162 protein-coding genes, 6 tRNA genes, 2 pseudogenes and 1 other annotated feature are annotated in these 183,599 nt (G+C 54.7%); of the genes and pseudogenes, 89 read left to right on the forward strand and 81 right to left on the reverse strand.

Annotation, left to right across the window (positions count from 1 at the left end; translation table 11 throughout):
• Positions 1-166: 166 nt before the first annotated feature.
• Both VI01_RS15865 and VI01_RS15870 read right to left on the reverse strand, forming a co-directional pair.
• Entirely contained in the window at positions 167-1,921 is a 1,755-nt protein-coding gene (locus VI01_RS15865; protein ID WP_045815870.1) for a sulfite reductase subunit alpha, read from the reverse strand.
• A 66-nt stretch (positions 1,922-1,987) separates the two neighbouring features.
• The gene (locus VI01_RS15870; protein ID WP_045815871.1) at positions 1,988-7,519 is read right to left on the reverse strand and encodes a glutamate synthase-related protein; all 5,532 of its coding nucleotides are present in this window, start codon (positions 7,517-7,519) and stop codon (positions 1,988-1,990) included.
• An 885-nt stretch (positions 7,520-8,404) separates the two neighbouring features.
• Here VI01_RS15870 and arcB point away from each other — a divergent pair.
• Both arcB and mtgA read left to right on the forward strand, forming a co-directional pair.
• Complete coding sequence (gene arcB / locus VI01_RS15875) at positions 8,405-10,759, forward strand: aerobic respiration two-component sensor histidine kinase ArcB (RefSeq protein WP_045815872.1); 2,355 nt, start codon at positions 8,405-8,407, stop codon at positions 10,757-10,759.
• An 878-nt stretch (positions 10,760-11,637) separates the two neighbouring features.
• Positions 11,638-12,360, forward strand: coding sequence for a monofunctional biosynthetic peptidoglycan transglycosylase (mtgA, locus tag VI01_RS15880; RefSeq protein WP_045815873.1), 723 nt, complete (start codon positions 11,638-11,640; stop codon positions 12,358-12,360).
• A gap of 6 nt (positions 12,361-12,366) precedes the next feature.
• Here mtgA and npr read toward each other — a convergent pair whose 3' ends face one another.
• From npr to VI01_RS15935, 11 genes are all read right to left on the reverse strand, one after another.
• The gene (gene npr / locus VI01_RS15885) at positions 12,367-12,639 is read right to left on the reverse strand and encodes a PTS phosphocarrier protein NPr (protein ID WP_038649501.1); all 273 of its coding nucleotides are present in this window, start codon (positions 12,637-12,639) and stop codon (positions 12,367-12,369) included.
• Entirely contained in the window at positions 12,636-13,490 is an 855-nt protein-coding gene (rapZ, locus tag VI01_RS15890; RefSeq protein ID WP_038649498.1) for an RNase adapter RapZ, read from the reverse strand. Before rapZ ends, npr begins: the two co-directional genes overlap by 4 nt.
• 52 nt (positions 13,491-13,542) lie before the next feature.
• Positions 13,543-14,025 (reverse strand): PTS IIA-like nitrogen regulatory protein PtsN, encoded by a 483-nt coding sequence (gene ptsN, locus VI01_RS15895; RefSeq protein ID WP_176505766.1) that lies wholly within the window; start codon positions 14,023-14,025, stop codon positions 13,543-13,545.
• 162 nt (positions 14,026-14,187) lie between these two features.
• Positions 14,188-14,475, reverse strand: coding sequence for a ribosome hibernation promoting factor (gene hpf / locus VI01_RS15900; protein ID WP_034826627.1), 288 nt, complete (start codon positions 14,473-14,475; stop codon positions 14,188-14,190).
• 21 nt (positions 14,476-14,496) lie between these two features.
• Positions 14,497-15,930: an RNA polymerase factor sigma-54 gene (rpoN, locus tag VI01_RS15905; RefSeq protein ID WP_045815874.1), complete on the reverse strand. Its 1,434-nt coding sequence runs from the start codon at positions 15,928-15,930 to the stop codon at positions 14,497-14,499.
• Between the two features lie 48 nt (positions 15,931-15,978).
• Positions 15,979-16,704, reverse strand: coding sequence for an LPS export ABC transporter ATP-binding protein (gene lptB / locus VI01_RS15910; protein WP_034826621.1), 726 nt, complete (start codon positions 16,702-16,704; stop codon positions 15,979-15,981).
• 5 nt (positions 16,705-16,709) lie between these two features.
• Positions 16,710-17,264 (reverse strand): lipopolysaccharide ABC transporter substrate-binding protein LptA, encoded by a 555-nt coding sequence (gene lptA / locus VI01_RS15915; RefSeq protein ID WP_034826619.1) that lies wholly within the window; start codon positions 17,262-17,264, stop codon positions 16,710-16,712.
• Positions 17,233-17,811, reverse strand: a complete 579-nt coding sequence (lptC, locus tag VI01_RS15920; RefSeq protein WP_034826617.1) for an LPS export ABC transporter periplasmic protein LptC — start codon at positions 17,809-17,811, stop codon at positions 17,233-17,235. Before lptC ends, lptA begins: the two co-directional genes overlap by 32 nt.
• Complete coding sequence (gene kdsC, locus VI01_RS15925) at positions 17,808-18,374, reverse strand: 3-deoxy-manno-octulosonate-8-phosphatase KdsC (RefSeq protein WP_034826614.1); 567 nt, start codon at positions 18,372-18,374, stop codon at positions 17,808-17,810. The genes lptC and kdsC overlap by 4 nt, the downstream gene beginning before the upstream one ends.
• 13 nt (positions 18,375-18,387) lie before the next feature.
• On the reverse strand, positions 18,388-19,368 hold the full coding sequence (gene kdsD, locus VI01_RS15930; RefSeq protein WP_034826612.1) for an arabinose-5-phosphate isomerase KdsD: 981 nt from the start codon (positions 19,366-19,368) through the stop codon (positions 18,388-18,390).
• A gap of 13 nt (positions 19,369-19,381) precedes the next feature.
• Positions 19,382-20,365 carry a calcium/sodium antiporter gene (locus tag VI01_RS15935; protein ID WP_034826610.1) on the reverse strand — a complete coding sequence of 328 codons (984 nt, stop codon included), beginning with the start codon at positions 20,363-20,365 and terminating at the stop codon, positions 19,382-19,384.
• Positions 20,366-20,592: 227 nt separating this feature from the next.
• Here VI01_RS15935 and mlaF point away from each other — a divergent pair, with 227 nt between their 5' ends.
• The 7 genes from mlaF (at position 20,593) to murA (ending at position 25,370) form a co-directional block, all read left to right on the forward strand.
• Complete coding sequence (gene mlaF, locus VI01_RS15940; protein WP_034826608.1) at positions 20,593-21,408, forward strand: phospholipid ABC transporter ATP-binding protein MlaF; 816 nt, start codon at positions 20,593-20,595, stop codon at positions 21,406-21,408.
• Between the two features lie 4 nt (positions 21,409-21,412).
• Positions 21,413-22,195 carry a lipid asymmetry maintenance ABC transporter permease subunit MlaE gene (gene mlaE, locus VI01_RS15945; RefSeq protein WP_034826606.1) on the forward strand — a complete coding sequence of 261 codons (783 nt, stop codon included), beginning with the start codon at positions 21,413-21,415 and terminating at the stop codon, positions 22,193-22,195.
• Between the two features lie 4 nt (positions 22,196-22,199).
• Positions 22,200-22,742: an outer membrane lipid asymmetry maintenance protein MlaD gene (mlaD, locus tag VI01_RS15950; protein ID WP_034826604.1), complete on the forward strand. Its 543-nt coding sequence runs from the start codon at positions 22,200-22,202 to the stop codon at positions 22,740-22,742.
• 14 nt (positions 22,743-22,756) lie between these two features.
• Entirely contained in the window at positions 22,757-23,386 is a 630-nt protein-coding gene (mlaC, locus tag VI01_RS15955) for a phospholipid-binding protein MlaC (RefSeq protein WP_034826602.1), read from the forward strand.
• A gap of 2 nt (positions 23,387-23,388) precedes the next feature.
• Complete coding sequence (gene mlaB, locus VI01_RS15960; RefSeq protein ID WP_038649484.1) at positions 23,389-23,694, forward strand: lipid asymmetry maintenance protein MlaB; 306 nt, start codon at positions 23,389-23,391, stop codon at positions 23,692-23,694.
• Positions 23,695-23,808: 114 nt separating this feature from the next.
• A complete protein-coding gene (gene ibaG, locus VI01_RS15965; RefSeq protein WP_021184251.1) occupies positions 23,809-24,066 on the forward strand; it encodes a BolA family iron metabolism protein IbaG in 258 nt (85 codons plus the stop codon).
• A gap of 44 nt (positions 24,067-24,110) precedes the next feature.
• The gene (gene murA, locus VI01_RS15970) at positions 24,111-25,370 is read left to right on the forward strand and encodes a UDP-N-acetylglucosamine 1-carboxyvinyltransferase (RefSeq protein ID WP_034826598.1); all 1,260 of its coding nucleotides are present in this window, start codon (positions 24,111-24,113) and stop codon (positions 25,368-25,370) included.
• A gap of 67 nt (positions 25,371-25,437) precedes the next feature.
• Here murA and VI01_RS15975 read toward each other — a convergent pair whose 3' ends face one another.
• Together VI01_RS15975 and ispB are read right to left on the reverse strand one after the other, a co-directional pair.
• On the reverse strand, positions 25,438-25,719 hold the full coding sequence (locus tag VI01_RS15975; RefSeq protein ID WP_045815875.1) for a helix-turn-helix transcriptional regulator: 282 nt from the start codon (positions 25,717-25,719) through the stop codon (positions 25,438-25,440).
• A 272-nt stretch (positions 25,720-25,991) separates the two neighbouring features.
• A complete protein-coding gene (gene ispB, locus VI01_RS15980; protein ID WP_045815876.1) occupies positions 25,992-26,963 on the reverse strand; it encodes an octaprenyl diphosphate synthase in 972 nt (323 codons plus the stop codon).
• A gap of 254 nt (positions 26,964-27,217) precedes the next feature.
• Between ispB and rplU the strand changes: the two genes are divergently transcribed.
• The 3 genes from rplU (at position 27,218) to cgtA (ending at position 29,227) form a co-directional block, all read left to right on the forward strand.
• Positions 27,218-27,529, forward strand: a complete 312-nt coding sequence (rplU, locus tag VI01_RS15985) for a 50S ribosomal protein L21 (protein WP_034826596.1) — start codon at positions 27,218-27,220, stop codon at positions 27,527-27,529.
• Positions 27,530-27,544: 15 nt separating this feature from the next.
• On the forward strand, positions 27,545-27,802 hold the full coding sequence (rpmA, locus tag VI01_RS15990; protein WP_003851093.1) for a 50S ribosomal protein L27: 258 nt from the start codon (positions 27,545-27,547) through the stop codon (positions 27,800-27,802).
• Between the two features lie 249 nt (positions 27,803-28,051).
• Entirely contained in the window at positions 28,052-29,227 is a 1,176-nt protein-coding gene (cgtA, locus tag VI01_RS15995) for an Obg family GTPase CgtA (protein ID WP_034826592.1), read from the forward strand.
• A gap of 142 nt (positions 29,228-29,369) precedes the next feature.
• On the opposite strand, the gene VI01_RS16000 is transcribed toward cgtA, so the two are convergent.
• From VI01_RS16000 to VI01_RS16020, 5 genes are read right to left on the reverse strand one after another with little or no spacing between them, the layout of a single operon-like run.
• Positions 29,370-29,786: a hotdog fold thioesterase gene (locus tag VI01_RS16000; RefSeq protein ID WP_045815877.1), complete on the reverse strand. Its 417-nt coding sequence runs from the start codon at positions 29,784-29,786 to the stop codon at positions 29,370-29,372.
• A 1-nt stretch (position 29,787) separates the two neighbouring features.
• A complete protein-coding gene (gene dhbA, locus VI01_RS16005) occupies positions 29,788-30,546 on the reverse strand; it encodes a 2,3-dihydro-2,3-dihydroxybenzoate dehydrogenase (protein WP_045815878.1) in 759 nt (252 codons plus the stop codon).
• Positions 30,543-31,397, reverse strand: a complete 855-nt coding sequence (locus tag VI01_RS16010) for an isochorismatase family protein (RefSeq protein ID WP_038649458.1) — start codon at positions 31,395-31,397, stop codon at positions 30,543-30,545. The genes dhbA and VI01_RS16010 overlap by 4 nt, the downstream gene beginning before the upstream one ends.
• Before the next feature lie 18 nt (positions 31,398-31,415).
• The gene (locus tag VI01_RS16015) at positions 31,416-33,032 is read right to left on the reverse strand and encodes a (2,3-dihydroxybenzoyl)adenylate synthase (RefSeq protein ID WP_045815879.1); all 1,617 of its coding nucleotides are present in this window, start codon (positions 33,030-33,032) and stop codon (positions 31,416-31,418) included.
• A 10-nt stretch (positions 33,033-33,042) separates the two neighbouring features.
• Positions 33,043-34,224: an isochorismate synthase gene (locus VI01_RS16020; protein ID WP_045815880.1), complete on the reverse strand. Its 1,182-nt coding sequence runs from the start codon at positions 34,222-34,224 to the stop codon at positions 33,043-33,045.
• 176 nt (positions 34,225-34,400) lie between these two features.
• Between VI01_RS16020 and fepB the strand changes: the two genes are divergently transcribed.
• Positions 34,401-35,366: a Fe2+-enterobactin ABC transporter substrate-binding protein gene (fepB, locus tag VI01_RS16025; protein WP_045815881.1), complete on the forward strand. Its 966-nt coding sequence runs from the start codon at positions 34,401-34,403 to the stop codon at positions 35,364-35,366.
• Here the strand turns inward: fepB and entS are convergent.
• Positions 35,361-36,611: an enterobactin transporter EntS gene (gene entS / locus VI01_RS16030; RefSeq protein ID WP_045815956.1), complete on the reverse strand. Its 1,251-nt coding sequence runs from the start codon at positions 36,609-36,611 to the stop codon at positions 35,361-35,363. The genes fepB and entS overlap by 6 nt on opposite strands.
• A gap of 139 nt (positions 36,612-36,750) precedes the next feature.
• Here entS and fepD point away from each other — a divergent pair, with 139 nt between their 5' ends.
• From fepD to VI01_RS16045, 3 genes are read left to right on the forward strand one after another with little or no spacing between them, the layout of a single operon-like run.
• Positions 36,751-37,740, forward strand: a complete 990-nt coding sequence (gene fepD / locus VI01_RS16035) for a Fe(3+)-siderophore ABC transporter permease (RefSeq protein WP_045815882.1) — start codon at positions 36,751-36,753, stop codon at positions 37,738-37,740.
• Positions 37,737-38,720, forward strand: a complete 984-nt coding sequence (gene fepG / locus VI01_RS16040; protein WP_045815883.1) for an iron-enterobactin ABC transporter permease — start codon at positions 37,737-37,739, stop codon at positions 38,718-38,720. The genes fepD and fepG overlap by 4 nt, the downstream gene beginning before the upstream one ends.
• Positions 38,717-39,514 (forward strand): ATP-binding cassette domain-containing protein, encoded by a 798-nt coding sequence (locus tag VI01_RS16045; RefSeq protein ID WP_045815884.1) that lies wholly within the window; start codon positions 38,717-38,719, stop codon positions 39,512-39,514. Before fepG ends, VI01_RS16045 begins: the two co-directional genes overlap by 4 nt.
• 204 nt (positions 39,515-39,718) lie before the next feature.
• Here the strand turns inward: VI01_RS16045 and VI01_RS16050 are convergent, their stop codons facing one another.
• Positions 39,719-43,633, reverse strand: a complete 3,915-nt coding sequence (locus tag VI01_RS16050; RefSeq protein ID WP_045815885.1) for an enterobactin synthase subunit F — start codon at positions 43,631-43,633, stop codon at positions 39,719-39,721.
• A 32-nt stretch (positions 43,634-43,665) separates the two neighbouring features.
• A complete protein-coding gene (gene fes, locus VI01_RS16055; RefSeq protein WP_045815886.1) occupies positions 43,666-44,877 on the reverse strand; it encodes an enterochelin esterase in 1,212 nt (403 codons plus the stop codon).
• Positions 44,878-45,137: 260 nt separating this feature from the next.
• Here fes and VI01_RS16060 point away from each other — a divergent pair, with 260 nt between their 5' ends.
• Positions 45,138-47,411, forward strand: coding sequence for a TonB-dependent siderophore receptor (locus tag VI01_RS16060; RefSeq protein WP_045815887.1), 2,274 nt, complete (start codon positions 45,138-45,140; stop codon positions 47,409-47,411).
• Here VI01_RS16060 and pmrB read toward each other — a convergent pair.
• The 3 genes from pmrB to dacB are packed head-to-tail and all read right to left on the reverse strand — an operon-like array spanning position 47,408 to position 50,558.
• Positions 47,408-48,466, reverse strand: coding sequence for a two-component system sensor histidine kinase PmrB (gene pmrB / locus VI01_RS16065; protein ID WP_045815888.1), 1,059 nt, complete (start codon positions 48,464-48,466; stop codon positions 47,408-47,410). The genes VI01_RS16060 and pmrB overlap by 4 nt on opposite strands.
• Positions 48,463-49,125 carry a two-component system response regulator PmrA gene (gene pmrA / locus VI01_RS16070; protein ID WP_034826547.1) on the reverse strand — a complete coding sequence of 221 codons (663 nt, stop codon included), beginning with the start codon at positions 49,123-49,125 and terminating at the stop codon, positions 48,463-48,465. Before pmrA ends, pmrB begins: the two co-directional genes overlap by 4 nt.
• Positions 49,125-50,558, reverse strand: coding sequence for a serine-type D-Ala-D-Ala carboxypeptidase (gene dacB / locus VI01_RS16075; RefSeq protein ID WP_045815957.1), 1,434 nt, complete (start codon positions 50,556-50,558; stop codon positions 49,125-49,127). The genes pmrA and dacB overlap by 1 nt, the downstream gene beginning before the upstream one ends.
• Before the next feature lie 246 nt (positions 50,559-50,804).
• Between dacB and greA the strand changes: the two genes are divergently transcribed.
• Positions 50,805-51,281: a transcription elongation factor GreA gene (gene greA / locus VI01_RS16080; RefSeq protein WP_034826545.1), complete on the forward strand. Its 477-nt coding sequence runs from the start codon at positions 50,805-50,807 to the stop codon at positions 51,279-51,281.
• A 128-nt stretch (positions 51,282-51,409) separates the two neighbouring features.
• Here the strand turns inward: greA and yhbY are convergent, their stop codons facing one another.
• Positions 51,410-51,703 (reverse strand): ribosome assembly RNA-binding protein YhbY, encoded by a 294-nt coding sequence (yhbY, locus tag VI01_RS16085; RefSeq protein WP_034826542.1) that lies wholly within the window; start codon positions 51,701-51,703, stop codon positions 51,410-51,412.
• A 126-nt stretch (positions 51,704-51,829) separates the two neighbouring features.
• Between yhbY and rlmE the strand changes: the two genes are divergently transcribed.
• The 17 genes from rlmE to VI01_RS16165 all read left to right on the forward strand — a co-directional run bounded on the left by rlmE (position 51,830) and on the right by VI01_RS16165 (position 69,891).
• On the forward strand, positions 51,830-52,459 hold the full coding sequence (rlmE, locus tag VI01_RS16090) for a 23S rRNA (uridine(2552)-2'-O)-methyltransferase RlmE (RefSeq protein WP_034826540.1): 630 nt from the start codon (positions 51,830-51,832) through the stop codon (positions 52,457-52,459).
• A gap of 173 nt (positions 52,460-52,632) precedes the next feature.
• Positions 52,633-54,564, forward strand: coding sequence for an ATP-dependent zinc metalloprotease FtsH (gene ftsH / locus VI01_RS16095; protein ID WP_034826538.1), 1,932 nt, complete (start codon positions 52,633-52,635; stop codon positions 54,562-54,564).
• Positions 54,565-54,649: 85 nt separating this feature from the next.
• Positions 54,650-55,483, forward strand: a complete 834-nt coding sequence (gene folP / locus VI01_RS16100) for a dihydropteroate synthase (RefSeq protein WP_034826536.1) — start codon at positions 54,650-54,652, stop codon at positions 55,481-55,483.
• 3 nt (positions 55,484-55,486) lie between these two features.
• Positions 55,487-56,821: a phosphoglucosamine mutase gene (gene glmM / locus VI01_RS16105; RefSeq protein WP_038649421.1), complete on the forward strand. Its 1,335-nt coding sequence runs from the start codon at positions 55,487-55,489 to the stop codon at positions 56,819-56,821.
• Positions 56,822-57,038: 217 nt separating this feature from the next.
• On the forward strand, positions 57,039-57,374 hold the full coding sequence (gene secG, locus VI01_RS16110; RefSeq protein ID WP_034826531.1) for a preprotein translocase subunit SecG: 336 nt from the start codon (positions 57,039-57,041) through the stop codon (positions 57,372-57,374).
• Positions 57,375-57,420: 46 nt separating this feature from the next.
• Positions 57,421-57,507, forward strand: a tRNA-Leu gene (locus VI01_RS16115).
• Positions 57,508-57,566: 59 nt separating this feature from the next.
• Positions 57,567-57,643, forward strand: a tRNA-Met gene (locus VI01_RS16120).
• A gap of 211 nt (positions 57,644-57,854) precedes the next feature.
• Entirely contained in the window at positions 57,855-58,307 is a 453-nt protein-coding gene (rimP, locus tag VI01_RS16125) for a ribosome maturation factor RimP (protein ID WP_034826528.1), read from the forward strand.
• Between the two features lie 24 nt (positions 58,308-58,331).
• Positions 58,332-59,819 (forward strand): transcription termination factor NusA, encoded by a 1,488-nt coding sequence (nusA, locus tag VI01_RS16130; RefSeq protein ID WP_034826526.1) that lies wholly within the window; start codon positions 58,332-58,334, stop codon positions 59,817-59,819.
• 17 nt (positions 59,820-59,836) lie between these two features.
• On the forward strand, positions 59,837-62,527 hold the full coding sequence (gene infB, locus VI01_RS16135; RefSeq protein ID WP_045815889.1) for a translation initiation factor IF-2: 2,691 nt from the start codon (positions 59,837-59,839) through the stop codon (positions 62,525-62,527).
• 66 nt (positions 62,528-62,593) lie between these two features.
• The gene (gene rbfA, locus VI01_RS16140; RefSeq protein WP_034826517.1) at positions 62,594-63,001 is read left to right on the forward strand and encodes a 30S ribosome-binding factor RbfA; all 408 of its coding nucleotides are present in this window, start codon (positions 62,594-62,596) and stop codon (positions 62,999-63,001) included.
• Positions 63,001-63,945: a tRNA pseudouridine(55) synthase TruB gene (gene truB / locus VI01_RS16145; RefSeq protein ID WP_045815890.1), complete on the forward strand. Its 945-nt coding sequence runs from the start codon at positions 63,001-63,003 to the stop codon at positions 63,943-63,945. Before rbfA ends, truB begins: the two co-directional genes overlap by 1 nt.
• 134 nt (positions 63,946-64,079) lie before the next feature.
• Complete coding sequence (rpsO, locus tag VI01_RS16150) at positions 64,080-64,349, forward strand: 30S ribosomal protein S15 (RefSeq protein ID WP_034826514.1); 270 nt, start codon at positions 64,080-64,082, stop codon at positions 64,347-64,349.
• A gap of 311 nt (positions 64,350-64,660) precedes the next feature.
• The gene (pnp, locus tag VI01_RS16155) at positions 64,661-66,796 is read left to right on the forward strand and encodes a polyribonucleotide nucleotidyltransferase (RefSeq protein WP_045815891.1); all 2,136 of its coding nucleotides are present in this window, start codon (positions 64,661-64,663) and stop codon (positions 66,794-66,796) included.
• 129 nt (positions 66,797-66,925) lie between these two features.
• The gene (gene nlpI / locus VI01_RS16160; RefSeq protein WP_008104288.1) at positions 66,926-67,810 is read left to right on the forward strand and encodes a lipoprotein NlpI; all 885 of its coding nucleotides are present in this window, start codon (positions 66,926-66,928) and stop codon (positions 67,808-67,810) included.
• A 103-nt stretch (positions 67,811-67,913) separates the two neighbouring features.
• Positions 67,914-67,970 (forward strand): protein YrbN, encoded by a 57-nt coding sequence (yrbN, locus tag VI01_RS25955; protein WP_100229640.1) that lies wholly within the window; start codon positions 67,914-67,916, stop codon positions 67,968-67,970.
• Positions 67,971-67,986: 16 nt separating this feature from the next.
• Positions 67,987-69,891 carry a DEAD/DEAH family ATP-dependent RNA helicase gene (locus VI01_RS16165; protein WP_045815892.1) on the forward strand — a complete coding sequence of 635 codons (1,905 nt, stop codon included), beginning with the start codon at positions 67,987-67,989 and terminating at the stop codon, positions 69,889-69,891.
• Positions 69,892-69,958: 67 nt separating this feature from the next.
• Here the strand turns inward: VI01_RS16165 and VI01_RS16170 are convergent, their stop codons facing one another.
• Positions 69,959-70,705 carry an SDR family NAD(P)-dependent oxidoreductase gene (locus tag VI01_RS16170; RefSeq protein WP_045815893.1) on the reverse strand — a complete coding sequence of 249 codons (747 nt, stop codon included), beginning with the start codon at positions 70,703-70,705 and terminating at the stop codon, positions 69,959-69,961.
• Between the two features lie 183 nt (positions 70,706-70,888).
• Between VI01_RS16170 and VI01_RS16175 the strand changes: the two genes are divergently transcribed.
• Entirely contained in the window at positions 70,889-71,806 is a 918-nt protein-coding gene (locus VI01_RS16175; RefSeq protein WP_038649400.1) for an AraC family transcriptional regulator, read from the forward strand.
• Between the two features lie 3 nt (positions 71,807-71,809).
• Here VI01_RS16175 and VI01_RS16180 read toward each other — a convergent pair whose 3' ends face one another.
• The 3 genes from VI01_RS16180 to VI01_RS16190 form a co-directional block, all read right to left on the reverse strand.
• The gene (locus tag VI01_RS16180; protein ID WP_038649397.1) at positions 71,810-72,820 is read right to left on the reverse strand and encodes a luciferase-like monooxygenase; all 1,011 of its coding nucleotides are present in this window, start codon (positions 72,818-72,820) and stop codon (positions 71,810-71,812) included.
• 115 nt (positions 72,821-72,935) lie between these two features.
• The gene (locus VI01_RS16185) at positions 72,936-73,820 is read right to left on the reverse strand and encodes a U32 family peptidase (RefSeq protein WP_045815894.1); all 885 of its coding nucleotides are present in this window, start codon (positions 73,818-73,820) and stop codon (positions 72,936-72,938) included.
• Between the two features lie 9 nt (positions 73,821-73,829).
• On the reverse strand, positions 73,830-74,825 hold the full coding sequence (locus tag VI01_RS16190; RefSeq protein ID WP_038649392.1) for a peptidase U32 family protein: 996 nt from the start codon (positions 74,823-74,825) through the stop codon (positions 73,830-73,832).
• Positions 74,826-75,029: 204 nt separating this feature from the next.
• Here VI01_RS16190 and VI01_RS16195 point away from each other — a divergent pair, with 204 nt between their 5' ends.
• On the forward strand, positions 75,030-75,554 hold the full coding sequence (locus VI01_RS16195) for an SCP2 domain-containing protein (protein ID WP_038650280.1): 525 nt from the start codon (positions 75,030-75,032) through the stop codon (positions 75,552-75,554).
• Complete coding sequence (locus VI01_RS16200; protein WP_045815895.1) at positions 75,548-76,054, forward strand: GNAT family N-acetyltransferase; 507 nt, start codon at positions 75,548-75,550, stop codon at positions 76,052-76,054. The genes VI01_RS16195 and VI01_RS16200 overlap by 7 nt, the downstream gene beginning before the upstream one ends.
• Here VI01_RS16200 and VI01_RS16205 read toward each other — a convergent pair.
• Positions 76,038-76,325 carry a GIY-YIG nuclease family protein gene (locus VI01_RS16205; protein WP_038649386.1) on the reverse strand — a complete coding sequence of 96 codons (288 nt, stop codon included), beginning with the start codon at positions 76,323-76,325 and terminating at the stop codon, positions 76,038-76,040. The genes VI01_RS16200 and VI01_RS16205 overlap by 17 nt on opposite strands.
• An 82-nt stretch (positions 76,326-76,407) precedes the next feature.
• Between VI01_RS16205 and VI01_RS16210 the strand changes: the two genes are divergently transcribed.
• Together VI01_RS16210 and VI01_RS16215 are read left to right on the forward strand one after the other, a co-directional pair.
• The gene (locus tag VI01_RS16210) at positions 76,408-76,848 is read left to right on the forward strand and encodes a YhbP family protein (protein ID WP_045815896.1); all 441 of its coding nucleotides are present in this window, start codon (positions 76,408-76,410) and stop codon (positions 76,846-76,848) included.
• 127 nt (positions 76,849-76,975) lie between these two features.
• Entirely contained in the window at positions 76,976-78,013 is a 1,038-nt protein-coding gene (locus VI01_RS16215) for a permease (protein ID WP_038649381.1), read from the forward strand.
• On the opposite strand, the pseudogene nrdG reads toward VI01_RS16215, so the two are convergent.
• A pseudogene (gene nrdG, locus VI01_RS16220) lies at positions 78,008-78,472 on the reverse strand (anaerobic ribonucleoside-triphosphate reductase-activating protein); the annotation flags it as partial. The gene VI01_RS16215 and the pseudogene nrdG sit on opposite strands and share 6 nt — an antisense overlap.
• Positions 78,469-80,607: an anaerobic ribonucleoside-triphosphate reductase gene (nrdD, locus tag VI01_RS16225; RefSeq protein ID WP_045815898.1), complete on the reverse strand. Its 2,139-nt coding sequence runs from the start codon at positions 80,605-80,607 to the stop codon at positions 78,469-78,471. The pseudogene nrdG and the gene nrdD, both read right to left, overlap by 4 nt.
• 272 nt (positions 80,608-80,879) lie before the next feature.
• On the opposite strand from nrdD, the gene VI01_RS16230 reads away from it, so the two are divergent.
• Positions 80,880-83,264, forward strand: a complete 2,385-nt coding sequence (locus tag VI01_RS16230) for a beta-N-acetylhexosaminidase (RefSeq protein ID WP_045815899.1) — start codon at positions 80,880-80,882, stop codon at positions 83,262-83,264.
• A 285-nt stretch (positions 83,265-83,549) separates the two neighbouring features.
• Here the strand turns inward: VI01_RS16230 and ridA are convergent, their stop codons facing one another.
• From ridA to argF, 4 genes are all read right to left on the reverse strand, one after another.
• Positions 83,550-83,936 carry a 2-iminobutanoate/2-iminopropanoate deaminase gene (gene ridA / locus VI01_RS16235; protein WP_034826478.1) on the reverse strand — a complete coding sequence of 129 codons (387 nt, stop codon included), beginning with the start codon at positions 83,934-83,936 and terminating at the stop codon, positions 83,550-83,552.
• A gap of 78 nt (positions 83,937-84,014) precedes the next feature.
• Complete coding sequence (pyrI, locus tag VI01_RS16240; RefSeq protein WP_038649369.1) at positions 84,015-84,479, reverse strand: aspartate carbamoyltransferase regulatory subunit; 465 nt, start codon at positions 84,477-84,479, stop codon at positions 84,015-84,017.
• A gap of 10 nt (positions 84,480-84,489) precedes the next feature.
• Positions 84,490-85,425, reverse strand: coding sequence for an aspartate carbamoyltransferase (pyrB, locus tag VI01_RS16245; RefSeq protein WP_045815900.1), 936 nt, complete (start codon positions 85,423-85,425; stop codon positions 84,490-84,492).
• A 232-nt stretch (positions 85,426-85,657) separates the two neighbouring features.
• Positions 85,658-86,665, reverse strand: a complete 1,008-nt coding sequence (gene argF / locus VI01_RS16250) for an ornithine carbamoyltransferase (protein WP_045815901.1) — start codon at positions 86,663-86,665, stop codon at positions 85,658-85,660.
• A gap of 163 nt (positions 86,666-86,828) precedes the next feature.
• Between argF and rraB the strand changes: the two genes are divergently transcribed.
• Together rraB and VI01_RS16260 are read left to right on the forward strand one after the other, a co-directional pair.
• Complete coding sequence (gene rraB / locus VI01_RS16255; RefSeq protein WP_034826466.1) at positions 86,829-87,251, forward strand: ribonuclease E inhibitor RraB; 423 nt, start codon at positions 86,829-86,831, stop codon at positions 87,249-87,251.
• A 59-nt stretch (positions 87,252-87,310) separates the two neighbouring features.
• Positions 87,311-88,072, forward strand: coding sequence for a tRNA-(ms[2]io[6]A)-hydroxylase (locus tag VI01_RS16260; RefSeq protein ID WP_045815902.1), 762 nt, complete (start codon positions 87,311-87,313; stop codon positions 88,070-88,072).
• A gap of 26 nt (positions 88,073-88,098) precedes the next feature.
• Here VI01_RS16260 and VI01_RS16265 read toward each other — a convergent pair whose 3' ends face one another.
• From VI01_RS16265 to pepA, 4 genes are all read right to left on the reverse strand, one after another.
• Positions 88,099-88,605 carry a GNAT family N-acetyltransferase gene (locus tag VI01_RS16265; RefSeq protein ID WP_369801881.1) on the reverse strand — a complete coding sequence of 169 codons (507 nt, stop codon included), beginning with the start codon at positions 88,603-88,605 and terminating at the stop codon, positions 88,099-88,101.
• A 63-nt stretch (positions 88,606-88,668) separates the two neighbouring features.
• Complete coding sequence (locus VI01_RS16270) at positions 88,669-91,524, reverse strand: valine--tRNA ligase (RefSeq protein WP_045815903.1); 2,856 nt, start codon at positions 91,522-91,524, stop codon at positions 88,669-88,671.
• A gap of 2 nt (positions 91,525-91,526) precedes the next feature.
• Complete coding sequence (locus VI01_RS16275; RefSeq protein ID WP_034826457.1) at positions 91,527-91,988, reverse strand: DNA polymerase III subunit chi; 462 nt, start codon at positions 91,986-91,988, stop codon at positions 91,527-91,529.
• A 77-nt stretch (positions 91,989-92,065) separates the two neighbouring features.
• Positions 92,066-93,577 (reverse strand): leucyl aminopeptidase, encoded by a 1,512-nt coding sequence (gene pepA, locus VI01_RS16280; protein WP_034826455.1) that lies wholly within the window; start codon positions 93,575-93,577, stop codon positions 92,066-92,068.
• A 267-nt stretch (positions 93,578-93,844) separates the two neighbouring features.
• On the opposite strand from pepA, the gene lptF reads away from it, so the two are divergent.
• Both lptF and lptG read left to right on the forward strand, forming a co-directional pair.
• Positions 93,845-94,945: an LPS export ABC transporter permease LptF gene (lptF, locus tag VI01_RS16285; protein WP_045815904.1), complete on the forward strand. Its 1,101-nt coding sequence runs from the start codon at positions 93,845-93,847 to the stop codon at positions 94,943-94,945.
• Complete coding sequence (gene lptG / locus VI01_RS16290; RefSeq protein WP_045815905.1) at positions 94,945-96,021, forward strand: LPS export ABC transporter permease LptG; 1,077 nt, start codon at positions 94,945-94,947, stop codon at positions 96,019-96,021. Before lptF ends, lptG begins: the two co-directional genes overlap by 1 nt.
• A 71-nt stretch (positions 96,022-96,092) precedes the next feature.
• Here lptG and VI01_RS16295 read toward each other — a convergent pair whose 3' ends face one another.
• The 3 genes from VI01_RS16295 to VI01_RS16305 all read right to left on the reverse strand — a co-directional run bounded on the left by VI01_RS16295 (position 96,093) and on the right by VI01_RS16305 (position 100,720).
• Positions 96,093-97,370: a DUF445 domain-containing protein gene (locus VI01_RS16295; RefSeq protein WP_045815906.1), complete on the reverse strand. Its 1,278-nt coding sequence runs from the start codon at positions 97,368-97,370 to the stop codon at positions 96,093-96,095.
• 158 nt (positions 97,371-97,528) lie between these two features.
• The gene (locus VI01_RS16300) at positions 97,529-99,031 is read right to left on the reverse strand and encodes a helicase HerA-like C-terminal domain-containing protein (RefSeq protein ID WP_045815907.1); all 1,503 of its coding nucleotides are present in this window, start codon (positions 99,029-99,031) and stop codon (positions 97,529-97,531) included.
• Positions 99,032-99,148: 117 nt separating this feature from the next.
• Complete coding sequence (locus VI01_RS16305) at positions 99,149-100,720, reverse strand: ABC transporter substrate-binding protein (protein ID WP_045815908.1); 1,572 nt, start codon at positions 100,718-100,720, stop codon at positions 99,149-99,151.
• Positions 100,721-101,253: 533 nt separating this feature from the next.
• Here VI01_RS16305 and VI01_RS16310 point away from each other — a divergent pair.
• Genes VI01_RS16310 through VI01_RS16320 form a run of 3 tightly spaced genes read left to right on the forward strand, consistent with a single transcriptional unit; the run spans position 101,254 to position 105,054 of the window.
• A complete protein-coding gene (locus VI01_RS16310; RefSeq protein ID WP_038649342.1) occupies positions 101,254-101,985 on the forward strand; it encodes a gluconate 2-dehydrogenase subunit 3 family protein in 732 nt (243 codons plus the stop codon).
• 38 nt (positions 101,986-102,023) lie between these two features.
• Positions 102,024-103,793: a GMC family oxidoreductase gene (locus VI01_RS16315; protein ID WP_045815909.1), complete on the forward strand. Its 1,770-nt coding sequence runs from the start codon at positions 102,024-102,026 to the stop codon at positions 103,791-103,793.
• Between the two features lie 4 nt (positions 103,794-103,797).
• Entirely contained in the window at positions 103,798-105,054 is a 1,257-nt protein-coding gene (locus VI01_RS16320; protein ID WP_038649336.1) for a cytochrome c, read from the forward strand.
• 30 nt (positions 105,055-105,084) lie between these two features.
• Here the strand turns inward: VI01_RS16320 and VI01_RS16325 are convergent, their stop codons facing one another.
• The 5 genes from VI01_RS16325 to VI01_RS16345 all read right to left on the reverse strand — a co-directional run bounded on the left by VI01_RS16325 (position 105,085) and on the right by VI01_RS16345 (position 108,112).
• Positions 105,085-105,762, reverse strand: a complete 678-nt coding sequence (locus VI01_RS16325; protein ID WP_045815910.1) for a MarC family NAAT transporter — start codon at positions 105,760-105,762, stop codon at positions 105,085-105,087.
• A gap of 82 nt (positions 105,763-105,844) precedes the next feature.
• Positions 105,845-106,480, reverse strand: a complete 636-nt coding sequence (locus VI01_RS16330; RefSeq protein WP_034826425.1) for a hypothetical protein — start codon at positions 106,478-106,480, stop codon at positions 105,845-105,847.
• Between the two features lie 95 nt (positions 106,481-106,575).
• A complete protein-coding gene (locus VI01_RS16335) occupies positions 106,576-107,055 on the reverse strand; it encodes a carboxymuconolactone decarboxylase family protein (RefSeq protein ID WP_038649331.1) in 480 nt (159 codons plus the stop codon).
• Positions 107,056-107,069: 14 nt separating this feature from the next.
• Positions 107,070-107,675 carry an FMN-dependent NADH-azoreductase gene (locus tag VI01_RS16340; protein ID WP_045815911.1) on the reverse strand — a complete coding sequence of 202 codons (606 nt, stop codon included), beginning with the start codon at positions 107,673-107,675 and terminating at the stop codon, positions 107,070-107,072.
• Complete coding sequence (locus tag VI01_RS16345; protein WP_045815912.1) at positions 107,672-108,112, reverse strand: GNAT family N-acetyltransferase; 441 nt, start codon at positions 108,110-108,112, stop codon at positions 107,672-107,674. The genes VI01_RS16340 and VI01_RS16345 overlap by 4 nt, the downstream gene beginning before the upstream one ends.
• 168 nt (positions 108,113-108,280) lie before the next feature.
• Between VI01_RS16345 and VI01_RS16350 the strand changes: the two genes are divergently transcribed.
• The gene (locus VI01_RS16350; protein ID WP_045815913.1) at positions 108,281-109,657 is read left to right on the forward strand and encodes a PLP-dependent aminotransferase family protein; all 1,377 of its coding nucleotides are present in this window, start codon (positions 108,281-108,283) and stop codon (positions 109,655-109,657) included.
• Between the two features lie 214 nt (positions 109,658-109,871).
• Here the strand turns inward: VI01_RS16350 and VI01_RS16355 are convergent, their stop codons facing one another.
• Positions 109,872-110,387 carry a DUF2501 domain-containing protein gene (locus tag VI01_RS16355; RefSeq protein WP_038649319.1) on the reverse strand — a complete coding sequence of 172 codons (516 nt, stop codon included), beginning with the start codon at positions 110,385-110,387 and terminating at the stop codon, positions 109,872-109,874.
• A 266-nt stretch (positions 110,388-110,653) separates the two neighbouring features.
• Here VI01_RS16355 and VI01_RS16360 point away from each other — a divergent pair.
• Positions 110,654-110,738, forward strand: a tRNA-Leu gene (locus tag VI01_RS16360).
• Positions 110,739-111,110: 372 nt separating this feature from the next.
• On the opposite strand, the gene VI01_RS16365 is transcribed toward VI01_RS16360, so the two are convergent.
• Positions 111,111-111,635, reverse strand: coding sequence for a hypothetical protein (locus VI01_RS16365; protein WP_045815914.1), 525 nt, complete (start codon positions 111,633-111,635; stop codon positions 111,111-111,113).
• On the reverse strand, positions 111,601-112,287 hold the full coding sequence (locus VI01_RS16370; protein ID WP_052697012.1) for a helix-turn-helix domain-containing protein: 687 nt from the start codon (positions 112,285-112,287) through the stop codon (positions 111,601-111,603). The genes VI01_RS16365 and VI01_RS16370 overlap by 35 nt, the downstream gene beginning before the upstream one ends.
• 957 nt (positions 112,288-113,244) lie before the next feature.
• Here VI01_RS16370 and fliA point away from each other — a divergent pair.
• The 4 genes and pseudogenes from fliA to VI01_RS16390 all read left to right on the forward strand — a co-directional run bounded on the left by fliA (position 113,245) and on the right by VI01_RS16390 (position 115,825).
• A complete protein-coding gene (fliA, locus tag VI01_RS16375; RefSeq protein WP_045815915.1) occupies positions 113,245-113,973 on the forward strand; it encodes an RNA polymerase sigma factor FliA in 729 nt (242 codons plus the stop codon).
• Between the two features lie 311 nt (positions 113,974-114,284).
• Positions 114,285-114,626, forward strand: coding sequence for a flagellar transcriptional regulator FlhD (gene flhD, locus VI01_RS16380; RefSeq protein ID WP_045815916.1), 342 nt, complete (start codon positions 114,285-114,287; stop codon positions 114,624-114,626).
• A 10-nt stretch (positions 114,627-114,636) separates the two neighbouring features.
• Positions 114,637-115,215: pseudogene (flhC, locus tag VI01_RS16385) on the forward strand (flagellar transcriptional regulator FlhC).
• 280 nt (positions 115,216-115,495) lie between these two features.
• On the forward strand, positions 115,496-115,825 hold the full coding sequence (locus VI01_RS16390) for a DUF1493 family protein (RefSeq protein WP_081946746.1): 330 nt from the start codon (positions 115,496-115,498) through the stop codon (positions 115,823-115,825).
• 16 nt (positions 115,826-115,841) lie between these two features.
• On the opposite strand, the gene VI01_RS16395 is transcribed toward VI01_RS16390, so the two are convergent.
• Positions 115,842-116,618 (reverse strand): NAD(P)H-dependent oxidoreductase, encoded by a 777-nt coding sequence (locus VI01_RS16395; protein ID WP_045815917.1) that lies wholly within the window; start codon positions 116,616-116,618, stop codon positions 115,842-115,844.
• 90 nt (positions 116,619-116,708) lie between these two features.
• Between VI01_RS16395 and VI01_RS16400 the strand changes: the two genes are divergently transcribed.
• Complete coding sequence (locus tag VI01_RS16400; RefSeq protein ID WP_045815918.1) at positions 116,709-117,599, forward strand: LysR family transcriptional regulator; 891 nt, start codon at positions 116,709-116,711, stop codon at positions 117,597-117,599.
• Between the two features lie 84 nt (positions 117,600-117,683).
• A complete protein-coding gene (locus VI01_RS16405; protein WP_045815919.1) occupies positions 117,684-118,733 on the forward strand; it encodes a DUF1176 domain-containing protein in 1,050 nt (349 codons plus the stop codon).
• A 141-nt stretch (positions 118,734-118,874) separates the two neighbouring features.
• On the opposite strand, the gene VI01_RS16410 is transcribed toward VI01_RS16405, so the two are convergent.
• Positions 118,875-119,552: a YecA family protein gene (locus VI01_RS16410; RefSeq protein ID WP_045815920.1), complete on the reverse strand. Its 678-nt coding sequence runs from the start codon at positions 119,550-119,552 to the stop codon at positions 118,875-118,877.
• A gap of 208 nt (positions 119,553-119,760) precedes the next feature.
• Between VI01_RS16410 and VI01_RS16415 the strand changes: the two genes are divergently transcribed.
• From VI01_RS16415 to VI01_RS16435, 5 genes are all read left to right on the forward strand, one after another.
• Positions 119,761-120,780, forward strand: coding sequence for an isopenicillin N synthase family oxygenase (locus VI01_RS16415; RefSeq protein ID WP_045815921.1), 1,020 nt, complete (start codon positions 119,761-119,763; stop codon positions 120,778-120,780).
• A gap of 15 nt (positions 120,781-120,795) precedes the next feature.
• On the forward strand, positions 120,796-121,578 hold the full coding sequence (locus tag VI01_RS16420) for a MetQ/NlpA family ABC transporter substrate-binding protein (protein WP_045815922.1): 783 nt from the start codon (positions 120,796-120,798) through the stop codon (positions 121,576-121,578).
• Positions 121,579-121,722: 144 nt separating this feature from the next.
• The gene (locus VI01_RS16425) at positions 121,723-122,904 is read left to right on the forward strand and encodes a serine hydrolase (RefSeq protein WP_045815923.1); all 1,182 of its coding nucleotides are present in this window, start codon (positions 121,723-121,725) and stop codon (positions 122,902-122,904) included.
• Positions 122,905-123,064: 160 nt separating this feature from the next.
• The gene (locus VI01_RS16430; RefSeq protein ID WP_034826295.1) at positions 123,065-123,559 is read left to right on the forward strand and encodes an RcnB family protein; all 495 of its coding nucleotides are present in this window, start codon (positions 123,065-123,067) and stop codon (positions 123,557-123,559) included.
• A gap of 144 nt (positions 123,560-123,703) precedes the next feature.
• Entirely contained in the window at positions 123,704-124,408 is a 705-nt protein-coding gene (locus tag VI01_RS16435; protein ID WP_045815924.1) for a GNAT family N-acetyltransferase, read from the forward strand.
• A gap of 30 nt (positions 124,409-124,438) precedes the next feature.
• Here the strand turns inward: VI01_RS16435 and VI01_RS16440 are convergent, their stop codons facing one another.
• The 3 genes from VI01_RS16440 to VI01_RS16450 form a co-directional block, all read right to left on the reverse strand.
• A complete protein-coding gene (locus VI01_RS16440; RefSeq protein WP_045815925.1) occupies positions 124,439-124,996 on the reverse strand; it encodes a hypothetical protein in 558 nt (185 codons plus the stop codon).
• A gap of 189 nt (positions 124,997-125,185) precedes the next feature.
• On the reverse strand, positions 125,186-127,477 hold the full coding sequence (gene opgB, locus VI01_RS16445; RefSeq protein ID WP_045815926.1) for a phosphatidylglycerol--membrane-oligosaccharide glycerophosphotransferase: 2,292 nt from the start codon (positions 127,475-127,477) through the stop codon (positions 125,186-125,188).
• Positions 127,478-127,689: 212 nt separating this feature from the next.
• On the reverse strand, positions 127,690-128,079 hold the full coding sequence (locus VI01_RS16450; protein ID WP_034826287.1) for a tautomerase family protein: 390 nt from the start codon (positions 128,077-128,079) through the stop codon (positions 127,690-127,692).
• Positions 128,080-128,199: 120 nt separating this feature from the next.
• On the opposite strand from VI01_RS16450, the gene VI01_RS16455 reads away from it, so the two are divergent.
• Positions 128,200-129,123, forward strand: a complete 924-nt coding sequence (locus tag VI01_RS16455; protein ID WP_045815927.1) for a LysR family transcriptional regulator — start codon at positions 128,200-128,202, stop codon at positions 129,121-129,123.
• On the opposite strand, the gene VI01_RS16460 is transcribed toward VI01_RS16455, so the two are convergent.
• Positions 129,097-130,110, reverse strand: a complete 1,014-nt coding sequence (locus VI01_RS16460; RefSeq protein WP_045815928.1) for a glycosyltransferase family 32 protein — start codon at positions 130,108-130,110, stop codon at positions 129,097-129,099. The genes VI01_RS16455 and VI01_RS16460 overlap by 27 nt on opposite strands.
• A gap of 416 nt (positions 130,111-130,526) precedes the next feature.
• Between VI01_RS16460 and VI01_RS16465 the strand changes: the two genes are divergently transcribed.
• On the forward strand, positions 130,527-131,477 hold the full coding sequence (locus tag VI01_RS16465; protein WP_038649273.1) for a YncE family protein: 951 nt from the start codon (positions 130,527-130,529) through the stop codon (positions 131,475-131,477).
• A gap of 70 nt (positions 131,478-131,547) precedes the next feature.
• On the opposite strand, the gene VI01_RS16470 is transcribed toward VI01_RS16465, so the two are convergent.
• On the reverse strand, positions 131,548-132,102 hold the full coding sequence (locus VI01_RS16470; RefSeq protein ID WP_045815929.1) for a histidine phosphatase family protein: 555 nt from the start codon (positions 132,100-132,102) through the stop codon (positions 131,548-131,550).
• Positions 132,103-132,682: 580 nt separating this feature from the next.
• Here VI01_RS16470 and VI01_RS16475 point away from each other — a divergent pair.
• The 4 genes from VI01_RS16475 (at position 132,683) to VI01_RS16490 (ending at position 137,680) form a co-directional block, all read left to right on the forward strand.
• Positions 132,683-134,077, forward strand: coding sequence for an MFS transporter (locus tag VI01_RS16475; RefSeq protein WP_045815930.1), 1,395 nt, complete (start codon positions 132,683-132,685; stop codon positions 134,075-134,077).
• Between the two features lie 77 nt (positions 134,078-134,154).
• Entirely contained in the window at positions 134,155-135,177 is a 1,023-nt protein-coding gene (locus VI01_RS16480) for a LacI family DNA-binding transcriptional regulator (RefSeq protein WP_045815931.1), read from the forward strand.
• A 12-nt stretch (positions 135,178-135,189) separates the two neighbouring features.
• Positions 135,190-136,173 carry a nucleoside hydrolase gene (locus tag VI01_RS16485; RefSeq protein ID WP_038649259.1) on the forward strand — a complete coding sequence of 328 codons (984 nt, stop codon included), beginning with the start codon at positions 135,190-135,192 and terminating at the stop codon, positions 136,171-136,173.
• Between the two features lie 253 nt (positions 136,174-136,426).
• Positions 136,427-137,680, forward strand: a complete 1,254-nt coding sequence (locus VI01_RS16490) for an MFS transporter (protein WP_197079599.1) — start codon at positions 136,427-136,429, stop codon at positions 137,678-137,680.
• Here VI01_RS16490 and VI01_RS16495 read toward each other — a convergent pair.
• From VI01_RS16495 to VI01_RS16505, 3 genes are all read right to left on the reverse strand, one after another.
• Positions 137,677-138,141: a YbaK/EbsC family protein gene (locus VI01_RS16495; protein WP_038649256.1), complete on the reverse strand. Its 465-nt coding sequence runs from the start codon at positions 138,139-138,141 to the stop codon at positions 137,677-137,679. The genes VI01_RS16490 and VI01_RS16495 overlap by 4 nt on opposite strands.
• Positions 138,142-138,236: 95 nt before the next feature.
• A complete protein-coding gene (gene fhuF / locus VI01_RS16500) occupies positions 138,237-139,031 on the reverse strand; it encodes a siderophore-iron reductase FhuF (RefSeq protein ID WP_045815933.1) in 795 nt (264 codons plus the stop codon).
• 149 nt (positions 139,032-139,180) lie between these two features.
• On the reverse strand, positions 139,181-140,275 hold the full coding sequence (locus VI01_RS16505) for a diguanylate cyclase (RefSeq protein WP_045815934.1): 1,095 nt from the start codon (positions 140,273-140,275) through the stop codon (positions 139,181-139,183).
• A 229-nt stretch (positions 140,276-140,504) separates the two neighbouring features.
• Here VI01_RS16505 and VI01_RS16510 point away from each other — a divergent pair, with 229 nt between their 5' ends.
• Positions 140,505-140,789, forward strand: coding sequence for a DUF1435 domain-containing protein (locus tag VI01_RS16510; RefSeq protein ID WP_034826266.1), 285 nt, complete (start codon positions 140,505-140,507; stop codon positions 140,787-140,789).
• A gap of 99 nt (positions 140,790-140,888) precedes the next feature.
• Here VI01_RS16510 and VI01_RS16515 read toward each other — a convergent pair.
• The 4 genes from VI01_RS16515 to rsmC all read right to left on the reverse strand — a co-directional run bounded on the left by VI01_RS16515 (position 140,889) and on the right by rsmC (position 142,389).
• Positions 140,889-140,975, reverse strand: a tRNA-Leu gene (locus VI01_RS16515).
• 34 nt (positions 140,976-141,009) lie between these two features.
• Positions 141,010-141,096 (reverse strand) — tRNA-Leu (locus VI01_RS16520).
• Positions 141,097-141,126: 30 nt separating this feature from the next.
• A tRNA-Leu gene (locus tag VI01_RS16525) sits at positions 141,127-141,213 on the reverse strand.
• A 141-nt stretch (positions 141,214-141,354) separates the two neighbouring features.
• Positions 141,355-142,389: a 16S rRNA (guanine(1207)-N(2))-methyltransferase RsmC gene (gene rsmC / locus VI01_RS16530; protein ID WP_038649247.1), complete on the reverse strand. Its 1,035-nt coding sequence runs from the start codon at positions 142,387-142,389 to the stop codon at positions 141,355-141,357.
• Between the two features lie 106 nt (positions 142,390-142,495).
• Between rsmC and VI01_RS16535 the strand changes: the two genes are divergently transcribed.
• From VI01_RS16535 to yjjJ, 4 genes are all read left to right on the forward strand, one after another.
• Positions 142,496-142,906, forward strand: a complete 411-nt coding sequence (locus VI01_RS16535) for a DNA polymerase III subunit psi (protein ID WP_045815935.1) — start codon at positions 142,496-142,498, stop codon at positions 142,904-142,906.
• Positions 142,878-143,318 carry a ribosomal protein S18-alanine N-acetyltransferase gene (rimI, locus tag VI01_RS16540; protein ID WP_038649241.1) on the forward strand — a complete coding sequence of 147 codons (441 nt, stop codon included), beginning with the start codon at positions 142,878-142,880 and terminating at the stop codon, positions 143,316-143,318. The genes VI01_RS16535 and rimI overlap by 29 nt, the downstream gene beginning before the upstream one ends.
• An 11-nt stretch (positions 143,319-143,329) precedes the next feature.
• Positions 143,330-144,013, forward strand: a complete 684-nt coding sequence (gene yjjG / locus VI01_RS16545; protein ID WP_045815936.1) for a pyrimidine 5'-nucleotidase — start codon at positions 143,330-143,332, stop codon at positions 144,011-144,013.
• 128 nt (positions 144,014-144,141) lie between these two features.
• A complete protein-coding gene (gene yjjJ / locus VI01_RS16550; RefSeq protein ID WP_045815937.1) occupies positions 144,142-145,464 on the forward strand; it encodes a type II toxin-antitoxin system HipA family toxin YjjJ in 1,323 nt (440 codons plus the stop codon).
• Here yjjJ and VI01_RS16555 read toward each other — a convergent pair.
• The gene (locus VI01_RS16555; protein WP_038649232.1) at positions 145,461-146,138 is read right to left on the reverse strand and encodes a YtjB family periplasmic protein; all 678 of its coding nucleotides are present in this window, start codon (positions 146,136-146,138) and stop codon (positions 145,461-145,463) included. The genes yjjJ and VI01_RS16555 overlap by 4 nt on opposite strands.
• A 107-nt stretch (positions 146,139-146,245) precedes the next feature.
• Between VI01_RS16555 and serB the strand changes: the two genes are divergently transcribed.
• The 3 genes from serB to nadR all read left to right on the forward strand — a co-directional run bounded on the left by serB (position 146,246) and on the right by nadR (position 150,022).
• On the forward strand, positions 146,246-147,223 hold the full coding sequence (gene serB / locus VI01_RS16560; RefSeq protein ID WP_045815938.1) for a phosphoserine phosphatase: 978 nt from the start codon (positions 146,246-146,248) through the stop codon (positions 147,221-147,223).
• A 13-nt stretch (positions 147,224-147,236) separates the two neighbouring features.
• Complete coding sequence (gene radA, locus VI01_RS16565) at positions 147,237-148,619, forward strand: DNA repair protein RadA (protein WP_038649226.1); 1,383 nt, start codon at positions 147,237-147,239, stop codon at positions 148,617-148,619.
• Between the two features lie 176 nt (positions 148,620-148,795).
• Positions 148,796-150,022 (forward strand): multifunctional transcriptional regulator/nicotinamide-nucleotide adenylyltransferase/ribosylnicotinamide kinase NadR, encoded by a 1,227-nt coding sequence (nadR, locus tag VI01_RS16570; protein WP_038649223.1) that lies wholly within the window; start codon positions 148,796-148,798, stop codon positions 150,020-150,022.
• Positions 150,023-150,075: 53 nt separating this feature from the next.
• On the opposite strand, the gene ettA is transcribed toward nadR, so the two are convergent.
• Positions 150,076-151,743, reverse strand: coding sequence for an energy-dependent translational throttle protein EttA (gene ettA / locus VI01_RS16575; RefSeq protein ID WP_075564112.1), 1,668 nt, complete (start codon positions 151,741-151,743; stop codon positions 150,076-150,078).
• A gap of 174 nt (positions 151,744-151,917) precedes the next feature.
• Between ettA and VI01_RS16580 the strand changes: the two genes are divergently transcribed.
• Entirely contained in the window at positions 151,918-152,865 is a 948-nt protein-coding gene (locus VI01_RS16580; protein WP_045815940.1) for a 2-hydroxyacid dehydrogenase, read from the forward strand.
• A 2-nt stretch (positions 152,866-152,867) separates the two neighbouring features.
• On the opposite strand, the gene deoR is transcribed toward VI01_RS16580, so the two are convergent.
• Positions 152,868-153,632: a DNA-binding transcriptional repressor DeoR gene (gene deoR / locus VI01_RS16585; protein WP_038649214.1), complete on the reverse strand. Its 765-nt coding sequence runs from the start codon at positions 153,630-153,632 to the stop codon at positions 152,868-152,870.
• Positions 153,633-153,995: 363 nt separating this feature from the next.
• Here deoR and rbsK point away from each other — a divergent pair, with 363 nt between their 5' ends.
• The 4 genes from rbsK to VI01_RS16605 all read left to right on the forward strand — a co-directional run bounded on the left by rbsK (position 153,996) and on the right by VI01_RS16605 (position 159,008).
• Entirely contained in the window at positions 153,996-154,913 is a 918-nt protein-coding gene (gene rbsK / locus VI01_RS16590) for a ribokinase (RefSeq protein WP_045815941.1), read from the forward strand.
• Between the two features lie 9 nt (positions 154,914-154,922).
• On the forward strand, positions 154,923-156,248 hold the full coding sequence (gene fucP / locus VI01_RS16595) for an L-fucose:H+ symporter permease (protein ID WP_045815942.1): 1,326 nt from the start codon (positions 154,923-154,925) through the stop codon (positions 156,246-156,248).
• On the forward strand, positions 156,245-157,258 hold the full coding sequence (locus VI01_RS16600) for an aldose 1-epimerase family protein (protein ID WP_045815943.1): 1,014 nt from the start codon (positions 156,245-156,247) through the stop codon (positions 157,256-157,258). The genes fucP and VI01_RS16600 overlap by 4 nt, the downstream gene beginning before the upstream one ends.
• Positions 157,259-157,421: 163 nt before the next feature.
• Entirely contained in the window at positions 157,422-159,008 is a 1,587-nt protein-coding gene (locus VI01_RS16605) for a methyl-accepting chemotaxis protein (protein WP_045815944.1), read from the forward strand.
• Between the two features lie 108 nt (positions 159,009-159,116).
• Here VI01_RS16605 and urtE read toward each other — a convergent pair whose 3' ends face one another.
• The 8 genes from urtE to atzF all read right to left on the reverse strand — a co-directional run bounded on the left by urtE (position 159,117) and on the right by atzF (position 170,922).
• Positions 159,117-159,815, reverse strand: a complete 699-nt coding sequence (urtE, locus tag VI01_RS16610; RefSeq protein ID WP_045815945.1) for an urea ABC transporter ATP-binding subunit UrtE — start codon at positions 159,813-159,815, stop codon at positions 159,117-159,119.
• Position 159,816: 1 nt separating this feature from the next.
• Positions 159,817-160,608: an urea ABC transporter ATP-binding protein UrtD gene (urtD, locus tag VI01_RS16615; protein WP_045815946.1), complete on the reverse strand. Its 792-nt coding sequence runs from the start codon at positions 160,606-160,608 to the stop codon at positions 159,817-159,819.
• Positions 160,601-161,677 (reverse strand): urea ABC transporter permease subunit UrtC, encoded by a 1,077-nt coding sequence (urtC, locus tag VI01_RS16620; RefSeq protein ID WP_045815947.1) that lies wholly within the window; start codon positions 161,675-161,677, stop codon positions 160,601-160,603. Before urtC ends, urtD begins: the two co-directional genes overlap by 8 nt.
• Positions 161,677-163,242: an urea ABC transporter permease subunit UrtB gene (urtB, locus tag VI01_RS16625; RefSeq protein ID WP_045815948.1), complete on the reverse strand. Its 1,566-nt coding sequence runs from the start codon at positions 163,240-163,242 to the stop codon at positions 161,677-161,679. Before urtB ends, urtC begins: the two co-directional genes overlap by 1 nt.
• Positions 163,243-163,500: 258 nt before the next feature.
• Positions 163,501-164,769 (reverse strand): urea ABC transporter substrate-binding protein, encoded by a 1,269-nt coding sequence (urtA, locus tag VI01_RS16630; protein ID WP_034826208.1) that lies wholly within the window; start codon positions 164,767-164,769, stop codon positions 163,501-163,503.
• Between the two features lie 28 nt (positions 164,770-164,797).
• Positions 164,798-165,496 carry a GntR family transcriptional regulator gene (locus VI01_RS16635; RefSeq protein ID WP_038649195.1) on the reverse strand — a complete coding sequence of 233 codons (699 nt, stop codon included), beginning with the start codon at positions 165,494-165,496 and terminating at the stop codon, positions 164,798-164,800.
• A 9-nt stretch (positions 165,497-165,505) separates the two neighbouring features.
• Positions 165,506-169,123 carry an urea carboxylase gene (gene uca / locus VI01_RS16640; RefSeq protein WP_045815949.1) on the reverse strand — a complete coding sequence of 1,206 codons (3,618 nt, stop codon included), beginning with the start codon at positions 169,121-169,123 and terminating at the stop codon, positions 165,506-165,508.
• A gap of 2 nt (positions 169,124-169,125) precedes the next feature.
• Entirely contained in the window at positions 169,126-170,922 is a 1,797-nt protein-coding gene (atzF, locus tag VI01_RS16645; RefSeq protein ID WP_045815959.1) for an allophanate hydrolase, read from the reverse strand.
• Between the two features lie 256 nt (positions 170,923-171,178).
• On the opposite strand from atzF, the gene sltY reads away from it, so the two are divergent.
• Positions 171,179-173,098, forward strand: coding sequence for a murein transglycosylase (sltY, locus tag VI01_RS16650; RefSeq protein ID WP_045815950.1), 1,920 nt, complete (start codon positions 171,179-171,181; stop codon positions 173,096-173,098).
• 44 nt (positions 173,099-173,142) lie between these two features.
• Positions 173,143-173,466 carry a trp operon repressor gene (trpR, locus tag VI01_RS16655; protein WP_038649187.1) on the forward strand — a complete coding sequence of 108 codons (324 nt, stop codon included), beginning with the start codon at positions 173,143-173,145 and terminating at the stop codon, positions 173,464-173,466.
• Here trpR and yjjX read toward each other — a convergent pair whose 3' ends face one another.
• Positions 173,467-173,985 carry an inosine/xanthosine triphosphatase gene (gene yjjX, locus VI01_RS16660; protein WP_045815951.1) on the reverse strand — a complete coding sequence of 173 codons (519 nt, stop codon included), beginning with the start codon at positions 173,983-173,985 and terminating at the stop codon, positions 173,467-173,469.
• A 51-nt stretch (positions 173,986-174,036) separates the two neighbouring features.
• Here yjjX and gpmB point away from each other — a divergent pair, with 51 nt between their 5' ends.
• The gene (gpmB, locus tag VI01_RS16665) at positions 174,037-174,684 is read left to right on the forward strand and encodes a 2,3-diphosphoglycerate-dependent phosphoglycerate mutase GpmB (RefSeq protein ID WP_045815952.1); all 648 of its coding nucleotides are present in this window, start codon (positions 174,037-174,039) and stop codon (positions 174,682-174,684) included.
• A 187-nt stretch (positions 174,685-174,871) separates the two neighbouring features.
• On the opposite strand, the gene robA is transcribed toward gpmB, so the two are convergent.
• On the reverse strand, positions 174,872-175,753 hold the full coding sequence (robA, locus tag VI01_RS16670; protein ID WP_045815953.1) for an MDR efflux pump AcrAB transcriptional activator RobA: 882 nt from the start codon (positions 175,751-175,753) through the stop codon (positions 174,872-174,874).
• A 194-nt stretch (positions 175,754-175,947) separates the two neighbouring features.
• Here robA and creA point away from each other — a divergent pair, with 194 nt between their 5' ends.
• Positions 175,948-176,421: a protein CreA gene (gene creA / locus VI01_RS16675; protein WP_034826184.1), complete on the forward strand. Its 474-nt coding sequence runs from the start codon at positions 175,948-175,950 to the stop codon at positions 176,419-176,421.
• A gap of 48 nt (positions 176,422-176,469) precedes the next feature.
• Here creA and arcA read toward each other — a convergent pair whose 3' ends face one another.
• Positions 176,470-177,186, reverse strand: a complete 717-nt coding sequence (gene arcA / locus VI01_RS16680; RefSeq protein ID WP_034826183.1) for a two-component system response regulator ArcA — start codon at positions 177,184-177,186, stop codon at positions 176,470-176,472.
• 609 nt (positions 177,187-177,795) lie between these two features.
• On the opposite strand from arcA, the gene VI01_RS16685 reads away from it, so the two are divergent.
• The 5 genes from VI01_RS16685 to thrC all read left to right on the forward strand — a co-directional run bounded on the left by VI01_RS16685 (position 177,796) and on the right by thrC (position 183,525).
• Positions 177,796-178,485 (forward strand): tRNA/rRNA methyltransferase, encoded by a 690-nt coding sequence (locus VI01_RS16685; RefSeq protein WP_045815954.1) that lies wholly within the window; start codon positions 177,796-177,798, stop codon positions 178,483-178,485.
• A gap of 202 nt (positions 178,486-178,687) precedes the next feature.
• Positions 178,688-178,759, forward strand: a complete 72-nt coding sequence (gene thrL / locus VI01_RS25610) for a thr operon leader peptide (protein ID WP_128601299.1) — start codon at positions 178,688-178,690, stop codon at positions 178,757-178,759.
• Positions 178,695-178,817 (forward strand) — a sequence feature (Thr leader region). It overlaps the preceding gene by 65 nt.
• Positions 178,818-178,843: 26 nt before the next feature.
• Positions 178,844-181,306 carry a bifunctional aspartate kinase/homoserine dehydrogenase I gene (gene thrA / locus VI01_RS16690; protein WP_038649169.1) on the forward strand — a complete coding sequence of 821 codons (2,463 nt, stop codon included), beginning with the start codon at positions 178,844-178,846 and terminating at the stop codon, positions 181,304-181,306.
• A 2-nt stretch (positions 181,307-181,308) separates the two neighbouring features.
• A complete protein-coding gene (gene thrB, locus VI01_RS16695) occupies positions 181,309-182,238 on the forward strand; it encodes a homoserine kinase (protein ID WP_045815960.1) in 930 nt (309 codons plus the stop codon).
• 3 nt (positions 182,239-182,241) lie between these two features.
• A complete protein-coding gene (thrC, locus tag VI01_RS16700) occupies positions 182,242-183,525 on the forward strand; it encodes a threonine synthase (RefSeq protein ID WP_045815955.1) in 1,284 nt (427 codons plus the stop codon).
• Positions 183,526-183,599: the final 74 nt, after the last annotated feature.

Below are 183,599 nucleotides of genomic sequence, written 5' to 3' on the forward strand. Positions count from 1 at the left end.
TCCTTAACTGATCGGCATTAGGCCAATTGGCCCGTTTTTTTATGGATGCACTTCTCAATAACGGCGCGATTGATCGCACATCTGAACCGCTGTTACATGGCGCGATTCAGCGTGCTGCGATAGCAGAGGTTAAAAAGGAAGCTCATCAGCTTCCTTTTTATGAGTCTTAGTAGACGTCACGCAGATAGCGTTTATCTTTCTTCAACTGGTCAATATAAGCCGCTGCACGTTCGCTGGAGAGGCCACCAAACTGGCGCACCACTTCATACAGCGCTGCATCCACGTCTTTCGCCATGCGTGAAGCATCGCCACAAACATAGAAGTACGCGCCATCCTGCAGCCAGGCATACAGCTCAGCGCCTTTTTCCAGCATACGGTTCTGCACGTAGATCTTCTCTTCCTGATCGCGTGAAAACGCCAGGTCGAGATGTGTTAACAGACCGCTTTGCTGCCAGCCGTTGAGCTCATCTTCATAGATGTAGTCGTGTTCCTGATGCTGATCGCCAAAGAACAGCCAGTTCTTACCTTCAGCACCCGTTGACTGACGTTCCTGCAAGAACGCACGGAACGGAGCAATACCGGTGCCAGGGCCAACCATGATCAGCGGAGCATTGCCGTTAGCCGGCACGCGGAACGCTTTGTTTGGCGAAATAAAGATCGCTGGCTTCTCGCCACGGCGCACGCGCTCGGCCAGATAGGTAGAGCAGACGCCTTTACGCTCACGGCCACCGCTGTGATAGCGCACGGAAGCAATCGTCAGGTGCACCTGATTCGGATGCGTTTTGGAGCTGGAAGAGATGGAGTACGCGCGGTGCTGCAACGGACGCAGCATCGCCACGAACTCTGGCACAGACAGAGTGCGCTTCAGCTCAAGCTGCAGCAAGTCCAGCGTGTCTTTGCCCCAGAGCCAGTTAGCCAGTGTGTCTTTATCGTCGTGCTGTAATACGTGCAACAGTTCCTGGTTGGCAGTGTGCTGACCCACCCACTCAATCAGCTTGCGCGATGGTTCGGAGATCTCGAACTGGTAGGTCAGCAGGTCGCCGAGGTTACGATCAAAGCCTGGCACCGGGGTTTCATAGTCCGCTTTCAGCTCGCTCAGCAACAGGCTAACCAGCTCAGCATCGTTCACTGGGATGACGCCCAACGCGTCACCGGCTTCATATTTCAGGCCGCTGTCAGTAAGATCGAATTCAAAGTGGCGAATATCTTTCGCTGATGATTCGCCAGACAGACGCTTGTTCGTCGCCAGCGCCGCAGCATAAGGGTTTTGCTTGTTGCTACCTGGAATCACCGGTGCTTCTGGCGCGCTCTCTAACACCGTGCCGCTGCTACCGGCACTGGCGGCAAACTGTGGCATCGCGTCGCCAATCCATGCGCTGGAAGGCTCTTCAAAATCAATATCGCAGTCGATGCGGTCAAAGACGCGTTTTGCACCCAGCTGTTCCAGACGCATATCGAAGAATTTACCGGCCTGGCAGAAGCCATCGTAGCCGGTATCGCCGATCGCCAGGATAGCAAAGTGCATCTGCTCCAGACGCGGCGCTGTGCTGGCTGAAAGTGCTTGCCAGAACAGCTGAGCATTGTCCGGCATCTCGCCTTCACCGTAGGTGGAGGTGACAATCAGCACATGACGCATGGTGGCGAACACGTCCAGGTCTACTTCGCCCAATGCCTGAACCACCGGCACCAGACCTTTGGCACGCGCGGCTTTAGCGGCAGTTTGCGCCAGCGCTTCTGCGTTGCCGGTCTGTGAACCGAACAGAATGTGCAACTGCGTGTTGGTGGCGCCACCGGCCGCAGGTGCCGTCTGCTTATCTTCTAATACCAACAGACGCGAGTGGAGACCGGCGAGAAAACCCGCCAGCCAGTATTTCTGTTCGCCGTTAAACGGCGCATCTTCAGGAATGTAAGGAATCTTCATGGATATCTGTACTCAAACCCGTCTCGTGATGTTCAGTCAATATACACACATTCATTGGTGCTGCTATCAGGAAAGTTTCCCGACAGCAGCGGCGATTTCTGGCAGCGCGGCGCGTGCAAACAGCTCTTCGAAATCAGGCAGATGGCCAAGCACCTCACGGTTGCGGGCATCCTGATAAATGATCCAGCCATAGGTCGCCAGGCTGTCCATGGAGCGAATGTTGCGTTGCGTTAAGGCTGCTTTGTAATCGGACATACGTTTTGCCGCAATCAGGCTAGCCAGTTCGTCATCGCTGTAGCTTTCAATCGCTGAGCGTGCATGGCGTTGCAGTTTGCTCACCAGCGCGAAGTCTTCCGTCATCAGCAAATTGCGTACCGCTTTCTCAACCGCAGGGTCTTCAACGGCAGTACCTTTTGGCAGTTTGCCGAGCGCCAGTTGCTGCGCAAAGCTCAATACGGTGTAGTTGTTGAGCAGCACGAACATTTCCGCTGTATCCGTCGCACCGTAAGCCGGTACGGCGCCATCCGCAATGGTTTTGCCGGTGCGCCATGCTGCCTTGAATTTGGCAACCTGATGCGCAGCCAGTGAGGTTGACAGCTCTTCCAGCAAATCCTTACGTGATTTCGCTTTCAGGATCTCGCCACCATCTTGATAGAGCAGCAGCGAACGCGGCATCACGTAGACAAAGTGGTGGCACTCGGTTTCCCAATTCTCCAGCAGCCAGGCTGCGCGCGGCGAGTTGGTGGCTTCCAGGTGCCAGTTCAGCATGGTCAGCACTGCTTGCTTGTGAACCTGCGCCAATTCATCTTCGTCAGCGATTGAACCGAACAGCACGGAATCACCCGCTGCGTGTCCTGCCAGTGCACCGTACGGGTCATACTGGTAAGCGAAACCACCGCTCATGCCGTTGCCGAAACCTTTACCAAAGGTGCCGAGGTTGAGAATCGCACCGTTAGTCATGTATTCGCAGCAGAAATCGCCGACGCCTTCGACTACCGCAGTAGCGCCAGAGTTACGAACCGCGAAACGGTCGCCCGCCTGGCCTTGTACGAACAAACGGCCACCGGTCGCACCAAACAGCGCGAAGTTACCGATCAGCACGTTGCCGTCGCTGTCTTGTGCGCCACCACCTGGTGACATCACCACCAGTTCGCCACCGCACTGACCTTTGCCCACGCCATCGTTACAGGTGCCGTAGTGCTTCATCTGCATGCCATCGTTGCAGAAGGCACCGAATGACTGACCGGCAGAACCGCTGGTGTGGATATTCACAGTACGCGGTGCCAGGTAATGACGGCCGCGATCGTCTTTGAACACCGCTGGCAGTGCAGCACGTTGTTCAGCAGACAGTTCGTGGTTGAGCATGCGCTCGATGTCGATGGCCAGCTGGCCGCCCACGCTCTTGTTACGGTTGTTCAGGGTAATGCCTGCGCCGAGGGCGATATCGCGGCTCGCCTGGTCGATCAGCTGCGTTTTCAGCTCTTCAACCCAGCCATCATCCAGCTCAAAATCTTTTTCCAGATAGACCGGCTTCGCGATTTTCTGCTCTGGCACCACGGTCAACATCGCACGCAGATCCAGCTTGCCGACTTCCAGTGGGTGATCCATCAGGTGCAGCAGGTCAGAACGGCCACGTGCTTCGCGCAGTGAACGCAGGCCGAGGCGTGCGAGGAATTCACGCACTTCTTGCGCTACGTTAACGAAGTACTGCGCCAGCTGACGCGGATCGCCATCAAAGGCTTCGGCGTTGGTGGTTAAACCGGCTGGGCATTTAACGTTACAGTTTTTCGCCATCACGCATTTCAGCATCATCAGCGCGGTGGTGCCGAACTCGAAGCTGTCGCCGCCGAGCAGGGCAGATTTGATCACATCACTACCAGTTTGTTGTGCACCGGAGCAACGCAGCTGCACCTTGTCACGCAGGCCGTTAGCACACAGCGCCTGATGTACTTCGGCGATGCCAATCTCGGCAACGCGACCAGTGTATTTCAGGCTGGTGACCGAGGCCGCACCGGTACCACCGGTGTTACCTGCCACGTTAATGACGTCTGCGCCCGCTTTCGCCACGCCGACCGCGATGGTGCCGATGCCTTCTGAAGACACCAGTTTCACGATGACGCGAACACGTGCGGCTTTACAATCGTGGATCAGCTGTGCCAAATCCTCGATAGAGTAGGTATCGTGGTGCGGTGGGGGGGAAACCAGTTCAACACCTGGTGTACCGCCACGCGCTGCGGCGATCTCCACGGTCACTTTCGGTGCAGGCAGCTGTCCGCCTTCACCTGGCTTCGCGCCCTGACCAATTTTGATCTCCAGTTCTTCCAGCATCGGGTCGGCCAGATATGCCGCCCATACGCCGAAACGACCGGATGCCAACTGCTTGATGCGTGAAGCGCGGATGGTGCCGTGACGCGAATAGTGTTCACCACCTTCACCGCAGTTACTCATGCCGCCGACCATGTTAGTGCCGTGCGCCACAGCTTCGTGCGCAGGCGCAACCAGCGCTCCGTGGCTCATCGCACCGGAGGCGAAAGTGCGGGTAATTTCGTGTGCCGGCTGGATCTCTTCCAGTGGCAGCGAAGGCAACGCGGTAAAGATCAGTGACAGGTAATCTGCCGCTTTACCGTAAGCGGTGATGTGTAATACACCATCGGCCACGCTGCTGCTTTCGATGTCGTCGCTAAAGCGGGTTTTCAGTGCACGTGCCAGCGCTTCCAGACGTTCATCTTCTGGCTTCAGGCCCGCGATGGAATCAATCAGGCGCAGCTCGAACTGGTTCAGGCTGCCTTCCACGGCTTCGCACTTCAATCCACGGGTGGCAAAACCATTGTTGACCAGTGAGTAACGGCCAAGTTTGCGACCAAACTCCGCTTCGCTGTCAACGTGGGTCAAATCACACGGCAGCGCGAGGATGTCACGCAGCGCAGCAGGGCGACGTTTACGCTCGGCGTGCATCAGGCTGGAGAATTGACGGTAATCCGGCGTGATCGCCAGTGAGTCAATGACCTCGTTCGGGATGCGTTCGAAGCTACTGTCTTTGAATGCGTCAGCTTTAATGCTGAAGGCATTGTCCAGTTTGGCCAGCGTCATCAGACGGATGAAGTTGTCCTCTTCGCGTGCTTTATCAGCGAAGCGAATCGGCTGCTCTGTCATGTCGATAAAGGTACGTACGGCAATGGTACCGTAAGAGTGACCTGCACCTTCCGCACGCTCTTTGAACAGACCCAGCAGTGGCACTTCGGCCTCGCCCTGAATTTTCAGTGCGCTCTGGTGCCAGTCAACCGCCATCTGGGCGATAGCCGGGAAGCCCGCGCCACCGACCGGTGTTTTGATATTCGGGAAGTACTTCTTCAGAACCGGATCGTCGGTATTCAGGAAGTTAGGTTCAAAGAATTCGCCACAGCTGTAGCTCTCAACAGTACAGAGACCCACTTTACCCATGGTCTTCATCAAGGCTTTTTCGGCTGCTTTGGCATAGCGTTTGAAGGCTTTGTTACCTTCTTCGCCTTCGCCATATTTCTCTTCCGCGCGCATCTGTACGCCCAGCGGGTAAACCGCAGACGCACCAAAGCCCAAGGTTGCAGCGATGTGGTGTGAAGAGATGCTCTGGCCGCTTTCTACCACCAGAGAAACATCCAGGCGCAGACCTTCCTGCACCAAACGCTGGTTGATGGCAGAGACCATCAGCAGCATAGGAATCGCCGCGTGAGTTGAAGAGATGTGGCGGTCGGTGATCACCGCAATGCCGCCCTGCTGGCGTGCGAAATCCACGACCTGCTGTGCCAGATTATCAATGGCGTTTTCCAGCGCTTTGGCGTTGGCGGCGCGGCTGACGATATCTTTGCCGATGACCGGCTCATACAGCATCTCGAAACGCGCATAAGGTGCGACGGTTTGCTCGCGCAGGCGCAGCATATCGAGGTGTGTCAGGATCGGCGTGGGCACGATAACCTGCTGACCTTTACTGCGGCCCAAGTGCGGCTTCGCACCCAGTGCCACGCGCAACGTCATGCCGTCCGCTTCGCGGATCGAATCCAGCGGCGGGTTGGTGACCTGAGCAAAGCGTTGTGAGAAGTAGTGCGCCATGCCGCCTTCGTGGTCGGACAGGCCATTGATGGCGTTGCCGTAACCCATCGCCGAGATCTTCTCAGCGCCGGTTTGCAGCATCGGGTCCATCATGAATTTAAAGCTTTCCTGGTTGTAGTAGTACGCCACAAAACGCTGATAGGTTTTGAGGTCACCACGATAGCGCAGCGGTGAACCCAGCTGCTCTGCCTGAATCTCCGGCAGATCGTGCAGGTCCACGCGAGCCGCGCTCAGCAGTGAAAGGTAATCTTTCTCTGCTGCCAGTTTTTCCAGCGCTTCCACCGTGGTGTAAGAGCGTTTTTCTTTATGATCGTAATAGAGCATGCCGCCCGCTTCGATACGGCCACGACGCAGTACGCTTTCCGGTGGGAAGGCAATCTGACCCGCTTCGGACATCGCACCGATGTATTCGGCGGTTTCGACAGAACGCAATGGGCGCAGGCCCAGGCGGTCAAGGCGCGCCCCGATCACTTCGCCATTACCGAAGATCAACGCTGCCGGGCCATCGTTCTTCTCTTCATACAGAGAGAAGTACTCCAGCATCGCGCGCACTTCATTTGACAGTGAGGTGTCGTTTTCCCACGCTGGCGGCATCATTGAGACGACGGCGTTGATCAGGTCGAGGTTATCTTCCATCAAACGGCTATGAATGCTTTGGTCCAGACGCGAGCTGTCGGACTGGCCTTTCGGACGCACGATTTTCTTACCGCGCGCCAGCATCAATGCCGCTTCTGCGATGCGGTTTTTACGGTCGGTGTTCAGCTCACCGTTGTGCGCCATCAGGCGGAACGGCTGTGCCATGGTGGTGTGCGGATCGGTGTTGGTGGAGAAGCGGGTATGGAAGAACAGCCCACGCACCTGATGGTCCACATCGGTCAAATCTTTGAAGTACGGGATCACTTCATTTGAGTTCAGGCGTGCTTTGAATACCTGAGTACGGGAAGAGAGCGACAGCGGATAAAGACCGCCGAATTCGCTTTCTGTAAAGGCACGCGCTTCGATATCCAGCAGCGCACGATAGATGTGACGCTCGAATTCGATCTGTTCAGTGACTTCCTGTGGCGCCGCAAAAATCCACTGCACAATCGGCAGCTGGAATTGCAGGGCGGCTGGACGTGTCACGCTGCCGTCCAACGGCATATCGCGTTTCATCAGCACAGGGAAGTTATGGGCGGCCAGGGTTTCTTCGACCAGACGCTCTGCGTTAGCACGCAGCTCGGCATCTTTTGGCACAAAGAAGTTACCCACGCCAAAGCGGCCAGCTTCCAGTGGCTGGCCAGTCACTTTGCGGAAGAAGTTCAGAGAAAGGTCGACGTTGACACCTGCGCCATCGCCCACGCCCTCAGCAGACATACCGCCACGGTGCGGTACTGTGCACAGTGCGCTGTGCGCCATCTGCAGGATCTCATGGGTCTGCTCGCCGTCCTTACGGGTAATAAACCCAACACCACAGCTATCACTACCGGCTGAGGGATCATACAAACCATAGGGATGAGGTTTTTGAGTGGACATTGAGGGTCTCCTTAAACTGCTTTTGACATTACCTGCATTATTTCAAGCACAGAGCACTGCTGCGTGCTGTATCAAATTCGTTTTCGCCGCTTAAACGCGGACGTCGCAATACCGAGCAAAGGCTCTCAAGAGAGTATGTTCTCGTCCTTGATGAGCTGCTCTTACTTCCGGTCTCTTACGGGAGATAACTTGCATCCAGAGGGAGTTTCTTGCTGCATAGATATGCCGAGACACAGTCCCGACTGGAAAGCATCCAGCGGAATTCCAACTTATCGGGAAAGCGAACTCAGGTCAAATAGCCAGCTTTGTTGCGGGTAATCGGCTGTTTTTCCAATTAACTTTATGATTATGAACAATTTATTACGTAAATAACTGTCAATCTGACGATTCTGATTCCCCTATGAAGTGTGAGCCGTCTCACTGTGAGGTACGCCTCAGATATCTAAACAATGCTGAATAACTGCATTCCATCAGCATAAAATTCTGTTGGGGCGGTTTCACGCACAGCATGTATCTGTTTTTCTTATGGCGTCATATTTGAATCAAAATAGGGCTGTCATTAGTAAAATTAATCAGGCTGATTGTGAGTAAAATAGCGCTAAAGTTGAATGAATATGCAATAACAAGGCCCAGCCATCAGAGGAAATGGCTGCCGGGAGGCGGAATAGCACGGGATGTTACAAAAGGGTCGCAAAAGCGCGGCCCTCCAGATTATTCAGTTGGCAGATTTAGTCAAGCGCTTTACGCATAACGACGCGAACATCGGCGAAAAGGCGCTGCGATGCACCATAATGAGGCAAAGTCAGCAGGCAATGACACGCTGAGTCGGCGCAGTGCCGCGATAATTACGCTATCATGAGCCAGATTTCGTTCAGGGAGCTCGTGATGAAACAGATTCGTCTTTTAGCGCAGTACTACGTTGATCTGATGGTCAAGCTGGGGCTGGTGCGTTTCTCGCTGCTATTAGCCTCAGCACTGGTGGTGCTGGCGATGGTGGTGCAAATGGCTGTCACCATGGTACTGCGTGGCCATGTTGAGAGTATCGATGTGGTGCGATCGGTGTTCTTCGGCCTGTTGATCACGCCCTGGGCCGTCTATTTTCTCTCGGTGGTGGTTGATCAGTTGGAAGAGTCTCGCCAGCGCCTGACGAAGCTGGTCGATAAGCTGGAAGAGATGCGCACGCGCGATCTTGAACTTAACCAGCAAATGAAAGAGACCATCGCTCAGCTGAATCAGGAAATTAACGATCGTATCAAAGCGGAGCAGGCACGCGAGCAGGTGATGGATAAACTGCGCGAAGAGATGGCGCGCCGTGAACAGGCGCAAATCGAGCTGGAACAGCAATCCTCTTTCTTACGCTCCTTCCTCGATGCCTCACCGGATTTGGTGTTCTATCGCAACATCGACAAGCAGTTCTCGGGCTGTAACCGCGCGATGGAGCTGCTAACGGGCATGAGCGAGAAGCAGCTGATTGGCCTGACGCCGCGCGACATTTACGATGAAGATGCCGCCTCCAAGGTGCTGGAGACGGATGAAAAGGTCTTCCGCCATAACGTCTCCCTGACGTACGAACAGTGGCTGCAATATCCTGATGGGCGCAAAGCCTGCTTCGAAATCCGCAAAGTGCCGTATTACGATCGCGTCGGTAAACGCAGCGGCCTGATGGGCTTTGGTCGCGATATTACTGAGCGTAAGCGTTATCAGGACGCGCTGGAGAATGCCAGCCGTGAGAAGACCACCTTTATTTCAACCATCAGCCATGAACTGCGTACGCCACTGAATGGCATTGTCGGCTTGAGCCGTATTCTGCTGGACACCGATCTCAATCAGGAACAACTGAAGTACCTGAAAACCATCCATGTCTCGGCCATCACGCTTGGCAACATCTTTAATGACGTGATTGAAGTGGACAAAATTGAGCGCCGCAAAGTGCAGCTGGATAATCAGCCGCTCGACTTCACCGGCTTCCTTGCCGATCTGGAAAACCTCTCCGGGTTACTGGCGCAGCCGAAAGGACTGAAGTTCGTGATGGCACCGGAGCTACCGCTGCCGCACATCATCTCTGCTGACGGCACGCGCCTGCGTCAAATTTTGTGGAACCTGATCGGTAACGCGGTGAAATTCACCCAGCAGGGTGAAATTGTGGTGCGCGTCGCCTATCACCAGGACGAAACGCTGCGCTTTGAAGTGCAGGATTCTGGCATGGGCATTCCGCAGGAAGAGCAGGACAAGATCTTCGCCATGTATTACCAGGTAAAAGATCAGCACGGCGGAAAACCCGCCACCGGTACCGGCATTGGTTTGGCGGTTTCTCGTCGTCTGGCACAGGCGATGGGCGGCGATATTAGCGTGAGTAGTGCACCGGGGCAGGGCTCATGCTTTGTGGTCGAGATAAATGCACCTCGTGTGGCCGATGAGGTGGAAGACGAAGATCTCGACGACAGCATGCCACTGCCGGCGCTGCACGTATTACTGGTTGAAGATATTGAACTGAACGTCATTGTGGCGCGCTCAGTACTGGAGAAACTGGGATGCAGTGTGGAAGTGGCGATGACCGGCACTGAAGCGCTAGCGATGTTTGATCCGCAGGAATTTGATCTGGTGTTGCTGGATATTCAGCTGCCGGATATGACCGGATTGGATGTGTCGCGCGCCATTCACCAACGCCATGCTGGCGTGGCGCTGCCGCCGCTGGTGGCACTGACCGCCAACGTGCTGAAGGATAAAAAAGAGTATCTCGACGCCGGTATGGATGATGTGCTGAGTAAACCGCTGGCGGTGCCGGCCTTAACGGCGATGATTAAAAAGTTCTGGGATTACCAGGGCGAACCTGAAGAAGTGATTCAGGCCTCCTCAGACGTACACTCGCGCAAGTTGCTCGATGTGGAGATGCTGGAGCAGTATATCGAATTGGTCGGCCCAGGATTGATTACACAAAGCCTGACGATGTTTGAACAGATGATGCCGGGGTATCTCGACGTGCTGGATTCCAACATGATGGCGCGCGATCAAAAAGGGATTGCGGAAGAAGGGCATAAAATTAAGGGTGCTGCGGGCTCAGTAGGACTGTTGCATCTGCAGAAACTGGCGAAACAGATACAGTCACCGGAACTGCCAGCATGGTGGGACAACGTGCAGGAGTGGATCGACGAATTAAAACATGAGTGGCTGCATGACGTTAACGTGTTACGCGAGTGGGTAGCTGAAAGGGAAAAATCTTCGGACGCCAGAAAAAAATGACCCCAGTCGAAACTGGGGTGCGCGAATACTGCGCCAACACCAGGGAAATGGGTACTGCTGCTATCGTTAGAAGTCGAATGGATCAGCAACAGTATGGTATTGGTTAACGCTTCGAAATCACCTTAACAAATTCACCAACGCTTGTGACAAGATTCATTAAATTGTGTGAAGTTGAGCAGCGATTAAATACAGAAAACATTAATTTGCTGACACAGTCAAGCAAGGAATTAATTTCTTTGCCGTATTGCACTATTTTTGACCAATTGTTCTGCTTTTTGCCTGAATTTCCTTCAGCCGGAAGCAGGAAAAGCCTGACAGCTGCGCCGAAATTCCTAATCAGCCGAAAAATCAGAGTTAAGTGAGCTTAACATGCTGATATTAGGTAACAAATAAGGTGGTTCTGGTGGGTTATCCAAAACGTTTTGGAAACCCTCTGCAGAAAGTTCCAGTTTAAGGTTTTGCGGTGCAATGTAAACCAAACGGAAGGCTAAATCCTTTACCATTGTCAGGGCTAATCATGATGATGTTGACGCGATTTCAGCCACGTTTATTGAAACGGCTGCGCGCATCAGTGCGCTTATTCAAATGCTTTGAAAGTTTATTGTTAAGTATTGTGAAAGTTTAAACGTGATCTTTATCACTTTGTATGAAGTATCCGATTGTAAGGGTTTTGCTGGGTTTTTCACCATGGAACCGATTCCCTTATGATGGAAGTGCTTGATGTAATTGGCTCTAATAGAGGAACGATGATGACGCAGGTAATAACTTCATCTCTAACTTTCACGCGATAAGCGGTAAAGTTTTGCCCAGGATTACAGGTAATCAAAATTGTGACCGGGGTGATTGATTAATGCAGGGAACAGGTAAGAGAAAATTGCATGAGTAAGAGTAAAGGGAAAATGGGGCAACGCCTTAAAGTGCTGATTGCTAAAGTGCTGCTGGCGTGGTTGGGAATTTGGCTGGCCGGCATCGTGATCTTTGCCTTTTTACCAGTGCCGTTTTCTGCGGTGATGGTGGAGCGTCAACTGGGCGCCTGGTTCAGTGGTCGGTTCGACTATGTGGCGCATTCCGATTGGGTCAGCATGGATGAGATTTCTCCGTGGATGGCGCTGGCCGTTATCGCTTCTGAAGATCAAAAATTTCCGGAGCACTGGGGCTTTGATGTTGATGCGATACAAAAAGTGCTGGATAACGATGGCTCAGAACAGATGCGTGGTGCCTCAACGCTGTCGCAGCAGACCGCAAAAAACCTGTTCTTATGGGATGGCCGCAGCTGGGTGCGAAAAGGGCTCGAAGCCGGTTTAACCGTTGGACTCGAAACGGTGTGGACCAAACGCCGCATTCTGACGGTATATTTGAATATTGCGGAGTTTGGCAACGGCGTGTTTGGTGTGGAAGAGGCTTCACAGCGCTACTTCCACAAACCAGCCAGTCGTCTGACGATTTCTGAAGCGGCGCTGCTGGCGGCGGTACTACCAAACCCGATTCGCTTCCGCGCTGATGCACCTTCCGGGTATATACGAATGCGCCAGCAGTGGATAATGCGCCAAATGCGTCAGTTAGGTGGGGAAGGTTTCCTCGCTCGCTACAAATTGCATTAACAGCAATTAGTCTTCGTCAAACCCGGCTTCAAACAGCTCAATCACCGCAGCCAGCGCCTCTATTTCCTGAGGGCCGCTGGCTTCAATCTCGATATGGCCGCCTTTCGCGGAGTCGAGCATCAACAGCGCAATCACGCTGCTGGCTTCGGCTTCCGTACCGGCTTCGTTGCGCAGTAGTACCTCTGCGTCAAAACTCTGCACCAACTCGAACAGTTTCATTGCCGGGCGCGCATGCATGCCCAGCTTATTACGAATCTCAACGACTTGCTTCACGGTCATGATTTACGTTTTTCCAGAGTGCGATGACGAGACTGCACATTTTTGCCGCGTGAACGGAAGTAATCTGCCAGCTGTTCGGCGATGTAAACCGAACGGTGTTTACCACCGGTACAGCCAATCGCGACCGTCAGATAGCTGCGGTTGTTGGTTTCCAGCATCGGCAACCACAGCTCCAGATAGCTGCGCGTCTGGTAAATGAAGTTATGCACTTCAGTGTGGCGGTCGAGGAAAGCGGCAACCGGACGATCAAGTCCAGTCATCGGACGCAGCTTGGGATCCCAGTGCGGGTTTGGCAGGAAACGCACATCGAAGACGTAATCGGCATCAATTGGGATGCCGTGTTTGAAGCCGAAGGACTCAAACACCATGGTCAGCTCACGCTCACGTTTGCCTGACAGGCGCGTACGCAGCATTTCAGCCAACTCATGGACCGACATTTCGGAAGTATCAATGATCAGGTCTGCCCGCGAACGCAAAGGCTCAAGCAGGTCACTCTCTTCATCAATCGCGCTTTCCAGTGACAGGTTTTTACTGGAGAGCGGATGGATGCGGCGAGTATCACTGTAACGCCGTATCAGTGTGTTGCGATCGGCGTCCAGAAACAGTAGCTGTGGTGAAAACGAATCCGGCAGATTGTTGAGCGCCGTTTCAAACACCTCCGGCGATTCAGGCATGTTGCGCACATCAATGCTGACGGCCGCCGAAATATTGCGCTCTGTTAAGGTGTTCGCTAATTCCGGTAGCAGCACCACGGGCAGATTATCGACACAGTAAAATCCCATGTCTTCCAGGGCACGCAGTGCGACCGATTTTCCTGAGCCTGACCGACCGCTAACGATCATCAGCACCATCACATTTCTCCCGTTTTAAACCGACGAATAGGCCGGTAAATGTGTCTGTCGCTTAAGAGTGTTCTTCCTGAGCTTCTGTGATAATGGCATAGAGTTCTTCATCACTCTGTGCCGCACGCAAACGGCGGCAGACGGTTTTGTCCGCCAGACGTTTAGCGACCAGCGACAGCGTATGCAAATGGGTTTTGCACTGGTCTGCAGGCACCAGCAGAGCAAACAGCAGGTCAACCGGCTGATTGTCCACGGCGTCAAAGGCGATCGGTTGGTCGAGGCTGATAAACACGCCAACGGCGCGCAGCGTATCCTCTTCCAGCTTGCCATGCGGAATGGCGATACCGTTGCCAATGCCCGTACTGCCCATACGTTCGCGGGTCAGAATGGCTTCAAATAGTGTCTGGTGCGGCAGATTGAGCTGCTTTGCTGCCAACTCGCTGATAATTTCCAGCGCGCGTTTTTTACTCTGGCAGTGTACGCCGCTACGGGTACAGTCCAGTGAGAGGACCGAGCTCAATTCCAGTGTCAGATCGTTGTTCATCATCGTTTCACTTGCGAGTTCACATAGCCGCAAGGTTAACGCCATTCATAGCACAATGGCGAGTCTCCCGTTGGCGCTTGCGCAGATGACAAAACGGGGCGGTTAACCCGCCCCATTTGCGCTCTGAGTGCCGAATCGGTCAGCACTCTGCAAGCATGAAGGTTAGTGTTTTTTCAGTTTGTCTTTGTGTTTGGTCAGCTGACGGGAAAGCTTGTCGATTAACCCGTCGATGGCCGCGTACATGTCTTCCGCTTCCCCTGTGGCGTGCAGCTCTCCGCCGTTGACGTGCAGTGTTGCTTCCGCAATCTGCGTCACCTTCTCCACTTTCAGAACAATATAAACCTGATTGATACGATCAAAGTAGTGTTCCAGTTTGGCAAATTTGCTATTTACAAATTCGCGCAGCGGTTCAGTGATTTCAACATTCAGTCCGGTCAGGTTTAGCTGCATAGGTCTTCCTTCTTCGTTCGGTCAAACCAACTGCTTGCGCTGGTTTGATGGCGGTATAGATAAAGACTCGCGATATTTAGCAACCGTACGTCGCGCCACCATGATGCCCTGATCGGATAACATGGAGGTGAGTTTGCTGTCGCTCAAGGGTTTTGCGGGATTTTCCGCGGAGATCAATTTCTTCACCAGTGCACGGATCGCCGTGGAAGAGGCTTCGCCACCGCCTTCGGTATTCACATGGCTGGAGAAAAAATATTTTAATTCAAAGATGCCACGCGGGCTGTGCAGGTACTTTTGCGTGGTCACACGGGAAATGGTGGATTCATGCATATCCACGGCCTGGGCGATATCAGCCAGCACCATCGGCCGCATGTATTCCTCGCCCTGTTCAAAGAACGCCTGCTGCTGCTCGACAATACAACGCGTCACTTTGAGCAGAGTGTCGTTGCGGCTTTCGAGGCTTTTAATCAGCCATTTGGCTTCCTGCAAATTACTGCGAATGAATTGGCTGTCGCTGTCGTTACGCGCGGAACCGCCCATCGCGGCGTAATGTTGATTGATCTTCAGGCGCGGCAAACTGTCTGAATTCAGTTCAACGGTCCAGCGCTTACTGGTTTTACGCACCAGTACATCAGGAATCACATACTCGGGTTCGCTGGTGTTGATCGATTGGCCGGGACGGGGATCGAGTGACTGAATCAGCAGCATCGCGTCTTTCAGCACGTCTTCCTTGAGGCGTGTGACACGCATCAGGCTGCGAAAATCATGGTTGGCCAGCAGATCCAGATGTTCACTGACGATCAACCGCGCTTCTGCCAGCATTGGCGCATCGGCAGCGTATTGTGAAAGTTGCACCAGCAAGCAGTCACGTAGATCACGAGCACCTACACCGACAGGATCAAAGCGCTGAACACGCTTCAGCACCGCTTCAACCTCTTCCAGCGTTAGCTCTTCATCACCAATGCTGTCGCAGATGTCCTGGACGGAAACGGTGAGATAGCCCGTGTCATCAATGGCGTCGACAATTGAAGTGGCAATCGCTCGGTCGGTATCCGTAAACGGCGTGAGCTCCACTTGCCACATCAGGTAGTCCTGCAGTGACTGGGTGGTTTCGCCTTGATAAACCGGCAGCTCATCATCCTGGTAATCGGTACCCGTGCCAGAAGGCGTGCCCGCGGTGTAGATTTCATCCCAGGTGGCGTCGAGTGGAAGCTCCTCGGGCATCTCTTTCTGTTCGAGGGCTTCACGTGTGTCTAACGAGTCGCTCTCCTGATGCTCACGTGAATCGACTTCTTCATGCAGATCGGTTTGCTCAAGCAGCGGATTGCTTTCCAGCGCCAGTTGCAGTTCCTGCTGGAGTTCAAGCGTAGAGAGTTGCAGCAGACGAATGGCCTGCTGCAACTGTGGGGTCATCGCCAGCTGTTGGCTGAGCCTGAGTTGCAAACCTTGCTTCATAATTCTGCTTGAATTTCCTAAGCAAATGTCGTGAATAACGACACCTTATCAGAGTCTGAACTCTTCGCCCAAATAAACCCGTTTAACCTGCTCATCTGCAAGAATTTCATCCGGCGTGCCATGCGCGATCAGATGTCCCTGGCTCACAATGTAAGCACGTTCGCACACCGCAAGCGTTTCACGCACGTTGTGATCGGTGATCAACACGCCAAGACCGCTGTCGCGTAGGTGTTCGATGATTTTTTTGATATCGATGACTGAGATCGGGTCAACACCGGCAAAAGGTTCATCCAGCAGGATAAATTTGGGGTTGGCTGCCAGAGCGCGAGCGATTTCAACACGGCGGCGTTCACCACCGGAGAGCGCCTGGCCCATGCTGTCACGCAGATGCTCAATGTGGAACTCTTCCATCAATTCATTGGCACGATCCTGACGCTGCTCTTCCGTTAAATCATCGCGGATTTGCAACACTGCCATCAAATTGTCGAACACGCTTAGACGGCGGAAGATTGACGCTTCCTGCGGCAGATAGCCAATACCACGGCGCGCTCGCGCATGCAGCGGCAGAATACTGATATCTTCGTCATCGATCACGATGCGGCCTGCATCACGCGGCACAATCCCGACAACCATATAGAATGTGGTGGTCTTGCCGGCACCGTTTGGACCCAGCAGGCCGACAATCTCGCCAGATTTTACCTGCAGGCTGACATCTTCCACCACGCGGCGGCCTTTATAGGCTTTCGCCAGGTTTTCAGCGACTAATGTGGCCATAGCGATCAGTTACTCTTTTTAGGGCTCGTGGACGAGCCGTTTTTGTCCTGCAACTGCGACGGCACCAGTACGGTGGTGACGCGTTTGCTTTCGCCCTGGCTAAACGCCTGCATTTTCTGCTCTTTCACCAGGTAAGTGATGCGATCGCCTTTGATGTTGCTGTCCAGCTGCTGAATGAAGGCATTGCCCGTCAGTTCAACGAAATCGTTCGCCAGCTCATAATGCAGTTTTGAGGCGTGGCCCTGCACGGGTTTGCCGTTATCCTGCATCTGGTAGAAGGTGGCGGGAGCGCCGTAGGCATCCACGATAGTTTTTTTACTGTCGCCACCTGGACGTGTGACCACCACCTTGTCAGCGGTGATTTTGATTGAACCCTGGGTCACGATGACATTGCCGGTAAAGGTCGCCACGTTGCCTTGCAGATCCAGCGCCTGATTCACCGAATCAATATTAACGGGCTTGTCAGAATCGCCCGTCAGGGCCAGCGCGGGCAGGCTGGTCGCCAGTAAGGCGCTCACCAACAACAACTTAAGGCTGTTTTTGTTCATTTTGGATTTCATAGGAAGTTTTGACCTTTTCAAGCAGCTGGGCATTCTTGGTTCGTAAATTGCCGCGCATCTTCATGCCAGTGGAATTAAAACTGCGGCCAAATAGGGTGACTTGATCATCAGATGTCACATCCTGGGTGACCAGATTAACCTGAGCCGTATCGGTAATAATGCGCTCAAGTTGAGAATCCTGGGTCAGGGTATTCACTTCGACGTGGCCATATAGATACAGCATACGATCTTTGGTCAGCTTTGCCTTATCGGCACGTATTGTCCAGGTGGGTACTTTATTTTCATCATACGTGGTTGCAACCGGATTATCGAACCAGCTCACCTCATCTGCCGCAAAGTAAGTCACTTTATCCGAGATCAGTTTGTACGCCAGCGCGCCCGTGGGGTTGTACACCACAGAATGGGACTTCTCGCTGGTATAGGTTGGCTCCTGGCTATTGGTCGCCACCGGCGCTTCGCTATCGTCCTGGTTGGTGAGATTCCAGCCGATCAGCACCAGGGCGATCAAGGCCAAAATCAGCGTTATCCAACGCCTGCTCTTACTCATACTGATTGCCCTTTGGCATCCTCAAATTTGTTCTGCGCCATCAAAATCAGATCGCAGAGTTCACGTACCGCACCCCGGCCACCGGCAATGCGGGTGACGTAGTGTGCACGAGGTAATAACACGGGGTGGGCATCGGCGACGGCCACACTCAAACCGGCCTCCGCCATCACTGGCCAGTCGATCAAATCATCGCCGATGTAAGCCACTTGCTCAGCAGATAATGACAGTTTATCCAGGAGTTCACGCCACGCCAAAAGCTTATCTGATTGTCCCTGATAAAGATGCGTAATGCCGAGCGTCTGGCAACGATCTTCCAGCAGCTTCGCTTTGCGGCCAGTAATAATAGCCACTTCGATATCAGAGGTCAGCAGGCAGCGAATACCATAGCCATCACGGACATTAAAGGCCTTCAATTCTTCGCCGTTGTTGCCCATATAAATCACGCCGTCAGACATCACACCGTCGACATCGCAAATCAGCAGGCGAATCCGCGCCGCCCGAGCCATTACATCGGCACTCACCGGGCCATAGCAGGTATCGATCATCGTGGTTTCAACACTCATTCTTTGTTCCTGTTCAAACTACGCCCGCGCGCAGCATGTCATGCATATGTACCACACCGAGCAGACGATCGTCATCGGCGACCAACACCGCAGTGATGTTTTTGTTTTGCATCAGATTCAGTGCGTCGACAGCCAGCATATTCGGGCGCACGCGAATCCCGCCGCGCGTCATCACATCCTGAATGCTGGCTGACTGGAAATCGATACCCATATCGAAGATGCGGCGTAAATCGCCATCAGTGAAAATGCCTTCGATTTTCATCAGGTCGTCAACAATCACCGTCAGGCCGAGGTTTTTGCGCGTAATTTCCAGCAGCGCATCCCGCAGCGACGCATCGCGGCTGACGTGTGGGATCTCGTCACCGCTGTGCATAATATCGCTCACGTGCAGCAACAACTTGCGGCCCAGTGCGCCACCGGGATGCGACAGCGCAAAGTCTTCCTGCGTAAAGCCGCGTGCTTCCAGCAGGGCAACCGCCAGCGCATCGCCCATCACCAGCGTGGCGGTAGTACTGGAGGTCGGTGCCAGACCGAGCGGGCACGCTTCCTGTGGAACCTTCACGCATAAATGCACGTCAGCGGCACGCCCCATGGCACTCTCCGGACGACTGGTGAGGCAAATCAACGGCACTTTCTGTCGCTTGAGGACCGGGATGAGGGCCAGAATTTCGTTCGATTCGCCACTATTAGAAATAGCGATCACCACGTCGTTAGCTGTCACCATACCGAGGTCACCATGGCTGGCTTCACCAGGATGAACAAAGAACGAAGACGTGCCGGTGCTGGCGAAAGTCGCTGCCATTTTTGCACCAATATGACCGGATTTGCCCATGCCCATCACCACCACTTTTCCACGGCAGGCAATGATCATTTCGCAGGCGCGGCTAAAGTCGGCATTAATATACTGATCGAGCTGCTCCAGCCCTTCGCGTTCGATGCGCAGTACCGCTTTACCTGCCTGTTGGTAATCAAAAACCGGTTGCTGATGTGACATGGTCAGTCCGTCCTTAATAACTTGTGATGAGCGCAGGGCTGAGCCACAGCCACAGAACCCACGCAATAAATCCCGATAACAAAAGAGAGCCCGCTACGCGGCCAATCCGGCGTTTGCGTAACAGGCAGAGTAGGGCGAACAGCACGCTGACACCTAACATCACCCAGTAATCTCGTGCGAAAGCGTGTGCATCAACGCTGCCGGGGTGCACCAGCGCGGGCAGGCCCAGCACAATGGCCAGATTAAAGATATTAGCGCCAATCAGGTTACCGATAGCGATATCGTCTTCACCTTTCAATGCACCCGCCAGTACGGTTGCCAGTTCAGGCAGGCTGGTGCCCACGGCAATCAACGTCAGACCCATGACCAGCTCGCTGACACCAAAATAGTCGGCAAACACGGTGGCATTATCGATCACCATCCGCGTCGACATCGGCAGAATAATCAGCGCCACCGCCAGCCACAGAAAGGCCACGGTATTGCCAGCTTCATCGCGCGGCAGTTCAGCCAATTGTTCGCGCGTTAACGTGTCGTTGTTATCCCGCTCTGCGCGGCGGGCGATGCGAATGGCGATCAGCAGATAACCTAACGCAATCAGCAGCAGCGCGATGCCATCAAGTCGACTAAGGTGATTATCAAACAACATGATGCCACTCAGCAGTGAGACCAGCAGCATCAGGGGGAGTTCGCGCCGAATCAGATTGGAGTGCACTGTCAATGGGTGCAAAAGTGCGGCACCGCCGAGGATCAGCAGAATATTGGTAATGTTTGAGCCCAGCGCCGTCCCTACAGCTAAATCCATTTGCCCATGCTGCGCTGCAGAAAAAGAAACGATCAGTTCGGGTAACGATGTGCCAATGCTTACCACTGTCATGCCGATGATCAGCGGAGGAATGCCGAAGGATCGACACAGGATCGCGGCACTGAAAACCAGACGGTCAGCACCGTAAGCCAGTAAAATCAATCCAATAAACAGCAGGGCAGTGGCTACGAACATGAAAAATCCTTGATGGATAGGTGTGTCGGCAAACCTTGTCCGACAGGTAAATACATTGCGCGCGCGGAAACAGGCGCTGATTTTGACTGTCTGAGAGGCAAAAGTAAATTTTAAGGCCGTTTTCGCCACACCTGACGGGTAAGTTTCTGTAAAACTATCGTGCATTGTGGTCTACCAGGCTACCATCCACGACTTTGATTACGCCCGATCCGCATAAAGAGGTAACGATGATCCAGCAAAAAACGAATCTGGTTGAGGTTCGTGGCGTCAGCTTCACTCGCGGAGACCGCGTCATCTTTGATGACATTTCGCTTACCGTGCCAGCGGGTAAAGTGACCGCTATTATGGGGCCATCCGGGATTGGAAAAACCACGCTGCTGCGCCTGATTGGTGGTCAGTTGCAACCGGATAAAGGGGAAATCTGGTTCCGTGACCAGAATATCCCAGCGCTTTCCCGCACTAAATTGTATGAAGTGCGAAAAAAAATGAGCATGTTGTTCCAGTCGGGTGCACTTTTTACCGATCTTAACGTCTTTGATAACGTTGCCTGGCCGTTGCGTGAGCACACACAATTACCGCCGGAATTGCTGCACAGCACGGTGATGATGAAGCTGGAAGCAGTTGGCCTGCGCGGTGCGGCCAAACTGATGCCAGCCGAGCTCTCTGGTGGCATGGCGCGCCGTGCCGCACTGGCGCGCGCGATTGCGCTGGAGCCGGACCTGATCATGTTCGATGAGCCCTTTGTCGGCCAGGATCCGATTACCATGGGCGTGCTGGTGAAATTGATCGATGAATTGAACCACTCGTTAGGTGTGACCTGCATTGTGGTTTCACACGATGTGCCAGAGGTCTTGAGCATTGCTGACCATGCCTATATTGTTGCCGGTCAAAAGATTATTGCCCAGGGCAGCGCGCCGGAGTTGCGGGAAAATCCCGATCCGCGCGTGCGCCAGTTTATTGAGGGTCATGCGGACGGTCCAGTGCCATTCCGCTTCGCTGCCGGGGATTACCTCAGCGATCTGACTCGTGCAGGGAGAACGTAAACTGATGTTGCTAAAGGCGCTGGCGTCACTTGGACGTCAGGGAATTAATACTTGTGCGGCGTTTGGCCGTGCAGGCTTGATGCTGTTTCATGCGCTGGTGGGTAAACCCGCTTTCCGCCGCCACGCGCCACTGCTGGTAAAACAGCTGTACAGCGTGGGTGTGCTGTCGCTGCTGATCATCGTGGTCTCGGGTTTATTCATTGGTATGGTGCTGGGCCTGCAGGGTTATCTGGTGCTGACGACCTACAGCGCTGAAACCAGTCTCGGCATGCTGGTGGCCTTATCGCTGCTACGTGAACTGGGCCCCGTGGTCACGGCATTGCTGTTTGCAGGACGTGCGGGTTCAGCCCTGACGGCAGAGATTGGTTTGATGAAAGCCACCGAACAGCTTTCCAGTATGGAAATGATGGCCGTTGATCCGCTGCGTCGCGTGGTTTCGCCGCGCTTCTGGGCAGGGTTTATCAGCATGCCGCTGCTAGCATTAATCTTTACGGCAGTCGGTATTGCCGGAGGGGCGTTGGTGGGCGTGGGCTGGAAAGGCATCGATCCTGGCTTCTTCTGGTCAGCGATGCAAAATGCCGTGGATTTCCGCACCGATGTCATCAACTGCATCATTAAAAGCGCAGTCTTTGCCGTGACGGTAACCTGGATTGCGCTGTTCAATGGCTATGATGCCATCCCGACCTCGGAAGGGATTAGTCGGGCGACAACGCGTACCGTAGTGCATGCTTCACTGGCGGTACTCGGTTTGGACTTTGTGCTGACAGCACTGATGTTTGGGAATTGATGCAATGCAAAGCAAGAAAAACGAAATCTGGGTTGGCGTCTTCATGCTGGCAGCACTGTTGGCACTGTTATTCCTCAGCCTGCGCGTGGCCGATCTCAAGTCACTTGGCACCGAACCGACTTGGAAGCTGTATGCCACTTTCGATAATATTGGCGGCCTAAAAGTCAGCTCACCGGTAAAAATTGGTGGTGTGGTGATTGGTCGTGTCACGGATATTTCGCTGGATGATAAAACGCTGTCGCCGCGTGTCACCATGGACATCAGCGATCAATATGCCGACAAAATCCCGGACACCAGCTCGCTGGCTATTCGCACGCAAGGTCTGCTGGGTGAACAGTTCCTCGCACTGAATTTAGGCTTTGATGATCCAGAACTGGGTTCGGCTATGCTGAAAGATGGCGGCACGTTGCGTGACACCAAATCCGCGATGGTGCTGGAAGATTTGATCGGCCAGTTCCTCTACAAGAGCGGCGATAACAAAAACGATAATCAAAAGCAGGGCACCGAGAGTGCGCCTGCTCCGGCAGCACCTGCTACAACGGAATAGAGAGGTAAAACACGATGTTTAAACGTTTCCTGATGATTGCCATGCTGGCGATTGTGCCGCTGGCGGCCAATGCAGCGGATCAGAGCGATCCTTATAAACTGATGAATGAAGCGGCGGCGAAGACCTTCACCCGCTTGAAAAACGAGCAACCTAAAATCAAGCAGGATCCTAACTATCTGCGTGAGGTAGTGCGTCAGGAGTTGCTGCCGTATGTACAGATCAAGTACGCAGGTGCGCTGGTGCTGGGCCGCTATTATCGTGAAGCAACGCCCGCGCAACGCGACGCTTACTTTGCCGCATTTGGCGATTATCTGGCGCAGGCTTATGGCCAGGCGCTGGCGCTGTACCATGGCCAAACCTACCAGATTCAGCAACCGCAGCCGATTGGCGATGCGAATATCGTGGCGATTCGCGTGACTATTTTGGATCCGAACGGCCGTCCGCCTGTGCGTCTTGATTTCCAGTGGCGCAAGAACAGCCAGACCGGCAACTGGCAGGCCTATGATATGGTGGCTGAAGGCATCAGTATGATCACCACCAAACAAAATGAGTGGAGTGATCTGCTGCGTACCAAGGGCATTGATGGTCTGACCGCGCAGTTGAAAACCTACGCAGCACAGCCTATCACTCTGGATAAACAGTAAGCATGAGCGAACCGTTACGCTGGCAGCGCAATGCCAGCACGCTATCTTTAAGCGGCATGTTGGATCGCGATACCCTGCTGTCATTGTGGCATGACCGTGAAACCGCCATGGTGGATGTCGCGACCATTGATGTCGCGGCGCTGGAGCGCGTGGATTCAGCGGGGCTGGCTTTGTTAGTCCATCTTCGCGAGATCGCGCGGGCACAAGGTAGCACGCCAGTTTTCACCGGTATCAACGACAAACTCCAGTCATTAATTGCGCTGTATAACCTACAGCAGATTATTGTTTCTGCGGAAAAAATCGCCTGATTACGTTGTCATCGCCAAAAGCCCCTGATTTATTCAGGGGCTTTTGCGTATTTAAGAGTCAGGCGCTTTCCTCTAAGATATCCGCCTTATTATTATTAAGTGAAGCAAAGAGCGATGGAAAATAGTGAAGTTCAGGCCGTGCTGATGCAGGCGCTGCCATTAGATGAAGTACATGTTCTCAGTAACGACGGCAGTCATTTTCAGGTGATCGCGGTGGGTGAGATGTTCGGTGAACTGAGCCGTGTGAAAAAACAGCAGGCTGTTTATGCGCCGCTGATGGAATACATTGCGGATAACCGTATTCATGCGGTTTCCATTAAAACTTATACCCCAGCCGAGTGGGCGCGCGACCGTAAACTCAACGGTTTCTAAGTATCTCGCCGGTTGATTTGTTGATAGATAATTGAGAGCCGTTAATGGACAAATTTCGTGTGCAAGGCCCCACCCGTTTAAGTGGTGAAGTGACCATTTCCGGGGCGAAGAATGCTGCGCTGCCAATTCTGTTTGCTGCGCTGCTGGCAGAAGAGCCGGTTGAAATTCAGAACGTGCCGAAGCTGCGTGATATCGATACCACCATGAAGCTGCTGAATTTGCTGGGTGCGCGCGTTGAGCGTAATGGTTCGGTTCACGTTGATGCTCGCGAAGTTAATGTCTTCAGCGCGCCGTATGATCTGGTGAAAACCATGCGTGCCTCGATTTGGGCACTGGGTCCGCTGGTGGCGCGTTTTGGTCAGGGTCAGGTTTCATTGCCAGGCGGCTGTGCTATTGGTGCACGTCCGGTTGATCTGCACATCACTGGCCTTGAGCAACTGGGTGCGGAAATTAAACTGGAAGAAGGTTATGTCAAAGCTTCCGTTAATGGCCGCCTGAAAGGCGCGCATATCGTCATGGACAAAGTCAGCGTTGGCGCGACCGTGACCATCATGAGTGCGGCAACGCTTGCCACTGGCACGACCATTATTGAAAACGCCGCTCGTGAGCCGGAAATTGTCGATACGGCAAACTTCCTCAACACGCTGGGCGCAAAAATCAGCGGTGCAGGCACAGATAAAATCACCATCGAGGGCGTAGAACGTCTGGGTGGCGGTGTGTATCGCGTTCTGCCGGATCGTATCGAAACCGGTACCTTCCTGGTCGCTGCTGCGATTTCCCGCGGTAAAGTGGTGTGCCATAAAGCCCAGCCCGATACGCTGGATGCGGTACTCGCAAAACTGCGTGATGCGGGTGCCGAGATTGAAACCGGTGAAGACTGGATCAGCCTCGATATGCACGGTAAGCGCCCTAAGGCGGTTAACGTCCGTACTGCACCACACCCAGGTTTCCCAACCGACATGCAGGCACAGTTCACCTTGCTGAACATGGTGGCGGAAGGCACTGGCGTGATCACCGAAACCATCTTCGAAAACCGTTTCATGCACATCCCTGAGCTGATTCGTATGGGCGGTCACGCGGAAATCGAAAGCAACACTGCGATTTGCCACGGTGTTGAGGCGCTGTCGGGTGCACAAGTGATGGCAACCGACCTGCGCGCTTCTGCGAGCCTGGTACTGGCCGGTTGCATCGCGGAAGGCACTACCATTGTGGACCGTATTTATCATATCGACCGTGGCTATGAGCACATCGAAGATAAACTGAAGGCCATGGGTGCCAATATCGAGCGCGTCAGCGGCGAATAACACAGATCTCGCACGCGAAGAAAACCAGTCACGGCAGCGTGGCTGGTTTTTTTTTATGCCAAAGATCTCAGATCTCCTGACGAACCCTGGGGGATCGAATACGTTTTTTGCGATCCAGCAAGCGCGATGTAATAGGATCATAATAGCGAGTTGGCCAGATCTCGGCGGGATGAACACCGATCGCTTCAGCGATCAACCACTCTCCTTTGGGCCAGGGGCGGGAAAGTGCGTTGGAGAGTGTGGACGAGTTCAGCCCCGAATTGCGTGACAATTCAGCCATTGATGTGCCTTTTTTACGCAGTGCTGCAATCACATCTGCGGGATGCCAATCCTGTTTCCTTGCTTTCATAACGTCCTGCTCCTTGTCCATGTTATTGCGTTGTTTCTGCCGCAGCGAGCGTATCCAATGCAGAGATATTAGGAAAAAACAAAAACCTTATAGCAAATAATTTCCATAAGCTTCCAGTAATTGTTTTGGCCTCGCTTTAAACTGAGCTCTCTTTCGCAAAAGCGCTGCAAGGAATGTAATGGGCAGTCAGGTGAAGGGCTGGAAGTAAAGCAGGGGGGAGAAAACGGGTGAGGCAGGAAAGAAAACGGGGCCAGGCTGCCCCGTAATGACAATCAGAAATCACGCTGCACTGACATGTGGGCCAATGCTTCGAGTGCGCTCCGCCACGGTGTTTCTGGCAGGGCCTGCAGGGCAGCAATGGCTTTATCCGCCTCTTCTTCAGCGCGTTTGCGCGTCCATTCCAGCGAGCCAGTTTGTTGCATGGCATCCAGCACCGGTTCCAGCAGATGGCGACCGTTACCTTCTTCGATTGCTTTGCGGATCATCTGAGCTTGCTCTGGCGTACCGTTGTGCATGGCATGCAGCAGCGGCAGCGTCGGCTTGCCTTCGCTCAGGTCATCACCGGTATTTTTACCCAGGGTTTCGCCATCCGCACTGTAATCCAGCAAATCGTCAATTAACTGGAAAGCGGTACCCAGATAGCGACCATAATCCTGCAGCGCTTCTTCCTGCGCCGGCGTGGCTTCAGCCAGAATCGCGGAGGCTTGAGAAGCCGCTTCAAACAGGCGCGCGGTCTTACTGTAGATGACGCGCATGTAGCTCTCTTCAGTGATATCGGGATCGTTGCAGTTCATCAGCTGCAGCACTTCACCTTCCGCAATCACGTTTACTGCTTCGGACATCAGCGCGAGGATCTTTAAGGATCCCATGCTGGTCATCATCTGAAACGCGCGGGTGTAGATGAAATCCCCCACTAGCACACTGGCAGCATTACCGAACGCGGCATTGGCAGTGGCTTTGCCACGGCGCATATCGGATTCATCCACCACATCATCGTGCAGCAGAGTTGCCGTGTGGATAAATTCGATCAGCGCCGCATTGGTGACATGCAGCGATCCCTGATAGTTCAGCGCACGTGCCGAGAGCACCGCGATCATAGGCCGGATACGTTTGCCTCCGCCGCTGATGATGTAATAACCCAACTGATTAATCAGTGAGACATCTGAATTCAGCTGGTCGAGGATGGTCTGGTTGACGGCCGCCATGTCCTGCGCGGTTAATTCATTAATCTGTTCTAAGTTCATTCGTCTGTTCAGCTTTGACTCGTATTTTGCATGGTAAGCGCTTTTACCCAGCGTGAGTTCAGGTAATCTGTTACTGATTGTACTTGAAAAATCGGGCTGAGAAACGTTTGCATTCGTCCTGCGCTTTTTTTCTGCAAGAGAGTGCAAAGTGCACTTGTCTTCTGCTGGAGATTTGCGTAGAATTCGCGCCCTATTGTGAATATTTATCGCGCCGCCTGATGAATAGAAAGGCATGCGCAGAAGCGGAGTTTTATATGTACGCGGTTTTCCAAAGTGGTGGTAAACAACACCGAGTAAGCGAAGGTCAGACCGTTCGCTTGGAAAAGCTGGACATCGCAACCGGCGAAACCATTGAGTTCGACCAGGTTCTGATGATTGCAAATGGCGAAGACGTGCAAATCGGCGCGCCACTGGTATCAGGCGGTGTGATCAAGGCAGAAGTTGTTGCTCACGGTCGTGGCGAGAAAGTTAAGATTGTTAAGTTTCGTCGTCGTAAACACTACCGTAAGCAAGCTGGTCACCGTCAGTGGTTCACTGATGTGAAAATCACTGTGATCGGCGCGTAAGAGGAGATCTGACAAATGGCACATAAAAAGGCTGGTGGCTCGACTCGTAACGGTCGCGACTCCAATGCAAAACGTCTGGGTGTTAAGCGTTTCGGTGGTGAATCTGTTCTGGCAGGTAGCATCATCGTTCGTCAGCGTGGCACCAAATTCCACGCAGGTACCAATGTAGGTTGTGGTCGTGACCACACCCTGTTTGCTACCGCAGACGGTAAAGTACAATTCGAAGTTAAAGGTCCTAACAACCGTAAGTACATCAGCATCGTTGCTGAGTAAGGTTGTTGTGACGCAGACGGTTAACGTCTGAACACACGAATTGAAGGCCCCGCAGCTTTGCGGGGCTTTTTACATTCTGCCGCAGGTTGCGGGATTCCCTCTGACCAAAACGCGCAGTTTGCTGTACAATTTATGTACTCCTGGCTTTGCCAGTCTTGTATTATCCGCCGCCGGTCAGCGCAGAAGACCCTGGCGGACCCGTTTGCTGTGCTTTAGTCGCCGCGAACGATAGCGTGACGGAGAAATAAAATGAAGTTTGTAGATGAAGCGACGATCCTTGCGGTCGCAGGCGATGGCGGTAATGGTTGCGTAAGCTTCCGCCGCGAGAAATACATTCCACGCGGTGGCCCGGACGGCGGTGACGGCGGTGACGGCGGTGATGTTTACCTGCTGGCGGATGAAAACCTGAATACCCTGATCGATTATCGCTTCGAGAAATCTTTCCGCGCCGAACGTGGTCAAAATGGCCAGAGCCGTGATTGCACCGGTAAACGCGGCAAAGACATCATTATCAAGGTGCCTGTCGGTACCCGCGTAATTGACCAGGGGACTGGCGAAACGCTGGGTGACATGACGCGCCACGAGCAGAAGCTGATGGTCGCAAAAGGCGGCTGGCACGGCTTGGGCAATACGCGTTTTAAATCCTCCGTTAACCGTTCCCCACGTCAGAAGACCATGGGTACGCCGGGCGAGAAACGCGACCTGCAACTGGAGCTGATGCTGCTGGCTGATGTCGGTATGCTTGGCCTGCCAAATGCCGGTAAATCGACCTTTATTCGTTCCGTGTCTGCGGCTAAACCAAAAGTGGCGGATTATCCGTTTACCACTTTGGTGCCAAGCCTTGGCGTGGTGCGCATGGACAACGAAAAGAGCTTCGTCGTCGCGGATATCCCGGGCCTGATTGAAGGCGCAGCGGATGGTGCCGGTCTGGGCATTCGCTTCCTGAAGCACCTTGAGCGTTGCCGTGTACTGTTGCACCTGATTGACCTTGCGCCGATCGATGAATCCGATCCGGTCGAGAACGCCCGCATCATCCTGGGTGAACTGGAAAAATACAGCGAGAAGCTGTTCCAGAAGCCACGCTGGCTGGTGTTTAACAAATGTGACCTGCTGGACCGTGAGGAAGCGGAAAGCCGCGCTAAAGCGGTTGTGGAAGCATTGGGCTGGGAAGACAAGTACTATCTGATTTCTGCGGCCAGCCATGATGGCGTGAAAGACCTTTGCTGGGACGTGATGACCTTCATCATCGAGAACCCGAAAGAAGCGGAAGAAGAAGCGAAAGAGCCGGAGAAAGTGGCCTTCATGTGGGATGACTATCACCGCGAAGCCATGGAAACCGCTCAGGAAGTGGAAGAAGATGACGATTGGGATGACGACTGGGACGAAGAGGACGACGAAGGCGTCGAAATCATTTACCAGCGTTAATCGCCAAAGAGAAAGCGGCCAATTGGCCGCTTTTTTTATGGCTGCTGCGTGCCCATTTTCATCTCCCGATGAAAGGGCATCGTGTTCAGCAATCCGGCGCGATTATTCTTACCCCCTGGAATAAGGGGGCCGTCGCGGAAAATTACCCCAGCACCGCCACCGTCAATCGCGATGTGCAGCACAGTTGATCGCGACCATTGCGAATCTCTATTTCCCAACTCTGGTTGCGTGCGCCAAGGTGCAAAGGACGGCAAATGCCGCGGACTTCACCGCTGCTCACCGCGCGATGGTGGCTGGCACTGACCTCAATCCCCACCACACTTTTGCCCTCTTCCACACTCAGATAACCGGCAATCGATCCCATCGATTCCGCCAGCACCACTGACGCACCGCCGTGCAGCAGGCCAAACGGCTGCTGCGTGCGGGTGTCCACTGGCATAGTGGCCTCAAGGTAATCGTCGCCAATCACCGTGAACACGATGCCGATGTGCGACACCAGCGAGTTATCACCCAAGGTATTTAAGGTTGCCAGATCAACCGATCGTTTCCAGATTGCCATATCAGGATCCCAGCGTTGCGCCACCGTCGACCACAATATCCTGCAGTACCACGTGGCTGGCAAGATCCGAGGCCAGGAACAGGACGTTGTTCACGATCTCTTGCGGTTTCGCGATCTTACGCAGTGGGATCCCCAGCTTATACTGATCCGGGAAGCCGTTGATCATCTCCTGCTCTGCTTCCGGCGTGTGCCACAGGCTACGTTGCATGTCGGTATCGGTTGAACCCGGTGAAACGATGTTGCAGCGCACGCCAAACGGTGCCATTTCCAGACCAACGGTTAGGCACAGGCTACGCAGTGCCGCTTTGGAAGCGCCATAAGCGGACATCCCCAGGCGTGGCGCATGCGCGGCGTTGGAGGCGATGGTGACAATCGCTCCTGCGCGCTGCTGGCGGAACACCGGCAGCGTCTGCTGGAACATATTGAAGGCGCCGCCAGCGTTCACCGCCAGACACGCCTGCCAGTCTTCGAATGCGAGTGCTTCGGTGCTGCCGACGCGCAGGATCCCGGCGCCGTTGACCAGCACATCCAGACGAGGCTGCTCAGCCAGCAGACGCTGACAAACTTCTTTCACCTCCGCCGCATTCGCCACATCCAGAACCTGAGTGGCAAATGGATAGTCGGGCTGATCAAAACGCAGATCGAAGCCGATCACCTGTGCGCCGGCCTGATGGAATGCCAGCGCCGTGTGGTAACCAATGCCTTTACCCGCACCGGTTACCCAGACGAGTTTTCCGTTAAAGTCGAAAGAGGCACTCATTTGGCAGGCGTCCGTGACAGCAGAGCCCACCAGCCATCAATGCTAGGATTTTTCGCCAGGCTAACGAAATCGATATCGTTATGCACCTGGCGCCAGCGCGCTGCCAGCGCCATCACACGCACGGAATCCAGACCGTAGTCGATCAGATTCTCATCATCTTCCGGCACATCGTCGTCTTCCAGCAGCGGCAGAATCAGCGCACGCAGATCATCCTTGCTTAGCGGCAGCGGCATGAGATCGGCGGTCATCACCACTTTGCCACTACGGCCAGCAGTGTAAGTCAGCGCCATCATGTGCTCTTCACGGCTAAAATCGGCCAGCGCATCTGCCACCATAAACGGCTGGATATTACGCATAAAGGCGTCAGTGGCGGTGGTCAGACAGCCGATGTGGGCATAAACGCCGGTGATGATCAGCTGATCGCGGCCCATCTCTTGCAGGATCGATTCCAGCGGCGAACGCACAAAGGCGCTGTAACGCCATTTAGTTAACACCTGATCGTCCTGATCTGGCGCCAGTGCATCCACGATCTTCTGTTGATCCGGATGCTTATTCAGGCCCGGCCCCCACATGTCGTTAAGCAATGCGCGATCGGCATCGCTCTGCTCATTAGGCTGCGCAGTGTAAAACACCGGAATACCCTGCGCTTTGCAGTAGGCACGCAGGCGCGCAATGTTTTCGACCACCTGGTCGATCAGCGGGCTGTTCTCGCCCCAGAAATTCAGGAAATAAGCCTGCATATCATGGATGAGCAGCGCAGCGCGCTGTGGCTCTACGCTCCATTTCACTTTATTGGTCGGCAGTTCAGTGGCGGCAGGCAGCGCGTAAGAATTGAGTTTTGGAATAGCCATTATTATCTCCGGAACAGGTCAGGCTTGCGCTTGTTGGTCAGCAAGCTGTTGGCGTAAACGTTTTTTATCCACCTTGCCAACCGGGGTCAGCGGCAGGGCATCTACGCAGGTAATACGATCGGGTAATTTAAACTCGGCGACACCGAGATCGCGCAGATGGCGACGCAGTGCTACCGCTTTGATCGGCTGGCTGGCAACGATAAAGGCGCAGCTCTTTTCGCCCATCAGTTCATCATTCATCGACACGAGCGCGGCGTGGATCACGTCCGGATGACGCTGCAGCAGATTCTCGATCTCTTCTGCGGCGATCTTCTCGCCACCCCGGTTGATCTGATCTTTCTCTCGGCCCTGCACGGTGATGTAACCCTGAGGATTGATCTCAATCAGATCGCCGGAGCAGTAAAAGCCGTTAGCATCAAAGCTGGCGGCATTGTGTTCCGGGCTTTTATAGTAACCACGGAAGGTGTACGGACCGCGTGTCATCAGGCGGCCTACCGTGCCGTGCGGCAGCGGATTGCCCTGTTCGTCGGCCACCCACACTTCGTCATCTTCAGAAATCGGTCGGCCCTGTGTGGTCAGCACGATTTTCTCGTCATCGCCAAAGCGGGTGTAGTTCACCAGACCTTCGGCCATGCCAAACACCTGCTGTAATTGGCAGCCAATTTCGCTCTGGATGCGTGCCGCCAGGGTTTCGCCGAGCTTCGCGCCGCCGACCTGAATGCGCTGCAGCGAGGCCAGCTGCTTGTTGCTACCCCATTCCTGAATCGCCTGCAGCCACAGGCTCACTGCGGGCGGCACCAGACCGGTATCGGTGACCTGGTGCTTCTCAATCAGCGGGAAGCAGAGCGTGGCGCTTGGGTCAGCGGCAAGAATCACCTGGCCCCCGGCATAAAACACACCGAGTGAACCCGGTGAGCTCATGGCGAAGTTATGCGGTGCGGGCAGGGCGATCAGATAGCGCGTGTCAGCCGTGACTTCGCAGATCTCATCACTGGCGCGAATACTGTAATAGTAATCATTGTGCGTGCGTGGGATCAGCTTCGGCGTACCGGTGCTGCCACCGGAGAGCTGGAAAAACGCCACTTCATCGGCAGCAGTTGGCGTTGGCTGGTAATCGCCTGCCGCTTCCGCCATCAGGGCTTCGAGGGTGTTTTCTTTATCACCGTCATTGCACAGAATCACCTGCTGCAGAGAGGGCTGTGCCGCACAGAGCGCACCAATAAAGGTGTCGTCGGCAAACAGTGCGTGACGGCGATCGGCAATTAACAGCTTAGGCTCAATCTGCGTGGCGTAGGCAGTCAGCTCCGTGCGCTGATGGCTATACAGCGCGAAGACGGATGCCACGCCCAGTTTAAACAGCGCAAAGACCGTGACGTAAAACTCCGCCACGTTGCCTAGCTGCACTAACGCAGTATCACCCTGTTGCAGGCCACGGCGCTGCAGGGCCGCCGCGAGGTTATCGGTGAGTTGATTCAGCTCGCGATAGCTGATTTGACGATCGCCGTCGATGACCGCGATGGCATCATTCTCTTGATGGCGCGCAAGGATATCGGTCATTGGCACATCGAGCCAATAGCCTTTTTCGCGATAGCGCGCAGCCAAATCTTCAGGCCAGCGGGTATAGGGAATGCTCATGCTCTTTCCTTTATTGCAGTCCAAAAGCGCGCAACATGGTATCCAGCTTCACGCCGGTTTCGCGCCATTCTGATTCAGGTTGGGAATCGGCAACGATGCCTGCGCCCGCAAACAGTCGCACGCGTGCACCGTGCACGGTGCCACAACGAATCGTCACCACCCATTCACCGTTTCCTTCACTGTCACACCATCCCACAATGCCGCCAAACAGCTGACGATCAAAAGGCTCCAACTGCTGAATCAGCTGCTGAGCACGCTGGTGTGGGAAGCCGCTTAATGCGGGGGTCGGATGAAGCAGGCAGGCCAGCGACAAGGCGTTCTCACGATCATCCTGCACCTCACCATCGATTTGGGTCGCGAGGTGCCATAAGGTTGCCGTGGTGATTAACGACGGTACTGTCGGCACCGACAGCAGGCGACTGCGCGGTTGCAGCGTATCGCGCATCGCATCCGTGACCAGCTGGTGTTCATGACGATCTTTGCTGGAGTCCATCAGCGTATTGCCCGCTGCCTGATCCTGTTGGCTATCGTGGTGATCACGACGTGCTGAGCCCGCCAGCGGGCACGAGCTAAAATCGCGGCCCTGCTTACGCAGCATCAGTTCCGGGCTGGCCCCAACCAGTGCACCGCCTTGTGGCAGCGGCAGATGGAAGTGATAGCTATTCGGATTCTGTGTAATCACGCGTTGCATCAGCGCCGCGGTATCCACTGGCTGCTCGGTAACAATATCCATCAGGCGCGACAGCACCACTTTATCGAGGTCACCACGTTGCGTTGCTGTCACCGCATCGGCCACCATTTGGATAAAGACATCGTGATCCGGCACCGCCACGCGACGACGTACCTGCGGCAGTTCACTGGCAGCCGCAGGCAGCGCATTCTGTAGGTCGGCACGATGAAAAGTTTGATACGTCTCAGGGATAAACAGGGCCGCAGGCTGACTCACGTCAAACGGAATCGCACCCACCAGGATCGGATTCTCAATGCCTTGTTGTTTTGCCGCCGCAAAATGTTGATGCAGCTGAAGTTGAAAATCACCCTGCAATGATGCAGCGTCTGCCACAGAGGTGGTTATCGTGGTATAGCAGCCTTGAGTCGCGAGGCTTCGCCACGGCGAGGTAAAGAGGAACCCACGGCATAACGCAGAAAAATCCTCTAATAAGGCATTTTCAAACATGGATGATTCCACCATAATTTTCACCTATAAATGATAAGATTATTAAGAATGATTATCATTTTTATTATGGGCCTGTAACCTACGTCGATTGGACAAAAGAGTCAATCTATTCGCGGGATTTCCCGCATGATTAGGCGTAATCGGAAGGTGACGTCGAGCCGTGCAATAAGCTAAAAGGTGGACCAAAACTTATGAATAAATGCGGTTTATTGGGCCTGACCGCCCTGTTGTTTATTTTCCAGACTTTCACAGGGCTCGCACAGGCAGAACAGGGATGGCCGCGCACGGTGCAAGGGGCAAAGGGTTCGATTACCTTAAACAAAGCTCCGCAGCGTATTGTTTCAACCAGCGTCACCTTAACCGGATCGCTGCTGGCGATTGATGCGCCGGTGGTGGCGTCCGGTGCGACCGCACCGAACAGTCGTCTGGCCGACGATCAGGGTTTTTTCCGTCAATGGGGTGAGGTGGCAAAACAGCGCCATGTAAAACGTCTCTATATTGGCGAGCCGAGCGCCGAAGCAGTAGCCGCAGAAGCACCCGATCTGATTCTGGTGAGCGCCACAGGTAATGACTCTGCGATCAAACTTGCCAGCCAGCTTTCCGCCATCGCGCCAACGCTGGTGGTCAATTACGATGACAAAAGCTGGCAGGATGTGGTGACGCTGCTCGGGCAGGCAACCGGTCATGAAGCGCAAGCGGCACAGCGAGTGAAAGCTTTTGACGATCGTGAAGCAGCGTTGAAAAAAACCATCACCTTACCGCCGCAACCCGTGTCTGCCATGGTGTGGAACGGCGATGGGCGTGCCGTTAACGTTTGGACCACGGAGTCAGCGCAGGGCAAACTGCTGGAGCAGCTTGGTTTTACCCTTGCCGTCCCGCCAGCCAGTGTGCAGCAAGGTCACAGCATGGGTCAGCGTAAAGACATTATTCAGCTGTCAGGTGAGAATGTGGGTAGCGGCTTGACGGGTAAAACCTTCCTGCTGTTTGCGGCGGATGATAAAACCACGCAGTCAGTGATCGGCAATCCGTTCCTCGCGCAAAACGCGGCGGTTAAGGATAAGCAGGTGTTCCCGCTTGGCGTCGATTCGTTCCGTCTGGATTACTATAGCGCCAGCAATCTGCTGGCGCGTCTGGAGAAACTGTTCGTTAAGTCATGATGCCTGTTCCGCCAGCTCAGGAGCTGGCGGCGCATAACGACGTAAGCGTCCCATAACACACCACATCACAATGCCAAGCAGCGCTGCCGCAAAGCCAAATGCGGCGGCAGCCTGTGGCGGCAATAGCCATGAACCCATAGCACCTATCATCGCCGCACCCATCGCATCCCCGGTGACATTTTGCGCGGTCCACAAGCCGTTGATGCGGCCCAACAGATGGTCAGGCGTCAGCAGTTGAATCATCGCGTACTGCACCAGACTGTTGATGGCACTGAAATAGCCAAACGCCACCAGGCACAGCAGCGCCAGCGGCAGATTGGGCATCAGGCTGAATAATCCCAGCGCGACAAAGGCGGCCACCGCGCTGCCCAGCACCAGCTGTCCCGGTCGGGCGGCATGCTTCAATTTACCGCTGGTGAAAGCGCCGATAGCGGCACCCAGCGGCACGGCTGCGTAAAGCATGCCAAACTGGTTAGCACTCACTGACCAATGTGGCGCCAGGGCGGGATAGAGCACGCGAATCGCGCTGGCCAGTGTGACCAACGCACCAATCAATGCCACCATACCGACAATCGGACTGGCAAACAGGAACTGCACCCCGGCGGCCAGCGACTTCAGCGGATGTTCTCGCGGCTGAGGTGGCGGCGGGAGTTGAGGTAATTTCAGCAGCGTCAGTACGGTAATCAGTGTGCCAAACGCGGTTAAGCCGTAGTTCCACACCACGCCGCCGTGTGCAATGACCAGTCCGGCAATGGCCGGCGAGAGGATAGAGCCAAAACGCACCGTCAGCATGGTGATGGCGCCGGCCTGCATAATGTTTTCGCGCCCCACCAGCGCCGGTGTGGCCGCCAGCAGCGCCGTGACGCCAATCGCGCCAAAGAAGCCATCCCAGAATCCCAGCAGATACACCGCAATCAGTGAAGGCTGCGGCAGCGCAGCGTTGATAGCCAGCGCGATAAAGCCCAAGCCGCAGGTGGATCGGGCAAGCAAAATCAGTTTCTTACGCTCGTAGCGATCGGCTAACACGCCGCCGGTCAGCAGACCAATAAACATACCAGATGCGGCGAGGGTGACGGCCAATCCCACCAAAAGCGGGGAGTGTGTCATCTGCTGGATCTGCACCGGCACCGCCACGGCGAGCATGCCGAGCGCGACAATCGAGATGAAACGGGCAATAAATACTGCGCGAAATGCCGCATGGGTTTTCAGCAGGGAGAGATCGATAAAGTGGGAAGATTTGTTCATTTGTTCGCCTTTTTGCACCAATTTTCCTCATCGTCCGCGAGGCGAGTCATGGTAACATAGGCAAACGCGAGTAATAACGATAACCATTATCAAATTGCGTTGCGCATGCGACGACGTTGAACAGTGAAGGTTTAGAACGATGCGCCAGATCCGTGCATTAGCAGGCTCAGGGATTCTGCTCTTGCTCCTCATCGCGCTCAGCTTGATGCTTGGGGCGAAATCGATACCCATTTCCGATGTATATCATTCATTTACCTCAGGCTGTAACAGCGCTGAGTGCGTGATTGTGCGTGATGCACGCTTGCCTCGCACACTGGCCGGATTGCTGGCCGGTGTAGCCCTTGGGTTAGCAGGCGCACTGATGCAAAGCCTGACGCGCAATCCGCTGGCCGATCCGGGCATTCTCGGTGTCAATGCGGGTGCCGGATTTGCGGTGGTGATCGGCATTGCGCTATTTGGCGCCGATTCGCCTCTTGATTGGCTCGGCTTCGCGTTTGCTGGTGCGCTGTTGGCGTCATTGCTGGTGGCGATGACGGGCGCGATTGGCGGCGGGCGAGTCAATCCGGTGCGCCTGACGTTAGCGGGCGTGGCACTGGGCGCAGTGCTGGATGGACTGACGTCTGGCCTGTCGTTGCTGAATCCCGATATTTATGACCATTTGCGTTTCTGGCACAGCGGCTCGTTGGATATCCGCAATTTCACCGTACTGCACACCCTGTTCCCGGCCGTTGTCATTGGCAGCGGGGTGGCGATTTATCTATCGCAGGCGTTGAACAGTTTAAGCATGGGCGGCGATATGGCGACCGCGCTGGGCACGCGGGTGGCGCGTACACAATTGCTGGGATTGCTGGCGATTGCGTTGCTGTGCGGTGCGGCGACGGCTGCGGTGGGACCGATCGCTTTCATCGGACTGATGACGCCCCATTTTGCACGCTGGATGGTCGGCAACGATCACCGCTGGATGCTGCCCGCCACCGCGATCATTACCCCGATTCTGCTGCTGGCTGCGGATATTCTAGGACGACTGCTGGTGGCGGGTGAACTGCGCGTCTCCATTGTCACGGCGATGTTGGGGGCTCCGGTACTGATTGTGCTGGTGCGCCGTAAACTCGGGCGAGGTGCGCTATGACGCGTCGGGTTGGATTACATACCACGTGGCTGATGCTCGGATGCGCACTGCTGGCGTATCTGGCGATGACGCGAGGCGCATTGCCGATTGGTGCAGAGCAGTTCTGGCAGGTGTTGGCCGGACAGGGTGCCAGCAACGTCAAACTTATCGTTTTAGAGTGGCGGCTGCCGCGTGTGCTGATGGCACTACTGATTGGCGCGGCACTTGGCGTCAGCGGCGCGATTTTCCAGTCACTGCTGCGCAACCCGCTTGGCAGCCCGGATATTCTCGGTTTCAATACCGGTGCCTACAGCGGCGTACTGGTGGCGCTGGTGCTGTTCAATCAGGGCATCGCCGCCATGACCGGTGCAGCATTGATTGGCGGTATCAGCACGGCGGCATTGGTGTATCTGTTTGCCTGGCGCAACGGGGTAGAAACCTTCCGCCTGATTATTGTCGGTATCAGCGTGCGCGCGTTGCTGATGGCGCTGAATGCCTGGCTGATTATCAGTGCCTCGCTGGAGTCCGCGCTCAGTGCCGGATTGTGGAGTGCCGGTTCACTTAACGGTATCACCTGGGCGAAAACGCCACCGGTAGTGTGCGTATTGTTGCTGTCGCTGTTGCTGATGGCCTTGCTGACCCGGCGCATGCGTTTGCTGGAAATGGGTGATGACACCGCCAGCGCGCTCGGCGTGCCGGTGGAGCGCAGTCGGCTGCTGCTGATGCTGATTGGTGTGGTGTTGACTGCGGCATCCACCGCATTGGTGGGGCCGATCTCCTTTGTCGCGTTGCTGGCACCGCAGATCGCGCGTCGACTCGGCGGCGGCGAGAAAGGTGCGTTGTTGCTGGCGGCACTGTGTGGGGCTCTGCTGTTGATTGCAGCCGATTTTGCCGCACAACATCTTTTCCTGCCTTATCAATTACCGGTTGGCGTGATTACCGTCAGCCTCGGTGGACTTTATCTGATTGCGTTACTGGTGCGGGAGGCGCGACGCCAATGATCGATATCCCTTCACGGCTGTATGGCGAAGGCCTGACGCTTGGCTACGACAAGAAAGTGGTGGCAGAAAATCTGTCGGTGGTGATCCCGGAAGGTGAGCTGACGGTGATTATCGGCCCCAACGCCTGCGGTAAATCCACTTTGCTGCGTACCCTGAGCCGTCTTAATGCACCGCTGAAAGGCGAAGTGTATCTGGATGGTGAAGCGATAGCGCGTTACCCGACTAAAGAGGTCGCACGTCGACTTGGGCTGCTGCCGCAGAGTTCCAATGCACCGGCGGGCATCAGCGTGACTGAGCTGGTGGCGCGCGGGCGTTATCCCCATCAGCCGCTGTTTGGTCGCTGGCGTAGCGAGGATGAAGAGGCGGTGCAAACGGCGATGCGGGCAACCGGCGTGGCCGATCTGGCGCAGCAGCCAGTGGATACCTTGTCCGGTGGGCAGCGTCAGCGTGTATGGATTGCCATGGTACTGGCGCAGCAAACGCCGCTGTTACTGCTGGATGAGCCGACCACCTGGCTGGATATCACCCATCAGATTGAACTGCTGGAATTGATGCAGGAGTTGAATCATCAACATGGCCGCACGTTAGTGGTGGTGCTGCACGATCTCAATCACGCCTGCCGTTATGCCACCCATTTGATCGCCATGCGTCACGGCAAGATTTTGGCCGAAGGCAAGCCCGCAGAGATCGTGACGCCCGCGTTGATAGAACAGGTGTACGGTTTACGCTGCGTGATTGTGGAAGATCCGGTGGCGCACACGCCAATGATCGTGCCGCTGGGGCGGGGAAATTAAGCAGCCTGGCTGCAGCAAAGCAGGTTATAGCGGGAATCTGAACGCTATAACATGCACCCTGGAGCAGCGTGTCGAAAGGTCTGAAGGAAGTGCCCTGTAAATGGCAGGCAAGCTGATCGCAGTGAGGCTTAATGTCAGCGCCCTGTTCAGGACAGATAATTTTATTGCCAGGAGGTCCCTCGACCTCCTGTCAATCGGCCTGGGTTAGCCTAATATCCGCTGCAGCAACGGGCCAATCTGCTTAAACATCTGCGGAGAGATAATCTCCACGTGTGCACAATCCATTGGCCATACTTCTAACTCACCCACATACGGTGCCCAGGCGCGACGTGCATCCTGACCAGGCTGCTGCGTCTGCTCGGCGAGAAACAGCGTGGCGCGACCGTGGAAGCGGGCGCTGCGCGCGGTGGCTAACAGGCGCACCGAACTGGCGTAGTTGGCTTCAATGGTGTCAAACATCGCGCGCATCTCTTCGCCCGCCTGATGACGCTGCGCAGCGATAAACTGCTCGCGCTCGCGATTCACCTCTTCCAGTACCGCCGGATCCAGCACATTCTCGCCACGCTTCTCATCCCAGTTTTGCGTTTCCGGTGGCCAGGTATCGAGCAGGCCGAGGAAGGCTACCTCTTCACCTGCTGCTTCCAGTCGTGCCGCAATACCTTGCGCCAGCGTGCCGCCGAGCGAATAACCGAGGAAAAAGTACGGTCCGTGCGGCTGCACGTCACGTAAGGTTTGCAGATGCGCGTCACACACCTCGTCGAGGTGTGCGCTTTGATTCAGCGGGCTGGCGATATCCGGCGACTGAATGCCCACCAGCGACCAGCGCTGATCGAGATAACGCTGCAGAATGCTGAACTGCCAGGCAAAGCCCGACGCCGGATGGAAACAGAACAGCGTGGGTCCGTTGCTCTGACGCAGCGGCAGCACGGCTTCAAAACCTGCCTGCTGATGCGATTGGGTATCGCTCAGCAACCGGGCGAGTTTTTCCACCGTCGAAGCCACCATAATCTGCCCCACCGAAACCGGCTGTTGCAGCTCGCGGCGCAGCTGGGCAGCTAAGCGCATCGCCAGCAGCGAGTGGCCACCGAGGGCGAAGAAATCATCCTGGGCGCTGATGGTGTCGCGCGCCAGCAGCTGGCAGAAAGCCTGCGCCAATTGTGTTTCCAAACCAGGAGAAGGGTCGCGACCCACGCTGCCAGCCGCGTTTTGCGGCAGCGGCAGGGCTTTACGATCCAGCTTGCCGTTGCTGCTCAGCGGGAAGGTATCCAGTTGTACAATTGCCACCGGCACCATGTGCGAAGGCAGCCGTTGCGCCAGTGCATCACGCAGCGCGTCACCATCGACAGTGTGCTCCGCAATCACATACCCCACCAGCTGACGCGCATCACCGCCTTGTGCAGCGGCACCGCCGAGTACCACCGCGTGCGTGACCGCCTGCTCAATGCCAGGCTGTGCGCTCATCACATGATCGATTTCGTTGAGTTCGATGCGCTGGCCTCGGATCTTCAACTGATCGTCGCTGCGTCCGAGGTATTCCACCGCGCCGTTATCCAGCCAGCGCGCCACGTCACCGGTCAGGTACATGCGTTCGCCAGCGGCAAATGGATCGGCGATAAAGCGGCTGGCGGTCAGATCCGGACGGCCAAGATAGCCATGTGCCAGCTGTACGCCTGTTAAGTAAAGATCGCCTGCCACACCAGGCGGCACCGGCTGCATGCGTGCATCAAGAATGCGAAGTCCGGTATTCCACACCGGGAAACCAATCGGCACGCTGGCGCCTTCTACCGCCGCCAGCGCTTCGCCAAACGCCGGATACCAGCTGACATCCACTGCCGCTTCGGTCGGACCGTACAGATTGTGAAGCGGCACCTGCGTCAGTTTTTCCCATTCACGCGACAGATCGGTCGGGAGCGCTTCGCCGCTACAGAAGACGTTGCGTAGGCTGCCACAACAGGCAACGGCCGGCTCACTGTCCAGCGCCGCGACAAAGGCGGCCAGCATCGAAGGAACGAAGTGCGTGGTGGTGACTTTGTAACGCGCAAACAGCTGCTGAAGTGCCTCCGGATCGCGGTGCGCCTCCGGCGGGGCCATCACCAGTTGCGCGCCTACCAGCAGCGGCCAGAAGAATTCCCATACGGATACATCGAAACTGCTCGGGGTTTTCTGCAATACCACGTCGTCGGCGTGCAGCGGATAGCGATCCTGCATCCACAACAGGCGGTTGACGATCGCTTCATGACCGACCAATACGCCTTTCGGACGCCCGGTAGACCCTGAAGTGTAGATGATGTAGGCGCCATCCTGCGGTGTCGGCGCGCTGGCAGGTTGTGACGCGTCTGGCGCAGGATAAAGCGTATCAAAGTGCAGCTGTTTAACAGAATCGATGGCGCTGAAACGTGCACTGAGTTCTGCTGAGGTGATGAGCGTTTTGGGGGTGGCATCTTCCAGCATCAGCTGTAATCGTTCGTCGGGGTAACCGGTATCCAGCGGCAGGTATGCCGCGCCAAGTGACACAATCGCCTGCAATGCCAGCGAGAGCTGCACCGAACGTGGCAACGCCACCGCAACAATATCGCCGCGCTGTACGCCCGCAGCGCTGAGATCGGCGGCCAGGGCATACAGCTGCTGCTGCATCTCACGATAGCTTAACTGGTGAGTCGCATCGGCCAGCGCCGGGGCATCAGGTGTGCGTGCGACTTGCTGCGCCAGCAGTGAAGCCAGCGTTTCTGCCGGAACGGGATACGCAGTCTGGTTGATAGCGGCAATTTGTACGTGCTCTTCTGCGGTTAGCAGATCCAGTTCACCCAACGCACGATGCGGTTGCTCCGCCAACTGATCCAGCAGCAAAGCAAAACGGCTGGCGTGGCGAATCAGCGTCGATTCGCTATAGCGCTCCGCATTCGCCAGCAGTTCCAGCGTCAGTTCACCCTGTTCGCTGATGTAGATAGCGATTTCCAGGTCGCGTACCGGACCGGATGCCAGCTGATGGGTTAGGCCTTCAACGCCCGCGAAATCGAGTTGATAATCAAACATCTTCAGGTTGATCACCGGGCCGTACAGCGGATCGCCATCGCCCAGACGACCGAGATCGCGCTGCACCTGTTCCGCATCATAACGCTGGTGGCGACGCATTTTCTTCACTTCACCGGCCAACTGTGCAGCAAGCGCGCTTAGTGGCTCGGTGGGATCGTAATGCACGGCCATCGGCAGCACGTTGATCACCGGACCGGTGGCGCACAGCGCGGCGGATCCGATGCGGCGCATAAAGATGAATCCAGCGGCAAAATCATTTTGTCCACTGAGTCGCGCCAGCCACAGCGCCACCAGCGCAAAAGCCAGGTCAGCAGCGCTGGATTGTGGATGTTGATTAACCAGCGTCTGAAAGGTGTTGCGATCAAGCGTTATGCTGTGGCGCAGCAGATCGGTGGTCGCGCTTTGTCCAGCCAGCGGTAAAGGTGATAGTGAAGCCGGTGAAGGCAGGGCAGCCCCTTTTTCGCGCCAGAATTCACGATCGCGGGTGAAAGAAGAGGATGCCTGGTAGCGCTGGTACTCCTCCACCACTTCGCTAAACGGGATAAAGGGCGTCGGCTCGGCATCCTGTTGCTCGACGGCTGCGGTGTAGAGGTTGGCAATACGACGAGTGATGGCGGTAAAGCTGAAGCCATCCACCACTAAATGGTGATAACGCTGATACCAGAACCAGTGCTGATCGCCAATGCGATACAGCGTGTGATGCCATAACGGGGCACCGCTCAGTACGCGTAAATCACCGTTCATGTCTTCACGCATCAACGCGCGAGCTTGGGCGGCCGCATCGGTTTCAGCACGCAAATCAACGATTTTTGGCGCACTGAACGCCTGCGGTTGTTGCCACTGCAGTGCTTCGCCCTCCACTTCGGCAAACGCCATATTCAGGGTGTCGGCTTCCTGCATGCCAGCCACGATAGCCTGCGCCAGTATGTCGCTGTTAATCGCGCCGCGTAATTCGACAAAGTGGGCCACGGCATAGGCATTGTGGTGTTGGGTCAGCTGGTCGGCAATCCAGATGCCGGGCTGGGCTGCCACTAATGGCAAAGTATGTTGGTCAGTCATGGTTTTGTTCATCAGAGATTCAGACATCTGTGCTCCGGTTTGCGTCCTGCGTGATGAAGTTAAGTCGGATTGCGCCACAGGGCTTGCAGACCGTCGAGCAGACCACCGCGCCAGCATAGCGCGTCATGGCCGCCCTCCACCGGCAGGTAATTCACCTGGTAACCGGCAGCGGTAAGTTTTTGTTCTAATTGTTGATTGGCTTGCAGAATCAGGCCTTCACGTTTACCTGCTTCCAGCCAGAAACGCAGCGGCTGTTCGGGTGCCAGACCGCTATCCAGCGCCTGTAGTAGCCATCCGTAAGGATTGCCGCGTTCGGGCCACCAAAAAGATCCCGAAAGACTCAGCGCATTGCCAAACGTCTGCGGAAAATGCAGTGCAGCGAAAACGGAAGCCAGCCCACCAAAGCTCTGTCCGGCCACCAGCGTGCTGTCCGCCTGTTGGCGATGAGGTTCCCATTGCGCCACCTGCGGCAGTAATTCCTGCTGCACGGCTTGCCAGAACTGCGGATTACAGGGCAGTTCGCGGCTGCGGTGTTCACGGTCGATGATATCGATAAACAAATAGACCGCAGGAGGGAGTTTTCCGGCATCAGTAAGTTGCTGCAATGGCCCGGCAATCGGCATTTGATTTGCCCAGAACTGGCCATCCAGCAGAATGGCCAGTGGGCGTTGCTCCGCATCGGACTCGCCAGTGGCATAAATCCACACTTTGCGACTGTTGCCCAATAGCGCGCTATCCCACTGATACTGCTGCAAAGAAATAGCAGGTGCGTTGCCCTCATCGATAGATTTCCAAACCCGCTGATCAGGAGCCTGCGGGAGATGCAGCGGCGAGACGCCCATGCCGCGCCCACCGGCCCAGCCACGCAATGGATTCAGGGGATCGGCCTTCGCCGTGGGGAATTTGTCACGCCACCAGTTACGTAACGCGTACATGTCGGCTTCACCGCTAAAGTCGGTTGCCTGTTCATCGGGCATCAGGCAGTAACTGCCGCGCCAGGTGGAGGGCAGCGCGGTTTGCCAGTACCACACATCGGTACCCGTTACCCGCACCAATGACTGCGGTGGACGCTTCTGATGATGATCGGTCACGCCCGTAATGTTGATCCACACGCGCTGAGTTGCTGAGGTTTTTTCGCTGCCTTGTGGATCGCGCCAGAAGAAAGTCACCAGACAGGTGCCATCCTGCTGAGGGGCAATTCGCGGAATACCTTGAGTGTGTTGCTCCTGCCACCAGGCTTCACTACCGGTTACATCATTTCGCCAGGTCATAGGGCTGCCAGTCACTGTGTAGGTAAAGATTTACATAAGATTAATAATTAATACTATTGATAACTATTTGCATTTGCAATAGGGTGTTTCCGCTCAAAAGAGCACGCTCGTTCCGCCTGACTCTTTCCTTCCTGGAAGGTTACGCAACGGATGGCACTGCCAGGTCTGGAACTGGGCGCGATAAGGACAGGGATATTCTCACCGGCTCGCCAGTTAAGAATCCAACGGCATTTTTACTGGCCATCCAGGAATGAAAAACAATGACGCGTTACTCACGATTATCATTAGCTATTTTGATTGAACTGGGGCTGAGCGCCTCACTGCTCTCCGGCAGCGCCTGGGCAGCAGACACTTCCAGCAAGACGACCAGCAGCCCATCCACCACTGACGCCGAATCGATGAATGGCGGCACGTTAATGGTGACCGCACAGCAGCAAAACCTGCAGGCACCCGGCGTTTCCACCATCACTGCAGATGAAATTAAAAAGCATCCACCGGCGCGTGATGTGTCAGAAATTATTCGTACCATGCCAGGCGTTAACCTGACCGGTAACTCCACCAGTGGCCAGCGCGGTAACAATCGCCAGATCGATATTCGCGGCATGGGCCCGGAAAACACCCTGATTATGGTCGATGGCATGCCAGTCACCAGCCGCAACTCGGTGCGTTTGGGCTGGCGCGGTGAGCGTGATACGCGCGGTGACACCAACTGGGTGCCGCCAGAGATGATCGACCATATCGACGTCATTCGTGGTCCGGCTGCGGTACGTTACGGCAATGGCGCGGCGGGCGGGGTGGTGAATATTATCACCAAAAAGTACACCGACCAGCAGTGGCACGGTTCCTGGAACACCTACTTCAATGCACCGGAGCACAAAGCAGAAGGCGCAACCAAACGCACCAACTTCAGCCTTGAAGGGCCGCTGGGTGACGACTTCAACTTCCGGTTGTACGGGGGTTTAGCCAAAACTCAGGCCGATGCTTATGACATCAATGAAGGCCATGCAGCGGCACGTACCGGCACTTATGCGGGCAGCTATCCTTCAGGCCGTGAAGGCTCGGTCAATAAAGATATCAATGCGTTACTGAGCTGGGCGTTTGCTCCGATGCAGACGCTGGAGTTGCAAGCGGGCTATAGCCGTCAAGGAAACCTGTACGCAGGCGATACGCAGAACACCAATACCAGTGCGCTGGTGAAAAGCCTGTATGGCGATGAAACTAACCGCCTGTATCGCCAGAACATCTCGTTGAAATGGACCGGTGCCTGGGATAACGGTGTCAGCACCAATACCTACGCGCGTTATGAGAAAACCCGTAACACCCGTATTAATGAAGGTCTGGCGGGCGGAACGGAAGGTATCTTCTCTAACGATGGTTTCAACACCATTCAGTTAGACGATATTTTGCTGCACAGCGAAGTTAGCATTCCGTTTGAGTGGCTGATTAATCAGACGGCAACGCTGGGCGCCGAATGGAACCAGCAGAGCATGAAGGATCCCTCTTCAACGACGCAGACTGCCACTAATGGCGCTGTGCCTGGTATCGATAGCACCGGTCGTAGCCCGTATTCGCAGGCTGAAATCTTCTCGCTGTTCGCTGAAGACAACATGGAGCTGACCGACAGCACCATGCTGACGCCGAGCCTGCGTTTCGATCATCACTCGATTGTAGGCAACAACTGGAGCCCGTCTCTGAACCTGTCGCAAGGTTTGGGTGATGACTTCACGCTGAAGATGGGGGCGGGCCTGGCTTATAAAGCGCCAAGCCTTTACCAGACCAACCCGAACTACCTGCTGTACAGCAACGGTCAGGGCTGTGCTGCCAGCACCGGCGCCTGTTATCTGCAGGGTAACCCGGACCTGAAAGCTGAAAACAGTTTCAACAAAGAGATTGGACTGGAGTGGAAACACGAAGGCTATCAGGCGGGTCTGACCTGGTTCCGTAACGATTACCGCAACAAGATTGAAGCGGGTTACGCAGCCGTCGGTAAAGCCTCAAACGGCACCACGGATATCTACAAGTGGGAAAACGTACCGAAAGCAGTGGTGGAAGGGCTGGAAGGTACGGTTAACGTGCCGTTCTCTGATAGCGTGATGTGGAACAACAACTTCACTTATATGCTGCAGAGTAAGAACAAGGAAACCGGCGATCGTCTGTCAATCATCCCGGAATACACCCTGAACTCAACGCTGAGCTGGCAAGCAACGCAGGATCTGTCGCTGCAAACCACCCTGACCTGGTACGGCACGCAAACACCGAAAAAGTATGACTATAAAGGTCAGCCGGTGACGGGAAGCGCGGCCGATAAAGTCAGTCCTTACTCTATCGTTGGCCTGAGCGGGACTTATGATGTGAATAAGTACGCCAGCGTCACTCTGGGTATCGACAACCTGTTTGATAAGCGTCACTTCCGCGAAGGTAATGCGCAAACCACCGGGAACGCGACAACAGGCGCCTACCTCTACGGTGCGGGTGCGAATACTTATAACGAGTCAGGCCGTACTTACTACATGAGCCTCAACACTCACTTCTAAAGCAGCTGATGCGGTAAATAGCAGCGGGCAATCAGCCCGTTGCTATCTTTACGGTTAACCAGCTCCAGCCTGCCACGGTGCATCTGCACAATGCGCAGTACGATGTTCAGACCCAATCCGCTGCCACCGTAACGCTGATCGCGACGACGGAAGGCTTGCGTCAGTTCTTCTGCCGCATCGGCCTCAATGCCTGGTCCCTGATCCCACACTTCAATGATCACCTGCTGTTTATCCTGCTGCATTTTCACACTGACTTCACTGCCTTCCGGGCTGTAACGTGAGGCGTTTTCCAGCAGATTACGCAGCATCAGGCGTAGTAACACGGCTTCACCTTGCTGTGGGATATCTTTGCCGTGCGGCCAGTGCAGTGTTTGCTGTCGCTGTGCATAAAGTTCGGCCATTTCCGGCTGCAGCGGCTGCATGATGTCTTTTTGCCACTGCAACTGCTGATAGTGACCGCCTGCCAGCGCCTGGCCAGCTCGCGACAGCATCAGCAGTTGCTCCACGGTGTGCATCAACTGGTCGATACGTTCAATCAGCATCTCACTCTGCGGCACGTTCTGCTGGTGCAGAAGTTCAAGATGCAGACGTAAACCGGCCAAAGGGGTACGCAATTCATGCGCGGCATCGGCGGTGAAGAGGCGTTCCTGTTGTAGCGTGTGGTCGAGCCGCGAAAATAGCTGATTAATGGAGGTGGTCACGGCAACGATTTCATCCATTTCTGAATAAACCGGCAGCGGGGTGAGATTATCGGCGGAGCGATGGGCGAGGCTATCCTGCAGGGATCGTAATGGACGAATGATCCAGTTAATCGCCCAGAATGACAGCAGCAGCGTCAGAGCGATCATCACCAGTGAAGGCAACAGCAGTGAAGCGATGGCTTCACGGATCTCATTCTCGACGCGGTCGTTGCGCGCCTGAGCAGACAGCGTTTCGTTGACCAGAAAACTAATCTGTTCGCGACTCTCATGCCATAACCAGATGGCGCTCATCACCTGGCAGGTGAGGAGAATCAGCGCCAGCATAATCAGTAACCGCTGACGCATGCTGTTCATTCGCGCACTTCCAGGCGGTAGCCCACGCCACGCACGGTTTTGATACGATCTTTTCCGAGCTTACGGCGCAGATTGTGAATGTGAACTTCCAGCGTATTGGATCCAGGATCGTCATTCCAGCTGTAGAGATCCTGCTGCAGCGTTTCGCGATGGACGTTCTGACCGACGCGCATTAACAAGCGCGTCAGCAGTGCGAACTCTTTTGGGGTGATTTCCAGCGGACGCTCTTCCAGCAATACCTGCTGCGAACTGAGATTGAGGGTGAGATCACCCTGTTGCAGCAAATTGTCGCTGTGACCCTGAAAACGGCGAATCAGTGCACGCACGCGCGCCTGCAGCTCCACCAGCGCGAAGGGTTTGACCAGATAATCGTCGGCACCGGCATCCAGGCCATCCACGCGATCCTCCAGTGCATCACGCGCCGTCAGGATCAACACCGGCACGTTGATGCCATCGCGCCGCCACTGACGCAGCAGCGTGGCACCATCGCGATCCGGTAAACCCAGATCCAGAACGATCAGGCTGTACTGCCCACTGCGTAAGAAAGCATTACTCTCTGCAGCAGTACTCGCACAGTCAACCGCATATCCTTGTGCGCTAAGGGCCTGAGCAAGGCCCGATTGCAACAGCGCGTCATCTTCAACGATCAGCAATTTCATCAGTTGTTTTTGTTGATATCCGAGTAGAGGCGGCTTTCAAAGCGTACCAGAGGAATGCGCCGCGTTTTCTGATCTTCAGGCGGCACCGCATAACCAGAAAGATACTGCACAAAGGCGACACGTGCACCGCTGGAAGTGGTAATAAATCCAGCCAGATTATAGACGCCCTGCAGCGAACCGGTTTTTGCCGACACTTTGCCATCCAGTCCGGCTTCATGCAGGCCACCACGATATTGCAACGTGCCATCGTATCCTGCCAGCGGCAGCATGGAGATGTAGTTCAGCGTTGAGTCATTCTTCGCGATGTATTGCAGTACCTGCATCATGGTATCTGGCGCAATCAAATCGTGACGCGACAAGCCTGAACCATCGACCTGAATGCTGTTGCCGAGATCGACGCCCGCTTTTTCACGCAGTATGCGGCGTACCGCATCGGAACCGGCGCGGAACGTGCCTGGTACGTTGAAATAGTGATGGCCGATGGTACGGAACACCGTATCAGCAATCATGTTGTCCGATTTCTTCAGCATGGTGTGTAGCAGATTGTGCAACGGCGCGGATTGCGTCGACGCTAGCACGGTTCCCGGTGAGGTAACCTGCGTCTGACGGACTAAATGGCCGCTGTAATCGATATCCGCGGCACGCAGTTCGGCCTTGAGGATTTCGCCTGCCCAGGCGGCACCATCTTGCACAGCAAACGCCAGCGGCAAAGGTTCGGCGCGTTGGCGCATGCAGCCGGTCAGCGTATAGCGGTTTAACTCGCCCGGTACCACATCCAACTCGCAATACTGCCCATCTCCACTGTTACGACCAATAGTGCGCACTTGGCTAAACATATGCGCTGGATAATACGAGGCGATACGCACAAAGGCGTTTTCGCCTGGCGTGTTAGCGCTGTAAAGCGAAACGGAGAAACAGTTTTTGTCGACGATAGCCGCGCCAGGCGGGGCGCTGAAGCACTGCGTCATATCGTTCCACGGCCAACCTGGCGCAGCGTCGTGGCTGGCAAACACGGACGTATCGATCACCAGATTGCCTTTGATATGGGTGATGCCCTGCTTTTTCAGGGCCGCCACCATATTGCGCAGATCCTGACGGCTCAGCGTCGGATCGCCACCAAAACGCGCCACTAAATCGCCATTGAGCGTGCCATCGCTGACTGCACCCTTGGTTTCCATCGTGGTCTGAAAACGGAAGTCCGGACCGAGTTCCAGCAGGGCCGCCAGCGCGGTGATCACCTTCATGGTACTGGCCGGCAATGCCATCTGTTTGCCGTGATAGTCGATTATCGGGGTTGATGCGCCCACTTTTTGTACCATCAGCGCCAGGTTTGCGCCGTCTGGCAAATACTGCATGTATTCTTCAACGGGGGCTGCTTGTGCCTGCAGCATAAACGCACAGGTTAATCCGGTAACAAGTCGTGAAAATCGCATAATCTCGCGGTAACTGACGGGTGAAGGCGTCAATACTACGTCCCGAGGCGGTGCAAAGTAAACGATGACCCACAGGGAACTCTGGGGTAAAATACGTATCAAAATGCAAAACCGAACCTGACCCGGAAAGCTTTCCGGGTCAGGCTTCTTTTGCTTGTGAAAAGAGGTAACGCGCCGCAGAAGCTGTTTTCTGCTGTCACCGGTCAGGATGACGCCGTTAACCAGGATAGATGACGAGGAGCCAAAATGAATCAGATTCCGATGACGTTGAAAGGCGCTGAGAGCCTGCGTGAAGAGCTGAACGAACTGAAAACCGTGAAGCGTCCGCGCATCATCGCCTCTATTGCCGAAGCCCGTGAGCACGGCGATCTAAAAGAAAATGCCGAATACCACGCTGCCCGTGAAGAGCAGGGTTTTTGCGAAGGCCGTATTCAGGAGATTGAAGCCAAACTCTCCAACGCTCAGGTGATTGATATCACGACGATGCCGAAAACAGGCCGCGTGATTTTTGGTGCTACCGTGACCATTTTGAATGTGGATACGGACGAAGAATTCACTTACCGCATCGTGGGTGATGATGAAGCTGACTTCAAACAAAACCTGATTTCAGTGAACTCGCCGATGGCGCGTGGTTTGATTGGAAAAGAAGCAGACGACGTTGCGATTGTGAAGACACCGGGCGGCGATGTGGAATATGAAGTGTTAAAGGTGGAATACCTTTAAGATATTGCTACGCTTTGAAATGTGTAGCCGCATATTGTAAAGAAAGGAAAAAGGCCGCATAGCGGCCTTTTATCCCATGCAGGAGCATGGCACTTTCTCTGCCCGTCATGGCAGCCTTTACGGCTTAATTAACGTGGCAGAGTAATTTTGCGCTCTTTTGCAGGGCGATACAGCACCAGCGTGTTGCCGATGACCTGTACGTTACAAGCTTTTGTTTCACGTACGATAGCGTCAACGATCAGCTGCTTGGTCTCACGATCTTCAGAGGCAATTTTCACCTTGATCAATTCGTGATGCTCGAGCGCCAGTTCGATTTCAGCGAGCACGCCTTCGGTCAAGCCATTACCGCCCAGCATAACAACGGGCTTAAGTGGATGGGCAAGGCCTTTGAGGTGCTGTTTTTGTTTGGTACTCAGATTCATCGTATTTTTTACTTACTCAGGGATTGAAAACGGTTCATTCTACCGCCATCTCGGGTATATCGCCAAATCAACGCGACTCATTGCGTACTGATTTATCGCTACGATGAAGATTTAATTGGAAAAATTATGACGGGTAAAAAGCGTTCGGCCAGTTCCAGTCGCTGGCTACAGGAACACTTTAGCGATAAATATGTGTTGCAGGCACAGAAAAAGGGGTTGCGTTCGCGCGCCTGGTTTAAACTGGACGAAATTCAGCAGGGTGACAAGCTTTTCAAACCCGGCATGACAGTGGTAGATCTGGGTGCTGCACCCGGTGGTTGGTCGCAATATGCGGTACAACAGATTGGATCCAACGGTCGTATTATTGCCTGTGACTTGCTCCCCATGGACCCGATTGTCGGTGTCGATTTTCTACAGGGCGACTTTCGTGAAGAGGCAGTGCTGAACGCATTGCTGGAGCGAGTAGGTGACCAAAAGGTGCAAGTTGTCATGTCTGACATGGCGCCGAACATGAGTGGTACACCTGCGGTTGATATTCCACGATCGATGTATTTGGTAGAGTTGGCGCTGGAAATGTGTCGGGATATCCTGGCGCCTGGCGGCAGTTTTGTAGTGAAAGTGTTTCAGGGAGATGGCTTCGAGGAATACCTGCGGGAAATTCGCTCCCTATTTACGAAAGTGAAAATTCGTAAGCCAGACGCTTCTCGTTTACGTTCGCGTGAAGTGTATATTGTGGCGACAGGGCGCAAACTATAGCCCTCGGTACCGGAATCAAAGCAAGGCGAACTGCGTTTACTCTGATGTGTAATTCTGAGTTTCAGTGGAAAGCAGTAAAATCATCAGCGCCGCGATTCCAGGTCTGAAGGATATATAGTACCCTACGCTGTCTGTTAACACCGTTGTAATATGAGGTTAATCCCTTGAGTGACATGGCGAAAAACCTGATTCTCTGGTTAGTCATCGCGGTCGTGCTGATGTCTGTCTTCCAGAGCTTTGGGCCCAGCGAGTCGAATGGCCGTAGGGTTGATTATTCAACCTTCCTGTCGGAAGTGAACCAGGATCAGGTCCGCGAGGCACGTATTAACGGGCGTGAGATTAACGTTGTCAAAAAAGACAGTAATAAATATACGACTTACATTCCTGTCAACGATCCTAAGTTGCTTGATAACCTCTTGACCAAAAACGTCAAAGTGATTGGCGAACCACCAGAAGAGCCAAGCCTGCTGGCTTCCATCTTCATCTCCTGGTTCCCAATGCTGCTGTTGATTGGCGTTTGGATCTTCTTTATGCGGCAGATGCAGGGCGGCGGTGGCAAAGGCGCAATGTCCTTTGGCAAGAGTAAAGCCCGCATGCTGACCGAAGACCAGATCAAGACCACGTTTGCAGATGTCGCAGGTTGCGATGAAGCGAAAGAAGAAGTGGGTGAACTGGTTGAATATCTGCGCGAGCCAAGCCGCTTCCAGAAACTGGGTGGTAAGATCCCGAAAGGCGTCCTGATGGTCGGCCCTCCGGGTACTGGTAAAACCTTGCTGGCTAAAGCGATTGCTGGCGAAGCAAAAGTACCGTTCTTCACTATCTCCGGTTCTGACTTTGTTGAAATGTTCGTGGGTGTCGGTGCATCTCGTGTGCGTGACATGTTCGAGCAGGCGAAGAAAGCCGCACCGTGCATCATCTTTATCGATGAAATCGATGCCGTAGGCCGTCAACGTGGCGCTGGTTTAGGCGGTGGTCATGATGAACGTGAGCAGACGCTGAACCAGATGCTGGTGGAGATGGATGGCTTCGAAGGTAATGAAGGCATCATTGTTATCGCCGCAACTAACCGTCCAGACGTACTTGACCCCGCGCTGCTGCGCCCAGGTCGTTTTGACCGCCAGGTTGTGGTCGGTCTGCCAGATGTTCGCGGTCGTGAACAGATTTTGAAAGTGCATATGCGTCGTGTGCCGCTGGCCACTGACATCGATGCAGCGATCATCGCACGTGGTACGCCGGGCTTCTCGGGTGCTGACCTCGCTAACCTTGTCAACGAAGCGGCACTGTTTGCTGCACGTGGCAACAAGCGTGTGGTCTCGATGGTTGAGTTCGAGAAAGCGAAAGACAAAATCATGATGGGTGCAGAACGTCGCTCCATGGTGATGACGGAAGCGCAGAAAGAATCCACCGCTTACCACGAAGCGGGCCATGCAATTATTGGTCGTCTGGTACCGGAACACGATCCGGTGCACAAAGTGACGATTATTCCGCGTGGACGTGCGCTGGGTGTGACCTTCTTCCTGCCAGAAGGCGATGCGATTAGCGCCAGCCGCCAGAAACTTGAAAGTCAGATTTCGACGCTGTACGGCGGTCGTCTGGCGGAAGAGATCATTTACGGCGCAGAACACGTTTCTACCGGTGCATCTAACGATATTAAAGTCGCCACTAACCTGGCGCGCAACATGGTGACGCAGTGGGGCTTCAACGAGAAGTTAGGTCCGTTGCTGTATGCTGAAGAAGAAGGCGAAGTGTTCCTCGGCCGCTCTGTGGCCAAGGCTAAACACATGTCAGATGAAACAGCACGCATCATCGACCAGGAAGTTAAACACCTGATCGATAGCAACTACCAACGTGCTCGTGTTCTGCTGGGTGAGAACATGGACATCCTTCACGCGATGAAAGACGCGCTGATGAAGTATGAAACCATTGATGCGCCACAGATTGATGACTTGATGGCTCGCCGTGAAGTTCGCCCACCTGCAGGTTGGGATGATTCAGGCAGCAGCAGTTCATCGGACAACAATGGCACGCCAAAGGCGCCACGTCCGGTTGATGAACCGCGTACGCCAAATCCTGGCAACACCATGTCAGAACAGCTCGACAAATAAGAGGCCACAAACCTCAGCAAAAACCCCGGCCGGTCCGGGGTTTTTTACATTCAGTGATACCGTGATTCCCAAGGAGATTCCCGCCATGAAGTTGTTCGCCCGTGATTCCCATCTCGATCTGTCGTTTCCCCATGTGATGGGTATTTTGAATGTCACGCCGGACTCCTTCTCTGATGGCGGAACACACAACACATTGGTGGATGCGCTGACCCATACCAATGAGATGGTGAATGCGGGCGCAACCATCATTGATGTCGGCGGGGAATCTACACGGCCAGGTGCCGATGAAGTCAGCGTAGATGAAGAGTTAGCGCGCGTGATTCCGGTAGTGGAAGCCATTGCTCAGCGTTTTGAAGTGTGGATTTCCGTGGATACATCAAAGCCAGAAGTGATACGTGAATCAGCTCGAGTGGGTGCTCACATCATTAATGATATTCGCTCACTGTCAGAACCGGGTGCCTTGGCAGCAGCAGCAGAAACCGGTCTGCCGGTGTGTCTGATGCATATGCAGGGCGAACCTCGTACCATGCAGCAAGCACCTGAATATCAGAATATCGTGGGTGAAGTGGACGCTTACTTCCATGCACAGATTGCACGCTGCGAAGCGGCAGGCATTAAAAAAGAGAATCTGTTGCTCGACCCTGGCTTCGGTTTCGGTAAGAATCTCAACCACAATTATCAACTGCTGGCAGAACTCAGCCATTTCCACCATTTTGGCTTACCGCTACTGGTCGGAATGTCACGTAAATCGATGATTGGCCAGCTGTTAAATGTCGGCCCGACGCAGCGTCTGACCGGCAGCCTGAGCTGTGCGGTGATTGCCGCTATGCAGGGCGCACAAATTATTCGCGTGCATGATGTTAAAGAGACTGTCGAAGCGATGCGTATTGTTGAAGCGACACGGAGAGCAAAAGGATAAAGCATGAGTAATCGTAAATATTTCGGTACAGATGGTATTCGTGGCAAGGTCGGTGAAGCGCCGATTACCCCTGATTTTGTCCTGAAGCTGGGTTTTGCTGCGGGTAAGGTCCTGGCGCGTTCGGGTTCTCGTAAAGTATTGATTGGTAAAGACACACGCATTTCTGGCTATATGCTGGAATCGGCACTGGAAGCCGGCCTGGCTGCAGCCGGTTTGTCGGCGGCCTTTACGGGACCTATGCCAACGCCCGCGATTGCCTATCTGACGCGTACCTTCCGCGCAGAAGCCGGTATCGTGATCTCTGCATCGCATAATCCTTTCGACGATAACGGCATCAAATTCTTCTCTGCGGAAGGCACTAAATTACCGGATGAAGTGGAAGAGGCCATCGAGCTTGAGTTAGAGAAGCCGCTGACCTGTGTCGAGTCCGCTGAGCTGGGGCGCGCCAGCCGTATTGTTGACGCTGCCGGCCGCTATATTGAGTTCTGTAAAGGCACATTCCCGAGCGAGTTAAGCCTCAACGGCCTGAAAATTGTGGTGGATTGCGCTAATGGTGCGACCTATCACATCGCGCCTAACGTGCTGCGTGAATTGGGCGCTAAGGTGATTGCGATTGGCGTTCAGCCCGATGGCATGAACATCAACAAAGAGTGCGGCGCAACCGATCTCCGCATGCTGCAGCAGCGCGTGCTGGAAGAGAAGGCCGATTTGGGCCTTGCTTACGATGGCGATGGCGACCGCATCATGATGGTTGATCATCTGGGCATGAAGGTCGATGGTGACCAGATTCTCTACATCATTGCTCGTGAAGCGTTGCGTCAGGGGCAACTGCGCGGCGGCGTGGTGGGCACGTTGATGAGTAATATGGGGCTGGAACTGGCGTTGAAACAGTTGGGCATTCCCTTCACGCGTGCCAAAGTGGGTGACCGCTACGTGCTGGAAAAAATGCAGGAGAAGGGCTGGCGCATGGGGGCTGAAAACTCTGGCCATGTCATCCTGCTGGACAAAATCAGTACCGGTGACGGCATCGTGGCAAGTTTGCAAGTGCTCACTGCTATTGTGCGTAATCACATGAGTCTGCATGATTTGTGCAGTGGCATGAAAATGCTGCCGCAGGTTCTGGTCAACGTACGCTTCAGCGGCAGTCATGATCCTCTGGAATCCGAGAGCGTTAAAGCCGTTAGTGCTGAAGTCGAAAAAACGTTAGCAGGGCGTGGTCGTGTACTGTTACGTAAATCCGGTACTGAACCGCTGATTCGCGTGATGGTTGAGGGGGAAGACGAAACTTTAGTCACCGAGTTGGCGCATAAAATTGCTGATGCAGTGAAAGCGGTTTAAAGGTGTTATCAGGCGGCGAGATCTCGACTTTCCGCCTGTTAAATCACCACCCTGGCGTTTTTTTCCGCAATCAATAAAGTTCGTGAAAATTGCGCTTGCAGAGGTATGCCCCATTGGTTAGTATTCACACCCGCTTCTGATGGGTGATGACGATACTCCCCGTCAATATTGGTGAAGCTTTAACTGTGCGGATAACGCGCAAGGAAACAGGTTGATTATGTACGAAGCTCTGTTAGTTGTTTTCCTTATTGTTGCGATTGGCCTTGTAGGTCTGATCATGCTTCAGCAAGGCAAAGGCGCTGATATGGGAGCCTCATTCGGTGCAGGCGCCTCTGGTACACTGTTCGGTTCAAACGGGTCTGGTAACTTCATGACACGTATGACTGCAGTACTGGCGACCCTGTTCTTCATTATCAGCTTGATCCTGGGCAATCTGAACACGAACAAGTCTTCTAAAGGAAGCGAGTGGGAAAACCTCACTGCGCCAGCTCAGTCTGAACAGCAGACTCAGCCAGCTAAACCGGCAACCCCGGGCAATGATATCCCGCAGTAACATCGTCAATGCTTTAGCGGCAACATAACGTCGCAGTCAGTGCAGTACCGAGGTGGTGAAATTGGTAGACACGCTACCTTGAGGTGGTAGTGCTCGAAAGGGCTTACGGGTTCAAGTCCCGTCCTCGGTACCAAATCTCAGTAAAACTTGCTTTTTTAGCAAGGTCGGCGTATTATTCGCCACGTTTTCGGACGCGGGGTGGAGCAGCCTGGTAGCTCGTCGGGCTCATAACCCGAAGGTCGTCGGTTCAAATCCGGCCCCCGCAACCACTTTCCCTTAGAGTTCTTTTTCAAATATACTGTATGCATCGACGGACGCATCCTCAGTGTTTTTTGAAAAAAATTCTTTTGGATTGTGTGCCGAAGCCGCTATGCGGCGTACAGGGTCCAGTCACAAAAAGCCCCGAATTTTCGGGGTTTTTTGTTATCAGGAATCGCAATACTGGGCTATAGGCCCTTTTTTTATGTCTTGGGGGTGGGCTTGTCCACATTAGAGCAAAAATTGACTGATTTGATCACCGCTCCAGTAGAAGCGCTTGGCTACGAATTGGTCGGTATCGAATTCGTTCGCGGTCGCACATCGACTTTGCGCATCTATATTGATAGTGAGAATGGTATCAATGTTGATGATTGTGCCGATGTTAGCCACCAGGTCAGCGCGGTAATGGATGTGGAAGATCCCATTACGGTGGCTTACAACCTTGAAGTCTCCTCGCCAGGTCTCGAGCGTCCTCTTTTCACTGCTGAACACTATGCACGTTTCGCCGGTGATGAGGTGAGCCTGACACTGCGCATGGCCGTACAGAACCGCCGTAAATGGCAGGGGATCATCAAATCCGTGGAAGGTGAGATGATCACGGTAACCGTTGAGGGTAACGATGAGGTGTTCGCGCTGAGTAATATTCAGAAAGCGAACCTGGTCCCCCACTTTTAAAAGTCCGGATTGAGGCTAACCAGGATGAACAAAGAGATCTTAGCTGTAGTAGAAGCCGTTTCTAACGAAAAAGCCCTGCCACGTGAGAAAATCTTCGAAGCGCTTGAGAGCGCTTTGGCCACTGCGACTAAAAAGAAGTATGAGCAAGAGATCGAAGTGCGCGTCAGCATTGACCGTCGCAGCGGTGATTTCGATACTTTCCGTCGCTGGCAGATTGTGGAAGAAGTGACACAGCCGACTCGTGAAATTACGCTGGATGCGGCCCGCTTTGAAGACGAAGCGTTCAATCTGGGCGAATACGTTGAAGACCAGATCGAATCTGTCACCTTCGACCGTATCACCACCCAAACCGCTAAGCAGGTTATCGTACAGAAAGTACGTGAAGCTGAGCGCGCGATGGTGGTTGATCAGTTCCGTCAACACGAAGGTGAAATCATCACCGGCGTGGTGAAGAAAGTAAACCGCGACAGTATCTCACTCGATCTGGGCAGCAATGCTGAAGCTGTGATCGGACGTGAAGATATGCTGCCACGTGAAAACTTCCGTCCAGGCGACCGTATTCGCGGCGTGTTATATGCCGTTCGCCCGGAAGCGCGTGGGGCACAGCTGTTTGTCACTCGTTCTAAACCAGAAATGCTGATCGAACTGTTCCGCATTGAGGTGCCAGAAATCGGTGAAGAAGTTATCGAGATCAAAGCGGCTGCGCGCGATCCAGGTTCACGCGCTAAAATCGCGGTGAAAACCAACGATAAACGTATTGATCCGGTAGGCGCTTGTGTGGGTATGCGCGGTGCGCGCGTCCAGGCTGTATCAAGCGAGCTGGGTGGCGAGCGTATCGATATCGTGCTGTGGGACGATAACCCGGCGCAGTTCGTGATTAACGCCATGGCGCCAGCCGATGTGGCGTCAATCGTGGTGGATGAAGACAATCACACCATGGATATCGCTGTTGAAGCCGGTAATCTGGCTCAGGCGATCGGCCGTAACGGCCAAAACGTGCGTCTGGCTTCCCAACTGAGCGGTTGGGAACTGAACGTGATGACCGTCGATGATCTGCAGGCTAAGCATCAGGCTGAAGCTCACGCAGCGATCGATATGTTCACCAAACATCTCGACATCGACGAAGAGTTCGCCACCGTACTGGTGGAAGAGGGCTTCTCTTCGCTGGAAGAATTGGCTTACGTGCCAATCAACGAGTTGCTGGAAATCGACGGCCTCGACGAAGAGACCATTGAAGCCCTGCGTGAACGAGCAAAAAATGCGTTGACCACCCTGGCATTAGCGAAAGAAGAGAGCCTTGGTAATCAGGAGCCCGCTGAGGATCTTCTGAATCTTGAGGGCCTGGATCGTGCGCTGGCGTATCGCCTGGCGTCTAAAGGCGTTTGCACGCTGGAAGATCTCGCTGAGCAAGGTGTTGACGATCTGACAGATATTGAAGGGCTGGATGATGAGAAGGCCGGTGCGCTGATTATGGCTGCACGTAATATCTGCTGGTTCGGCGATGACGCGTAATAACAGGAAGGAACAGCATGACAGATGTAACCGTAAAATCGCTGGCCGCCGAAATTCAGACTCCGGTCGATCGCCTGGTACAGCAATTTGCTGACGCAGGGATCCGCAAGTCTGAAAACGATGCGGTGTCCCAGCAAGAGAAAGAAACCTTACTGTCCCATTTGAATCGTGAGCACGGTCAGACCGGTTCAAGTAAACTGACATTACAGCGCAAAACGCGCAGCACCTTGAATATTCCCGTCACCGGGGGTAAAAGTAAGTCGGTGCAAATCGAAGTCCGCAAAAAACGCACATACGTGAAAGGTGATGCTGAGTCTGAGCAAGCTCAGGCAGAAGCTGAAGCCGAGGCGCAGCGTGAAGCGGAAGAGCAGGCGCGTCGCGAGGCGGAAGAACAAGCCCGTCGCGAAGCTGAACAAAAAGCGCAACGTGAAGCCGAAGATAAAGCCAAGCGCGAAGCCGCTGAAAAGGCCAAGCGTGAAGCAGCGGAAAATGAGAAAGTGACTAATCAACCTACCGATGAAGTAACCAAGGCTGCGCAGTCTGATAAGGCGCGTCGTGAAGCCGAAGCGGCTGAACTGAAACGCAAAGCGGAAGAAGAAGCACGCCGTAAGCTGGAAGAAGATGCTCGCCGTGTGGCAGAAGAAGCCCGCCGCCTGGCTGAAGAGAAATCAGCTGAATGGGAAAAACCAGAGGAAGAAGACAAAGGCGACTACCATGTCACCACTTCCACTCATGCCCGTCAGGCTGAAGACGAAAACGACCGCGAAGTTGAAGGCGGACGTGGACGTGCGCGTACCACCAAAGCAGCGCGCCCAGCCAAAAAAGGCAACAAGCATTCTGAAGCGAAAACTGATCGCGAAGAAGCGCGTGCGCAGTTCCGTGGTGGTAAAGGTGGTAAAAACCGTAAGCCAAGCGCACTGCAGCAGGGCTTCAACAAACCCGTTCAGGCTGTTAACCGTGATGTGATCATCGGCGAAACCATTACTGTTGCCGAACTGGCAAACAAAATGGCGGTGAAAGGCTCACTGGTTATCAAAGCGATGATGAAAATGGGCGCAATGGCAACCATTAACCAAGTCATCGACCAGGAAACAGCCCAGTTGGTTGCGGAAGAAATGGGTCACAAAGTGATCCTGCGCCGCGAGAACGAACTGGAAGAAGCGGTGATGGACGATCGTGATACCGATGCAGCGCAGGAGTCACGCGCTCCGGTGGTCACTATCATGGGTCACGTTGACCATGGTAAAACCTCGCTGCTGGACTATATCCGCTCAACCAAAGTCGCCTCAGGCGAGGCTGGCGGTATTACACAGCATATCGGTGCTTACCACGTTGAAACTGACAACGGTATGGTAACCTTCCTGGATACCCCGGGCCACGCCGCGTTTACCGCGATGCGTGCACGTGGTGCGCAGGCAACGGATATCGTTATTCTGGTGGTTGCTGCCGATGACGGCGTGATGCCACAGACTATCGAAGCCATCCAGCACGCCAAAGCGGCCAAAGTGCCGGTTGTGGTTGCGGTGAACAAGATTGATAAGCCAGAAGCAGACCCGGATCGCGTGAAGAATGAACTGACCCAGTACGGAATCATTCCGGAAGAGTGGGGCGGTGAAAACATGTTCGTTAACGTCTCTGCGAAAGCGGGTACCGGTATTGATGACCTGCTGAATGCGATTCTGCTGCAGGCTGAAGTACTGGAACTGACCGCCATTCGTGAAGGTATGGCGAGCGGCGTGGTTATCGAATCCTTCCTCGACAAAGGTCGTGGCCCGGTTGCGACCGTGCTGGTGCGTGAAGGTACGCTGAACAAAGGCGATATCGTACTGTGCGGCTTCGAATACGGCCGTGTCCGTGCGATGCGTGACGAACTGGGTCGTGAAGTGCTGGAAGCGGGTCCATCCATTCCAGTGGAAATCCTTGGTCTGTCTGGTGTGCCAGCAGCGGGTGATGAAGCGACTGTTGTGCGTGATGAGAAGAAAGCACGTGAAGTTGCACTGTATCGTCAGGGCAAATTCCGCGAAGTGAAACTGGCGCGTCAGCAGAAGTCGAAGTTGGAGAACATGTTCGCCAACATGACCGAAGGCGAAGTGTCCGAGCTGAATATCGTGCTGAAGTCCGACGTACAGGGCTCAGTGGAAGCGATCTCCGACTCGCTGCTGAAACTCTCCACCGACGAAGTGAAGGTGAAGATTATCGGTTCGGGCGTGGGTGGTATCACCGAAACCGACGCGACCCTGGCAGCGGCTTCCAACGCCATCATCCTCGGCTTTAACGTCCGTGCTGACGCTTCTGCGCGTCGCGTGATTGACGCTGAAAATGTGGACCTGCGCTACTACTCCGTTATCTATAATCTGATTGACGAAGTAAAAGCAGCCATGAGCGGCATGCTGGCACCGGAATTCAAACAGCAGATCATCGGTCTGGCCGAAGTGCGTGACGTATTTAAGTCACCGAAATTTGGCGCCATTGCTGGCTGTATGGTCACCGAAGGCAACATCAAACGTCACAACCCGATTCGCGTACTGCGCGACAACGTGGTGATTTACGAAGGCGAGCTGGAATCTCTGCGTCGCTTTAAAGACGATGTCAACGAAGTGCGTAACGGCATGGAGTGTGGTATCGGCGTGAAGAACTACAACGACGTTCGCGTTGGTGACATGATCGAAGTCTTTGAAGTGATTGAAATTAAACGCACCATCGATTGATCATCACTTGATGTGTTGCAATTTGGGAGGCCTCTGGCCTCCCGAATTATTTGGGAGAAAGAAAAAATGGCAAAAGAATTTGGCCGCCCACAGCGCGTATCTCAGGAACTGCAGAAAGAAATCGCAATTATCCTGCAACGTGAAATTAAAGACCCGCGCCTTGGCATGATGGTAACGGTATCCGGTGTAGAAGTGTCGCGCGACCTGGCGTATGCCAAAGTCTTCGTGACCTTTTTGAATGATCAGGATGAAGATGCGGTAAAAAATGGCCTGAAAGCGCTGAAAGAAGCCTCGGGTTATATCCGTATTCTGGTAGGGAAAGCGATGCGTCTGCGTATCGTGCCTGAACTGACCTTCTTCTATGACAACTCGCTGATCGAAGGGATGCGGATGTCAAACCTGGTTAGCAACGTGATCAAGAGTGACGTTGAGCGTCGTGGTGAAAGCCCGGCGGAAGATGACAAGGAGGACTAATGAGTCGTCCTCGTCGTCGCGGTCGCGACGTCCACGGTGTGTTTTTGCTGGATAAGCATCAGGGCGCATCCTCAAACGATGTGCTGCAGAAAGTGAAGCGTCTGTTTCACGCGAACAAAGCGGGCCACACCGGAGCGCTTGATCCGCTGGCGACAGGCATGCTGCCGATCTGCCTCGGTGAAGCGACGAAGTTCTCGCAGTTCCTGCTCGATTCCGATAAACGCTATCGTGTTATTGCCCGCCTTGGCGAGCGTACGGATACCTCAGACGCTGATGGCAATATCGTCGAAACGCGCCCGGTGACCTTCAATCAAGCCCAGCTTGATGCGGCGCTGGAGAGCTTCCGTGGTGACACCTTACAGGTACCCACCATGTTCTCTGCGCTAAAGTATCAGGGCCGCAAGCTGTATGAGTACGCGCGTGAAGGCATTACCGTACCGCGTGAAGCGCGTCCGATTACCGTGTTTGAACTGCAGTTTATACGCTGGGAAGGCGATGAGCTGGAGCTGGAAATTCACGTTTCCAAAGGTACCTATATTCGTACCATCATCGATGACCTCGGTGAGAAGCTCGGCTGTGGCGCACATGTGATTATGTTGCGTCGTTTGCAGGTGGCGAAGTATCCGATTGAGCGCATGATCACCTTTGAGCAGTTGCAGGCGATGGCGGCGGAAGCCAACGCAGCAGAAACGCCAGACTACAGTGCACTTGATGCGCTGCTGCTGCCGATGGATAGCCCAGCGGAAGAGTTCCCCATCGTGAATTTGTTGCCCTCTGTCGCCGCTTATTTCAAGCAGGGGATGCCAGTGCAGGCGGCGAATGCGCCTGAACAGGGGTTAGTGCGTGTCACTGAAGGTGAAGAGCACAAATTTATCGGCATGGCTGAAATCGCCGAGGATGGGCGCGTGGCGCCGCGTCGTCTGGTGGTTGAGTTTCCCGCCTAATCATTAAGCTCACTTAGACCTAACGGCGCATTTGCGTTGCTATGTGGCGAAGAGTAGAATAGCGCGGCTTTTAAAGCGGGCTGCTGAATTAGAGATCGGCACCCAACCATTCATTTATTATTTCGGAGTTCATTATGTCTCTAAGCGTAGAAGCTAAAGCAGAGATCGTTGCTAAATTCGGTCGTGGTGCTAACGACAGCGGTTCAACTGAAGTTCAGGTTGCTCTGCTGACTGCTCAGATTAACCACCTGCAGGGTCACTTCTCTGAGCACAAAAAAGACCACCACAGCCGTCGCGGTCTGCTGCGCATGGTATCTCAGCGTCGTAAGCTGCTGGACTACCTGAAGCGTAAAGACGTAGCACGTTACACCAGCCTGATCGAAACCCTGGGTCTGCGTCGCTAAGTCTGAAGAATCTGATCAACGATGTAGCACATGCACTATGCAGAAAAGCGCATCTGACGATCAGATTTGTGCGAGTTTCGCGAAAAGGGGGCCTTTATGGCCCCTTTTTTCGAGCAATCCGCAGCATTCCGTACCAAACTCATGTATTGTTGCTGAGAGTGATCTTTGCTTGCAGCGTTTCGCGCGGCTAATGAGAGGCTTTACCGCATGAGCGGTTGAAGATTGTCATTAGTCGCGAGGATGCAACTAAAGATCGGTAAACCCCGGCGAGCCCAAAAGTGCTCAGCCCCTCGAATTTAAGGACTTAAATTTTGCTGAACCCGATCGTACGCAAATTCCAATATGGTCAGCATACCGTCACGCTGGAAACCGGCATGATGGCGCGCCAGGCCACTGCAGCAGTTATGGCGAGCATGGATGACACCGCGGTATTCGTGACTGTTGTTGGCCAGAAAAAAACCAAACCAGGTCAGGATTTCTTCCCGCTGACGGTTAACTATCAGGAGCGTACTTACGCTGCTGGTCGTATCCCGGGTAGCTTCTTCCGTCGTGAAGGCCGTCCAAGCGAAGGCGAAACCCTGATTTCTCGTCTGATTGACCGTCCAGTGCGTCCACTGTTCCCGGAAGGTTTCATCAACGAAGTGCAGGTTATTGCGACCGTTGTTTCTGTCAACCCACAGGTTAACCCGGACATCGTTGCGATGATCGGTGCCTCTGCAGCATTAGCGCTGTCTGGTCTGCCATTCAACGGCCCAATCGGTGCAGCGCGCGTAGGTTACATCAACGATCAATACGTACTGAACCCAACTGCTGATGAGATCAAACAATCTCGTCTGGATCTGGTTGTGGCAGGTACGCAGAACGCGGTTCTGATGGTTGAATCAGAAGCTGACATCCTGACTGAAGATCAGATGCTGGGCGCGGTGGTATTCGGCCACGATCAGCAGCAGGTTGTGATTGAAAACATCAACGCACTGGTTGCTGAAGCAGGCAAACCGCGTTGGGATTGGCAACCAGAGCCAGCAAACGATGCACTGATTGCACGTGTTGCTGCACTGGCAGAAGCCGGCATCGCTGATGCTTACCGCATCACTGATAAGCAAGAGCGTTACACGCAAGTTGGCGCAGTTAAAGACGCGACTATCGCGGCGCTGCAGGCTGAAGACGAAACGCTGGATGCTGGCGAAATCGCTGACATCGTTCACGATCTCGAGAAGAGCGTCGTGCGTAGCCGTATCATCCGTGGTGAGCCACGTATCGATGGCCGCGAAAAAGATATGATTCGTGGTCTGGACGTGCGCACTGGCGTACTGCCGCGTACTCACGGTTCTTCTCTGTTCACCCGTGGTGAAACTCAGGCTCTGGTCACTGCAACTCTGGGTACTGCCCGTGATGCACAGAATCTGGACGAGCTGATGGGCGAGCGTACTGACAGCTTCCTGTTCCACTACAACTTCCCTCCGTACTCTGTGGGCGAAACCGGTATGGTTGGCTCACCGAAGCGTCGTGAAATTGGTCACGGCCGTCTGGCGAAGCGTGGCGTGCTGGCAGTAATGCCTAAGCAAGAATCCTTCCCGTACACCGTACGTGTAGTGTCAGAAATCACTGAATCTAACGGTTCTTCTTCTATGGCTTCCGTGTGTGGTGCTTCTCTGGCACTTATGGACGCAGGCGTACCGATCAAAGCTGCCGTTGCTGGTATTGCTATGGGTCTGGTTAAAGAAGACGAAAACTTCGTGGTTCTGTCTGATATCCTGGGTGACGAAGACCACCTCGGTGATATGGACTTCAAAGTTGCGGGCAGCCGCGACGGTATCACTGCGCTGCAGATGGATATCAAAATTGAAGGTATCACCCGCGAAATCATGCAGGTTGCTCTGAACCAGGCTAAAGGTGCTCGTCTGCACATCCTGAGCGTTATGGAGCAGGCAATCAGCACGCCACGTCAGGAGATCTCTGAGTTCGCACCACGCATCTACACCATCAAAATTAACGCTGATAAGATCAAAGATGTCATCGGTAAAGGTGGTTCTGTCATCCGTGCGCTGACTGAAGAGACCGGCACCACCATCGAAATTGAAGATGATGGCACCGTGAAGATCGCAGCAACTGATGGCAACAAAGCAAAAGAGGCGATCCGTCGCATCGAACAGATTACGGCTGAAATCGAAGTGGGCCGTATCTATGAAGGTAAAGTCACCCGTATCGTTGATTTCGGTGCCTTCGTTGCTATCGGCGGCGGTAAAGAAGGTTTGGTACACATCTCTCAGATCGCTGACAAGCGTGTTGAGAAAGTGACCGATTACCTGCAGATGGGTCAGGAAGTTCCAGTCAAAGTGATGGAAGTGGACCGTCAGGGCCGCGTACGCCTGAGCATCAAAGAAGCGACAGAGCAGAAACCAGCGGAAGAAGCTACCGCTGCGACGAATGCACCTGACGCCGAGTAAGCGTTTACTGATTGGCTTCTCCCTGCTCTGCGGGGAGAAGTGTTTGGATCATCGCGAGGGCGGGAATCCTTGTGCACAGCAGGCGGATGACAGGATGGTTATCCCAATGTTTGTATTCGGGAGTGGGAAATGAAGCCTTTTTTGCGCTGGTGTTTTGTTGCGACAGCTATCACGCTGGCAGGATGCAGCAACTCCAATTGGCGTAAGAACGAAGTTCTGGCAGTACCTTTGCAGCCCACACTGCAGCAAGAGGTGATCCTGGCGCGAATGGAACAAATTCTTGCCAGTCGTGCCCTGACCGATGATGAACGCGCACAGCTATTATATGAGCGCGGAGTGTTGTATGATAGTTTGGGTCTGAGGGCATTAGCGCGGAACGATTTTTCGCAAGCGCTGTCTATAAGACCGGATATGCCTGAGGTATTTAACTACCTCGGTATATATTTAACGCAGGCAGGCAATTTTGATGCTGCCTATGAAGCGTTTGATTCTGTACTTGAGCTTGATCCAACTTACAACTATGCGCATTTAAACCGTGGTATCGCCCTCTATTACGGCGGTCGATACAAGTTAGCGCAAGATGATCTGCTGGCGTTTTATCAAGACGATCCTAACGATCCTTTCCGCAGCCTTTGGCTCTATCTCGTTGAAAGCGATATGGACGCCGACAAGGCCAAAGTCACGCTGAGACAGCGACATGACAAAGCGGTCCGGGACCAATGGGGATGGAATATTGTCGAGTTCTACCTTGGCGACATCAGTGAAAAAACGCTGATGGAACGTCTCAAGGCGGACGCAACGGATAACACCTCGCTCGCTGAACATCTCAGTGAAACCAACTTCTATTTAGGTAAGTACTACCTAAGTCTGGGGGAGAAGGACGACGCGAAAGCGTTGTTCAAACTGGCGGTCGCTAACAATGTTAACAACTTTGTTGAGCACCGATACGCATTGTTGGAACTGGCGCAACTCGGCCAGACACAAGACGATTTATCAGAATCTGACCAGCAATAGCTGACGAACTTTTATTGCCTGAATACTTGTAAAGTCATCATCTTCAAGGTGAGGGCTTTTCTGTTCGTCAAAACTTCTAATTTGAGCCGGTTCACACTTTTTGATGAAAATGACTGAAAATTTTCACGACGAGTTATGTAGACTGGCCGCCGCAATCTAAGAGGCACGTGTACTACATGACTGATATTCAAACCACTTTTTCTGACCTTGGCCTGAACGCTGACATCCTCGAATCACTGAACGGCATGGGCTACGAAAAGCCATCCCCAATCCAGGCTGAGTGTATTCCTCACCTGCTGGCGGGCCGTGATGTGCTGGGTATGGCGCAGACCGGGAGTGGTAAAACAGCGGCATTCTCCCTGCCGTTACTGAACAACATTGATCCAACTGTCCGCGCACCACAGATTCTGGTGCTGGCTCCAACCCGCGAACTGGCTGTTCAGGTTGCTGAAGCCATGACGGAATTCTCTAAACACATGCGTGGCGTGAATGTGGTTGCCCTGTACGGCGGCCAGCGTTATGACGTTCAGCTGCGCGCACTGCGCCAAGGACCACAGGTTGTCGTAGGTACGCCTGGTCGTCTGCTGGACCACCTGAAACGCGGCACGTTAGATCTGTCTAACCTGCGCGGTCTGGTGCTGGACGAAGCTGATGAAATGCTGCGTATGGGCTTCATCGAAGACGTTGAAACCATCATGGCGCAGATCCCAGACGGTCACCAGACCGCGCTGTTCTCAGCAACCATGCCAGAAGCGATTCGTCGTATCACCAAACGCTTCATGAAAGATCCACAGGAAGTACGCATTCAGTCAAGCCTGACCACGCGTCCTGACATTTCTCAGTCTTACTGGACCGCTTACGGCCGTAAAACTGACGCGCTGGTGCGTTTCCTGGAAGCGGAAGACTTCGATGCTGCCATCATCTTCGTGCGTACCAAAAACGCCACGCTGGAAGTGGCTGAAGCGCTGGAGCGCAGCGGCTATAACAGCGCAGCACTGAACGGTGACATGAACCAGGCTCTGCGTGAGCAGACACTGGAGCGCCTGAAAGATGGTCGTCTGGATATCCTGATCGCAACCGACGTTGCAGCACGTGGTCTGGACGTTGAGCGTATCAGCCTGGTTGTTAACTATGACATCCCAATGGATGCTGAGTCTTACGTTCACCGTATCGGCCGTACTGGTCGTGCAGGTCGTGCGGGCCGTGCGCTGCTGTTCGTTGAGAACCGCGAGCGTCGTCTGCTGCGTAACATCGAACGCACCATGAAGCTGACTATTCCAGAAGTTGAACTGCCAAATGCAGAACTGCTGAGCGAGCGCCGTCTGGCTAAATTCGCCGCCAAAGTACAGCTGCAACTGGAAAGCAGCGATCTGGATATGTACCGTGCACTGCTAAGCAAAATGCAGCCGGGCGAAGATCTGGATCTCGAAACACTGGCCGCAGCACTGCTGAAAATGGCACAGGGCGAACGTCCACTGATTCTGCCACCAGAAGCACCACGCCCACCACGTCGTGAGTTCCGCGACCGTGATGATCGTCGCGATTCACGTGACTCACGTGGTCCACGCGAAAACCGTGGCGATCGCGGTGACCGTGATGGCGCTCCTCGTCGCGAACGTCGTGACGTTGGCGAAATGCAGCTGTACCGCATTGAAGTGGGCCGTGATGATGGTGTTGAAGTTCGTCATATCGTGGGCGCGATCGCTAACGAAGGTGACATCAGCAGCCGTTACATCGGTAACATCAAGCTGTTTGGTACCCACTCAACTATCGAGCTGCCAAAAGGTATGCCGGGCGAAGTTCTGCAACACTTCACTCGCACGCGCATTCTGAACAAGCCGATGAACATGCAGTTGATGGGTGATGCTCCTGCGTTCGAACGTAGTGAACGTCGTCCAGGCGGTCGTGATGGTGAGCGTCGTGGTAATGGCGCACCGCGTGGCGAAGGCGCGCCGCGTCGCTTCTCTGAGCGTCGTGAAGGTGGTCGTGACTCAGGCCGTGAAGGCGGACGCTTCAGCCGTGAAGGCGGTCGTGGCCCACGTCCAGAAGGTGCTTCTGCACCACGTCGTCGTGACGCTTAAGCGATTAACGCTTAAAAATAAAAAGGGACGCCTCGGCGTCCCTTTTTTTATGTTCGTAAATTAAACGTTACACGCCGCCGGCAATCAACACCCGCTCTCCACTGACGTAGGCTGACTCTTCTGAAGCCAGAAACAGGGCAACCTGCGCCACATCTTCCGGCAGACCAAATCGTCCCAACGGCGTAGCAGCGATCAGTTTCGCTTTGACATCCGGATTCATCTTCTTGGCAGCCAGTAAACCTTCGGTCAGGATGATTCCCGGTGCTAGCGCATTGACGCGGATATTACGCGGCCCGAGCTCACGCGCCAGGCCTTGGGTTAAGGTATCAATCGCCCCTTTGGTCGCTGCCCATAACACCGAGCCGGGCGTGCTGCGTTGGCTGTTAAGGGCGCTCAGGTTAATGATGGTGCCCCCGCGAGCCGGGAAATGTTTCGCCGCATGCTGGCAGACCAGTAACGTGCCCAATACATTTACATTGAGCTGCTGCTGCATTTCACTGAGGCTGAGTTCGGCGAAATCGCCGTGATGGAAAATACCGGCATTGTTGACCACGATATCCGGTGCGCCAAACTGCTCGATGCTGCGCGCGAATAAACGCTGCACATCGGCCTCGCGGGAGATATCTGCTTGTACCGCAATGGCATCGCTGCCTAGCTCGCAGATGTCCGTGACCACATCTGCCGCACCCGCTTCATCCTGGCGGTAATTAACAATGACGCGAGCGCCGGCCGCCGCGAAAGTCATAGCAATGGCGGCGCCAATGCCTTTCGAGGCGCCCGTCACCAGCGCGATTTTGCCTTCAAGTGCTTTCATTGTGTTTCTCCACCTGAGAATTCGGGGAAGGGTAAGCATGCGCTGTCCCTACAATTTTGCGGTAGCGCAATCCTGCAAGCTTTTTGCACAATCCTGCAAATGTGCTGTGCAGGGACTAGGCGTAACGCGAGCGAAAGGCGAGAATGCGGGGACAGTGATCACTCATCACGGAGTGCGCAACGCATGATTCATCAGGAACAGTGGCAGCAGTTGGTGGCGATGATCGCTCGCCATACCCCCGAAGATGGCCGCCACTTCAGCCCCATCGATTTTCTCTCTTTTGGCCGAAGCTCCAAACCCACGAGCCTGTCGCACATTGCCACCTGGGCCAGTTTTGCACTGGTGGCGCAAGGGCAAAAAGCATTGCGCATGGGTGAAGACGTGATGCATTACGGACCGGGCGATCTGCTGTTAGTGACGCTGGATATGCCGGTGCAATCCTGCGTGGTGCAGGCTACGGCGGAAAAACCGAATCTGGGCGTCGGGATCACCATCAACGAAACGCGCCTGATGCACTACCTCGAACATTTTCCGCTGCAGCAGATTGGCGCAACGGTAACCAATGAACGTGGGATTACGGTACACAAAGTGGCGCCGCCACTGGTCGATGCCGTGATCCGCCTGATTGAGCTGCTGGATCAGCCCCAGGATATTCCGGCGCTGGCACCGTTAATTGAACAGGAAATTTTCTATCGACTCCTCACCGGTCCAGAAGGGCCGCGCATCCTCAACATGGCGTTGACGGAACGGCCGGGCAACAAAGTGGCGCGCGCGGCACGCTGGCTACGCGAAAACTTTCATCAGCCGCTTAAGATGGATCAGCTGGCCAGCAGCGTGGGCATGAGTATTTCATCGCTGCATCATCACTTCAAATCGGTCACAGCCATGACACCAATGCAGTATCAAAAGCAGCTGCGTCTTAACGAAGCGCGGCGTCTGATGCTGATTGATAAGTTGGATGCGGGAACCGCAGGGTATCGCGTGGGGTATCAGAGTGCTTCACAGTTTAGCCGCGAATACAGCCGCTTTTACGGGCAATCGCCAGCGCGGGATGTGCGCATGGTCGCAGTGGGGCCAGAAGGCCTGTCCCCACCGCAGTAAGCTTTACAGTGAACGAGCGGCTTCCATGGCCAGCGCGAACGAGCGCAGGCGGGCTTGCGGATCGAAAATCTGGCCATTAACCATGATTTCATCGGCCTGCGTTTCACGCATCAGCGCAGCCAGTCCCTGACGCACTTTATCGCTGTCACCGACAATCGACATGCTCAACGCCTGCTGTACACCGTACTGCTCTGATGGCGACCACAGGTTGTCCATGTTCTCGACCGGTGCAGGCAGCGGGCCGGGTTTGCCACGGCGCAGATTAATAAATTGCTGCTGCATCGAGGTAAACAGGAAGCGCGCATCGCGCTCGCTATCCGCCGCGACCACGTTGACGCACACCATGGCATACGGTTTTGCCAGACGCGCTGAAGGCTTGAATTTCTCACGATAGAGATGCAGTGCCTGGAACAACAGGTCCGGTGCAAAGTGGGAAGCAAAGGCGAACGGCAGGCCGAGCTGCGCGGCCAGCTGTGCGCTGTAGAGGCTGGAGCCCAACAGCCAGACAGGAATTTTCAAGCCTAAACCCGGCACTGGCTGCACTGGCGGATGTTCACCTTCTTCGGCATCAAACCAACGAATCAGTTCTGCCACATCTTCCGGGAAGCTATCCGCCTGGGCGCTGGAGAGATGGCGGCGCAGCGCGAGCATGGTGCGCTGGTCAGAACCCGGTGCACGGCCCAGCCCTAAATCAATACGGCCCGGGTATAACGATTCGAGCGTACCAAACTGTTCAGCGATCACCAGCGGTGCGTGGTTGGGCAGCATAATACCGCCAGAACCGAGGCGCAGAGTTTCGGTATTCGCGGCCAGATAGCCAATCAACACGGAGGTTGCCGCACTGGCGATACCGGTCATGTTGTGGTGCTCAGCAAGCCAGTAACGATGGAAACCAAGGGCTTCAGATTGACGCGCCAGCGCCAGCGAATTGTGGAAAGCTTCGCGCGCAGCAGAACCTTGCGGGATAGGTGCAAGATCCAGTACGGAAAGGCGAACTGTTTTTTTCTCAGACATGGGCACTCCAGATAAGGATGGCGCAGGTGTTATCAGACCTGCGCCAGTCAGTATTACGCATCATTACCCATATTAAAACTGCTATTAACAGCGGGAATATAGCCGGAATGTGCCTTTAGCGTCCGCCTTCAAGCGCCATACCGGCCAAACGACGCCAGTAACCATTGCAGTCACTGCCGCGCGCCATCATCAGCGGCGCTTCGCCGGCTTCGTTCGCGCGGAAGCGATCGACCTCTGCCAGCGTAGTTTCATCCTGCGGCGAGAGGCGCACGATGTCGATCCAGTTATGCATACCGGCCAAATCGTTACCGAGGTTATAACAGTAGCCGCTCATGGTCTGGATGCCATTCAACACAAACACCTGCTGGCCCTCCTGCGACAGCACACGGCGGCCGGTAGGATAGTTAATACAGCAAGTCTGGCAGTCATCTTTGGCGCGATTTTCGGAACGGGCGGTAAAGCAACGTGCTGACAGCGCCAGTGGCAGATGGCCATAGCCGATCACTTCCACTTCAAACTTGTCACGCAGGCCTGCGGCATTGCACTGCTGCAATAGCTGAATCAGCCAGTCGCGCGACATCTCGACCGGCAAACACCAGCGCGTCATACCTTCTTTTAGCAGCAGCTGCAGTGTTTGCGCGTTGTAGACGTTAAGCGTCGGCCCGGCGACAAACGGCAGCTTACGCTCGGCCGCCATGTTAACGGTGCCGATGTCGTTGGCTTCCAGCAAAAATTCCCCGTTCTCCACATAGCGCCGCAGCTCTTTGACTTCCGAAGGTGACTGCAACAGCGCCAGCGTGCTGAGCACCACCTGTTTGCCGTGTTGTGCCAGATAACGGCCTAATTCCATCCATTGCTGGAATGGGGTCGCACGACGTTTACTGCATACCGCTTCGCCGAGGTAGATGATGTCAGCAGAGCTGTCGGCTGCCTGCTGATAAAAGTGTTCCAGCGTCTCCGTTGGCCAGTACCATAGCACCGGCCCGATGGCATATTTCATAGCGTCTCCTCACTGCCAGCTGCGGTGATAGGCACCGAGCGTGGTCTGGCTACCTTCAGAAAGTTCGCCCAGCGCGCGCATCCAGGGTTCCTGCACCGCGAATTGCTCGGGCGAGGCCATGCAGCGATCAATCGCCTGGCGCCACACTTTTGCTACTTGCGCCACATAAGCCGGACTGCGCTGGCGGCCTTCAATTTTTACCGAAGCGATATTGGCGCGTAGCAACTCCGGCAACAGCGATAAGGTGTTCAGGCTGGTGGGTTCTTCCAGCACGTGATAGCGCTGGTCATCCACTTCATAGCGCCCTTTACACAGAGTGGGATAACCGGCGCTCTCATCGGCGCTGTAACGATCAATCAGCACTTCATTCAGGCGTGATTCCATTCCCTGCGGCGTTTGCTGCCAGCGCACGAATTTTGCCGGCGAGCAGGCACCCGCACTGTTGGGTGATTCCCCCGTCAGCCAGGAGGAGAGATAGCAACGGCCTTCCGCCATAATGCACAGGCTGCCAAAGGCAAACACTTCCAGCGGCACCGGTGTTTCACGCGCCAGCTGTTTCACCTGATGCATCGACAGTACGCGTGGCAACACCACGCGGCTGAGATCGAAATGGCGATGGTAAAAGTGGATGGCCTGCAAATTTGTGGCCGAAGCTTGCACGGAAAGATGGCGTTCCACCTGCGGATAACGCTGCGCGGCATACTCCAGCGTGGCGATATCGGCGAGAATCAAGGCATCTGCGCCGTTCTGCGCCGCCACATCAATGGCCGTTTGCCAGCGATTCATCCCATCAGGATGGGCAAAGGTGTTGATGGCCACGTGCAGCTTGCGGCGGTGCTGATGCAGGAAGCGCGCCGCTTCTGCCAGCTTCTTGTCAGTAAAATTAAGGCCAGCAAAGTGGCGGGCATTGGTGTCATCTTTCAAACCGACATACACTGCATCGGCGCCATGCTCCACCGCCGATTTCAGCGCAGGTAAATTCCCCGCTGGACACAGCAGTTCCATACATTTCCTCCCCCCGAATTCCGAAGCGTTAAAGTGTAGGGAAGGCGACAGGCGTGAATGTTGATTTAAGGCAGTGAAAGCGTCACTCAGCATGCAGAGTGAAGGTTATTTAATCAATTGTTCAGCGATTTCCTTGATCTCAGTGGAGGCGAGGGCGCCTGGATGTGGCAATATAGGTAAAATTTTCTGAAGGGATTGTTGATGATGTTTTCGCGCTTACGCGGCCTGATGGTGAAAAAAGGCCCAGAATTCCTTACCTTACCTGTTTCACTCACCCCATTCCCTGTAAAAAAAGTGGTTTTGCAACAACTCTTAAACTGGCAATTTCGTCATGCTTTGTCTGAAGGTGAGTTAGACTTTCTGGAAGGGCGCTTTCTGGGGATTGAGATTGCAGATGTGAATCTGCGCTGGATCACCACCTTGCAGAATGGACGCCTGACCGTTTCACGCGACGCCGAGGCAGATGTCTGGTTCCGCGGTGAAGCCAACGACTTGTTGCTGGTGGCAGCACGCAAAGCAGACCCCGATATGTTGTTCTTCCAACGCCGTCTGGTGATTGAGGGCGACACGGAGCTGGGTTTGGAGGTGAAGAATTTGATGGATGCCATTGAACTGGAGGCCATGCCCACGCCTTTGCGCACGGGGTTGCAGCAGCTGGCTGCCTTTGTTGAGGCAGGAATGAAACAGGACGCGGAGGCCGCTGAGGCGCGCGCGGGGATCTCATGTTAATTCGTACTGAAATTGGTGTAGATGCGGCGGGCATCGACACGTTATTGAAGCGCAGTTTTGCGACCTCCGCCGAGGCTGAACTGGTGCAGCAGCTACGTGAAGATGGTCTGTTAACGCTGGGTGTGGTGGCCACGGACGATGAAGGGCAGGTGTTGGGTTATGCCGCCTTTAGCCCGGTGACCTTGCAAGGTGAAGACCGCAACTGGGTGGCGCTGGCGCCGCTGGCGGTAGATGAATCCGTTCGTAAGCAGGGCATTGCCAAACAGCTGGTGTATGAAGGGCTCGATTCCCTGAACGAGTTCAGCTACAGCGCGGTGGTGGTCTTGGGCGATCCCGAATTCTACAACCCATTGGGCTTCGAACCGGCGGCACGTCATGGCTTGCACTGTCGCTGGCTGGGCAGTGAAGCGGCGTTTCAGGTGTACAAGTTAGCGGATGATGCGTTTACGGGCGCTGAAGGGCTGATCGCATTCGCTGAACCTTTTAATCGTTTCGATTAAACCATGCGTTCAGGCATGCAGGCTGCTGTGCAACCAGCAGCAGCTTTTGCGTGCGGCTGAGCTGCTTCACCTGATATTCCAAACGCGAAGCGGCCGCGCGATCGCCGGCATCACAGTTAAACACCAGCGTCAGCGGACCCTTGCCACGCAATGCGCGTGCACCTTTTCCGCTCTGATGTTGCTGCAGGCGACGATGCACATCGGTGGTAATGCCGGTGTAAATCATCCCGGCGGCGGTTTGCAGCATGTAAAGCTGCCAGCCCTGTTGCATATATGACTTTTCCTGTTCGATGGCTGTTGGGCAGTGTAGCGCGCTTAGGTTAACCTCGCTATGTGCCGCATGGAGTTGCATTGTGTCTGACCATTCTCATCTTATTCGCTATCTCAAAAAACAGCGTGCCCTGTCATTGTGCGCCAGTCATGGCGACGATCTGTGGTGTGCAAACTGCTTTTACGTCTTCGATGAAACGCGTATGGCATTTTGGTTGATGACCGAACCCGATACGCGACACGGCACCCTTATGCAAGCCCATCCGCGCGTGGCGGGCACGGTTAACGGCCAGCCGAAAACCGTGTTGCTAATCAAAGGCGTGCAGTACAGTGGCCGAATTCAGCGGCTAAATGGCGAGCGTGAAGCCCAGGCGCGTCACGCTTACCAGAACCGTTTTCCGATTGCCCGCAAGGTTCAGGCACCATTATGGGAAATCACGCTGGATGCAGTGAAGATGACCGACAACGCGCTGGGTTTCGGCAAAAAAATTGTCTGGCAGCGAGACAATACCGGCGAAAGTTAAATTTCCGCGCCCGATCAAACTTACGCTAACTTTGCGTAGCAGATTCCAATAACCTGAATAACACTATGGATTAACCGCCTCACTCTCCGGTGCGGCATTCGTTATTCTGTAGAATACGGAACCTGCTATGACCCAACTTGCAACATCTGCCCCGGCGACGCGCTTCGCATGGTGGAAACCTTTGCTGTTCCTCGCCGTTGTCGTCATTGGCCTGTGGTACGTCAAATGGCAGCCCTACTACGGCAAAGCCTTCACGGCGGCTGAAACCCACTCGATCGGCAAATCCATTCTGGCGAATGCCGCGGACTCACCGTGGCGCGCGGCGCTGGATTACGCGATGGTTTACTTCCTCGCCGTCTGGAAAGCTGCAGTGTTAGGTGTGATGCTGGGATCGCTGGTACAAGTGCTTATTCCGCGCAACTGGCTGCTTCGCTTAATGGGCAACTCGCGGTTTGGATCGACGCTGATCGGCACCGGTCTGGGTTTGCCGGGCATGATGTGCACCTGTTGTGCCGCGCCAGTGGCGGCGGGGTTGCGTCAGTCGCAGGTATCCAGCGGGGCGGCGATGGCCTTCTGGCTGGCGAACCCGCTGCTGAATCCGGCCACGCTGATCTTTATGGGCTTTGTGCTGGGCTGGCACTTCGCAGCGATTCGGCTGGTGGCGGGCTTAATCATGGTGCTGGGGATTGCGTCGCTGGTACAGCGCAGCGTGCCGGAACAAACCATTGCCGCGCCCATGGTGATGGCTGCCGACAGCGAGCAGCCGTTTCTGACTCGCTGGCTGCGCGTCATGTGGCGACTGTTCTGGAACACCATTCCGTTGTATATCTTTGCCGTGCTGTTGCTGGGTGCGGCACGCGTCTGGCTGTTTCCGCATGCCGATGGCGCAGTGGGCAACACGCTGTTTTGGGTGATGCTGATGGCGATAGCGGGCTGTTTGTTTGTCATCCCGACAGCCGCAGAAATTCCCATTGTACAGACCATGATGATGGCGGGCATGGGGCTCGCGCCTGCGTTAGCGCTGCTGGTGACCTTACCCGCCGTGAGTGTGCCGTCCTTACTGATGCTGCACCGTGCCTTCCCGGCGCGCGCCTTGTGGATCGCCCTGGCTGGCGTGGCGCTGAGCGGTATGCTCCTCGGCACACTCGCCCTGTGGCTGACGTAAATACCAGATCTTCTGATTGCGGCTGCCGCGCCACAGCAGCCGCGCATCTTTCTCCGCTTCCACAAACCGCCCGTCGATCAGCACATCAATTTCATCCACCACTTCACGCTGTGCCGCGCTCAGTTCCGCCATCTCATAGCCGGTCCACAGCCAGATATCTTTATCCGGGCATTCACGCCGCACGCGTTTCACCAGACGGCGGATGTGCGGTACGTTGTGCGGATGCAGGGGATCGCCGCCGCTCAGCGACAGCCCCTGACGTGGAATGCGCTGATCTTTGAGATCGGCAATCAGCTGCTCTTCCCTCTCTAACGTAAAAGGCACACCGGAATCCAGCCGCCAGGTACTCTGGTTATAACAGCCGCGACACTGATGCTCGCAGCCCGCGACAAACAGCGTACAGCGTGTGCCCGGCCCGTTGACGATATCGACGGGGTAATAGCGGTGAATACGCATCATCCCAGCGGTCCGGTATCCAGATGCTTAATGCGACGCTGCACCTCTTCCTGCTTACCGGCATTGAACGGCCGCGCATCAGGGCTGCCCAGATAGCCACAAACACGGCGCGTGACGGAAACCCGCGCCGGATCGTGGTTACCACAGCACGGACAAGTGAAGCCTTTGCTGGTGCAACTGAATTCACCCGTAAAGCCGCATTCGTAGCACTCATCGATTGGCGTATTGGTGCCGTAATAGGGTACGCGGTGATAGCTGTAATCCCACACATCTTCCAGCGCCTTGAGGTTGTGCTGAATATTGGGGTATTCGCCATAACAGATGAAGCCGCCATTGGCGATGGCAGGATAGGGCGCTTCAAAATCGATCTTGTCGTAGGGATTCACTTTCTTTTCGACGTCGAGGTGGAAGCTGTTGGTGTAATAGCCTTTGTCGGTGACGCCTGGCACCACGCCAAATTCGGCGGCATCGAGTCGGCAGAAGCGATCACACAGGTTTTCGCTCGGCGTGCTGTACAGACTAAAACCGTAGCCTGTCTCGTCTTTCCACGCATCCACGGCGTCGCGCAGACGCTGTACAATCGCCACGCCTTTTTCCCGCAGGTGCTGTGCATCATACGGATGGACTTCATTGCCGCTCAGCGCGTTCAGCGTTTCATGCAGGCCAATGTAGCCGAGCGAGATCGAAGCACGGCCGTTGCGGAAAATCGCGCCGACTTCGTCATCAGCATTCAAACGTACGCCACACGCGCCCTCCATGTAGAGAATCGGCGCGACGCGTGCTTTGGTTTTCTCCAGCCGGGCGATGCGTGTCATTAAAGCGCGCTTAGCCAGTTCTAGCCGCTCATCCAGCAGCAGCCAGAAATGGGCTTCATTACCTTTGGCTTCCAGCGCGATGCGCGGCAGGTTCAGGCTAATGACACCAATATTATTTCGCCCTTCGTGGATCTGCTTACCGTTTTCCTCATACGCGCCGAGGAAGCTGCGGCAGCCCATCGGGGTTTTGAACGAGCCGGTGAATTCCACCACTTTGTCGTAATTGAGAATGTCGGGATACATACGTTTGCTGGCACACTCCAGCGCCAGCTGTTTGATGTCGTAGTTAAAATCGCCGGGGCGGCGATTCACACCTTCGCGGATGGCGAACACCAGTTTAGGGAACACCGCGGTTTTGTGGTTTTTACCCAGCCCCGCGATGCGGTTGCGCAGAATCGACTGCTGGATCAGGCGCGCGGCCCAATCGGTGCCGAGTCCAAAGCCAAAGGTGACAAACGGCGTCTGTCCGTTGGCGGTATGCAGTGTGTTGACCTCATATTCCAGGGACTGGAATGCGTCAAAGCACTCTTTCTCGGTGCGCACGCGTGCATAGGCTTCCGCATCCGGAATCTGCCACTGTTGTGCCACGGCGCGATGTTTCTCCAGACTAAGCGTCACAAACGGCGCCAGCACTTCATCAATGCGGTTGATGGTGGTACCACCGTAAATATGGCTGGCGACCTGCGCAATGATTTGTGCTGTCACCGCCGTCGCGGTGGCAATGGATTTTGGCGGCTCGATTTCGGCATTGCCCATCTTGAAGCCGTTGTTCAACATGCCCTGAAGATCGATCAACATGCAGTTAAACATCGGGAAAAATGGCGAATAGTCGAGGTCGTGGTAATGAATCTCGCCGCGCTCATGCGCCAGCACCACATCACGCGGCAGCAGTTGCTGCTGGGCATAATGTTTGGCAACAATGCCCGCCAGTAAATCGCGCTGCGTGGGGATCACTTTACTGTCTTTATTCGCATTCTCATTGAGCAGCGCAGCGTTGGTTTGTTCCACAAGGCCGCGAATGGCGTGGTGCAGTTTGCCACGTTGTTCACGGGCTAAATCACGGTCATGGCGATACTCGATATAGGCGCGCGCCAGCTGCGGCCAGCGTCCGGCCATCAGCGTCTCTTCCACTGCGCACTGAATGTCACGGATATCGACCTCAATGCGATCGGACAATCGCTGGCTCACTTGCTCTGCGACCTGTGTACACCAACTCGCATCATCAATCTGAGCAGCCTGCGCCGCCGCCTGAACCGCTAGCGCAATACGCTGCGCTTCAAACGGCACTTTACAGCCGTCTCGCTTAATCACCACCGCCGCCATTTTCTCTCCGTGAAACTATATGTAGATATTTGTGCAGAGTGTAATCGCAATATGTGGTGTTTTGGCTGAAATTAATTGCGTTGTTTTTGACCTGCCGCAAAGAAGACATAACGAAGATTGAAAGCCGCACAATGGTAAAGCGGACTAAACTTCAAAAGTTTTAAGCAGACCAAACTTCGACCTTTTACAACTTGATTTGCGATGCGAAGCAGGTTTAATGATTTTTTTTTTGCCTATTTTTGGCCCGTCATTTAATTACAAGGATGCCTTACATGCCTCTGCAACGAACGCTGCTCGCCTGTTGTTTATCCCTGACTTTTTCCGCTGTTGCCGCCCCCGCCTCTGATCTGCCTTTAATGCCCTGGCCGCAAAAAGTGGTACAGCCCGCCAGCGGTGGCGAGTTCACGCTGACGCCGCAATTCACGCTGAATATTACGGGCGATCATCTGGAGGGGGCTGAAGCGCGCTGGCGAGCACGTATTTCACGTCAAACCGGTTGGCCGCTGCTGCCCACCAGCGCACCGGGCGATCAGGCGACGATCCAGGTGCAAATCGCTCAGGCGGTGGATCCCTTGCCACAGCCGGACAGCGATGAGAGCTATCATCTTGAGGTCAACAGCGGCGGCGTGACGCTAAAAGCCAACACGCGTTTCGGTGCGATGCGCGGCATGGAGACCCTGCTGCAGTTGATTGAGAATAATGAGACGGGAACGCATATCCCCTATGTCACCATTGACGATAAACCACGATTCCCGTGGCGCGGGGTGCTAATCGACTCGGCACGCCACTTCCTGCCGATTGAAACCGTGAAACGGCAAATCGACGGTATCGCCGCTGCGCGTATGAACGTATTCCATTGGCATCTGACCGATGACCAGGGCTGGCGATTTGCCTCCAGCCACTATCCGCAGTTGCAGGAGAAGGCCAGCGACGGCCTTTACTACACGCAGCAGCAAATGCGCGATGTGGTGCGTTATGCCACACAGCGCGGTGTGCGCGTGGTGCCGGAAATTGATGTGCCGGGGCACGCCTCGGCGATCGCGGTGGCGATGCCAGAACTGCTCAGCGCGCCGGGCCCGTACAAGATGGAACGCGGCTGGGGTGTGTTTAAACCGTTGCTTGATCCCAGCAACGAAGCCGTCTTCACCTTTATCGATACGCTGATGGGTGAAGTCACCGCGATCTTCCCGGATCCCTATATCCATATCGGCGGAGATGAAGTGAATCCAACACAGTGGAATGACTCGCCGAAAATACAGCAGTTTATGCGCGACCATGGTCTGAAGGACACGCACGCATTACAGGCGTGGTTCAATCAGCGGGTGGAGAAGATCCTGGAAGCGCATCAACGTCGCATGATTGGCTGGGATGAGGTTTACCATCCGGATTTGCCGAACAGCATTTTGATCCAGTCCTGGCAGGGGCAGGATGCGTTAGGTGAGGTGGCGAAGCACGATTTCCGTGGCATTCTCTCAACCGGTTTTTACCTCGATCAGCCACAGACTGCGGCTTATCACTACCGCAACGAGCCCTGGCCGCAGGGACTTCAGGGGCAGGATCAGATTCAAGCCGGAGAGCAAGCGCAGAGCTGGCAGTTCACCATGCCGCGTTTGAAGGGCAGCCCGGTCAAAGGCAGTTTCACTCTGGTGGAAGCGAAAAACGGCTGGCGTGGCTTTATTGATTTCAGCGGCAAAGCGCGGCGCATGGTGAGTGATATTCGCTGGCTGTCACCCACGCAGCTGACCTTTAGCGTTGATACCTGGATGGGGCCGTTCCAGCCAATGGTCACTCTGACGCAGGACAAACTGACCGGCTACATGCTGGTGGGCAATGTGCGCTATCCCACCGAGGGCAATAAGCTGGCGCAGGTGCCAACCGGCATTCAACCCTCCGTCCCTACGCCACAACAGATGCAAAACAATCTCATTGGCGGCGAGGCTGCGCTGTGGGCGGAAAACGTCAACAGTCGGGTCATTGATACGCGTCTATGGCCGCGTGCCTTTGTGGTGGCTGAGCGCCTGTGGTCGGCGAAGGATGTCACCGACAGCGACAACATGTATCAGCGTTTAAACGCGGTGGACCGCTGGGGCACGGTATCGGTGGGATTACAACAGCATCAGCAGGCGGACGTGCAGATGATGCGGTTGGCCAACACCTGCGATATCACGCCGCTGCGCGTGCTGGCGGAGGTGCTGGAACCGGCACAGTATTACACGCGTCAGCACCTGAAGTTCCAGGCCGGGCATTACGATTACTTTGAGCCGCTCAACCGTCTGGCGGATGTGCTGCCTGCCGAGAGCGAAGCGGTGCGCTTACTGGACAAACAGGTGGATGCTCTGATGGCTAATCGCGAGGATCGCGGCGCGGCCAACGCCATTCGCCAGCAATTTCAGCGTTGGCAAAACAACAGTGATGCTGTGATGCCGTTGATATTGAGCAATTACCAATTGAAACCGTTGCAGCAGCAGGTTCAGCAGGTGGCGGAACTGAGCCGCATGGGCATTGATTTGGTCAATGCGATGCAGCGTAATCAGGCGTACGGTGCCAGCGAAGTCGCCGGGATGCATGCCAAACTGGATGCTGCGGCACAGGTGCAGGATGAAACTGTGCTGGCGTTGGTCAGGCCGCTGGAGAAGTTATTGAGGTCGTCTAAATAAACGGATGCGCGATGAATTTCTACGGGAACGGGGTCACTCCACTACTCGTTGGAATGGTGTCCAACTTTCAGGGTTCACTTCTTGAATCGTGCCGCTACGGGGGGGATGGCACACCATCGAATTATGCCGCTACGAGGCGATGGCACACTATGGAGCCAGGCCGCTACGGGAGTGAAGCGCAAGCCATGAAATGATGCCGCTAACGTGATGTTCTAACACACTCATTGCGCCGCCACAGTTGAGCAAAAATTTGTAGCGGCGCAATGTATTGCGCATTGCCTTTACTTAACGACGAACGGCAATCGCCTCAATCTCGATCTTCACATCTTTCGGCAGACGCGCGACTTCCACACAAGAACGTGCCGGGAAGCTGGCGTTGTGCTCGGTGAAGAAGGCTTCGTAAGTGGCATTGACGGTAGCGAAGTCGTTGAGATCTTTCACAAACACGGTGGTTTTCACAATGTCGCCCACTTTCAGGCCAGCGGCTTCCACAATCGCCTTCACATTTTCCAGTGACTGACGCGCCTGCGCAGACACATCATCCGCGACGGCACCGGTCGCCGGATCAACAGGGATCTGGCCTGAAGTGATAATCATGCTGCCGAGATCCACGCCCTGCACATAAGGGCCAATTGCTGCGGGTGCTTTTTCTGTGCTGATTTCGCGAGACATTGCTTCTCCTTAGAAGTGCGCAGCCGACCCTTGTCAGCCGCGTATTGGTTCGCCCCATTATAGGGACGATAGGCACGATTACCAGTGACCGAGCACCACGTGGCGCGCGAACTCTTTCTCGCAATATTTGCACTTCAGGTGCACATCATCGTCGCGCTGTTTCACCGCAAAGCTGCTGCATACCGGCTCACTGCGGCTAATGCAGTTGCTGTTCGGACAGGTAAGCACACGCTCGACACGATCCGGCAAGGTTGGGGCGATTTTCGCCACCACTTCGTATTCATCAATGCGGTTAACGGTGGCGTGAGGCGCATACACCGCCAGCTGATTGATCTGATCGTCGGTCAGGAAGGTATTCTCGATCTTAATCAAATCCTTGCGGCCCATCTCACCCGAAGGCAAATTCAGGCCGATGGTGATGCGCTGGTCGGTCTCGGTCAGGCGAAACAGCGACAGTAATTTAAAACCGACCTGCGCAGGAATATGGTCGATTACCGTGCCACGCTTGATGGCTTCAACCTGCAATTTATTATCGTGAGTCATCGGTTTCTCCTTACAGTGCCAGTTCGCTATTCAATACCAGTGCCAGCAGAGCCTGCCGGGCGAAGATGCCATTGCCCGCCTGCTGGAAATACCAGGCGTGCGGCGTGCTATCGACGTCAGTGGTGATCTCATCAATACGCGGCAGCGGATGCAGCACTTTCATGTTATCGCGTGCACCGGCTAAATCGGCCGCGCGCAGGATGAATTGTGCTTTAACGTTGGCATACTCAGACGGATCGAGACGCTCTTTCTGCACACGGGTCATGTAGAGGATGTCGAGTTCTGGCATCACTTCTTCGATGGTGTCATGACGCGTCCAGACAATGTTCTGCTCATCCAGCATGTCGGTGATGTAGGCCGGCATCGCCAGCGCATAAGGCGCGATAAAGTAGAAACGGTTGCCGGTGAATTTCGCCAGCGCCTGCGTTAGCGAGTGCACGGTGCGGCCATATTTCAGGTCACCGACCATCGCCACGTTGAGATTATCCAGGCGGCTTTGGTTTTCACGGATGGTGAAGAGATCGAGCAGGGTTTGCGTCGGGTGCTGGTTGGCACCGTCACCGGCATTGAGAATCGGAATGCCGCTGGAGAATTCGGTCGCCAGACGCGCGGCGCCTTCCTGTGGGTGACGCATCACAATCGCATCGACATAAGTGCTGATCACCGAAATGGTGTCGGCCAGCGTTTCGCCTTTCTTACCCAGCGAGGTGTTGCTGCCGTCGGCGAAGCCCACCACCGAAGCGCCGAGGCGATGCATGGCGGTTTCAAACGACAAACGGGTACGTGTTGAGGCTTCAAAGAAGCAGCTGGCAATCACGTTATGCTTCAGCAGTTCCGGCTGGGGATGAGCCTTTAGCTGGGCAGCGGTGTGTAACACCAACTCCAGCTCTTCGCGGTTGAGATCGTTAATGGAAATAATGTGCTTGCGATATAGCGGGTTGGCCATAGCGTTCTCCTCTGCGCTGCCGGATTGCGGACAAAAAAAAGCCCCTGCTTAAGGGGCTTTTTTTACGATAAATGGTTGACGGAAAGAAACAGCTGCATCGCCTGTGGTCAGGCGGGGTAGAGCGGCAAATTGTGCGCTGCGCTGTTGCATGTTTCCTCCGGCAAATTGTGGCGCATTATACGCATTCACTGATTTGCATCAAGCAGAAATCGCCGCAAGGTAAACGTTTGCTTTACTTATTACCCAGCGTGGCGACCATCACCGCTTTGATGGTATGCATACGGTTTTCGGCCTGATCGAAAACGATGCTGTGCGCCGATTCAAACACCTCATTACTCACTTCCATGCCGTCTTTCAGACCATACTGTTCAGCCATCTGACGGCCCAGCGTGGTTTGATCATCATGGAAGGCGGGCAGGCAGTGCAGGAATTTCACCTGTGGATTGCCGGTCAGTGCCAGCATGGCGCTGTTGACCTGATACGGACGCAGCAGGGCGATACGCTCTTCCCATACTGATTTCGCTTCACCCATCGACACCCACACATCAGTGTAGATGAAATCCGCACCTTGCACGCCTTCGCCAATGTCTTCGGTCAGGGTGATTTTGCCACCGGTTTTCTGTGCTGCAACGCGACACTGTTCAACCAACTGCTCTTCCGGCCAGCAACCCTTCGGTGCCACCAGGCGCAGGTCCAGACCCACCAGTGCCGCCGCTTCCAGCATGCTGTTGCCCATGTTGTTACGAGCGTCACCCACATACACCAACGTCATGTCGCTTAATGGTTTACCCGGCAGATGTTCTTGCATGGTGAGCAAATCTGCCAGCAACTGCGTCGGGTGGAATTCGGTCGTCAGGCCGTTCCACACCGGCACACCGGCAAATTCCGCCAGCGTTTCCACCAGTTCCTGACCGAAGCCACGATACTGAATGCCGTCATACATGCGGCCAAGGACGCGCGCAGTGTCTTTCATCGACTCTTTATGGCCGATTTGGCTGCCGCTTGGGCCGAGATAGGTGACGTTAGCGCCCTGATCGTATGCGGCAACTTCGAAAGAGCATCGGGTACGGGTCGAGTCTTTTTCGAAGATGAGCGCGATATTCTTGCCTTTCAGGTACTGCGTTTCCTGGGCATTTTTCTTAGCGTGTTTTAATTCACCTGCCAGACTTAGCAGGTCGGCGATTTCAGCGGGGGTAAAATCCAGCAATCTCAGGAAGTGTCTCGAATACAGCTGACTCATACAGCGCTCCAGATGGGGTCTAATATTGAATTAAAATTCAATCTAACCGTATGAATATGCATTTTCAACCCCAGCGTTAAGAAACTTTCTGTTTTGTGTAGTGGCGCGCGAGGCAGTGTGGGAAAATAATTGCATTCACGTCGAACATTTTGAGGACACGCACATGGCATATGAAGCATTGCTGGAAGAACAGCGCGAAGAAACCCGCTTGATCATTGAAGAGTTGCTGGAAGACGGCAGCGATCCGGATGCGCTTTACACTATCGAGCATCACCTCTCTTGCAATAACTTCGACTCACTGGAGAAAGTGGCGGTTGAGGCTTTCAAACTGGGTTTTGAAGTGAGCGAGCCGGAAGAGCTGGAGCTGGAAGAGGGCGGCACCGTAATGTGCGTGGACATCCTGAGCGAAGGCGCATTAAAGCCAGAGCTGATTGATGCGCAAGTTGAGCAACTGGTGAATCTGGCCGGCAAATTCAACGTCGATTACGACGGCTGGGGCACTTATTTCGAAGACCCGGACGCGGAAGATGAAGACGACGATGGCGACTTCATCGACGACGAAGAAGACGACGGTGTGCGTCACTAAGTTTTGATGGGCGGCGTTCGTCGCCCAACTCTCATTCCCCGCCAGAATAAAGAACGCCGATGAATTACGCTCCACTGTTAGAACCCATCTATGATTTCCTGCACTGCCGCACGCCACAAGCGTGGATTGATGAGGCACGCAAGCCAGAAAACCTGACGCTGTTGCTGACCGACCACATGGTGTGCGAGCTGAAAGCGGCTCAAACCGCGGTGTTTATTATTCGTCGCTATGTGGCCGATAAGCCGAGTGGCGATGCCATTCTGGCGTGGCTCAAACCCTATGAAGATTTCATCTATCGCGATGAGCCGGACAGCAACTTTATCAATGCGCACAAGAATCTGACCAAGAGCATCATCGTGCGTAATGAACTGCCATGGGCGGATGATTTGGTCGAGATGATGATTCTGCTGATCAAAGAAGAGCTGCATCACTTCTATCAGGTGTGGGAAATTATGCAATCGCGGGGGTTGCCGTACCGTAAAATCACTGCCAGCCGTTATGCCAAAGGATTGATACGTGAAATCAGCACCTTTGAACCGGATGCGCTGGTGGATAAGTTGATTTGCGGAGCCTACATTGAAGCGCGATCCTGCGAACGTTTCGCCAGCCTGGCGCCGTATCTGGATGATCAACTGCAGAAGTTCTATATCTCACTGCTGCGTTCTGAAGCGCGCCACTATCAGGACTACCTGAAGCTGGCGGAACAAATTTCAGCGAAGGATATTGCCCCGCGCGTGCAGGCCTTTGGTACCGCCGAGGCGCGCTTAATCAGCGAGCCAGATGGTGAACTGCGTTTTCATAGCGGTGTGCCCGCATTTTAAAGCGAGTGCGCAGCCATGCGCACTCATCACAACACCTTCAGCATCCGCACTTCACAATCGCCGTGTCCGGTACAACCCATCGCGCTATCAATCAGCTCAAATCCCAGTGATTCATACAGCTTAATCGCGCGGGTGAGGGTGCCGGTTGTTTCCAGGTAGCAGCGACGAAAGCCCTGCTGACGCGCATACTCCATCGCCCGCAATGCGAGTGCGCGTGCCAGTCCTAAACCGCGCACTTGAGGCAGGAAGTACATCTTCTGCAATTCGCAGATATCCGGCGCGCTACACGCCAGCGGTGCCACGCCACCGCCGCCCACGACGAGACCTTCATGCTCAACAATCCAGTAAGCGCTGTTGGCTTCGCTGTACAACTCGAACAAGCGATCCAGATTTGGATCGGACACGGTGTAGCCTTTATCTGCGGTCAGGCCAAACTCTGCGGACACATCACGGATCACCTGGGCAATCAGCGGATTATCGGCCGCAACAATCGGGCGCACCTGTAAATTCAGTGGCGTAGCGGTGGTCATCATTCTCTTCCGATGTAAAAAAGCCGGGCAGTGCCCGGCCTGGATTAAGCAGTTGGACTGATGCGCTTACAATGCCGCAATCACGCCCTGCTGTTCAATCAGTTTTGCTTTTGATTGTTCCAGCTCAACAATGCGCTCGCGCTCTTTGGCCACGACCGCTTCCGGTGCGCGTGCCACAAAGCCTTCGTTCGCCAGTTTGACCTGGATTTTCTCAATCTCAACATCCAGCTTGGTGAGCTCTTTCGCCAGACGCTCCAGCTCGGCTTCTTTGTTGACCAGATCCGCCATCGGGATCAGTAACTCAGCGCCTTCGACGATCTTGGTGACTGAGACCGGACCTTTCTCGCCCGCAGGCAGGATGGTCAGGCTTTCCAGACGCGCCAGGCGCGACAGGAAGCTACGGTTCTCATCCACACGACGCTGCGCGGTTGGCGAGCAGTCACGCAGCAGCACATCCAGCGGTTTACCCGGTGCGATGTTCATCTCAGCACGGATGTTACGCACGGCCACGATCGCCTGCTTGATCCACTCGATATCCGCTTTGGCTTCGGCATCTTCTTTCGCCGCGTCAAACTGCGGGAACGGCTGCAGCATGATGGTATCGTGATCGATGTTGTTCAGACCTTTCACACGCTGCCAGATGGTTTCGGTGATGTAAGGAATGATCGGATGCGCCAGGCGCAGCACCGCTTCCAGCACGGTGACCAGCGTATTTCGCGTGCCGCGCAGTTCCGCTTCGCTGCCGTTGCTCATTACCGGCTTGGTCAGCTCCAGATACCAGTCACAGAACTGGTTCCAGGTGAAGTCGTACAGGATGTTGGCAGCGATATCAAAGCGATAGCTGTCCAGCGCTTCACGATAAGCTTTCACGGTGCTGTTGAATTCGGTCAGAATCCAGCGATCCGCCAGTGACAGCTTCAGTTCGCCGCCGTTCTGGCCGCAATCATGCTCTTCGGTGTTCATCAGCACGAAACGGCTGGCGTTCCACAGCTTGTTACAGAAGTTGCGATAGCCTTCAAGGCGCTTCATATCCCAGTTGATATCACGGCCGGTTGAGGCCAGTGCCGCCAGGGTAAAGCGCAGGGCATCGGTGCCGGAAGCCACAATGCCGTCCGGGAACTGCTTCTCGGTACGTTTGCGGATCTTCTCAGCCAACTGTGGCTGCATCATGTTGCCGGTGCGTTTCTCCAGCAGATCTTCCAGCGAAATGCCGTCGATCATATCCAGTGGATCGATGACGTTGCCTTTCGACTTGGACATCTTCTGGCCTTCTTCATCACGAATCAAACCGGTCATGTACACGGTTTTGAACGGCACCTGTGGCTTGCCGTTTTCATCTTTGATGAAGTGCATGGTCAGCATGATCATGCGCGCAATCCAGAAGAAGATGATGTCGAAGCCGCTCACCAGCACGCTGGTTGGGTGGAAGGTACGCAGCGCTTCGGTATTCTCTGGCCAGCCAAGGGTCGAGAAGGTCCACAGACCTGATGAGAACCAGGTATCCAGCACGTCGTCGTCCTGGCGCAGCACCACAACGTCAGCCAGGTTATTTTCCTGACGCACTTCGGCTTCAGTACGACCAACATAGACGTTGCCGTCGTTGTCATACCAGGCCGGGATGCGATGTCCCCACCACAGCTGACGCGAGATGCACCAATCCTGAATGTCGCGCATCCAGGAGAAGTACATGTTTTCGTACTGCTTAGGCACGAACTGGATGTCGCCGTTTTCGACGGCTTCCACCGCAACTTTCGCCAGCGGGGCGGTGCGCACATACCATTGGTCGGTCAGCATTGGCTCGATAACCACGCCGCCACGGTCGCCGTAAGGCACGGTCAGATCGTGTGGTTTGATTTCGTCCAGCAGGCCGAGTTCGTCAACCGCAGCCACCATGGCTTTGCGCGCAGCGAAACGCTCCATTTTCTGGAACTGCGCTGGGATCTCATCGGCGCATTCGTCGCTGACTTCACCGTTGGTGTCGAACACTTCCGCACGCTCGCGGATATCGCCATCAAAGGTCAGGATGTTGATCATTGGCAGCTTGTGACGACGACCCACTTCGTAGTCGTTGAAGTCATGCGCTGGGGTGATCTTCACGCAGCCGGTGCCTTTTTCCATATCGGCGTGATCATCACCCACGATAGGAATACGACGGTTCACCAGCGGCAGGATCAGCTCTTTGCCGATCAGATCTTTGTAACGTGGATCTTCCGGATTCACCGCCACGCCGGTATCGCCCAGCAGGGTTTCCGGACGAGTGGTCGCGACCACCAGGTAATCTTTGCCTTCTGCGGTTTTCACGCCATCGGCCAGCGGGTAGCGGATATGCCACATGGAGCCTTTGCTCTCACGGTTTTCCACTTCCAGATCGGAGATAGCGGTACGCAGTTTTGGATCCCAGTTCACCAGGCGTTTGCCACGGTAAATCAGATTCTCTTTATACAGGCGCACGAAGACTTCACGTACCGCATTCGACAGGCCTTCATCCATGGTGAAGCGCTCGCGCTCCCAATCCACGGAGTTGCCAAGGCGACGCATCTGACGGGTGATGGTGCCGCCGGACTCTGCTTTCCACTGCCAGATTTTATCGATGAAAGCATCACGGCCGTAATCCTGGCGAGTTTTGCCCTCTTCAGCGGCGATCTTGCGCTCAACCACCATCTGCGTCGCGATACCGGCATGGTCAGTACCTGCCTGCCATAGGGTGTTTTTACCCTGCATGCGCTGGTAGCGAATCATGGTATCCATGATGGTCTGCTGGAAAGCGTGACCCATATGCAAGCTGCCGGTGACGTTCGGCGGCGGGATCATGATGCAAAAGCTTTCCTGGCTGGTGTCGCCATTTGGTTTGAAGTAGCCCTGCTGTTCCCAGTGCTCGTAGAGCGGCTGCTCGATATCTTGCGGGTTATATGTCTTTTCCATTTCTACACTGTCGTTTGCGGCGGAGGTGGCGTCGCCGTATTCAATTGGAAACCAACGCTGCGATACGTTTTGTAGCGATCGCGCGCCAGTTGTTTTAGGGATTCTTCGTAAGGAACAAAGTCTATCACTTCATGGAAACCAGTAGCAAAATCTGCGAACTGTGGCAGCAGGCTGATCAGCAGGTCACGCGGTGAACTGCCACGTCGCTGCGGCCAGGCCAGCTCAACCGGGGCGCCGTAGCGTGGGCCTTCACCCGCCAGATTGTGCGGCACAAAGGCGTTGGCGGGACGCTGCCAGAGCGCCTCATCCAGGCGATTCGCCTGCTCTTCATTCTCGCAGGCAATCAGAATGCGTTTGCCGTCACGCCAGCGTGTTTCGGCCAGATCGCACACCAGTGCTTCGATGGCGCTCAGGCCGTCACTGGCGCTTTCCGACTCCATCACATAGAAAGTGGCGTTTTTCATGGCAAGCTTATTTCCATTAATGACAGTGGGGCGCATTTTGCGCCCCATGAGTTCATACGTCTATCTTTGAACCACGATTAATCGTCGCCGTTCAGACCCGCGCGGTTCAACAGGAACTGCGACAGCAGCGGAACCGGGCGGCCGGTGGCGCCTTTGGCCTTGCCAGAACGCCATGCGGTACCTGCGATGTCCAGGTGCGCCCAGTTAAACTTACGCGCAAAACGCGCCAGGAAACAGGCTGCCGTGATGGCACCGCCGGGACGGCCGCCAATGTTTGCCATATCGGCAAAATTGGATTCCAGCTGCTCCTGATACTCATCCGCCATCGGCAGACGCCACGCGCGGTCACCTGCTTGTTCTGAGGCGCTGATCAGCTCGTGCGCCAGCGGATTATGGTTCGACATCAAACCACTGACGTGATGGCCCAGCGCAATCACGCAGGCACCGGTCAGGGTCGCGACGTCAATCACCACTTCTGGCTCAAAGCGCTCAACGTAAGTCAGCGCATCGCACAGCACCAGACGGCCTTCCGCATCGGTATTCAGCACTTCAACGGTCTGGCCCGACATGGTGGTCAGCACATCGCCTGGACGCATCGAACGACCATCCGGCATGTTCTCACAACCCACCAGTACGCCGACGACGTTCAATGGCAGATTGAGTTCCGCCACCATGCGCATCACGCCGTACACGGACGCCGCGCCGCACATGTCGTACTTCATTTCATCCATCGAATCGGCAGGTTTGATCGAGATACCACCGGAATCGAAGGTCAGGCCTTTACCGACCAGCACAATCGGACGCGCTTCCGGATCGGTACTGCCTTTGTATTCAATCACCGACATCAATGATTCGTTGTGTGAGCCAGCACCGACCGCCAGATACGCGTTCATGCCCAGCTCTTTCATCTGCTGTTCGCCGATGACACGCGTGGTGACATTTTTGCTGTACGCATCAGCCAACTGGCGCGCCTGCGACGCCAGATACGCGGCGTTACAAATATTTGGCGGCATATTGCTGAGGTCTTTGGCGGCTCTGACGCCCGCTGCCACTGCTAAACCATGCTGAATCGCACGTTCACCGCTGGTGAGTTCACGACGGGTTGGCACGTTGAACACCAACTTGCGCAGTGGGCGGCGCGGTTCAACTTTATTGCTTTTCAGCTGGTCGAAGTTGTAGAGCGCTTCTTTTGAGGTTTCAACCGCCTGGCGGACTTTCCAGTAAGTGTTGCGCCCTTTAACATGCAGTTCGGTCAGGAAGCACACCGCTTCCATCGAACCCGTGTCGTTAAGCGTATTGATGGTCTTCTGAATCACCTGCTTGTACTGGCGTTCATCCAGCTCGCGCTCTTTACCGCAGCCGATCAACAGGATACGTTCAGACAGGATGTTAGGCACATGGTGCAGCAGCAAGGTCTGACCGACTTTGCCTTCCAGTTCACCGCGGCGCAGCAGGGCGCTGATGTAGCCGTCGCTGATTTTATCCAGCTGTTCAGCAATGGGTGACAAACGGCGCGGTTCGAAAACGCCTACAACAATGCAGGCGCTACGCTGTTTTTCCGGGCTACCGCTTTTTACACTGAACTCCATGCACTCTCCTGAATCTTAAAGACAACGGCCTTAGCTGTCGTTAGAATGTAGCGCGTTCGTAACCCATTATTTTTAGCGGCGCCATGACAATTTAACGCCGACGGTCATAATGAGATGTGGTGGCAATGTGTTGTTTTTTCACCACCCTAACGCGTTCGTCATACTATTTTAGCTACGATGACGGCCATTGATGAAGAAAAATGGCTGATAAGCGTTGAAACTAGCGATTTTCCTGCAAAAAGACAAGTTATCACAGGCGTACTAAGCGTGATCATCATTAGATATCTGGTTCGGGAAACGCTCAAAAGCCAGCTGGCTATCCTGTTCATCCTGCTACTGATCTTCTTTTGCCAGAAGTTAGTCAGGATTTTGGGTGCAGCGGTGGATGGCGAGATCCCAACAAATCTGGTTCTGACATTGTTAGGACTTGGCGTGCCTGAAATGGCACAACTTATCCTGCCCCTAAGCTTGTTTCTGGCGATTTTAATGACCCTTGGGCGGCTGTACACCGAAAGTGAGATCACGGTGATGCATGCCTGCGGCCTGGGGAAAAGCGTGCTGGTCAAGGCCGCGATGATCCTGATGCTGCTGACTTCAGCGGTCGCAGCGGTCAACGTCCTTTGGTTAGGACCATGGTCATCGCGTTACCAGGATGAAGTCACACAAAATGCCAAAGCCAACCCTGGCGCAGCGGCGCTGGCGGCGGGCCAGTTCCAGACCTCCAGCGACGGTAATACTGTGCTGTTTGTGGAAAATGTGAAGGGTAATCACTTTGGTAGCGTATTCCTGGCCCAGTTGCGTCCGAAAGGCAATGCACGCCCATCGGTGGTGCTGGCTGACAGCGGTCATATGGAACAACGTAAAGACGGTTCTCAAGTGGTGACGCTGGATAAAGGCACGCGCTTCGAGGGCACGGCGATGCTGCGCGATTTCCGCATCACCGACTTCACCAACTACCAGGCGCTGGTGGGCTATAAAGAAGCCACGCTCGATCCGAATGATGCCGATCAGGCGAGCATTAGCACGCTGTACCAAAACAAAACGCCGCAGTTCCAGGCCGAGTTCCACTGGCGTTTAACGCTGGTGTTTGCGGTGCTGGTGATGGCGTTGATGGTGGTGCCGCTCAGCGTGGTCAACCCTCGTCAGGGGCGTGTGCTGTCAATGCTGCCTGCGATGCTGCTGTATCTGATCTTCTTCCTGCTGCAGAGTTCGTTACGTTCTAACGCAGCGAAAGGCAGGTTCGATCCCGCGATTTGGATGTGGGTAGTGAACCTGGCTTATCTGGCGCTAGCCGTGATGTTGAACCTGTGGGATACGGTACCGATGCGACGCATTCGTGGTCGCTTTAGTCGTGGAGGATCGCAGTGATGTTTAAGGTCCTTGACCGCTATATCGGTAAAACCATTTTCAACACCATCATGCTGACGTTGTTCATGCTGGTGTCGCTATCGGGCATCATCAAGTTTGTCGATCAGCTGCGTAAAACCGGGCAGGGCGCTTACACCGCGCTCGACGCCGGTTACTACACGCTGCTCAGCGTACCGAAAGATATTGAAATCTTCTTCCCGATGGCCGCGCTGCTGGGTGCACTGTTGGGCTTGGGAACGCTAGCGCAGCGCAGCGAGCTGGTGGTGATGCAGGCATCGGGCTTTACCCGTATGCAGGTGGCGCTGGCGGTGATGAAAACCGCGATTCCGCTGGTGCTGTTGACCATGGCTATCGGCGAATTTGTGGCACCGCAGGGCGAGCAGATGGCGCGTAACTACCGTGCGCAGCAGCTGTACGGCGGCTCGCTGATGTCGACGCAGAATGGGCTGTGGGCGAAAGACGGCCATGACTTTATCTACATCGAACGCATCAAAGGCGACAGCGAGATTGATGGTGTCAGCATTTACACCTTCACCGATCAGCGCCGTCTTCTCAGCGTGCGTTATGCCGCCAGTGCGACCTGGAACAAAGACAAGAAGTTGTGGCAGCTGTCGCAGGTGGATGAGTCCAACCTGAGTGATGCGAAACAGATTACCGGTTCGCAAAGTCTGGGCGGGGAGTGGAAAACCAACCTGACGCCTGACAAACTCGGCGTGGTCGCTCTGGATCCGGATGCGCTGTCCATTAGCGGTCTGTACAACTACAGCAAATACCTTAAGCAGAGTGGCCAGGTGTCAGGGCGTTATCTGCTGAACATGTGGGGTAAAATCTTCCAGCCGCTGTCCGTGGCGGTGATGATGCTCATGGCGCTGTCGTTTATCTTTGGTCCGCTGCGAAGTGTGTCGATGGGTGTGCGCGTGGTGACAGGTATCAGCTTCGGCTTCCTGTTCTACGTGCTGGATCAGATCTTCGGACCGCTGAGTCTGGTGTATGGCATCCCGCCGCTTCTGGGGGCGCTATTGCCGAGCGCCGCGTTCTTTGCCATCAGCTTGTATCTGTTGATGAAGCGCAGTTAATGATGGTAAAGGGATAACCCGCAGCTATCACGAAAACCCATTGAAGCCGCCATCTCCATGGCGGTTTTTTATTACTTCAATGTATGAATCAACGTTGGCAGCTGCGATAGCAGATACAGAACTAATCCAATGGTGCCACCCACCAAGGTCCCGTTAATCCGAATAAACTGCAGATCGCGGCCAATGTTCAACTCAATCTGTTGTGACATCTCTCGCGCATCCCAGCTCTTTACGGTATCGCTGATATGGCGCGTCAGGAATTCGGCGAACTCGGGTGCAATGCTGCGGGCGGCATCTTCCAGGTGTTGATTCATCGAGGTACGCAGCGCTTCATCTGCTGCCAGCGTTTCGCCGAACCATAGCGCGGCAAGACGCACGCGCTCCTGCACGCGAGAATCTTCACTGTTAAGATCGGCCTTCAGCCAGCTACGCAAGTCCTGCCATAGTTCGCCGATGTAGCGATTCAGCGACTCATCCTCTTTCAGCCAGCTTTTGATCACTTCAGCACGTTCAGCCATTTCGGGATCAGTTTTCAACTTCTCAATCAGTCGCTGCACGGCGCGATTAAAACCGAGGCGGAATTCATGGCCCTGATCCAGCGCCACTTCATCCAGAATCGAGTCCACTGCATTGGCCACCAGGTCAGCACTGTGCTCGCCCAGCCATTCGGTGGGTAGCATTTTGGCTTTGATCGGATGTTCACGCTTCAGCCAGCGTACAATCTGAGCCGCGATAAATTCACGCGTGCCAGGCTTATGCAGCAAGCGCAGCAGCTGTTGTAATGCGGCATCGAGCAGTTCCTGATGACGATTGTTTTTGGTCAGGCTGTCGAGCAGCATTGCGCTGGATTGCGTCAGATCAACCTTATCCAGTGCGCGATGCACGGCACGCCGCAGGAAGCGCTGGATGCGTTCATCATCCGTGAGATCAAGGAAGCCGCGCATCACCTGCAACAGATGGCGGCCAATGCGATCGGCGTTGCCCGGTGTGTTGAGCCAGTGCGCCAGCATCTGCGAGGGATCGTGGCGGCGGATCAGCGCCAGCAACGAATCGGTATCAAGAAATTTCTCCTGCACAAAGCGGCCAAGATTCTCCCCGATGCGATCCTTATTGCGCGGAATAATCGCCGTATGACGCGAGATGAAGGGCACCGGCACGCGGCGAAACAGCGCGACCACCGCAAACCAGTCTGCCAGCGCACCGACCATCGCCGCTTCAGCAATGGCCTTGAGACCAAGCACCCAAAAATTGGGTGGCAGAAACAGCGTCACGACAAAAGTCACTGCGGCAACCAGCAGCAATGCGAGTGCCAGACGCTTGCTCCGTTTGAGTTGTTGATATTTATCCATATAACGATCTTAGCAGACCACACCTTATGGTGGCGGTGTGAATCATTGTACCTATTCAATCAGCGTCATTGATGTCGCGGCGCACAGGTGTCACTGCTGCGTTGCTGATACCCGCGCCATACGTAGCGCCGCGGAGGAAGATAAATATTTTCAGTGTGTTATCGACGACGGCCGCCCATCAAACTCCCCAGTACGCCACGTATAATCTGGTTGGTTACCTGGCGCGCCGCGCTTTTTGCCACGCTCTGCACCACGCCATCGCGCTTGCCGCCGCGCGGTCCGGTGGTGCCAAACAGAATGTCTTTCAACCCGCCGAGAATGCCATCATCAACTTCGACATTATTGCCTTTGGCTTCCGGCGCATCGGCCTGCTTTGGCGCGGCTTGCACCCCTTTTTGCAGCATCTCAAACGCGGATTCGCGATCCACTTCGGTGTCGTATTTGCCGTACAGCGGTGAGTTATTGATCAGGCCGTTGCGCTCATCCTGCGTTATCGGCCCCATGCGCGAGCCAGGCGCAATCACCATGGCGCGCTGCACCATTGATGGGCTGCCTTTTTCATCGAGGAACGAAATCAGCGCCTCGCCAGTGCCCAGTGCCTGAATGGCTTCCACGGTATTGAATGCCGGATTGGCGCGCATGGTTTCGGCGGCGCTTTTCACCGCTTTTTGATCTTTTGGCGTGAAGGCGCGCAGGGCGTGTTGGACGCGATTACCTAGCTGGCCGAGCACATTGTCAGGGATATCCGACGGATTCTGCGTGACGAAATAGACGCCGACGCCTTTGGATCGAATCAGACGGATCACTTGCTCCACTTTCTCCAGCAGCACCGGGGGCGCATCGGTAAACAACAGATGTGCTTCATCAAAGAAGAACACCATTTTCGGTTTATCGAGATCGCCCGCTTCGGGCAACTGCTCGTAGAGTTCCGCCAGCAGCCACAGCAGGCTGGTGGCATAGAGTTTCGGCATTTGATACAGCTTCTCGGCGGAAAGGATATTGATGAAACCTTTGCCTTCGTTGTCACAACGCATCCAGTCACGGATATCCAGCATCGGCTCGCCGAAGAAGTGTTCAGCGCCTTGCTGTTCCAGCGCCAGTAAGCCACGTTGAATCGCCCCCACAGAGGCGCTGTTGATGTTGCCGTACTGCGTCTGGAAGGATTTAGCGTTATCGCCGATGTATTGCGTCATGGCGCGCAGATCTTTGAAATCCAGCAGCAACAGGCCCTGATCGTCGGCGATGCGGAAGATGATTTGCAGCACGCCCGATTGCACATCATTAAGGTTGAGCAAGCGCGCCAGCAATAGCGGTCCAAGGTCGGACACGGTGGCGCGCACTGGATGGCCTTTCTCGGCAAAAATGTCCCACACCATCACCGGATTTTTCTGCGCCTGCCAGTCGGTCACGCCAATCTTTTCCAGCCGTGCCAGCAACTTTTCCGAGCCTTCACCGGCGGTGGCTACGCCAGTCAGATCGCCTTTCACATCGGCCATAAACACCGGCACGCCGATATTGGAGAAGGACTCGGCGATTTTTTGCAGCGTCACGGTTTTACCGGTGCCGGTGGCGCCAGTGATTAAGCCGTGGCGGTTCGCCATATTGGAAAGCAGGGATAACTGGATGTCGGGCGTTTGAGCAATCAGCAACGGGGTGGTCATATTTTTTCACTCGCAGGCAACAGGTTATGCCAGAAAGAATAGCAAGCGATGCGAGGAGAAGGATGAAGATTGTACTGAAAGTGTTGATGGGGGAAGTCATTCCCCCATCAACAGAATTTACTGCTTCTGTACCACATCAAAGAACAGCAAGCTCACCCCAATCCCTTGCTGCACATGATTGACGTTGTTACGCACCGCAACCTGCTGCGCACCCTGCAGCATCACCACAAACGGTGAGTTCTGCTGCACGCTATTTTGCAGGTCGGTGTAAAGCGCACGGCGTTTAGTGGCGTCACTTTCACCCGCTGCGGCCCGTGTCTTCGCGCTGAGTGCAGGAATCTCCCAGCCGACTCGCCACGCCAGCGTTTTTGAGCCGCCCGGCACGTTGTAAGCAAAAGCGCTGGCATTGGTATTGGGGTCAACGTAATCCGCACCCCAGTAGATAAAGATCGACTGGAAATCGCGGCCGCGCATTTTGCTCCACAACTCGGATTCTGCCACCGGCTGCAGCTCAATCTGCACATCCGCTTTGGCAAAGCTGGCCTGTAGCGCCTGGGCAACATCAATGTACGGCGGCTGGTTGATCACCGTCAGCGCAAACTTGCTGCCGGGTTTAATGCCCCCTTTGGCCAAAATCGCTTTGGCTTTCGCCACATCGTAATGGAACGGTTGATCCTCTAGCGCGCCATCAAAGCCCTGCGGCAGGAAACTCTGATGAATGCGGTACTGACCTTTCAGCAAATCTTTTGAGATGGACGGGTAATCCACCAACCAACGCGCCGCTTCCCACAGGGCCGGGTTGCCCAGTGCCGGTTGCGCTTTGTTTTGGGTATTGAAGCCCAGGTAATACACCAGGCTTGAAGGGAACGCTTCGATGCGCAAGTTTTTATCGCTCTTCAGCGCATCGATTTGATCCGGGCCGAGCTGATAAGCGACATCCACATCGCCTTGCTGGATCAACAGGCGACGCGCACCGGCATCGGCCACGCCTTTTAGCAAAATACGCTTCAGATGTGGCTGCGGGTTAGCTTGCGGATTGGCGCTTAGCACCAGCGCCTGCTGCGGCACATACTGTTGAATCGTGAACGCGCCGCTGCCAGCGGTGTGGGTGTGCAGCCAGCCATTACCCAGATCGTTATTTACCGCATGCTGCTGCACGGTTTTACTGTCCACCACCGAGGCGACCGGCGCAGTCAGCAGGCGCAGCGCTAAGTCCTGACCGATCTGTGCAGGCCATTGTATCTCCAACTGATGGTCACTCAGCACCTTAAACTGGCTGGCGATGTTTTCGCGGGTCCAGCCAAATTCGGCGAGAATGAAAGAAGGTGCCTTGTTCAACTGCACGGCGCGTGTCAGTGAGAAAATCACATCCTGTGGTGTCACCGCATTACCGCTGGAGAAGCGAGTGCCGGGTTTGAAGTTAAACACCAGGCTGTGTGGCGAACTGCCACTTTGCCAGGATGTTGCCAGCAGCGGTGCCAGTTTCTGTGGCGTATCGCGGTCGGCTTGTACCAGCGTCTGGTAGATGTTGCGCTGTACGCTGTTGCTGACGGTTTCAAAGCTTTCTGCAGGGTCGAAGCTGATAATGCCATCCAGCGGTACGGCGACCACCAGCGTGTCTTTCGGTGTGGCAGCCTGTAAGGCAAATGCACTACTCCATAAAGTGACCAACAAAATCAATGCACGCATTTATTGTTTTCCTGAGTGATAGATTAATCGACTCTATCGCTGCCGCCGCTCAGGCAAAATGCCGGTTTGTTCTGAGCTGTGCCGGAAATTAACAAATGATAACATTCTGCGATTATTTCACTTAAATTGTGCGCCGTCTGTCATTTTCAGGAAATAGATCGTTCATGTACTGGTCAATTAAGTAAATAAGATGTTATTAATGAGAATAATTCTCTTGTATGGAAGTATGATTTATTTTTATCGATTGAATTGAGCGATTATTTCTTTACGCGATCAATTTTGGTCATTTGCCCATCCAGACTTGCTAAAAACACAGCAATTGTACGGTTAAAAGTCCAATTCACCCTCCGAAAGCCCTTTACCTGCCCTTAACCTAAATTCAACATCATGATGGTTTCTCATCAAAACACATCCGAACATTGATTCTTACATTCAGAAATATCTATATCCCTAAGATTGCCAGGTTATTTACCGATTTATAAAGCCATTAACAAAAATAATTATCTTTCTTAGCAAGTGAGAGTCGTCGCGCCATGCTTCTAAATAAACCGACCACCAGACGTAAGTTTTTGCTTGGGTCGTTATTGGCTTTGCCATTAAGCGACCTGGTATTTAAGGGATTAACTGCGGCGCAAGCTGCGGAAATGGCAGCACCGGAACTCGCCGATTACAAACCGATCTTTTTCAGCGCTCAGGAGTGGCAGTTTATTCTGGCCGCGACCGATCGTCTGATTCCGGCCGGTGGTAAGGGCAAGGCCCCAGGTGCACTGGAAACTAACGTGCCGATCTTTATCGATCAGCAACTCCATAGCCCTGAGTTCGGCGGCGAAATTTACATGCAGGGTCCGTTCGACGTGCACGCGCCAGCCACCATGGGTTATCAGATCCCTTACACCCCGCAGGAACTGTATCGCACAGGCATCAAGCTGGTGGAACAGTGGACGCAGAGCACCTACAAAAAATCCTTCCATGAACTGACGCTGGAAGAGAAAGACGCGGTGCTGACCAAGGTCAATAAAAATGACGGTATCGATTTCCCGGCAATGGGTGAACCGAACCTGAAAGCCTCGCAGTTCTTTGGCCAGCTTCTGGCTGATACCAAACACGGTTACCTCGCCGATCCCATGTACGGCGGCAATAAGGGCATGAAAGCCTGGATTGCGATTGGTTTCCCAGGCGCACGCGCCAGCTTCACCGAGTGGGTGAAACAGCACAACGTGCCGTACCCGCTGGGACCGGTCAGCCTCTTGGGTGAGCGCGCTTAAGCCTCCCCCCCGTATTTGGTATGTGAGACAGGATTAACATGGCACAGATTACAAAGAAAGAAGTCGACGTCGTCGTTTGCGGCCTCGGCTGGGCCGGCTCGTTGATGAGTATCGAACTGGCGATGGCCGGGCTCGAAGTGCGCGCGTTAGAGCGCGGCGGCGAGCGTGACTACCCGGATTTCGCTTACCCGAAACCCGCTGATGAATACGCCTATAACGTGCGTAACAAAGTGTTCGCCACCCCAAAAGAAGTGGCGGTCACCGTGCGTTACAACATGAGCCAGACGGCACTCCCGACGCGTAAATGGGGCGCATTCGCTCCGGGTACCGGTGTGGGCGGCGCAGGTATGCACTGGACGGCGGTACTGATTCGTCCAACCCCAACCGATATCAAACTGAAGACCTACGTCGATCAGGCTTACAAACCCGGCGTATTGCAGGACGATATGCGCGTGATGGATTTCCCGTTCACCTGGGAAGAGATCGAGCCGTATTACTATAAGTTTGAGCTGATCTGCGGTCAGTCGGGCAACACCGGCAACCTGCGTGGTCAGATTCTGGAAGGCGGTGACCCGTTCGAAGGCCCGCGCTCTGAACCGTATCCGCTGCCTGCGCTGGAAGACACGCTGAACAACGTGATGTTTAAAGAAGCGGCGACCAAGCTGGGTTACCACCCGTTCCCGAACCCGTCTGCTTGCGTGTCTCGCGCGTGGAAAAACCCGTACGGCAACCAGATCGCGCCGTGTAACTATTGCGGTTACTGCTCGAAATACCCGTGCCTGAACTACTCCAAAGCCTCACCGCAAACCGCCGTGATGGATGCGCTGAAGCGTATGCCTAACTTCTCTTACGAAGTGCATGCGGAAGTGTACAAAGTGGTGCTACACGACGATGGTAAAACGGCGAAGGGTGTTCTCTACTTCGATGCAGACGGCAACGAAGTGTTCCAGCCCGCCAAAATCGTGGTGCTCTCCAGCTTCCAGTTGTACAACGTGCGTCTGATGTTGCTGTCAGGTATCGGCAAGCCGTACAACCCAATCACCGAAGAAGGTGTGGTGGGCCGTAACTACGCGTTCCTGTCGAACGGTGGCGCAACCCTGTTCTTCAAAGACAAGAACTTCAACTCCTACGCGACCGCAGGCGCCACTGGTCAGATGTTCAACGACATCTCGCCAGGCAACTTCGACGGTCCAGGCCTCGGCTTCCTCGGCGGCGCGAAGATCCACAGCTCGCAAGCCACCGGTACGCCAATGGCGGCAGCGCTGCCAAAGGGCACGCCAGCCTGGGGTATGGGTTACAAAGAAGGTCTGGAAGAGTGGTACAACCATTCCATGAAGATCAGCATCACTACCACTTGTCAGTCGTATCGCGATATCTATCTGGATCTGGATCCGCATTACACCGACCATCGTGGCCAGCCGCTGCTGCGCATGACCTTTAACTGGAAAGAGAACGAACTCAAGCTGCAACAGCATCTGAAAGGTATCGTCGGCGATATCGCCAAAGAGCTGAACCCAGACAGCATGAGCATGAGCTTCCTGCCAATGGGCGCGGACTTTGACCTGACCAAATACGTTTCTACCCATAACGTGGGTGGTGCGGTGATGGGCGATAACCCGAAAACCTCGGCGCTGAACAAGTATCTGCAGAGCTGGGATGTGCATAACGTGTTTGTACCTGGCGGTAACGCCTTCCCGCAAAACTTCCAGGCGAACCCGACCGATACCATCGGCGCGATTACCCTGATGGCTGCGCAGGCGATCAAAGAACACTATCTGAAAAACCCAGGTCCATTGGTACAGGCATAAGCACATGAAATTAAAATCATTGTTAATCGCTAACGCCGTACTGCTGGGAAGCTTTGCGGTCCAGGCTCACGCGGAAGATGAAGCCGCGCTGATCAAGCAAGGTGAATATCTGTCACGTCTCGGCGACTGCATGGCATGCCATACCGTCGCGGGCAAGGCCGATTACGCCGGTGGTCTGGCGATTGAGTCGAATCTCGGCACCATCTACTCCACCAACATTACGCCGGACAAAGAGCACGGCATCGGCAATTACAGCGAGCAGCAGTTCTCTGATGCCGTGCGTAAAGGTGTGCTGCCGGACGGTTCACGTCTGTATCCGGCAATGCCGTACCCGGATTACGCCAAAATCAGCGATGAAGACATGCACGCGCTGTATGTTTACTTCATGAAGGGCGTGAAGCCGAGCAGCGAGCAGCCGGAAGAGACCAAACTGAGCTTCCCGTTCAGCCAGCGCTGGGGTATGCGCTTCTGGAACTGGGCGTTCACCTCTGATAAGCCGTTCCAGCCGATTGGCGGCGCGTCGGAAGAAGTGAATCGCGGTGCTTATATCGTGGAAAGTCTTGGTCACTGCGGCAGTTGCCATACGCCGCGCGGCTTAGGTATGAACGAGAAGGCGCTGGACAGCGGTGACGACAAATTCCTCGCTGGTGGTAGCCTGAACAACTGGGATGTGCCGTCGCTGCGTGGCTTACCGCGCTGGAGTGAGCAGGAGATCGTCGATTACCTGCAAACCGGTCGTAACGACAAAGCCGCAGTGGGCGGAGAGATGAAGTCAGTGATTGAGCACTCCAGCTCGCACATGACGGATGCCGATCTGAAAGCCATTGCGTCTTATCTGAAGTTCATCGGTGGCAACCCACCGCTGCAGGCGTACAACGTGCAGAAGCAGCAGGCCACGGAAGCCAAACTGACCGCAGCGAAAAACCTGACGGAAGGTGAGCGTCTGTACATCGATAACTGCGGTGCCTGTCACTTCGTGACCGGTAAAGGCGCGCCAGGTATCTTCCCGGAGCTGGATCAGGCCACTATTGTGAATGCCAACGATCCTACCGGCTTGATCCACACCATTCTCGCCGGTGCGCAGCAGCCATCGACCGAGAAGGCGCCGTCAACCCTCGCGATGCCGGGCTTTGGCAAGCGTTTGACGGATGATGAAGTGGCGCAGCTGGCGACCTTTATCCGTCAGGGCTGGAGTAACAATGCCCCAGCCGTGACCAAAGATCAGGTTGCGGATGTGCGCAAGACGTTGAAAGCAGAGTAAATCGGGCGCGGCCTTCGGGCCGCGCTCTCTTCAATGAAAAGTCCGTACCACTTCTAACACGCCATTAATCACAAACTGTACGCCCATACACACCAGCAAAAAGCCCATCAATCGCGAAATGGCTTCAATTCCGCCTTTACCCACCAGCTTCATGATGGCACCCGAACTGCGCAGCGAAATCCACAAAATCACGGCGACCGATAAGAACGTCAGCACCGGCGCGACGTTCACCACCCAGTCAGGAAAATCGACGCCCGATTTCACCGTGGAGGCCGAACTGATGATCATCGCGATGGTGCCCGGACCCGCCGTGCTGGGCATCGCCAGCGGCACAAACGCAATGTTCACCGATTCACGATTTGCATCCGTGGCGTCGATTTCATCCTGTTTATGCCGGGCTTCGACGGAGTGACCAACGGGTTTCGCCGGAAACAACATGCGAAAACCGATAAAGGCGACGATCAATCCACCTGCCATACGCAGTCCAGGAATCGAGATGCCAAAGGTGTGCAACACCGCATTCCCGGCGTACCACGCCACCATCATAATCAGGAACACGTAGATCGAGGCCTGCATCGCCTGACGATTGCGTTCCTGGAAATTCATGTCTCCCGCCAGTCCGAGAAACAGCGCCACCGTGGTCAGCGGATTGGCCAGCGGCAACAGCACCACCAATCCCAGCCCGATGGCTTTAAACAGTTCCAGCATGATTTTCCCCGAGTTCCAATGGCAGCGCGACACACCGTCAAGGTGCGTCGCGGCACGATTTAGCGTGCGTGTGCAAAATGCATCAATGTTTTGGCGTTTCTAACGCTTCCAGCAACTCCGGGAAGAAATCTTCCAGCAGCTCGGGCGTCATCAGCTCAGGATAGCTTATCAGGTGCTCGCGAATACGTTCATTGACGTCGGGCAGCAAACGCTCAGCGGCTTGGTTGGCGGTGATTTTCTTCTGCTTCATTAAGCGCAGTACGTCATCCGGCAGGTTGTCCTCATCCTCGACTTCGTCCACGCCTTCCAGATCGTCCAGCTCATCCAGCATATCCATCAAGGCTTCGATCTGCGGAGTGCGAGACTGGTACTCAGATGGGTTTTCGTTTTCCAGATAGCGCAGCAGGGCGCGCACTGGCGAACCATCGGGTTCTGCGGGAGGCTCGCTGGCAAACCAGTTCAGGAGGTCGTGCTGCGTCACCTGATGGACGTGATAGCCGTTATCCACCAGCTCATCGGCGAGGATGTCGGCAGTATCGTGCTCAATCAGGCAAATGTGGGTGCGATTAGGCGTGAACTGCTCCAGCCACTGGTAAATCTCTTCAATCACGCTGTCATCGTAGCTGAAGTGGTGGCTGAGATAGCTGTCATCCTGTTGGTGAACGCTGATGTGAATCAGGTCGGGATCGAAGTAAATCGCAATATTGATGCCTTTCATGCGCGCTGTCCTGTGTGGTGCAAAATCTCACTATAGCCTTAGGCAGCGCAGATGAACATGACAACGCCAGCAGCACAGGCTACTGGCGGTAAAAATTAACGCAAATCAGCACGATCCAGCCCGTAAGCGCTATCGAGTGCACCCGGTGCCATCTGTGACAAAATCATCAGGCGGTTCCAGGTGTTGATGGCAGCGATCTTAAAGGTCAGCTCACTGATTTCGCTTTCAGAGAAATGTTCACGCACTTCACCGTACAGCGCTTCATCCACGCCGTGTTCACCAATGCGGGTCAGGGCTTCGGTCAGGGCAAAAGCCACTTTCTCGCGAGCGCTGAACAGTGGAGATTCACGCCAGATAGAAACGTGATGCAGACGCAGTTCGCGCTCGCCGTCGATTTTCGCCTGCTTCACATGCATGTCGAGGCAGAAGGCACAGTGATTCAACTGCGAAGCACGGATATCGATCAAGTGTTTCAGTGACTTCTCCAGCGCGGTATTCGCCACGGTGTTAGAGAAATCAGACATGGATTTGGCCAGTGCTGGCGCGGTTTTAAAATGATTAACGCGTGAAGTCATGATGTTTTCCTCATTCAAAATAAGCGGTCAATAGCTTGCAGAGCCAGGGGTAATGCGGTGTCGCGGCTAACGGGATCGTGCGTACCGTCCACGCGGATAAATTCCACATCGGTGATGCCGATGTATTCCAGTGCCACGCGGATGTAAGGGGTGAACTGGTCATCCTGCACAAACGGGCCGTGGGCAAACACACTGCCGCTGGCGACCACGCTGTACACCTTTTTGCCGTTCACCAGACCGACTTTGGCCCCTTCCGGTGTAAACGCGAAGGTGCGTCCGGCGCGAGTGATATGATCGAACCAGGCTTTCAGCACCGACGGCAAACCGAGGTTCCACATCGGCGACGAGATAACCAGGGTGTCGCAGGCGAACAGCTGATCCACCATGTTTTCCGAAGTCTGAATGGCGGTACGCTGTGCATCGTTACGATCCTTCGGGCGGGTAAAGAACGCGCCAATGGTGAAGGCATCCAGGTGCGGCAACGGATGTTGCGCCAGATCCAGTACCGTCTCTTCGAGATCGCTATGCTGGGCGCGAAGCTTTTCCACCAAACGCGCCGAGGCGTTACGTGAGGCCGATCCAACCAGATCCGGGCTGACCTGAATATGCAGCAGTTTCATGAATTTTCTCCCTCAGCGAGATCGCGATAAAAATGCAGTCCCAACGCGTGGTAACCGACGCGTTGATAAAATTGTTGTGCCCGTTGATTGCTCAGCGCGGTGTCGAGCACGATGCGGCCACAGCCTTGTTCCCGTGCTTGCTGCGCCAGACCGTGCAGTAGTGCGGCACCCAAACCCTGACTGCGCGTGTTGGTGCAGGTCACCAAATCATCGATGTAGCAAAAGCGGCCATGAATAAAGTTTTCCAGCAGGCGATAGCCCGCCAGCGCCACCGGTTGACCATCCTGTTCGATACCCGCCAGTTGGTAGCCCTGTAATTGCTGACGCTGTGCCTGCGCCACAAACGCCGCTTCATCCTTCAGTTTGAAACGCAGTTCGCGCATCAATGCATAGCAGCAGGCCAGCTCCGTGGGCGTTTGGTAATGAACAATCTTCATAGCAGCCTGCAAGCGGTTGTCGGGTTGATGGGGACATCTTAAACTTCTATGTCGAAGGGAAAAGGGTCAATATAGGAGAAAACAGGTAGGACATGGTTATGCTGCTGAATCCTGCGCTCACTCTCCAGAGCGCATTTATGTGCTCCTCATCGTGATGAAGGAAGACAGATGGGTTACAAAGAAATCTACGCTCGCTATCGTCAGCAGATCCTGGAAGGGCGCTTAAAGCCGGGCGACCGGGTGCCGGCGATCCGCGTGTTAGCCAGTGAGCTGCAAGTCGCGCGCAAAACCGTGGAGGCCGCCTACGAAATTCTCATTGGAGAGGGGTACTTTGTCAGCCAGGGCGCGAAGGGCACGCGCGTGAACCCCGCACTGAATCTCGGTGAAGCCACCGTGGTCACCACGGCGCCACCTTCCACACCGCTCGAACATCCGGTGATTGAAAGCAAAGGCGAGCTGCGGCTGGGTATTCCGGCACTGGATGAGTTCCCGCACAAGAAGTGGCTGCTAATCTCCGGAAAGGCGGCGCGAACGTTGCGGCCCGATGAAATGATCATGCCCGCCATTATGGGCTACCAGCCATTGCGTGAGGCGATTGCCAGCTATCTCAATATTTCGCGCGGGCTTAACTGCCAGCCGGAGCAGATTTTTATCACCACCGGTTATCGTGCCAACCTGCGCCTCATCCTGGCCGTGCTGGCCCATCCTCACGACAAAGTCCTGTTTGAAGACCCGGGCTATTTCTTTGGGCAGAAATTGTTAAAGCGCATCGCACCGAATCTGCACTATGTGCCGGTGGATCGGGAAGGCCTCGACGTGGATTTCCTCCAGCGTTATCACTCAGACGCACGCTTTGCGGTGGTCACGCCAACCCATCAGAGCCCGCTTGCGGTGACGTTATCACTACCCCGTAAGCATCAATTGCTGGAATGGGCGCAGCAGAATAGCAGCTGGATCATTGAGGATGATTACGACGGCGAGTTTCACTACACGCGCAAAGTGATCCCGGCGCTAAAAAGCCTTGATGTGCATGATCGGGTGATCTATACCGGCACTTTCAGCAAAACCATGATGCCCGCGATGCGCGTGGGTTATCTGGTGATGCCGCAGCAGACCATTGAACGCTTCCGCGAGCTGGGTGAAATCCTCGAAACCGGTATGCCGTTGTTACCGCAGAAAATCCTCGCACAGTTCCTCAGTGAAGGTCACTTCTATCGTCATATCAAGAAGATGCGGATTCTCTACCAGCAGCGCCGCCGCATGATGCTGGATGCGCTACAGTACTGTTTCCCGCAGCTGTTTGACTTTGAACTCACTGATGGCGGCATGCATATCGTGGCCTTCCTGCGGCGAGGTATTCAGGATGTGGCACTGGCGGAGATTTGGCAGCGTCATCAGCTGCGCGTGTTGCCGCTTTCAGGTTGGTATACGCAAACCCAGAAACGCTACGGACTGGTGATCGGCTACACCAATATTCGATCGTTTGAGCAGGCGGTGGATGTGCTGGGCAGGGTGGTAGAAGAAACTAAAGGGTTGATGAGCTGATGGATTAATGGCCCGTGGCGGCGCAATTTATTGCCCCCCATCAATACTAAATAAGACGCGAGGGACAGCTCGCGTCTTATTCATAGTCACTTCACCCACTATCATTCCGGATGCAGTACGGCGGCTATTGAGAGACGCCCGATGCACTTACTCAGTAAGCGATGCGGGGGAACGAAAGCCGCCAACGCACCTGCAACCCGAAGTAGGGCGTGAATTACATGCCGATATATTTCTTGCCTTGTTTAAGCACTACATCACAGGCCTTGGTCTTCAGTTTCTCACCCATCGGCGAGTTGCTCAGACTCTGCAGATTCAGCTGCTGACCGTTGCCGGTGTTCAGCAAGCCTTGCAGACCCTGCTGATAATCGGTTTTCTGCTCTTGTGCGGCAGGGCTACTCAAACCAAGCTTGCTCAGTACCTGATCTTTCACCGATGCCACATTGTTATCCACCACGTTGTGCTGCACGCAGTAGGACATGACGCCTGCGGCGTTGGTCATGCTGTTGGAGCTGACCGCTTTGTCACCGCCATTCAGTAAACCGCTCAGCGAAGAGAGCGACAGACCGCCGTTCTGCGTGCTGCTGGTGGTGGTAGAACCGCTGTTTTGCTGAGACAGCTGCGATGCCGCGCTGCTCAGCTGATCCTGCCAACTCGCTGCCGACGCACTGCCTGCCGCCATTGCCGCCGCGATACCCAATCCCAAAATGATGCGTTGTGCTGCTTTGTTCATCTCAACCTCTTTGTTTTATACATCTGACGTTGTCAGTTTTGGTTAAGAGAGGCGTAAGCACGGAAAGTTCCGAAGTAGAGGGAGTTTGGGAATGTTCTGGAATTTGTACAGGAAAGCGCCGAAAGGGCGCCCGAGCTGCCGCGTTTGCGCCTCATAAGTGGCGAAGTGCTGGTTTTTTCAACGCTTAGCGCACAGCGCTGTCGATTAGTGTTGCGCACTCTGCGCGTAACGGTATAATCGCCAACGTTTTCCGCATCCTCTTCAGTGCCGAAGTGGCGAAATCGGTAGACGCAGTTGATTCAAAATCAACCGTAGAGATACATGTCGGTTCGAGTCCGACCTTCGGCACCATCGATTGATGCAAAATTAAGTCGCTTACGAGCGGCTTTTTTTGTGCCTGAAATTCAGCAGCAACGCCTTCATAATCAACAGTAATATTCATTTCGAAAGCATAATCTTTGCCGCACTCAATACCCAATTTCTGCCTGATGACTCAACACCGCCACCGCTCGCACGGCGCGCCGATTTTCATCTAATCAGCCAGGCCATACGCACGTTGCGCTAATTACTGATACTCTGGCCGCAGAATACCGGCACCTGCTTTCCCTCTGACGTTAGGGGATAGGTATGAAGTTCCTGATGGGCGATACCAGTCTTACCCTTTACATCACACTTGTTCGAGCGCCTTGCGCCGTTGTCAGAAGCGCTGCGCTAAATTTCTGGCTACCTGATGCAGACATTACGCGCCACGCTCTCTGTGCCGGAGGCCAGCACGCGGCCATTAAAGAGATAAAGAGCAATCACGCTGACATCGCCTGCTTGCCAATGCGGGAAGACATACTTTTGCACGTCCTCGTCGCGGCTTTTGTCACCCAGGCCACGGCTGTGGTGCGTGACGGTGATTTTCAGCAGGTTGTGGTTGAACTCGCCGTTAAACCACACAGCACGATGAATCGGGGTGGCAGGTGCGATAAGTTGTCCATCCATAAAACGAGAAAGCGTGCCGAGATAGGTTAAATGCCCCTCACTGAAGCCATCGTGATAGCTGCGGTAAATCCCCTGCGTCAGCACCCATTCACGCTCACTTTTGATGTCATAAAACGCCAGTGGAAACCGGCACTGGGACTGCTGCGCGCTGGTGGCCAGCCAGCGCCCGATCACGCCGCTAAACGCCAGCACAAAGCCGCCGACAAACAGCCAGAGCCACGGGGATTTAATTGAGGCGAAAATAGAAGGACTCGCACGCATTTTTCACCTCCTCAAAGGGTTGTTGGCAGGCAATCACGCCCTGATGTTGCGGATTGTTGGCGGAGCTGAGTGTGACGTACAGCACTCTTGCCGCGGGTTTGTCCGGGTTCGCATCCAGCACATAACGGCGATAGGTGCGCAGTGTGGTTTCAATCAATGCGTGCTGCGTATGATGTCCTTTCGGCACCCAGACGCTGCTGCCATCCGGAATCGCCGGGCCATGCCAGCTGACAAAATCGATCGGTTTTGGTGTGAGCAGAAAGAAGTGTTGTACCAACAATGCCACCAGATACCCGGCGGTGATACCGGCGGCGGTGATGCCTGTTACGCGTCGCCAGGTCAGCGTGCCACGAGCAGGCGGCGGCAGGGGCATCGACACTGGAACGGAGTGATCGACGACTGGTGGGACATTAATGATTAAGCGGTAACCGCTGCGCGTGACGGCCAGCAGGTTAATCTGCTGCTCAAGCTCCAGCGACATGAATGCACGGCGTAACTTGTTAATCATCACGCGTACGCTGTTATCGGTTGCGGCATAACCGTCACGGCGCCAGCCAATCTCCATCAACTGTTCATGCGTCAGCACTTCGCCTTGCGCCTCCGCGAGTGCATACAGGCAGCGCGCGGCGCTGGCGGGCAACGTCACGGACATATTATCCAGCGTCCGGCTTAGTATACGAGTACGTCTGTCTAATCTGGCTGCCTGTCCAAGTAGGATTGTGTTGGGCATAAAGAAGTTGTCTATCAATTAGGGTAAAGAGCGGGTCGGCTGTTAATGTTATTTTTACGGTCACCGTTCCCATTTTTCAGCTAAAGAGTGCCAGATTTTCAGCACTTTCCTGCGATTATTTTCCTGAAAAATGTTGAAAAGCCCCTTAATCATTAAGGTTTTTTATGATAGGTAAACCGCTAAAATTATGTGGTTATTTTTTATCGATAATTAACAATGCTAATAACCGCTACTCGTAAGTTGTTAGCGTAATAATGATTAGTATTTTTCATCAGAAAAAAGGCGAACCAGCCAGGTAGCCCCATAGCGGGAGGTCGAAAATGGCACGATAAATGTTAGCAAGGTGAGGTACTGATTGATGCCGCAGGCTCAGCCCACTCTGCTACACCTGATTGACTTGAGACAGCACGGAAATGCTCGCTTACTGCAGGGTGTTGTCGCGGTTCATGGCGGGGTCTTTTCTCGGGAAATCAGCATCCTGAATACGTGAACATGCTTCGCTGCTGCTGACAGGAAGCCATCGCCCTTGTGTCTTTGAGGATCTGCATTTCGGTGCCGGATCGTGTTAGGTGAATCATGACAGGGTGGTGAAGCAGGAAATCGTGAGTACGGTCGTGCGAGTGAGAGAGCTAATGGGAAAATTATCTCAGCATCAGACGAGCAGAGCATTGGCATCAACGGGATTTTGCTGGTGACAACGAAGGGGGTTGGCTTTATCTAATATCGGTACAAAAGACTCAGTTGAGAGAGATATTTTAACGCGCTATTCATTGCCGAATGAATGAGATTAAATAGCATTGGTAATGAAATCTTATCGCACTATTTAAACAATAGCATTCGCCCGATAATCAGTTTAAAGACGGTTACAGGGTGGTTAATATGGATGTGTTATACACAACATCCGGAATTGATTATAAAAGTGAGTTGTGGTCGACATATCATTTTCTGGTGAGAGAGGAAGTGTTGCGCCTGAAAAAAAGGCTACCAAATAGCGTAGAATTCGATGATCTCATTCAAGCAGGTGCAATGGGATTTATTGCCGCCGTTGACAGCTTTGACGAGAAGAAAGGCGTTGCCCTCAGCGCCTGGGTGACACAATGTGTGCGTTGGGCGTTAATTGATGAACTGCGCGGGCGTGATTGGGTACCGCGTCGTGTCAGAACGCATTCGCGTCAAATTTCTGCAATTATCAAGATTGTTGAACAGGAGAAAGGCTCGAGCGCGAGTGAACGGGATATTGCCGAGCGAATGGGGGTGCCACTGCGGGGTTTCCATCAGATGCTGGAAGATAAATATAATAGCCAGCTTCACTCGATTGATGAACTGCGAGAGCATTATGCCGATTTATGGGAACAGGCCAACGATGAACATGCTTTGTTAAACCCTTTGCATCATTCAATCCAGCAGGATTTGATTCAGCTTATTACGCAATACTTACGTTTTATGCCGAAGCGGGAAAGAATCATCTTACAGTTTTATTATCATCATGATCTCAATATGCGCGAAATCGCTCTGTTTCTCAATATTTCAGAAACACGGGTGAGCCAGCTTCACAGTCTGGCATTAAAACGTTTGCGCAGTCGTCTGGATTATGATGAAGCGATCTAGAGGTTTGAAGCAACTCAGGATCCGCTAACGGATGAACTTGATAATTAATAAGAATTAATAATCTTATTATCTTTATTAATCATGATCTTAAAGAGATTTCCTCAGTCAGTCTTTTCTGCGGTATTGTTACGGGAATTTCTGATGGATATCATTTTTTCATTGCTGGATGCGACTCAATCGTTGATCAGTGGTTTTCGCGTCGCTGGCAAAAACGTTTAACTCACGATCACACGATGATTAGCATCACATGGGAATAGATATTCCTCTCTTATTGAACCCGTGCTCCGCACGATAAACACAAGGTGTTATCAATGTCTGACTTTGATGAGTATCTTCCGCATATCCACGATTTGAATTTATCTTACCTTTTACTGGCGCAACAATTAATTAGACAGGATAAGTTTGCAGCAGGCTTCCGTCTTGGGTTATCGGAAGCGACCATCGATAATCTTAAAGTTCTGACGTTACCCCAATTGATGAAGTTGGCCTCGACCAATCAATTCATTTGCCGCTTACGCATTGATGATGAATTCTTGATTGAGAATCTCACGAAAGAATCACGAATTGAGGCACTACAGAAAATTCACACGGGCATTATCTTGTCGACGGATTTACTGAATTCGCTCAATAAAGATCTTGTAACAACAGATTGAGGTGATCAGAATGAATAAGAAGAATTTGTTGCAGGAAGTGCTTGATGATCATATCGCTATGGAGTTGATTTCGCTCGGCGCACGTATGCAGGTTTTAGAATCTGAGACATCTCTAAGCCGCCGACGATTATTACGCTTATATAAAGCGTTACGAGGAGCACCTCCGCCAAAAGGTATGCTGCCTTTCTCAGAAGATTGGTTTATGTCATGGGAACAAAATATTCACGCATCGATGTTTTATAACATCTATCTGTATTTAAAATTAACGGAAAAAGGGCCGCCAATCAACGTATTGATGAAATCTTACCGACTCTATCTGGAATAGTGTGCTGCTCAAAGCCATGAAAAGCCAATATTAGGGCTAACACGCGCCTGGACCTTATTACGCTTTATTGATTGCGGTATAATTTCCCGCACAACGTGCAGAATCTGCCAGGGAGGATATGTGGTGATCACCGAGAACATCAAAAAACCCTTTACCTGCAGTTTGTGCAGTCCCCCCTCCCGCGCCTGTAAAAAATCTCCTGTCGATCACGTGAATAAACAGCACGTCCTGGCAGCCACCACCTTTCTTCCGGTGACCGTGTGAGGCTGGTAAATCATCCATGATGACCAGAAAGTTATTAGCCCGCACCGCGCTCAGGTGCGGGCTATCAACATTGAAGGAGTCATTGAATGAATTTTATTGTTTATCTTTATGTAATTTAATGTTTTTTCTGGCGGAAGCCAATTGGCTGCGCGGTTTTAAGCCATGGAACGACTGTTTATTGGCAGCGCATGAAGCAGAGCGGCACAGTGCTATCATTTGCGCTACCTGGCAGATGAGATTGCATGGCAGAATAGCCGCTGGTTTAACAGGAGGGTAGGTGATGACCGACGAAATCGACCAGCGTATCTACGAATTAGTGCGCCGCTACGACGGTGTCTATCTGTTTAAACAAAAAACACTCACGCCGCAGATTGATATCGATACCGATCTGAACTTCGAGCGTGAAGAAGCGCAGGCGTTGATGGACGAGTTCTTCAGCGAATTCGCGGTAGATCGGGGCGGTTTTTTGATTGATACCTACTATCCGGACGAACCGTCACTGGCGCAGATACTGAATCCCTTCAACAAGCGTGAAGTCCCTGTGGTGCCGGATTTTACTCTGAGCATGCTGATTGAATCTGCCAAGGCAGGGCGTTGGCTGTATGAGTAGCGCCAACGCCGTTTAATCATTTCACATGCACAGCAAAACCACTTTCTCCTTTCGCTAACGTATCTTTCAGCGTTAACGCGGGAATTGCATAGTCGCCGCCATTTTGCTGACGAAAGGCAATCGGTGCCGTGTCCGCCAGCGTATCCAGCCGCGTGGCCAGGGTATCGCACCAGCCAGCAAAGCGTTCCTGCGCGGATTTCTGTACACGATAAAACACCAGCGGCGGCAACACGCTGAAGCCGGGATAGAACAGCATGCCGTGCTGAATCGGGAACAACAGTTGATCAATCGGCCCATTGATACCGCGCGGGCTATAATGTGATTCCCAGCCACCGGTGGTCACCACCAGCATCGCGCGTTTGCCTGTCATCGTACCTTCGCCGTAACGATCCCCCCAGTGCTGTTCATTGTGTTCGCCGACACCGTAAGCAAATCCATTAGCATAAACCCGGTCAAACCAGCCTTTCATGATGGCGGGCATGCTGAACCACCACAGCGGAAACTGGAAAATCACCGTATCGGCCCAGCGCAGTTTCTCCTGCTCTGCGGCAATATCGGCAGCCTGTAGCTGTTGGTCAAAAGCGCAACGGGAATCCAGTGTGGCGTCATAGTGTGCGCCCACCAGTGGCGCCAGTGTATCTGCAGCATCAAGCTGAGCTTTCCACTGCATGGCATAGAGGTCAGATACTTGCACCTGATGGCCTGCTTGCTGGAGGTGATTGACGGCGAAATCTTTCAACGAACCGCTCAGTGAACGCGGTTCTGGATGGGCATACACAATCAGTACATTCATGGCTGAGTCCTGTGAGTTGAAAACAGCTGCAGGTTATGACGCCGCTGGATATAGTAGAAATCAATTGCTCATATCGCAGGTATAGTCACAGTGAATATCAATGCGCTGGATTTGAATCTGCTGCAGACACTGGATGTTCTGCTGCAGGAGTTGAACGTAACGCGCGCGGCGCAGCGGCTGAATTTATCGCAACCCTCGGTGAGTGCGCAGCTGGCCAAGTTGCGCACGGTATTCGATGATCCTCTGCTGTTGCCGGGGCCGCGCGGTATGTTGCCCACTGCGCGCGCTGAAGGTCTGCGTGAACCGCTACGAAAGGCATTGGAGGGATTAACGCGTGCCGTTGCTCCGCCGGAGGCCTTTAATCCGACCCATGCTGAAGACACCTGGCGAATAGCTGCCACCGATTACATGTCCACAGCCCTGGTGCTGCCCGCGCTCAACAACATTCGCGAGGCCGCGCCACAAAGCCGGATGGCGGTCTTCGCGCTTAACCCGCCGCAGATTGCTCAACAACTGGAGAAAGGAGCGCTGGATGTGGTGTTCCATAGCGGTGACAACGCGCCAGCGAACCTGCATCAGCGCAAGTTGTTCAGTGAGCGCTACGTGCTGGCGGGTCGGCGAGACCATCCACAGTTACAGCAGGCACCGACGCTGGATCAGTTCTGTCAGCTGGAATTTGTGCTGATCTCGCCTGATGGTGGCGGGTTCAGTGCCGCAACTGATAACGCGCTGGCAAAATTGGGACGCTCGCGTCGCGTCGTGCTGTCGGTTCCGCATTTCCTGTTTATGCTGGAAGCGCTGGCGAACAGTGATTTGGTCGCTGTGCTACCCGAGCGGCTGGTGCGCAGTGCCGCACATCTTCACGTCTTCACTCCACCACTGGAGATTCCCGGCTTTGATATTTTAATGCTGTGGCATCAACGGCTCCACCGCGATCCTGCCCAACAGTGGTTACGCCAGCAGATTGTAGCGTCACTGTAGACTGGCTATCAGCGCAAAAAATTCACTTCTCCCGCGCCCTAAAAATCATCACACTAGCCACCTTTACCGTTATGGAGTGATGGCATGAAAACCCGATTGCTGCTGGCGTTCGCACTGCTCACCAGTTTGAGCGCGCCATTGCTGGCAGATGAAGACGGCGTCTCCTTTAGCCATAAAGACTGGGAACTCGCCTGTGACAATACGTTGACCTGCCGGGCTGCGGGTTACAGCGCGGAAGAGGGCGCAGGGGGCTCAGTACTGCTTACGCGTGAGGGCGGGCCCAATGCACTGACCCACGGACGTGTGGTGCTGGCTGATACTGGCGATGATGACTCTAAGCAAGTGGATGCACTGGCGCTGTGGATTGATGATCACGCCCAGGGCGAGGTCACCAAAGCGGAGAACGATGAGTGGACGCTAACCGACGCTCAAACGCTGGCGCTGATTAATGCGATCAAAGGCAGTGGCAAAGTGGAGTTTCGCGGGGGCGAGGAGCCGTTCGAACTTTCCAGTAATGGTGCCTTTGCCACACTGCTGAAGATGGACGATGCGCAGGGCCGTCTGAGTACGCCTGGCGCACTGGTGCGCAAAGGCAATAAGCCTGAAAACAGTGTTCCCGCAGCAGTGGCGATGCCGGTGATCCAGCAGGTCAACGTCGAAAAAGCCGCGCCGCGTCCGTTGAGTGCGGATGAGCTGGCGTTGCTCAAGCCGAAGCTGATTGCTTCACTGACCGATGATGACAGCTGCGATAATCTGGACCCTACGGATGATCAACCCGAAGAAGGCGCTGAGCCACTCACATTAACGCCAGTGGATGACGCGCATGTGCTGATTGCCGCGCTATGCTGGCGCGGCGCCTATAACGAAGGCTATGGCTACTGGCTGATGGATCGTGCATTACAGGGTAAACCGCAGCTGATCACCGATTCCGGTTCCGATTACAGCCAGGGTGTGATTTCTGAGGCACAGAAAGGACGCGGTATTGGCGACTGCTGGAGCACAGCGGCCTGGGTATGGGATGGCAAAGATTTCGTCCAGAGTAGTGACGCCACCACCGGCATGTGCCGTGCGATTCGCGCTGGCGGTGCATGGCAATTGCCGACCCTGGTCACTGAGGTGAAGCCTGCCTCTTAATATGTTGGGAGATTTTGCGAAAAGCCCGCACGAGACAGCCTGAGGGCCGTATACGACGTGAGTTGGGTTCAGTGAAATTGCAACATTGAAAGCAGATTGAGATGAGGGCGCGACCTGACGCCCTCTTACGGTGATGTTGCGTTATTTACCGCAACACTGCTTGTACTTCTTACCGCTACCACACGGGCAGGGATCGTTACGGCCGGTTTTCTCGCCCGCGAAGTGTGGCAGCTGAGGTTCTGGATCCGGCTGCGCCATGCGCTGTTCCTGCCAGTATTCATGCAGTTCCAGCGCCGCTGGGCGAATGGCGTCAATGCTGGCTTCAAACTCCTCTGGCGAGAACGCTTCGCGCGTTGCCAACTGCGCTTCGCTACCGTGCAGCTTAATAGCTTCCATCGCCGGTTGCAGGCTCTCTGGCAGCTGATCCCAGTCTTGATCTAACGCCACGCCGCGCAGATAGCCATAACACCAGTCTTCCACTACGGTGAACTCCTGACCTTCCATCTCCTGCATGCCAAACAGCGGATCAAACTGATCCGGGAACTCCGCCAGACGTTCGGCAATGTCGTTGAAGTGCTGGAAAATCAGCGCCATAAAGCGATCCATTTCACGCTCGTTGGACCATTTTGGAATGTGCTTCTTGTCACCCCACATCGCCACCAGCCACTCGCTTGGTTCGATATCGTTCGGGCCGGAGAGCAGAGCCGTCAACATGCCATCCAGCTCGGAGGTATCCACCACCGACTGTTCATTGCCGTATTTCTCCAGCATATCTTCCAGCCAGTTCAGTTCTTTCTCGGTTAACGGGCCTTGGTTCATACGGCATCTCCTGTGTGGTGCGGGTAGGCAAAGTTTTGACGGCGCGATTATAGCGGGAAGCGGCGCGGATTTACCGCTTTTTGCATATCGATTGCTGAAGCTTTCCTAAAAATCATTCGCCATAACATATTGCGCAACAGTATTGGCTGGAATGGGACGCCAATGGCAGCGTAAACGCAGAATTTTACTGCGTTAAGGAGCAAATTTTATGGCGAAAACATTGCCGGTGCTGGATTTGGCGCTGCTGGAACTCCCGGATGCTGAACAGTCGCCTTATCTCGCTGAACTGCGCACCACGGCGCGTGATGTCGGTTTTTTCTACCTGATCAATCATGGCATCAATCCACAGCTGCTGCAGAACGTGCAAAGCATCACTCAGGCATTTTTTGCCCTGCCGGATGAGGAGAAGCAACGCGTCTCAATGATCCACTCGCCACATTTCCGCGGCTACAACCGGGCTGGTGTGGAATACACCCGTGAACAGCGCGATCAGCGTGAGCAGTTCGATATTGGCGCGGAACGCGTGGCATTAATGTTGCAAGACGGCGATCCCGCCTGGAAGCGTCTGCAGGGACCAAATCTATGGCCAGAGGCGCTGCCGCAGCTAAGGCCGGTGATCCACGCCTGGCAGCAGGCAATGACGGATGTCGCACTGCGCCTGTTGCGCGCGTTCGCCAAATCGCTGTCGCTGCCACCGGATGCGTTTGATGCGCTGTACGGTTCGCATCCCAATGAACATGTGAAGCTGATTCGCTACCCCGGGCAGGCGAGCAATGCCAGCCAACAGGGCGTAGGTGCGCATAAAGATTCTGGCTTCCTGACATTTCTGCTGCAGGATGAACAGCCCGGATTACAGGTGGAAGTGACGCCAGAAAACTGGGTGGATGCGTTGCCAAAACCGGGTGCATTTGTGGTGAACATCGGTGAACTGCTAGAGATTGCGACCAATGGCTATCTGCGCGCAACGATACACCGCGTGCTGTCACCACCTGCACACAAGGAGCGTGTTTCCATCGCCTTTTTCCTGGGGGCGCAGTTGGATGCCGAAGTACCGATTTATCAATTACCCGCGCCGCTCGCGGCTGAAGCGCGTGGGCCGACCAGCGATCCCAATAATCCGCTGCTGCGTGAAGTGGGCTGGAACTATCTCAAAGGGCGTTTGCGATCGCATCGCGACGTGGCAGCGCGCTACTACACCGACGCCCAGAACACGGTTCAAACATCATAAAAGTAAGGAAAACATATGACTAAAAAGGTGATAGCCACGCTGGCACTGTTCTCGATGTTCAGCTCCTCTGCTTCGGCAGCGGCTTTGCGTGTGGCGGCCGATCCGGTGCCACACAGTGAAATCCTCAACCACATCAAACAGACCGATAAAAAGCTCGACCTGAAAGTGATTGAACTCAACGGCAATCTCAACGCCAATGAACTGTTAGCGCGCGGCGATGTTGATGCTAATTATTTCCAGCATGTGCCTTATTTGCGCGATCAGGAAAAAGCCCTGGGGGAGAAATTTTCCGTGGTGGCGACGGTGCATATTGAGCCGTTAGGCATTTACTCGCATAAAGTGAAATCCCTGAAAGATCTGACTGATGGCGCGCAGGTCGCGGTACCCAATAATGTCACTAATCTAAGCCGTGCGCTGTATCTGTTGCAGGACAGCGGTTTGATCAAACTCAAGGGCAGTCAATCCCATTCGCTGGTCACGACAGCGGATATCACTGACAACCCACACCATCTGAAAATCATTGAAATCGAAGCGCCACAACTGCCGCGTGCACTGGATGATGCACAGCTGGCAATCATCAACGGTAACTACGCGTTGCAGGCAGGGCTAGTGCCATCGAAAGATGCACTAGCGCTGGAACAAGCGAAAAATAATCCGTATGCCAATGTATTGGTGACCACGCCAAAACTGGCACATGACCCGCGGATTCTTGAATTAGCCAAAGATCTGGAGTCAAAACAAACTGCCGAATTTATCAACCAGCACTATCAAGGATCGGTGATTCCGGTGAATCAATAATTCCCAGCCGCCACCTGTTTCTGGCAGGTGGCGATTACCCCCATCTGTGTTATATTTCGCCACAAACACCCATCGCACGTTTTGCTAAAAATAAAAAATATTATATAAATCAATTGTTATGAAAACTTTTACCAGGATTCCTGAATGATGCGGCGCATCATTCCGCTTTTGCTGCTGTTGTGCTGCAGTCTATTGCTGAGCGCCTGTGGCACGCTGTCACAAACCTCTGCGCCAGTCGGCGATAAAGTCTATCTCTCCCATGCGACCTTCAATGAAAACGTCGATGACATCGTGCGGCATTACATGCAGCAAAAGCAGGTGTCGGGCATCAGCATTGCGATTATCCATCAGCGCCAGCCTGCGCAGTTTTATAGTTTTGGCGTGACTGATGCGGTACACCGTTATCCGATCACACCCGATACGTTGTTTGCGCTTGGATCGCTCAGCAAAGGCATAACGGCGGAGGTGATCATTGAGCTGGTGGATCGCGGCGAGCTGCGCTGGAACGATACGCTTGCTACGTTGCTGCCGCCGGAAGTGCCGCTCAGTGAGGATGCAAAACGCATCACGCTGCTGCAACTGGTCACGCACACCTCTGGCTTGCCGCGTCAGGATATGGATTTGCCGATGTTTATGAAATTTATGGCGTATCTGCGCAGCGGTGAGAATTTTTACGGCAACCTCGATAGCGATGCCGTGCTGAGCTATCTGGCTGATTTTGACGCACCAGCAAAACCCGTGGCGCAGTATTCCAATCTGGGATATGCGCTGCTCGGCTATATTCTGAAGCATCGTCTGCATCAGGGCATCGAAAGCCTGGCGCAACGCAATCTGTTCCAGCCCCTGGGCATGACCAGCAGCAGCTTTAAACCGCAAAGCCTGCGTGGCTATCCGATGCGTGCGCTGGGCCATGCGGGCGATCAGCCAAAGCTGATTCCGCGTGGTGAGTTGACGCCGGATTGGGCATTCAGCAATAACATGGTGGCCGCCGCCAGTTTGTATAGCAACGCACGTGATTTAATCCGCTATCTGGATGCGCATTTACACAATGACGCCAGCGCCCCCATCAATGCCGCTTTTGCTCAGGTTAATCAAGGCTATGAACAGCATGGCAACCAGTCTCAAAATATTGCCTGGGTCACGGACACCTATGGTCAGCAGAAAATCACCTATCAGGTGGGCTATATTGGCGGCTACTCCAGCTTTATCGGTTTTGATAAACAAAATGGCAATGCGATTGTGGTGCTGCAAAATGCCTTTAACTGGAGCAACTATCTGGGCATTGCTCTGTTGATGGATCTGGCACAGAAGAACCAGGCAGAGTGACGAACATGGTTGCTTGCAATTTTACTGCGCCAAAAGTCGCTTTTGCTGAGGTATGCTGTGCAGCGTAATTTGACGCGCAAAGCGCGCCGGGGGAACCTTCTGCGTGCTGCACTTGTCAGTAAATTGGACAGTTAATAATTAACCAGAGTGGAAATCACCAATGCGCAGGACACACGTCACCCTTCTTTCTGCAGGAATTTTTCTGGGCGCTTTGAGCCTGACTCCAGCCGCACTGGCTGAAGGCGAGCAAACGGATAACGTACCACCGCCACCTCAGGTGCAGCAGACCGCACCCGACGCACAAACTCAGGCTCCGGCAGTGGATGCCCCGGCCAGCAACGAACCAGCGGAATCCAGCGGCGATGTGGCACCGATTCGCCCATCGCAGAACGGGATGCAAGATGCCCCTGCCGGGCAAAATAATTACGATCTGAATACCATCATTATCGACTACAAAGAATACAAAGTCGGTGATGTAGTACCCGATGAGTATCGTAAAAAGCAGTACACCATTGTGGAGTGGCAGCCACGCCACCTGCCAGCACCGCAGCCTGGTACACACTGGGCTTATATCAATGCCAACTACATCCTGATCACCGACGACAGCGGCAAGATTGTGATGGGTAAATCTGGCGACATCTTCTTCAAGGGTTAATCTCTCCCTTTGTGTGGCGGCCGTCAGGCTGCCACGCTTCCTGCAAATCCCTCCTCCTTCAGATTCATCCTCTCGGGTGCTTTTTAATGCGCCGGAAAAGTGGCACGCTGCTCATTACGCTTTCACTGACAAAGGAACTGAACCATGACGCAACACACCAATGCCTACGGACAACCAGTCGGTGCACCATTGCCAGATTGGCAACCGCGCAGCTGGCCCTCTTATGAGACTTTCAACGGCCAGTACTGCCGTCTGGAACCTTTAAGTGCGGAACGCCACGGTCGCGATCTCTACGCCGCCTATGCGCTGGCCATTGATGGTGGTGACTGGACTTATATGTTTGCTGAGCCCTTTATCAGTGAGGCGGAGTATCTGGCTTATGCGCGCAAGATTGAGCAGGGCAAGGATCCGATGCATTTTGCGGTGATTGACCTGCGCAGTCAGCGTGCGGTGGGCACATTGGCATTGATGCGCATCGACACCGCGCACGGCGTGGTGGAAGTGGGGCATGTGGCGTTTTCACCGCTGCTCAAGCAAACCTCTATGGCAACAGAAGCGCACTATCTGCTGATGCGTTATGCCATTGAACAGTTGGGCTATCGTCGATACGAATGGAAATGCGACAGCTGTAATCTACCTTCACGCAAAGCGGCATTGCGGCTGGGATTCCAGTTTGAAGGCCTATTTCGCCAGGCGATTGTTTATAAAGGGCGCAGTCGTGATACCTGCTGGTTCTCGATTATTGATGGCGAATGGCCGCCGCTTAAGCAGGCATTCGAACGCTGGCTGGCAGCGGAGAATTTCAATGCAGAAGGGACGCAGCGCATGAAACTGGAAGCGCTGCGTTAAGGCTGTGAAGGGCCGGGCTGCCCGCCTGGCTCAGCTATTTAAGAGATATTTTGTCGTCATGGCAATCAATGCGGTGGCGATAGTGAGCAGAACGCGTCTGATCCAGATGTTGTCTTGTTTTAACTCGGTAAAACCAATCTGCATCCGTTGGTCTAACGCGTTGATTTTAATCTCTTGCTGATTGAACCGTTCGTCGATTTTTTCGAATTTCTCATCGATTTTTGCGAATTTCTCATCAATCTTCTCGAATTTCTCATCAATCCTCGCAAACTTTTTATCAACTTCATCAAACCGCCCATCGATACTTTTTTCGAGCACTTCAAAACGCTGATTCACGCCGTGAAATTGTAATTTAACCTCGTTTTGAAATTGGTCTAAGCGGCCTTCGAGAGCATCGAGTCGGTTATTTGTCGCGCTTTGCGCCCGGATCAGGCTTTCTGTCGCCTGTGACAAGTCAAATTTGGTTAAGGCATTTTCCTGCTGCATATCAGCAAAAATCTCCACCATTACCTCAGCCTGTCTATCGGCGACGCCTGCATCCTGTAACGCTTTATAGGCTTTATGCGTGTTAATCATGGTCAGTATCATCCTTTCATTCCTCTGGTGTCCTTCCGTGAAAATGAAAGCCTATCCAGTAGGTGATAGTTTCACAATGTAATGAAATGGATTTTGCGCGGCATCTCGAAAAAAATCAATGCTTACAATAAGTAACGAAAACAACTAATAAAAAAGGCCTGCACGTTGGCAGGCCTGTATGGGTGGGGAAATGGCTTGATTTTACGGATGTGGAATAATTTTTATCTCCACCATACCAATGCCCAATTTGCGCGGATCCTGCCCGGTAATATTGCCGACGTTAGAGAGTTGCGGCTCAGGTGGCGCAATAATCAGGTTGTGACTGCCGTTGGGGTTGCTGAAGTGCAGTGTGGTGGTCGAGAAATCATCGCCCAGATTCAGCATCTGCTCTTCATCACCGACGCGGACTGGAATCAGTCGATGCGGATTGGGTCCAAAAGCGCGCGCGGTGATCTGCACATCAAAGCGAGACGGTAAAGGTTCGACATATTCGATGTTCACTTCAGGTGCCAGATTCGCATTTGACCAACGTCCCCAGCTTTCGGGGCGAGATATTCCAGTGAAACGCTTCACGCTGTCGGGTGCGCCTGGCACCGTCAGCAGGAAGCTGTCGGCGTTATAGCGAATCGCATTATCTTCCACGCGAATCTGCTGCTCGTTGAGTTGATAAGTCGCGGCACTCACTTCGGCTTTCGGGAATTGCGCTTTGCCCTTCCACTGCGGTTTATCGATGCGCGTTACCGTCGGTTTTGCACCCATCTGGCCCATGGCGACACAGAGGTCGCTAGAGAGTGCCAAATCGGGCTGCCATAAACGGCCCATCTTGAAGCAGCGATCGACCCAGACAAATTTATCCGCGGCAGTAAAGTCTGCGAGCTGGTAGCGCAGCGGTGCCGAATATTCGCCTTCTGGCAGTGGCTCGACGCGATCTTGCCCAATGCGAAATAGAATAGGCAATTTAAAGGTAGAGCCGGAGAAGCTGAAGGTATTTTTTTGCTGGTCGACAGTAAACGCATCGAGCTTGCTGGGGAAATTCCACAGCTGGATGATATCGGCTTTCCATGCGGTCACTTTTTGCGCCATGTCTTCAAACTGCGCCGATAAAGACGTCGAAGAGAGGCCGCTGCGGCCGAGTCCAATCGCCTTATCACCACCCAGAATATCCAGCACTGTCGCACCGTTATCCAGGGTACTGCGTTTGCCATCCAGCACTTCTGCTTGTGGCTGGTCACCACGAATCACCATAAACAGATCGCGGCGCGGCTGCTTAATCAGGTACTGATGCGCGGTGTTATTCATGGCCAGATGATCCGAACTGACGACGATGATGGTGTTTTTAAACCACGGCGACGCTTTGATGCGCGCAATCAAACGCGCGACATGCTCTTGTGAGCAGGCCACCGCACTGAAGGATTGGTTCGGTTTGCCATCGTAGCTGTAGCTTTTGCGCTGACAGCTGCGCGAGATAAATCCGTCAGGGTGATGGGTGTCCACCGTCAGGGTGAACAAGGCAAAACGTTTTTGCTGACGTGAAAGCGCTTCGTATTTCTCAAACACTTCATCCATCACCGTATCATCGTAAAAACCCCAGTTGTTGCGGTAACTGGGATCGGCGACGCGGCTGATGAGCTCTTGCGAGCCGTACATATGTGCGGGCGAAAAGCCGTGTGACAGCAGGAAGGTATCCTTGCCAGCAAAACGTAAGTCTGCGCCCTGGATAAACCAGTTTTCATAACCGGAATTCTTCAGGATATCGCCGAGGCAAATATTCTGCGGGTAAAAGCTGGAAAGCGAGGCCGAAGCGTTGCCATCAAAAGGGGCAAACAGTGGGATACCGCATTGAGAAGCGACCATGCCAGCAATGGTGTAATCGGTGCCTGGTAACTGCTCGGTTTCACTGAAATCGATGCTCTGGTCTTTTTCGCGACTTAGTTCCGGCGCGAGTCCGGGGAAAGCATCTTGATCAAAATAGGTGCGTTCAAGGCTCTCACCGTAGATGTACACCAGGTTGAGTTTGGGATCGGGAATGGTTTTATTGGGCGTCTTATAATAGTTATCGAAATCAGAGTCGGCCAGACGTGAATGTGAGGCAATAAGATCCTTCACCTGACGAAAAGCAGGTGTGGTTTGCACCGAACCTGCAGCGCAGGCGATAGCCAGTAAACTCCAGCCTAAATGATGCGGCCGTTTACGGCGGCGTAGCAGCCAGGAAAGCAGGCAAAACAGCAAAAACAGGCCAATGATTAATCCAATCGCGGGCACCACATATTTACTGACGCCGGCACCTGTCAGGCTGTTGGTCAGGGTATACAGCACCGCATCGGTGATGCCATCGCCGGTAAAATAGTTGCTGGCAAACAGCGTGGCATTGAGCACGATAAACAGCGTGAGCAGCACTAAGATCAGGATAAACCAGAATTTATTTCGCCCGGCTTTACAGGAGTAAACGGCGATTGCCGCTAAAAAGAGTACAACCGAAACCAACTCGGACAAGGTTTGATCCTCACATAAAATAGTGACGCCATCCCTGCGCCCTCGGCCCTCTTTGGGGGTTATGCGTCAATTTATATGGGCTGTCACAGTGCTGCAACATAACCACACAGAATTGTGCGGCGGGTTCCGATCCGTTTAAGGCAGGTTTAGATTGACTATGGTTTGACCTGGCAGCAACGCACGCGCCGCTGCCAGCGAGGGGCGAGGAGGGATCAGAGCTTGCCAGTCAGATACTGCGCTTCGCCGTCGGCAAAGCTCCAGTCGCCTTTGCTGTTAGTGATAAAACTGATCATCAGATCGTTGCCCTGCACGCCACAATTTTCCTGCAACTCGCGCGCTAACTCTGCCATGAATAGCGTTTTCTGTTCTTCACTTCTTGGGCTGGTGTACACGCGCACCATCACCAGGTTATCGGTCCGCTCGAAACCCAGCCCGGTATCCTGAAACACCATTTGATAGCGTTTATTCTCATGAACAATCTGATAGCGATCCCGCGCGGGTACTTTGAACGCGGTTAATACCGCGCGGTGCGCGGCGTCCAGCAAGGTGCGAATTTCTGATTCAGAACGGCCCTGAATCACATCAAAAGTCAGTAACGGCATAAATAAACCCTCGTTTTTGCTCACAAGATAAGAGTAGGATGTGGCTTTATGCTGCCGCTTGCTGCAGGAAAGAAAAAGCGCGCTGGTTGAAATGATTATTTATTATTTTGAACAATCCATATGAAAGAAATCAAAACTGATGCACTCTGGGTGCATTTGCACTGGCTAACGGTGCTGGCTGAACTGGGCAGTTTTACTCGTGCAGCTGAACGATTAGATGTCAGTAAAGCGGCCATGAGCCAAAAGATTAAAGAGCTGGAAGAGATGGCGGGGGTGTCACTGGTGCAGCGCACCACGCGCAGCGTGCGTCTGACCTCGGCGGGCGAGAAGCTGGTGGATGAGTTGCGCGATCCTTTCGCGCGCATCGCCCAAAGCTTTTTCAGCGTGCGCGATGAGGCCGGGCCAGTCCGCGGCCTGGTGCGTGTCAGCGCGCCGGTGGCGTTTGCACGTCAGCAGCTGGTGCCAATTATCGGTGATTTTTTGCGAGAGTATCCGCAGGTGCGGCTGCAGCTGGATGTTACCGATCGCTTAGTGTCGTTAGGCAGTGAAGGATTTGATCTCGCCATCCGCCATAGCCAGACATTGCCCGAAACCCATGTGGCGTTGCCGCTGTGTGAGACGCGCGCGCTGTTAGTGGCCTCGCCGGCTTATCTGGCGCAAAACGGTGTGCCTCAGGGGCCAGAATCGTTGCAGCAACATAACTGCCTCTACTATCCGCGTGGTCTGGAATCGCCACAATGGCGTTTCCGCCCGGTGAGTGGCGGCAGTGAATCCGTACAGGTAAAAATTCAGGGTAATTTTGCTACCAATAACAGCGAATCAATCCGCGATGCCGCGCTGCAAGGACTGGGCATTGCCATGCTGCCCGATTTCAGCGCCGCGGCGGCGCTGGCAGCAGGCACGCTGCAACAGGTTCTGCCGCAGTGGCAAACCGTGGATGCTTTTGCCGATCGGCTGTGGGTGGTGCGCCCGTATGCAGCACAAGTGCCACGGGCGGTGACCACCTTTATCCACTGGCTACGCGCGCGCTTTGTTGATGGGTGAAGCCAACGCTATCGCCGCATGCGGCTGCATCATCTCACCCAGCAGGCTGCTGCGGTTGTAATTGCCTAAACGCAGGTTGAAGTCGAGGTGCATCTGTTCGTTACCGCTGAGTTTAATCACCGGTGGTGGCGTCATAGGACGCTGGTTGAACAGGATAGCATGTGCAAACGCCTCGCTTTTCCAGCCGCTCAAACGCTGATAATAGTAAGCGTTGGCTTCACACTTGCGCAGATAGAGATTCACCCGACGATATTCCCGCATCGCCGCCTGTTGTGCCAGTGAACCCAACTGCTGCTGCGGTTGGTCAATTTTCTGGGTCAGGAGTGCATAGTCATCGCGCTTGTTGAGCTCGTTGAAATAATTCTGCTCACCCAGATGTTTGATGGGCGCGTACTGCTTCTGCCATTCACGAATAAACGGGTTATTCGGTGCCGCCGCCAGGAACCAGTTTTCAATCACTGGCGCCAGATAATTGACGGTGGAATTTTCGCGATAATAACCAATCACATCCATGCAGCGCTCTTGATGGGCACGATGCACCCATGAGAGATCTTCAAATAACAGCGTGCTGCAATCAATGGCAATACCGCCGTAGCGCAACAGCAGTTCCAGACGAATGACTTCGCTTTTTTGCTGTTCGCTTAATAATGTTGAGGTAAAAATAAAATCAGGTAAAACTTCTTTTACCGTTAATCGATTGAGCAAATAGATATCGTGATCAGGATTATCTTTGCGCAACTTTTGAATATTTAACATCATGGATTTCGGTAAATATTCATTATCCCAATACATCCACACTTTTTTCGGTATTTCTGGCAGCGACTTTTCGCCAGAAAACAACACGATATTGTCCTCTCCGCTAGGATCGTACTCCGGCGCGCAGAGCGCAGTGTGCTGTTTTTTCTGCAGTAATGTCTGGCTAGTAAAAGCGATTCTTTTCCAGTTCTGCCAGAGCGCGAGCGCTGGCTGGAGACGTTTTTTATTCATGGTGCACCTGATTATTGTGATTATGGTGGCAAGGATTCCCTGATGCTGGCAGCTTATGCGCTCTTGTGTTTCCTCACGGCTGTGTGTAAAAAGTACTCACATCAGCTTAATAAAGCATTCTGGTCTTAGAGGCTATTACTTTTTTTTGCTTTCAGATAAACCGGAAAATGAAGGATCCGTTAAGCGTAAAATTTCCCGGAAATAATTGAATGGCCAACTGATTTTACAATTAATCATCATTAGGACTATTCCTAATAAAATAACTTAGCCTTGGCGCTGGCTGCGGCTTAGATAAAAAATCCCCGCACTCAAATGGTTTAAAGCGGCTACATTTTTCGCTGGCCTGACAGGGATTTGCCCCTTCCTGATGCAGGTTAACTACGCTTAGACGAGGTGGTTAACACAAAGGAGGCACTATGCAGCCACACAACCGTGGATTACTGGCGGTCGATAAGCAGGGGAATCGGGTGCTGTTTCTCGATCCCGATACCTTTGCCGTGCAACAGGAGCTGAATGCGTTTCCGCCGCGTCCGCATGAGTTACTGATGTTACCTGAGCAAGAGAAAGCCTATGTGCCGATCTATGGTGACGGCATTCATGGCGACAATCCCCATCCTGGTCACAAAGTGGCGGTGATCGATCTACGCAAACGCCAGATCAGCGGTTTTATCGATTTATCTCCGTTGCAGTCGCCCCACAGTGGTCAATTGGGCCGCGATGGCAAAGTCTACCTCTGCTGTGAAAACAGTGCGGCTGTGGCAGTCATCGATCCCGTTACCGATAGGGTGGAGAAAATAATTAAGCTGCCATCGCACAATGCGCATCGTCTGACGCTTTCACCCAGCGGGCGTAAATTGTTTACAGAGAACGAAGAAGACGCCAGCATCACTGTGGTGGATCTGTGCGAGGCAGAAGGGCGCATCATTGACAATATTCTGCTGCCGGGGCCGATCTCCGGTATCGCGGCCTCGCCGAAGCATCCTTATCTGGTCGCTAGCGCGGCCGACGCACCGTTACTGTATGTGGTCGATCGCCAAAGCCATCGTATTCGCCAGCGCATTAAACTCACGGCCCATCAACAGCCCTGCCAGGTCGTGCGCTTTAGCGCCAACGGCGAGCGTTTGGTGGCGATTGGCGATCAGGAGCCGCTCATCACACTGTTTGATGATTTACTCAATCCGTTGGGAGATGTTCCGGTCGGCAACAAACCAATGGATGGCTGTTTCAGTGCGGATAATCGAACGCTGCTGATTGCCAATGAAGGCGATGGATCATTGAGCGTGATTGATTTGCTGCAAATGAAAGTGATAGCGACCCCGAACGCCGGAAAAGGCTGTGAGGTGCTGAGTTACTTCCAGTTGAACTGACGGCGGGGTATCTCCTTGTGGCAGCGATCGTCAGGCACCTGCTCGCAATGTTTGATTGGGCGTATCAGGGTTAAATAAACGGGCGATGGTAAATCGCGCTGCTCCAGTGGCGGCTGCTGGCATGTTTTTCCGCCTGCCAGCCGCGTTTACGCAATTCCCGGGCGATCATTTTGTTCATGATGCCGTGCCCCACCAGCAACACCGTTCCCTGTTTTGATAGCGTGATCAACTTATCTGCCGCCTGACGCGCCCGTGCTCGGGCATGGGTCAACGATTCCACATGCCCGGCGTAACCGCATAACCATAACAGGCGCAAAAGGGCGAGCCAAACGGTCAGCGGCAGGTGCAGGCGTTCGAACGGCAGCAGCGGCATGGCCACTTCACTGAAAACCTCATCCACCTCATGCGGTTGCAGGCCGAGACGCGTGAGTGAGGAACGCGCGCGGGGTAGCGGGCTGGAGGCGATCACGCGGGCCATTCGCGCGATGGCCATACTGCGCGGCGGCGGTGAGTCGCAAATATCGGCCTGGTCATAGCCCTCACACCAGTCGGCTAGCGCTCGCGCAGTAAAGCGCCCGCTGACCGGATGGTCAGGTTTACCGTGTCGCATGAGGATGATGGTCATAGGCGCCCTGTGTGATTTTTACCCAGTGTAATGCAGGTGATAGCTGAACCGCACTGGCGAAAGGGTTTTAAGATTAATTCGCAATTGTCATCAAAGCTTAACTGATTTGTGCGAAAAAAAGCGCGATGAAGGATCAGCCACAACTCAGCTAATGATAAGCAACGCTCGTTAATTACATTGAGGTTAATACGCTGCTGTTGGTTTGAATGAGCTGTAATGTTATGAATTAACGCCATTTTTGCTTTCTAATCCCGAGCTATAGTGAAGATAAATTAATTATTTTCACTTTTATCACTTGATTTATCTACGCGCGTAGATAGACTATGTCCACAGTGATAACTCACGGTGCCAGAGACAAAGTTGGCCTTGAGATGACGTGGTTACATTTGCCTTACTAATGCGATCGATGAAAAAAACATCGACGAGAACAGGCGAATGAGTGAATTCCAACACCAGGGAGTTCTTTGACTTTCATCCAGGTTTGCCTACTGAACGTCGTCACCGGGGAGTTCCGCTTGTTGCAAGGGAACCGTCCCACGGAAGGGCGTTTGCTGTTTTCACCTATTTCAGGGAAAAGGTCATGACGGTACATCAGTCCGTTTCGCAACAAACTTCACTGAGCACCTCTTCAGCTGCTGACATGCGGCTGGAAACCTCTTCTGGCCGCAAAGATTTCTGGCGCGCCACCTTCTCTTGCTGGCTCGGCACGGCAATGGAGTATGCGGATTTCGCGCTCTATGGCCTGGCAGCAGGCATCATCTTTGGCGATGTGTTTTTCCCCAATGCCACACCCACTATGGCGCTGCTCTCCAGTTTTGCCACCTGGTCCGTCGGGTTTATTGCACGCCCAATTGGTGCGCTGCTGTTTGGCTGGATCGGTGACCGGAAAGGCCGCAAAACCGTGATGATCGCTACCATCATCCTGATGGGCGCATCGACAACCTTGATTGGTCTCATCCCTTCTTACGCCACGATCGGCGTCTGGGCACCCGCTTGTCTGGTGCTGTTGCGCTTTACCCAAGGGTTGGGCGCCGGTGCGGAACTGTCTGGTGGCACCGTGATGCTGGGCGAGTATGCCCCGGTTGCGCGTCGCGGTCTGGTCTCTTCCGTGATCGCCCTCGGCTCGAATAGTGGCACGCTGATCGCCTCGCTGGTGTGGCTTGCCGTGATTCAGATGGATAAACAAACCTTGCTGGATTGGGGATGGCGTATTCCGTTCCTCAGTAGCGTGCTGATTGCCGTGGTCGCGTTATGGCTGCGTCGTCATCTGCGTGAAACCCCGGTGTTTGAGCGCCAGCAGGCGCAACTGCAGGCAGAGCGTAGCGCCACATTGCAGCATGCCGCCGCCGAGGTTGATACCCGTAGTTTCTGGCAGCGCAGCCGTGCGTTCTGGACGATGGTCGGCTTACGTATCGGCGAAAACGGTCCTTCCTATCTGGCGCAGGGCTTTATCGTCGGTTATGTCGCGAAAGTGCTGATGCTCGATAAGTCGGTGCCAACGACGGCGGTGTTTATTGCCTCGTTGCTGGGTTTCCTGATTATTCCGTTTGCCGGTTGGATGTCTGACCGCTTTGGCCGCCGTATCACCTATCGTGGTTTCTGTCTGCTGCTGATGATTTATGCCTGGCCGGCATTCAGCCTGATGGACAGTCGTGACCCGGCGATTGTGATTCCGGTGATGGTTGTCGGCATGGCGCTGGCCTCGCTCGGTATTTTTGGGGTGCAGGCCGCGTGGGGTGTGGAAATGTTTGGTGTCAAACACCGTTACACCAAGATGGCGGTGGCGAAAGAACTGGGGTCTATCCTTTCTGGAGGGACAGCACCTTTGGTGGCTGCGGCGCTGTTATCGTTCACCGGACACTGGTGGGCGATTGCCGTGTACTTCTCGGCGATGGCGACCATCGGTTTTCTGACCACGTTTGTGGCACCGGAAACGCGTGGGCGCGATCTGAATCTGCCGGAAGATGCGATCTGACGCGCAACACGCTGTAAGTGAAACAGTGCCATTGGCCGGTTATGCCGGCCAATGGCATTCATGCAGAGGCAAGAGCATTGGCGAAATCCCCAGGCGGAAATGTAACACGTAGCGATGTGGCGAAAGCCGCCGGCACATCAGTGGCGGTAGTGAGCTACGTGATTAACAACGGACCGCGCCCGGTGGCGGAAGCCACGCGGTTGCGCGTGCTGGAAGCGATTAAACAGACGGGTTATCGACCGAATGCAGTGGCGCGTGCATTGGCCTCCGGCAGCACCAAAACCTTTGGCCTGGTGGTGCCGAACATCAGTAACCCCTTCGTGGCCTCCATGGCGCATATGCTGCTGCAGGAATCACTGGATCACGGCCACGTGATGCTGCTGGGGGATGCCGGAGATGATCGCAAGCGTGAGCTGGAACTGATTCAGGGCTTGCTGAATCGTCAGGTGGATGGCCTGTTTTATACCAGTGTCGACCGCCACCCATACATAGATGTGATTCAGGCCAGTGGTACACCGCTGGTGATGCTGGATCGTGTTGACCCCCGCCCCGGCGTGAGCATGTTGCGGGTGAATGAGCGCGAGGCCTCGCGTCAGGTGACTGAACATCTGCTCAGCCACGGTTATCAACAGGTTGGCATGATCAGCGGTCCGCTGGAGATGCTGAATGCCCAGGATCGTATTCAGGGCTGGCGCGATGCCATGGCAGAGAAAGGCCTGCAGGTCGATGAAACCCTGATTTTCCCTGCCAGCTACTCGCGACAAGGCGGTTATGACGCCACAAAACGTATGCTTGCCCGCGGAAAGGTGCCGCGCGCGCTGTTTACCAGCAATGAGGGCCAGGCGATTGGTTGTATCCGCGCGCTCTCTGAACACGGTTTGCGCGTGCCGCAGGATGTCGCCCTGGTGTGCTTTAACGGCACCGATCAATCCGCGTTCCATGTCCCGACATTGACAACCGTACGTCAACCGCTACGGGAAATGGCACGCAGCGCTATCGCCATGCTGAAAAATGGGGATGGCGAAGCCCAACTGGCAGAGTTCCCTCACTATCTTGAAATCGGTGAGTCCTGCGGCTGCCTGCTTACTCAACAAAAATAAACCTATAACATCATGAAAAGACTGATTATTGATTGTGATCCGGGAAATGGAATTGCAGGGGCGAATACCGATGACGGCCTTGCGCTGGCACTGGCGTTGGCATCACCTTCGCTGTCAGTTGAACTGATCACCACCGTCACTGGCAACACGCCGAGTGCGTTAGGCGCGCAGGTTGCCAAAGATTTACTCCAGCGATTAGGACTCAATGTTCCCGTGGTGCAGGGCGCGTTGCAGGCACTCCGCGAAGACCCGGCCCCCTGGCGCGCACGCCTCGATGGCGTCAAGGACGCAAACCTCGCTGAACTGTGGCGGGGCGTGCGTAAGCCGCAGTTGCTCGCGGCAGATGGCAATGATGCCGCAGGCGTGATGGGCCAGCTGATTTGCGATAATCCCGGCGAATTTACTCTGGTGGCGATCGGTCCTCTGACCAACGTGGCGCAGGCGCTGCAGCGCTATCCACAGATGGCTGAATCCGTGGCAGAAATTGTGATTATGGGCGGTGTCTTCGCTTTAGATGATTACATCAAAGACACCAACTTTGGTCTGGACCCCGAAGCGGCGCATCAGGTGTTGCACAGCGGCGCAGCCATCACGCTGGTGCCGATGGACGCCACGACACAAACATTGATGACCCATCAGGATCTTAATCGTCTGACGACCAACGACCATCCGTTACCGCAATTTGTCCGTGAAACGTTGCGCCCGTGGATTGATTACTCGATTCGCACCCGCCATCTGCCAGGCTGCTGGATCCACGATGCGCTGGTGATTGCCTGGCTATTGAATCAGCGCGTGGCGGATGGGGTGGATTACTTTGTCGATATTGAGTTACGCGCCGGCGCAACGCGCGGCAAGAGCTGGCGGTATCGATCGCCACTGCGCCTGGACATTGGCGTGCCGGAGCAGACCGGGGCATTGGTGCATGTGATGCAGAACGTCAACAATCCGTTGCTGCTGGAGATGATTGAGAAGGCGTTTAATCAACTGCAGCGCTGATTGCCCATAAATGCGTGCGGCACACTGAGTCGCACCGGTCTTCCTGCCATACCGCCAGGAATTTGCCCTTACAGATTGCACTGCTGTACGGCGGTGCAATGTTTCACTCGATGACATGCTTCCTTACACCGCGAATCACTCCCTGACAATTCCCCGCCGCAGCCCTCCTTTCTGACATGCTATATACAAATAGTTAACACAATAATAACCAGCGAAATCATTCGCCGGATAACGTTCCAATAAATTCTGGTCAATGAACCGGAAGCTAATCAGACAGGATACCCCTATGTTCAACTGGACTGCGACCCAGCGAAACGTGGCGTTTGCCAGTTTCGCCAGCTGGACGCTGGATGCGTTCGACTTCTTTATACTGGTGTTTGTACTCAGCGATCTTGCCCAGTATTTCAACACCAGCGTCTCCGATGTTTCTGTTGCCATTATGCTCACGCTGGCGATTCGACCGATTGGCGCGCTGATTTTTGGCCGTCTGGCTGAGAAGTATGGCCGCCGCCCGATTCTGATGTTCAATATCGTGATGTTCTCGCTGTTTGAGCTGCTCTCTGCATGGTCACCGAACTTTACCGCCTTCCTCGCCTTCCGCGTGATTTACGGCGTGGCGATGGGCGGCATCTGGGGCGTGGCATCGTCACTGGCAATGGAAACCATTCCGGATCGCTCGCGTGGGCTGATGTCCGGCATCTTCCAGGCGGGCTACCCTTGTGGCTACCTGCTGGCATCGATCATTTTCGGACTGTTTTTCGAGTCGGTAGGCTGGCGCGGCATGTTCCTGATTGGCGCATTGCCGATTCTGTTGCTGCCGTTTATCTATTTTAAAGTGCCGGAATCCCCGGTCTGGCTGGCCGCACGCGAACGCAAAGAGAGCACGGCGCTGCTGCCGATTATTCGTCAGCACTGGAAAATCTGCATCTATATGGTGCTATTAATGGCGTGCTTTAATTTCTTCAGTCATGGCACCCAGGATCTCTATCCTACCTTCCTGAAAGTGCAGCATCAGTTTGATCCGCACACGGTGAGCATCATCGCCATCAGCTATAACATTGCGGCGATGCTGGGTGGGATTACCTTTGGTGCGCTGTCAGAACGTATTGGCCGTAAGAAAGCGATTATCCTTGCTTCCTTCCTTGCGCTGCCGGTGTTGCCGCTGTGGGCGTTCTCCAGCGGATCATGGATGATTGGGATTGGCGCGTTCCTGATGCAGTTTATGGTGCAGGGCGCGTGGGGCGTGGTGCCGACCTATCTCACCGAGCTGGTACCCGCAAATGCGCGTGCGGTGCTGCCGGGCTTCGTTTATCAGTTGGGTAATCTGATTGCCTCGGTCAATGCGACCTTGCAGTCTCGCATTGCCGAGGCCCACGGCGGCAACTACGGCCTGGGAATGGCGATCGTTGCCGGTACGGTAGCGGTGCTGATTTGCGTGTTTGTCGCCTTTGGGCGAGAGACGCGGGGTATTGAAATATCCGGTGCGGTCGCTCGCGAACAGCGTTAAAGCGCCTCGCAGACGTCGATCCATTTCGCCGCAGTCAGTTCAGCCATGCGCTGCGGCGAAATGCGCACAGCACTGTGAATCGAACCTGCTGCGGGCAGCACTTCATCAAAACCGCGCAGGGTCACATCACAGTAAACGGTCAGGGGATTTTCCAGGCCAAAAGGGCAGACGCCACCCACCGGATGACCGGTCCAGTTCACCACCTCATCCACACTCAACATGCGTGCCTTAGCGCCGAGTGCGGCTTTCAGCTTGCGGTTGTCGAGACGGGCATCACCGCGCGTCACAATCAGTACAACGGCATCTTTCACTTTTAACGACAGGGTTTTGGCGATTTGCCCCGGCATCACGCCATGGACGCGTGCGGCCAGTTCTACCGTGGCGGTGCTCTCCGGCATCTCGATGATGTCGATATCCGGTGCATGTTCGGCAAAGAAGTGCCGTACCGACTCCAGGCTCATTTTTTTCTCCGGTAAAAACAGAGCCTAAAAGCTGCCACAAGGAGGGAAAAGTGTAAACGGGATAAAAAGAGAATCTGTAACAGAATGCGCGCAGGTTAAACCACTTTTAACGTGCAGTTACCACAGCGTTCCACGTCCGGAATGCGATAGCGCTGGCAGCAACTGCGACGTTCCATCTCGCCATGACGCGGGATCATGGTGCGATAAAGCGGATTGTCGCTGCCATCCAGCAGCGTCTGGGTGAAGAACAATGCCTGTTCCAGCTGAGTGATGACGGGCGCGGATAACTGGCCTTTCAGTTCACCGAGGAACCAGTAAAACGAATAACCCATGTTGTTCCAGATGAGTTTGGCGTTGATATCACCGTGCTGCGTCATGCCGTTGACAGCCGGGATCAGGCATTGCTGAATCAGGCGGTCAATGCGCTGCTGTGCACTCAGGTAACGCGCCTCTTCATCTTCCTGCACATCAATCCAGAAAGTGCAGGGATGGCCGTTTTCATGAAATTCCACATGAATCAGATGGGGTGCGCACTTTAATGCCCGCGGCTCCTGCAGCAACATCAGCATCAGCGGGGCCAACAGTAAGCCAAAATACCATTGTGCCCAAAGTGACTGCAGCGGTTTGGCTTCATGTTGCACATCAGGGTGATTGCGATAGAGATAATCGCTATAGCGTTGTGTCAGGCGGCGATAGTGAAGCGGTGTGGACCACTCGGCCAGCGTCAACGTCCCTGCGGGAGCGGCCTGGCCGAGTTTGACGTTATCCAGCATGTAGCTGCGTTGATCACGCATCAGATCTTCCAGTGCGCTCGCTAAGCTGCGGTCGCTCTGCATAAAGATCAGAGGATGGTCGCTAAAGCGATGATCCTGACGCGTGATGATGGTCATGCCGGTCCTGAGTGATAACGGGAATCGTGAGACAAATGATAATCGTTACTGTCAATGCGAACAAGATGTCATCAAGCGAAGAAAAGGGACGGAGCCACTTATCAGCAGGCGATGCCGCTTGGTGATAAATGGCTTCGCTCATCTACCGGTTAAATCAGGTCATTACTGACTTGCGTCAGCTTCGGCAAATCTTCCCAGGCGAGTATGGTGTTACGCCCCTGATTTTTCGCGACGTATAACGCGCGGTCAGCATTTGCCACCGCCTGGTCAAACTCATCGCCAAAAATAGGTGCGATCCCGGCACTGATGGTGACGTGGGTGGAGACCTTTTCATTAAAGCGATGCGGGATTTCGAGGTCCACTACGTACTGACGAATGCGCTCCGCCAGCTTCATCGCAATCGATGCGTTAACGTTGGTCATCAGCACCAGAAACTCTTCACCGCCATAACGCGTGACGACATCGCGTGAACGCACGGCATCGCGAATGGCAACCGACACCCGCGCCAGCGCCTGATCGCCCATCGCATGACCGTAGTTGTCGTTGTAGGCTTTGAAGTGGTCAATATCCAGCAGCAGTACATAATGGCTGCCCGCGTGGTTTTCCAGAATGGCGTCGAGGCGATTTTTCAGGCCGCGGCGGTTATACAAACCGGTGAGCGGATCCAGCATACTCAAATCGCTAAAACTCTCTTTTTCCTCATACAGCTGGCTAACCAGTCGTCGGGTAAAAGTATCAAAACGGCGGCGCATTAAATGATGCAGCGAGAAACCAATCAACGGCAGCGTAATCGTAAAAATGATCATCATTAAATGCTGACCATCATCTAATAACAATACGGTTAATACGGGGGGCGTAATGTGTAAACAAAATGCGATCAAATAATCACTGAGCGCAATGGCACTGATAAAAAATACGCTTAACAAGCTGATTATTAAAAAGCTGCCATCAAAATAAAAAACCTGATGGTATCTGTGGTTAATGTGCCATGCCCAGAGCGCACCTAATATCATGGCAACAGGATTTAATAGCGGTAATTTCCGTTTTGGCATCATCAGACAAACGGTCAGTAACGTCAGGCTGAAAGCCGCGACAATGCCTACTGGCAGCGAGCTTACCGGGCTGTCTGTGCCTAAAAAAGGCATCAGGCAAAAAAGCGAAACGGCGACATTTAAAAACAAAAAGAGCATCAGCGAAAGCCGATATTTGCTGTGTTTCAACTCATCATAAGATTGTAATTTCATTATTATTACTCTTCACAGCCCTGAAATATCAAAGCGCTACCCGTGGGAAATACTCCCGCAAATCGGATAGTGAGCACGTTATTGACGTGTTATCGAAATAGTTATCGGCGGCAATTTAGCATTTTCCAGTAAATCTGTCATCCAACGCATCCCGCGATAAAAAATTCGCTGCAAGATGAGAAGTATTGTCATATGATAATACGAATATTTATCATTTGAGGGTTGCGCGATGATCATGGCGATGATGGCTGCCTGCGGCTTATGGGGCGTGAGCTGGATGATGGGTAAGCGGCTGGACAGCGGTTGGGGAGTCTTGTTGCCCTGTGCTGCTTTACCGATTTTCGCGCTGTGGGAGCCGAGTTTCAGCCAGTGGCGCGTGGTGATGATTGTGGCACTGTTGCTGACAGTAGTGATGCTGTTCCATCATCGTCTGCGTCACTATTTGCTGCTGCCTTCTTGCCTGGCATTGGCCGGGGGGGCTGCGGCCGTCACGGTGAACTTCCACATTATCTGATGCCGTTTCCGAACGGCAGAAACGACAAAACACGCTTAGCGCGTGATTGTTTCGTTTAATTCAACGTTGGGAATGTACTGCCAGGAAAGTAAGACAACGTGGTGCGAAGGGAGGGACTTGAACCCTCACGTCCGTAAGAACACTAACACCTGAAGCTAGCGCGTCTACCAATTCCGCCACCATCGCATTGTGTTGTCTTTTTTGGTTTATACCATCGCATTGGTGCGAAGGGAGGGACTTGAACCCTCACGTCCGTAAGAACACTAACACCTGAAGCTAGCGCGTCTACCAATTCCGCCACCATCGCTCAGTGCTATGATATAAACTTTGTGATTATTGGTGCGAGGGGAGGGACTTGAACCCTCACGTCCGTAAGGACACTAACACCTGAAGCTAGCGCGTCTACCAATTCCGCCACCGTCGCGTACCCTGCAACACTCTAAAGTATTGCTAACCACGGAGGCGCATTCTAGAGATTTTACTCTTTGCGTCAATACATATTTCACGACGATGAAACGATTGCTGCAAAAAACAACATTTTCACCGTCGGGAAGCGCAAAATGGGTTATTTACGCGCTTTGGCGCCGCGTCCGTACACGGCACGGTAGACCTTAAAGCGTCCGGTCTGCGCCAGCACTTCGTGGTTACCGAAGGTCTCATCCAGAATCTGCGGATAGGGCAGGAAGGCGTTAGCCACAATACGCAGTTCACCGCCGCTGTTCAGATGCTTTAAGGCACCACGAATCAGCGTGTTGGCCGCATCGAGGCTGGTTTGCAGGCCGTCATGGAACGGTGGATTAGAGATGATCATATCGAAACGGCCAGTGACATCCGAGAAGACGTTACTGGCGAACACTTCCCCTTCCAGTTCGTTGGCGGCCAGCGTCAGTTTACTGGCTTCGATGGCAGCAGCATGCACATCACACAGCCACAAACGGATGCGTGGGGAGATTTGTGCCATCACGGTGGCGAGCACGCCGCTGCCGCAGCCGATATCCAGCACTTTGCCACGGAAGTGCGGCTCCAGCGTGGAGAGCAGCAGATCGCTACCAATATCCAGCCCATCGCGGCTGAATACACCCGGCAGCGTGTGGATGGTGAGGTGCTCGATCATGTAAGTATTGCCGTAGCTGCTGGCATCAAAGGTTGGCTGTGTATCCAGACGACCATGATAGAGACCGCAACGACGCGCACTGTCGACTTTTTCCAGTTTCGTCCAGTCTTCCAGCATGCCTTCTGCACTGCGCACGCCACTGCGGTTTTCACCGACCACAAAGATATCGCAGCCGACCGGCATCAGCGACAGCAGGTTTTGCAGCTGGAACTGCGCTTCTGGCTTGTTCTTCGTCCAGAAATAAACCAGCGTATCGCAGCCTTCAACATCGGCGGCAGTGGCCACCATGCTGTAAACCGCACGTTCACCGAGGCGACGGCTCAGGTTCTGCCAGTGATGGTACTGCTGGGTGTGCACGCGCGTTGATGCGGTTTCCAGCTGGGCGGGCAGGTCATCCTGCAGGTCGCCAGCAAACAAAACATGGCGGGCGGTAAATTCATCACTGTGGCGCAGAATGACTTCGCTGGCCGGGGTAAAAGCAGACATGGAACGCTCCTGTTAAATCAGAGCGGGGATTATAGTGCTTTGTTGGCGCATGTTCGATGGGTTTGCTAGCATAGCGTCGCATTCTGGCAGCATAACGGGTAATAGCATGAGCACAAGGCGCGACTGGCTTCTACAGCAAATGGGGATTACGCAGTATCAATTGCGGCGTCCGCGCGTGCTGCAGGGCGAAATTGCCGTGACGCTGGCCCCGGACACCCGACTGGTGATGGTGGCTGAACATGCCCCCGCGCTGCAGGAACCCTTAATTCGCGATGTCCTGCGAGCCCTGAATATTCAGCCTTCGCAGGTGATGACGCTGACGCCGGAACAGCTGCCGATGCTGCCTGAGCAGGTGGATTGTGCCGGTTGGTTGCTGGGCGTCGAGAGCGAATACACCTTTAACGGCATCACCTTTTCCACCGCCGTTTTCAACGAATTAATCAGCAGCGGTGCGGCAAAACGCGCCCTGTGGCAACAGATGTGTAACCATGACAGCCATCTCTTTAGTCATCCCTGAAGACCAGCCGCAGCTGCTGGCCATTGAACGTCGCAGCCACGCGTTTCCGTGGAGCGAGCAGACGTTTGCCAGCAATCAGGGCGAACGTTTTGTGAATTATCGTCTGGAAGCCGAGGGTAAACTGGCAGGGTTCGCCATTACGCAAGTGGTGCTGGATGAAGCCTCGCTGTTCAACATTGCGGTCGATCCCGATTTTCAGCGCCGCGGCTATGCGCGCCAGCTGCTGCAACATTTGATTGCTGAGCTGGAAAAGCGCGATGTGATGACGCTGTGGCTTGAGGTGCGAGCCTCGAATCACCCGGCGATTGCGCTGTATGAGCAACTGGATTTCCATCAGGTCAGCGTACGACCCAACTACTATCCCACCGCCAACGGCCGTGAAGATGCCATTATCATGGCGCTAACTCTGTAAAAAGGGACACTATGTTAAACGACTGGGACTGCATCCTGTTTGATGCGGATGACACACTTTTTCATTTTGACGCCTACGCCGGTTTACAGCGAATGTTTGCCAGCTATGACGTGCACTTTAGCGATCAAGATTACGCCGATTATCAGGCGATCAACAAACCGCTGTGGGTCGATTATCAAAACGGCACCATCTCAGCCTTGCAGCTGCAAACGCGTCGTTTCACCTTGTGGGGTGAGAAACTCAGCGTCGCGCCTGAAGTGCTGAACAGCGATTTCCTCAGTGCGATGGCAGATATTTGCCTGCCTCTCGATGGCGCAGCTGAGTTGCTCAACGCGCTGAAGGGTAAAGTGAAGATCGCCATCATTACCAACGGCTTCACCGCTTTGCAGCAGGCGCGTCTGGAACGTACCGGTTTCCGCGAGTTCTTTGATGAGCTGGTGATCTCTGAGCAGGTCGGCGTACCGAAGCCGGATGTGGCGATTTTCGACCACACGCTGGCGTTGCTCGGCAACCCGGATCGCAGCCGCGTGTTGATGGTCGGTGATACCCCTGAGTCTGACATTCTGGGCGGCATGAATGCGGGGCTGAAAACCTGCTGGATCGATCACGGTACGCGTCCATTGGCGGAACATATCAAACCGACCTGGCAGGTGAAGACGCTGGCAGAGCTGCAGGCGTTGCTGACACAACGCTAAAAGTATCTATTCACCATTAACGTTGTGATGATTCGAAGAAGCCCGCTGTGCGGGCTTTTTTTATGATAAAATCTATGCATAAATCTATTCACGAATCTATTCATCAGGCGCTGATAGGGTGAACGACAATGGTCGATCTGCAAAATTTGCTGCTGGCGGGACCGCTCGGTGCAGCCGATTTACTGCAACGCTCTGGCATCAGTCAGGCGACGTTGTCGCGGCAATTACGGCAACAGCCCCAAATCGTGAAATGGGGCAGAGCCCGTGCGACGCGTTATGCCTTACTCCGTCCGATTCGCGGCGAAGACGGCTTTCCACTGTATCGCATCTCTGCACATGGCCAGGCGCAGCCCGCAGGCACTTTGTTACCGACCTGGCCGCAGGGCAGTTGCCTGCATAACGATGAGCAGGGGCGAGGGCACTTTTATGAAGGGTTGCCGTGGTTTTTACAGGATATGCGCCCGCAAGGTTTTATTGGTCGTCAGTGGGGCAGAGAGAATGCCCATCCATTGGGATTAAATGACGACATTCGTTTGTGGAGTGACGATCAGTGTTTAATGGCGCTGGCAAGCGGTGGCGTCGACATGCCGGGCGCATTCATCATCGGTGAGCGCACCTATCAGCGTTGGTTAGAGCAGGAAGCACCGCGCGCCATCAGTGAAGAAGAGAAAACGTCATCTTACCCGCAGCGAGCACTGCATGCGCTAAGTGGCGATGAGCCAGGGTCATCGGCGGGCGGCGAGCAACCGAAATTTCTCTGCTATGCCACGACAGCGAATGGCGATCGTCACTGTCTGGTGAAATTCACTGTGTCGCGACACAGCGATAATGCGCAGCGCTGGCGTGATTTGCTCCGTGCGGAACATCTGGCATTGCAGCATCTTCAAGCCGCAGGTGTGACGGCGGCGCAAAGCCAATTGATTGCAGGTAAAGATCAGCTATTTCTTGAAGTACAGCGTTTTGATCGCATCGGTGAGCGTGGTCGACGCGAGATGAGTTCACTTGAGGCCGTCAGCGCAGAGTTTGTTGGTCATCAACAACACTGGCCTGCTGCGCTGCGTGAACTGCACCATCAGCAGCGCATTGATGATGTCACCCTACAGCGTGGCACTTTGCAATGGGCATTTGGTCGCCTGATTGGTAACAGTGATATGCACGCAGGGAATTTATCTTTCTTCACCGACCGGGAAACATTCAATCTGACACCTGCCTACGACATGCTGCCAATGGCACTGGCTCCTAACTCGCAGGGGCATATGCGTGATGAACTGGCATTAAAGTTAGATATCTCATTACCGGGTGAAGTGTGGCGCACAGCTTGTGGAATGGCGAAAACATACTGGCAGGCGATTGCGGATGACGAAATGTTTAGCGCCAATTTCCAGCGTATCGCCACGCAAGCATTGCAGCAGTTGGATACGCTGGATGAGACCATCCATAAAATGGCTTAAGGGCTTTTTTCATTCTCTGAGGTGGTGGCCGCTTCTTCTTCCTCTCGTTCCTTATCCTCTTTCACCGCGCGGCTGGCGGTGAGCAGGAACGGTGATTGCTGCCAGCGGGTGCGGCGGTCGCGCAGCAGCGTACGAGTGAGGATGATGCCAATCGCCAGCGCCAGCAGCATCATCAAACGCAGAATGTTGGTGGTGTTATCCACCTGGCGTGATTCGGTGACCAGCACGTGGGTATCCAGCGTCACGCGTAAGAAACCTTGAGGTCCCTCTTTGCCTTCCAGCGGCTGCACGATTTGGTGGTTAAAGTAGCTGCCGGCGCGTTTACCATCCAGCGCCAGGCGATCGCGCACATTAATGCTTTCACCGCTGTGTGCCACCAGGCTGCCGTCGTCGGCATAGACTGAGGCATCCAGAATGCGGCTGTTATCGGTCATCTGATTAAGGATGGCTTCGATTTGCGTACGATTGTCGTCGCTGTTGTCCATCAGCGGTTTCAGGCTAAATGCCACCTGACGCGTCAGCGTGTGCGCCAGTTCTTCCACCTGCTCAGAGCGGGCCATTTGGTGGCCGAGACTGAACCAGGATGCCCCTTGCATCAGCACCACTAACAGGGCCAGCGAGATAAGAACAATCACCGTGCGATGCAGGCGAAATTTCAGTGCGGTTTTAACCATCAGAAACCCGTGTGACGTAACAGCAGAAAGGCTGGCAATTATGTTGCCAGAACCCGCGCAGACAAGGTAGCCTCTTGCGTGGTTTTGTTGTCCCTACAGGAGCTGTAATGCCAAATCGTCTTACCTGGTGCGATCTGCCCGCCGATGTTTCACTCTGGCCGGGTCTACCCCTCTCTCTCAGCGGTGATGAAGTGATGCCGCTGGATTACCGTGCCGGTCGGACTGGCTGGTTGCTGTATGGGCGCGGACTCGATAAACAAAAACTGACCGATTATCAGCATCTGCTGGGTGCGGCGATGGTGATCGTCAGCGCCTGGAATGTCGATGAGTATCAGGTGGTTCGTCTGGCCGGTTCACTGACGCCACGTGCGACCAAACTGGCGCACGATGCGGGGTTTGATGTGGCGCCGCTTGGCAAGATCCCGCATCTGAAAACCCCAGGATTGCTGGTGATGGACATGGATTCCACCGCCATTCAGATTGAATGCATCGATGAGATTGCCAAACTGGCGGGCTGCGGCGAGCAGGTGTCAGAAGTCACCGAACGTGCGATGCGCGGTGAGCTGGACTTTAAAGCCAGCCTGCGTGAGCGCGTGGCAAAACTGGCGGGTGCTGATGCCAACATCCTCAAGCAGGTGCGCGATACGCTGCCACTGATGCCTGGCCTGACCACGCTGGTACATAAACTGCAGGCGCTGGGCTGGCAGGTGGCGATTGCCTCCGGTGGATTTACTTACTACGCCGATTATCTGCGTCAAACACTGCATCTGGCGGCGGCCGTCGCTAACGAACTGGAAATGCGCGATGGCAAGCTGACGGGTGAAGTGCTGGGGCAGATTGTCGATGCGCAATTTAAAGCCGATACCCTGAAAAATCTCGCCGAACGCCATGACATTGCGCCAGAACAAACTGTCGCGATTGGCGATGGCGCCAACGATCTGCCGATGATCAAGGCGGCGGGATTGGGTATCGCTTATCACGCTAAACCCAAAGTGAATGAACAGGCGTCGATCATTATCCGCCATGCCGATTTAATGGGTGTGTTCTGCATCCTGACCGGCAGCTTGATTCACGAAGAGCGTTAACTGAGGATTTGATTTGGCCAAAGCGGCAAAACGCGCCTTCGTTTGTAACGAGTGCGGCGCAGATTATCCACGCTGGCAGGGGCAGTGCAGCGCCTGCAACGCGTGGAACACCATCACCGAGGTGCGTATTGCCGCCTCGCCTGCGGCAGCGCGTAACGAGCGACTGAGTGGCTATGCCGGGAGCGCTGGACCCAGCCGGGTGCAAAAGCTGTCCGAAATCAGCCTCGAAGCCGTGCCGCGTTTCTCCACCAGCTTCAAAGAGTTTGATCGCGTGTTGGGCGGCGGCGTGGTGCCAGGCAGCGCGATACTGATCGGTGGTAATCCGGGAGCCGGTAAATCGACGCTGCTGCTGCAGGTGATGTGCAAGCTATCCGAAGGGATGAAAACCCTGTACGTCACTGGCGAAGAGTCACTGCAACAGGTCGCAATGCGCGCCCATCGTCTGGGATTACCCACCGAAAACCTGAACATGTTGTCGGAAACCAGCATCGAGCAGATCTGTCTGATCGCCGAGCAGGAGCAGCCGAAACTGATGGTCATCGACTCCATCCAGGTGATGCACATGGCGGATATCCAGTCTTCGCCCGGAAGCGTCGCGCAGGTGCGTGAAACCGCCGCTTACCTGACGCGCTTCGCTAAAACGCGCGGCGTGGCGATTGTGATGGTGGGGCACGTGACCAAAGATGGCTCACTGGCCGGGCCAAAAGTGCTGGAACACTGCATCGACTGTTCAGTGATGCTGGATGGCGATGCCGATTCCCGTTTCCGCACGCTGCGCAGTCACAAAAACCGCTTCGGTGCGGTGAACGAATTGGGTGTGTTCGCCATGACCGAGCAGGGCATGCGTGAAATCAGCAACCCGTCCGCCATTTTCCTGTCACGCGGCGATGAAGTCACCTCTGGCAGTTCGGTTATGGTGGTGTGGGAAGGTTCGCGCCCGCTGCTGGTGGAGATTCAGGCGCTGGTGGATCACTCGATGATGGGCAACCCGCGTCGTGTCGCGGTTGGCCTGGAGCAAAACCGTCTGGCGATTTTGCTGGCAGTGCTGCATCGACACGGCGGCTTGCAGATGGCGGATCAGGATGTGTTCGTCAACGTAGTCGGCGGTGTGAAAGTCACCGAAACCAGTGCTGACCTTGCGCTACTGCTGGCAATGGTATCAAGCTTGCGTGACCGTCCACTACCGCAGGATCTGGTGATCTTCGGCGAAGTGGGGTTGGCCGGTGAAATTCGTCCGGTGCCCAGCGGTCAGGAGCGAATTTCCGAAGCGGCCAAGCACGGTTTCAAGCGCGCGATTGTGCCGGCGGGCAATGCACCGAAAAAGGCCATCGACGGCATGAAAGTGTACAGCGCCAAGAAGCTGGCGGATGCACTGGCGATACTGGACGAGCTGTAATTTCGCCAGGCGGCATACATGCCGCCCGTGCCATTCACCGTCAATGTAGCGTGCGCATTCATGCGCATCTTGATAAACGTACCGCACAGACTTTTCCCTCTCACCTAAACGGGAGAGGGCCGGGGTGAGGGCCAGCGCATACCCCATCCCATTATTTCCCATGCAGGAGGCACCAAATGTCATCGTTCGACTACCTGAAAACCGCCATACGCCAGCAGGGCCATACGCTGCAGCAGGTTGCAGATGCCAGCGGGATGACCAAAGGCTATTTAAGCCAGCTGCTGAATGCCAAAATCAAAAGCCCAAGCGCTCAGAAGCTGGAGGCGCTGCACCGTTTTCTCGGGCTGGAATTCCCCCGTCGTGACAAAACCGTTGGCGTGGTGTTCGGTAAGTTCTACCCGCTGCACACCGGCCACATCTATCTGATCCAGCGCGCCTGCAGCCAGGTGGATGAGCTGCATATCATCATGGGGCACGACGATCCGCGCGATCGTGAGCTGTTTGAAAACAGCGCCATGTCGCAGCAGCCGACCGTCAGCGATCGCCTGCGCTGGCTATTGCAGACCTTCAAATACCAGAAGAACATCCGCATCCACTCGTTTGATGAAGAGGGAATTGAACCCTATCCGCACGGCTGGGATGTGTGGAGCGAAGGGGTGAAGAAATTCCTCTCCGAGCAGGGCATTGAGCCGGATTGCATTTACACCAGTGAAGAAGCTGATGCGGCAATGTACCAACAGCATCTCGGTATTTCGACGGTGGTGATCGATCCCAATCGATCCTTTATGAACATCAGCGGCGGGCAGATTCGTCAGGATCCGTTCCGTTACTGGGAATACATTCCGACTGAAGTGAAGCCGTTCTTTGTGCGCACTGTGGCGATCCTCGGCGGTGAATCCAGTGGCAAATCCACGTTGGTGAACAAGCTGGCGAATATCTTTAACACCACCAGTGCCTGGGAATATGGCCGCGATTATGTCTTCTCGCACCTCGGTGGCGATGAGATGGCCTTGCAGTATTCTGACTACGATAAGATTGCGCTGGGTCAGGCACAGTACATTGATTTCGCAGTGAAATATGCCAGCAAAGTGGCGTTTATTGATACCGACTTTGTCACTACGCAGGCGTTTTGTCTCAAGTATGAAGGGCGCGAGCACCCGTTTGTGCAGGCGCTGATCGATGAGTACCGTTTCGATCTGGTGATTCTGCTGGAAAACAACGTGCCTTGGGTGGCAGACGGTTTGCGCAGCCTGGGCAGTTCGATGGATCGCCGCGAGTTTCAGTCGATGCTGGTGACCATGTTGCGTGAAAACAACATTGAGTTCGTCCATGTGAAAGAGGATGACTACGATACGCGCTTCCTGCGCTGCGTTGAGCTGGTGAAGCAGATGCTGGGGGCTTAAACCCTACAGCAATAAAAAAGGCGCCAATCGGCGCCTTTTACACATCATGACAATTACTTCGCCATACGCTTGTACTTGATACGCTTTGGCTCCAGCGCGTCAGCGCCGAGGGTGCGTTTCTTGTACTCTTCGTACTCGGTAAAGTTACCTTCGAAGAACTCCACCTTACCTTCATCCTGATAATCGATGATGTGGGTGGCGATACGGTCGAGGAACCAACGGTCATGCGAGATCACCATGGCACAGCCAGGGAACTCCAGCAGGGCGTTTTCCAGTGCGCGCAGGGTCTCGATGTCCAGGTCGTTGGTCGGTTCATCGAGCAGCAACAGGTTGCCGCCAACTTGCAGCAGTTTCGCGAGGTGCAGACGACCACGCTCACCACCGGACAGCTCGCCAACGCGTTTGCCCTGATCGGTGCCTTTGAAGTTAAAGCGACCAACATAGGCACGGCTCGGCATCTCAACGTTGCCGACGCGCATAATGTCCTGACCACCAGACACTTCTTCAAACACGGTTTTGGAGTTGTCCATCGCGTCACGGAACTGGTCCACAGACGCCAGCTTGACGGTTTCGCCCAGCTCGATGGTGCCAGAATCGGGCTGCTCCTGACCGGACATCATGCGGAACAGGGTCGATTTACCGGCACCGTTCGGGCCGATGATGCCGACAATCGCGCCTTTCGGCACCGAGAAGGTCAGATCGTCGATCAGTACGCGGTCGCCATACGATTTGCTCAGGTTGCTCACTTCCAGCACTTTGTCGCCGAGGCGCGCACCTGGTGGAATGAACAATTCGTTGGTTTCGTTACGTTTCTGGTATTCGGTATTGTTCAGCTCTTCGAAACGCGCCAGACGGGCTTTGCCCTTAGACTGACGGCCTTTCGCGCCCTGACGAACCCACTCCAGCTCTTTCTCAATCGACTTGCGACGTGCCGCTTCAGAAGAAGCTTCCTGCGCCAGACGCTGATCTTTCTGCTCCAGCCAGGAAGAGTAGTTGCCTTCCCACGGAATACCTTCACCGCGGTCCAGCTCCAGAATCCAGCCTGCCACGTTGTCGAGGAAGTAACGGTCGTGCGTGATCGCCACCACGGTGCCTTCGAAGTCGTGCAGGAAACGCTCCAGCCAGGCCACGGATTCTGCATCCAGGTGGTTGGTCGGTTCGTCGAGCAGCAGCATGTCTGGCTTTTCCAGCAGCAGACGGCACAGCGCGACGCGGCGACGCTCACCACCGGACAGGTTGCCAATTTTGGCATCCCAGTCTGGCAGACGCATCGCATCAGCAGCACGGTTCAGCTGGGTGTCGAGGTTATGGCCATCGTGCGCCTGGATCACTTCTTCCAGACGACCTTGTTCGGCAGCCAGTTTATCGAAATCGGCATCAGGATCGGCATACAGTGCGTACACTTCGTCGAGACGTTTCAGTGCACCAACCACTTCAGAAACCGCCTCTTCCACAGATTCACGCACGGTGTGCTCTGGGTTGAGTTTGGGTTCCTGCGGCAGATAGCCGACTTTAATGCCCGGTTGTGGGCGTGCTTCCCCTTCGATATCGGTATCAATACCGGCCATGATGCGCAGCAGGGTGGATTTACCCGCGCCGTTCAGGCCGAGTACACCGATTTTGGCGCCAGGGAAGAAGCTAAGAGAGATGTTCTTCAGAATGTGACGCTTCGGCGGAACCACTTTGCCGACGCGATGCATGCTATAGACGAATTGAGCCACGTTGTAATGAGCCTCTGGTCTGTGAATGGTGGAACCTCAGATGCTGAAGTTTAGCCGTTTTCACCTGGCAATCACAGCCGCATGGCGTTGAATCTTCAGGAGCGCCCATAACTGATTGATTCTCACTCAACAGTCGCTATGCTGCTTTTTTGCCTGGAAAACGGAGGGGGTTCGATGAGAGTGCTGATTGCTGCGGATGAACATGCCTGGGGCGGATTAATTCCGGCCATTCGTCAGACGTTACCGGATATGGAGTTTATTGCCTCGGCGGGCCATGCTGCGGAGAGTCTGGCCGGTTTTGATGCGCTAATTCCTGGTATGTGCTGGGTGGATGCCCGATTGATCGCCACGGCCGATCGCCTGAAGCTGGTGCAGCAGGCGGGTGTCGGGCTGGAAGGTGTCGATCTTGAAGCGGCCAAAAAGGCCGGCATTATGGTGGCGAACGTTCCCTCCGATCATTCCGGTAATGCCGATTCGGTGGCGGAGTTGGGGATTTGGATGATGATTGGCCTGGCACGTCGTCAGCATGAGATCGCCGATTGCCTGGCACAGCAGAGGTTGGGTCAACCCATTGGCTTAGGTCTGATGGGCAAAACCGTGGGACTGGTGGGGCTGGGCGGCATCGGCAAAGCTTTGGCGAAGCGACTGGCTCCGTTTGGCATGCGTATGATCGGGGTAAAACGTGAAGCGGATGAAGCTTTTGCGCGCCAACATCAACTCGACTGGGTCGGCAATATGGCGCAGCTGCCAGAACTGTTGCAGCAGGCCGATTTTGTCGTGCTCAGCCTGCCTGACAATGCTACGACGCATAACATCATTAATGCCGATGCGCTGGCGCAGATGAAACCAGACAGTTTCCTGATCAACCTGGGGCGCGGTGGCCTGATCGAGAAGCAGGCGTTTCTGGCAGCGCTGGAAACGAAAAAATTGGCTGGCGCCGGGCTGGACGTGTTCTGGCAAGAACCACCCGATCCACAAGATCCGGTGTTCCGCTATAACGTGATCGCGACGCCGCATATTGGCGGCGTCACCGATGTCTCAATGAAGGGAATTATCAAAGGGATCTGCGATAACCTGCGCCGTCTGCGCGACGGCGATGCGGTGATCGATCGTAAAGCCTGATCTTAAGGCAGGCGCAGCGGGATGTTCTGTTGCGCCAGCCAGCTCTTCATCGCCGGTTCTGGCGCGCTATCACTCACCAGTAAATCAAAACGACGTAGCTCGCCAATGCGCGCGGGCAGCACTTTGCCAAATTTGCTGCTGTCCGCCACCAACACGCGCGTGCGCGAACGCAGCATGGCGTGATGTTTCATCGCTAACTCATTGATGTTATAGCAGGTCGCGCCCTGTTCCTGATCGATCCCCGCGGCGGAGATAAAGGCCAGCGTCGGGCAGAGATCGTCGAGGATCGAGTGCGCGCCAATCGGCGTAAACAGCGCGTTATCGGCATGAAACTCGCCGCCACTCAATATCACATTACAGGCGGGTTTCTCTTTCAGCGCGAGGAAGGTGTTCATGGCGCAGCAAATCGCGGTAAACGCTAGCGTGTCCGGAATGGCATCCACGATATAAGGCAGGGTGGTGCCACAGTCGAAAAACACCGTGTCGTTTTCACTGATCAAACTGGCTGCGGCCTGCGCCAACCGCTGTTTGCGTGCGGCATTTTGCCCGTGCTGATCGGAGACGAAATAGTGCCCGGCATGGCTTTTCGGATCGCTGACAATATACCCCCCCAACAGGACCACCGTAGAGGCTGGTTCGGTCAGATCGCGACGAATGGTCATCTCCGAGACGCCCAACAGTTGCGCCGCATCTTTCAGGTGCAGCTTATCGGTGCGCTTCAGTGCTTGCGCCAGCTTGTGAATACGTTCTTCGCGCCGGGTTTCCATGAGCATCTCTGTGTAATGACTATCCTGAGGAAGAAAGGTTTTACCCGTCGGCGTGGCAGAAGCGCCACCGAAATTTCGCGGTAAATCTCTCATATTTTAATGATTTGCGACTTTTCCAGCCGGCAATTTTTCAATATTACCTGTAATGAGATCGCCCCGCAAACTTCCCACACCGCGCTGAAAGCGTCAACGGCGCTGATGTGGTTTTGTTAAAATAATCACATATCTATTGCCGCTGTTGTTGAATAAATCGTTTTCACGGGCTGCTCAGGATGTGAATTTTGTCACACCGATCACTTTTTATACCTGCTAATGTGATTTAAATAACATTTAAAAGCTAAAAAATTCACCGGGGAGTAAACAATGGATATCGCGGTTATTGGGTCGAATATGGTGGACCTTATTACCTACACCAATCAGATGCCGAAAGCGGGCGAAACACTGGAAGCGCCTGATTTCGCCATCGGCTGTGGTGGCAAAGGGGCGAATCAGGCGGTGGCCGCCGCGAAAATGGGTGCCAGCGTGATGATGGTCAGCAAAGTGGGCGACGACCTGTTTGCACCGAACACGGTAGCGAACCTCAAGCAGCAGGGCGTCGATACCCAATTTGTCACCACCGCGCCGGGCACCTCCAGCGGCGTGGCACCGATCTTTGTTGATGACCAATCGCAGAACCGCATTCTGATCATCAAAGGCGCTAACCAGCAGCTCAAACCCGCCGATATTGATGCGGCAGCCGAGGCGCTGAAAGCCTGCCAGCTGATCATCCTGCAACTCGAAATTCCTCTGGAAACCGTCTACTACGCGATTGATTTTGCACGTCAACACGACATCAAAGTGATTCTCAATCCGGCACCGGCGGTGGCGAATCTGGATATCGACTACGCCTGCAAATGTGACTTCTTTATGCCCAATGAAACCGAACTGGAGATTCTCACCGGTATGCCGGTGGGCACGGATGATGAGGTGAAACGGGCGGGGCAGGTGTTACTCAAGCGCGGTCTGAAGAACCTGATTATCACCCTCGGTGGACGCGGTTCACTGTGGATGTCCGGCGACCATCTGCATCATGTGGCACCAACGGCAGTGCAGGCGGTGGATACCAGCGGCGCGGGTGATGCCTTTATCGGCTGTTTTGCCCACGAGCTGGTAAAAACCGGCGATATCGCGGCCGCAATGTCGCAAGCCTCGGCTTATGCCGCGTGCAGCGTGACCGGCCGTGGCACGCAGCGCTCCTATCCTGACGCGGAAACCTTCCAGCGTTTTCTCAACCTAAACTGAGGTCGAGTCATGCAACAGAACATTGTTCAGCAACCTGACGGCTATCTGAATAAGACGCCACTGTTTCAGTTCATTTTGCTCTCGTGCCTGTTCCCATTGTGGGGTTGTGCCGCGAGCTTAAACGATATCCTGATTACGCAATTCAAAAGCGTGTTTGCGCTGAGCGATTTTGCCAGTGCCCTGGTGCAGAGTGCGTTTTACGGTGGCTACTTCCTGATCGCGATTCCCGCCTCGCTGGTGATCCGTAAAGCCACTTACAAGCTGGCGATTTTGATGGGACTGGTGCTGTATATCGTCGGTTGCGTGCTGTTCTATCCGGCGTCACATATGGCGACTTACACCATGTTCCTCGCGGCGATCTTCGCCATCGCCATTGGTCTTAGCTTCCTCGAAACGGCGGCGAATACCTATAGCTCGATGATTGGTCACCGCGATCACGCCACGCTACGCCTTAACATCAGCCAGACGTTCTATCCGATCGGTGCGCTGATGGGCATCGTGCTGGGTAAATATCTGGTGTTTCAGGATGGTGAGAGCCTGCATGCGCAGATGGCGGGCATGAACGCCGAGCAGGCCCACGCTTTCCGTCTTAGCATGCTGGAGCACACGCTGGAACCCTACAAATATCTGGTGATGGTGTTAGTGGTGGTGATGCTGCTGTTTCTATTCACCCGCTACCCACGTTGCAAGCCGGAATCCAGTGAGAAGTCGTTGCCCTCGCTGGGTGAAACCTTCCGCTATCTGGCGGGTAATCGTCACTTTAAACGTGGCATCGTGGCGCAATTCCTCTATGTCGGGATGCAGGTGGCGGTGTGGTCCTTCACCATTCGTCTGGCATTGACGCTGGGGGCAACGAACGAACGTCACGCCTCTAACTTTATGATTTACAGCTTTATCTGCTTCTTTATCGGCAAGTTTGTCGCCAACTTCCTGATGACGCGCTTCCGTGCGGAAAAAGTGCTGATTGCCTACTCGATTCTGGGCGTGATCACCCTCGCTTGGGTGATGTTTGTGCCAAACTTTACCGCCGTGTATGCGGCAGTGTTTGTCAGCGTGCTGTTTGGACCTTGCTGGGCCACTATCTATGCAGGCACGTTAGCCACAGTGGATAATAAGTACACTGAAGTGGCAGGCGCGTTTATTGTGATGTCGATTGTGGGTGCGGCGTTTATCCCGGCTATTCAGGGATTCGCCTCCGATCATCTGGGATCGATGCAGCTGGCATTTGGTGTCTCGCTGCTGTGCTTTGCCTGGGTAGGGTTCTATTTCTGGGGCGAGCTGCGCCATAAAAATCAGGCCATTCAGGCTGGTCGTTTGGTTGAGGAGATGCCATGAAAACCCGATTACCGCTGAGACGTGAACAGTTTCATGAAACGCCCAGCACGCTGTTGCACAATGAGTATTTCCACGTCGAGTTGTTTCGCTATCCGGCGGGTGTGGAAGCGGTGCGTATCAGCAACCAGCGCGGCACGGTGATCATGCTGCCGTTTTACGGTCAAATGGTGTGGGATGCGACCTTTGATGGGCATTCCCTCACCATGGGACACAGCTTTAAACAGCCGCTGCTGGGCAGTTCGATTATCGATACCTACGGCTGTTTTGCCTTCCATTCTGGGTTGCTGGCGAATGGCTGTCCTGCGCCGGATGATGATCATCCGCTGCACGGTGAAATGGCCTGCGCGCGTATGGACAGCGCGTGGATCGTGCTGGAGAAAGATCGCGTTTCTCTGGAAGGGGAAACCGAGTATGTGAAAGGTTTTGGTCATCACTATCTGGCTTCTCCAGCAGTGCGGTTGCACGCTAACGCGCCGCGCTTGCAGATTGAGATGAACGTCACCAATCTGGCGGGCGCGCCGATGCCGTTACAGTACATGTGTCACCTGAACAGCGCCTGGCTGGCAAATGGCCGCTTTAAGCAGTCGATCCCGCAGGATGCGTTCAAGTTACGCACCTCGATCCCGGCACATGTGAAACCAACGCCCCAGTGGACCGCGTACACCGATCGGCTGGCGCGCGATCCCCAGACATTGCAGCAGCTACATCAACCGGAGATGTGCGATCCGGAAATCGTGTTCTTTGCCGATGATCTGCCGCAATACGGCAACGAGGTGCAGTTCGAACTGCATGCCCCGGAAGGCTATGCCTTGATGACGCGCTTCGATAGCCGACAGTTCCCCCACGCCACACGCTGGCTGCTGCACAATCACGATCAGCAGGTCGCGGCTTACGTGCTGCCCTCAACTTGTCGGCCAGAAGGATTTAAGGCGGCACAGCGTGCTGGAACCTTGATTGAGCTGGCATCGGGCGAGCAGCGCCATTTCAGCGTGGAGACCGGCATTCTTTAATCGCAGGCGGCCTTAGTGCCGCCTCAATTTTACCGCTTCGCTATTCACAAAACTGTCACGCAATATCCTTGCCAATCGTATAAAGCCCATCTCCCTGTTGGACGATAACCCTTGCGACATTCGTCACATTGGTTCTCCTCTCTCTTTACCAGGGTTCAGATTTATGAAGCTCAATCAGTTTAAAATTGGCCAGCGGCTGGGTTTTCTCGCCACGCTGCTGTTGCTCGCCACATTGTTGATGGGACTGCACGGACTGCAAGTCAATATGCAGGCGCTGGAAAACAATCAGGACGTGATGGCACGTGAAGTGCTGATTGCCGACAGCATCGACACCGCGCGCAGTGCGCAAGTGCAGTTCAAGATACAGGTACAGGAGTGGAAAAATACCCTGCTGCGCGGCACTCAAGGGCAGGAGACCTTCGATAAGTACAAAAAGGCGTTTTTGAAAGAGAGCCAACAAACGCAGGCGCTGCTGAGTAAGCTGAGCCAGATTCAGACGTCGCTGGGGTTACCTGACGCTCCCGTGGAACAGGCGCGCGCGGTGCATGCCGGGCTGGAGAGCAAATATCTGGCGGCGCTGGAAAACTACAGTATCAGCGATATTAACAGTGCGGCACGCGTTGACCATCTGGTCACCGGTATCGACCGCGCACCGACACAGCAAATCGACGATCTGGTGGCCGCCACGCTGAAACGCGCGCAGCAGATGCACCAGGAGATCGAAGCCAACAACCTCGCCCATTACCTGAAAACCCGCATGCTGCTGCTGATCGCGATGGGCTGTATCTTGCTGGTCGGCGTGTGCATTACGGCCTGGTTGGTGCAGAGCATCACGCGTCCGTTGAAGCAGGCAATTAACGTAGCGAAGACCGTGGCGGCAGGTGATCTGCGTGCCCAGATTGCGGTCTCAGGACGTGATGAAACCGCACAGCTGATGGCGGCGCTGCGTGATATGAACCATAACCTGACGCGTATTGTGACCGGTGTGCGTTCGGGGACGGAGGCAATAGCCGATACCACCGATCAGGTCGCACACGGCAGCCGCGAGTTGTCGGCGCGCAACGAAGCGCAGGCCAGTGCGTTGGAAGAGACCGCAGCCTCAATGGAGCAGCTGACTTCCGTGGTGAAAAACAATGCTGAGAATGCACGCCATGCCAGCGACATCGCGCGTGATACTCGCCAGCGCGCCGGCGAGGGCGGCGAGGTGGTGGAGAAAGTGGTGGTGGCAATGGGCGAGATTCACCAGTTTTCACGTGAGATCAATGAGATCGTGACGGTGATTGATGGCATTGCGTTCCAGACCAATATTCTGGCACTGAATGCAGCGGTCGAAGCGGCGCGTGCGGGTAATGATGGTCGTGGCTTTGCGGTGGTGGCATCGGAAGTGCGTGCGCTGGCACAGCGATCGGCTTCCGCAGCGCGTGATATTCGTGGTTTGACCGATCGTTCAGTGAGTTTGATTGCGCAGGGCAATACGCTGGTGAAAGGCGCGGGATCGTCGATGCAGGAGATCGTCGAGAGCGTGAAGCAGCTGTGCGAGTTGATGGAGAACATCTCATCCGCTAGCGCGGAGCAGAGCGTGGGTATTGAGCAGGTGAACCTGGCGGTGACGCATATGGATGCCGCCACCCAGCAGAACGCCACGCTGTCACAGCAGTCCGCTCAATCGGCGCGTGCGCTGAATCAGCAGGTCGGCTCGCTGGTGGAGAATATCAGCGTGTTCCAGTTGGAGTCGAAACCGGCTCAGTAATTTCACACAATAAATGGCGCCGCTATAGCGATAGGCATTGAGCCGTAGGGGCGCCATTTATAACTGTAACCCATGTGCCCGGTTTGTACCTGAATGCGCACCCTACGGTTAAATCGCCACTAGCCCGCGCACGCCCTCTGCTTCCATATTCGCGCCCGAGCCGCGTTGCACGATCTCACCGCGCGACATCACCAGATACTGATCCGCCAGCTCGGCGGCGAAATCGTAAAACTGCTCCACCAGTAAGATCGCCATATCCCCGCGCTGGGCTAACTGACGGATCACCGCACCGATCTCCTTGATCACCGACGGTTGGATCCCCTCGGTCGGCTCGTCAAGGATCAACAGCTGCGGCTTACATGCCAAAGCACGACCGATTGCCAGCTGCTGCTGCTGCCCACCGGACAGATCGCCGCCGCGTCGGGCCTTCATTTCGCGCAGCACCGGGAACAGCTGGTAAATCTCCTCGGGCACGGATTTGGACTGCGATCCCGAGAAGCGTGCCAGCCCCATCAGCAGATTCTCCTCCACCGTCAGGCGCGGGAAAATTTCGCGGCCCTGCGGCACATAAGCAATACCCGCTTGCACACGCTGGTGCGGCTTACGGCTGTTGATCACCTTATCCTGCCAGCGAATCTCACCGGATTTTGCCGGGATTAGCCCCATCAGGCATTTCAGCAGCGTGGTTTTGCCCACGCCGTTGCGGCCCAGCAGGCAGGTAATTTCGCCCGGTTTCGTCTCAAACGAAAGACCGCGCAAAATATGGCTGCCGCCATAATATTGATTCAGTTCGGATACTTGCAGCATTTTAGCGCCCCAGATAAACGTCGATGACCCGATCGTTCGCCTGCACTTCGCGTAACGATCCCTCTGCCAGCACCTGGCCCTGATGCAGCACCGTGACGTGATCGGCAATAGTCTCGACAAAACCCATGTCGTGTTCCACCACCATCAGCGAATGCTTGCCCGCCAGACTACGGAACAGCTCGGCGGTGTACTCGGTTTCCGCGTCGGTCATACCCGCCGCGGGTTCGTCGAGCAGTAGCAGATGCGGGTCCTGCACTAACAACATGCCGATTTCGAGAAACTGCTTCTGACCGTGCGACAACAAGCCCGCTTTGCGCTGGCGTTCACCGCTCAGCCGCAGCAGTTTTAGCACCTCATCGATGCGATCCTGCTGTTCGCTGTTGAGTCGTGCGCGCAGGCTAGCCCACACCGACTTATCGTTTTTCAGCGCGATTTCCAGATTCTCAAACACCGTTAAGGCTTCAAAAACCGTGGGTTTCTGGAACTTGCGGCCAATGCCGGCCCGAGCGATCTCCACCGACGACATGCGGGTGAGATCGGTGTCCTGGTCATAGATCACTTGCCCGTTATCGGGACGGGTTTTGCCGGTGATCACATCCATCAGCGTGGTTTTGCCCGCGCCGTTGGGGCCGATCACACAGCGCAGTTCACCGACGCCGATCTTCAGTGACAGATCGGTAAGCGCGCGGAAGCCATCGAACGAGACGTTGATCTTCTCCAGTTGCAGCACCGGATCGCTCTGATCGCGATGGCGGTCCGCCGGATGGGGTTGGGTAAACAGTTGCTCAGTCATCACGCCTCCGGCGCAGCAGGCCAATCACACCACGCGGCAGGAACAGCGTGACGAGGATAAACATCAGGCCGAGGAAGAACAGCCAATATTCCGGGAAGGCCACGGTGAACCAGCTTTTGGCTCCGTTTACAATCGCGGCCCCTAAAAGCGGGCCAATTAAGGTGCCGCGCCCGCCGAGTGCCACCCAGATAGCCGCCTCAATCGAGTTGGTCGGCGACATTTCACTGGGATTGATAATGCCGACCTGCGGCACATACAGCGCACCCGCAAGACCGCATAACACCGCCGACAGCGTCCAGACAAACAGCTTGAAGCCTTTGGGGTCGTAACCGACAAACATCAAACGGTTTTCTGCATCGCGCACGGCGGTGAGCACCCGGCCAAATTTGCTGCGCGCCAGTGCGAAGCCAATGCCAAGGCTGATTAACAACAGCAGCACGGTGGCGACAAACAGTCCAATACGCGTGCCGGTGGCGGTCACGTTAAAGCCGAGCAGGGTGGTGAAACCGGTAAAACCGTTGTTACCGCCAAAGCCCGTTTCATTACGGAAGAACAGCAACATGCCTGCATAGGTCAGCGCCTGCGTCATGATCGAGAAGTAAACGCCTTTGATTTTTGAGCGGAAGGCGAAGTAGCCGAACACTAGCGCCAGCAAACCCGGCACCAGCATGATCAGACACAGCGCCCAGGCAAAGTGCTGGGTACCCGCCCAGAACCACGGCAGCTCATTCCACGACAGGAACGACATAAAGGCTGGTAAGCCCTCGCCCGATGCCTGGCGCATCAGGTACATGCCCATCGCATAGCCACCCAATGCGAAGAACAGGCCGTGTCCAAGAGACAGCAATCCGGCATAGCCCCACACCAGATCCAGCGCCACTGCGACAATCGCATAGCAGAGGATTTTGCCGATCAAGGTCAGCGTATAGGTGGAAATTGCCAGCGGATGCGTGGCCGGTAGCAGAGCGCAGAACGGCAGCACCAGCAGCAGCAAGGTGATCACGATGCCGAGGCTGATGCTGAGGCGCGGCGCTTTGCGCGTCAGCGTTAACGTCAGGGGTTGGCTCATCAGTCTATTACCCTCCCTTTGAAGGCAAACAGGCCCTGTGGACGTTTCTGAATGAACAGCACGATCAGCACGAGGATGAGGATTTTACCCAGCACCGCACCAATCTGCGGTTCCAGCACTTTGTTGAGGATGCCCAGACCAAAGGCGGCAACCACAGTCCCCGCCAGTTGGCCTACGCCGCCCAGCACCACCACCAGGAAAGAGTCGATGATGTAACCCTGGCCGAGTTCCGGGCCGACGTTACCGAGTTGCGACAGCGCCACGCCGCCCAGTCCGGCAATGCCGGAACCCAGACCAAACGCCAGCATATCGATGCGCCCGGTTGGTACGCCGCAGCAATCGGCCATGGCACGGTTTTGCGTCACGGCGCGCACGCTCAGGCCCAGACGCGTTTTATTGAGCAGCAGCCAGGTGAGGCCCAGCACGGCAAATACAAACAGGATCACCGCAATGCGGTTGTACGGCAGCACCAGGTTAGGCAGCACTTGCCAGCCGCCAGACAGCCAGCTTGGGTTAGCCACTTCCAGGTTCTGTGCGCCAAACAGCATGCGCACCAGTTGGATCAGCATCAGGCTGATGCCCCAGGTAGCGAGCAGGGTTTCCAGCGGGCGGCCGTATAAATGGCGAATGATGGTACGCTCCAGCAGCATGCCAATGCCTGCGGTGATCAGAAATGCCACAGGCAGCGCCAGCAGCGGATACCACGCCAGCCACTGCGGTGCGAACTGCTGGAACAGGTTTTGTACAAACCAGGTGGCGTACGCGCCGAGCATCAGCATCTCACCGTGCGCCATGTTGATCACGCCAAGCAGGCCGTAAGTGATCGCCAGACCCAGCGCAGCCAGCAGCAGGATCGAGCCGAGTGACAGGCCGGTAAACGCCTGACCGAACAGATCGCCCCACATCAGGCGATGTTTGATTTGTTGCAGGCTCTCCGTGGCCGCGGCGCGCACCTGCGCATCGGGTTCGTTGCTGGCCTGCGTTAAGCGATTGAGGCTGGCCTGCATATTAGGATCGCTGGATTCACCGAGCAGCGTGACGGCTTTGAGGCGTACGGCGGCATCCGGGCTGGCCAGTTGCAGGTTGGCGGCGGCCATGGCGAGCACGGCGTGAACCTGAGTGTCTTTTTCCACGGCGAGGCGCTGTTCGATCAGCGGCAACTGATCGGCCGCTCCATCGTTTTGCAACTGTTGTGCGGCACGCAGGCGGATAGCCGGATCATCGCTCACCAGCTGGTGGGCGGCGAGGGCGCTGGCGATTAACACGCGCAGCCGGTTGTTCATAAACAGCTTTTTGGTTTCACCCGTCGGCTGTTGTGCGCTGTCCAGCGGGATGAGTTTGTCATCCTGCTTGCTGAACGGCTGTTTATTTTGGTCGATGACCATGCTTTCGTTACGCAGCGCCTGCAGCAGCGGCAAGCGGCTGGCTTGCGGAGTGGCCGCCCACTGTTGCAGCAGATTGGCCTGTTCAGTGCGGCTGGCGGCGGCGAAATCAGCGCCATCGCCCGCCTGGGCGAGCCACGGCAGGAGCAGCAGCAGACAGCAAAGATAACGGCGGAGGATCATGGTTATCGTCCTGTTACGGTGGTGCAGTGTTGAAAACGGTCGCCATGAATGACGACCCTACGTTGTCCGGGCAAAGTTTGCAGGGCCACCCTAATTGACGACCCTACGTTGTCCGGTGCATTTTCATAGGGAACGCATTCATGAACGCCGGGTTAAATACGGACTCATTGGCTTAAGTGAGCGTCATTACGTCATGAATGACGCCTCGACATTATCCGAGCGAAGTTTGTAGGGTCGCCCTTGAAGGCGACCACGGCATTACTTCGTCGATTTCACTGGATAATCCGGCTTCTTATCATTACCAGCGATATACGGGCTCCAGGGCTGAGCGCGGATTGGCTTATCGGTCTGCCACACCACGTTGAACTGACCGTTCTCTTCCACTTCACCGATCATCACTGGCTTATGCAGATGGTGGTTGGTTTTATCCATGGTCAGCGTGAAGCCGTCCGGCGCTTTAAAGGTCTGTCCGGCCATCGCCGCACGCACTTTGTCCACATCGGTGGTCCCCGCTTTTTCTACCGCCTGCGCCCACATATGGATGCCGACATAGGTCGCTTCCATCGGGTCATTGGTCACCACGGTACCTGCGTTCGGCAGGTTGTGCGCTTTGGCATAAGCACGGTAATCCGCCACGAATTTCGCGTTAGTTGGGTTATCCACCGATTCGAAGTAGTTCCATGCGGCTAACTGACCCACCAGCGGTTTGGTATCAATCCCGCGCAGTTCTTCCTCGCCAACCGAGAAGGCGATTACCGGAATATCCGTGGCTTTGATGCCCTGGTTAGCCAGCTCTTTGTAGAACGGCACGTTGGAGTCACCGTTGATGGTGGAGATCACGGCGGTTTTGCCACCGGCGGAGAACTTCTTGATGTTAGAAACGATGGTCTGATAATCGCTGTAACCAAACGGCGTGTAGACCTCTTCAATGTCTTTATCCTGAATGCCTTTGGTGTGCAGGAAGGCGCGCAGGATCTTGTTGGTGGTGCGCGGGTAGACGTAATCGGTACCCAGCAGGAAGAAGCGCTTGGCGCTGCCGCCGTCTTCGCTCATCAGATATTCCACCGCCGGAATCGCCTGCTGGTTAGGGGCGGCACCGGTATAGAACACGTTTGGCGACATCTCTTCGCCTTCATACTGCACGGGATAGAACAGCAGGCCGTTCAGCTCTTCAAACACCGGCAGCACCGACTTACGTGAGACCGAGGTCCAGCAACCGAATACTGCCGCGACTTTATCCTGCGTTAACAGCTGGCGCGCTTTTTCCGCGAACAGCGGCCAGTTAGATGCCGGATCGACCACCACCGGTTCCAGCTTTTTGCCCAGCACGCCGCCTTTGGCGTTGATTTCATCAATGGTCATCAGGGCCACGTCTTTCAGCGGCGTCTCGGAGATCGCCATGGTGCCGGAAAGCGACGACATGATGCCGACTTTGATGGTATCAGCGGCCTGGGCACCAAAGGTAAAGCCCAAACTGGCCACAGTGGCGGAGAGCGCAAAAGCTTTTAGCAACGAACGTCTTTTCATCGTTAACCCTCTAAATGTGTTAGTGTTTTTATTCAATGGGTTGAAGCCGGGCCTGCTGTAACATATGCAATGTGATCTTTCTGACCTCTGCCTTACTGACAGCGATGTGGTCGGTTAAAATGCGTTGTGCCTCCTCGGTTTTTTGCTGAAAAATCGCCCGTAAAATCTGAGCGTGTTCGCGGTATGTCGCATCTACCCGGTCGTCACGGGTAAAGTCGAGACGACGGATGATGCGGATTTTTTCGGTCAGTTCGGCGTGGATGCGTGCCATCTCCTGATTGCCAGCGGCGGCCACCAGCGCCATGTGAAAGGCTTCATCGTGCGCCGACACCGCTTTGCCATCCTCAAGGCGTGGCGCATCGATCCAGAAGCCTTTCAGTTCGGTCAGGATCTCCGCACAGGCCAGCGGTGGCAGCGCGCACAGGCGGCGTACTGCTTCGCGCTCCAGCACGGTGCGGAAGTCGTACAGTTCCTCGAAGTATTCGAAGTCGAACGGCTTCACCTGCCAGCCGCTGCGGAACCACACTTCGACATAGCCCTCGCGCTCCAGCCAGAACAGCGCCTGACGCACCGGCGTGCGGCTCACGTCGAGCCGATCGGCGATTTCGTTTTCGCTAAAGCGGTCACCGGGCATCAAACGAAACTCAAAAATGTCTTGTTTCAGTGCCTGATAAACCTTCTCCGCCAGTGCTTCTGGGCGGCCTTTGCTACGTGGGCTTTGATTCATGTGAATTCCTTATTCCAGCCACAGCAAGGTATCGCCCGGACTCACCGGACGTCCTGCCTGGCAGGCGATGCGTTTCACCGTGCCGGCCTGCGGCGCGACAATCGCCAATTCCATTTTCATTGCTTCGACGATGATCAGCGTCTGACCGGCTTCCACCGCGTCACCTGGCTGCACCAGCACTTTCCAGATGTTGCCGTTCATATCGGCACAGACCGCCAGTGCATCTTCGTCGGCTTCCGGGGCCATCAGCGTCTCTTCACTGGTCAGCGGCGCGTTCTGCTCTTCCTGCGCCCATAGCGTCACTTCCTGTTCGAAAGCGGCTGACTGGCGCTGACGGAATTCGGCAATCGAGTCGGCGTGTTCAGCGAGGAATTGCTGGTGGGCAGCGAAATCAAACAGGGTTTCTTCGATGCGTACCGTGGCGCGGCCTTCGCGGAAGTCATCGCGTAGCTGAATGAGTTCATCTTCGGTCACCGGATAGAAGCGCACCTGATCGAAGAAGTGCAGCAGCCATGGCTCATCCGCCGCGAACTGGTCGTTCTTGAGGAATTTGTTCCAGATTGGCAGCGTACGACCCACCAGTTGATAGCCACCAGGGGAATCCATGCCGTAGATGCACATGTACATCCCGCCAATACCGACCGTCCCTTCGGCGGTAAAGGTACGTGCCGGGCTGTATTTGGAACTGAGCAGGCGATGGCGCGGGTCGATCGGCACGGCACAAGGCGCACCGAGATAGACATCGCCCAGGCCGAGGATCAGATAGCTGGCATCGAAAAGGGTATCGCGCACCGCTTCGCGATTCTCCAGCCCATTAATACGCTGGATAAAATCGACGTTGTTTGGCAGCCAGGGCGCAGTGGCCCGAACGGTTTCTTTGTAACGCTCGACGGCACCGAGTGTGGCGCTGTCTTCAAACGCCATTGGCATCCAGACAATACGTGACGGCACCTTCAGCTGGCTGACATCACCGAGTCCGGCTTCCAGTTCCAGCAGCAGATTCATCAGCTGTTTCTGGCTGAGGATCAGGCTGTCATAGCGCACCTGCAATGAGCGCACGCCAGGCGATAGCTCTTCCACGCCAGGCACCGCACGTTCACGCAGCGCATTCATCAGCAGATGCACACGCAGACGCAGCGCCAGATCCAGCACGTTATCGCCGTACTCAATCAGCACGTATTTATCCCCGGCCTGGCGATACACGGCAGCAGGCGTGGTGGACGTCGCAGGTAATGCCGCCAGCAGGGTAGCAGAGCCGATGTTACTGGCCGCCAGTGAAGGCACCTCAAAGGCTGGCGCATGAGTGCTGCGCAGAGTTTCCACGCTGTGCGCCTGCGCTTTCTCCAGCGCCACCGCTTCGTCAGCGCTGATCGGGTGGAAGCGAATGCGGTCGCCCGGTTTTACCTGACCGACTTTCCACAGCTCCGCTTTAGCAATCGTCACCGGACAGACGAAGCCACCGAGGCTCGGGCCGTCATGGGTCAGGATCACCGGGAAGTCACCGGTGAAGTTCACCGCGCCAATCGCGTATTCGCAGTCGTGCACGTTAGAAGGGTGCAGCCCGGCTTCGCCGCCGTTGGCACGCGTCCAGGTCGGTTTTGGCCCGACTAAACGTACGCCGAGGCGGTTGGAGTTGTAGTGCACCTGCCAGTCGCTGGCAAAGAACTCGTCGATGGCAGCCTGGGTGAAGAAATCCGGTGCGCCGTGCGGGCCGTACAGCACGCCGATGCGCCATTCGCTGCCATAGTGCGGCACCAGCGCGTGATCGAGCGCTTGCGGTTCACTGATCGGCGCGGGCGTGGTGCAGGCGGCCAGCAGCGGCTGAGAGATCGGCAGCATATCCGCGACGCGCAGGGTGCGTCCGGCATGGCCGCCAAACTGGCCGAGTGAGAAGGTTGAACGGCTGCCAAGATATTCCGGCACATCGAAACCGTTGCGTACCGCCAAATAAGTGCGGCAACCGCTCTGAGCGCGGCCCAGCGTCAAGGTTTGCCCTGCTTTGACGCTGATTGGCTGCCAGTAATTGAGGCTGGCGCCATCCAGTTCTGCCGGGCAATCCGCGCCGGTTAGCGCAATCACCGCATCGCTGTGGAAACGCAGCGTCGGGCCTTGCAGAGTGAATTCCAGCCCGGCGGCGCTGTCGTGGTTGCCGACAATGCGGTTTGCGAGGCGGAAAGCAAAGTCATCCATCGGGCCTGAAGGTGGCACGCCAATATCCCAATAGCCGAGGCGGCCAGGGAAATCCTGGATGCTGCTGAAGGTACCCGGTTGCAGCACTTCAATCACGCTGGCAGACGGCGTAAAACTGTCGAGGAAACGCGTCCAGACTTTGCCGCTGCTGAACGCTTCGGTGGCAACAATCTGGCGCAGATAATCGAGGTTGGTGGCGATGCCGTGCAGCTGCGTGGCATCCAGCGCCTGCTGCATTTTCGCCAGCGCCGCCTCACGCGTGTCGGCGTGAACGATCAGTTTGGCAATCATCGGATCGTAAAACGCTGAGACTTCGGTGCCGGTATCGATCCAGCCATCGACGCGCACGCCATCCGGGAAACTGACGCCGGTCAGGGTGCCGGGACTTGGCTGGAAGTTTTTCAGTGGATCTTCGGCGTAGATACGCACTTCAATCGATGCGCCTTTGGGTGCCTGTTGCAGTCGCGCCCAGTCAATGGCATCACCGGCGGCGACTTGCAGCATGCACTCCACCAGATCGAGCCCGGTGACACACTCCGTCACCGGATGCTCAACCTGCAAGCGGGTGTTCACTTCGAGGAAGTAGAACGCATCCTGTGCGGCGTCGTAGATGTATTCCACGGTACCGGCGCTGCGATAGCTCACTAGCTCGCCCAGACGCACGGCCGAAGAGAGCAGTGCCTCACGCGTAGCCTGCGGCAGGTTCGGTGCCGGGGTCTCTTCCACCACTTTCTGGTTGCGACGCTGCAATGAGCAGTCACGCTCTCCGAGGGCGATCACTTTGCCGCTGCCGTCACCAAAAATCTGCACTTCAACGTGGCGCGCGCGGTCGATAAAGCGCTCCAGGAACACGCCTGCATCACTGAAAAACTGTTCGCCGAGACGACGTACACTTTCCCACGCGTTACGTAGCGCATCGGCGTCGTCACAGCGGGTTAAGCCAATACCGCCGCCGCCCGCCGTGCTTTTCAGCATCACCGGATAACCGATGTTTTCTGCCGCGCTGAGCGCCTCTTCCAGCGAGTTGAGCAGCGGTGTGCCAGGCGTCATCGGCACACCTGCGCTGTCCGCCAGTTCACGCGCGCGGTGCTTCAGGCCAAACTCGCCAATCTGCTGCGCCGTCGGGCCAACAAACGCAATCCCCGCTTCTTCACAGGCGGCGGCAAACGGCAGGCTTTCGGAGAGGAAGCCGTAGCCTGGCCAGATGGCTTCCGCGCCGGTCTCTTTGGCGGCGGCCAGAATCTTATCGATGCGCAGATAGCTGTCGCTGGCTTTATCGCCACCCAGCGCGATCGCCACATCGGCTTCTTTGACATGGCGCGCGTTACGGTCGGCATCGGAGTAAACGGCGACGCTCTTCACACCAAGACGTTTCAGGGTGCGAATCGCACGGCAGGCGATTTCGCCACGGTTAGCGATCAGTACGGTGCTGAACATGGTTATTTACTCCCCTGAGAGGCCAGCCAGTTGCGCCAGCCGCCGAATTCGGTAATTTCCAGCGCCTGCGACAGCACCGCCGGTTCACAGATAAAGCCTTTCACCACGCGGCCATCAGCCAGCGTCAGTGAGCCAATGCCGAGCGGTGCCGGGATTTCCGCCACGAATTCGCCAAAGCGTGCCAGCGGGATATCCCACAGTTCCACGGTGATGGCTGAGCCGCTTTCAGCGCGCAGCAGGCCGGGTTTTTTAATCGGGCCATCAAGTAGGGCAAACAGACGGTAGTGGCTGGCGGTTTGCGTCTCCTCCACCAACACGGCGTTGCGGGTGGTGAGCTGGAAATTCAGCGGCATGCCGGTGAGGTGCGCACCGACCACCGCCACGCGCACGTGATCTTTAGAAACGGGCAATGCGGCATGTTGCATCGGCTGAGCTTTGCCAGTGGCGCCCAACGTCAGCGCCATCTGCTGCTGCCACTTCAGGCCGAAGCCTGCTAATGCGCGATCTTGCCAGGCCGGTGCAATCAGCGTGATGCCAGCAGGCAGGCCATCCGCGCGGAACGGGCCAGGTAGCGCCAGCGCGCTGAGATCAGCGAGGTTAGTGAAGTTGGTGTAGGTGCCAAACTGCGAGTTGTAGTGCACCGGTTCCTGCTTCATCTCTTCCAGCGTGTGAATGGTCGGCGAGGTCGGTACCACGACCGCATCGAACTGCGCCAGGGTTTGCTGGATTTGACGCGTCAGCTCAGCGCGCAGGTATTCCGCCTGGTAAGCCTCGACGGCGGTGTATTTCAGGCCACTGCTGACAATGCCGTACACCACCGGGTCCATCTCTTCCGGGCGATTGATCATCTCACCGACAGCGACAGTGCGCTCGGCAACCCACGGGCCGTAATAAAGCTGTTCCGCCAGTTGGTGGAATGCGGTGAAGTCGATCGGATGCAGCGTCGCGCCGCCCGCTTGCAGTTGATCCAGTGCACGTAACCAGGCTGCTTCGGCCTGCTTATCACCAAAGAATTCAGGCGTGGCGGGAATGGCGAAATCAGGTTGAGCCTTGAAGCTGGCAGGCGCGGTGTGCGGATTGCTGCGCGAGTAGGCATCTCCGGCATCGTAACCGCCTGCAGCGGTGGCAACGGCGAAGGCATCTTCTACGGTCAGGGCGAAGACGGAGATGGTGTCATTCAAACGGCAAGCAGGCACGACGCCGCTGGCCGAGAACCAGCCTTTGGTCGGTTTAAGACCGACGATGTTGTTAAAACCTGCCGGGACGCGGCCGGAACCGGCGGTATCGGTGCCCAGCGAGAAGCCCACCAGGCCGCGTGCCAGCACCGAAGCAGAACCGGAGCTGGAACCGCCGCTCACATATTCGGGGTTAAAGGTGTTGCTGACTGCACCGAACGGAGAACGCGTGCCGACTAACCCTGTGGCGTATTGGTCGAGGTTGGTTTTACCGATCACCACCGCACCGGCTGCTTTGAGCTGTGCGACCACAAAGGCATCGGTTTCAGCCGTGTAGGTTAAGGCCGGGCAGGCGGCACTGGTCGGCCAGCCTGCCACATCGATATTGTCTTTCACCGCAAACGGCACGCCAAACAGCGGCAGTGCAGCGGGATTGCGCAAGTAGCTGGCCAGCAAGGGTTCAATTTGCGCCTGCAATTGAGCGGGCGAAGCGACATACAGCCAGGCGTTATCCTGCTGGTCGATGGCGTCGAGGTGTGCTGCCAACAAGGTGCTGATGCACTGTGGGTCCTGCTGGTAGCGGTGTTGCCAATCCTGAAGCGTGTATCCGAAGGTTGCTGCCATGAGTGAATTCCAACTGGTATACAAGATGGAATTCAACAGAGCAAAGCGCGTGCCATTTTTGTAAGTAAATGAATAGTCGTAGCTAATTGATATGACATAAGATTTTGTGATGATAATTTGCACAGTCACAGCGCAGACGGTGTGCAATCACGGTGCGCCTGCGTAAATTTTGTGAAGAACATGGCAAGAGACCGTTGGCCTGGTTAGCATGAGTTAAGTCTGGCATGAGCTGGATCGCAGCAGAGAGGAGAGCAGAGTGGAGAAGTGGCGTAACTGGATGATAGGGATCTGTCTGGTCAGCACGGCAAGCAGCGTGTGGGCCGACTCGCTGGATCAACAAAGACAGCGCTATGCGCAAATCAAACAAGCCTGGGATAACAATCAAATGGACCAGGTCTCGCAGCTGATGCCAACGCTGCAGGATTATCCGCTCTATCCGTATCTGCAATACCGTTTGCTGGCGCAGGATCTCGATCAAGAGACGCCGCTGGCGGTGAAGAATTTCATTCAGCAATATCCAACGCTGCCACCGGCGCGTTCGCTCTCGACACGCTTCGTCAACGTGCTGGCACATCGTCAGGACTGGCAGGGCGTATTGAGCTTCAGCCCGGATGAGCCAAAACCGGTGCAGGCGCGCTGTAACTGGTATTACGCCAAGTGGGCTACCGGCCAACAGCAGGTAGCGTTTGATGGCGCGAAATCGATCTGGCTACGCGGTTCCGCGTTACCTAATGATTGCGATCAGCTGTTCTCGGTGTGGCAAGCGTCCGGACAGATGTCGCCGATTACCATTCTCGAACGTATTCGCCTGGCGATGAAAGCCGGCAACGACAGTCTGGTCAATTACCTGGCCAAAATGTTGCCCGCGGATTACCAGACCACCTCCAGCGCGCTGATTGCGCTGCAGCAAAATCCGCAGACCGTCACCACGTTTGCCAGTAGCCTCGGTCCGACCGATTTCACTCGGATGGCCACCAGTTATGCCTTTGCCCGCGTCGCGCGTGAAGACATGGATAATGCGCGCATGATGATCCCGCAACTGGTACAGGCGCAGAAAATGAGCCCGGCGGAAGAGCAGGATCTGAAGGAAACCGTGGTGTGGCGCATGATGGGCGCGAATCTGACTTCCGAGCAGGCGCGCTGGCGTGATGCAGTGGTGATGAACAGTGAATCCACTGCGCTGGTGGAACGCCGTGTGCGGCTGGCACTGAGTCAGAATGATCGTCGTGGACTGAACACCTGGATCGCTCGTTTACCGGTTGAAGCCAAAGAAAAAGATGAGTGGCAATACTGGCAGGCCGATCTGCTGATTTCTCAGGGGCGCAAAGAAGAAGCCGATGAAATTCTGCGCAAGCTGATGCAGGCTCGTGGTTTCTACCCGATGGTGGCGGCGCAACGTCTCGGTGTGGAATATCCATTGCAGATCGACCAGGCCCCGGCGGCAGACAACTCGGTGGTGCAGGGGCCTGAACTGGCGCGCGTGCGTGAGCTGATGTATTGGGGGCTGGATAACCTGGCGCGCAGTGAGTGGGCCAATCTGATCTCCAGCAAGACCCATTCGCAGCAGCAGATGCTGGCGCGTTACGCCAACGAGCAGGACTGGTGGGATCTCAGTGTGCAGGCCACTATTACCGCGAAAATGTGGGATAGCCTGAAAGAGCGCTTCCCGCTGGCATGGCGCAATCTGTATCAGCAATACACCAGCGATAAAGGTATTCCGCAGAGCTATGCTATGGCGATCTCCCGCCAGGAGAGTGCGTGGAATCCGAAAGCGCGTTCGCCGGTTGGTGCCAGTGGCTTGATGCAGGTGATGCCAGCAACGGCCAGCCATACCGTGAAGATGTATAACATCCCCGGCTATGTGAACAGCAGCCAGTTGCTCGACCCACAGACCAATATTCAGATTGGTACGCAGTATCTGGAATACGTCTATCAGCAGTTCGATCAGAACCGCATCTTCTCCTCGGCAGCCTATAATGCCGGGCCGGGCAGGGTTCGCAGCTGGTTGAATAACAGCGGTGGCAAACTGGATGCGGTGGCGTTTATCGAAACCATTCCGTTCTCGGAAACACGCGGCTACGTGAAAAATGTGCTGGCGTATGACGCCTACTACCGTTACTTCATGGGCAAGCCGGATAAGATTCTCGCCGATGGCGAGTGGAATCGCCGTTACTAGCTGTGCTATGCTTCCGTACTCGCTAATGAGTACGGAAGCCCTTCATGAGCCAACCTCTTTCTTCCCAGCCGGATGCGGCTCAGCCTGTTGAAGATAACTGGCTGCGTTTTATCGATTTGATGCAGAACGCTTTCGCGGACGGTGTGTCGTTGCCTTTGTTGCAACTGATGATGACGCCCGATGAACGTGAAGCGTTTGGCACGCGCCTGCGCATTATTGAAGAGCTGATGAACGGCGACATGAGCCAGCGTGAGCTGAAGAATGAGCTGGGTGTCGGTATCGCCACCATTACGCGTGGCTCCAACAGTCTGAAAGAGGCGCCTCCCGAGCTGAAACGCTGGCTGGAAGCGCGCTTAGGCCGCCATTAATTATTGCTGATACAGCGGATGGGTGAACGGGCAGAGTGCCAGTATCAGCGCCTGATGGTAAACGCTGGAGCGGCTGAGCAGGCCGTTGGTAAACGCACCGATGGCACCACCTTTCTGCTTAATATTATCAACGCCAGTTAAGCGCGCCATCTCGTGACCGAGTTCGTGTCCGGCGGCTAATCCCTCCATGACAATCGGCGGCAAGGTGAAGCTGGCGGAGCGTGATTCGCCGCGCTGATGGGCGTTTTCAATCACCATCCATGCAAAAGCACAATCGCCTTCGATACCGGCTTCAATCGCTACCCAGTAGTCAGATTCAGGACGCTGCAAACGCGCATTCGCCACGCGGGTACGTGCGCCAGTTCGCGTTTCGACATCGCTTAACGGCTGTGCGGCAACGCCGCTCTCGACCTCGACCCCTTCAATATGGCAGGATCCTTCACCAAAGACGTCGTTGAACGCCTGAGCAATCGCGCGAATTTTTGCCGGGTTGATGGTGGCTGCGACAACGTGGTACATAATTGTTTGAACCCTCAAGGCAAATTTGTCGCAGTATAACGGAAATTAAGCATGCTACAGGTCTATCTTGTTCGTCACGGCGAAACGGTATGGAATGCGGCCCGACGCATTCAAGGTCAATCCGACAGTCCGCTGACGGAAAAAGGTGAGCAACAGGCCCAACAAGTGGGCGAACGGATGAAATCGCAGGGGATCACCCATGTGATTGCCAGTGATTTAGGCCGCACGCGCCGCACCGCCGAGATCATCGCGGATGCCTGCGGTTGTACGGTCACGGTTGATGCACGTTTGCGTGAGCTGAATATGGGCTGTCTCGAACAGCGTCCCCTTGATGGCTTAACGCCGGAAGAGGAGAGCTGGCGTAAAACGCTGGTGGATGGCACCCAGGACGGCCGTATTCCTGGCGGTGAATCGATGCTGGAGATGGCGACGCGCATGCACGACGCGCTGAACGCGTTGCTCGAACTGCCAGCGGGCAGCCGTCCGTTGATTGTCAGCCACGGTATGGCGTTAGGCGTGTTAGTGAGTACGCTGTTGGGATTGCCGGCGCACGCTGAGCGCCGTTTGCGCCTGCGCAACTGCTCTATTTCACGCGTGGATCATCAGCAGAGCGCGTGGCTGGCAGCAGGTTGGGTGGTCGAGACGGCAGGCGATGTGTCGCATCTGGATGCCCCTGCGCTGGATGAGTTGCAGCGTTAATTGTCATCCGGTTTCGGTGCGCATGAATGCGTACCCTACAAATTCGTGGGGGTGTGATGAATACGCACTCTGCCAAATTGCGGGTTCGTGATCAACGCGCACGCGGTTAAATCGTAGGGTCGTCATTTATGACGACCTGCCGTGATTGAAGCCAAAAAAATGCCGTCATCATGACGGCATTTTCATATCAGCGATTCTGCTGCGGGCGAATGGGAATCAGGTATTCGCAACGGATTTCCGTTGGCGGCTCGCTGCGTTTCTTACCGCCATGCGTGAAGAAGCGCTCAATATCCTGACCCTGGCGACGCACCAGACCCAACGTTGGCATGCAGGTGCCGTACAGCAGCAGGATAAACTCACCCAGCGCGCTGCGCGCACCGTTATAGGTGAACTGCACGTAATCCCCGGCTTCGAGAATCACATTTTGATTCGACTGCATGCTCAATGCCTGCTGATCGGCAGGCACTGCCGTGGTGTAGAGAATCTCCTGCTCGTCATCCTTTTCATGGCTGGCACGTACCTGATGCAGACCGTATAACACCGGTGGCACGGTATCGGTTTCCAGCAGGAACTGTTTCCAGAAGTGGATGCGCATTTCGTCACGGTAGCTGGAAATTTGCTCCAGCGTACAGGTGTAACTCTGCGTTTGCCCGACCAGCACCGTTTCCGGCAGCGTGACAAACGTGGCCTCAGGGATGTGGTGATCGTCCAGACGAATCGGCGGACGAATGCCGAAGGAGTTCCATTCCGATGAGCGACGATACCAGGCGGGCGTTTGATTAAACTGCTTTTTAAACGCTCGGGTAAAAGTCTGCTGTGAATCGAAGCGGTATTGTAAAGCGATGTCGAGGATCGGGCGGCTGGTCAGGCGCAAGGCCACAGCAGCTTTCGACAGGCGACGCGCGCGGATGTAAGCGCCGATGGCGTGGCTCGTCACTTCCTTGAACATACGCTGCAGGTGCCACTTGGAATAGCCCGCTTTCAACGCAACATTATCGAGTGAAAGGGGTTGATCCAGATGGCTCTCCAGCCAGACAAGCAAATCGCGAATGATACCGGCTTGGTCCATAAAACATCCTCATAACTCTCTGGTGGCGCAACTATGAAGTCGTCGAATAATAGCACGAAATGCACAAAAGCGTGGGGGCGGTTTGTCAATCGGCTGTGCTAAATCAATGCGGGTTACAACCCGTTTAGGTTTGGTTCCGGGTTCGATTGACAGTACATTACAGTCTCATCTATTCGATTGCCAATGGTAACTCAATGACAATAACTCGCTTTCTTATAATCACGCTTGCAACTTGTCTCTTCAGCGCGGGCGTTCAGGCCGAGGAGATCGGCTCGGTAGACACGGTTTTCAAGATGTTTGGCCCCGACCATAAGATCGTGGTGGAAGCCTTCGACGACCCCGACGTAAAAAATGTAACCTGTTATATCAGCCGGGCGAAAACCGGTGGGATCAAGGGCGGATTAGGTCTGGCGGAAGATACTTCCGACGCGGCCATCTCCTGCCAGCAGGTTGGGCCTGTAGAGCTTAGCGATAAAATCGCACAAGGCAAGGCGCAAGGAGAAGTGGTGTTCCAAAAGCGCACTTCATTGGTCTTTAAGAAGCTGCAGGTAGTGCGCTTCTATGATCAAAAACGTCATGCGCTGGTTTACCTGAGCTACTCAGATAAAGTGGTGGACGGTTCGCCGAAAAATGCGCTGAGCGCTGTGCCAATCATGCCGTGGCATTGAGGCATAAAAAAACGCCCTGATGGGCGTTTTTCTTTTACTGCAGCAAACTTAATCCTGCAATTCACCACAGAAGCGGTAACCTTCGCCATGAATGGTGGCGATGATTTCTGGCGTATCCGGGGTGGATTCGAAATGCTTACGAATGCGGCGGATGGTGACATCCACGGTGCGGTCATGCGGCTTCAGCTCACGCCCCGTCATCTTCTTCAGCAGATCGCCACGGGTTTGAATCTTGCCCGGGTTTTCGCAGAAGTGCAGCATCGCGCGGAACTCACTGCGTGGCAGCTTATACTGTTCACCGTTCGGGCTGATCAGTGAGCGGCTGTTAATATCCAGCTCCCAGCCGTTAAAGCGATAGCTTTCAACCGCGCGACGTTCTTCGCTTGGCATCGCCAGATTCATGGTGCGCGATAACAGGTTGCGTGCACGAATCGTCAGCTCACGTGGGTTAAACGGTTTAGTGATGTAGTCATCGGCGCCAATCTCCAGGCCGAGGATTTTATCCACTTCGTTATCACGACCTGTCAGGAACATCAGCGCAACGTTTGCTTGTTCACGCAATTCGCGTGCCAGCAGCAAACCGTTTTTGCCTGGCAGGTTGATATCCATGATCACCAGATTGACGTCATTTTCCGTCAAAACCTGATGCATCTCGGCGCCGTCGGTGGCTTCATAGACCACGTAACCTTCCGCCTCAAAAATACTTTTGAGGGTGTTACGCGTGACCAGTTCGTCTTCAACGATAAGAATGTGCGGGGTCTGCATGTTTCGCTACCTAAAATTTGCCAACAAATCGAAAACAGGGCGTACGATGGCTGCGTTTACTGTTCATCAAAACAGCGTGCCTTACGCAACCGGTGTACGAAATAATCTTCGGAATACACCATCCATCTATGTCAACTTCAGTGTTAGCTCAGCCAGTCAGGATGAATATTTGCGTGCCCCGTGGGTATCGGACTGGCGCTTATCCTAACCGTATTAACAGCAACCTAACAGCACCAACAACAACCGATAAGCATAAAAACAACGCTTCGTTGACTTATATCAAATGCAAGTGTAGCACGTTAACACTTTTATGAAAAACTTCTCCAGGAATGCCAGCTTAGCTCACAAAAAGCAGCATTTTTGCTACATTTTGGCTGCATAACGGTAAAACTAAAACCTGCAAGAAATAATATTTTAATAATATGAAAAACAATAGATTTATATTAATTAAGCGTGGAAATTTTAGTTATATCCCACAATATCTTCTCCCCATCGCTTTTATCCTCTTTTAACATCCTTAACATCTTATTTTCTCTTGTCCGTGCGGTTGGTATTTTTGCCACTGCGTGCCAACATAGGGCGAGTTGTTAACAGTTCGATGGAAAAATCATGCATTTCCCCCTGATCCTTGTCTCACCCGCCCGTCCGGAAAATATCGGCGCGGCCGCTCGTGCCATGAAAACCATGGGTTTTAGCGAACTGCGTATTGTTGCCAGCGATGCCTGGCAAGACCCGGCTGCGCGTCGAGTTGCGCACGGTGCCGGTGAGATTCTCGATAATGTCAAAACCTACGCCACGCTGAGTGAGGCGCTGGCCGATGTCGATTTCTCGGTCGCCACCACCGCCCGCAGTCGTGCGAAGTTCCGCTACTACGCCACGCCGGCGCAAGTCGAAACTATTCTGCAAGAGAAGCGCCAGTGGCTGAGCCGAATCGCGCTGGTGTTTGGTCGTGAGGACAGCGGCTTAACCAATGAAGAGCTGGATCAGGTCGATCTGCTGACCGGCATTCCGATGGCCAATGATTACCCTTCACTCAACCTCGGACAGGCGGTGATGGTGTATTGCTATCAGCTGTCGGCGCTGAATCAGGTCGCGGCAGAAGTGAAAGAGGTAGCGAACGAACACCAGCTGCAGGCGCTGCGCGAGCGCTTCCACCAACTGCTGGTGAAGCTGGATGTCAGCGACGATGCCAAAATGGCGGACTGGATCAATCAGCGTATTGGCCTGCTGGAGCAGCGCGATAGCGCCATGCTGCATCGCCTGCTGCACGACGTAGAAAAAAAACTTATAGATAAATAATCGGTGAATATCGGATTTAATAGTGACAGATCGGGAAACCGGGCGATCGCTTGAACGATCCCAATATGATTTACGCGCAGAAACCGAACTCTGCGCAGTCGCCTTAAAATCGCGGCTAAGACAAATTCGTTGACTTAACGTGCGCTTTGCTTTACTTCTGGAAGGCAGACGGACAAGACAAAGACAGACAGAAAAAATCTCAATGCGTAATCACAGCCTGAACACCACAATTATTATTACCACCACCATTACCACAGGTAACGGTGCGGGCTGACGCATACAGGAAAAACAAAGAAAAAAGCCCGCACCTAAACAGTGCGGGCTTTTTTTTCGGCAAAAATTCAGGAGAGCTTCAATCATGCGAGTGCTGAAATTCGGCGGAACCTCAGTAGCCAATGCGGAACGTTTTCTCCGCGTGGCAGATATTCTGGAAAGCAACGCGCAACAGGGACAGGTTGCTACCGTGCTCTCTGCGCCAGCGAAAATCACCAATCATCTGGTGGCGATGATTGAGAAAACCATTAGCGGCCAGGACGCACTGACGAATATCAGCGATGCCGAACGGATTTTTGCCGACCTACTGCAGGGCCTGGCGGAGGCACAGCCGGGCTTCGATTATGATGGCCTGAAAACCCGCATTGAGCTGGAATTTGCCCAGCTGAAACAGGTGCTGCACGGCATCAGCCTGCTGGGCCAGTGCCCGGATGCGGTGAATGCCGGCATTATCTGTCGTGGTGAGAAGCTTTCTATCGCCATCATGGAAGCGCTGCTGCAGGCGCGCGGCCACAAAGTCACGGTGATCGACCCGGTGGAGAAACTGCTGGCTGTCGGTCATTACCTTGAATCCACCGTGGATATCGCCGAATCAACCCGTCGCATCGCGGCCAGCCAGATCCCTGCCGATCACATGATCCTGATGGCGGGGTTCACCGCCGGTAACGAGAAGGGCGAACTGGTGGTGCTGGGCCGTAATGGCTCTGATTACTCGGCAGCGGTGCTGGCGGCATGCTTGCGTGCAGATTGTTGCGAGATCTGGACTGACGTAGACGGCGTTTATACTTGCGACCCGCGCCAGGTGCCGGATGCGCGACTGCTGAAGTCGATGTCCTACCAGGAAGCGATGGAGCTGTCTTACTTCGGTGCAAAAGTGCTTCATCCACGCACCATCGCGCCGATTGCCCAGTTCCAGATTCCTTGCCTGATCAAAAATACCGCTAACCCGCAAGCGCCCGGCACCTTAATCGGTGGCGAAGGCGAGCTGGATGAGAACCCGGTGAAAGGCATCACCAACCTGAATAATATGGCGATGTTTAACGTCTCCGGTCCGGGCATGAAAGGCATGGTCGGTATGGCAGCACGCGTGTTTGCTGCGATGTCGCGCACCGGCATCTCAGTGGTGCTGATCACCCAATCCTCTTCTGAATACAGTATCAGTTTCTGCGTGCCGCAGAGTGAGCAGGCGCGCGCGCGCCGTGTATTGGAAGAGGAGTTCTATCTGGAGCTGAAAGATGGCCTGCTGGATCCACTCGATGTGCTGGAGCAGTTGGCGGTGATTTCCGTGGTCGGCGATGGCATGCGCACCTTACGCGGCATCTCCGCCAAATTCTTCTCGGCACTGGCACGCGCCAACATCAACATCGTAGCGATTGCACAGGGCTCTTCCGAGCGTTCCATTTCGGTGGTGGTAAGCAACGATGAAGTCACCACTGGCGTGCGCGTGGTGCATCAGATGCTGTTCGCCACCGATCAGGTGATCGAAGTGTTCGTCGTGGGCGTGGGCGGTGTCGGCGCGGCGTTGCTGGAGCAGCTGCATCGTCAGCAGGCGTGGCTGAAAGAGAAACATATTGATCTGCGCGTGTGCGGTATCGCCAATTCGCGTGCGCTGTTAACCAACGTGCACGGCATCGATCTCAGCAACTGGAAAGGCGCACTGAGCGAAGCCAAAGAGCCGTTCAATCTCGGTCGCCTGATGCGTCTGGTGAAGGAGTATCACCTGCTGAACCCGGTGATTGTGGACTGTACTTCCAGCCAGGCGGTGGCCGATCAATATGCTGACTTCCTCGCTGAAGGTTTCCACGTGGTGACGCCGAACAAAAAGGCCAATACCTCGTCGTGGAATTACTATCAGCAGATGCGTGCGGCCGCGGCGAAATCGCGTCGTAAGTTCCTGTACGACACCAACGTCGGTGCGGGTCTGCCGGTGATCGAAAACCTGCAAAACTTGCTGAATGCGGGTGATGAGCTGATCAAATTCTCCGGTATCCTCTCCGGTTCGCTCTCCTTTATCTTCGGTAAACTGGATGAAGGCGTATCGTTATCAGAAGCCACCAAAACAGCCCGTGAGATGGGCTTTACCGAACCGGATCCGCGTGACGATCTCTCCGGTACCGATGTGGCACGTAAACTGCTGATTCTGGCGCGTGAAGCGGGACATCAACTGGAACTGAGCGATATCGAGATTGAGCCGCTGCTGCCCGCTGAACTCACCGACATCGCTGACGTTGAGCAGTTTATGGCGCGCCTGCCGGAACTGGATGATGCTTTTGCCGCCCGCGTTGCCAAAGCGCGTGATGAAGGTAAAGTGTTACGCTTCGTCGGCGCCATTGAAGAAGGCGGCGTCTGCAAAGTGAAAATCGATGCGGTGGACGGCAACGATCCGCTGTACAAAGTGAAGAACGGCGAGAACGCGCTGGCGTTTTACAGCCGCTATTATCAGCCGATCCCGCTGGTTCTGCGTGGATACGGCGCGGGGAATGATGTCACAGCGGCCGGCGTGTTTGCCGACTTGCTGCGTACACTGTCGTGGAAGTTGGGAGTTTGATGATGGTAAAAATTTATGCACCGGCCTCAATAGGTAACGTCAGCGTCGGCTTTGATGTGCTGGGCGCGGCGGTTTCGCCGGTGGATGGCACCCTGTTGGGTGACTGCGTATCGGTAGAGGCGGCCGACAGCTTCAGCCTGGTGAACACCGGGCGCTTTGTCAGCAAGCTGCCAACCAATCCGCAAGAGAACATCGTTTATCAGTGCTGGGAACGTTTCTGCCAGGCGATTGGCAAAGAAGTGCCTGTCGCGATGACGCTGGAAAAGAATATGCCGATCGGTTCAGGTCTGGGTTCCAGCGCCTGCTCGGTGGTGGCCGGTTTGATGGCGATGAACGAGTTCTGCGGCAAGCCGTTGAACGATACCGAGCTGCTGGCCTTAATGGGCGAGCTGGAAGGGCGTATTTCGGGCAGCGTGCACTTTGATAACGTTGCGCCTTGCTTCCTCGGCGGTGTGCAGCTGATGATTGAAGAGAACGGTATCATCTCACAGGATGTGCCGTGCTTTGATGACTGGCTGTGGGTGATGGCCTACCCAGGCATTAAAGTCTCAACCGCTGAAGCACGCGCGATTCTGCCTGCGCAGTACCGCAAAGACGATGCCATCAAGCATGGCCGTCTGCTGGCGGGCTTTATTCACGCCTGTCATACCCGCCAGCCGCTGCTGGCAGCTAAACTGATGCAGGATGTGATTGCAGAACCTTACCGCACCAAACTGCTGCCGGGCTTCGCTGAGGCGCGCCAGGCGGCTGCCGACATCGGTGCGTTGGCCTGTGGTATTTCGGGCTCCGGTCCGACACTTTTCGCCGTTTGCAACGAGATGGCAACGGCACAGCGGATGGCAGACTGGCTGAGCCAGCACTATCTGCAGAACGATGAAGGCTTCGTCCATATCTGCCGTCTTGATACGGCTGGCGCACGTAACTTGGGATAACGCATGAAACTCTACAACCTTAAGGATCACAACGAGCAGGTTAGTTTTGCTCAGGCCGTTAAACAGGGCCTCGGCTCGCAGCAAGGGCTGTTCTTCCCGCTCGAACTGCCGGAATTCGAACTGACCGACATCGATGCGATGCTGGAGATGGATTTCGTCAGCCGCAGCAGCAAAATTCTCTCAGCTTATATTGGCGATGAGATTGCCGCGCACCAGTTGGCTGAGCGCGTGAAAAACGCCTTTGCCTTCCCGGCGCCAGTGGCGAAAGTCAGTGACGATGTGGCCTGCCTCGAACTGTTCCACGGCCCCACGCTGGCATTCAAAGACTTCGGCGGTCGTTTCATGGCGCAGATGCTCTCTTATGTGTCGGGCGCTGATGAGCAAATCACCATTCTGACCGCGACCTCCGGCGACACCGGTGCCGCGGTGGCCCATGCCTTCTACGGCATGGAAAACGTGCGCGTCGTTATCCTCTATCCGCAGGGCAAGATCAGCCCACTGCAGGAAAAACTGTTCTGTACGCTGGGCGGCAATATTGAAACCATCGCGGTGGAAGGCGATTTCGATGCCTGCCAGGCGCTGGTGAAGCAGGCGTTTGATGACGAAGAGCTGAAGAAAGCGATTGGCCTGAACTCGGCTAACTCCATCAACATCAGCCGCTTGCTGGCGCAGATTTGCTACTACTTCGAAGCGGTGGCTCAACTGCCACAAGAGCAGCGCAATCAGCTGGTGGTCTCCGTGCCAAGCGGTAACTTTGGTGACCTGACCGCTGGTCTGCTGGCGAAATCCCTCGGCTTACCGATCAAGCGCTTTATCGCGGCAACCAACGCCAACGACACCGTGCCACGCTTCCTGGGCAACGGTGAATGGCTACCGAATGCGACAGTGGCAACCCTGTCGAACGCCATGGATGTCAGCCAGCCGAATAACTGGCCGCGCGTGGAAGAGCTGTTCCGTCGTAAAACCTGGCGCCTGACCGAGCTGGTGTCTGGCGCGGTATCGGATGAGACCACCAAAGCCACCATGCGTGAGCTGGCGAAAATTGGCTATATCTCTGAGCCGCACGCGGCGATTGCCTATCGCATGCTGCGTGACAACCTGCAGGAAGGCGAATTCGGTCTGTTCCTCGGCACTGCGCATCCGGCCAAGTTCAAAGAGAGCGTGGATGAGATTTTGGGTCAGGAACTGCCGTTGCCGAAAGAACTGGCAGAGCGCGCTGAGCTGCCACTGCTGTCGCATAATATGACGGCAGACTTTGCTGAGCTGCGTAAGTTTTTGATGAAGTGATGCAGACAGACGCGCATTGATGCGCGTCAAAGAGAGGAAGGTCGCCCTGTTGGCGTAATGCTTGTCAGTTAAGA

This window comes from Pantoea sp. SM3, from assembly GCF_000963995.1.
Taxonomy (GTDB): Bacteria; Pseudomonadota; Gammaproteobacteria; order Enterobacterales; family Enterobacteriaceae; genus Pantoea; species Pantoea rwandensis_B.

Excerpts from the sequence above, each read along its gene's own strand:
- VI01_RS15865 (WP_045815870.1), bottom strand. The coding sequence starts at position 1,921 with ATGAAGATTCCTTACATTCCTGAAGATGCGCCGTTTAACGGCGAACAG.
- VI01_RS15870 (WP_045815871.1), bottom strand. The coding sequence starts at position 7,519 with ATGTCCACTCAAAAACCTCATCCCTATGGTTTGTATGATCCCTCAGCC.
- arcB (WP_045815872.1), top strand. The coding sequence starts at position 8,405 with ATGAAACAGATTCGTCTTTTAGCGCAGTACTACGTTGATCTGATGGTC.
- mtgA (WP_045815873.1), top strand. The coding sequence starts at position 11,638 with ATGAGTAAGAGTAAAGGGAAAATGGGGCAACGCCTTAAAGTGCTGATT.
- npr (WP_038649501.1), bottom strand. The coding sequence starts at position 12,639 with ATGACCGTGAAGCAAGTCGTTGAGATTCGTAATAAGCTGGGCATGCAT.
- rapZ (WP_038649498.1), bottom strand. The coding sequence starts at position 13,490 with ATGGTGCTGATGATCGTTAGCGGTCGGTCAGGCTCAGGAAAATCGGTC.
- ptsN (WP_176505766.1), bottom strand. The coding sequence starts at position 14,025 with ATGAACAACGATCTGACACTGGAATTGAGCTCGGTCCTCTCACTGGAC.
- hpf (WP_034826627.1), bottom strand. The coding sequence starts at position 14,475 with ATGCAGCTAAACCTGACCGGACTGAATGTTGAAATCACTGAACCGCTG.
- rpoN (WP_045815874.1), bottom strand. The coding sequence starts at position 15,930 with ATGAAGCAAGGTTTGCAACTCAGGCTCAGCCAACAGCTGGCGATGACC.
- lptB (WP_034826621.1), bottom strand. The coding sequence starts at position 16,704 with ATGGCCACATTAGTCGCTGAAAACCTGGCGAAAGCCTATAAAGGCCGC.
- lptA (WP_034826619.1), bottom strand. The coding sequence starts at position 17,264 with ATGAAATCCAAAATGAACAAAAACAGCCTTAAGTTGTTGTTGGTGAGC.
- lptC (WP_034826617.1), bottom strand. The coding sequence starts at position 17,811 with ATGAGTAAGAGCAGGCGTTGGATAACGCTGATTTTGGCCTTGATCGCC.
- kdsC (WP_034826614.1), bottom strand. The coding sequence starts at position 18,374 with ATGAGTGTTGAAACCACGATGATCGATACCTGCTATGGCCCGGTGAGT.
- kdsD (WP_034826612.1), bottom strand. The coding sequence starts at position 19,368 with ATGTCACATCAGCAACCGGTTTTTGATTACCAACAGGCAGGTAAAGCG.
- VI01_RS15935 (WP_034826610.1), bottom strand. The coding sequence starts at position 20,365 with ATGTTCGTAGCCACTGCCCTGCTGTTTATTGGATTGATTTTACTGGCT.
- mlaF (WP_034826608.1), top strand. The coding sequence starts at position 20,593 with ATGATCCAGCAAAAAACGAATCTGGTTGAGGTTCGTGGCGTCAGCTTC.
- mlaE (WP_034826606.1), top strand. The coding sequence starts at position 21,413 with ATGTTGCTAAAGGCGCTGGCGTCACTTGGACGTCAGGGAATTAATACT.
- mlaD (WP_034826604.1), top strand. The coding sequence starts at position 22,200 with ATGCAAAGCAAGAAAAACGAAATCTGGGTTGGCGTCTTCATGCTGGCA.
- mlaC (WP_034826602.1), top strand. The coding sequence starts at position 22,757 with ATGTTTAAACGTTTCCTGATGATTGCCATGCTGGCGATTGTGCCGCTG.
- mlaB (WP_038649484.1), top strand. The coding sequence starts at position 23,389 with ATGAGCGAACCGTTACGCTGGCAGCGCAATGCCAGCACGCTATCTTTA.
- ibaG (WP_021184251.1), top strand. The coding sequence starts at position 23,809 with ATGGAAAATAGTGAAGTTCAGGCCGTGCTGATGCAGGCGCTGCCATTA.
- murA (WP_034826598.1), top strand. The coding sequence starts at position 24,111 with ATGGACAAATTTCGTGTGCAAGGCCCCACCCGTTTAAGTGGTGAAGTG.
- VI01_RS15975 (WP_045815875.1), bottom strand. The coding sequence starts at position 25,719 with ATGAAAGCAAGGAAACAGGATTGGCATCCCGCAGATGTGATTGCAGCA.
- ispB (WP_045815876.1), bottom strand. The coding sequence starts at position 26,963 with ATGAACTTAGAACAGATTAATGAATTAACCGCGCAGGACATGGCGGCC.
- rplU (WP_034826596.1), top strand. The coding sequence starts at position 27,218 with ATGTACGCGGTTTTCCAAAGTGGTGGTAAACAACACCGAGTAAGCGAA.
- rpmA (WP_003851093.1), top strand. The coding sequence starts at position 27,545 with ATGGCACATAAAAAGGCTGGTGGCTCGACTCGTAACGGTCGCGACTCC.
- cgtA (WP_034826592.1), top strand. The coding sequence starts at position 28,052 with ATGAAGTTTGTAGATGAAGCGACGATCCTTGCGGTCGCAGGCGATGGC.
- VI01_RS16000 (WP_045815877.1), bottom strand. The coding sequence starts at position 29,786 with ATGGCAATCTGGAAACGATCGGTTGATCTGGCAACCTTAAATACCTTG.
- dhbA (WP_045815878.1), bottom strand. The coding sequence starts at position 30,546 with ATGAGTGCCTCTTTCGACTTTAACGGAAAACTCGTCTGGGTAACCGGT.
- VI01_RS16010 (WP_038649458.1), bottom strand. The coding sequence starts at position 31,397 with ATGGCTATTCCAAAACTCAATTCTTACGCGCTGCCTGCCGCCACTGAA.
- VI01_RS16015 (WP_045815879.1), bottom strand. The coding sequence starts at position 33,032 with ATGAGCATTCCCTATACCCGCTGGCCTGAAGATTTGGCTGCGCGCTAT.
- VI01_RS16020 (WP_045815880.1), bottom strand. The coding sequence starts at position 34,224 with ATGGTGGAATCATCCATGTTTGAAAATGCCTTATTAGAGGATTTTTCT.
- fepB (WP_045815881.1), top strand. The coding sequence starts at position 34,401 with ATGAATAAATGCGGTTTATTGGGCCTGACCGCCCTGTTGTTTATTTTC.
- entS (WP_045815956.1), bottom strand. The coding sequence starts at position 36,611 with ATGAACAAATCTTCCCACTTTATCGATCTCTCCCTGCTGAAAACCCAT.
- fepD (WP_045815882.1), top strand. The coding sequence starts at position 36,751 with ATGCGCCAGATCCGTGCATTAGCAGGCTCAGGGATTCTGCTCTTGCTC.
- fepG (WP_045815883.1), top strand. The coding sequence starts at position 37,737 with ATGACGCGTCGGGTTGGATTACATACCACGTGGCTGATGCTCGGATGC.
- VI01_RS16045 (WP_045815884.1), top strand. The coding sequence starts at position 38,717 with ATGATCGATATCCCTTCACGGCTGTATGGCGAAGGCCTGACGCTTGGC.
- VI01_RS16050 (WP_045815885.1), bottom strand. The coding sequence starts at position 43,633 with ATGTCTGAATCTCTGATGAACAAAACCATGACTGACCAACATACTTTG.
- fes (WP_045815886.1), bottom strand. The coding sequence starts at position 44,877 with ATGACCTGGCGAAATGATGTAACCGGTAGTGAAGCCTGGTGGCAGGAG.
- VI01_RS16060 (WP_045815887.1), top strand. The coding sequence starts at position 45,138 with ATGACGCGTTACTCACGATTATCATTAGCTATTTTGATTGAACTGGGG.
- pmrB (WP_045815888.1), bottom strand. The coding sequence starts at position 48,466 with ATGAACAGCATGCGTCAGCGGTTACTGATTATGCTGGCGCTGATTCTC.
- pmrA (WP_034826547.1), bottom strand. The coding sequence starts at position 49,125 with ATGAAATTGCTGATCGTTGAAGATGACGCGCTGTTGCAATCGGGCCTT.
- dacB (WP_045815957.1), bottom strand. The coding sequence starts at position 50,558 with ATGCGATTTTCACGACTTGTTACCGGATTAACCTGTGCGTTTATGCTG.
- greA (WP_034826545.1), top strand. The coding sequence starts at position 50,805 with ATGAATCAGATTCCGATGACGTTGAAAGGCGCTGAGAGCCTGCGTGAA.
- yhbY (WP_034826542.1), bottom strand. The coding sequence starts at position 51,703 with ATGAATCTGAGTACCAAACAAAAACAGCACCTCAAAGGCCTTGCCCAT.
- rlmE (WP_034826540.1), top strand. The coding sequence starts at position 51,830 with ATGACGGGTAAAAAGCGTTCGGCCAGTTCCAGTCGCTGGCTACAGGAA.
- ftsH (WP_034826538.1), top strand. The coding sequence starts at position 52,633 with ATGGCGAAAAACCTGATTCTCTGGTTAGTCATCGCGGTCGTGCTGATG.
- folP (WP_034826536.1), top strand. The coding sequence starts at position 54,650 with ATGAAGTTGTTCGCCCGTGATTCCCATCTCGATCTGTCGTTTCCCCAT.
- glmM (WP_038649421.1), top strand. The coding sequence starts at position 55,487 with ATGAGTAATCGTAAATATTTCGGTACAGATGGTATTCGTGGCAAGGTC.
- secG (WP_034826531.1), top strand. The coding sequence starts at position 57,039 with ATGTACGAAGCTCTGTTAGTTGTTTTCCTTATTGTTGCGATTGGCCTT.
- nusA (WP_034826526.1), top strand. The coding sequence starts at position 58,332 with ATGAACAAAGAGATCTTAGCTGTAGTAGAAGCCGTTTCTAACGAAAAA.
- infB (WP_045815889.1), top strand. The coding sequence starts at position 59,837 with ATGACAGATGTAACCGTAAAATCGCTGGCCGCCGAAATTCAGACTCCG.
- rbfA (WP_034826517.1), top strand. The coding sequence starts at position 62,594 with ATGGCAAAAGAATTTGGCCGCCCACAGCGCGTATCTCAGGAACTGCAG.
- truB (WP_045815890.1), top strand. The coding sequence starts at position 63,001 with ATGAGTCGTCCTCGTCGTCGCGGTCGCGACGTCCACGGTGTGTTTTTG.
- rpsO (WP_034826514.1), top strand. The coding sequence starts at position 64,080 with ATGTCTCTAAGCGTAGAAGCTAAAGCAGAGATCGTTGCTAAATTCGGT.
- nlpI (WP_008104288.1), top strand. The coding sequence starts at position 66,926 with ATGAAGCCTTTTTTGCGCTGGTGTTTTGTTGCGACAGCTATCACGCTG.
- VI01_RS16165 (WP_045815892.1), top strand. The coding sequence starts at position 67,987 with ATGACTGATATTCAAACCACTTTTTCTGACCTTGGCCTGAACGCTGAC.
- VI01_RS16170 (WP_045815893.1), bottom strand. The coding sequence starts at position 70,705 with ATGAAAGCACTTGAAGGCAAAATCGCGCTGGTGACGGGCGCCTCGAAA.
- VI01_RS16175 (WP_038649400.1), top strand. The coding sequence starts at position 70,889 with ATGATTCATCAGGAACAGTGGCAGCAGTTGGTGGCGATGATCGCTCGC.
- VI01_RS16180 (WP_038649397.1), bottom strand. The coding sequence starts at position 72,820 with ATGTCTGAGAAAAAAACAGTTCGCCTTTCCGTACTGGATCTTGCACCT.
- VI01_RS16185 (WP_045815894.1), bottom strand. The coding sequence starts at position 73,820 with ATGAAATATGCCATCGGGCCGGTGCTATGGTACTGGCCAACGGAGACG.
- VI01_RS16190 (WP_038649392.1), bottom strand. The coding sequence starts at position 74,825 with ATGGAACTGCTGTGTCCAGCGGGGAATTTACCTGCGCTGAAATCGGCG.
- VI01_RS16195 (WP_038650280.1), top strand. The coding sequence starts at position 75,030 with ATGTTTTCGCGCTTACGCGGCCTGATGGTGAAAAAAGGCCCAGAATTC.
- VI01_RS16200 (WP_045815895.1), top strand. The coding sequence starts at position 75,548 with ATGTTAATTCGTACTGAAATTGGTGTAGATGCGGCGGGCATCGACACG.
- VI01_RS16205 (WP_038649386.1), bottom strand. The coding sequence starts at position 76,325 with ATGCAACAGGGCTGGCAGCTTTACATGCTGCAAACCGCCGCCGGGATG.
- VI01_RS16215 (WP_038649381.1), top strand. The coding sequence starts at position 76,976 with ATGACCCAACTTGCAACATCTGCCCCGGCGACGCGCTTCGCATGGTGG.
- nrdD (WP_045815898.1), bottom strand. The coding sequence starts at position 80,607 with ATGGCGGCGGTGGTGATTAAGCGAGACGGCTGTAAAGTGCCGTTTGAA.
- VI01_RS16230 (WP_045815899.1), top strand. The coding sequence starts at position 80,880 with ATGCCTCTGCAACGAACGCTGCTCGCCTGTTGTTTATCCCTGACTTTT.
- ridA (WP_034826478.1), bottom strand. The coding sequence starts at position 83,936 with ATGTCTCGCGAAATCAGCACAGAAAAAGCACCCGCAGCAATTGGCCCT.
- pyrI (WP_038649369.1), bottom strand. The coding sequence starts at position 84,479 with ATGACTCACGATAATAAATTGCAGGTTGAAGCCATCAAGCGTGGCACG.
- pyrB (WP_045815900.1), bottom strand. The coding sequence starts at position 85,425 with ATGGCCAACCCGCTATATCGCAAGCACATTATTTCCATTAACGATCTC.
- argF (WP_045815901.1), bottom strand. The coding sequence starts at position 86,665 with ATGAGTCAGCTGTATTCGAGACACTTCCTGAGATTGCTGGATTTTACC.
- rraB (WP_034826466.1), top strand. The coding sequence starts at position 86,829 with ATGGCATATGAAGCATTGCTGGAAGAACAGCGCGAAGAAACCCGCTTG.
- VI01_RS16260 (WP_045815902.1), top strand. The coding sequence starts at position 87,311 with ATGAATTACGCTCCACTGTTAGAACCCATCTATGATTTCCTGCACTGC.
- VI01_RS16265 (WP_369801881.1), bottom strand. The coding sequence starts at position 88,605 with ATGATGACCACCGCTACGCCACTGAATTTACAGGTGCGCCCGATTGTT.
- VI01_RS16270 (WP_045815903.1), bottom strand. The coding sequence starts at position 91,524 with ATGGAAAAGACATATAACCCGCAAGATATCGAGCAGCCGCTCTACGAG.
- VI01_RS16275 (WP_034826457.1), bottom strand. The coding sequence starts at position 91,988 with ATGAAAAACGCCACTTTCTATGTGATGGAGTCGGAAAGCGCCAGTGAC.
- pepA (WP_034826455.1), bottom strand. The coding sequence starts at position 93,577 with ATGGAGTTCAGTGTAAAAAGCGGTAGCCCGGAAAAACAGCGTAGCGCC.
- lptG (WP_045815905.1), top strand. The coding sequence starts at position 94,945 with ATGTTTAAGGTCCTTGACCGCTATATCGGTAAAACCATTTTCAACACC.
- VI01_RS16295 (WP_045815906.1), bottom strand. The coding sequence starts at position 97,370 with ATGGATAAATATCAACAACTCAAACGGAGCAAGCGTCTGGCACTCGCA.
- VI01_RS16300 (WP_045815907.1), bottom strand. The coding sequence starts at position 99,031 with ATGACCACCCCGTTGCTGATTGCTCAAACGCCCGACATCCAGTTATCC.
- VI01_RS16305 (WP_045815908.1), bottom strand. The coding sequence starts at position 100,720 with ATGCGTGCATTGATTTTGTTGGTCACTTTATGGAGTAGTGCATTTGCC.
- VI01_RS16310 (WP_038649342.1), top strand. The coding sequence starts at position 101,254 with ATGCTTCTAAATAAACCGACCACCAGACGTAAGTTTTTGCTTGGGTCG.
- VI01_RS16315 (WP_045815909.1), top strand. The coding sequence starts at position 102,024 with ATGGCACAGATTACAAAGAAAGAAGTCGACGTCGTCGTTTGCGGCCTC.
- VI01_RS16320 (WP_038649336.1), top strand. The coding sequence starts at position 103,798 with ATGAAATTAAAATCATTGTTAATCGCTAACGCCGTACTGCTGGGAAGC.
- VI01_RS16325 (WP_045815910.1), bottom strand. The coding sequence starts at position 105,762 with ATGCTGGAACTGTTTAAAGCCATCGGGCTGGGATTGGTGGTGCTGTTG.
- VI01_RS16330 (WP_034826425.1), bottom strand. The coding sequence starts at position 106,480 with ATGAAAGGCATCAATATTGCGATTTACTTCGATCCCGACCTGATTCAC.
- VI01_RS16335 (WP_038649331.1), bottom strand. The coding sequence starts at position 107,055 with ATGACTTCACGCGTTAATCATTTTAAAACCGCGCCAGCACTGGCCAAA.
- VI01_RS16340 (WP_045815911.1), bottom strand. The coding sequence starts at position 107,675 with ATGAAACTGCTGCATATTCAGGTCAGCCCGGATCTGGTTGGATCGGCC.
- VI01_RS16345 (WP_045815912.1), bottom strand. The coding sequence starts at position 108,112 with ATGAAGATTGTTCATTACCAAACGCCCACGGAGCTGGCCTGCTGCTAT.
- VI01_RS16350 (WP_045815913.1), top strand. The coding sequence starts at position 108,281 with ATGGGTTACAAAGAAATCTACGCTCGCTATCGTCAGCAGATCCTGGAA.
- VI01_RS16355 (WP_038649319.1), bottom strand. The coding sequence starts at position 110,387 with ATGAACAAAGCAGCACAACGCATCATTTTGGGATTGGGTATCGCGGCG.
- VI01_RS16365 (WP_045815914.1), bottom strand. The coding sequence starts at position 111,635 with ATGCGTGCGAGTCCTTCTATTTTCGCCTCAATTAAATCCCCGTGGCTC.
- VI01_RS16370 (WP_052697012.1), bottom strand. The coding sequence starts at position 112,287 with ATGTCCGTGACGTTGCCCGCCAGCGCCGCGCGCTGCCTGTATGCACTC.
- fliA (WP_045815915.1), top strand. The coding sequence starts at position 113,245 with ATGGATGTGTTATACACAACATCCGGAATTGATTATAAAAGTGAGTTG.
- flhD (WP_045815916.1), top strand. The coding sequence starts at position 114,285 with ATGTCTGACTTTGATGAGTATCTTCCGCATATCCACGATTTGAATTTA.
- VI01_RS16390 (WP_081946746.1), top strand. The coding sequence starts at position 115,496 with ATGACCGACGAAATCGACCAGCGTATCTACGAATTAGTGCGCCGCTAC.
- VI01_RS16395 (WP_045815917.1), bottom strand. The coding sequence starts at position 116,618 with ATGAATGTACTGATTGTGTATGCCCATCCAGAACCGCGTTCACTGAGC.
- VI01_RS16405 (WP_045815919.1), top strand. The coding sequence starts at position 117,684 with ATGAAAACCCGATTGCTGCTGGCGTTCGCACTGCTCACCAGTTTGAGC.
- VI01_RS16410 (WP_045815920.1), bottom strand. The coding sequence starts at position 119,552 with ATGAACCAAGGCCCGTTAACCGAGAAAGAACTGAACTGGCTGGAAGAT.
- VI01_RS16415 (WP_045815921.1), top strand. The coding sequence starts at position 119,761 with ATGGCGAAAACATTGCCGGTGCTGGATTTGGCGCTGCTGGAACTCCCG.
- VI01_RS16420 (WP_045815922.1), top strand. The coding sequence starts at position 120,796 with ATGACTAAAAAGGTGATAGCCACGCTGGCACTGTTCTCGATGTTCAGC.
- VI01_RS16425 (WP_045815923.1), top strand. The coding sequence starts at position 121,723 with ATGATGCGGCGCATCATTCCGCTTTTGCTGCTGTTGTGCTGCAGTCTA.
- VI01_RS16430 (WP_034826295.1), top strand. The coding sequence starts at position 123,065 with ATGCGCAGGACACACGTCACCCTTCTTTCTGCAGGAATTTTTCTGGGC.
- VI01_RS16435 (WP_045815924.1), top strand. The coding sequence starts at position 123,704 with ATGACGCAACACACCAATGCCTACGGACAACCAGTCGGTGCACCATTG.
- VI01_RS16440 (WP_045815925.1), bottom strand. The coding sequence starts at position 124,996 with ATGATACTGACCATGATTAACACGCATAAAGCCTATAAAGCGTTACAG.
- VI01_RS16450 (WP_034826287.1), bottom strand. The coding sequence starts at position 128,079 with ATGCCGTTACTGACTTTTGATGTGATTCAGGGCCGTTCTGAATCAGAA.
- VI01_RS16455 (WP_045815927.1), top strand. The coding sequence starts at position 128,200 with ATGAAAGAAATCAAAACTGATGCACTCTGGGTGCATTTGCACTGGCTA.
- VI01_RS16460 (WP_045815928.1), bottom strand. The coding sequence starts at position 130,110 with ATGAATAAAAAACGTCTCCAGCCAGCGCTCGCGCTCTGGCAGAACTGG.
- VI01_RS16465 (WP_038649273.1), top strand. The coding sequence starts at position 130,527 with ATGCAGCCACACAACCGTGGATTACTGGCGGTCGATAAGCAGGGGAAT.
- VI01_RS16470 (WP_045815929.1), bottom strand. The coding sequence starts at position 132,102 with ATGACCATCATCCTCATGCGACACGGTAAACCTGACCATCCGGTCAGC.
- VI01_RS16475 (WP_045815930.1), top strand. The coding sequence starts at position 132,683 with ATGACGGTACATCAGTCCGTTTCGCAACAAACTTCACTGAGCACCTCT.
- VI01_RS16485 (WP_038649259.1), top strand. The coding sequence starts at position 135,190 with ATGAAAAGACTGATTATTGATTGTGATCCGGGAAATGGAATTGCAGGG.
- VI01_RS16490 (WP_197079599.1), top strand. The coding sequence starts at position 136,427 with ATGAACCGGAAGCTAATCAGACAGGATACCCCTATGTTCAACTGGACT.
- VI01_RS16495 (WP_038649256.1), bottom strand. The coding sequence starts at position 138,141 with ATGAGCCTGGAGTCGGTACGGCACTTCTTTGCCGAACATGCACCGGAT.
- fhuF (WP_045815933.1), bottom strand. The coding sequence starts at position 139,031 with ATGACCATCATCACGCGTCAGGATCATCGCTTTAGCGACCATCCTCTG.
- VI01_RS16505 (WP_045815934.1), bottom strand. The coding sequence starts at position 140,275 with ATGAAATTACAATCTTATGATGAGTTGAAACACAGCAAATATCGGCTT.
- VI01_RS16510 (WP_034826266.1), top strand. The coding sequence starts at position 140,505 with ATGATCATGGCGATGATGGCTGCCTGCGGCTTATGGGGCGTGAGCTGG.
- rsmC (WP_038649247.1), bottom strand. The coding sequence starts at position 142,389 with ATGTCTGCTTTTACCCCGGCCAGCGAAGTCATTCTGCGCCACAGTGAT.
- VI01_RS16535 (WP_045815935.1), top strand. The coding sequence starts at position 142,496 with ATGAGCACAAGGCGCGACTGGCTTCTACAGCAAATGGGGATTACGCAG.
- rimI (WP_038649241.1), top strand. The coding sequence starts at position 142,878 with ATGACAGCCATCTCTTTAGTCATCCCTGAAGACCAGCCGCAGCTGCTG.
- yjjG (WP_045815936.1), top strand. The coding sequence starts at position 143,330 with ATGTTAAACGACTGGGACTGCATCCTGTTTGATGCGGATGACACACTT.
- yjjJ (WP_045815937.1), top strand. The coding sequence starts at position 144,142 with ATGGTCGATCTGCAAAATTTGCTGCTGGCGGGACCGCTCGGTGCAGCC.
- VI01_RS16555 (WP_038649232.1), bottom strand. The coding sequence starts at position 146,138 with ATGGTTAAAACCGCACTGAAATTTCGCCTGCATCGCACGGTGATTGTT.
- serB (WP_045815938.1), top strand. The coding sequence starts at position 146,246 with ATGCCAAATCGTCTTACCTGGTGCGATCTGCCCGCCGATGTTTCACTC.
- nadR (WP_038649223.1), top strand. The coding sequence starts at position 148,796 with ATGTCATCGTTCGACTACCTGAAAACCGCCATACGCCAGCAGGGCCAT.
- VI01_RS16580 (WP_045815940.1), top strand. The coding sequence starts at position 151,918 with ATGAGAGTGCTGATTGCTGCGGATGAACATGCCTGGGGCGGATTAATT.
- deoR (WP_038649214.1), bottom strand. The coding sequence starts at position 153,632 with ATGGAAACCCGGCGCGAAGAACGTATTCACAAGCTGGCGCAAGCACTG.
- rbsK (WP_045815941.1), top strand. The coding sequence starts at position 153,996 with ATGGATATCGCGGTTATTGGGTCGAATATGGTGGACCTTATTACCTAC.
- fucP (WP_045815942.1), top strand. The coding sequence starts at position 154,923 with ATGCAACAGAACATTGTTCAGCAACCTGACGGCTATCTGAATAAGACG.
- VI01_RS16600 (WP_045815943.1), top strand. The coding sequence starts at position 156,245 with ATGAAAACCCGATTACCGCTGAGACGTGAACAGTTTCATGAAACGCCC.
- VI01_RS16605 (WP_045815944.1), top strand. The coding sequence starts at position 157,422 with ATGAAGCTCAATCAGTTTAAAATTGGCCAGCGGCTGGGTTTTCTCGCC.
- urtE (WP_045815945.1), bottom strand. The coding sequence starts at position 159,815 with ATGCTGCAAGTATCCGAACTGAATCAATATTATGGCGGCAGCCATATT.
- urtD (WP_045815946.1), bottom strand. The coding sequence starts at position 160,608 with ATGACTGAGCAACTGTTTACCCAACCCCATCCGGCGGACCGCCATCGC.
- urtC (WP_045815947.1), bottom strand. The coding sequence starts at position 161,677 with ATGAGCCAACCCCTGACGTTAACGCTGACGCGCAAAGCGCCGCGCCTC.
- urtB (WP_045815948.1), bottom strand. The coding sequence starts at position 163,242 with ATGATCCTCCGCCGTTATCTTTGCTGTCTGCTGCTGCTCCTGCCGTGG.
- urtA (WP_034826208.1), bottom strand. The coding sequence starts at position 164,769 with ATGAAAAGACGTTCGTTGCTAAAAGCTTTTGCGCTCTCCGCCACTGTG.
- VI01_RS16635 (WP_038649195.1), bottom strand. The coding sequence starts at position 165,496 with ATGAATCAAAGCCCACGTAGCAAAGGCCGCCCAGAAGCACTGGCGGAG.
- uca (WP_045815949.1), bottom strand. The coding sequence starts at position 169,123 with ATGTTCAGCACCGTACTGATCGCTAACCGTGGCGAAATCGCCTGCCGT.
- atzF (WP_045815959.1), bottom strand. The coding sequence starts at position 170,922 with ATGGCAGCAACCTTCGGATACACGCTTCAGGATTGGCAACACCGCTAC.
- trpR (WP_038649187.1), top strand. The coding sequence starts at position 173,143 with ATGAGCCAACCTCTTTCTTCCCAGCCGGATGCGGCTCAGCCTGTTGAA.
- yjjX (WP_045815951.1), bottom strand. The coding sequence starts at position 173,985 with ATGTACCACGTTGTCGCAGCCACCATCAACCCGGCAAAAATTCGCGCG.
- gpmB (WP_045815952.1), top strand. The coding sequence starts at position 174,037 with ATGCTACAGGTCTATCTTGTTCGTCACGGCGAAACGGTATGGAATGCG.
- robA (WP_045815953.1), bottom strand. The coding sequence starts at position 175,753 with ATGGACCAAGCCGGTATCATTCGCGATTTGCTTGTCTGGCTGGAGAGC.
- creA (WP_034826184.1), top strand. The coding sequence starts at position 175,948 with ATGACAATAACTCGCTTTCTTATAATCACGCTTGCAACTTGTCTCTTC.
- arcA (WP_034826183.1), bottom strand. The coding sequence starts at position 177,186 with ATGCAGACCCCGCACATTCTTATCGTTGAAGACGAACTGGTCACGCGT.
- VI01_RS16685 (WP_045815954.1), top strand. The coding sequence starts at position 177,796 with ATGCATTTCCCCCTGATCCTTGTCTCACCCGCCCGTCCGGAAAATATC.
- thrA (WP_038649169.1), top strand. The coding sequence starts at position 178,844 with ATGCGAGTGCTGAAATTCGGCGGAACCTCAGTAGCCAATGCGGAACGT.
- thrB (WP_045815960.1), top strand. The coding sequence starts at position 181,309 with ATGGTAAAAATTTATGCACCGGCCTCAATAGGTAACGTCAGCGTCGGC.
- thrC (WP_045815955.1), top strand. The coding sequence starts at position 182,242 with ATGAAACTCTACAACCTTAAGGATCACAACGAGCAGGTTAGTTTTGCT.